Raw genomic sequence first — 225678 nt, forward strand, 5'->3', positions numbered from 1 at the left:
ATCGACGTCGGTGCCAAGGCCGAAGTCTTTCGCTTGCTCAGCGAGCGCGCCGCGCAAGGCTTGGCGGTCGTCTTCTCGACCTCGGAGGTCAATGAGTGCCTCAGCATCGCTCACCGCATCGTCGTCATGCGGCGCGGCAAGATTTCCGCCGAATTCGACGCCAACGCCACCAAAGAGCAGATCATGGCCGCCTCCGGCGAAGCCGTGGTCGCCTGACCATAGAATTTTTCGGAGCCCCGACCCATGAGCGATGTCAGCCAGGCCAGCAAACAGTCCAGCCCCAATGCGGGCGGAGAGGGCTTCGACGTGGCCAAGCTGCTGCTCGAAGGCCGGGCCTTCTTTGCCCTGATCGTCATCATCGTCGTCTTCTCGATCCTGTCGCCCTATTACCTCTCGGTGGCGAATTTCCTGACCATGGCCTCGCATGTCGCCATCTTCGGGATTCTCGCCGTCGGCATGCTGCTGGTCATCCTCAATGGCGGCATCGACCTGTCGGTCGGCTCGACCCTCGGGCTTGCCGGCGTCGTCGCTGGGTTTCTGATGCAGGGCGTGACGCTGACCTGGCTGGGCGTCGTTCTCTACCCGCCGGTCTGGGTGGTCGCGGTGCTGGCCTGCATGCTGGGTGCGGCCGTCGGGCTTATCAACGGCGTGCTGATCGCGCGGTTCAAGGTTCCGGCCTTCGTCGCCACGCTCGGCGTCATGTACATGGCGCGCGGCCTGGCACTGCTGATGACCAGCGGCCTGACCTACAACAATCTCGGCGGCAAGCCGGAGTTGGGCAACACCGGTTTCGATGCTCTCGGCTTCAACCGCCTGTTCGGCGTGCCGACCGGCGTGGTGGTGCTGGCGGTCATCGCGCTGATCGGCAGCATCGTCCTGAACCGCACCGCCTTTGGACGCTGGCTCTACGCCTCGGGCGGCAATGAGCGCGCCGCCGAACTCTCCGGCGTTCCGGTCAAGACCGTGCAGATTTCGGTCTATGTGCTGTCGGGCATCTGCGCCGCCATTGCCGGCCTGATCCTGTCCTCGCAGCTGACCTCGGCCGGACCGACCGCGGGCACCACCTACGAATTGACGGCCATCGCCGCAGTCGTCATCGGCGGCGCCGCACTCACCGGCGGGCGCGGCAACATTCGTGGCACCCTGCTCGGAGCCTTCGTCATCGGCTTCCTGTCCGACGGTCTGGTGATCATCGGCATCTCATCCTACTGGCAGACAGTGTTCACCGGCGCCGTCATCGTACTCGCCGTGCTCCTCAATGCCGTTCAGTATCGCCGCCGTAGCAAGCTTCCAGCTTCGACGGGCGGCCAACCGACTTCTCAGAAACGGGGGAAGGCCGAACCGGCCAATCCTGCCCAAGGGAAGACTGCCAGATGAACTGGCAGCAACACCGCGTAAATCATTGGAGGAATGTACATGAAAATCGTGCTTAGAAGTTTGCTTGCCGCCGCGATGGTGGTCGGGTTTAGCGCAGCCGCATCGGCCGCAGGCCTGATCTCGATCATCGTCAACGATCCGGCCAACCCGTACTGGCTGACCGAGGGCAACGTCGCCAAGGCGGAAGCCGAGAAGCTTGGCTATACGGCCAACGTCGCCGCCCACAAGGGCGACACCAACACGGAAAGCAATCTGATCGACACCGCCATCACCAACAAGTCGGTGGCGATCATCCTCGACCCGGCCAATGCCGATGGTTCGGTCGGCGCGGTGAAGAAGGCGATTGCCGCCAACATCCCGGTTTTCCTCGTCAATGCCGAGATCAACCAGGAAGGCCTCGCCAAGGGACAGCTCGTCTCCAACAACGCGCAAGGAGCGGCTCTCGGTGCCCAGCAGTGGGTGCAGGCGGTTGGTGAAAAGGGCAAATATGTCGAACTGCTCGGCGCTCCGTCGGACAACAACGCCGCCACGCGCTCGAACGGCTACGCGACCGTGCTCAGCCAGTATCCGGATCTCGAAAAGGCCGCTTCGCAGGTCGCCAACTGGGATCGTACCCAGGGCCACGACAAGATGCAGAGCATGCTGCAGGCCAATCCAGACATCATCGCCGTGATCAGCGGCAATGATGAAATGGCGCTCGGCGCGGTTGCGGCACTGAAGGAAGCCGGCAAGCTGGCCGGCATCAAGGTCGGCGGCTTCGACGGCTCGCCGGATGCGGTTGCGGCGATCAAGTCCGGCGAACTGCAGTACACCGTGCTGCAGCCGGTTGCCATCTTCTCCGCCAAGGCCGTGCAGCAGGCCGACTCGTTCATCAAGACGGGCGCCACCGGCGCCACCAGCGAGAAGCAGCTGTTTGATTGCCTTCTCATCACCAAGGACAATGTGGACAAGTACACCGCGCCCTTCGTGCTGTCGGAATAAACCTGCACAGGGGGTGTCCTTGCGGACACTCCCTGCCTCTTCTACGGCTTCCAGACAACAAAGACTGCTCCTTGTGAATTGCCTTCATAACCATTCGGAACTTGCGGCATGAAAGACCTGCTGATCGGGGTCGACGCGGGAACGTCCGTGATCAAATCCGTCGCTTTCGATCTGTCGGGGCGGCAGCTTGCCATGGCGTCGGTGACCAACAGCTTCGTCACGCTGGAAGGCGGCGGCGCCGAGCAGGACCTCGATCAAACCTGGCGCGACATGGCGCTGACGGTTCGCGAATTGGCGACGAAAGTTCCCGACCTAGCGCGGCGCACCGCTTCTGTCGCAATCACCGGACAGGGCGATGGCACCTGGCTGATCGATGGCGACGGTATGCCGGTCGGGCGCGCCTGGCTCTGGCTCGATGCGCGCGCCGGACATCTGGTGGACGAGATGCGCGGCGATCCCCGGGATCGCACGCGGTTCGAGATCACCGGAACCGGGCTCAACGCTTGCCAGCAAGGCGCTCAGCTCAGCTGGATAAAACGGAACAGCCCGGAAATTTTGGAGCGCGCCGCCACTGCCTTTCACTGCAAGGACTGGCTCTATTTCAAGATGACCGGCGAGCGCGCCACCGATCCCTCGGAAGGCACCTTCACCTTCGGCGATTTCCGCTCGCGCAGCTATTCCGACGAGGTGCTCGACATTCTCGATCTGACGTCGCACCGCCGCCTACTGCCGCCCATGCTCGAAGGCACGACCGACCATCATCCGCTTTCTGCGTCGGCAGCAAATGAGACCGGCCTGCTTGAGGGCACGCCGGTGGTGCTGGGCTACGTCGACATGGTCAGCACCGCGCTTGGCGCCGGCCTCTATGATCCAAGCGGCAATGTCGGCTGCACGGTCATCGGCTCGACCGGCATCCACACACGCCTGGCGCGCACAGCCGACGATGTCGTCCTCAACGACAATGCATCAGGCTACACGATCGCCATGCCGGTTCCTGGCGCCTATGCGCAGCTGCAATCCAACATGGCGGCGACGCTCAACATCGACTGGCTGCTTGGCCTGGCACGCGACGTGCTGACCGCCAGCGGCGCCAAGCCTTCGCGCGACGAATTGCTGAAAGCGCTCGATGTCTGGGTCGAAGGATCGGAGCCGGGATCGCTGGTCTATCAGCCCTATATCTCGCTTGCCGGCGAACGCGGACCGTTCGTCGATCCAGACGCACGCGCGGGCTTCATCGGCCTCTCGGTCAAGCACGGTTTTGGCGATCTGGCGCGCGCAGTTCTCGAAGGATTGGCCTTCGCGGCCCGCGATTGCTACCAGGCCATGGGCAGCGTGCCCGGCGAAATCCGCCTGTCTGGCGGCGCCGCGCGCAGCCCGTCGCTGCGCCGTATCATCGCTGCGGCGACCCGCGCGCAAGTCAGGACCAGCAGCCGCCAGGAAGCCGGCGCCGCGGGTGCGGCGATGATGGCCGCGGTCAGGCTTGGCGTCTATCGCTCGATGGCTGTTTGCTGCGCCGAGTGGGTGACGCCGCTGCTGGGCGAATGCGACGCCTATGACGAGGCGCTTTCGCAAACCTACGATGCGCTGTTTCCGTCCTTTGTCGCGGCGCGTCAGGCGCTGCATCCGGTGTGGAAATCGATGGCGCACCGCACAGGAGCTAAGTCTTGAGCGATACAACGGATATTGTCGATCTCTTCGTGATCGGCGGTGGCGTCAACGGCGCCGGTATAGCGCGCGATGCCGCGGGTCGCGGGCTGTCGGTCATCCTGTGCGAGAAGGACGATCTGGCGCAAGGCACCAGCTCGCGTTCCGGCAAGCTGGTGCATGGGGGCCTGCGCTATCTCGAGTACTACGAGTTCCGGCTGGTGCGCGAGGCGCTGATCGAGCGCGAGGTGCTGCTTGAGGCGGCGCCGCACATCATCTGGCCGATGCGCTTCGTGCTGCCGCACAGCCCCGAAGACAGGCCGGCATGGCTGGTCCGGCTCGGGCTGTTTCTCTACGACCATCTTGGCGGCCGCAAGCGCCTGCCGGGAACGAGGACGCTGAATTTGAGAACCGCGCCGGAAGGAGCGCCGATCAAGGATGAATTCAAACGAGGCTTCGAATATTCGGACTGCTGGGTCGATGATGCACGGCTGGTGTTGCTCAATGCGCTCGACGCCAGTCAGCGTGGCGCAAAAGTCTTCACGCGCACGGCCTGTATTGCTGCCAGGCGCGAAGGCGGCCTGTGGTCGATCGACATGCAGGATGGCCGCACGGGTGCTGTGACGAGGGCCCGCGCACGCGGGTTGGTCAACGCGGCCGGGCCATGGGTGAATGACATCGTCAGCCGCGTCGCTGGACAGAATTCCACCCGCAACGTTCGCTTGGTGAAAGGAAGCCATATCGTCGTGCCGAAATTCTGGGAGGGACGGCAGGCCTATCTCATCCAGAACAACGACAAGCGGGTGATCTTCGTCAACCCGTATGAGAACGATCTGGCGCTGATCGGCACCACCGACATTCCTTATGAAGGTCGGCCCGAAGAAGTGGCCGCCGAGGCAAGCGAGATCAATTATCTGATCAAGGTGGTCAATCGCTACTTCAAGCGGCAGCTGACCGCGCAAGACGTGGTCTACAGTTTCTCGGGCGTGCGTCCGCTCTATGACGACAATGCCGACAACCCGAGCGCGGTGACGCGCGACTACATCTTCGAACTCGACGCCCCGAACGGTGGCGCGCCGCTGCTTTCTGTGTTCGGCGGCAAGATCACCACCTTCCGCAAACTGTCCGAACATGCGCTGGAAAAGATCCAGCCCTTCTTTCCGACCATGAAGAAGGCCTGGACAGCCAAAATTCCCCTGCCGGGAGGCGGCCTGCCCAACGCGGATTTCGAGCAGTTCCTGGGCGATCTGCACGCCGAGTTTTCGTGGCTTAGCCCGTCGCTGGTGAAGCACTATGCCCGCAGCTACGGCACGCGCACGCGCGCCTTGCTGAAAGGCGTAAAAGGCGAAGCCGATCTCGGCCGTCGTTTCGGCCCGGATTTCTATGAGCTCGAAGCTGTCTTCCTGTTCGAGACCGAATGGGCGATGACCGCCGCCGACGTTCTCGAACGCCGGACCAAACACGGGCTGCATATCAATGCGGCCGAGCGGAAAACATTCGAAGACTGGTGCACAAAGACAATGGCGGCGGTGAACTGATGGCCTTCACGCTTTCGCTGAACACCAACCCGCTGGTCAATCGCTTCGCCGATCCCGACGATCTGATCGACGCCATTGCCTATGGCATCGGCATCCGCGACGTGCAACTGACGCATGAATTCGTCAATCCGGGCTGGCCGGCGGCAACGATCGCCAAGTTCGTTCGCCTGTTCAACAGCGCCCTGGCGCGGACCGGCGTGCGGATCACTTCGGGTATGACCGGTCCCTATGGCCGGCTCAATCATTTCGGCCATCCGGACGCGGATGTGCGCCGCTATTATGTCGATTGGTTCAAGACCTTCGCCGACATCTCCGCCGAACTCGGCGCGTCGGGCATGGGCACGCAGTTCGCCATATTCACCTACAAGGATTTTGACGATCCGCAGCGGCGCGCGGCGCTTCTCGGCATCGCGCTCGAATGCTGGCGCGAAGTGGCCGAGCACGCCAAAGCGGCGGGCCTGACCTACCTTTTCTGGGAACCGATGTCGGTCGGCCGCGAGTTTGGCCACACGATCGAAAGCTGCGTCGAATTGCAGGGCGCCATCGATGCGGCCAAGCTGCCGATCCCGATGCAGATGATGGTCGACATCGACCATGGCGACGTGACCTCGCCCAATCCTGACGACACTGATCCCTATGCCTGGGCGAAAGCGTTCCCGTTGCAATCGCCGATCATCCACATCAAGCAGTCGTCGATGAACAAGGGCGGACACTGGCCGTTCACCGCCGCCTACAACAAGGATGGCCGCATCCTCCCGCAGAAGCTGCTCGACGCCGTGCGGGCGGGTGGCGGAACCGACAATGAAATCTGCCTTGAACTTTCCTTCCGGGAGAGGGAACCGGTCGATCATCAGGTTATTGCAATGATCCGTGAGTCGGTGGATTTCTGGGCGCCTTACATCGACAGCGGCCGCGAAAGTCTCAAGCCTCGCGCTTGAGGCAAACCGCCGGCCCGAAGGCCGGCGCAGACCCGGAAACACGCATCATTCGAATTTCGGATCGAAGGAGAGAAGAATGGCCCCATATTGGGTCGGCACGAGCTGGAAGATGAACAAGACGCTGGCGGAGGCGCTGCAGTTCGCCGAGGCATTGGCTGCCTTCGTGCCCGGCTTCGATCCGGCGATACAGCCTTTCGTCATTCCGCCCTTCACCGCGGTGCGGCAGGTCAAGGCGGCGCTCGCCAACACCCGCGTCAAGGTTGGCGCCCAGAACATGCATTGGGCCGATGCCGGTGCCTGGACGGGCGAGATTTCGCCGGTGATGCTGAGGGATTGCGGGCTCGACCTGATCGAACTAGGCCATAGCGAACGCCGCGAGCATTTTGGTGAGACGGACAGGACCGTAGGACTGAAAACGGCGGCGGCGGTCAGGCACGGCTTTGTGCCGCTGATCTGTGTCGGCGAGACGCTGGCCGAGCGCGAGGGCGGCCGCGCCGACGAAATTCTGACCGCGCAGGTCTTGGGCGCGCTGCAGGGTCTCGCAAACAATGAGTTGTCGGCAGAGATACTCTTTGCCTATGAACCGGTGTGGGCGATCGGCGAGAAAGGCATTCCGGCCAGCGCCGACTATGCCGACAAGCAGCAGGCGCTGATCAAGCAGATCGCAGCAACCCGGTTGCCGACCGCCCCGCTTGTGCTCTACGGCGGCAGCGTCAATCCCGGCAACGCGGCCGAACTGATTGGCCAGCCGCATATCGATGGGCTGTTCATCGGCCGCTCGGCATGGCAAGCGGAAGGCTATATCGACATTCTCAAAAAGGCGTCGGCCGCCATCGCGCGCTGACCACGAAAACGAAGGAGTTAATTGCCATGAAGATCGCACTCGGAGCCGACAGCGCCGGCAAGCCGCTGCTCGATGTCATCGCCAAGCATCTCGCCACCAAGCCAGAACTGCAGGTCGTCGATCTCAGCCAGGCCGGATTCTACGCCGATATTGCCGCTGCGGTCGGCCACGAAATTGTCGACGGCAATTACGACCGCGCCATCCTGTTTTGCGGCACCGGCATCGGCGTCAGCATCTCGGCCAACAAGGTGCCCGGAATCCGTGCCGCGCTAACCCACGACACCTATTCGGCGGAACGCGCTGCGAAATCCAACAATGCCCAGATCATCACCATGGGTGCGCGCGTCATCGGCCCCGAACTGGCCAAATCGATCGCCGACGCCTGGCTGGCCTCGGAGTTCGATCCGAACGGTCCCTCTGCCGCCAACGTGCAGGCTGTCGACAAGCTCGACGCGAAGCGCTGAGGATCCGCTCCCGACCTAGCCGGTCAAGGCGATCCGCATCGCCTCGATGACGGTTACGGCGGACGCCGCGCCTGGATCCATATGGCCAAGCGAGCGTTCGCCGAGGCGGGAGGCCCGGCCCTTGGTGGCGATCATCGCCTTGGTCGCCTCCGCGCCGGCCTTTGCCGCCTCGGCTGCAGCCGCGAGGCTGCCGGCCAGCCCCTTGCCGGCGGCCAGTGCCTCGCCCGCAGCCGTCGCGGCCGGCGCCCACGCATCGATCATCGTCTTTTCGCCAGGCTCGGCCTTGCCGCGATCCTGAATGCCTCTGGCCATCGCTTGGAACATAGCGACCGCGTCGGCGTCGTCGAGCGTCGCCTTGCCCTTGACGGCGGCCGCGCCGCGCATGAATGCCGTGGCATAGAGCGGGCCCGAGGAGGCGCCGACGGCGTTGAGGAACGACTTCGCCGCCGTGTTCAGCAAGATGGTCGGATCGGTGGTCCCGTCGTCCAATGCGGCCACCGCGTCGCGTGCCGCGGCAAATCCCAACTCCATGGCAATGCCGTGGTCGGCATCGCCGATCACCCCGTCAAGCGCGCACAACCGGTCCCGGTCGGCTGACATGGCGTCGGCGATGGCAACGAACATCGCGGCAAGGCGGGTGGTGTCGATTGTCGTCATCTGTTGTTCCTTGCCGTCCCCAGTTTACCCGGCGCGAAACATGGCGCAGTCGCAAGGGTGGTCGAGCATCGTTTGCAACTCGTCGTCGAGGTGGTGCAGCGTGATCGAAGCGCCGGCCATTTCGAGCGAGGTGCAGTAATTGCCGACCCAGCTTGCGTGAATGGATACACCGATATCGTCAAGCCGCTGCTTCACGCGCCGGTTCATGATGTAGAGTTCCATCAGCGGTGTCGAACCCAGCGAATTGACCAGCACGGCGACCTTCTCGCCGCGTGCCGGCGCCATCTCGGCGAGAATCCTGTCCAGCATTTCGTCGGTGATCTCGTCGGCCGTTTTGAGTTTTCCGCGTGCGATGCCGGGTTCGCCATGGATGCCCATGCCGATCTCCATCTCGTCGGGTCCGATTTCGAAATTCGGCCGGCGGGTTTGCGGCAACGAACAGGGCGCCAATGCGACGCCCATGGTAAAGGTGTGGTCGTTGGCTTTCCCGGCAATGCGTTCGCATTCATCGAAAGACAACATGCGGTCGCAGGCGGCGCCTGCCGCCTTGAAGATGAAGAAGTTCCCTGCGACACCGCGCCGCTTGTGCCTGTCACCAACGGGCGCGGAAGCGACGTCGTCGGTGCTCAGCACCGTGCGCACCTCGATGTCGTCCATCGCGGCCATCTCGGCCGCCATGTCGAAATTCATGACGTCGCCGGCATAGTTGCCGTACATGAACAGCACACCGGCGCCGCCGCTCGCCGCCTTGGCGCATTCGAGGATCGGGTCGGGCGGCGGAGAGGCGAAGACATTGCCGATCGCCGCCGCGTCGGCCAGCCCCTTGCCGACGAAGCCGAGAAAACTCGGCTCGTGGCCCGAGCCGCCACCAATGACGAGGCCTACCTTGCCTTGGCGCGGTCCATCGCGGGCGATGATCGAGCGCGGGCTTCCGTCAACGGCTTTGAGATGGCGGGGATGCGCAGCCAGGATGCCTTCCAGCATCTCGTCGACGGCCCGATTGCCGTCATTGATGATCTTCTTGGTTTGCACCAACGTCCTCCCGATTTGGTATTTTCATAGGTGATACCGGGCGTTATCAGGCTGCCTTCGGGCGAGGGCAGGGGCGCGATGCCCACCAAACTGCCTCGATCGGCTTCGTAGCTGTTACCAGCCGTTCTGGCAGAAGCTAAGCGGACCGAAGTGCGCGGACAATGGCGCTGTAGTGTACAAGATCGCACCACGGCTTAGAAAAGGCGGTGGCTCCCCGGGCCGGATTCGAACCAGCGACCAACCGGTTAACAGCCGGTTGCTCTACCACTGAGCTACCGGGGAATAGAGGCTCTCATGTGAGTGGCGCAGCCTATAGCAAACCCTTTTCGGCTTTGCAAAGAAGCATTTCGCATTTTTTAGCGCATTTTCACCCAATGGTTTCTGGCAATCGCCGGATGACACCACATATGAGCCGTCTTGGGCGCCGTCGGACCTTGGTCGGCGGAACCTGAAAGGCGATTGCAGCCTTTAGCGCATATGGCTTTATCGAAGGCAACCGGATCGACTTTCGACATGACTGCAGCAGACGAAAACCAGGCACCGGCGCGGAAAATCTCGGTGTTCGGGCGCGAGTTCACCATGCCGCGCTCGCGCGGGCTGAGGATCGCCATCGGTATCATGCTGGTGTTTTTCGGCCTTCTCGGTTTCCTGCCGATTCTCGGCTTCTGGATGATTCCGCTCGGCCTTTTGGTGCTTTCCTACGAATTTGCCGCGGTGCGCCGCCTGCGGCGCCGGTTCGTCGTCTGGTGGGAACGGCGTCGCCGGCCAAATTGAAAGCGATGGCGCGCGGTCCCGGTTCAGCGGACGCTTCGCTTCCAGCCCCTCGCAGACCTTCCCCTCGAATATCTCCTTGAGAACGGCAGCCCTGGTGTCAGCCGCGCGTTTACGGTGGAAGCCAGTTTGCACCCGCTGCGTAAAGCCGCGGGTTCGAGTTTCGCCGGTCGCGCAGCCATGCTTGAGGAGCGGCCAATATGCCGGTGCGCCAAGCGCTGAAACCGCTCGGGAACCACGTTGCGGCGGCTGATGAGGAAAGCGCGCCGGAATGCCGCGCGGACGCTTGACGACCTTTCGCTGCCACCATATTGAGTTCGCTCGCCGGGAGCGATGAGGCCTCGTGGCGGAGTGGTTACGCAGAGGACTGCAAATCCTTTTCCGAGACTTTCCGGTAACGGAGTGAATAATCCCAGGGGCTTAGCGGCTCCTGGGTTTTTGTTTGTGCCAATTATCCTCGTAAACGGAGACATCCGGTTGGCGGTGTGCCATCGGACAACGGAGAGAAATCATGAAAGTATGGGCAGTTACAGGCAGCACCGAGAGCGGCGACGAGTTCGTCTACCTGTTCCAAGAGCAGCCGACCAACGAGAGCCTCGCCCTGTTCTTCGCTGAGGAGCAGCCCGAGGAATGGGAGGCCGAGTGCATCCAGGGCTGGGTAATCAGCCACGAGGAGGTTCGCTGATGGGAGGTCGCATCTACGGCCAAGCGCCAAGGGACTGTGGTCTCGTCGACCTCCAGCCCACCGAGATGATGTTCTGGCAGGACCTGTTCATCAAACCCGCAAAGCAGTTCGAGCCCGTCCTCCCGGCCAACCTGCAGCAGTTCGGGCCGCTGATCGCCGCCGTCATGAGGGCCGAGGGGATCGACCGCTGGATCGACCACAACGTCTTCATGTGCGCCAAGACCCTGTGGGTCAGCGCCGCCGAGAGCATGAACAGGCGAGGCTGGCACACTGACGGGTTCATGAGCAGCGACATCAACTACGTCTGGTCCGACTGCTACGGCACCGAGATTTGGCTGGCCGACGAGCTTGTCTCCCTGACCCAGGATCACGCCGCGTCCATCGACGAGATGACGTTCCTCGCCGCCGACCCGTTCTACGGGAGCATCGTGACCTATCCCGACCGGCACCTGATCCGCCTGGACGAGACTGTCGTCCACCGGGTCGCTGAGTACCCTGTGGCCCGTATGCGGTCCTTCGTGAAGGTCTCGCTGTCCAAGGGGTACTTCAACCGCGTGGGCAACTCGATCAACCACCAGCTGCCCCTGCCGGTCGCCTATGAGGCTCGCACAGCCGAGCGCAACGTCCCTGCATCGAAGGAGGCCGCTTGATGGCTCGCTCGACCTACATCTACATCCTCTATGACCCCGACAGCCTCTATCCCCATGCCTGCTTCACCGTGAAGCATGAGGCCGTCACGTTCTGGAAGCGCAACCTGTCGTCGGACCCGCGTGTGACAATGGAGCGCACCCGCGACGGCCACCCGATCTACAAGTCCGACATCGTCGAGGGGTGGCAGGAATGAGCAGGCGCTGCGACATGGGCGTCGGCTGCGACGAGTACGGGGTCTGCTACGCCGACTACCACGGTCGCCCCGACATGTGCCCTCTGTACGATTGGGCCGACGACGCTCGTAAGTCCTACGACGAGGCAATCCGCATCAAGCGGGAGCGGGGCGACACCCACTACATCCGAGGCAACCGGGCCGACGTGATCATCCCCGACGAAATCGGGCTGACCTATACCGCCCCAGGGCAACTCGAGCTATTTCCTGATCTCTCCGTTAGCGGTGAAATCCCGCCAACCGGGAATTAGGGACCCATACAGCACATCATAAGCTCCCCACGAAATGAGGCACGATGAACGACGATCTCTACCTCGAAGAACTGCAGCTGGAGGAGGACGCCCGAGGGCTGACCATCCAGAGGTTCCATAAGGAACACCTTAAGGGGACCTTAGAGGAAACCTTTAGTGAGACCTTTCTCGGTTCTCACATCATCAGGAACTATCTCATGCCGTTCACTAGCGGTATCACGAGGTTCCTTGACGACGCCAACAGTGGCCGAGCCGGTAAGAAGACCACAGCCTACAAGCTGATTGGTGAGATCGACCCTGCGCTCTGCGCCTTCCTGGCGCTCAAGGCCATCTTCAACAAGATCGGCGTCTACCACGAAGGCAAGCCCTGCGGTCTCACGTCCCTGGCGATCTACGCCGGGGGCCTGATCCATGACGAGCTTCGCCTCCGCGAGTTCGACGAGGAACACCACAAGTGGTCGCAGCGCATCCACGACGACTTCAACAAGCGCGAACTGCCCCGCCACAAGCGGGAGGAGTACATGCAGAAGGTCTTCGCCAAGGCCGACCTCGAATGGGCCATCTGGACGAAGTCCGACATGCTCCTCGTCGGTCTGGCGCTGCTGAACGTCTTCAAGGAAGTGACCGGCGACATTGAGGTCGAGACCACCGGCAGCGGGAAGGCCAAGCGCGACGTCGTCAAGGCGTCCCCAGGACTCCTCCTGACCGTCGAGAAGAACTCGGGCCTCTGCGAGGCGCTGTTCACGACCTACTACCCCACGGTGATCCCGCCGAAGGACTGGTCGGTCGACACGCTCAACGTTGGTGGCTACCACACGCACCACGTCAGCCCGTACCCGTTGGTCAAGGGCTCGAAGAAGGCCTACCGCGAAATCCTCAAGGAACTCGTGGCGACCAATGTCCTCGACCGCGTCCTGGGGGCCGTCAACGCCCTCCAGCGCACCCGCTGGCAGGTGAACGTCCGCGTCCTCGACGCCATCGAGCATGTCTACAACCGGAACATCCCCTGCGGCGGTCTGCCCAGGGCGAACAATCGTAAGCCCGACCCGGCCCCGAGGAACCTCGAAGGCCTGGAGGCTGATCACCCCGCCGTCAAAGAGTACCGTGCGTACTGCTTTGGCATCCACGAACACAACCGCCGAGTGGTCGGTAAGCGCGTCATGGCCGCAAGGTCGTTCCAGATCGCCAGGAAGATGTCGAAGTACGACACGATCTACTTCCCTCACGATCTCGACAGCCGGGGCCGCGCCTATCCGAAGCCATCCGGCCTGAACCCACAAGGACCCGACTATGTCAAAGGGCTTCTTCAGTTTGCGACCGGGAAGCCTCTCGGACGAGATGGTCTCAAATGGTTGGCAATCCACGGCGCTAACTGTTTTGGGAAAGACAAGCTACTTATGCACGAACGGGCTGACTGGGGAAAAGATAATCTTGACCTCGCCCGACGTGTGGCCGCTGACCCAAGGCACAATCTTGAATGGACAAAAAGCGATAACCCTTGCCAGTTTCTAGCATGGTGCTTCGACTGGGCTGAGGCTCACGCAGGGCCGTTCCCTGAGCAGCATGTCAGCAAGCTCCACGTCGACCTCGACGCTACCTGTTCGGGCCTGCAGCACTTCTCTGCAATGCTCCGCGACAAGGTGGGCGGCTTCCACGTCAACATGACCCCGAACCAGCAACGCCAGGACGTCTATGGCGCTGTCGCCAAGGTGACTGAACGCCTCATGCGTGAGGACTTCGGCAGCAACGATGGCGTCGAGATCAAGGACAAGGAAGGCAAGGTGGTCTCCTCGATCCCCTTCGCAAACCTATCCCGCGCCTGGGTGACCTTCGGCATCGACCGCAGCATCACCAAGCGCCCGGTCATGGTGAAGCCCTACTCAGGGACCCGAACGTCCTGCGGCCAGTATGTGGTCGAGGCGGTCGACGAGAAGATCGGGGAGGGCGCAGCCATGCCGTTCCCCAAGGAAGACCTCTGGACCTTCAAGATGTACGGAGCCGACAAGGTGTGGAAGGCGATCCCCGAGGTCGTCATCGCAGCTGACGGTGCCATGAAGTGGCTGATGACCATGTCGCGGTTGGTTGGGAAGTCCCAGCCGGTCGAGAAGCGGATCGAGTGGAAGACCCCGCTCGGTTTCCCGGTCCATCAGTACAAGTTCGACACCACGTCTCGGCGGGTGAAGACCTTCTTCGACGGCAAGATCATCAAGCCCCGCCTGAGCGAGGACCTTGACACCCTTGACCCTCGGCAGATGGCCAGCAGCGTACCGCCGTCCTTCGTCCACTCTCTCGACGGTTGCCACCTCCAGGCGACCGTAAGCAAGGCTGCAGAGCAAGGCATCACAGACTTCGCCGCTGTCCACGACAGCTTCGGGGTTCACGCATGTGACGTCGAGCGTTTCAGCCTGATCATCAGGGAGGCATTCGTGGAAATGTACGAGACCCACGACGTGCTTTCCGAGTTCTACGAGACGGCTGAGCAGCTGATCTCCGACGAACTCAAGGAGGACATCCCTCCTATACCACCGATGGGCTCCCTTGATCTCAAGGGCATCCTGTCAAATCCATTCTTTTTCTCTTAATCTCTCGGATAACGGAAAGGCTTCGATAATGAAGATCACCCCACGCATGGAAACCATCCGCGCCAACTCGAACTACATCACGGGTTCGGTCCACTACAACCGCCGCGCCTTCGACAAGCACTTCGAGGTGGTCGCCCGGTTGACCGATCGCACCATGGATGACCTTGGCGTCAACATCGGCGGCGAGGTTGTCCTCGACGTCCAGAGCAACCGCCAGGACGCCCTGGCCGCTGTGCGCTTCTTCCGCCACCAGCAGGAGGCCTAATGAACCGCGCCATCCGCTGCCGCGCCTGCGGCGAACGCTTCTACGTCTCGGTCGGTGAAGAAACCGACGCCTGCCAGAACTGCGCAGGGACGCACGACCCGAGCGCTCAGCTGATCGCTGACGCCAAGGGCATCGAGAAGGCCACGGCCCGACCGAAGGGCAAGCCGCAGTCGATCAATCCCCGCAACCCCGGTACCCACAAGGACCCCGCTTAATGTTGAACGCCTCCAACTTTTCTCGCAATCTCTCCGTTAACCGGGCTGTCTCGACAGCGGTGAGACCGACCGTGGGAACCCGCAAAGCTCGTCGCATGGCCTTCGCCGTGCTGCGGCAGACGCGGACCAGCGGACCCCTCGACGCCTTCAATGAGCGCCAGGGCGACCGAACGCTCCACCCGACGAAGGGCTGGAGGAAGATCAACCCCAAGCGAACCGTCGCCAGCACCATCGTCTCGATGGCCGCTCAGGGCTTCCTCGGTTCCAACCTCGACATGAAGGAGGCCTTTGCCAATGCCTAAGCTGATCGGACAGGACCTCTGGTTCTCAAACATCGAGATCGACGACTACCTCGCCAACCCCAACAACGCCATCGCCCATGTGGACGACCAAGCCGACGTGCTGGCCACCCTGGGTGAGGAGTTGCGCTCCGACATCGTCGGCGCACAGGGTACCCGCGAGGCTCTCTACGACGACGTTCTGGAGGGTGAATACCCCGAGGAACTCTACAGCGAAACCATGGACCTTTGCGACATTGTCGAGGCCGTGGAAAAAGGACACATCATCTATGGCTGATGCCAAGAAAATTACCTTCCCGAAGGCCCCTCTCGTTTACCCGGCGCTCCAGCGTCCCGACACCAAGTTCGACGCCCTCGGCGCGTACAAGGCTGACATCCGGCTCTCGCTGGAGGAGGCCAAGCCGTTCATCGACCGCATCCAGGCGGAAGCGAAGGCATGGACGGGTAAGCCTGCCAAGCCCGGCACGAAGAACGCCTTCTACAAGAAGGAAACCGACGACGAAGGCAACGAGACCGGCTTCGTCATCTTCTCGATCCGCGTGAAGAACCGCGTGGGCAAGAAGGATGGTAAGACCTGGGACCGTCGCCCGATGCTGATCGACGCCAAGAAGACCCCGGTCGACGTCAACCCCTGGGGTGGCTCCATCGCCCGTGTCCAGGCCGAGATGTACTGCTGGGAGTTCGGCGGCACCAAGGCTCTCTCGCTGCAGCCGGTGGTCGTCCAGATCATCGAGTTGAAGACCGGCCAGGGCCAGGAGCCTCAGCTGGACGACTTCGACGAGGAAGACGGCTTCGCAAGCCACAACACCGACACCTCGGACTTCAACGACGAGACCGACGGTTCGGCATCCGGTTCCTCCGACGACGAGGCCGGTGACTACTGATCTCAATCGGTACCGTTCCGGTTTAGAACGAGAAGTGGCTCGCCAGTTGAAGCTGGCGGGTCGCTCTTTCGAGTTTGAGACGGTCAAGATCGACTACCTCAAACCCGCGAAAAAGGCGAAGTACAATCCCGACTTCGTCATCAGGAAACGCGACGGCTCCCCGATGTACATCGAGAGCAAGGGTCGGTTCCTCACCGCAGATCGACAGAAACATCTCCTGATCCGCACACAGTTTCCCGACATCGACATTCGGTTCGTCTTTCAGAGAGCGTCTGAAAAGATCGGGAAGGGCTCTGCCACGACCTACGCCAAGTGGGCCGAGGACAAGGGCTACAAGTGGGCCGACAAGGGGAAAATCCCAAAGGAATGGCTCGAAGAATGATCCAAGAAACGTCCCGCGAGGCCTACGCCTCGATCCTCCCTGTGTCCGCGAAGATGGCGCAGGACGTGCTTAACCAGCTGGCTCAAAACCCCGATGGCATCACGTCCCAGGCCATCGGTGACAACATCGGACGAGAGCATCACTCCGTCTCTGGCACCATGCGCGGCCTCGTCCTCGACGGACACGCCAAGGCATCAGGCCGGTTCGGACAGACCCGCTCGGGACGTAAGGCCATCCTGTGGGTCGCCGCATGAACACCGAAGACATCGTGCGGCAGGCCGAGGCCGAGCTTGCCGCCGAAGCGCACCGTGACGCCGTCGCGGAGGCCAAGCAGCGCATCCTGCGCAAACGAGCGGTGCCCCTGTGGCAGCGCCTGATCCCCTTCACCATCACCATCCAACGGAGAACTGACAATGTTTGACATCAAGAAAGTGGAAGCAGACGCCAAGGCCGAGATCGCTGAGGAAAAGGGCAGGGTCGCGAAGACCAAGATCAAGGCGGCGCTCAAGCGCATCGCTGACGCCGAGGCAATCGTGAAGAATGCCCGCGACGAGTACGAGGTCCTCCTGCGCGACATCGGCGCTTGAGGTACGGAGACCCGCTGCTGTCCCGCCCGGTGGAACTCCACTGGGCCGGATGGCGCTCGGATACCTTCACACTCCAACAGCACGGGTGGCAGATCAGCGCCGAGCAGGACGTCTGCCGGATGCAAATGATGATGGCCCTGCGCAACGAGCGAGCCGGTATGTCTGGCGTCACCGCTCGGGTCGACTGGCGTTACATGGACGACATGCGCTTCGCTGACAGCCACCGGCACATGCCGCCGCTGCCGGTCCACCTCATGGGCCGCAAGATCGAGGTCATGCACACCATGGGCAACGCCTGGGAGAACTTCAATCCCATTGACGCCCAGCCCCAGTTCACCCCCAACCGGGAGATCAGGAGCCTGGAGGACATGGTCCACTTCGCCCCGGCGCACACCAGAACGCAGCAGCTGATCGTCCCCGAGGACAGCGTCGACAGCCTCATGGCTCGCATCCTTGAGATGCAGCAGGGGCCGCGCATCGAGCGCATCCGACAGGAAATCCGCGAGGGGGACCGCATCGACTTCACGGCACCACGCCAGAAGTTCCACGCGCAGATCATCAGCCTCGCATCCTAAAAACTCAACCAAATCACACGGTTAACGGAGACAATTCATGTTCAATTCAGTCGCTCGCATCACCAAGTCGCTCAGCAAGATGGTCAGCAAGCTCGAAGCCCACGCGGCCAAGATGCACGAGAAGGGCGAACGCCTGCTCGCTGACATCGAGATCACCACGGCCAAGCACGAGCGTCAGCTTGCCGCTGCCCTGGAGGCACACGAAGCCCACCTGACGAAGCTCGCCACCAAGCGCCTCGACGCTTTCGTTGAGCGCGACAAGGCAACTGCCGTCGCCGCCAAGGTCACCGCCCTGGTCGGATGACGTTCAACGAGTTCACGAACGACAGCCTCCCCTCAGACCTCAAGGTCACCGCGAGGGGAGGCCGGATCACCCTTCACCTTCGCACCGCGACTGTCGTCCTGACCCCTGACGGGGCTCGGGCGATGGCTGACGCAATCAATGAGGTCACCGATGCTTGTTTCCCGCGAACGCTGGATAGCCCAGCTGCAGCAATCCCAAAACGTGCCACCGAATGAGTGAGGCACTGCAGACACGACAGCCGTGCGACGACTGCGGCTCTAGCGATGCACTCGCCATCTACCACGACCACACCTTCTGCTTCTCCTGCCAGAAGACGACCAAGACAGACGGGATCGACGACGAACGCCCGGTGGCACCCAAGGGTCCATCGGACCTCCTGAGGGGCTCCTATACCGGGCTCGGCAAACGCCAGCTGACTGAGGAGACCTGCCGGTTCTGGTCCTACATCATGGCCGACAAGAACGGCACCAAGGTCCAGGCCGCTCAGTACCTCCTCGACGACCGCACGGTGGTCGCTCAGAAGCTCCGGTTCCCCGACAAGAGTTTCCCATGGGTCGGCAACCGCAAGGCCTTCAAGGGGCTCTACGGCCAGTGGCTGTGGCGCAATGGCGGCAAGCAGATCGTGATCACCGAGGGTGAACTCGACGCGCTGTCGGTCTCCCAGGCTCAGAACAACAAGTGGCCGGTGGTCTCACTGGTTGACGGTTCGGGCAGCGCCGAGAAGGGCATCAAGGAAGCCCTCGACTGGCTCAGCACCTTCGAGAAGATCATCCTGTTCTTCGACAACGACGAGCCGGGCCGCGAGGCGGTCAACGCCGTCAAGGCTCTCCTGCCACCCGGCAAGTGCTGGATCACCTGGGCACCCGAGGGCTTCAAGGACGCATCCGACCTACTCCAGGCCGGGAAGTCCGCGAAGATCATCGACTGCATTTGGGGTGCCAAGCAGTACCGCCCCGAGGGCATCGTCAGCGGCCAGAGCGTTCTGGACCGCCTCAAGAACCGGCTCACGGTCCTGGCACTGCCCTATCCCGCCGATTGGGAGCGCATGAACTGGCGCACGGGCGGTGGCATCCGGTTCGGTGAACTCGACGTTTGGACGTCAGGCACCGGCATGGGCAAGACGACGATCATCAAGGCCCTGCAGCACCACTACTTCCACACGACCCCCTACAACCAAGCTCTGATCCACCTTGAGGAGCCTCTGGAGGACACCGGGGACGACCTGATCGCCTACCACGTCGGTAAGCGGTTCCAGATCGACAACCCCGAGTTCAAGGACACACCCGAGTACGCGGCGGCCGCAGAACACCTGTTCCTCGCCACGGACGACAAAGGCAACGCACGGCTCCAGCTGTACGACGCCTTCGGTGCCCTTGAGGACGGAAGCCTCTACTCCGTCATCCGCTATCAGGCCATCGCGTGTGGCGTGAGGATTTTCTGGCTCGACCACCTCTCAATCCTTGTCTCGGACATGGACCAGGACGGCGACGAGCGGAAGAAGATCGACAGCATCATGCACAACCTCAAGCTCCTGACGGTCGAGTTGGACATCTACATCGGTCTGATCTCGCACCTCAGGAAACCCCCAGGGCAGGGCAAGTCGTTCGAGCAGGGCGCAGTGCCAAGCCTGGACGATCTACGCGGCTCGGGCGGCATCAAGCAGCTGTCCAACGGCGTGTTCGCCATCTCCCGAAACCAGCAGGACGAGAACCCCGCCGCTGCAAACACCTCGACCGTCACGGTGCTTAAGTGCCGCAAGACGGGCCGAACAGGCACCGCGGATTTCTTGCGGTTTGAGGATGACACCGGACGCGTCGTGATCGGCGTCGACCCGGCCACACTCGAACTCAACGACTTCGAGGACGAAACTCCAAAGGATTACTGATGACCATAAAGACCCACAACCCTGAGGGTTTCTCGCAGCACGACATCACGGTCGAGGCGTGGCGCGAGTACCACTACGGAGACGGAACCTACTTCATCAAAGGGCCTACCACGTTGTTCTTGAAGCGTGACGACCGTGGCGACAGCCATCGTGTGGTCGATGCAAACGGCGTGACCCACTACCCACGACGTGGGTGGCTGGCGATCTCATGGCGCTCTGACATCGAGAAGGTGTCCTTCTGACCGACGAGGTTTTCGAGAAGGCCGAAAGGCTCGCTCTGGAAGCCACCGACGACCCCGCACTGATCCCCCAATACATCGCAGCAACGAAACACGCCCAGGCGCTCGAAGGAGCCCCTGGCTGGAAAGGACGTACCCGCATGACACAGGCAGAGAAAATCCTCGAACACATCCAGAAGAACGGCTCGATCACCCAGCGCGAGGCCTACCTCGACCACGGCATTCAGAGCTTCCACCGTCGTCTCACCGATCTCAAGGACGCGGGATACCGCCTCCGTGGTGAGCTTCGGCGCAACAAGGTCACCGGCCAGGAATACACCCGCTACTTCCTGGTGGCCGCATGAGCCCCGTCGCGAAGGCACTCCTGAGCGTCTTCGACGAGGCGCACGAACGCAAGGTCGTAAGGACCCTGATCAAGGCTTTCGAGATGCAGATGGCGGACAACGTCATCGAACTCATGAATGACCTTGGGGCCGCGATACAGCATCGCGACGAAGCCCGAACTGAGCGTGACTTCTACAAGGCGCAGTTCGAGCAGGTTCAGGTTCGCCTCGAAGCCCTGCAGGGCCGCGTATGAGGCGGCTCGACCACACCCTGGCGATGATCATGGCGTTTGCCGTGGTCATCCTCACGCTTCTCTTGACCGCCCAGGCGCGGTCGGAGAGCAACTCCCCCGAGATCATCTACAACAAGCAGCACACGGTCGGATACATCGTGGACAGCCCTGGTGGCTACGTCGATGACTTCCTGGCCGTGCGCGAGATACTGCGCAAGCAGAACCTGACCCTCAAGATCGTGGGCGAGTGCGACTCCGCTTGCACCCTGTTCACCGATCTGCCGAAGGCCTGCGTCTACACGACGACCAAGCTAGGCTTCCACCGGCCCTTCTACCTGGAGGACGGGAAGAAGGTCTTCAACGACGTCTACGACGTTTGGTTCACCAAGCAGTACCCCAAGAAAATCCAAAGCTGGCTCGCCTCTCACGGCGGTCTGCAGGCTGACCTTGTCTACCTCCAGGGCAAGCAGCTGCTCGACTTGATGCCCCTGTGCAATGGGGTCCAATCCCCCAAATAACAGGATCCATTTTGGCGATTTACACCTTCGACATTGAGGGTGATGGCCTACTCGACACCATCACCAAGCTCCACTGCCTCTGGCTCAAAGACTTCATCACTGGCGAACGCTTCGACTTCGCTGACCAACCGGGCTACCGCCCCATTGCTGACGGCCTCCGAATGCTCATGGAGGCAGACTTAATAGTCGGTCACAACATCATCAAGTTCGACATCGCAGCCATCCAGAAGCTGTACCCCTGGTTCGTCATCGACGAGACCAAGGTCGTCGACACGGTGGTCGCATCACGCATGATCTGGACGAACCTCGTGGACGCCGACATGGCGAACATCAGGGCCAACCGGACAACCCTCCTACCGAACCTCGTCGGCTGGCACTCGCTTGAAGCGTGGGGCCACCGGCTGGGTCTCTGGAAGGGCGACTACGCGAAGACCAAAGCAGCCGAGGTTGCTGAGGAGAGGGGCCTCGACCCCAAGAAGGACGAGAAGGAAATCATGCGTGTCGTGTGGGCCGAGTGGTCCCCCGAGATGCACGACTACTGCGGCCAGGACGTCGAGGTCACCGAGGCATTCTACCGCAAGGTCCTCTCGAAGAAACCTAGCCAGCAGGCCATGGAAATCGAGATGCTCGTCTGCTTCATCATCGCCCAGATGGAGCGCAACGGCTTCGGCTTCATCACTGAAAAGGCCGAGAAGCTCCTCCACCAGCTGCAGGTCCTCCGCGCAGAACTGGCCGAGAGCCTGCGGTCGATCTTCAAGCCCTGGTACGTCCGCGACGGCAAGCCGTGGACACCCAAGAAGGACAACGCGAAGTTCGGCTACATGGCGGGATGCTCGATCCAAAAGATCAAGCTGAACGTCTTCAACCCGAACAGCAACGACCAGATCGCTGACCGGTTCATCAAGCTCTACGGGTGGAAGCCCATCGAGCTTACCCCGTCAGGGAAACCCAAGCTCGACGAAACGGTTCTGGAAGACCTCCCGTACCCCGAGGCCAAGGAACTCTACCGCTACAAGATGATCCAGAAACGGATCGGACAGATAGCGGAGGGCGATCAGGCCTGGCTGTCGGCTGTCAAGACTGACGGCAACGTCTACACCACGACGAACACGGGTGGCACGGTCTCTGGCCGCGCCTCGCACTCGAACTTCAACGTCGGTCAGGTTCCCTCCTGCGACAAGGAGTTCGGACCTGAGTGCCGCGAGTGCTTCGGGCCGACCACGAAGTACCGCAGGTTGGGCTGGAAACAGCTTGGCTGCGACGTGTCCGGTCTGGAACTGCGGATGCTCGGCCACTTCATGTACCGCCACGACGACGGCGAGTACGCGAACGAGGTGGTCAACGGCGACGTCCACACCAAGAACCAGAAGGCCGCTGGGCTCTCGTCACGTTCCATCGCGAAGCGGTGGTTCTACGCGTTCCTATACGGCTCCGGTCTGGCTCTCCTCGGCCTCATAGCAGGTGGCGACGACAAGCTCGGGCGCAAGCTCAAGCGCAACGTCATGAAGGGCCTCCCGGCTCTCAAGGCGCTGATCGACGGCATCAAGAAGAAGGTCGAGCAGACCAAGTCCCTCAGGGGCCTGGACGGTCGCATCCTGTTCTCCCGCTCACCTCACTCGGCGCTCAACCTGCTGCTCCAATCAGCCGGTGCCGTCATGTGCAAGCTCTGGATCATCGAGTTCGTGAAGCTCCTCAAAGAACACAACCTCTACCAGACGAAGGTCCGCATCATGGCCTGGGTCCACGACGAACTCCAGATGGAGATCGCTCCCGACCTGATCCGTGAGGACGGCACCTCAATCGTCGGGGAACTCTGCGTCAAGGCAATCGAGAAGGCTGGGCAGATGCTCAACCTGCGGGTGCCCCTGACGGGCGAATACAAGATTGGCGACAACTGGAAGGACTGCCACTGATGTCTGAGTTCTACGCTTACGACAAGTTCAACCGCCGACAGCTTCTGACGGCACCGACCGCCGCCAAGGCGATCACCGAGGTTGAAGAAAACTACTACCTGCGTCGGACCACGGTCTGCATCAAGCGGGTCTCAATCAAAACCATCTGGAGTGCCGAAGATGCTTAAGCCAGCCTGTCGCTATAAGACCCGCCTAGGTCGCCGCATCGCGATCATCTGCTACATGCCCCTCATTCCCATTCTCGCCATCCTCGTGATGGGTGAGGCGGTGGCGCGGGACATCCCGCCCTTCTGCCGCGACGTGGCGTCGGTGTGGCGTCAATGAAGCTGCTGATTGACGGGGACATGATCGTCCACCGGTCGACCGTGGCCGTCGAGAAGGACACGCGCTTTCTCGACCGCTACCACATCTTGTTTTCCGACTTCAACGACGCCTGGGGCGTCCTGCAGGGAACCCTTGAGGACCTGACGGACATCGCAGGCACCGACGACATCGAGTTCCACTTCTCGGACCCTGAGGTCAACTGGCGCAAGGAACTCGTCGAGCCAGACTACAAGTCGAACCGCAAGTCCTCCCGCAAGCCGCTGGCCTATTGGGCAGTGGTCGAGGAGATCGAGCGGCTCTACCCGTTCGTTCGCATCCCCACGCTGGAGGCCGACGACACGCTGGGCATCACGCAGTCACGCGCTGAGCCCGGCACGACTTGCATCTGGTCGCTCGACAAGGACCTCAAGCAGGTTCCTGGGCTCCACCTCCGCGACGACGAGATCATCACGATCTCCCCGGAGGAGGCTGACGCCTTCCACATGTTCCAGACGCTGGCCGGTGATCCGGTCGACGGCTACTCGGGATGCCCTGGCGTCGGCAAAGAGACCGCGCTTAAGGCGCTCCAGGGCGGCACCAAGCTCTGGCCCGAGGAACACACTCTCAAGCGCGGCCCCCGCAAGGGCGAGATCGAGACCCGGTGGGTCGAGGTCCCCGCTGAGAACCCCTGGAAGACCGTGCTGTCCCACTACCGGAGAGCCGGGCTCAAGCCTGCTGAGGCGCTGCGCCAAGCACGTCTCGCCAAAATCCTCCGCGCCGAGGATTACGAAAATGGAGTGATCAAACTTTGGGTGCCATCCAACCCCCAGAAGTGACCTGTCCGGTCTGCAACACCCAAACCCGCTTCCCCTGTGACAACCCACTAGTGGCTGAGATCACACGCTGCGCCAAGAAGTCCCTGAGGGAAAAGGCTGACGTCCCACAGCGCCAGTCGTTCAACGAGGCTCCGAAGGCACCCGCCTTGGACACTCAGGTAGGCGGCAGTCACTACAAGGACATGCCGATCCAGCCGATGACCTACTCGATGGTCAATGGTTTGGACGCCTGTCAGCACACGATCATCAAGTATGTCTCGCGGTTCCGTGAGAAGGGCGGCATTGAAGACCTGGAAAAGGCCATTCACTGCACAGAACTTCTGATCGAGTTCGAGCGGGAAAAGCTGCAGAAATAAACTAAGGGGGCCTTCGGGTCCCCTTTTTGCATTAGGGACCCATACAGAGATACGAAAGAAGAATTTCGGATGAACCAAATCTTCCAGGCCGATCAAGACCCTCAAGTTTCTGAGGAACTCCTAAGATTCCTCCAGACCAAGTTCCCGCTCGCGGGCTTCAAGAACGTTAAAGGGATCGAACAACTCTATCGGTACCAGGGAGCGCAAGACGTCATCGACGTCCTCACTGCTGCCGCTCTACGACAATCCCAAGGATAGCCCATGTGCTTCGCTGACACGCCCGAGGTAGCCCCTCCGGCTGCGCCTCCGGAAATGCTGACCCAGTCGGCCCCCGACAAGAAGACGGCTGCAGAGCCCACCAAATCGAACACCCTGGCCATTGGCACCAAGAAGTACCGCAACGAGACCAACATTGGCACGGCGGGACTTGGCACCAAGAAGGCCCCTAGCGGCATCGCCGTCTAACCCCGAGTTTCCCATTGTCCAACATTGACCCCACCAACAACGGTGTGGTCGCGGATGAAGACAGCATTGCCTCGATGTACTCCCGTTTGGAGAGCGAAAGGCAGAACTTTCTCGACCGAGCCAGAGAGAACGCGAAGCTAACCATTCCGTCTCTCATGCCGCCCGAAGGCTACGCCCCAGGCCAGCGGCTCTCGACCCCATTCCAGTCCATCGGTTCCCACGGCGTCAACACGCTGACGGCGAAGCTGGTGATGACCATCCTGCCTGCGAACTCCCCGATGTTTCGGGTGTCCGTCACGGATCAGGTGGTCGAGGAACTGTCCGCTTCAACCATGTTGAGGTCGGGCGTCGAGAAGAAGCTCAATGAGATCGAGCGATCCGTCATGGACGAGATCGAGGGTCTAGGCATCCGCGCCGCACTGGTCGAAGCCATCAAGCAGCTAATCGTTGCTGGCAACGTCCTCCTATACCTGCCTCCCAAGGGCAACCTGCGTGTCTACAAGCTCGACCGCTACGTGGTCCAGCGAGACTATGAGGGCAACGTCCTCCGCGTCATCATCAAGGAAACGGTCGCCAAAGAGGTCCTCCCCGAGGACGTCAGGGCACTTGTGTTCAAGCCGAGCGACAACCTCCCATCCGACGCCGCCAAGGTCGAGGAGAAAGAGGTCGACATCTACACGGTGTTCGAGCGCGATGGCGAACGTATGCACACGTTCCAGACGATCAAGGGCGTCAAGCTCCCGAAGTCTCGTGGTTCGTGGAAGGCCGACAAGACGCCGATCATGCCGCTCCGCTGGAGCTACCTGCATGACGAGCCCTATGGCCGCGCCTACATCGACGAGTACATCGGTGATCTGACCGGCGTCGAGAGCCTGTCACGCTCCATCCGCGAGGGTGCAGCAGCTGCGGCGAAGATGAACCCCATGGTCAATCCTGTGGGCCTCACCCGCGCCCAGGACATCGCCAACGCCGAGAACCTTGAGGTTATCTCGGGTCGCGCCGACGACGTCTCGATGCTCCAGTTCGACAAGCAGGCCGACTTCCAAGTCGCGCAGACTGTCCTGCAGGACCTGATCAGCCGTCTCACCCACGCCTTCATGATGAACTCGTCTGTCCAACGACAGGCCGAGCGGGTCACCGCCGAAGAAATTCGGGCCATGGTGTCCGACATCGACACGGTGCTGGGTGGCGTCTACTCGCTGCTCGCCCAGGAACTCCAGCTGCCGCTGGTCATCCGCATCATGGACCGCATGGTCCGCGAGAAGAAGATACCGAACCTTGAGACCATCAAGGGCGCTGACGGCAAGCCCGTCGCCAAGCCCAAGATCGTCACCGGCATCGAAGCTCTCGGTCGCGGCCAGGACTTCAACAAGTACATGACGGCCATGACGCAGATCATCGTGCCGCTCAAGAACGAGTTGGGTCCCGAGATGAACCTGAGGGACTTCGCGGAACGAGCATTCGTCTCCCTGTCCATCGACATCGACGGTCTGTTCAAGACCCCCGAGCAGAAGGCTCAGCAGGCCCAGCAAATGCAGGGCGCTCAGCAGGGCCAGATGGCTCAGCAAATGATGGTCGACGCCGTCAAGGGTGCCACTCCGCACCTCGCTAAGGCCGCTGTCGAAGGCATCGCCAATCAAGATCAAGGACCAGAATAATGTCCACATTCGGTAAAGCGTTCAGCGCTGCACGGAAGGCCGGGAAATCGACCTTCAAGTTCGGCGGCAAGAGCTACACGACCAAGATGGCTGCGGCGACCCCTAAGAAGGGTCCCGTGCCAGGGCCTCGTCCCGACACCAAGACCAAGACCGCATCCGTCGACACCCGCGCCGCTCAGGCCGGGAAGACCGTGGGTGCCCTGGTGAAGCCCAAGGCTGCTCCGAAGACGCCCAGCGTCAAGGACTACCCGGCGAACGCCAGCACCCGCAAGTCGGTCAGTAACGACACCGCTCGGTACAACATGGCCAAGGCTGGCCCTCGGGATACCCCTGGGAAAGCCTTCGCTGGCGTCAAGCCGCTGAGCATTGGCGACCGCATCAAGCAGACAGCGTCCGTCGTCCAGAAGGGCGGCATCGTTGCCCGCAACCGGCGCAATGCTGCAGCTGCAGCCAACAAGGACGCCAAGTCCGCTGTTCAGTCCATGCTCGACGGCATGGGCGCGAAGACCAAACGCAAGTAACCCACACGAACCCCCTGAGGATAAATGACCCAACAGACTGTCACGCTCAACACCGGCGACGAGGGCAACAAAGGCCCCTCCATTGAAGACCAGTACAAGGCCCTCGTTGAGGAAGGCGTAATAGCAGATGACGGGGATGTCCCCGGCCAGGAAGCCAAGGCATCGACCGAAAAGGATGCCCCGGCGAAGGACTCGAACGAAGAACGTCCGTCTTGGCTACCAGCGAAGTTCAAGACCGTCGAAGCGTTCCTCAAGTCCCACGAGGAACTCGAGAAGAAGCTCGGCTCAGGCAAGAAGGAGGAGGCTACCGTTGAGGAAGCAGAAACCCCGAAGCCCCAGGCGAGCGCCGAGGAACGCAAGGCCGCAGAAGATGCGGCCAAAAAGGCGGGCCTCGATCTCAGCACCGTGTCCCAGGAGTACCTGGACAAGGGTGGTCTGACTGACGAGACCTATACCAAGCTCGACGCCGCTGGCTATCCGAAGGAGATGGTCGACATCTACATCGAAGGCCTGACCAACCGCCTCAACGCCACGTCCAACGCGGCCTACGAGGTTACGGGTGGCCAGGAAGGCTACGGCGAGATGATCGACTGGGCCATTGCCAACCTCACCGAGGACGAGCAGGGCGCATTCGACCGTGCGGTCAACTCCAACAACAAGGCGACGGTCCTCATGGCCGTCAAGGGTCTCAAGGCCACCATGGACGCTGTGGTGAAAGCCAACGCTTCCGAGGAACCGGCTGAGCAGATCAGCAAGGGCGGTAAGACGCCGACGACCACGTATGAGTCCCTGGACGACTACATGGCTGACCTGAACGACCCTCGCTACGACACGAACGAGACCTTCCGCCGCAAGGTGATGGAGAAGCTCGACCGTTCCAGCATCATGTAAGGCTCACCATGGCGAGAGACTACGACAAAGAGTACGCGGCCTCTCGCCGCCCTGATCGCCGCAAGGACAACATCGAGCGCAAACGCGCCCGTAGGTTGATGATCAAGGAGAAGGGAGCCGCAGCCCTCAAGGGCAAAGAGGTGGATCACATCAAGATGCTCGCCACTGGCGGCTCAAACGCCAGGAGCAACCTGACGATCCTCTCGCGGAAGGCTAACCGCTCCAAACAGCCAAAACGTAAGTAACGGATAGAACCTCCCCCGCCTCTGTAGGGCCATGGTCACCCAGCGTCTCAAGCGCACCGGGGAGGTCTTCCGGTTTCCCAAGTAGTCATAAGGCATGTCCCCGCTCCTCTTTAGGAGGGCGACCCCCTTAGATTTCGGCATACGAACTTTGCAAAGTAGTTCCGGACCGCTTCGGCGATAATCCCAAATGAAATCCAGAGTTTCCAAGCGAAATCACCTGTCGAGCTTCGGCTCGCTTTTGACTTCTTACGGAAACATTCTCAAATGGCACAGTCCACTTCTGTCAACGCTGGCATCGTTGCTGGCCCGTCGCATAGCGACAACCTCTACCTCAAGGTCTTCTCGGGTGAAACCATGAAGGTCTTCAACACCCGCACCGTCCTCAAGGGCCGTCACCGCGAGCGCACGATCTCCAGCGGCAAGTCCGCTCAGTTCGCCGCCATCGGTCGCGCCGCTGCCGAGTACCACACGCCCGGCAACGTGATCCTGGGCCAGGACATCAACCACGGTGAAAAGGTCATCAGCATCGACGACATGCTGATCTCCTCGACGTTCGTCTCGAACTTCGAAGAAGCCATGAACCACTACGAAACCCGCTCGGAATACGCGTTCCAGATGGGTGAGTCGCTGGCGCAGGCCTACGACCAGCACCTGTTCGCGATTGCCCTCAAGGCCGCGAAGGCTGGTACCGCTGGTGCCGTCGCTGAGATGGGCGTGGCGACCGAAGACAAGATTGGCGCGGCTCCGTCGCTGACCAACGTCGTCGACTCGATCTACTCGGCTGCGACCTACTTCGACGCCACCAACATCCCGGCCAACGAGCGCACCGTCTTCGTGACGCCGTCGCTGTACTGGGACCTGATCCAGGATGGCTCGTTCATCAACCGCGACTTCGGTAACGGTGGTGCGAACCAGAACTCGGGTGGCCAGCTGAAGGTTGCGACCTTCGACGTGGTCCCGACGAACAACCTCGCGAAGAACTTCGGCGTTAACACGCTGGTGGGCAAGCGCGCTGGTGCGGACGTCACTGACTACACCGTCGACGGCACGAAGGCTCTGGCCCTCGTCATGCAGAAGCAGGCCCTCGGCACTGTCAAGCTGATGAACCTCTCCACGGAGAAGGAATACCAGACGAGCCGTCAGGGCACCCTGATGGTCTCGCGCATGGCAGTCGGTCACGGCGTTCTGCGCCCCGAGTGCATCCGCCTGATCTCGGCGCTCGCCTAATCACTACCGACCCTCGGGTCATCAAGGGAGTCTCCTTCGGGGGGCTCCCTTTTTTCGTTTCAAAGGATTCCCACATGGTGGCCATCACCCCCAAGACAGAGCTTAGCGCTGTCAACCTCATTCTCCGCAATGCGGGTGAGACCCCAGTGAACTCGCTTTCAGGCGAGCTACCTCTGGAGGCTTCTCAGGCTCGCGAGACCCTGATCGAGGTATCCGAAGACGTCCAGTCCAAGGGCTGGTTCTTCAACACTGAGGTCTTCAAACTTTCCCCCGACAACAACGGAAACATCCTGCTGCCGCCGAACGCCCTGAGCGTTAGGTCCACTGGCGCATCCCGTTCGATCCCGGTCACCTCGCGTGGCCGCAAGCTCTACAACATGACGCCCCTGGCATCCGGTGACACCTTCACTGGCGCTATGACCCTCGCCATTGTCTTCGGACTGGACTTCGAGGAACTGCCGTCCGTCGCCCGTCGCTACATCGCCCTCAGGGCCGCTCGGGTCTTCCAGGTCCGTGAGACCGGCGACGAGATGAACGCCCAGGAGGACAACCAAGACGAACAGAAGGCCATGGCCGAACTCCACGCTGAGCAATTGGCAGCCGAGCCGGTGAGCCTTCGCCAGTCCTGGGCTGTCCAAGACGTCCTGTCTCGCATCCCAAGCGGCACGGTTCTCTAAATGGCATTCGTTTCCAGCGCGATCCCCAACCTGATTGGGGGCGTATCCCAACAGCCCCCGGAAATCCGGGCTCTCAACTGCTCGACCGCGCTGACCAACACATGGTCTGATGTGGTCACCGGCCTCTCGACGAGGCCCCCGGCGATGTTCCTGGGCAACATTGGTGCGGCTCCTATCCCGGGCTCCACCGTGGCCACCCACGTCATCAACAAGCCGACCGGCGACTATCACGTTTCGATCTACGACGGGTCCGTCAAGGTCGTGAAGACCACCGCCACGGGCACCGTCACCCAGACCATCATCGTCGAGGGTGGGGCCAACGCCTACCTCGCAGGGGTCACTGATGCAGCCGCCAATTTCGGCTTCGTCACCGTGGCCGACACGACGTTCATCTACAACCGCTCGAAGACCGTCACGAAGACCGTGACTGCCGAGAGTGGCCTTTCGGGGATCACTGATGGTGGCGTTGCCCGGCTCAACCCGAACCGCTACGGCACCGCCTGGGTGAAGCAGCGTGGCGCTGGCTGGAACAACTACTCCGTCTATTACAACGGTGTCCTCAAGGGGAACAAAGAGACCGACGGTCAGACTGCCTCGCAGATCGCCACGGCCATCTCGACGAACCTTACGACCAACGGTGTGACCAACGCACTTGTGGCCGGGTCAGTCATCTCCGTCACACTCGCTGCCGAGGGAGACTTCATCACCACGAAGGACGACTACGGCGATCAAGCGATGACGGGCTACAACGATTACATTGAGGAGTTCACTGATCTCCCCAACATCGACAAGTCGGGCCGTCTGGTTCTCGTCAAGGGAGCCATGGACGACGAAGGCGATGATTACTGGGTCTGGTACAAGCAGGGCCGGTGGGAAGAAACCTACGGGTGGAACTCCTACGAGAAGCCCGACGACACGACCATGCCGGTGATCCTCAAGGACAACAAGGACGGCACGTTCACGCTCAAGTACAACACGTACCCTGGTCGCCAGATCGGGGACGCCGACAGCAACCCGACGCCGAGCTTTGTGGGCAGCACCATCCGCAGCATGTTCCTCTACAAGGGTCGCATGTGCGTCCTGTCCGACGAGAACTTCATCGCGTCACGCATCAGCAACTTCGAGAACTTCTACCGGCAGACCTGTACGCAGCTGCTCGACGAGGACCCGATTGACATCGCAGCGGCCAACAGCCGAGGCGCTTCCGCCAACTTCGCCAAGGAGTTTGCCGAGGGTCTGCTGATTTTCACCGCGTTCGACCAGTTCCGCATCTCCGCTGACAGCGAGGGGCTTCTGTCCCCGAACACCGTCACGATCAAGAAGGTCAACTCCTACAACAACTCCCAAGATGTCGAGCCGAGCTTCATCGGTCCCAACGTCGCCTTCGTGGATGACTACGGGACCCAAGGGTTCGCTTCGATGCGGGAGTACCAGGTGGACAAGACCTTCGGTACCGAGGTTGCCCTACCGATCACCGATGCCGTGCCCGAGTACGTCCCCACCGGGGTCTACAAGGTCATTGGCTCGTCGACCTACAACAACCTGATGGTGGTCTCCAAGACCGACCGGTCGAGGCTGTGGCTCTACAACTACTACTTCAACGGCGAGGGTAAGGTGCAATCGAGTTGGCAGGACTGGTCCTATACCGGCTCCGTCTACAGCATCGATTACAGCCGCGACAAGCTGGTGGTAGCGGTGGCCTACAACGGCTTCCTGAACCTGACGCAGCACATCTTCGACAGTGGCGCGGACACCAAGCTCGACAAGCGCAGCATCCTGCTCGACATGGGCTGTGAGGAGACCAAGGTGACCCGAACCCTCTCGGGGGCCGACACCCTTGTGACCCTCCCGTTCACGCCAATCCCTGGGGACCTCTCCAAGTTCGCCCTGGTGATCTCTCCGCAGAACATGGGTTCCGCTCCGAAGGCGCAGACCTACGTCCCGGCCTCCCTGGCTGGTGCCGTACTGACCTTCAAGAACGTGAACCTGACGAACAGCCAGTTCGTGGTCGGCTTCCGCTACGATTTCTCGTGGACGCTTAGCCCGATCTACTTGCGCGACAAGAACATGGTGGCCATTCAGGACGGCAGGTTGCAGCTGCGGCGCATCTCGATCCTCTACAACTATTCCGGTCCCTTCACGACCAAGTTCACCCCCACCGCCCGACAGACCTACACCTCGACCTTCTCAGGTTTCCGTGTGGGTGCATCAGGCGACAACCTGGGCACTCTCAGCCTCGAAAGCGGCGAGTTCCGCGTTGCCGTCAATGGGGCAGGGGAGCTTCTGAACCTCGTGATCACCGGAACGACGCCGTGGCGTGTCCGCTTCTCCACTCTTGAGTGGGACGGCTCGTACCGCGCCAAGAAACGCAGGACGTAACCCCAAATGAACTATGAGATACGGGGGGTCCGAGAGGGTGACCTCCCGTACCTCGCAGAAAACCTGAGGGCCGCTGATGTCCGTGAGCTTATGGCCACGTATGGGCACACGCGGTTCCTCTCCGGTCTGCAAAGATCGGTTCACTTGTCGGAGGAGGCCCAGGTTGGGTGTCCTTCCGGCGAACCCCCGGCGATGCTGTGGGGTATCCGTCAATTCACGCCACGCGCAGCCCTGATTTGGGCATGTGGCACACCGGCAATCTTCAAGTTGCCCAAGGCGCTCACTGAGACCACCCGCTCGACCTTCAAAAGATGGTTCGAGGAGCGGCCCTCGGTCGAGTACCTCATGAATTTCACCCACGAGAGCAATACGGCCCACCACAGGTGGCTGAGATTGTGCGGCGCAGAGCTTCTGCCCCCGCTTCCAATGGGTCCTTTGGGCGAGAACTTCGTGCCCTTCACCATTCGGAGAACCAAATACAATGTGTGACCTCGGTCTCGTATTGGGCATCGGGTCTGGCATCGCCAGTGTCGCCGGTCAGGCCTCAGCTGCATCCAAGAACCAAGCAATGGTGCAGCAGCAGACGAACCTGGAGTACGCCCAGCAGGAACGTGAGTTCGTTGTCGAGAACAACGCGGCTCTCAAGGACGGCTATCAGGCCCAACTGGAGGGCGACCGCGCCAAGTCCACGGCAATCGCCTCAGGTGCAGGCATGACAGGCAACACGGCAGGCCTCAGGCTGGCCGAACAGTCCCGTCAGCAGGCCCTATCCATCGCTAACGCTCGCGACCGCGCCGACGCCGCCAAGGCTAACTACGTCATGGCAGGCAAGTCCTCGCAGATCGCCGCGCAGAACAAGATCAACACCCAGGCCGTGAACCCGATGACCGCCTTCATGGACATCGCGACATCCGGCATGAGCAACTATGGAGCCTTCCAGTAATGCCAGCTACACAGCAGAGCGGCGTCCCTACTTACAAGGAGACGTCGAACATCCAGACCAAGCAGGTCGACTGGAACACTTTCGATGACCGGTCGACGCCCGGCGTGGCGCTCGCCAGATTGCTCAACGCGGTCCCTGAGGCCGCCAAGAAGCGTCAGCAGATTGCCGACAAGCCTCAGTCCCAGGCGGAACAAGAACAGCTTGCCTCCCTGGCCTCCATGGGAGCCGAGAAGGACCGCCTGAGGCTCGCCAAGGGCGACAGCGTGTTCGGCCTCCTGACCGGCAAGGAAGGCTCTATGGACGCCTACGAGTTGAACCGTGGCCGTCGTGACGCCGATCTGGCCGCAGGTGCCCTCAGGGACGCCTATGCTCAGTCGGGTCTCGCGGACAGTGACGACCCCAAGGCCTTCTCCAAGTTCGTCGCAGACCAGCAGAAGGGCATCTTCGGGAAGCTCCAGGGCTCCGACCAGTCCTACTACCACGGCTACGTCACCCGCATCGGTGGCGTGTTCGAGGAGATGACGAAGTCCCACGCCGGGAACCTCGACAAGTTCATCACCACCAAGAACAAGATGGCCCTTGAGAGCCGCATGGACAGCCGCGTGGCCGTCGAGATGGCGACCAACAAGGAGCGTGGCGCGTTCGGCGCGTTCATGGACAACATCTCGGGTGGCGAGGGCGCAGGCAACTACAACGCCTTCCACCGACACGCAGGCAACCAGAGCGTTCGCTTCACCGACATGACCGTCGGAGAGGTCCTCGACTGGCAGAAGCGCGGTGAGTGGAGGCACATGGGTGCCGGTAGCTCTGCCGTGGGCAAGTACCAGTTCATCGAGAGTACCCTGAGGGACACCGTAAGGGCCGCAGGCATTCCGCTGGACGCCAAGTTCACCCCGGCCATGCAGGATCAGCTGATCTTCCAGCGCCTCGTCCAGACGCGTGGCATGAAGGACTATCTCGACGACAAGATTTCGGCCGAGCAGTTCCTCGACAGCGGTCTCGCGAAGGAGTTCGCCTCCCTCAAGAAGACTGACGGTCGCGGCGAGTACGACGGCGACGGCCTCAACAAGGCTGGTGTCTCGTCCCGCAAGACCCTCGCGGCTCTCATCGAGTTCAAGAAGGCCTACCTGCAGGACCCGGCGAAGGTCATCAAGGCCGACAGCAAGGGTGGCATCAGCCTCGGGACAATCAACGATGACGACGCGACCGATGATGGTGCAGATGCCGAGTTCGGCGTTCCGACCACGGAGGCCCGTTCTGCCCGTGCTGATAGCCTGATCCGCTACCTGGAGAGCAACCCCAAGGAAGCTGACCGGGAAGACCTTGAAGACATCATGGCCGCGAAGAAGCTCCCCCAGGCTGACCGCGAGCGCGTCCTGGCAACCCGCGACAAGCTCCGTTCCGAGAGCCAGCAGAAGGCTGGTATGGAGGAGCAGCAGGCTACCCAGGAGATCGTTGATCTCGCTGACAAGGCCGTTCGTGGCCGGGACACCGAAGCCATGGCGACCCTGCGGACGAAGAACTACGACGTCTACCAGAAGCTCCTCGATCTCCAGACCAAGCCAGCCGACACCGAGTCCCTCGACAACGATGGGTTCCTCAAGACGGCGAACTACGGCAAGACCACGTTCGGCCAGGATGCCCTCAAGGCTTACGCGAACGGCGAGATCGACCAAGAGACCTACGCCCAGGCCATGGATCAGTTCACGATCCAGAAGCAGGCCAAGCCCATCCTCTCGATGCCAGCGGTCAAGCCTTCCATCGACAAGATGAAGCTCATGATCCCCGGCGACGAGAACAAGACGATCTTCGACGCCCAGATGGCGGTCGCTATCGATGACCTGATGAAGGCCAACGACGGCAAGCGCCCCTCGCTCCAAGACATTCAAGCAGCCGCTCAGACGGTCCAGCAGCACATCCTCGCGCTTCACGCGCAGGAGACGCAGGTTCGGACAACCCGTCCTGAGTACGCGAACATAGGAAATCAATAATGGATCAAACCTCCCCTTGGGTCCCTCAGGAAGATGGGACGCAACTCCCATCCGCCCAACTCGCCAAGGCCTACCGCGAGAACCCCGATCAGTTCCCCAACTTCATCGACGACGCAGTAGCTCTTAGCGGGAAGACCCGAGAGGAGGTTCAGGCCATTGTCGAGAACCCCTACGCCGCAGGCAACACATTCGGCGGCACCGTCCTCGGTCCCATCGCCAAGATGGTCACCATGCCAGACATCCGTAAGGGTGCGGCAGAGGCGGGTGCAGTAGCTGCCAGCAAGCTCGGCTTTGAGGGCACTGCGCAGACCCTGCAGGATTACTCCGACAGCGTGAACCCTGAGTTCTCGACTGAGAAGGAACTTGGCGAGGGCCTCGCTGAGGTCGCTGGTCAGGCCGCTCCTGCAGCTGGTGGCGCTCTCGCTGCCGGTGGCGTGGTCCCTGCGGCCATCGTTGGCGCTGGCATCTCGACCCTGACGTTCTCTGACGAGGACAACCTCGCCAACCTCGCGAACGACTATGTCGACGGCGCGGTGCCTGACATCCTCGTGGTCAACCCTGAGGACAGCCAGGAGGCCAAGACCGCCAAGAGCTTCGCCACGAACCTCATCGTCGACCTCGCGACCGCTGGTCTGTCCCACGCCATCGGCAGGGTCTACCGGACGATCAAGGGGGTCCCTGACGGGTTCGTCGACATGAACTCCCTCAAGCAGATCGCAGACGCCAACGGGGTCCCCCTGAGGGACACTCCAGGCTCCGCAGGTACTGCCCAGGACATCCTGACCGACACGGCTCGCAAGGCCGTTGACGAGGTTCCGCCTCCGGTGGAGAGCGCAGCCATTCGCAAGAAGGTCGCCAAGGACGCGATCATCGCTGACATCACCGAGAAGGACTTCGGCAAGCCGATCATCAAGACCGAGGCTGAGGCCGCTCCTATACCCCAAGACGTCGCGCAGGACCTCCGTCAGAGGCTCCTGGGTCCCGTCAAGGCCCTGGAGGAGCGCGTGGCTTCCTACAACACCAAGACCGGTGTGCGGGAAGTGGTGGGCGAGGAGCGCGGCCTGAAATACTCGGCCCATGCGGAACAGGTGGCTTCGGCCATCCACCGCAAGGACACCGCGCAGATCGTCAAGCTCGTCAAGGAGATCGACAAGCTCCCCGAGGCGGCGACGACCGGCCACGAGTACAAGACCGCCGTCCTGCGCACCGCCCTGGAACACGTCGAAGACAACCTCGACGAGATCATCAGGCGCATCCGCGAGGACCCGTCCCTCAAGACCAAGGCGACCTGGAAGTCCCTGTCGGCTGACTACTACCAGTCGAAGGGTGTGCTGGCCGAGATGTACCGCGAGATCGGCACGTCATCGAGCTACGCCTTCCATCTCCGTCAGGGCCGCAGGTTCGACGACCGGACCCTCCAGATGTTCGACGAGGCCGAGCGTGAAATGCAGGCCAAGGTCAAGGAAGGCCTGGGTGAGGGTTACCACCTGTTCTCCAGCAAGGCCGAGTTCATCGCAGCGAACGCCTACCGCCTGGAAGACCTGGGCTACAGCACCCTCGACGTGCTGGACGACCTGTACCGGATGTTCGACGAGTTCGACGCGGCCCGTGCGGGTCAGATCGAAAACCTCAACTCCAACCGGCTCGCCCGGCTGACGAAGGAACAGCGCAACGCCCTTGAGGGCTCCTGGCTCCGCTACTTCAACGACATGCGAGCCTCGGCCATGCTCGGTCAGTTCTCGACGGCGACCCTGGAAGCAGTGTCGAACACCTTGAACAACGCCCTGCTGCCGATCTCACAACACGTCCTTCGGGGCAACGTGAAGCGAGCCTGGAGGGAATACGCAGGCTATGCCCTGGCCACCAACCGTGGCTTCAAGGCGATGAAGGATGTCTACAAGACCGGAAGGTCCCTCGACGACTTCGACATCTTCGACGGCTCCCACTCGATCAAGAAGGACTACAAGACCCTGGCCGACGACAAGAAGTGGGCGCAGTACATGTTCTACCGCATGTGGGACTTCGCTGCGACACTGGCTCACTCGGCATCCGAGGGTTCCAAGGTCTGGAGGGCAGCTGGTGTTGCCTACGCTGACGGCTACGATCTCGCCATCAAGAGCGGGGCAGGGAAGGTGGAGGCCAAGCGCCTCGCCAAGGATTACGTCGGCAGCGTCTTCGACGCCAATGGTGCCATCCTCGACCCGGCCCTCAAGATCGACGTCGCCTCGACCAGCTGGCAGTCTGCCTTCGACACCCGCTATGCCACCGGCAAGCTGGCGCAGTTCGCGGACAACCTGAGGAACCATCCGAACCCCATCGTCAACGCCTTCGCCCAGGGCTCGATCCCCTTCTGGCGCACCCTCGTGAACATCTCGTCGAACTCGATGCAGACGGTCCAGCCCATCCCGGCTGTGGTCATGACGCTCCTCGGGAAGACCAAGTACGGACGCAAGTTCGTGGGTCTCACCAAGTTCATGGATGACTTCTCGGGAGCCAACGGCCTCGCCGCCAAACAGCGAGCGATCGGTCGGCAGCGCCTCGGCTACCTCACCATGGGTGCCGGTTGGGCTCTGATGGAAAGTGGCCAGATCGACATCACTGGCCCGGCTGGCTACAAGGGCTGGGACGCCAAGATGGCTCAGATGCAGGAGTACCCTGCGTCGTCGATCATCATTGGTGGCCATGCGGTCGACCTGACCCGGCTCCTTCCGTACTCAGCGCCCCTCATGCTCCTCGGAGTGATGAAGGACATGAAGCGGGAGAACCAGCTGCAGATGCAGAACGGGAACTACGTCGAGCCAAACGACAGCGCCTTCTCCTACGCCACCACCTACGGCTCAGCCCTCGGGTACCTCTCGTTGAACCTCATGTCCGATGCGTCGGGCCTGCGGGGCATTGGGGACCTTTGGGACACCATGGCCAAGGTTGCGAAGGATGGGGACCCTCGGGCTCTCGTCACGTTCGCTGAGAACTACGTCAAGGCGTTCACGCCCGGCGCGGTTCGTATGGCTGGCAAGAACCAGGGCATCGTCAATGGCGACTGGACCCAGGACAGCGCTGAGGGCTTCCTCAACGAGGTGCTGGCATCCGCTGGCTTCCACACTGGCTACAAGCGCCTGGACTTCCTCGGTCACCCGGTCGAGGACAAGTACCGGGGCATGGACCCGCTCAACAGCAAGCCGGTGAAGACTGACGACCCGCTCAGGGCCGAGTACGTTCGCCTGAACGCTCTCGGGGACCTGGGGCTCTCCCTGGATCGACCAGACGGTGTCTTTGACGCCGCCTACTGGAAGAACCTCGGGGTGCAACCGGGCAAGCTGGACTGGCTGACGCGCAGTGAGGCTCCCTCGCTGACCAAGATGAAGACCGTCGATGGGGCCAACGCTTGGGACCGCTACCGCGATCTCGTCTACAAGGGCAAGGCCGACAAGGACCTCCTCAAGCCAACGGCCACGACCGGCGACCGTATCGACATCGGTAAGGTGCTGATCAAGAAAGGGGAGACCCTGGAGGCCGCGCTGCGTCGAACCATCGACACCAAGGGCTACCAGTCCCTCACACCCGAAGCCAGGGTGAAGGTGTTCAAGACGATCTTCGGTGCCTACACCAAGAACGCCAAGGACTACCTCAAGCACAACCTCGTGGTCGACACGACCATCTTCAAAGACGACCGCTACGGCGTTCGCCTGCCTTCTCCAGAGACACTCGACGTGACCGAAAAGGTCGCCAAGGGCATCGGCGCTCAGGTCCAACGGACCAGGGGCTCCACGCTGGATGACATCTTCGCAATCAAATAGGGCTACATGGCCAACAGCTACGTGTTCTACCCCAGCGCTACGGGGTCGACGACGGACTATTCGGTTCCCTTCGAGTATCTGTCTCAAACGTTCGTGAAGGCTACAGTGAACGGGGCTTCGGTCCCGTTTACGTTCCTCTCGACTTACATGATCCGGTTCACCACGGCCCCCGTGGGTGCCCTCAAGATTTACCGCCAGACCTCCAAGGCTCCGGTCAACACCTACATCAACGGCTCGATCCTCGTCGACAGCCAGCTGAACGGCTCGTTCCTGCAGTCCCTCCACGTCTCGGAGGAGGTTGCCGACAACGCCATGCAGGTGGCCGCTGACGGTTCCTGGGATGCGACCAACCTCAAGGTCAAGAACGTCGCCACGCCCACCGTGGGCAACGACGCCACCAACAAGACCTACGTCGACACGCGCTTCGACGCAGACAAGGTCGCGGTTGACGCCAGCAAGACTGCTGCGGCTGCTTCGGCTGCTGCTGCTCTCGCCAGCCAGGGCGCTGCGGCCACCTCAGCTACCAATGCGGCCACCTCCAAGACCGGAGCGGACACCGCGAAGGCTGGGGCTGACACGGCAAAGGCTGGTGCTGACACCGCCAAGACTGGTGCGGACGCCTCCAAGGTTGCCGCGCAGACGGCGCAAACTGCAGCTGAGACCGCCCGTGATCTGGCTCAGAAGTGGGCCACTGAGGTCGAGGACACTCCGGTCTCCGGTGGTCAGTTCTCTGCGTTCCACTGGGCTCGCAAGGCCATGGGCTACGTGACCGGCAGCATTGCCAACGCAATCCATGGAGCGACCTCCAAGGCTTCCCCTGCGGGTGCGGACGAGTTGGCACTTGTAGACAGCGCTGCATCGTGGGGCTTGAAGAAGCTTTCGATCACAGACCTTGTCACCAACATCTTGGCTGTTGCTAGGACATTTGCGAGTAACTTGAACATCAACGGGTTGCTCACGGTTGGTATTGCCAACAGCGCCGGTCAGCTGACTGCGAGTGGTGCCTCTGTCGAACTTGGCTCGGGCCGTACTGTTGACGGTGTCTCGTACATTGACTTCCACGGTGCAGCACTTGCCACGGACTTCGAAGCCCGTATCATCCGCAACCCTGGCGTCAACGGCACGTTCATCATCTCGCAAACGGGCACTGGTGATTTCCAGTTGACCGGTGGTGGGAACCTGTCGTGGAACGGCGGGCAAATCCTGCCTATCGGCTCCAATGACGCCCGCTACCTCCAGAGTTCCACCGCCAAGCTCCAGAAGTTCTACGAGAGCGCCGCGCAGACCATCACGGTTTCAGGACCCCTGACGTTGGCCCACGGGCTGGGCGTCAAGCCTGTCCTGTATTTCGGCTTCATTAAGTGCCTCACCGCCGAGGGTGGTTACTCCGTCGGTGACGAAGTGATGGTGAACGTCAACAACCACGACACCGGCACTGGCGGTACGAACGCGACCATCGTCCCGGACGCCACCAACCTGAACGTCAGGTTCGGCAACAACACCTGGGTGTTCGCTGTCATCAACAAGACCAGTGCTGGCCGGTTCAACATCACACCCGCTAACTGGCAATACGTTGTGAGGGCATTCGCATGACCAAGTATTTCGTAGACGACACCGGGGCCTACCTCGGTGGCTTTGACGGCGCTGAGCCGCCCGAGGGAGCCCTTGAGGTTCCTTCGGCACCGGCAGACGCACGGCAGATTTGGGACGGCTCCTCGTGGTCCGCCCAGGTCATCGACCTGCCGCCGATCACCCCGAGGCAGCTCAGGCTCACCCTCCTGTCCATCGGCATCACCGAGGCCCAGGTCGACGCCGCGCTCGTGAATGACCCTGCCGGTCAGATCGAGTGGAAATACGCCACCTACTTCAAGCGGTCCCATCCGCTCGTCGAAGGCCTCGGCGCGATCTTCTCGATTACCCCAGTGCAGATCGACAGTCTGTGGGCCTACGCCCAGGACCTCTAAGACCCTTACGCCATCCCGAGTTTCCCCTCGGGGTGGCCCTTCGCCCCATCCCAGGCAATCCTGTGACCCCCTCCATTTTCTTCGCAAGTGTCCGCTCGACTGTGTTCGGCGGCTCCCTGACGACTGACCAAGTCAACGGGATCAATCTCATCCTGGCCGAGGCCGACAAGCGCGGCGTGAACACTGAGTTCCTCGCCTACATCCTCGCCACTCCCGCCTGGGAGACGGCCAAGACCATGCAGCCCATCCACGAGTTGGGCAAGCGTTCCTATTTCGACAAGTATGAGCCCGGCACCAAGATCGGCGCTCGCCTTGGCAACACCAAGAAGGGCGACGGCTTCCTATACCGTGGCCGTGGCTACGTGCAGCTGACTGGCCGTGCCAACTACCTGAGAGCCGGAAAGCGCCTGGGCATCGACCTGATCGGTAACCCTGACCTCGCGCTGGACCCTGTGGTCGCCGTTCAGATCCTTTTTGTCGGGATGCTCGAAGGCTGGTTCACCGGCAAGGGACTCAGCGACTACCTCGACGGCATCGACGAGAGTGACGCGGAAGACCTCCGTGAGTTCACCAATGGTCGGCGCATCATCAACGGCACTGACAAGCAGCTGGAGATCGGCAAGATCGCCCTCAAGTTCGAAGCGGCCCTAAGGGCCTCAGGTCGAGCCGAGGGCGGGGCACCAGCGCCTGCCAAGGTGACCAAGGTGTTGGCTGACGCCCGCATCGTCATCACGCCTCCTGCGCCGCCTGAGGCAACGCCAGAACCCATCACGACCCCCGCTGGCATCAACCAGACCGGAGGGGTCCTCAAGATCATCGTGAAGCTCATCGTCACGCTGCTCCGCATCGTCCTCAAGAAGTAATTCAATGTTCCTCAAATTCGCAAAGTGGGCCTTGGGCCTCATCACTGGCGGGTCCCTCGACCGTATCCTCGACACCATCGACCACAAGATGGACGACGGGACCAAGAAGGAAGAAATCAAGGCTGAGGTCACCAAGACCTACGTCAACGCCCAGGCCAACCTCATGGTCGGTCGGACGTGGTGGTTCCAGCTGTTCTTCGTGATCCCAATGGCCGTCCACTGGTCAGCCCTCAACTGGGTCTCGACCTTCCCGCAATACGGCTGGGTGGTTCACCCGCTCCCGTCCCCGTTCGACGAATACGAAGGCTGGATCATCTCGGCCCTGTTCCTCGTGGACGGCTCGAAGGCAATCCTCGGGAGGTGGAAGAAGTGATCCACCAAGTCAACACAGTCGGCCTCGCCGTCTCAGGCGTCACGTCTCCTGTTTGGGTGACGTGGCTCGCCACGATCAACCCGGCACTCGCCGCCATCCTGACCATCCTCGGCATCGTCCTGACGGTCCTCAAGATCATCAGCTTCGTGAAGGGAGGCAAGGAATGAGCGCAGCCGCGAAAGACGTCATGGACCTCCTCCATGCCGCCGTCGCAAAGGAACTGACTGACCGCGTCAAGAGCGGTGAGGCCTCTGCAGCTGACATCTCGAACGCCATCAAGTTCCTCAAGGACAATGGCATCGAAGCAGTGATGGGGAAGGGCGGGGCACTCGACAGCCTCGCCCGGCAGTTCCCGACGTTTAATGACGACGAGGACTTCTCGGGGGTGACCCAGTGAAGGCCCTCCAGTTGATCCTGATGGCGACCACGAGCTTCACGCCTGTGGTTGCCCCCTCACAGCTGCCTGCCGGTACCCTTGTGACCTTCATGGGCGACAGCATCATGGAGTACAACAACGGAGTCTCCGCAGGCACCTCGAACTTCTCCGTCGCGGCCAACAACAACGGCGAGATGCAGCAGTGCCTCGCGCTCGATCCCCGCTTCAACATTGACGTGTGGGCAGCGGCGGACGCCTACGACGTCCCTTACGGTCGCGGGTTCTACGGGGCCAACCAGGGCTACGCCGGGCAGACTTCCACCACTGTGCTGTCCCGCAAGTCCAACGGCTTGTCCCAAGGGGCTGGCCTCTATGTGTGGGCGGCTGGAACCAACGACGGCCTGGAGAACGCTTCGGCGCAGACCCAGGCAATCGCCAACGCCCAGGCCTTCGCCAATGACGTGATCGCGGCCGGTAAGCGTCTACTGATCATCGGCGTTCGCCCCACCGGCACCGTGCAGAACACCCCGGCTCGCATCGCGGGACGTAAGGCCACCAACGTCGGCCTCGCGGCCATCGCCACGGCAAACCCTGGCGTGGTGTACTTCATCGACCTGTGGGCCGGATACGACCCCAACGGTGACGACATCGTTGACGTGTCCTACCAAACGGACGGCCTGCACCCCTCAGCGGCTGGTGCCTACGCAGCTGCCACCACTGGTGGTCTGCTCGCCAAGCTCCAGACGATCATTGCGCCGGGCGACATCATGGCCCTCAACCCGAACGCCGAGCTTTGCCCGGCCATCGCTGGGTCTGGTGGCACCAATGGCGTGGGAGCCAATCTGACGGGAACCATTCCGGCAGGCTGGACGATTGAGTACGGTTCCGGCACGACCGCGACCGCCGTGTCCTCCGTCTCCGGTGGCGTGTGGACCCTCAACGTCACTCCTGGCGTCTCGGCCTCGACCTTCCGCGTTCGACCCACGACCAACGTGGCCACGGTGGCGGGAACTGATTGGCTTAAGATGTCCGCCGACGTGCAGTCGGGTGGCGTCATCGTCTCCCGCCTTGAGGACAACCTCAACACCGCCAACTACTACGCCTCGGGCTTCCTGCTCGATCCAGCGGTGCAGCCCATCAGGGCCAAGTCGATGACCCCCGTGTGGCTCGCCAAGTCCACTGCAGTTCGCCCGACCGTTCGGGTGGCCGCTGCGGCAGGCGCTGCTGCATTCACGGCAACGATCTATGGCGTCTCCTGCAAGAAGCAGACGAGCCCTCGGACCCAGCGCAATGCGGGTTCCGTTCCGACCATCTCGGTCACCCCGACAGCACCCACAGGGACCCTCACGGTCGGCTCGGTTCTGACGGCCAACACCGGGACCTGGAACAACAACTCGGGCAGTATCGCGCAGACGCTCGCCTACCGCTGGTACCGAGACGGTGTCTTCATCAGCCAGACGCTTGGTGTCGCCGCCACGTACACGCTCGTTGCCGCTGACAGCGGGAAGACGATCACTTGCGGCATCTCTGCTGCCAACCCTGCAGGGCGCAGCGCCGAGAGCATCTCGCCCGGCGTCCTAATCGCATAAGGAAAATCACATGCTACTTGTCACTGCCACCCCGACCAAGTTCAAGCGGGGCTACTACTGCTATCAGGCTCTGATCGGCACCGGCACGACCGCCGTCACCATCAGCCTCAACGGCCTGACCGGCGTTGCCCTGGCCGACCTCGCGAAGTCCGCGAGTGCCGTGGGCTACATCTCGCTGCCCGACTGCGTTCTCACGGCGACCCTGACGGGTGACGCCAAGCTCGCTCTCGAACCGGTGGCGCGGGACGCCCGTTAAAATCCGCGGTGCCCTGGGGGCCTAAAGCTCCCAGGCGCTCGCCTCTCGCCCATCCCCGAGTTCCCTCTTGTCAACGCAAACCCTGCTGGCTTCGACTTCGATGTCGAGCCCTGATCCTCTACGCGAGGACCTCCGCAATTTCATCTGGCTGATCTGGCAGCACCTGAGGCTCCCGAGCCCCACGCCAACTCAGTACGACATCGCTCAGTTCCTCCAGCACGGCCCGAACAAGATTTGTATCGAGGCCTTCCGTGGCGTCGGCAAGTCCTTCCTGACTGCGGCGTTCGTCCTGTGGTGCCTCTACTGCAACCCCCAGCTTAAGATCATGGTGGTCTCGGCGTCCAAGAACCGCGCCGACAACTTCGTCATCTTCTGCCAGCAGCTGATCCAGACGGTCCCTGAGCTTGCCTTCCTCAAGCCCAAGGCCAACCAGCGCTCCTCCCGCGTCGAGTTCGACGTCGGCCCGGCTGAGCCCGACCAGACCCCTAGCGTGTTCGCGAAGGGCATCGACAGCCAGCTGACCGGTGGTCGCGCCGACATCATCGTCTCGGACGACGTCGAGGTCATGAACAACTCCATGACGGTCGCGGCTCGCGATCTGCTCATCGAGAAGACCCGTGAATACTCGGCTATCTTGAAGCCCCTGGCTCACGCTCGCGTCATCTACCTCGGCACCCCGCAGACCGAGGACTCGATCTACAACAAGCTGCCTGAGACCTTCACCAAGCGCATCTGGCCTTCGCAGGTTCCCACGGTCGACGAGATCGCCGGGTACGGCTTAGACCTGGCACCCCGCATCCTGCGCATGTTCCACAACAAGCAGTACGGAATGCCCACGGACCCTGAGCGGTTCGACATGGACGAACTGATCTCCCGCCGCGCCGAGTACGGGGCCGCTGGCTACCAGCTGCAGTTCATGCTGAACACCAAGCTCTCCGACGAGGAGCGCTACCCGCTCAAGCTCAAGGACCTGATCATCATGCCGGTGCCCCCTCAGAAGGCACCAGTGGACGTCTTCTGGCTCCCCAATCCCGACAGGGAACTCAAGGACCTCCCGAACCACGGCATGGCTGGCGACCGCCTGTATGCCCCAGGAGGGCACTCCAACGAGTTCCTCGACTACCAGCACCGCGTCATGTCGATCGATCCCTCGGGGCGCGGCAAGGACGAGACGGGCTACGCTGTGGGCCTGCACCTCGCGGGCAACACCTGGGTCCCTGAGGCCGGTGGTCTCCAGGGTGGCTACGACGAGGACACGCTCCTCGCCCTGGTCGGCATCGCCAAGCGGCACCGCATCCAGACCATCGTCATCGAGAGCAACTTCGGTGACGGCATGTTCGCCAAGCTCCTCGAACCCGTCCTGCTCCGCAAGGGCGTGACGGCTGAGATCGTGGAGGTCCGCTCGACCACCATGAAGGAGCAGCGCATCCTCGACATCCTGGAGCCGGTCATCGGTTCCCATAGGCTGATCGTCGACCCTGACGTGTTCGAGAAGGACGACGCCTCGATCCAGAAGTACGAGAGCCTGATCCGCAACCACAAGTCCGTGTTCCACCAGATGACCCACATCTGCCGGGAGAAGGACGCGCTGCGCTTCGACGACCGCGTGGACGCCCTGGCTATGCTGATCGGACACTTCGTCGAGATGATGAACCAGGATGCTGGGAAGATCGTCGCGAGGGAGCATCAGGAATGGATGGAGGCTCAGATCGCCAAGCTCCACCAGAGCCCCCTGAACTCAGCCTTCGGGCAACAGAGGATGTCCTGGGCTGGGAAGAGAATTGTGTGAGTGAACGAGGGGGGCTACTAGATGTAGTCCCCTTCGATTAGGGACCCATACAGAGGGGAGATACTTCCGTTAACAAAGGTTTCCCCATAAGTTCCCTCCTACTTGGGTTTCCTATCGAACCTTAGTTTTGATCCTCTGCGTGATCCTCGCACCACTGCTTGCACTGGTAGGAGGCTGCTTGGGAATGATCACTCTGATCGATACACCGATTGGTGCAGACCATGATGTGGTTCTCGTAGGTACCCGCCAGGGCAACCTGGGTGGACGCCACGAGGGCGAGAGACAGAATGATGGACCGGATCATGCTTCCTTCCTGACAGACTTGGGTTGAGGATCGACTGTTAGGTCCTGTCCTGTGGCCTCGTCAAGAGTCCCGAGCCAGAGGCCCCCCGAGGAAACCTCATGCACCGGCACGTCGACCCCAGTCTCCTCTATGGGCACGGCCCAGTGAGCCTCATGGAACTCTCGAGTCCCCTTGCGGGTCAGTCCCCATCCATTCTTCCGCTTGCCGTAGTAGACTCGGGGCATCTCAGGTTTCCCTTGGGTTGGTCCCCACGAACCTTTTTGAGAAAAATTTGTTCCCCCTTACGTATACACCAGAGACCCCAGTTCCCCCCGTGGCCCCCCTAGAAGACCTGTGATCCGCCCTATACGCGCCATCGCTGGCACAGATCATGGCACAAGCACATGCTAACCCATTGATTTCATTAGGGCTCTCACTGGATGCATACTCCTCGCCCTGCTAGATCGAGGGTTGCCCATGGGTTGGAACGTTCATTCCATCTTGGAACATTCGTTCCCATCTGTGCCATCCCACCTTTTTTGCCCCAAGGGAAACCCGAGGGTTCCTCACGTTTACCGGCGCTGACCTGATCGGCTGGCCATACGTTCAACCCGAGACCCATTAGTTACCATTGGTGACCCTTACGTGCGCGTTCTGATCCCTGATCTAGGGCGATCCTATACCGTTCGCATGGTTTCGCATGGTGCAAATCAGGCTTTGACCTCGACTAACACATTGATTTGACTCATGATTTCTTGTGGTTTCATGGGTCTAAAAAGCCTCTCCGATAGCGGAAACGTACCGTTGACGGCAAAGAAAGATCATAACAAAATCAATAGCTTATACGATTTCTGAAAATTCTTATTTCCCTCCGATAACCGAGAGGCTACATTCAAATCACACCAGACGAGCGGTGGCGGCGACGGGGCCTTCGGGGCCTGATGCCGGGAAGGGTGGCCAAGCCGGGCCGCATGTTCTTTGACAATCGAATAGGTCACCTAAGACCATAAACGGGGCGCGGGTTGCAAGCGATAGGCAACCGGGCGGAAAGCGCAACGTCCTAAGGGGTAGCACCCGATTGCGCTGATCCTTCACCACGACCATCAAGTGGTGGAGCCATACAAACTCAGGGGCTCTCTGGGTTTCTATGGCTTCACGACGGCGAAGCTATGTCCAACTCTCACGCTTAACGGGAACTCTCCGATGTTCAAGTCCAAGACCATCCGCAGCGGCGGCAATGCCAAGACCATCAAGGGCGACAAGCTCGGCAACTACGAAACCGCCATCATGTACCTTGCGCCAGCGTCTCAGTCTCTCATGGGCAACGTGTGCCCAATGGCAGGGCAGGCTGGTTGCGAGCTAGGCTGTCTCAGCAAGGCTGGCCGCGCTGGCATGTTCTCCAGCATCGTCGAGGCGCGGATTGCCAAGACGCAACGGTACTTCAAGAGCCGCGAGACCTTCATGGCCGATCTGGTCAAGGACATCGCCGCATTCGTTCGCTACTGCGCCAAGAAACAAGTGAAGGCTGCAGTGCGTCTTAACGGCACGAGCGACATCCAGTGGGAAGTGGCGCATCCCTGCAGCCGAGATGGGGTAACCTATACCTCGATCTTCGCCGCGTTCCCTGAGGTGCAGTTCTACGACTACACCAAGATTTACAAGCGGGCCTATCGGTCGCTGCCGAGCAACTACAGCCTCACGCTGTCCTATAGCGAAGCAAACCCGGCCTATGCCGACGCCATCACCAAGACCGCTCGTGAGACTGGCGCAAACGTCGCTGTGGTCTACCGCTCGAAGGCGCACCGGGACAGCCTGACGGGCTTCTACTGGCGGGCTCCGCAGTTCGACCGCGTCGTCATCGACGGCGACGAAACCGACATGCGCTTCACTGATCCCAAGGGCGTCATCGTGGGGCTCTACGCCAAGGGTCCCGCCAAGCGCGACACCTCAGGCTTTGTCGTCGGCTGATCTCTCCGTTAACCGGGTGTCTCCGCTAGGGGCACCCTAAGGCAACCCAAACCTATACCGCGAGCAATCCCATGGCACCGCAAGACATCACCATGTTTGTCAACCGCGACCGCGCCGAGCGCATCGCCCGTCAGTCCATCAAGAGCGCTGAGCGCTTCCACATCCAGCACGGCGTCGTCCGCTGGGCCGATGGCACCGTCGACCGTGGCTACCGCGTGGCCATCAACGATCTCGAAGGCAAAACCCTGAGGTACCTCTAATGACAACCCGCGATTTCTTCTGCCTCGCCGTCTACGGCTACAAGAAATGCTGCCCTGTTCACCTCGACGCCTACACCAAGGCTGACGCCGAGCGCGCCATGCGCTGGCAGCAAGTCGGGCCGGGCCAGTTCGACACCTATCACGTCGTCCAGCCGCACCGCACCAAGCGGGGCACCTTCGTGTCCGTCACGACCGGCGCTGAGTTCGAGGCCAGCAAGATGGGCTTCACCGACGAGGCTTGGACCGACTTCCTATCCCGCGTGTGGGGGGCCTGATGCCCGCAACCGAAACCCTAGTCGCCGCTGTCCTGTGGTCCGCACTGATCACCGGCTGCGCCGTGTTCTTCATCGCAACCCTGAGGAGTGACCGCTAATGGCCTTTCCAGCCCACGCCAACATCACCGAAAAGCGCATCATCACCGCCATCCTTAAGCGAGCCCTCGCGGCTGGCTATTCGGTCTCAGTCTTCGACGGGGAAGAATGGGCCTTGCGACGGTCGGTCGACCTCGAAGCGATCACCGCTGAATGCCACGCCACCGACGAAACCACGCTTCGCTTCTGGGATGCCACACGCAACCAGATGGGCTCGATCTGGCTCGTCCATGGCAACGAAGACGACGTCATCAGCGACCACACGGACAACTCGCCGATGGCCGCTCTCGTGAAGGGGCTTTAGCCATGACCAAGACCGTCACCATCAACGGCTCGTGGGGTTCCCTCACGGTCGACGCCACCACCGGCAACGTCCTGTCCTACGACGACGGGGGCACCCTGCCTGATCCCGATTGCCCACCGGAGCGGGGCTATACGGATTACGTCCGTGTCGATCTCGACGAGTGGCGCAAGACCTATACCGGCCAAGAGCCTGACTGCCTCGACGTCCTCGACGTGGGCTTCTGGTACCTCCACGACGGCGTCGAGACCTACGAGGGGCCTGAGCAGGACTGGCGCGACGAGTACGAGCGGGGAGGCAACCGATGACCGGAGGCACCCCAATCACCGCCGAGGAGCGCGAGGCGCTGCTGGCCTTCAAGGCTGAGTGGGGCCGCGAGTGGCGGCAGTACCTGCAGGCCGCATGGCTGTCCTACGCCTACAAGGGCGTCCACATGGCAGGCCGCGACACCGGCATCCTGCGCAGCATCCGCAACCAGCGGGGCTGTCAGTGGCTGGAGAGGGTCAAGCTATGATCGTCTACAACGTCAAGCGCCGCTGGTTCACCATGAAGAACGACGCCGAGGCCTATCGCAAGGCCGAGGGTCTGCCGCCGAGTGGAACCTATACCCTTCGCATCGAGAGCCGCGACGATCTCGCCGCGCTGCTCAACGGCCTGTGCGGCATCGACGGCATCCACCGCTACGTCGAGGTCGTCGAGGAGCCTGTGCCCGAGGAGGTGCTGGCCCGCAACGAAATCACCAACAACCCACCAGACTGCGTCCCCTTGTTCCTCGTGAAGGACTGGGAGCAGCGAATGAAAGGCATCTACAAATGAAGAAGCTCCTCGCCGCCACCCTGGCCTTCACGGTCGCCGCGCTCGCCGCGTGTACTGACGCCGACATCGCCTCGCAGAACCTGTCGAAGGCCGCTGACTACTTCGAGATTGACCGGCGCATCGTCTTCTACAACGGCATCACCGGCGACTACATGCTGACCATCGAAGGCCGCTGCTCGCTCGGCAACGCCGACACCACCAAGCAGCTGACCGTCACATGCAAGACGGGGCCGACCGCCTTCAAGAAGCACTTCCTCGGGCTGTCCGACAACGTGACCTACTTCGTCGAGCAGCTGCAGCCGCAGGCTGTCAGCGCCTACCACTACCGCGTGGTCTTCAAGCCGCTGGCGATCCTCCCCGACATCGAAATCCGCTGAGAGGTTCCCAATGAACGTCCCAACCTACGTCTGCCAGCGCCTCAACGCCTACACTGAGCGCGGCCACAACTGGCTCCTCGCCGTCGAGTATGCTGACGGCAAGCGAACGCTCCTCGGGTTCCACCGGACCCGCAAGGCCTGCAAGACCGTCGCGTCCTTCATGGCTGGCTGGCGCTGCAAGATCGAGGTCCGCGAGAAGCCCATGCGGCTCGATGCCTGGAGGGTGGACTAGGATGCTTCGTACAAAACGTACTTGCGACCCCACCCCAAATCACCTATGCTTAGGAGATAATTCCTATGGAATACGTCCTCGCCGCGCTCGCCTTCGGCATTCCAACGGGGCTGGCCATCTGGTCGCTGGTCTCAGCCATCAGGGGGAGCGCATGACCTATACCGACACGAACCGCCAAGGCTGGCTCGACCGCTGGCTCGACGGCAACGACTGAACCCGAGTGAACCGGAGTACCCTCATGGACAAACAGAAAGTCATCCTGCTGCTCACCGACGCCATTGTGGCTGGCACGATCTCAATCGAGAAGATCGCCAGCGACAAGCTCGACGAGGCCGAGCGGGCCATCAAGAGCGCCTATTACGGGCTTGACAACGCCCTGACGCTGATCCGCCGCGAGATCGCCCCGGCATCCCGAGAATAGTACGAAACCGTACAGTGGAACCGAGGGAGTCCGCTCACCATTTGTGTTGTAGGTGAGGAGCTTTCAACATGGTTAACGATAATACGGAGTATCAGAAGCGGGCCATCCTGATCCGCATGATCCTCGACATCCACGGCGCGGTCCTAGCGAAGCTCAAAGAGCCACCCGAGGTCACCCTCGTGCTGATGGCGATCCGCCTGGGTGAAATGGAGGACCGACCGATGGACCTCAAGTCCCTCGTGGCCGTCACCCACTACCCAAGGACCTCGGTCTCAAGACATGTGCGCGAGCTAATGAAACTAGGCCGTGTGTCTGTCGTAAGGGAAGGTAGACGCACCGTCATGCGTCTTAACCCGCAGGTCGAAGGCTCCCACGTTAAGCCCTTCTACGGTCAGGTAGAACGGGCCGTGCTGAGGGCCAGCCGGGACCTGACCAAAATGGACCCATTGGCGTTTGACAGAGGAGTCAGCAAATCTTAATTCGAGACACATTCCAGAAACAATCCGGAAACAATCGAGAGCCGATCATGATCCCACTTCACAGCGGGTAGACGCCGCACGTCCTATACTGACTACCCAGGAGCAGCGAGGGTGGCTCCTGTCCCCCCCAACAAGAATAACACTTCTTCGGGACTTACCCCAAAATGCGGATTACATTCTACGATGCAGACAACCTCCTCGTTGGTGAGCAACGGGCAGGAACCAATGACCATTGGGACGCTTGTCTGATCGGTCACTCCCTAGTCGCCTCGGGGACCTTCCCCGGCGCGGAAGATTTTCAGGTCCACGAGCCACTGATGGCTATCGTGGAATGCTCAAATGCAGTATTTACCGCTAACGCGACCTCCCGGCTAGAGGAGGTAAAAGCGGCCTAACAGGAGAAGGGGCTACCAATGACCACCGACGTGTCCGACTTGAAGGCACTGACCGTCATCATGAACGCGCTGCGGCGCTTCAACACACTCGACAGCAAGATGCAGGTGTCCACCGTCCTGGCCCTGCTGGAAGTGGCGGTCGCGAACTACAAACACGAGGACATTTCGGTGCAGGACATCGAGAAGAACGTCGGCATCAAGTCCGGCGCTGCATCCCGCAACGCCTACTATTGGGGCGAGGGCCATCAGGAAATGACTGGTGGCTACGAAATGATCACTATCGGTTTCGGTGAAGATCGCCGGAAGCGCTCCCTTGTCCTGACCAACAAGGGCCGAGCGTTCATCAAGGATTTGGTCAATGGAGTGCAGAGCTATGGCAAGGCTACGGGGTAACCGTTGGCAGGCCGACGTACTGGTCGACGGGGTGCGCAAGCGCGTCTCGTTCAAGACCCAGGCTGAGGCTGAGGACTATGAGAAGGCCGTGGAGGGTGGCTACAAGCCTTCCGCTGCCAACACCCTTGGCGACTTCGTCGACGAGGCATTCGACAAGCTGTGGGGCACCGCTAAGTCCCGCAAATACATCGAGGGGAACTGGCGGGTCATCTACCGCTACATCCCGAGGGACACCGCGCTCGACAAGATCAACGACGCGCTGGTCGAGAAGATGGTCATCAGCATGAAGCGCGATGGCAAGCAGGGCGGCACGATCAACCGCAAGATGGCGAACCTCACGAAGCTCCTCAAGGAAGCCAAGCGCAAGGGTCGCCTGATGACGCTGCCCGACTTCACCGAGGCACGTCAGCCTGAGGGCAACGCGAGGGAACTCACGATGTCCCGCGAGCAGGAGAGGGCGGTCAACCTATACTTCGACCACATCGGCAAGCCGGTGGCCAAGCACCTGTTCAACTTCCTGCTCTACACCGGCTGTCGCATGAACGAGGCGCTGACCCTCGACCGCAAGCGCGTGACGCCGGGCCGCAGCGTGATCTTCCACCACACGCTCTCGAAGACCTCGACCACCCGCACGGTCCCTCTGGTGCCCCAGGCTGCAGAGGCATGGGCCGAGGTGTGCAAGCTCACGAACAGCCCGACGCCCTTTGGGGAACTCATGCCCTACTGGACGTTCCGCGATCACTGGGCGAGCCTCAAGGCGCACCTCAAGGTCGATGAGGACGAGTTCGTCCCGCACATGCTGCGGCATACCTGCGCTACCCGGCTGGTCATCGCCGGGGTGCCCCTACCGATGGTCATGAAGTGGCTCGGACACAAGAGCATTCAGGTGACCATGCGCTACACGAACCTCGTCCCTGACGATCTCGACGTAGCCGCAAAAGCGCTGTCCATGGCAGCGTGACACACTGTGACAGGCTGTGCCAAATGTGTGCCAGCTGTGACAAAGCCGCTTGACGTTCCTATACCCTGAACCTATTGGGTTTGCGCGGAACGCAGCGTTGAGGCCTCGTGCCAGAGTGGTCATGGAGAGGACTGCAAATCCTTGCACCCCGGTTCGATTCCGGGCGAGGCCTCCAATCGCTTCAACTCCCGCATGCCGGGGGCTTGAGTTCCGGTCGAATGCGCCGCAGTGTCGGCGCGACAAGCGCATTTCAGCGCATTGGCTTTGACGGATTGGTTGGGACATGAGCGCTGATTTCTCCGAACTTCGCGTCAAGATGGTCGACGGCCAGGTCCGCACCACCGATGTGACCGACGCAGCATTGCTCGATGCCATGCTTGCCGTGCCGCGCGAGGCCTTTGTCGGGGCCGGCCGACAGGCTCTCGCCTATATCGACGAGGATATCCGCATCTCCGACGGCGCCGATGGCAGCGGTGCGCGCTACCTCATGGAGCCGTCGCCACTGGCCAAGCTTTTGCAGTTGGCCGAGATCGACGCCGGCGATTCGGTGCTCGATGTCGGCTGCGGCACCGGTTATTCCGCGGCGCTGCTGTCCAGGCTGGCCAAATCCGTCGTGGCGCTGGAAAGCGATACCACACTGGCGGAAGCAGCCAAAGCGGCGCTTTCGGCGCAGGGCTGCGATAACGTCACCGTGGTCACCGGCCCACTGCCGCTAGGTCATGCCGCCAAGGCGCCCTACAATGTGATTCTCATCGGCGGCAGCGTCGAGAAAGTGCCTGCGGCGCTGCTTGACCAGCTTGCCGAAGGCGGCCGGCTGGTGGCTGTGGAAGGGGAGGGCAATGCGGGCGTAGCCCGGCTCTTTTTCAATGCAGGGGGGGTTGTAACCGGAAGACGGGCATTTAATGCGGCAATTAAGCCACTACCCGGATTTGAACGCATTCATGCCTTCGAGTTCTAAGTGATTTTGCCTTGCAGCAAAGACTCTGTCATGTTGGCTTGCGATTGAACAATCGTTGCTGATTGGTTAACCGGGGTTTCGGGAGGCTGTCAGCGGGGGAACGATACATCGACGCGGCGCTGGCCGATCCCTAGGGATGGGCTGGCGTGGCGTGGTTCCCGTGCAAAACGAATGAGGGATATAAAGTGCCGTCCTTAGCCAAGAGTTTGTTTGTTACTGTCCTCATTTCCGCGACAGCGCTTTCGCCGATAGCCGCCTCGGCGGAAACCATTCTCGGCGCGCTTTCCAAGGCCTACCAGAACAATTCCTCGCTGAATTCGGCCCGTGCCGGCGTGCGCGTCACCGATGAGGGCGTGGCGATCGCCAAGTCGGGCTATCGCCCGGTGATCACTGGTTCGGCTGATATCGATTACACCTCCAGGCACCTAAACGGCAGGAACGCGAGCCTGGCATTGACCACCGGCAGCTTCGGCGTTCGGATTGATCAGACGCTGTTCGACGGCTTCCAGACCAAGAACAGGGTCGCGTCGGCCGCTGCACAGGTGAGGGCCTCGGTCGAGGGCCTGCGCAACACCGAAGAGAACACGCTGTTCAACGCGGCGAGCGCCTATATGGACGTGATTCGCGACCGCCAGGTGGCGGTGCTGACCGAACAGAATCTGCAGTTCCTGACCGAGCAGGCGCGCGCGGCACGCTCGCGCTTCGAGGTCGGCGAGGGCACGCGCACCGATGTAGCGCAGGCCGACGCGTCGCGTTCGGCCGCGGTGGCGCAATTGAGTGCCGCCCGTGCGCAGGCTCTGGCCAGTGCGGCAACCTATCATCAGATCGTCGGTGACGAGCCGGGCAAGCTCAAGGCCGCGTCGCCGTTGGCGAAGCTGTTGCCGAGGAGTCTCGAGGCGGCGATCGGCATTGCATCGAACGAGCATCCGGCCATCCTGGCCGCCCTACATTCCGTCGATGCAGCCGGATTTGATGTAAAGACGCAGGAGGGTGCGTTGCTGCCGCAGTTGACTGCCAGTGCCGGCCTTTCCCATGCCTATCAAAATACCGTACCTGGCGCGGGGGATTCGGACGGCGATTCCAATGCCGCCACCGTCGGCGCGACGCTGACCGTTCCGATCTATTCGGGCGGCCGTACCTCCGCACTCGTTCGTCAGTCGAAGGAATCGCTCAGCCAGGCTCGCATCGAGGTGGATGTCAGCCGTGACTCGGTTCGCCAGGCCGTGACCTCGGCATGGACGCAATACATCGCAGCGCGTGAAAGCGTCGACGCTAATCGGCAGGTGATCGCGGCCGCACAGTTGGCGCTCAACGGCGTCATCGAGGAGCGCAATGTCGGACAGCGCACCACGCTCGACGTGTTGAATGCCCAGAACGCCGTCATCTCGGCAAAGATCGACCTCGCCAGCTCCGAGCGCGATGTGGTTGTAGCGAGCTACGCCATCCTGTCGGCCATGGGCCGCCTGTCGGCCGATCGCCTGGCGTTGAATGTGGTGAAGTACAAGCCTGAAGAGCACTACAGAGCCGTCAAGGACAAATGGATCGGGCTGCGTACGCCGGACGGTCGTTGATCGCGACTGAGCGGTTCAAATCCCGCCAAGATTGAAAGTATCGTAGCGCCGCGCTTCCCAAGGATGCGCGGCGTTTGTCTTTTGTAGCCTAAATTGTTGAAATCCGGCGTCTTCCGAGATTGGGGATTCTCGGATGGCGATCCGTCGGCTACGCTGTCGCCATGATTCGTATCCGGCTTTGCCGGACAGGAATCCAGGAACGGGTCACTACAGCGCCACGCGTCCGATGGATGCGCAAAGGAGGCTGTAGAACTTTGATTTTGCGCCTGATCCTCTTCGAAAATCGAAGATCGATTTTCGGGATCATGCGCGGGGGCGGCGGGTGTGACGATGGCGACGGCAAGCAGCGCACAGCGCGAACCTTCCATGGAAGAAATACTGGCTTCCATCAGGAGGATCATCGAAGACAGCGACACCGGCCGCAAGCTGCCGGGCGACGCCGATGAGTTGCGCCAGGACCTTGTGCCGGCCGCCGGGCCTGTTTCGGATGTCGAGGCCTTCCGCAGCGAATTGCACAGCTCGACCGAAAGCAAGAAGCCGGTGACGCTGGCCGAGGTGCAGGCCCAACTGGCCGAGCCGGTGGTTGCGCGGCTGGAGCCGCGCTCCGAGCCGTCGCCAGTGAAGCCGGCCATTGCGGCAAATGCCACGACCGCCGCGCCACCCGCGCATGCTCCGATGACCCTGGCGGAAGTGAGCGCCAGGATAGCCAGTGAACCTGTCCCCGCCGTCGGGGCAGAAGCTGCAGTGCGGGCAAAGACGGAAACCACCGACTCGATCGTCACGGATTGGCGCCGCGAAATCGCGGCCGTTGGCAATCAGGAAAAACCGGCTGACACAGTACGGCGGCCCGAGATCAGGCAGCCGGAGACTGAAAATCGGCAGGCAGCAATCGCGGAGGTCGAGGCTTTCGAAGACGATCTCGCTGCCGAGCCGGCTTTCGAGCCTCGTCCTTCGCGCAGCGAGCACGCGCGCCCGGCCGATACAACCCCGGCCCGTCCGGCGATCGTTTCGGAACATACGGGACGGCAGGTCGCAGCCGCCTTCGGCGAGCTCTCCGACGCCTTCGCCAGCCGCAGCAAGAAGACCTTCGACGAGATGGCCGAGGAGATGCTGCGGCCGATGCTGCAGGACTGGCTGGACAACAACCTGCCGACGCTGGTCGAGCGCCTGGTACGCGAAGAAATCGAGCGCGTCGCGCGCGGCGCGCAATAGGCATCACCACAGCCCGTTCCGGATTAAAGCGCCGCCTTCGGGCGGCGCTTTCTCGCTGCAGGCCAGCGTCCGGCTGATGTCGCGAATGCGATCAGCTTCCCGTCGGGATCGCTGACGATGAAGGTGCGGGCATGGCCTTCCCGTTGAAATGACCAGGGCCCCGCCTATTTGCGTTGAAGGACTGAGGCAGCCCTCGCGGTTGACTTGGCCAAAACCTTCCGATTTACACCGGGTCAGCAAAACTCCCGACCGCGCGGACCACTTTCCCATGCTTGAAAAGACCTACGACGCCAAGACCGTCGAACCCAAGATCGCCAAAATCTGGGAAGAGGCGGACGCATTTCGCGCCGGCGCAGGTGCGGAAGAGGGGGCCGAGGCCTTTACCATCGTCATCCCGCCGCCCAACGTCACCGGCTCGCTGCATATGGGCCACGCACTCAACAACACGCTGCAGGATATACTCGTGCGCTTTGAGCGCATGCGCGGCAAGAACGTGCTGTGGCAGCCGGGCATGGACCATGCCGGCATCGCCACGCAGATGGTGGTCGAGCGCCAGCTGATGGAGAAACAGATCCATCGCCGCGATCTCACCCGCGAGGAGTTCATCGAGAAGGTCTGGGAGTGGAAGGCCGAGTCCGGCGGCGCCATCTTCAACCAGCTGAAGCGGCTCGGCGCCTCGGCGGACTGGTCGCGCGAACGTTTTACCATGGATGAAGGCCTGTCCAAGGCCGTGCTCGAAGTATTCGTCAGCCTCTACAAGGAAGGGCTGATCTACAAGGACAAGCGCCTTGTGAACTGGGACCCGAAGCTGTTGACGGCGATCTCCGACCTGGAGGTCGAGCCCCAGGAGATCAACGGCAATCTCTGGCACTTCCGCTATCCGATCGAAGGCGAGACTTTCGATCCGGAAAATTCGGCGACCTTCATTACCGTGGCGACGACACGGCCCGAGACGATGCTTGGCGATACGGCGGTCGCCGTGCACCCGGACGACGAGCGCTACCGGCATCTGGTCGGGAAAAATGTCGTGCTGCCGATCGTCGGCCGGAAAATCCCGGTTGTGGCTGACGAGTATTCCGACCCGGAAAAGGGTTCCGGCGCGGTCAAGATCACGCCGGCGCACGACTTCAACGATTTCGAGGTCGGCAAGCGCCACAAGCTGCCGGCGATCAACATCCTGACCATCGAGGCGGCAATAACGCTCAGGGATAATGAGGATTTTCTCGCCGGGCTCGACGTGACGCCGGAGCGTCAGGCCGTCTGGGACGAGCTCGACGGTCTCGACCGTTTCGTCGCGCGCAAGAAAATCGTCGAGCTGATGGAGACCGGCGGCTTCCTCGACAAGATCGAGCCGCACCGCCACGCCGTGCCGCATGGCGACCGCGGCGGCGTGCCGATCGAGCCGTTTCTGACCGAGCAGTGGTATGCAAACGCCGCCGAGCTGGCCAAGCCGGCGATCGCATCGGTGCGTGAAGGCCGTACCAACTTCGTGCCGAAGAACTGGGAAAAGACCTATTTCGACTGGATGGAGAACATCCAGCCCTGGTGTATTTCACGCCAGCTATGGTGGGGTCACCAGATCCCGGCCTGGTACGGGCCGGACGGCCGGGTCTTCGTCGAGAAGACCGAGGAAGAGGCGCTGGGCGCCGCGATCGAATATTATCTGGCGCTGGAAGGTCCATGGAAGGCCTGGGTCGAGGACAAGCTCGAGACCTTCAAGCCGGGCGAAATCCTGAGCCGCGACGAGGATGTGCTCGACACCTGGTTCTCGTCCGCACTGTGGCCGTTCTCGACACTGGGCTGGCCGGATCATACGCCGGAGCTGAAGACCTATTACCAGACCGACGTGCTGGTGACCGGTTTCGACATCATCTTCTTCTGGGTCGCCCGGATGATGATGATGGGCCTGCATTTCATGCACGAGGAGCCGTTCCACACCGTTTATGTGCATGCGCTGGTGCGCGACAAGAACGGGCAGAAGATGTCGAAGTCGAAAGGCAACGTCATCGATCCGCTCGACCTCATCGACGAGTTTGGCGCCGATGCACTGCGCTTCACGCTGACGGTGATGGCGGCGCAGGGGCGCGACGTGAAACTCGATCCGGCGCGCATCGCCGGCTACCGCAATTTCGGCACCAAGCTGTGGAACGCGACACGCTTTGCCGAGATGAACGAGGTCGCGCGCAATGACGATTTTTGGCTGAACGACGCCAAGTTGCCGGTCAACCGCTGGATCCTGACCGAATTGACCCGGGCGTCGCACGCGATCACCGAGGGCATCACCTCATACCGCTTCAACGAGGCGGCAGGGGCTGCCTACCGCTTCGTCTGGAACCTGTTTTGCGACTGGTATCTCGAACTGCTCAAGCCGGTGTTCATGGGCACTGACGAGGCGGCCAAAGCCGAAAGCCGCGCCTGCGTCGCCTTCGTGCTCGACGAGATCTACAAGCTGCTTCACCCGATGATGCCGTTCATGACCGAGGAGTTGTGGGCGCAGACGGCGGGCGAGGGCCGGACGCGCGCAACGCTGCTTTGCCACGCCGCCTGGCCGTCGCCGGACTTCGAGGACGCGGACGCGGCCGCCGACATCAACTGGCTGGTCGATCTGGTGTCCGGCATCCGCTCAGTGCGCTCCGAAATGAACGTGCCGCCGGCGGCGATCGCACCGTTGGTGGTGGTTGGCGCCAGCGTCGAGACCCGGCAGAGGCTCGACCGCCATGCGTCCGCCATCAAGCGGCTGGCGCGGGTCGGAGACATCTCGCTGCAGGACGCGGCACCCAAGGGCTCGGCCCAGATCGTGGTCAACGAGGCGACGATCTGCCTGCCGCTCGGCAGCCTGATCGATCTCTCCGCCGAGGCGGCGCGGCTGCAGAAAGAACTGGCCAAGGTGACCGAGGAAATCGCGCGGTTGCACAAGAAGCTGTCGAATGAGCGGTTCGTCGCCAGCGCGCCGGAAGAGATCGTCGCGGCCGAGCGCGAAAAACTCGACGAATACCGCGATCAGCAGGAGAAGCTTTCGGTCGCGTTGACCAGGGTGCGCGACGCTGGTTGAGCGCTGGATTCGCGATGCCTGGGAACGGCGTCAAGGCAGTCTTGTGCCCGAAAAACAGGCATTCCGTAACGTTAATGTTGACGTAAACGGAAAGTTTGCGCCCCATTGTTGCCTTAATGTAACAATGGGGCCTAATGCCGGTAAAACATCCGCGTTTTATACTGTTTAGAGCGGTTTTTCATGATTTTTTGCGCCGATTGCCGCTCAAATGGCCATTTTCCGGCATGCTTGCGCGGCGCGCCACTTTGTCCGAAATGCGTTCCGCAAGTGCGTACATGTACGTTATATCAATTCATTGTTGCACCGTTAACCCGAATTGGTTCTAGCTTGACGCACTGGAATTTCGGGGAGGACATCCATGAACAATTTGCGTTTGAAAACACTGCTGGGGGCGGGGTGTTTTTCGCTGGGTTTGATTGGTTCCGTACATGCCGGCGGTCTGGAGCGCGGCGGCTATGACATCGATCTGCTGTTCGATCCGGCGCAGGTCACAGGCGAGGTAACCGGTACCTATGTGATGCCGCAACGCGACCTGAAGAACGTGGTGGACGCGGATACAAGACTCATTGAGGGTGGCGGTGATCTTAACGCTCCGGGATACTCGACCAGTGCCCGCGATACCGAAAGCTATTGGGTACCGAGCGTCGGCTTCAAGGCTGGTGTAGGCCCCGTCGATTGCCTTATCGACTACGGCCAACCGATCGGTGCGTACAGCAATCCCGGCGCCAATTGGGCCGGCGCGAACGGCAATATCGTCACCAAAGTCAAGAGTGAAGCCGTAGGCGGAACCTGCTCGTACAAGATGGATCTCGGCAAAGGACAGTTTCGTTTCATCGGGGGCGTGTTCCACGAGGAGGTTTCAGGCTTCAAGGAGCAGTTGGTGTCGACAATTCCAGGGTTGCTTGGGGTTGGTACCGGCATAGGCCGTCTCGATCTCGAAGGTGATGGTTGGGGATGGCGCGCCGGTGTTGCCTATGAAATCCCTGATATCGCGCTGCGCGCAAGCTTGGTCTACAATTCGGCGGTCAAGCTCAACAACTTGGACGGAACACTTGATCTGACCGAGGTTCCCCTTCCCGGCAACCCGCTTTTGGGCAAGGTAACGGACGTCTCCGGATCTTCTCAGGTGCCCGACTCTTTGGAACTGAAACTGCAGTCCGGCATCGCGCCAGGATGGCTGGCTTTTGGATCCGTCAAGTGGGTCAACTGGAGCGTCCTGCAGAGCATTCCGTTTTGCCCGGTGGGCTCTCCAGAGTGCTCGACTACCAGCGATTACCGGGCCACGTCACTTGATCTGCTCTATCGTGATGGCTGGACGGTTTCCGGCGGCATTGGCCACAAGTTCAATGACCAGTGGAGCGGCGCCGCGGGTCTGACCTGGGATCGTGGAACCAGCACGGGCCTCAGCGCCCAGACCGATACATGGACGGTCAGCGGTGGTGTATCCTACACCCCGACCGCGAACGTCGAGCTTCGTCTTGGCGGCGCGTTGGGTGTGCTCACAAGCGGATCGATCCATCCCGTCGTAGGCAAGGATGGCGTCACATATGGTACGGACTACACCGCCGATTTCGGCAACGATCTGGTTTCAGCCGTTTCGACTTCATTCAAGGTGAAGTGGTAAGCTTTTCAAATTAAAAGAGAAAAGGCCGGGCAGTGCCCGGCCTTTTTCAGTTTGCGGCACAGCGTCGAGCCGTGCCGTCAAGCGCCGGCGTTCAAAATCCGCCGCACCTATGTCGCCTCCGTAATTGTGACGTTTTGGCAACAGTTCCGGACCAACCCCCGCGCTACGGTCCCGCTCGACCAAATTGCCCATTTCCCGCCATAAACCCGGCGCACCTCGAATTTGTCTCGGGACACGCGCCAGAAGGCTCGGCGATGGGGCAGGCCGCACCGCCTGCGGCAAGGAAGAGAATGGACGCCAAAGTCATCTCCAAGGCCAAGCTCCCTAGCCGCCATGTGACCGTCGGTCCGGCGCGTGCGCCGCACCGTTCGTATCTCTATGCCATGGGCCTGTCTGCGGCCGAGATCGCGCAGCCGCTGGTCGGCGTTGCCTCCTGCTGGAACGAGGCGGCGCCTTGCAACATCTCGCTGATGCGCCAGGCGCAGGTGGTCAAGAAAGGTGTGGCGGCCGCAAACGGCACGCCGCGCGAATTCTGCACCATCACCGTCACCGACGGCATCGCCATGGGGCACCAGGGCATGAAGTCGTCGCTGGTGTCGCGCGATGTCATTGCCGATTCGGTCGAACTCACCATGCGGGGCCATTGCTACGATGCGCTGGTCGGCCTTGCCGGCTGCGACAAGTCGCTGCCCGGCATGATGATGGCCATGGTGCGGCTCAACGTGCCGTCGATCTTCATCTATGGCGGCTCGATCCTGCCGGGCTCCTATCGCGGCCGCCAGATCACTGTGCAGGACGTGTTCGAAGCAGTCGGCCAGCATTCGGTCGGCACGGTCAGCGATGCCGAACTGCTCGAGATCGAGCAGGCGGCGTGTCCGTCTGCCGGCTCCTGCGGGGCCCAGTTCACAGCCAACACCATGGCCACCGTCGCCGAGGCGATCGGCCTGGCGCTGCCGTACTCCTGCGGCGCGCCGGCGCCTTACGAGATGCGCGACCGCTTCAATTTCGCCTCCGGCGAAAAGATCATGGAGCTGATCGCCAAGAACATCCGGCCGCGCGACGTCGTCACGCTGAAGGCGCTGGAGAATGCGGCGACCGTGGTTTCGGCCACCGGCGGCTCGACCAATGCGGCTTTGCACCTGCCGGCGATCGCGCATGAGGCAGGCATCAAGTTCGACCTGTTCGACGTTGCCGCGATTTTCGAGAAGACGCCTTACATCGCCGACCTCAAGCCGGGCGGCAAATATGTCGCCAAGGACATGTTCGAGGCCGGCGGCATTCCGCTGTTGATGAAGACGCTGCTCGACCATGGCTATCTGCATGGCGACTGCATGACCGTGACTGGCCGTACTTTGGCCGAAAACATGGAGCATGTTGCCTGGAATGATAGCCAGGATGTGGTCCGTCCCGCCAACCGACCAATCACCCAAACCGGCGGTGTCGTGGGCTTGAAGGGCAACCTTGCCCCCGAAGGCGCGATCGTGAAGGTCGCGGGCATGACGGAGCTGAAATTCTCAGGCCCGGCACGCTGTTTCGATTCGGAAGAGGAATGTTTCGAGGCGGTCACGCACCGCAACTACAGGGAAGGCGAAGTTCTCGTCATCCGCTACGAGGGTCCGCGCGGCGGTCCGGGCATGCGCGAGATGCTGTCGACGACGGCGGCGCTCTACGGCCAGGGCATGGGCGGCAAGGTGGCCCTCATCACCGACGGCCGTTTTTCGGGCGCGACACGCGGGTTCTGCATCGGCCATGTCGGGCCCGAAGCAGCCGTTGGCGGCCCGATCGGGCTCTTGAAAGACGGCGACGTGATCTCGATCGACGCGACCAAAGGCACGATCGAGGTCGACCTGTCCGAGGCTGAACTGGCAACGAGGGCGAAGGCCTGGAAGGCGCGCACGACCGACTACCAGTCGGGCGCGATCTGGAAATATGCACAGACGGTAGGGCCTGCCCGCGACGGCGCGGTCACCCATCCCGGCGGTGCCAAAGAAACACATTGCTATGCGGATATCTGAGTTGTTGAGGTCGTCTGTCCTTCCGGCACTGGTCGCTGTTGCGATCTTTGGCGCCGTGAGCCAGGCCATGGCCTTCGACGACAAGGTGTTCGACGACAAGACCGGCGTGAAGCCGCAATCGAGCCCGTGGGCCGTGTTCCAGTTCGGCTTCTCCGCTTACAAGAGCGGCCACAAGGAACAGGCGGTCGAGGCCTATAAATACGCCGCCGAAAACGGCCAGATCGGCGCCACCTGGAAGCTCGCCCGCATGTATGCCGAAGGCGACGGCGTGACGCGCGACGACTACGCGGCGTTCAAATTCTTCTCCGAGATCGTCGATCAGGATGTCGAGCCGGGTTCGCCGGAGGAAAGCTATGTCTCCGACGCGCTGGTGGCGCTGGGCGACTATCTCCGGACAGGCATCCCCGGCAGCCCGGTCGAGGAAAACGAGGTCGCGGCGCAGGAATATTACATGCGTGCGGCCGCCAATTACCGCAACCCGAACGCCCAGTTCGAGATGGGCCAGATGTTCCTGAAGGGCGAGGGCGGCGTCAAGGCCAGCGTCAAGCAGGCCGGCCGCTGGTTCCAGCTCGCCGCCGAAAAAGGCCATGCCGGCGCCCAGGCGACGCTTGGCAATCTTCTGTTCCAGAGCGGCAAGATCGTGCGCGGGCTGGCCATGATGACCGCCGCGCTCGAACGCGCCTCGCCGAGCGACCAGCCGTGGATCCGCGGCATGCAGGAAGAGGCATTTGCCGCCGCCGGCGAAGCCGACCGCCGCACTGCGATTTCGCTTGCCGACGATATTCTCACCAAGGGCGGCGGCGACCAGTGAAATTGCCAATCTCCCCCCTTGAGGGGGATGCCCGGCAGGGCAGAGGGGGGCGCTGTGCCGCTGGCATTTCAGTTGACTAAAGTTTGCCCGGGTTGGACTGAGAGGGTGAGCTTGTTTGACCGAAAGGTCGCGTTCTTCGCGCCCCCCTCTGGCTTGCCGGCCATCTCCCCCTCAAGGGGGAAATTAGCTCACATCCATCAGTTCTCGGTGAGTTCCGCCGGCACCGCTCTGTGCACCGGCATCGAGATCGGCGTGACGTGCAGATGCGGCTTAATCGTGCTGTCGGGACAGGTATCGCCGATCTTGGTCCATGAGGTGTTGTTGAGCACCAGGTCGCAGCGGGCCATATGGCTCTTGTCTGAAACCGTCAGGCAGGTGACCTGGCCGACCTGGTAGGACTTGCCATTGGCCAGGCACTGCTGGTCGGCAAGTGCCGCTGCAGGGGAGGCCATGGCAAATGCTAGGCCGATCGGGCAAAGGAGGAATCGTAGTGCCATGGAACCCCAGCCGCCATGCTGATCTCTGACTGAATGGCGCGATTGTGGCGATATCAGGGTTTCGGCTGATATCAGGCCGGCAGCAGCGCCAGATCGATCGCCACCGGCACATGATCGGAAGGCTTTTCCCAGGCGCGCACATGCTTTTCGATCGAGGCCGAGGAAAAGCGGTTGGCTGCTTCGGGCGACAACAGCAGATGGTCGATGCGGATGCCGTTGTTCTTCTGCCAGGCGCCGGCCTGGTAGTCCCAGAAGGTGTAGACGTCGGCCGCATCGGTGACGGCGCGCACCGCCTCGGTAAAGCCGAGATTCTTCAGTCGCCGGAAGGCTTGCCGGGTCTGCGGCTGGAACAGCGCATCGCCAAGCCAGTTCTCGGGGAAGCGCGCATCGACCGGCTCGGGGATGACATTGTAGTCGCCGGCCAGCACCAGCGCCTCCTCCAGAAGCAGCCGCTGCTCGGCCCAGCGATGCAGCCGCTCCATCCAGGCCAGCTTGTAGGGAAATTTCTTCTCGTCATCGATGGGATTGCCGTTGGGCAGATAGAGCGAGGCGACGCGCAGCGCGCCCTGGTCGGTCGAGAACACGCCCTCGATGAAGCGCGCCTGCTCGTCGGTGTCATCACCGGGCAGGCCTCGGATAACCTCGTCGAAGGGAAGCTTCGACAGCAGGGCGACGCCGTTAAAGCCATTCTGGCCATGGGTTTCCACGTTGTAGCCAAGCGCCTCGATCTCGGCGCGCGGGAACTGCTCGTCGACCGACTTCATCTCCTGCAGGCAGACGATGTCTGGCTGGCTTTCGCTCAGCCAGTGGGTGAGGTTGCCGATGCGGGCGCGAATGCCGTTTATGTTCCAGGTGACGATTTTCATGGGCGGCCTCAGGGATGTTCGGGCGAAAGACGTTCGACAAGCCCGATCGTATTGCCTGCCGGGTCCTTTAGAAAGGCCATCCACTCGCTTTCCCCCGCCGTTCCGAACGTGCCTTCGGTGTCGTTGTGGACGAGCGCCGGCGGTGCGGTGAAGGGAACGCCGGACGCTTTCGCCTCGGCGTGGAAGGCTTCGAGCCCGGCTATATCGAGATAGACGGTGCCGGCCGGAACGCCATCGGTCAACAGCAACCTGATATCGCCGGCCATGATGAAGGCGATGCCCGGCGGATCGTAGCGGGCGTGAACGTTGAGGCCGAGCACATCGCGCCAGAAGGCCAGCGTCACGTCGAGATCGCGCCCGGCCGACAGTGCGACCTGACGGACCGGGCCGACGCCGGACATCTGCCTAGATGGAGAAACTGGTGCCGCAGCCGCAGGAGGCGACTGCATTGGGGTTGCGGATCTGGAACGATTGGCCCATCAGATCGTCGACGAAGTCGATCACCGAGCCGCCCATATAGACCAGCGACAAATCGTCGATCAGCACGGTGGCGCCGTCCTTTTCGATGGCGACGTCGTCGTCATTGCGCGTATCGACCAGGTCGAACTTGTAGGAAAAGCCGGAGCAGCCGCCGCCCTCTACGGAGACGCGCAGCGCCGTCTTGCCGGCCTCGCCAGAGACAATTTTCGCGATCCGCCTGGCGGCGGCGCCGGTCATCTCGACTTTCATGGCAGTCTTGGCATCAGCGCCCATGGGCGTCACCTTGCTTTCGGTTTCACATGATAGGTATGAAGCGGGAAGGGGCAAGTCAACTGCGGCGGCATCAGCCATGACAAATGAGCTTGGCGACATTGGGTTCGGCTATCGGCCGCGCGCGGCCTATGCCAGCGACCCAGCCAGGTCGCGCGGGCGGCTCTATGACGAGGTCGAGAGCCCGACTCGCACGCCATTCCAGCGCGACCGCGACCGTATCATTCATTCGACTGCCTTCCGCCGCCTGAAGCACAAGACGCAGGTGTTCGTCGCCCATGAAGGCGACCACTATCGCACCCGGCTGACGCATTCGATCGAGGTCGCGCAGATTGCGCGGGCTCTGGCGCGAGCGCTGCGCGGCGACGAGGATCTGGCCGAGGCGGTCGCCTTGGTGCACGATTTCGGTCACACGCCGTTCGGCCATACCGGCGAGGACGCGCTGAACGAGCGGATGGCCCAATGGGGCGGCTTCGACCACAATGCGCAGTCGCTGCGCGTGGTGACGCGGCTGGAGCGGCGCTATGCCGAGTTCGACGGGCTAAACCTGACCTGGGAAACGCTGGAAGGGCTGGTCAAGCACAATGGGCCGCTGACAGATGCCAAGGGAAAAGGGCTCAAAGGCCCGGTGCCGCAGGCGATCCGCGACTATTCCGAGTTGCACGACCTCGAACTCGACCATTTCGCCGGCATCGAGGCGCAATGTGCTGCGATCGCCGACGATATCGCCTACAACACCCATGACATCGACGACGGCCTGCGCTCCGGCTTCCTGACCTTGGACATGCTGGAAACGGTGGCGCTGCCGGGATCGATCCTGGCAAGCGTGCGCGCGCGCTATCCGGGCCTGGACGATGTGCGCACCGGCCATGAGCTGATGCGCCGGCAGATCACGATGATGGTCGAGGACGTCATTGTTTCCACCACCGCCAATCTGGAGCGCATCAAGCCTGACAGCGCCGAAGCGGTGCGGGCGGCGGGCGAGACGATGGTGACCTTTTCCGCAGACATGGCGGCGACCGAGAAGGATTTGAAGACCTTTCTTTACAAGCATCTCTACCGGCATGACGAGGTGATGCGCGTTCGCACTGAGGCCGAGCAGATCGTGCGCGACCTGTTCGATGTCTATTTCGCCGATCCGCGCGCCATGCCGGACGGCTGGCGGGAGGGGCTCGACCGGGCGGAGGACCGCATCAAGGCGCGCAGCGTCGCCGATTTCCTGGCGGGGATGACGGATACCTACGCCTTGAAGGAACACCGCCGTCTGTTTGACCATACGCCCGATTTAAGCTAGGGCGGGCGCGATTTGCCGGCCAATGAGCCGGTTCCCCTGCACAGTCCGCCAGAGCAAGACCCATGAACATCTTCGCCGATTTCAGCGCGCGAATCACAAAAGCCGTCGAAGCGCTTGATTTGAAAGACAGTAATGGCGTTTCGCCCGACCTGTCGCGCATCGCCGTCGAGCCGCCGCGCGACGCCAGCCATGGCGATCTCGCCACCAATGTGGCGATGGTACTGGCCAAGCCGACAGGGCACAACCCGCGGGCGCTGGCCGAGCGGCTGGTGGAAGTGCTGCGCAGCGACGCCGATGTTGCCGAAGCCGACGTCGCCGGTCCCGGCTTCGTCAATCTCCGGCTCAAGGACGCTTTCTGGCAGGCACATCTGACCGCGGTGCTCGGCGAGGGGCAAAACTACGGCCGCTCGACCATTGGTGGCGGCAAGAAGACCAATGTCGAATATGTCTCGGCCAATCCGACCGGGCCGATGCATGTCGGCCATTGCCGGGGCGCGGTTGTCGGCGACACGCTTGCAAATCTGATGGCCTTCGCCGGCTATGACGTCACCAAGGAATACATCATCAACGACGCCGGCGCGCAGATCGACGTGCTCGGGCGTTCGGCCTTCCTGCGCTACCGCGAAGCGCTGGGAGACGACATTGGCGAAATACCGGCCGGTCTCTATCCCGGCGACTATCTGGTGCCGGTCGGCGAGGCGCTGGTTGCCGAATTCGGTCGCAAGCTCTTGCAGATGCCCGACGATGAGTCGCTGGCAATCGTCAAGGACCGCACGATCGACGCCATGATGGTGATGATCCGCGAGGATCTGGCGTTGCTCAATGTGCATCACGACGTTTTCTTCTCCGAGCGCATGCTGCATGCCGACAATGCCAAAAAAATCCGCTCGGCGATCAACGATCTGACGCTGAAGGGCCATATCTACAAGGGCAAGCTGCCGCCGCCCAAGGGCGAGAAGCCGGACGACTGGGAAGACCGCGAGCAGACGCTGTTCCGCTCGACGGCGGTCGGCGACGACATGGACCGGGCGCTGGTCAAGTCCGACGGCTCGTTCACCTATTTCGCCGCCGACGTCGCCTATCTCAAGGACAAGGTCGACCGCGGTTTCGTCGGCCTGATCTATGTGCTGGGCGCCGACCATGGCGGCTACGTCAAGCGGCTGGAAGCGCTGGCGCGGGCGATTGCAGGCGATGATCTGAAGCTGCAACTCACGGTGCTGCTGTGCAATCTGGTGAAGCTGTTTCGCGATGGCGAACCGGTTCGGATGTCGAAGCGGTCGGGCGACTTCGTGACGTTGCGCGAAGCGGTGGAGGAGGTGGGCCGCGATGCGATCCGCTTCATGATGCTCTACCGCAAGAGCGACGCGCCGCTCGACTTCGATTTCGCCAAGGTCACCGAACAGTCCAAGGACAATCCCGTGTTCTACGTGCAGTACGCGTCGGCGCGCTGTCATTCGGTGTTCCGGCAGGCGAGCGAGCAACTGGGCGAGGCCAATTTCGACCGCAACAGCCTGGCCGCGGCCTCGGCGTCGCTCACCGACGAGGGCGAGATCGGCCTGATCCGGAAGCTGGCTGAATATCCAAGGCTGATCGAATCCGCGGCCCTTGCGCTGGAGCCGCACCGGCTGGCATTCTACCTCTACGATCTGGCTTCCACCTTCCATGGACACTGGAATCGGGGCACCGAGAATCCCGACTTACGTTTTGTTAAGGTTAACGACCGACAATTGACTCATGCCAGACTAGGGCTGGTGCAGGCTGTTTCGGATGTTTTGACCTCCGGCCTGACGCTGATTGGGGCTGATGCGCCCACTGAGATGCGTTAGGTTTAACTAAAACACCTGTCACCATTTGCCCACATTGCGCTGGTAAGGGCCAACCCTACGCGACGTCCATGGCGTCCGAATGAGTGCGAGTTCGGGAACAATAATGGCAGACAGAACCCAGCTGAGAGTAGCCGACAACAACGACATCGCCGAAGATGATCCGTTCGCTGAACTGACCAGGATCATGGGTTTCGATCCGCGCCAGCCGGTCAAGCCGCAGGCGCCAGCCGTCGAGACGGCTGCGGACGAGGGCGATTTCGACATCGACCTCGAGAAGGAGTTGATGGGCGAATTCGGCGATGAAGTCGGTTCCATGGAGGCCAGCCAGCCAGCTCCCGAGGTTCTCCAGCCTGCCGCTGAGCCCTACGAACCTGCTGCCGAGATTCGCGAGCCGGCTTTCGAAACCACCGATGCCGCGATGGACGATGCGCTGGCTGCTTCGCTGGAATATGATTTCGTCTTCGACGATGCCGCCGATCTGGATTTCGGCGCTGCCCCGCAGGCTGCGGCTGCTCCCGTTGAACCCTCGGTTGCCGAACCTTGGTTTGCCGAGCCCGCATTCGACGAAGCTGCATTCGATGATGATTTCGACAATGCCGTGGCCAGCTCGCTGGAAAACGTATCGCCGCTCGAAGACGACCTGCCGATGGACGACGACCTTGCCGCTTCGCTCGAGCAGGGGTTGCTGCTCGATGACGATGCGACCGTCGCCCATGCCGCAGATGTCGCGCAGGTTGCTGCTGCGCCTGCCGACGATCTCGCGTTCGACGATGATTTCGACAATGCCGTCTCGATGTCGCTGGAAGACGAGCTGACGCTGGACGGTCCTGCGCCGGCGCAGGACCAGTATGCCGCGCCAGTAGCCGAGGCGCCGATCCATACCTTCGACGCCGTCGGCTCCGCCGACCACGCTGTTGCCGACGAGGATTTTGCGGGTCATTTCGATGACGCGATGGCAGATGTCGACATGGACTTTGCGGCCCAGGATTTTGCAGCCCAGGATTTTGCAGCCCAGGATTTTGCGGCCGAGCATTTCGAGCCTCAGGCTTTCGAGGCTCAGCCTGTTGAGGCCGAGGATCCGGAAGAGCGCGATCTGGATGTCAGCGATCTGCAGGCCAGCGCGCCGGTTGAGATGGATGCGCCGGAAGTGGACGAGACGCCGGCCTGGACCGTGGAGGCCAGCCCCTCTCATGAGACTGCGCACGAAGCATTCGACGATTTCGATCTGAGCATCGATGATGCGCTTGCCGATCACGAGCCGGTGGCCGAGACCGCACCCGCTCCGGTTCAGCCAACTCCGGTCGCACCAGCCTATGTGGCGCCTACCAATATGGCGACCCCGGCCGCTCCGGTCGCTGACGAACGGACGTTGGAAGATGAACTCAACGCGCTGCTTGGCGCCATGACCACACCACGCCCGGCGCCAGTCGCCCCGATTCCGGTGGTCACCGAGCCCACCAGGGCTGCCGCCATCGAGCCCACCAGGACTTATGAGCCGGTTGCCCCGGTGCAGCGGTCCGTCGCGACGCCGGTCGCTCCGGTCGATAATCTCGACTGGGACCTGGACGAACACGCGCCTGCTCCTCAGGAGGCCCAGGCGGACGATGCCGATTTCGACGATCTGCTTGCCGGCGAACTTGAAGGCCATGTGCCCGAGATCGAGTTCGATGATCACGCCTTCGACGCGGCGCTGGCCAAGGGCATCGATCTCGGTCATGACGATACGGCAGCACCGGTCGCTGGCGATTGGCGCTCGACGCCGCCGGAGCCGGCGCGTTCGTGGAGCCGCGTGACTCCCACCCCGGCCCAGCCTTCCTTTGCAGCGCAGCCGCAACCTTCTTTTGCAGCGCAGCCGCAAGCTTCTTTTGCAGAAAAGCCGTCCATGCCGCCGGCGGCAGCGCCAAGCTATCGCGACCAGCCGGTTGCCGCTGCTGCCTATGTGGCGCCGACGCCATCGCGCCAGGCGCCGCCTCAGGCCTATGACGAGATGCCGGATGTCGAGACGGTCGATGTGCCGGAGCGTGTGGTGGCGATTGCCGACGACCTCGACATTCCAGAACTCAGCTTCGAGCAAGACGAGCCGGCCGCCTATGACGACATCGACGCCGAATTCGCCGGCATGCTCAACGACATGAACGCGGTGGAAGTGGCGCCGCCCACTGCCGCACGCAGTGCCGGCTATGATGACGATTCCTACAGTTCCAGCTTCAGTTCGGGCCACGAGCTCGACCAGCGCGCCTATGCGGCGCGGCCAGCCGAAGTGCTTGCAGCCACGCAAGCTCACCACGCCGATGCCGCCGGCGGCTTCGACATGGACGATCTGCCCGGCAGCCAGCCGGTTTCGCAGGCCGACGATTTCGCGGTCGACGAACTCGACTACGATCCGGATCTGGACGAGGCAATGGCGGTGCCGGGCCTCGCCGAGCAGGAAGCCGCACGGCCGCGCAGGAGCGGGCTGCTGGTCGCGGGGGTCGTTGCTGCGGTTGCGATTGCCGGCGGCCTTGGCGCCTTCGCCTTGTCGTTCGGCGGCAAGGGCGGCAGCGATGCGCCGGTCATTGTCAAAGCCGACAACAGGCCGATCAAGGTCAAGCCCGAAAATCCGGGCGGCGCCGTGGTGCCGAACCAGGACAACAAGGTTTATGATGCGGTCGCCAAGGGCACCAAGCCGGCCGAGCCGGTTCAGGAGAAGCTGGTCACCAACACCGAAGAGCCGGTCGATGTGAAGGCGCAGGAGCCTGAAAGCCGCGTCGTCGATCTGTCGCCCGACGATACTGCCCCAGGCCCCGACGCTGCCGGCAACCCCGAAGCTGCCGTCAACCCCGACGCTGCCGGCAACCCCGACGCGGCTGTCGCGCCGGCGCCAAAATCCGAGGACCGCATTGCGCAGGTGCTGCAGGAAGCCGAGAAGAACCCCGATACGGTCGCCGTTGCCCCGCGCAAGGTGCGGACCATGGTGGTCAAGCCCGACGGCTCGTTGGTGGCCCGCGAGGACTCGACGCCGGCCGCGCCGCAGGTTGCGGCGACTGAGCCGCTTGACCCGGCGCCGCAGCACGTCGCCCCTTCGGCCGATGCCGAGCAGACCGGCACCGTGGCGCCTGCCGATCAGGCAAATAGCGACCAGGCAAGTGCCGAGACCGCCAAGCCGGTCAAGCCGGTGAAGCCGGCGGCCACGCCGAAGGCTGAGACCCAGTCCGCCAACACGCCGCAGACGGTTGCCGTGGCGCCGCAGCGCCCGTCCGACCAGCCGGTCGACGTGGTCGGCGAGGTCAAGCCCGACCAGGTTGCCTCCATCCCGGCGACGGCTTCGACATCGGGCGGTTCGTGGTCGATGCAGATCGCTTCGCAGCCGACGGTCGAAAGCGCCCAGGCCAACTACGCCGACCTGCAGCGCCGCTATGGAAATGTGCTCGCCGGTCGCACCGCCAACATCGTCAAGGCGGAGATCGCCGGCAAGGGCACCTTCTACCGTGTCCGGGTGCCTGCGCAATCGCGCAACGATGCGATCAATCTGTGCACCAGCTACAAGGCTGCCGGCGGCAACTGCTTCGTGTCGCGGTAAGGCCGGATCCAATTATCAGAGCCGGCGCGTTCCCAAGGGTCGCGCCGGCTTTTTCATGTGGATGGGCGAGAGGTTGAGGCGCTTGCCGTCCGGGGAGATTCCCTTTGGCGGCGCGAAGCCCTAAACTGGTGGAATGACCGAATCAAAATCCATGATCCTCGGCTGTGCCGGGAAATCGCTGACCCGCGAAGAAATCCGTTTCTATCGCAATGAATGCCCGTGGGGCTTCATCCTGTTTGCGCGCAATATCGGCGAAACGGAGCAGATCCGCGATCTGGTCGCCGAAATGCGCGACTGTATCGGGCGCCCCGATGCGCTGGTGTTCATCGATCAGGAAGGTGGCCGGGTGCAGCGCCTGCGGCCGCCGCTGGCGCCGAACTATCCCGCCGGCGGCGCGCTCGGTGCATTGTGGCGCAAGGACCATGATGCCGGCACCCGCGCTGCCTGGCTGATGGCGCGGCTGCACGCCTTCGACCTGTTGCGCTTCGGTATCTCGGCCGATTGCCTGCCGGTGCTGGACGTGCCGATCGAGGGCGCCAGCGACGTCATCGGCGCGCGCGCCTATGGCAAGGAGCCGCGCCCGGTCATCGAACTTGGCCGCGCCGCCGCGGAAGGGCTGATGTCCGGCGGCGTGTTGCCGGTCATGAAGCATATTCCGGGCCATGGACGCGCCTTCGCCGACACGCATTTCGAGCTGCCTGTGGTCGACGCCTCGCTGAGCGACCTGCAGCGGCATGATTTCGCCCCTTTCCGCGAGCTTAGCCATCTGCCGATGGCGATGACGGCGCATGTCGTCTACAGCGCCATCGATCCGAACAACCCAGCGACCACCTCAGGCAAGGTCATCGACGAGATCATCCGCCGCGAGATCGGCTTCGACGGGCTGTTGATGAGCGACGACACCTCGATGAAGGCACTTTCTGGGGATTTCCCGACAAAGGCGGCCTCGATCCTTGCGGCGGGCTGCGATCTGGTCCTTCACTGCAATGGCGTTTTCGAGGAGATGGCAGGCATCGCATCGCGAACCACGGGACTTGAAGGGACGTCGCTGGAGCGCGCCAAGCGGGCGCTGACCTATATAGGGGATCGCGACCGGGCCGACGAAACCGAGATACGCGCCGAGTTTGCCACCTATTTCGATGCGGTGGCCTAGAGACGGATGATTTCAGGTCTGTTCGACCTGAAATCTGAATCCGTCTCTAAATTAGATAGAGAGAGCATGATGTCGTCCGAAAACCGCTTCACACTTTTCGGCATCATGCTCTAACCAGAGGTAAAGGAACAAGTGGCGGAGACATTGGACAGCAAGGCTGCGAAGGCCGCACCGATGGACCGTCTGTGGGCCGAGAACGACGATTCACGGGTCACCGGCGACCCGTCGCTTGTCGTCGACGTCGCCGGGTTCGAAGGTCCGCTCGACCTCTTGCTGCATCTCGCCCGCAACCAAAAGGTCGATCTGTCGCGGATTTCCATCTTGGCGCTGGTCGAGCAATATCTGACCTTCGTCGAGACGGCGAGGGCGCTGAGGCTTGAGCTTGCCGCCGACTACCTGGTGATGGCGGCGTGGCTGGCCTTCCTCAAGTCGAAGCTCCTCATCCCCAAGCAGCCCGGCGAGGAAGGCGAAAGCGGCGAGGAACTGGCCGCGGTGCTGCAGTTCCGGCTGAAGCGTCTGGAGGCCATGCGCGACGCCTCGGCAAGGCTGGTCAACCGCAACCGGCTCGGCCGCGACGTGTTTGCACGCGGCATGCCTGAAATGGTCATCGTCGAGAAGCGTAACGCCTATTCGGCCTCGCTCTACGATTTGCTCACCGCCTATGCGCAGCAGCGCCAGAAACAGGCGATCACCAATGTGACAATTGCCCGGCGTGGCGTGTGGTCGCTCAAGGATGCGCGCGATATCCTGACCCGGCTGATCGGCTCGCTGCGCGACTGGACGGCGCTGGACAGCTATCTGATCAATTACCTGACCAGCCCGGACGAACGGCGTACCGCGATTGCCAGCTCGTTCGCGGCGTCGCTGGAACTGGTGCGCGAAGGCAGCATCGAGATGCGACAGGACCAGGTGTTCGCGCCGCTCTATCTGCGCGGCCGCGCGCAACCAATCAAGGCAGTCGAGGTGGCATCATGAGCGAACGCGCCAACGCTTCGGTCATTCCGTTCAAGGTCGAAGAAGAGACCGAGGAGGGCACTATCGCCCAGGACCCGACTGATACCCTGCTTCTGAATCCTGGCGAACGGCTGCATATGGCCGAAGCCATACGCATGGCCGAGGCGATCGTGTTCGCCAGCGCCGAGCCGGTCAGCGAAAAGCAGCTCGCAGCCAGATTGCCCGATGGCATCAGCATTGCCGCTGCCATGGCTGAGCTGCAGCAGATTTATGCGCGGCGCGGCGTCAATCTGGTTCGGGTCGGCGATGCCTGGGCGTTCCGTACCGCCGGCGATCTCGCCTTCCTGATGAGCCGCGACACGGTGCAGCAGCGCAAGCTGTCGCGCGCCGCGCTCGAAGTGCTGGCGATCATCGCCTACCACCAGCCGGTGACGCGCGCCGAGATCGAGGACATCAGAGGCGTCGAGACCTCGAAGGGCACGCTGGATACGCTGCTCGAAACGGAATGGGTGCGCATGCGCGGCCGCCGCCGCACGCCCGGCCGTCCCGTCACCTACGGCACGACAGACACTTTCCTCGACCATTTCGCACTGGAGGAGATCCGCGATCTTCCCGGGATGGACGAACTGAAGGGGGCAGGGCTGCTCTCCGGCCGCATGCCGTCGAATTTCGCCATCCCGTTGCCGCCGGCCGATCCGGACGCGCTGAGCGAGGACGAGGATGCGTTGACCGACATCGATCTCGAGGAACTCGGCCTGCTGACGCCGCGCGTCACGGAAGATTGACCGCAAGCCGCTGTCAAAAAGCTGCATTGCTGCGGTAGATGCGCCGATTGGTAGCGGGCAGCTTTGCCGAAAATGCGTGACATAAGCCGCGCCTTCATAAACTTTGTCGCTGTTGTGTTTGAATCCCAACGCGAAAACGCATAGATCATCGCCAGGGAAAACATTCGAGAGAGAGTTACAATGGGTTCATTTTCGATTTGGCACTGGATGATCGTGCTGGTGATCGTGCTGCTGGTGTTCGGCCGCGGCAAGATACCCGAGCTGATGGGCGACATGGCCAAGGGCATCAAGAGCTTCAAGAAGGGCATGGCCGACGACGATACCGCCGAAGACAAGCGCACCGTCGAGCACCGCCCGGACGAGACCGTTTCGGCAGTGAAGGAAAAGGCCAGCAAGAGCTGAGCCGAAGGTTGTTGCTTTTGTGCAAGTCGTTGTCCCAAAACCGCTTCGCACTTTTGGGCGACAAGCACTAGTCGGAACTGATTGCCATGTTTGAAGTCGGCTGGACCGAAATGCTGGTGATCGCGATCGTCATGATCGTGGTCGTCGGACCCAAGGATTTGCCCAATATGCTGCGCACCTTCGGCCGCACGACGGCGAAGCTGCGTGCCATGGCCTCCGACTTCCAGAAGCAGTTCAACGAGGCGTTGAAGGAAGCCGAGCTCGACGACGTCAAGAAGTCTGTCGATACGCTGCGCGGCCTCAATCCGGCGGCCGAAATCCGCAAGCAGCTCAATCCGTTCGAACAGGCGGCAGCCGAGGTTCGCTCCGGCGTCGATGCGGTGATGAAGCCGAAGCCCGCCGTCGACCCCTCAACGCCCGCGGCAGAAACACCACAGCCGGCCGAGCCGCTCAAGAACGGCGCGACGGTGATGCCGGGTCTCAACGGACCGGAAACAGCGCCGGCGGCGCCGATCCTTCCGGCGATGACCGATCAGGCGGTGGTGACACCGGCTGCAGCAACAGCAGCGCCACGAAACGCGCGCGCCAAGAAGGCCGCGGCATCAAAGGCCCCGGCAACCAAAACAGCGGCAGCCAAGGCAGCACCGGCAAAGCCGGCGCCTGCGGCGAAGGTTGCGGCCAAGCCGTCAGCGGCGCCCGCCAAGGCTGCACCTGGACAAGCCGCCACCAAGCCCGCTGCTGCACCGAAGGCAGTCACAAAGGCTGAGCCGAAGCCTGCGCCGGCCAAGAATCCCGCGCCCAAGAAGACGGCGGGGGCCGCCAAGTGAGCATTACGGACAGCGAAAAGGACGAGATCGAGAAGTCGTCGGCTCCGCTGATGGAGCATCTGATCGAACTGCGCCGCCGGCTGATCTGGTCGATCGGCGGTTTCTTCGTCGCCTTCCTCGTCTGCTTCTTCTTTGCCAAGAAGCTGTTCAATCTTTTGGTCGTTCCGTTCAAATGGGCCACGCAATGGGCCGGGCTCGATCCGCACAAGGTCGAGCTGATCTATACGGCGCCGCAGGAATTCTTCTTCACCCAGGTCAAGCTCGCCATGTTCGGCGGCATGGTCATCGCCTTTCCGCTGATCGCCACGCAGATCTACAAATTCATTGCGCCTGGCCTCTACAAGAACGAGCGCAACGCCTTCCTGCCGTTCCTGATCGCATCGCCGATCCTGTTCCTGATGGGCGCGTCGCTGGTCTATTTCTTCTTCACGCCGATGGTGATGTGGTTCTTCCTCGCCATGCAGCAGGCCGGCACCGACGACCAGGTGCAGATTTCGCTGCTGCCGAAAGTGTCGGAATATCTCAGCCTGATCATGACGCTGATCTTCTCCTTCGGCCTGGTGTTCCAGCTGCCGGTGGTGACCAGCCTGATGACGCGCGTCGGCATGCTGTCGTCGAAGGCGCTGGCCGAGAAGCGCAAATGGGCGATCGTCATCGCCTTCGTCGTCGCGGCGGTCCTGACGCCGCCTGATCCGATGAGCCAGATCGGTTTGGCCATCCCGACCATCCTGCTCTACGAGGTGTCGATCTGGGCGGCCCGGCTGATCGAGCGCGACCAGGTCAAGCAGAAGCTGGCGCGCGAGAAGCAGGAAGCCGCCGAAGCCGTGGCCGAAAAGGCGGCGGACGCGTCCTCAAAGCAGGCTCCTTCATAGGCCGTCGCGTTCGGGTATCCGCGTTAGCGGAAAAACGCGACAGCCGCCATCTTGCATCGATGAAGGATGCGGTTTACGCCCTCAGGCCTTAGCTCGAGGACGACCAACCATGCTTGATATCAAATGGATTCGCGACAACCCGAAGGCCCTTGTCGAAGCGCTGGCCAAGCGCTCGTGGTCGGCTGACGAGGCGCAGTCCACGGTCGATGAGCTGATCAAGAAGGACGAAGCGCGGCGCGAGCACGTCACCGAGCTGCAGACCAAGCAGGAACGCCGCAACGCCGCCTCGAAGGAGATCGGCAACGCCATGCGTTCGGGCGACACGGCACTTGCCGAAAAGCTCAAGGCCGAAGTCGGCGATATCAAGACCTTCATCCAGAATGGCGAGGCGCGCGAGCGCGAGCTCGACAAGACGCTGAACGATGCGCTGGCGGTGCTGCCGAATGTGCCGCTCGACGACGTGCCGGTCGGCAAGGACGAGCACGACAATGTCGTCAAGCATATCGTCGGCGAGGTGCCGACCCGGCCGAACTGGGTGAAGGAGCATTTCGAGATCGGCGAAGCGCTTGGCATGATGGATTTCGAGCGGGCGGCAAAGCTGTCGGGATCACGCTTCACCGTGCTGAAGAGCGGGCTGGCGCGGATGGAGCGCGCCATCGGCCAGTTCATGCTCGATCTGCACACGACCGAGCATGGCTATGAAGAAGTCATCCCGCCACTGATGGTGCGCGACGAAGTGCTTTTCGGGACCAACCAGCTGCCGAAATTCGAGGACGACCTGTTCTTCGTGCAGCATGGCGATGGCCGGCTCGGGTTGATTCCAACCGCCGAGGTCCCGCTCACCAACCTGGTGCGCGAAGAAATCACGGCCCATGAAAAGCTGCCGCTGCGCTATACGGCGCTGACGCCGTGCTTCCGCTCGGAAGCGGGCTCCGCCGGCCGCGACACGCGCGGCATGTTGCGCCAGCACCAGTTCTACAAGGTCGAGCTGGTCTCGGTCACCGACCAGGAGTCTTCGCTCGCCGAGCACGAGCGGATGACGCAGTGCGCCGAAGAGGTGCTGAAGCGACTGGAGCTGCCGTTCCGCACCATGGTCCTGTGCACGGGCGACATGGGGTTTGGCGCGCGCAAGACCTACGACATCGAGGTCTGGCTGCCTGGACAGAACGCCTATCGCGAGATCTCGTCCTGTTCAGTGTGCGGCGACTTCCAGGCCAGGCGCATGGATGCCCGCTACAAGGACAGGGACGGCAACGGCAACCGCTTTGTGCACACGCTGAACGGTTCGGGCACCGCTGTCGGCCGTGCGCTGATTGCCGTCATCGAAAACTACCAGAATGAGGATGGCAGCGTAACCATTCCTGAAGTGCTGCGGCCTTATATGGGCGGTCTGGCGAAGATCGAATCGAAGTAATGCGCATCCTTCTGACCAATGATGACGGCATTCATGCCGAGGGCCTGGCGTCGCTCGAACGCATCGCCCGCACGCTGTCGGACGATGTCTGGGTCGTGGCGCCGGAGCAGGACCAGTCCGGCTACGCGCACTCGCTGTCGATCTCGGAGCCGCTCCGGCTGCGCAAGATCGGCGAGAAACACTACGCCGTGCGCGGCACGCCGACCGACTGCGTCATCATGGGCGTCAAGAAGATCCTGCCTGGCGCGCCGGACCTGATCCTGTCCGGTGTCAATTCCGGCGCCAACATCGCTGACGACGTCACCTATTCCGGCACCGTCGCCGGCGCCATGGAAGGCGCGCTGCTCGGCATCCGCTCGATCGCACTCAGCCAGGGTTATTCCTATGTCGGCGAGGACCGCGTCGTTCCCTATGAGACCACCGAGGCGCTGGCGCCGGCGTTGCTGAAAAAGCTCGTCGCCATGCCGCTGCCGGACGGCGTGCTGCTCAACGTCAACTTTCCCAACTGCCTCCCTGACGAGGTTGCCGGCACCGTCGTGACGTCGCAGGGCAAGCTGGTGCACAGCCTTTGGGTCGACGAGCGCCGCGACGGGCGCGGCCTGCCTTATTACTGGCTGCGCTTCGGCCGCGAGCCGGTCGAGGGCAAGCAGGGCACCGATCTCCATGCTCTGCGCAACCGGCTCGTGTCTGTGACGCCGCTGCAGCTTGACCTCACCGCGCATGAAATCCGTGACCAACTGACCAAGGCGCTGTCTGAATAAGGTGTTCGCATGAAGAAGGTTCTGGCATGAACTTGCCGCTCGACGATCGCGAGGGTTTTGCCGCTTTCCTGCTGCGCCTGCGCGGCCAAGGCGCGGTGCCGAAGGCGCTGATCGCAGCCTTCGAGGCGACGCCGCGGCGCGGCTTCCTCAACGGCCAGTTCCATTCCATCGCCTGGTCGGACGGCATGCTGCCGATCGAATGCGGCGAGGCGATCGAGGGCGCCGATCTGCAGGCGGCGGTGATTGCGGCCCTGGCAATAGAGCCCGGCAACCGGGTGCTGGAGATCGGCACCGGCTCGGGCTACACGGCAGCGGTGATGTCGCGGCTCGCGGCGCGCATCGTCAGCGTCGACCGCTACAAAACGCTGGCCGAGCAGGCCAGGCAACGCTTCGAGGCGCTCGGCATCGGCAATGTCATCGTGCGCCAGGCCGACGGTTCCAACGGGCTTGCCAACGAAGCGCCGTTCGACCGCATCGTAGCCTGGGCGGCTTTCGACAGCCTGCCGCGCTTCCTGCTCGACCAATTGTCGAGCGGCGGCATCGTCATTGCCCCGATCGGGCCGGAGGAGGGCGAGCAGGTGCTGGCCAAGCTGACCAAGGTCGGCAGCCGCTTCGAGCGCGAGGATATCGGCACCGTGCGCCTGCAGCCGATCCTGCGCAGCGTCGCGGCGGTTATCTGAATTCTGCCTGTCACGCGCTTCGAAGGTAAGCCGAAGCCGATCGTTTCGTCATCCACGGGCGAAGCAAGGAGCGTAGCGACGCAGCGCAGACCCGAGGATCCATGCCGCGCCATCAAGGCGTAGCTACGGCGCAGAATTCTGCTCTGCTGCATTCTTCGGCCAATGTCACGGAATGGATCCCAGGGTCTCCGCGACGGCGCTTCGCGCCTGCTTCGCCCAGGGATGACGACGTTGGTGAAGGCGCCTTACAAAATGTTTTAAGAAAATTTGCGTCCGATTCTATGGGGTTAACCCGCCAGTAACATTAACGCGCTTTAATCATGACCAGTGTGTACCGGGTCTGCGGGTTAGTGCGATGCAATTCAGTGTTATGAAGGCAAACGGGCGTACTCTGTCGCGGGGCTGCGCTGTCCTCATGCTGGCCGGAATGGCAGCGGGGTGTAGCTCCCAGGTCTCGCGGTTCAACGGTGTCGACGACGTCTTCACCTCCTCGACCAACAATCAGCGCGCCATCATCGACAAGCAGAGCACCGCGCAGCCCTATCCGGGCGATGTGGCGCCCGAGCCGATCGCTGCGGCACCTGTCGATGGCAGCCATAACCAGTCGGTCAGCCGCTCCAGCCTGGAGCCGGTCACCGTCCAGCAGCTGCCGCCGCCGAGCGCGCCCAAAGCTGCTCCGATGCGTACCGCTTCCGCGCCGGCGCTTGCACCGGCACCGCATGTCGACAGAACGACTACCGGCACCGTCCAGCCGGCGAGGCCGTTCAAGAATGCCGGTGACTCCGATCCGAAACCAGTTGCGGCTGGTACGCCGCATGCGACCGAGATCGTGGTCAGCGACGGCGAGACCATTTCCGGCATCGCTCATCGCTATCATGTGCCCGCCGACGTGATCATGAAGGTCAACGGCTTGAGCGCCACCAAGGGGCTGAAGACCGGTCAGAAACTGGTCATCCCGGCCTATGCCTATTCAAGCAAGGGGGCAGAGCCGAAACTTGCCGACGGCAAGCCGGCAAACAGCCCCAAGGCGCCAGCGCCGGAAAAGGTCGCCGTGCTGCCGCAGCAGCCGAAACTCAAGGACGGCAAGTCCGCCGCGCAGGTTGACGCTTCGGCAGCGAACAAGCCGAAGACCGACAAGCCGGCGCAGACGGCCTCGGCCGCGCCAAAGGCCGGCGCGGGCACCTACACGGTCCAGTCGGGCGACACCATGTCCTCCATCGCCAGGAAGACCGGCGTTGGCGTCGTGGCGCTGAAGCAGGCGAACGGCATGCAGGACGGCCTGCTCAAGATCGGCCAGACGCTGAAGGTTCCGGCAGGTGGCACCGCAACGGTCGCCAGCGCCAAGCCGGCCAAAGTTGATCCGGTGACGACCGCGACCACCCAACCGGCGGCAAAGCCGACGGAGACACTCGCCACCTACACGCCGCCGAAGAAGGACGCCAAGGTTATCCAGCAGGCCGAGGACGACGATGCTGTTGCGCCCGATGCCACCGGCATCGGCAAGATGCGTTGGCCGGTGCGTGGCCGCGTCATCTCCAATTTTGGTGGCGGCAAGGATGGTGTCGACATCGCCGTGCCTGAGGGGACGCCGGTCAAGGCGGCCGAAAACGGCGTGGTCATCTATGCCGGCGACGGCCTCAAGGAATTCGGCAATACGGTTCTGGTGCGCCACGAAAACGGGCTGGTCACCGTCTATGGTCACGCCAGGTCGATCGAGGTGCAGCGCGGCCAGAAGGTCAAGCGCGGCCAGGAAATCGCGCTGTCGGGCATGAGCGGGACCACCGACTCGCCGAAACTGCACTTCGAAGTGCGCAAGAACTCGGCCCCGGTCGACCCCTCTGGCTATCTCGAATAGAACAATAAACGTTTTGCAGGCCGTCTGACCTCCAGTCCGGCCCGCCGGCTCAGCCCGCTCCGCAAGGGGCGGGCTTTTTCAGTGACCTGACGCAAATCAATCAGTCGTTCAGCGGCTTGCCGAGCCGGCCGGCCAGATCCTGGGTGAACTGCCATGCGACGCGGCCCGAGCGGCTGCCGCGTGTCGTTGCCCATTCCAGGGCGTCGGCGCGCAGCTGCTCCGGGTCGATGGTAAGCCCGTGATGGCTGGCATAGCTGTTGACCATGTCGAGATATTCGTCCTGCGAGCACTTGTGGAAGCCGAGCCACAGGCCGAAACGATCGGACAGTGAAACCTTTTCCTCGACCGCCTCGGACGGGTTGATGGCGGTCGAGCGCTCATTGTCGATCATGTCGCGCGGCAACAGGTGCCGGCGGTTCGACGTGGCGTAGAAGATGACGTTGGCCGGGCGGCCCTCGACGCCGCCTTCAAGGGCTGCCTTAAGCGACTTGTAGGAGGTGTCGTCATGGTCGAAGGAGAGGTCGTCGCAAAACAGGATGAAGCGAAACGGCGCCGCCTTCAGCAGGCCCATCAGCCTGGGCAGCGTGTCGATATCCTCGCGATGGATCTCGATCAGCTTGAGCGGCGGGTCGGATTTTGCCCTGGCGTTGATCTGCGCATGCACGGCCTTGACCAGGGAGGATTTGCCCATGCCGCGCGCGCCCCACAACAACACATTGTTGGCGGCATGGCCGGCGGCGAAGCGTTCCGTGTTGTCGACCAGAATGTCGCGCACGCGGTCGACGCCGCGGATCAGGCCGATGTCGACGCGGTTGACCTTGCGCACCGGCTCGAGATAGCCGGGATCGGCCTGCCAAACAAAGCAATCGGCCACGGCAAGATCGGTTTGCGGCACCGGCGGCGGGGCGAGGCGGGTGACCGCCTCGATCAGGCGGTCGAGCTTTTGGTTCAGGGCCTCGATGGTGCTGTCGGTCATGTCTCGTCTTTTATGTTTCCGCACGAACGTGCGTAGGGGCCGAAATCGTCTTGATCCGGGCGAGATAGAAACTGGTTCCAAGCTTTTGTTTGGGCATGATCTTTTGCGAAAACCACGCCCGTATTCCGGGAGCATGCTCTAACACGGGTCAACCGGCCGGAAAAGCAGCTGAAAGCCCGGCCGCGCAGTTGCATTGGTAACTTTACCCACTATATTCCGGCCAAATTTGGCGAGGCCGCCCTACGGCCTTCTTCGTAACCAGGAGTTCTTGATGTTCGTCACACCGGCATACGCCCAAGCTACCGGAACTCCGCTTGGTCCGTTCGGGGATATCGGCATGATACTCCCGTTCGTTCTGATCTTCGTGATCATGTATTTCCTCATCATCCGGCCGCAGCGCGCCCAGTTGAAGAAGCGCCAGGAGATGATCTCGGCCGTGCGCCGTGGCGACACGGTCATCACCGGCGGCGGCTTCGTCGGCAAGGTGACCAAGGTGATCGACGACAATGAGCTTGAGATCGACCTTGGCGGCGGCACCAAGGTGACGGCGCTGCGCTCGACGATCGCCGATGTTCGGGTCAAGGGCGAGCCGGTGGCCAACCAGAACGCCAAGAAGTAAGCCAGTTTCCCAAGCGGAGCGATCCGCGGGCAGAGCTCTGACAAAAGACGGCGTATGGTCCATTTTTCGCGCCTGAAAATGATCCTGATCTGGCTTGCTATGGCCACAATGCTCGTCGACGCGCCCAGTCTTCACGCTGCCGGCGCGGACGTGCTGCTTCGATTGGACGCGACCGATGTGATCGATCGCCGGTTGGAGGCGACGCGTGACGAAATCAGGACGCTGCTGCGCGATGCAAGGATCGGCTATACTGGTCTTGCTAAGTCGGGTCGGGCCGTTCAGGTGCATATCACCGACGCCGCTCAGGTCGGCGCGGCCAAGATGGCATTGGAGGCGGTGACTGATCCTGTCCTTGGCAGCGCTGGTCCGGTCCAGGAAGTGATCCTGGATGATACCGGAGCAGCGTTGCTCAAGTTCACGGTAACAGACACAGGTATCAAGTATCGGATGTCGATCGCGCTTGCGCAGTCGATCGTGGTCATTAAGAATCGCCTGCGTGATCTTGGTGTAGCCGACCCAGTAGTGCGGCCAGAGGGCGAAGACGGTATGCTGGTCCGGACCTCGGGCGTTGCGGATTTGCAAAGGCTGAGGAGAATTCTCACCCGAACCGGAATGCTGACTTTTCAGTGGGTTGATGAGTCGATGCCGGTCGCTGATGCGATCAATGGCCGGACGCCCGCTGGCTCGGTGGTGGTTTATTCGAAGGACGATCCACCGGTTCCCTATCTGGTTGAGAGCCGAACGATCGTTTCCAGTGACGACATTGTCAATGCTCAGGCGACTCCCAACTCCGTCACAAATGAGCCGGCGGTTTCGTTCACCTTCGATTCCAGGGCAACGGCACGCGTTGCGCAGGCGACCTCGCAGAATGTCGGCAAGCTATTTGCGATGATCCTCGACAACCAAGTGCTTTCGGTGCCAGTCGTCCGCGAGCCAATTCTTAACGGCCGCGGCCAGATATCGGGCAACCTTACAAAGGAGAACGCCGATGATCTGGCCTTGCTTTTGCGTTCCGGACCGATGCCTGCACAATTGAAAATAGTCGAGTAGCGCACGATAGCGCCCGGCGGTGATCAGAATTAGAATGGGAACCGACAGAGGCGATTGACGCCGAAACCGCTGCCGGCGGCAGCGCCAAATTGACCTCAGCGCGCTCGACAATCGGCGAAGTGCGGGTTAAGGGCGAGCCGGTGGCAAATAAGAACGCCAAGAAATAACCGAATTGTCGGCGGAACGATCCGCCAGTACGCCCTGACGGACAACGCCATATGCTGTATTTTTCGCGCCTGAAGATGATCCTGATCTGGATCGCCGTGGCCGTCACATTCATCCTTGCCGCGCCAAATCTCTTCCCGGCCAGCACATTGGCGCAATTGCCCAACTGGGTGCCGAAGCGGCAGATGACGCTTGGTCTCGATCTGCAGGGCGGTTCGCACATCCTCTTGCAGATGGACCAGAACGACCTGGTCAAGGCGCAGCTGGAAACGACGCGCGACGAGATCCGCACGCTGCTGCGCGATGCCAAGGTGGGCTATACCGGCCTTGGCGGCACCGGCAGGACCGTACAAGTGCGCATCACCGATCCAACCCAGATCGATGCCGCCAAGGCGGCGCTTAAGCCGCTGACCGATCCGGTCGCCGCCGGCCTGTTCACCGGTGGCTCCATCCAGGAGATGTCCCTGGATGATTCCGAAGCCGGGCTGCTCAAATTCACCGTCACCGACGCCGGCATCAAATACCGCACCTCGGCCGCATTGGCGCAGTCGATCGAAGTCGTCGAGCGTCGCGTCAACGAACTCGGCACCACCGAGCCGATCGTGCAGCGGCAGGGCGACGACCGTGTACTCGTCCAGGTGCCGGGCCTGCAGGATCCGCAAAGGCTGAAGGAGATCATCGGCCAGACCGCCAAGATGACCTTCCAGATGGTCGATACCTCGATGTCGGTGCAGGATGCGCTGAACGGCCGCCCGCCGGCAGGCTCCTCGGTGCTTTATTCGCAGGACGATCCGCCGGTTCCGTATCTGGTGGAAAATCGCGTCATCGTGTCCGGTGAAGATCTTGCCAAGGCGACGGCAACCTATGATTCCCGAAACAACGAGCCGGTGGTTTCGTTCGTCTTCAACTCGCGCGGTGCGACACGATTCGGCCAGGCGACGCAGCAGAATGTCGGCAAGCCGTTCGCCATCATCCTCGACAATCAGGTGATTTCGGCGCCGGTGATCCGCGAACCGATCCTCGGCGGCAGCGGCCAGATCTCAGGCAATTTCACCGCCGAAAGCGCCAACGACCTCGCCGTGCTGCTGCGCGCCGGCGCGCTGCCGGCAAAGCTGACCGTGATCGAAGAACGCACCGTCGGCCCGGGCCTCGGCCAGGATTCGATCCATGCCGGCAAGGTCGCCGGCATCATCGGCTCCATTCTCGTCGTCGCCTTCATGTTCGTCGCCTACGGACTTCTCGGCTTCCTCGCCAACATTGCGCTCGCCGTGCACGTGGCGATGATCGTCGGGGTCTTGTCGCTGCTTGGCGCGACGCTGACCTTGCCCGGCATTGCCGGTATCGTGCTGACCATCGGCATGGCGGTCGATTCCAACGTGCTGATCTATGAGCGCATCCGCGAGGAGCGACGGGCCGGCCGTTCGGTCATCCAATCGATCGACACAGGTTTCACCAAGGCGTTGGCGACCATCGTGGATTCCAACGTGACGTCGCTGATTGCCACGGTCGTGCTGTTCTATCTCGGCACCGGACCGGTCAAGGGCTTCGCCATCACCTATGCCATCGGCATCCTGACCACGGTGTTCACCGCCTTCACCTTCACCCGTCTGCTGGTGTCGATCTGGCTGCGCCGCGCGCGTCCGAAGGAATTGCCGCGTGCGCCGGTGACCTTCGTTCCGGCCGGCACGAAAATCCCGTTCATGGGCATCCGCCGCTGGACCTTCGCACTGTCCAGCCTGCTGTCGATCGCGTCGGTTATCGGATTCCTGACCATCGACATCAACTACGGCATCGACTTCAAGGGCGGCTCGATCATCGAGGTGCAGTCCAAGCAAGGCGACGCCGATATTGGCGATATCAGAAGCCGGCTGTCGGAGCTAAACATCGGTGAAGTGCAGGTCCAGCAATTCGGCGCGCCGAACGACGTGCTGATCCGCGTCGGCACCCAGGATGGCGGCGAGAACGCCGAGCAGACCGTCATCGACAAGGTGCGCGGCGAGCTCCAGGACAATTACGATTTCCGCCGCGTCGAGGTGGTGGGCCCGACGGTTTCGGGCGAGCTGGCCAAGCAAGGCACGATTGCCATGATCATCGCGCTGATCGGCATCCTGGTCTATGTCTGGTTCCGCTTCGAATGGCAGTTCGCGGTCGGCGCGATCGTCGCGACGGTGCACGATGTGGTGATGACGCTGGGCTTCTTCGTCATCACCGGGCTCGAATTCAATCAGTCTTCGCTAGCGGCGATCCTGACCATTATCGGCTATTCGCTCAACGACACGATCGTCGTCTATGACCGTGTTCGAGAAGATTTGCGAAAATACAAACGAATGCCGCTCCCACAATTGTTGAACAACGCCATCAACGAGACGCTGTCGAGAACGACGCTGACTTCGGTGACGACCATCCTGGCGCTGCTGGCGCTCGTGTTGTTCGGCGGCGAGGTGATCCGCTCGTTCACCATGGCGATGCTGTTCGGCGTCGTCTTCGGCACCTATTCGTCGATCTTCATCGCAGCGCCCTTGCTGATCCTGTTCAGGCTCAGGCCGCAGGGAGCGAGCGCCGATGAGGAGAAGCCGGTTGGTGGCGGCAAGGCCATGGCGACCTGACGGCTGCGCTGGTGGCAAAAGGCATCGTCATCCGCGAGGCGCATTTCCCCGGACGGGCGCCGATCGAAGCCTACGGCAATGGCGGCTTCCGCTTCGCCGACATGTCGCATCGCGGCTCGCTTCTTTGCCTGCCCTCCGGCATCCATGGCTGGGAGCCGGCCGATCCGCTGGCCCTGACGGCGGCGGATTTCGACCTGCTGCTGGCTGAGGCCGGCAAGGTCGAGATCCTGCTGGTCGGCACAGGCAAGGATTTGCGGCCCTTGCCGACAGCACTTCGGGCGGAGCTGAAAGCGGCTGGCATTGGCTCCGACCCGATGTCGACGGGGGCAGCGGTGCGGACCTACAATGTTCTGCTTGCCGAAGACCGCGCCGTGGCCGCGGCGCTGATCGCCGTCGACTGACGTGACCGATACAGCTGACATCGTCATGGAGACGGTGCGCGCCGGCGACCATGACCGCTATGTCAGCGCACTCTATGCACCGGCCAACAAGCGCGCGGCGCTGTTTTCGCTTTACGCCTTCAATGCCGAGATTGCGTCTGTCCGAGACCGCATCCACGAGGCATTGCCGGGCGAAGTGAGGCTGCAATGGTGGCGCGATGTCATCGCTGCTGAAGCCGCAGCCACAGGCAACCCGCTCGCCGATGCGCTGAAGGCGACGATTTCTGCCCATGGCCTGCCCAAAACTGCCTTCGACAACATGCTCGAGGCCCGCATCTTCGACCTCTATGACGATCCGATGCCGTCGCGCACCGATCTCGAGGGATATTGCGGCGAGACGGCGGCCGCGCTGATCCAGCTGGCGGCGATGGTGCTCGATCCCAATCAGGCGCCGCGCTTTGCCGAACTGGCGGGCAGGGCCGGCTGCGCCCAGGCGATGACCGGCCTGTTGCTGCTGTTGCCGCTGCATCGCCGACGCGGGCAATGCTTCGTGCCGGCGGATATCCTTGCAGCGGCCGGCTCGTCGCCGGAGGAGTTCGTCAGCGGCGACGGCGGCCCCGGCGCTCAGCGCGCGGTGGCTGCGATGATTGCATTGGCGCAGGAGCATCTCCGCGCTTTCGAGCAAGGGGCGTCCGCACTTCCGCAAACGCTGCGTCCGGCGTTCCTGCCGCTGGCGCTGACCAGCGCCTATCTCGGCAAGATGGCGAGTGGTCGTCGCTCGCCGCTTGGCGGCGCAGCCCGGCTTTCGGCTCTGCGTCGGCATTGGCTGTTGCTCAGGCGCGCAACGCGGGGATGGACAGCGAGTTAACGTAGACGTCAATCGCGTTAGGACTCTGAGACTTGGCTATTCAGCAGCTTCCGCTGTTTGCGCCGGCAGCCCTAGCCACTCCCGACAATCTGCCCGCGCGCGTGAGGTGATCGCGTGGCGCTTGGCCACCGTCTTGTCCTTGCCGCGCAGGCGTTTGCCTTCGGTCTTCGGTGCTTCCACCGGCGGGAAAAGGCCGAAATTGACGTTCATCGGCTGGAACGAGCGTTTGCCCGGCTCGTCGTCTGAGACGATGTGGCCGCCGGTGATGTGGTTGAGCAGGGCGCCGAAGGCGGTGGTGAGCGGCGGCAGCGACGGCGCGTGGCCGAGACGCTCGGCGGCGGCGAAGCGGCCGGCGAGCAGGCCGATCGCCGCGCTCTCGACATAGCCCTCGCAGCCGGTGATCTGGCCGGCAAAGCGCAGGCCGGGCCGCGACTTCAGCTGCAGGGAAGCGTCGAGCAAGGTCGGCGAGTTGATGTAGGTGTTGCGGTGCAGGCCGCCGAGGCGCGCGAAGTCGGCGTTTTCCAGGCCCGGAATGGTGCGGAACACGCGCACCTGCTCGGCATGCTTCAGCTTGGTCTGGAAACCGACCATGTTGTAGAGCGTGCCCAGCGCATTGTCCTGACGCAGTTGCACCACGGCATAGGCTTTGACCGTCGGGTTGTGCTCATTGGTCAGCCCCATCGGCTTCATCGGTCCGTAGCGAAGCGTCTCGACACCGCGCTCGGCCATGATCTCGATCGGCAGGCAGCCGTCGAAATAGGGCGTGCCTTCCCACTGCTTGAATTCGGTCTTGTGGCCGTCGACCAGCGCCTGTACGAAGGCGAGATACTGGTCCTTGTCCATCGGGCAGTTGATGTAATCCTTGCCGGTGCCGCCGGGCCCAACCTTGTCGTAGCGCGACTGGAACCAGCAGGTGTCCATGTCGATCGTGTCGAAATGGATGATCGGGGCAATCGCGTCGAAGAAGGCCAGTGCGTCGGCGCCGGTCGCCTCGGCGATCGACTGGGCGAGCGAAGGTGCGGTCAGCGGGCCGGTGGCGATGATCGCCTGGTCCCATTCCGGTGGCGGCAGGCCCGGCACTTCCTCGCGCTCGATGGTGATCAGCGGGTGCGCTTCGAGCCTTTTCGTCACCGCGTCGGAGAAGCCGTCGCGATCGACGGCCAGCGCGCCGCCGGCCGGCACCTGGTTGGCGTCGCCGGCGCTCATGATCAGCGAGCCGGCCAGTCGCATTTCGGCATGCAGCAGGCCGACGGCATTGTTCTCGGCATCGTCGGAGCGGAAGGAATTGGAACAGACGAGTTCGGCCAGCCCATCGGTCTTGTGCGCATCGGTGCCGCGCACCGGGCGCATCTCATGCAAAATGACGGGAACGCCGGCTTGTGCTGCCTGCCATGCGGCTTCGGAGCCGGCGAGGCCGCCGCCGACGATGTGGATAGGATTTTTGCTCATGAGCGCCGGAATAATCGCTTGGCGCGCCGTTTGCAATTGGCCGGTGCGAGCGTGGGTCATTGTCGTGCGCAGCGACGGTCTGATGGCGGCGTAAAGCGCCTCGATCGACTGCATGCGCAATTGAAAAGCCTGCCCAAAAACAACAACACCCGCCGCGGGAGGAGGTGCGGCGGGTGTCGTTTTTGGGGCCGATCCTCGGGAGGAGGTGGGGATCGGCCGTATTCGCCATCGCCGGGGAGGAGGTCGGCTTTGACGAAATTCTTTTCGCCGGATCGAGGGAGGCGAAATCCCTGGAAGACGAACTGCGTTCACTTTGAAGACGAACTAGCGTTCGCTTCGGAAAGACGAACTGCGTTCGCTTTGGAAACAGCGCCCGCCGCGGGAGGAGGTGCGGCGGGCGCCGTTTTGGTGGTCAACCCTCGGGAGGAGGTGAAGGCTGACCGTATCCGTCAGGGTCGGGGAGGAGGTCGACCCTGGCGAAATTCTGGTTAGATCGTCGCCCTGCGGGCGATGATCTTGATCTCGTCACGGACGATGCCGAGATCATGGAGCTGACGGTTCGAAAGGCGACCCAGCTCGGTAACGGTGTCGCGGTAAACGCGCCAGTTACGATAGTTGCGGATCAGGTTCATTGTCGTTCTCTTTTTCAAAACTGGTTCGGACCATTTGCGATCCGAAGAGGATTAGACCGCCTTGCGGGCGACGTAGTGGATGTCGCTGCGGCTGATGCCGAGGTCGGTCAGTTCACGGTTCGACAGGCGGCTCAGCTCGGAGACGGTGTCCCGGTAGCGGCGCCAGTTGCGGTAGTTGCGGATCAGGTTCATGGTAGTGCTCGTTTCGTCTTTCTTCGGATCATTCCGTTTGTGTACGAACAGTAAATAGGCTGGGTTATATCGATTTAAAAGTGCTGTTGGCGCATGGCAGCAATGCAAATTGTGCAATGCAACATTAACGCGCATTCACGCTTCGTCATGAAGAAACCCGAATCGGAAAATGACGTTGCGTCAACGATTTGAGCGGATCGGCTGTCAGAAAGACCAATCTGGGGGAGAAGCGGCATGGCGAGCTATTCGTCGCGGGCGAGGGCCGATATCGGGCGGTGGCTGCAGGCTGGCCTGATCGACGCGAAGACGGCCGATGCGCTTAAGCGCGACATCGACTCAAACGAGCGCAAATCGCTGAGCTTCGGCACTATATTGGCCATGATGGCGGCGCTGCTGTTCGGCGCCGCGATCCTGCTCTTCGTCGCCGCCAACTGGGACGCCATCCCGCGGCTGGTGCGGGTTGCGGCACTGTTTGCCGTCATTCTCGCCGGCTATGTCGGCGGCGCGGTGTTGAAGATGCGCGACCATGCGGCGATCGGCGAGGCGCTGTGGATCGTGGCCGCCGCGGCCTTCGGCGGATCGATCGCGCTGATCGGCCAGATGTACCATCTCACGGGTGACGAAGCCTCGGCCATCGTCACCTGGGGCATCGGCACGGCATTTGCCGCGGTGGCGTTGCGCTCGAACCCGCTGACGGTCGCTGCCGTCGGCATATCCGTTGCCTGGCTGTTCGTGCGCGCATTCGACTTTTATGACCGCCCCGTATTTCCGGATTTCTTCGTTATCATGGCGCCGGTGCTTTTTGTCGTCTCGTTGTGGACGCGCAGCCAGCCGGCACGCCACCTGATCATTCTCTCGGTCATTTTCTATATCGCGGTGCGCGGCCTGGACCAGAACACGCTCGCCCTGGCTATTCCTCTCGTCGTGGTGTCGGCGCTGCTGTTTGCGGTTTCGATCTTCGCCGCCGGGCCGGCCGACCGGACCTTGCAGCTCGGCGGGCGGCTGCCTTTGCACGCCTTGATCGGCTTTCTCACCGGGCTGGCGATGATGCAGATCGAACTGGGCGATGACAACGCCTTCAGCAACGGCTTTGCCATTGCGTCGGTCATCGCACTGGCCGGCATTGCCGCGGCGATCATGCTGGGCGGGCGCGAGAGCAGGGGGCTGCGCTGGGTTGCTTATGCCGGCTTTGCCTTCGAGCTCGCCATTATCTACGTCGTGACCTTGCAGACGATGCTCGGCAGGGCCGGCTTCTTCCTGGCTGCCGCGGTGCTTTTCGGCATCCTGGCTCTCGTCATCATCCGTGTGGAAAAACGCATGAAGGCCCCGGAAGGAGCGGCAGCATGATGTCGGGAAAGAAACTTGTCATCTCGGCGCTGGTCCTGGCGCTCGTCCAGATCGGCTTCCTGAGCTGGATCATCGCCGGCCGCGCGGCGATCCTGCGCAACGGCAAGGAGGTCTTGCTGAAAGTCGAGCCGGTCGATCCGCGCGATCTGCTGCGCGGCGACTATATTATCCTCGACTATGAAATATCGCGCTTGCCGGTGAAGCTGATCGCCAACATCCCGGCCGGCCAGCTCGTGAGCGAGAACACGCCGATCGTGGTCCGGCTGAAGCCGGGTGCCGACGGCTATTGGCATGCGACCACGGCCTGGTTCGGCAAGTCTCCGACGCCAGCGACCGCCGACGAAGCCGATATTGTCGGCCAGGTCGCGCCGGGCTGGACGCTTGATCCTGAATCCACGATCGCACCGCAATACGGCATCGACCGCTTCTACCTACCTGAGGGCCAGGGCATGGCGATCCAGAACGACATGCGGGTGCGGCCATTCGGCGTGCGCATCGCGCTCGCCGCCAGTGGCGAGGCGCAGATCAAGGGGCTGATGGACGGCGACAAGACATTGTTTGAGGAACCGCTCTACTAGAAGACATTACCCAGGGCATGGATTTCGGCAACGATCGATCGCTCCGCCCTCATGCAAACCAGACGGGCGAAGACAATGCCGATTACGGTGACGACGCGCGAAGATATCAATCTCCATGCCGTTTTGCGCGTCGCCTGGAGAAACGACACGGTCGAAATCGGCGACAAGGCCTTGCAACGTATTGCCGAATGCCGCGCCTCGTTCCTGAAACTCATTGAGTCCGATCCGCCGCCGGTCATCTACGGCGTCACCACCGCCATGGGCGAGCTGGCAAGCCGCAAGCTCGAACTTGACGAGCGCGACCGCCATGCGCGCATCAAGGCTTTTGCCGCCGCCACATCCTTCGGGGAGCCGTTGCCCGAGCGCGTGGTCAGGGCGATCGTGCTGGCACGGCTGACCAATTTCATCGAAGGCAATGCCGCCACCACGCCGCGCATCGCGCTAGCCGTTGCGGCGATGCTCGACGGTGGACCGATGCCGGTGGTGTCGTCGCAGGGGCAGGGCGGCGCCGGCGAGATCCTGGCGCTCTATCCGCTGTTTGCCGCGCTTACCGCTGGCCTGGAGCTCGAAGTGAAGGAGCGGGGCTCGCTGATCAACGGCTCGCCCTGCGCTGCCGCCCTTGTGGCGGACGCAGCACTTGCCGCACGCCGTCGCGTCGCGATGGCGCACAAGGTGTTTGCGCTGTCGATCGAAGCCTTTCGTGCGCCGCTCGAGCATTATGATGCCGCGCTCGACGGGCTGTGGGGCGACGCGCACGAAGCGGCCGCCTTGCAAGGGTTGCGGCAATACCTGGTTGGCGCCGGCGACGGCCGGCGCAACTATCAGGCGCCGGTCAGCTACCGCATCGTGCCGCGCGTGCTCGGCCATGCGCATCGGGCGCTGGCGGGCGCCGAGCAGGCGGCGACCGTGTCGCTGGCCTCGATCTCGGACAATCCGGTCTATATCCCGCCCGACGATGCGCATCCGCTGGGACGCTGCATCTCCACCGGCGGCTACCACAATGCCATGGCGACACCGGCATTGGACGATCTGGCGGCGATCTGGGCCGATCTCTGCCTGCTTTGCGACCGCCACGCCTCAAAGCTGCTGAACGGCAAGGTGTCGCTGCTGCCCGATCTGTTGATGACCGGGCGGCATTGGGCCGACAGCGATGGCCATGGCAATGTCGGCTATGTCCCGATGGCGATCACCGGCTATCTCGAACAGGCCAAGCTCGCGGCGCAGCGCACCTTCATTCCGGGCACCGAATCGGCCGGCGCCGGCCAGGACGACGTCGCCACCACCGCATTCTTCGCCTGGACCAAGGAAGCGACGGCCGGCCGCTGCCTCGATGCGGTAATGGCGATGCTGGCCATGATCGCCTCGCAGGCCCTGTACGTGACTGAACGCGCCGCGCCGCCGGCATTGCAGGATTTTGTCGCGGATATCAGGAAGATCGTGCCGCCGGTCGACGCCGACCGGGTGCTGGGGCCGGAGCTGGCGAAATTGGCGGAGTGGTTTACCGGTCAAGTGTTTGAAGTGTAGGCCGTCGCCGCCAGTCCTCCTACGCCACGGCTTCGGAGGACACCCTTCGCTTTATCAAGCTCCTGGGTGGCCTGCCACCCGAAGCTCGATAGAGCGAAGGGTGGTGCGGATGAAGGGACTCGAACCCCCACGCCTTTCGGCACTGGAACCTAAATCCAGGGCGTCTACCAGTTCCGCCACATCCGCATTTGTCGGCAATCCCATGTAGCCATCATTCTGTCAATGTCGGGGCGAAAATGTCTGCCGTTGGGGCGGTCATTCGCTGCAACGCGAAGATGGTTGAAAATTGGCCTCGCCTGTGACAAAAGGCGTGTCAAATGTGACGGGACGCGCCGATCCGCTTCTGCAGAATGTGATAAGAAGTAGGAAAAACAAGAACTTATTCACATCTTGGAACGCAGTTTGGAACAATTTGAGCCGTAATTTCGGTCAAATCGCCAGGTTCCGTACCAAAAGCCATTCCCGGCAAGATTGTACCGGCAGGCTGTGAACGGCAAGACGCCGTGGCAGCCTCTTTGGTGAAGATAAAGGTTTTACGATGCAGGTCACCGAAACGCTCAACTCCGGTCTCAAGCGCGAGATCAAGATCACCGTGCCGGCCGGTGATATGGAAGCCAAGCTGATGGCGCGGCTGTCCGACGCCAGGAACAAGGTCCGCATCAACGGCTTCCGTCCCGGCAAGGTGCCTGTGCAGCATTTGCGCAAGGTCTACGGCAAGTCGTTCATGGCCGAAGTGGTCAACGAAATCCTCAACGATTCGACCCGTTCGATCATCACGGGGCGCGGCGAAAAGGCCGCCATGCAGCCTGAAGTGATCATGACGGAAGACGAGAAAGAGGCCGAGAAGATCCTGGCCGGCGGCGCCGACTTCGAATTCCGCCTCAACTACGAGGTCATCCCGGCGATCGAGATCAAGGATTTCTCCGACATCAAGGTGACGCGCCAGGTATTCGAAGTGCCGGACAGCGAGATCGACGAGCAGGTCCAGCGCGTTGCCGAATCGGCGCGAAGCTTCGAGCCGAAGACCGGCAAGGCCGCCGAAGGCGATCGCGTTTCGATCGACTATGTCGGCAAGATCGACGGCGAGGCCTTTTCCGGCGGCGCCGGCACCGACCAGCCGCTGGTTCTGGGGTCCAAGGAATTCATTCCGGGCTTCGAGGACCAACTGATCGGCGCCAAGGCCGGCGACGAGAAGCAGGTCACCGTCACTTTCCCGGAAAACTACCAGGCAGCGCATCTGGCCGGCAAGGAAGCCACCTTCGACGTCACCGTCAAGGAAGTGTCCAAGCCCGGCGCGCTGGAAATCAACGACGAGATGGCCAAGAACCTCGGCTTGGAATCGCTGGAGCGCCTGCGCGACGTGGTGCGCGGCCAGATCGAGAACCAGTTCGGTTCGATGACCCGCCAGAAGGTCAAGCGCCAGCTGCTCGACCAGCTTGACGCGGCCTATTCGTTCGAGGCGCCGTCGAAGCTCGTCGATGCCGAGTTCAACAACATCTGGACCCAGGTCAACCGCGATCTCGAAGCCGCCGGCCGTACCTTCGCCGACGAGGAGACGACGGAAGAAGAGGCACGCGCCGAATATCTGCGGCTTGCCGAGCGCCGCGTGCGTCTCGGCCTGGTTTTGGCCGAGATCGGCGAGAAGGCCGGCGTCACCGTTTCCGACGAGGAACTGCAGCGCGGCCTGTTCGAGCAGGTGCGCCGCTACCCGGCCAACCAGCAGCAGGAAGCCTTCGAGTTCTATCGCAGCAATCCGGAAGCCCTGAACACGCTGCGCGCGCCGATGTTCGAGGAGAAGGTCGTCGACCATCTGCTCAGCCAGATCTCGGTCACCGACGTCAAGGTCAGCAAGGAAGAGCTGATGGCTGACGACGAAGAGGGCGATACCGCCAAGGCCAAGCCGGCGAAGAAGGCCGCTGCCAAGAAGGCCGACAAGGCTGAAAAGGCCGACGACGCGGAAGAGCCGAAGAAGAAGGCAGCCCCGAAGAAGAAGGCCGCCAAGGACGCCGAATAAGCGCCTGACGACAAGATCAGAAAAGGCCGCCCTCGAGGCGGCCTTTTTCGTTGTGGCGGATGTGCCTTGAGCCACCGCAGCCCACCTGAACCTTTGTACGGTCGACCTGTTCTACCTACCGGCCAGATTCTGTGGTACACAAGTAGCGCAATTCCATCTGGGGAGGAGCGGAGAATCTATTCTGCCGTGCAGGGCGCATGCTGGTGCTACCGGCATGTGCAGACCGTCTGAGGAAAATTTGACGATCAGGGAGGAATGCCATGCGCTTGGTTGCGTTTTTCGCCGTCGTTTCCGTTGCAACTTTCATCGCCAATCCATCGCGGGCACAGGACGCCGCGGCGGGCGAGAAGGTCTTCACCAAATGCAAGGTCTGCCACGTCGCAGACCAAGACACCAACAAGATAGGCCCTTCGTTGCATGGCGTTATCGGCCGGACGGCCGGCACGCATCCGGATTTTAAATATTCCGAAGCCATGATCGCGGCCGGCACATCCGGCGTCAAATGGGATGAGCCGACACTGACGACGTATCTTCACGACCCCAAGGCAATGGTCAAAGGGACGAAGATGGCGTTTCCCGGCCTCAAGAAGGACGAGGACGTCGCCAACGTCATCGCCTATCTGAAGCAATTTTCCCCGTAACCTGGCTCTTCGGCCGGCCAGAGCGTTTCACCGTTTCACGGAAACTGCGATCCGCTCGATCTCTTTGTTCTTACGCAATTCCGGGCGGAAAACCCCATACACTTTCCTGGAATTGCTCTAGGCTGCCCGGTTTCCATCGATGGTCGTCTCAAATGTCGGTCAAGGAAAGCCTCAAGGATACCGGCGTCCGCCTCTCGGAAGCGACGGCCAGTGATTTCTTTGCGCTCTTGAAGCCTCGGGTCATGGCCCTTGCCGTGTTTACCGCCTTCGTCGGTCTGATGGTGGCGCCCGGCGCGATGAACCCGGTCATCGCCGTGATCGCCATAGGTGCGATTGCGGTTGGAGCGGGAGCGGCCGGCGCGCTCAACATGTGGTACGACGCCGACATCGACGCGCTGATGTCGCGCACGTCAAAGCGGCCGGTTCCGTCGGGCCGCGTCACGGCCGGCGAAGCGCTCGGCTTCGGCTTGGTGCTTTCCGCACTTTCGGTCATGACGCTCGGCGTGCTGGTGGGCTGGCTTGCCGCGTCACTGCTGGCCTTCACCATCTTTTTCTACGTCGTCATCTATACGATGTGGCTGAAGCGCTCGACACCGCAGAACATCGTCATCGGCGGCGCGGCGGGTGCCCTTCCTCCGATGATCGGCTGGGCGGCGGCCACCGGCGCCATCGGCATTGAAAGCCTCATCCTGTTCCTGATCATTTTCCTGTGGACGCCGCCGCATTTCTGGGCGCTCGCACTGTTCAAGGCCGGCGACTATGCCGCTGCCGGCATCCCGATGATGCCGAACGTGGCCGGCCAGGCCTCGACCAGAAGGCAGATCTTCGCCTATTCACTGCTCCTGGCACCGATCGGAGTGCTGCCCTGGGCGTTCGGATTTACGAGCGGGGTCTATGGGATTGTTTCGGCTGCATTGGGCGCGGGTTTCATCTGGCATGCCTGGAACGCCCTGGTCATCCTCGACAAGGAGATGAAGCCGGCCAAGGCGCTGTTTGCCTATTCGATCTTCTATCTTTTCGCGATCTTTGCCGTGCTGCTTGCCGATACCATCGCGATACGCGCGTTCATGTCAGCCGGAGGATGACGGCATGACGCTGTGTTCGGAAACCTCGCCTTCCGGGAGCCTTTTGTAAGAACGGGCGACAAGCTCCAGTCAATGGAGTATATTGATTGCGGTGCAGGTCGCGGTTCGCGTGGCCAGTCATGCAGAACGGCAGCACCGTGAAACCGCGACCTTGCCGGACCTGGTCTGGAGGAACGGGCATGACAAGTTTTCACGTGATTGCAGGCGCCAGCGAAACGCTGGAACACACCAAAATCCGAAAAATCAGTGTTTCCGATCTATTCGATGCGCTCAAGCGCGGTGTTGACGATTTTATGGTCAAACCGTCGCACATCGTCTTTCTCTGCCTGATCTATCCGCTTGTCGGCGTGGTGCTCGCTGCCTGGACTTCGGGCGCCAATGCGTTGCCGATGTTGTTTCCGCTGGTGTCCGGCTTTGCGCTGATAGGTCCATTCGCGGCGATCGGCCTCTATGAGATCAGCCGCAGACGAGAAGCCGGGCTCGACACCTCCTGGACGCACGCTTTCGAGGTCAGGAATTCTCCGGCCCTGCCAGCCATCGCCGCAGTCGGGATCATGCTGGTTGCAATCTTCATCGCCTGGCTTTTGGCGGCGCAGGTGTTCTACGAATATCTCTTCGGCCCGGCTCCGCCTGCATCGATTTCGGGCTTCATCAATGAAATATTTGCCACCGGACGCGGCTGGTCTCTGATTGTCCTGGGGCACGCCATCGGCTTCGTCTTCGCCGCGGTGGTGTTGTGCACGACGGTTGTCGCCTTCCCATTGCTGCTCGACCGCGACGTCGGCGCCTACGAAGCCATCCACACGTCGGTGCGAGCGGTGCTGGCGAACCCGATCCCCATGGCTGTCTGGGGACTGATTGTCGCCGTCGCCCTGATCATAGGCTCGCTGCCGGTGTTTGCCGGGCTGGCGGTCGTGCTGCCGATCCTGGGTCACGCCACCTGGCATGTCTACCGCAAGGTTGTGGAGCCGCCATCGTCCCCGACGCGGGTCGGCCTCTGACCCCGCAGATCAGCTGATGGGAAGCTTCATCTCCGGTCTTTGACCGGAGATGAAGACTGTGCGTCAGGGCCCCGGTCCGAAGAAGGACAACCGGGTGAGAAGCGTGTAGTCCGCTTCGAAGAGCATCATCGCCACGAACACCAATATCAGAAGCGGCGGCAGGATGATCGCATAGGTCAGCGCCAGCCGCTCCCAGGCCATGTGCATGAACACGGCGACGATCAGCCCGGCCTTGAGGATCATGAAGATCAGGATCAGAGACCATCTGAGATAGCCGTGGATGCCGAGATAATCGACCATGTAGGAGCAGGCGCTGAGGATGAACAGCCATGCCCAGACCACCAGATAGAGCTTGATCGGATGTTCCTGATGAACCTCCGCGACGCCGGTCGATGGCCCTTCATGCGCATGATCAGAGTGCAGCGCGTGTTGCCCGAGGCCGTTTGCGGTTGCTTCAGCCATGTCAGCCTCTCACCAAAGATAGAAGAATGCGAAAATGAACACCCAGACCAGGTCGACGAAATGCCAGTAGAGCCCCATGATTTCGACGTTCTCGTAGCGACCCCTGCGGCTGGTGAAGAAGCCGGGACGACCGACGTCGTAGTCTCCACGCCAGACCTTTCGCGCCACGATGATGAGGAAGATCACCCCGATCGTCACATGCGTGCCGTGGAAGCCGGTGATCATGAAGAAAGTCGAGCCGAATTGTGCCGCGCCCCAGGGATTGCCCCACGGCCGTACCCCTTCGGTGATCAACTTGGTCCATTCGAAGGCTTGCATGCCGACGAAGGTGGCTCCTAGCGCTGCCGTCAGAAGCATGAGGATTGCGGTTTTGCGGCGGTCGCGGCGATAGCCAAAATTGACCGCCATGGCCATCGTTCCGCTGCTCGATATCAGCACGAAGGTCATGATGGCAATCAGGATCAGTGGAATGTCCGAACCGCCGATGCGAAGCGCAAAGACCTCGCTCGGATTGGGCCACGGCACACGTGTGGAGACGCGCGCGGTCATGTAGGAGAGCAGGAAGCAGCCGAAGATGAAGGTGTCGCTGAGCAGGAAGATCCACATCATGGCCTTGCCCCAGGACACGTTCTTGAACGCGCGCTGATCCGAGGACCAATCGGCGGCGATGCCTTGCCAGCCTGCGGGCCGCGTCTCCGTTTGGCCGGTATGCGTCAGTGTCGTTTCTGCCATGCTCCTCGACCTCCTAGGTCAGCAACTGCCGGCAAATATCGATGAACGTCGCGGCCCAGCCGGCTAAAAGAGCGAAGATGGCGAGCCAGACGAAAAGCAGGAAATGCCAGTACATGGCGCATAATTCGACGCTGAGGCGAAGCCGTTCCGGCCGTGCCCCGTTCCAGGCGCCGGCGGTTGTCCTGCCCAGGCCCACCAGCCCTCCCACTATATGCAGGCCGTGTATCCCGGTTATCAGGTAGAAAAAACTGTTGGCCGGATTGGAGGCCAGAAAATAGCCATCGGCGGTCAGGTCCCGCCATGCCATGAACTGCCCGATGAGGAAGGCGATCGCGGTGAGCCCAGCCGCGGCAAGGCCGAGCCTGACCGTGTCCATCTGGCGCTTGCGCGCCGCGATCGAGGCGCATTGCAGCGCAACGCTGCTCAGCACCAGCATGCCGGTGTTGAGCCAGAGCAGGCGTGGGATGGGCAGCGGCTGCCAGTCCGACAGCGCCATACGCATGAAGTAGGCGCTGGTGAACAGCGCAAACAGGCAGCCGACCACGGCGAGGAAGACACCGAGGCCAATCTTGGCGGTCGGCAGGCTCGATCGGTCGAAGGCGACAAAATCTCCTGCCACACCTTGCTCGAGCCATGGTTTCGCCATCAGCCGCTGATGCGAGAGCCACCAGCCGGCAAAGCCGGCGATCACGAGAAGGAAGACCAGGATGACGCTCATGCCGGCTCCCTGGAGGGGCCGAACGTGCCCGGCATGTTTTGCGGAATGAAGTCCTCCTTGGCGCCCGGCACGCTGTAGTCATAGGCCCAGCGATAGACGATCGGCAGATCCTTGCCGAAATTGCCATGCGCCGGTGGCGTCTGCGGCGTTTGCCATTCGAGTGTCGTGGCTCGCCATGGATTGCCACCGGCCTCGCGCCCATGGCGGATGCTCCAGATAAGATTGAACAGGAAAACGATCTGGGCGAAGCCGACGATAAACGCCATGATGCTGATGAACGAGTTCAGGTGATGCGCCGACTCCGTCATGACCGTCACGTCGGTCAGTTCGGCATAGCGCCGCGGCACGCCCATCAGGCCGATGTAATGCATGGGAAAGAAGATCAGGTAGGCGCCGAGAAATGTGACCCAGAAATGGAACCGGCCGAGCGTCTCGTTCAGCATCCGGCCGGTGACCTTCGGGTACCAGTGGTAGATCGCGCCGAAGATGACGACGATCGGAGCAACACCCATGACCATATGGAAGTGAGCGACGACGAACATCGTGTCCGACAGCGGGACGTCGACGACGACGTTGCCGAGAAACAGCCCGGTCAACCCGCCATTGACGAAGGTGACGATGAAAGCCATGGCAAACAGCATCGGTATGGTGAGATGGATGTCGCCCCGCCACAGCGTCAGCACCCAATTGTAGACCTTGATCGCCGTCGGGATGGCGATGATCAGTGTCGTGGTGGCGAAGAAGAAGCCGAAATAGGGGTGCATGCCGCTGACATACATGTGGTGCGCCCAGACCACGAAGCTCAGCGCGCCGATGCCAACGATGGCCCAGACCATCATCCGGTAGCCAAAAATGTTCTTGCGCGCATGCGTGCTGATCAGATCGGAGACGATGCCGAAGGCCGGCAGCGCCACGATGTAGACTTCCGGGTGGCCGAAGAACCAGAACAGATGCTGGAACAGGATCGGGCTGCCGCCATTGTGCTGTAGCTGTTCCCCCATCTCGACGACCGCGGGCATGAAAAAGGAGGTTCCAAGCGCGCGGTCAAGCAGCATCATCACGCAGGCGACGAACAGCGCCGGAAAGGCGAGCAGCGCCATGACGGTGGCGGTGAAGATGCCCCAGACGGTCAGCGGCAGGCGCATCATCGTCATGCCGCGCGTGCGGGCCTGCAGCACCGTCACGACATAGTTCAGACCGCCCATGGTGAAGCCGATGATGAACAGGATCAGCGAGACGAGCATCAGGATGATGCCCCATTCCTGGCCGCCAGGTGTGCCGGTCATGATGGCTTGCGGCGGATAGAGCGTCCACCCGGCGCCGGTCGGTCCGCCGGGCGCAAAGAAGCTCGACACCAGCACCAGCACGGCAAGGAGGTAGATCCAGTAGCTCAGCATGTTGACATAGGGAAAGACCATGTCGCGGGCTCCGACCATCAGCGGGATCAGGTAGTTGCCGAAGCCGCCGAGGAAGAGTGCCGTGAGCAGGTAGATCACCATGATCATGCCGTGCATGGTGATGAACTGGTAGTAGGCCTCGGGGGTGATGAAATCGAACGTGCCGGGGAAGCCGAGCTGCAGCCGCATCAGCCAGGACAGCACCAGCGCGACCAGGCCGATGGCCGTTGCGGTCGCCGAATACTGGATGGCGATGACCTTGGCGTCCTGCGAGAAGACATACTTCGTCCACCAGCTGTGCGGATGGTAAAGCTCCATTTCCGCGACTTCGGCGGGCGGGACGGCATCTGCAGGCGTGATATCGACCATAGGCGGAGCACCTCCGTGCCCTTCAGCGGGACCCGACAGTTTCGAGTTTTGCCGCAACTTCTAGAGCTGACGCCGTCGCGTTGCCCGGCGCCTGTTCCACCGAGCCCGTCTGCTGCGGCGCCGACAACTGCGCGAACGTCTGCTGCTGGTCGAGCCAGGCCACATAGTCCTGCTCGGTATCGACCATGACGATGCCATGCATCATCGGGTGCCCCTGGCCGCACAGTTCGGCGCACAGAACCTGGAAGGTCCCGGTCTTGGTGGGGGTGAACCAGAAATAGGTGACCGAGCCCGGTATCATGTCCATCTTGGCGCGGAATTCCGGAACGTAGAAATCGTGCAACACATCGATCGAGCGCAGCAGCATCTTGACCGGCTTGCCGACCGGCAGATGCAGGTCGGCCGCTTCGACCACGACGTCGTCCTGGCCGCTGGGATCCTTGGCGATCACGCCCAGCGGATTTTCAGCGGTGACGTCGCGGGTGTCGGATGTGCCGAGTTTGCCGTCCTTGCCGGGCAAGCGGAAGCTCCACTGCCATTGCTGGCCGACGACTTCGACCACGGTTGCGTCGCTTGGAACGTTGACGAACCGGCTCCAGACAAACAGGCCGGGAACCAGCATGGCGGTAACACCCACTCCGGTGACGATCGTCAGCCACCATTCGAGCCGCTTGTTCTCCGGTTCGTAGGCCGCCTGGTTGCCTTCGCGGTGACGGAAGCGGAAAACGCAATAGGCCATGAATAGGACGACTGCGGCGAAGACGACGCCGGTAATCCAAAAGGTGATGATGATGGTGTTGTCGATATAGTCCCAATTCGAGGCAATCGGAGTCCACCACCATGGGCTCAGGAAGTGGAACAACACCGAGCCCACGACGATCAAAACGAGTACAACCACTATGGGCATGTCCCGTTCCTCCCGGTATTTCAGGGGGCGCGAAGCCGTCCCGGGAAAATACCAAGTGCATCATGCGTGATTTGCGATCGAAATTCTAGAGCCGGTTGTGGAAGGAGCGAAAAATTGCTTCTGCGGCGCCCGGACCTTGCTTCGTTGGTGACGCCGGAGCGACACCTGACCCCCCAAATCAGGGAGGGCAGGGGCTGGTTTGATTCGGCTTGCCTTGTTCCAGCGGGATCAAAGCGCCTTGATGATGATGCAGCCGGCCAAAAGCAGCACGACGCCGGCGAGCCGCATGCCGGAGACAAGCCGCTGCGGCAGGCGGAACCAGCCGAAGGTGTCGACGAAGATGCCGGCGACCTGCTGGCCGGCCACCGTCAGGCTGACGGCAGCTGCCGCTCCGATGACGGGGATGGCGGTGAACACGGTCGTGACATAGGTGGCGCCGGCAAAACCTCCGAGCCAGCCCCACCAGGGCATCGACGACAAGCCGGCGAGGCGAGGGCGGGGCGTCTTCGTCAGGGCAAGCGCGATCAGAAGCACCGCGGCCATGGCCAGCATCGCCACCAGGAACGAGATGGTGCCGACCGCAAACGGCGCGCCGCCAAGGTCGTGCCGAAGCAAGGCGTTTACAGCGCCTTGCACCGGAAGCACGGCGCCTGCCAGCAGCGCCAGTCCGATCCACCCTGGTCTTGAGGATGCGGTATTGTCGGCCGCGCCCTTCTGTCCCAGAACGATGAGGGCAGCCCCGGCAAGCAAGACGAGCATGCCGAAGGCAGGCCCGGCTCGCAGTCCGGCTTCGGGGATCCCGAGCCAGCCGAACGTGTCGAGGGCGAAGGATGCAAGCATCTGCCCAGCGATGAAGAGCCCGACGGACACGACGGCGCCAAGGCGAGGGAACAGAAGAATGGTCGAAACAACGTAGAAGGCCGAAGCCATGCCGCCGATCGCATGCCACCATTCGGCTTGCCGAACGGCAAGCAGAGCCGGTGTCGTTCCGGTGAGGGCCGTGATCGACAACAGCACGATGGCGCCGACCGCGAGCTGAAGCGTGGTCGCGGCAAAGGGTGAGCCGACCGCCTTTGAAAGTTGGGCATTGGCGCCGGCTTGCACCGCAAGCAGGCCACCGGCGACAAGCGCCAGAGGGACGAAGAGGATTTCCACGATCGTATTCCTTGAATGCGGGGTGCGGCGGCTAGGGCATGATCCCAAAAAGTGGGTGCCGGTTTTTTGGAAAAGATCATGCTCCAACAAAGGGTTAGGTCATGATGAGATTTCAACCAAATCTCATCATGATCTAAGCGGCAGCCGATGCTTCGGGCAGGGCGGGAACGGCAATGCCTCTGACAACTGCGGAGCGTCGGCCTATGGCGGCATACCAACGCGCCAGGTCTGGCGCGTCATCGAGGCTGAGGCCGAGCCTGGTGACGGCCGCGTTGATCCATGGCCATGTCATCACATCGGCGATGCCGTAGCTTTTGCCGACGATGTGCTCATAGTTCTTGAGCCGGCTATTGAGCACTCGGAAGACGCGTCCGGTTTCGCGCTCAAAACGCTCGATCACATAAGGGATTTTTTCCGGCGCGAAGATTTTGTAATTCCACAATTGGCCAAGCGTCGGGCCGACATGGGCCGCCTGGAACAAGGTCCAGGTCAGCGTATCGTCCGCCTCCTGCGCGCCCACCGGCTGAAGCTTGCCCGACCGTCGCGCCAGGTAGTGTAGGATGGCGCCGGATTCGAAGACCGTGCGGCCGGCGTCCCGGTCGACGATCACCGGGATCTTGTTGTTGGGATTGAGCGCCAGGAAATCAGGCTTGGTCTGGTCGCCCCTTTCGATGTCGACCAAGCGGACCGAGTAGGGCAGGCCGACCTCTTCCAGCATGATCGAGGCCTTGTGCCCGTTGGGTGTCTGGCAGGTGTAGAGTTCTATCGGCGTCATGGCTCTTCTCCGCGACTGTTTCTTTTGTCGTCGGACTCCATATGGCGTGCGTGCATGCGCAGATCGACATGCCGATTCGCCCGCTTGCTCTGCGTTTTTGCACAGCGAAGCGTCATTTTGACTCGCAGAGCGCAGCGCTTTCTTTTATCTTTCTGCAAGAATGCACAGCTCACGCGATATCGACTGGGAAGATCTGCGCATGGTGCTGGCCGTCGCCGATGGCGCTTCGCTGGCGGCGGCGGCTCGGATCCTAGGCGTGAACCACACGACTGTGCTGCGGCGCGTCAACGCCTTCGAGGCGCGGCTGGGTATCCGCCTTTTCGATCGGCTGCCGACTGGCTATGCCCTCACCGCGGGCGGCGAGGAACTGCTGGGCGCGGCACGCACAATGGCCGAGACGGTCAATGAACTGGCGCGCAAACTGTCGGGGCAGGATCTCAGGTTCGAAGGCAGGTTGCGGGTCACCACCACCGATACGCTGATGGCATCGGTGCTGCCGCCGATCCTGGCGGCGTTTCATAAGCTCCATCCCGGCATACGGGTCGAGGCGATGACGCAGAATTCCATCGCCAACCTGACGCAAAGGGATGCAGACGTGGCGATCAGGCCGGTGTCGCAACCGCAGGAAATCCTGGTCGGCCGGCGCATTTCGGGCGTCGCCTTCGCCGCCTACGCGACACGTTCCTATGCCGAAACGCTACCCCCGGAGCCGAGACTGGGTGCGCTGCGCTGGATCGCGCCCGACGACAGCCTGGCCAACACCGGCGTCGCCCGCTGGATGCGGTCGTCGCTGCCCGATGTCGAGATCGCCATACGCGCCGATTCCCTGGTGACGATGTCGCATGCGGCGGGCGCCGGAATCGGGGTTGCGGCGCTGCCCTGTTATCTCGGCGACAGCCTGCCCGGGCTTGTAAGGGTCGGAGGGCTGATCGAGGAGATCGGCTCGGCGCTGTGGGTGCTGGTGCACGACGATTTGCGCCGCACGGCGCGCGTCCACGCCTTCACCAAATTCGTCTCCGGCGAATTGCAGCAGCGGCGCGACCTTCTTGAGGGCAGGCTCGGCGCCGGAGCTTGAGACGCACGCCAGCTGACGCTGGGGTTCAACTCCGCAACAGGTTCCCAAGCTCGGCAACCGTCATCACGCGCCCGAACACCTTGCCTATGATGTCGAGGGTTGCATTGTGCGATGCCTCGTCCAGTCCGCCATTGGCGTCGCTGATGAAAGCCACCTTGTAGTCGCGCATGAAGGCGCTCCGCGCGGTGGATTCGCAGCAGATGCTGGTCACGGTGCCGATGATGATCACCGTGTCGACCCGGCCTGCGCCACGGATGTTGCGCAACACGGTCTCGAGCTGCGTGTTGTGGAAGGCATCGTAGCGGTGCTTCTTGATGACGACATCCCCAGGCAAGGGCGCAAGCGAGGCGACGATTTCGGCGCCGGCGCTGCCTTCCCGCATTCCTTTGGTTTTCAGCTTCGGCTGATAGCCGGTTTCCAGCGGCGAGATATCGAAATGGTCGCTGAGCACATGCTGGGTGTAGATAACCGGGACGCCTTGCGCGCGGCAAAGCTCGACCACCTGCCGCATCGCCGGAATGCGATGGCGGGCCATGGCCACTTCCATGACGGCGCCCTCATCGACAAAGTCGCTTTGCATGTCGATGACCAGGAGGGCTGCGCGTTGCTTGTCGAACGGCCATGGTTCGTCGCCGGGCTGGGGCATTGCGTGTTTCCTGTTTCCGACGTTGATCAGGTGAGCAGCAGGCTCTTCATCGAGACATCGCAATTCCTGCCGATGACGATGTGATCGTGGATGGATGGAGAGATCAAGGTCGTGGCAATCTCGCAGCGAGCTCCGGGATTGGTTTGGGCGACTTGACGCGTCCTCGCTTGGCCTACGGGTCGATGACCGCGATCGCATCGATCTCTATCAGGTAGCCGGGAGACATCACCGCTATCCCGACCACCACGTTTGCTGGCTTGTGATCGCCGAACAGCTCGATCTGGGCCGCTTCGATGATCGGCACGTGTTCGTCGCGTTTGTAATCGACGATGTAGATCGTGATCTTGCAGACTTGCTCGGGCCGAGCGCCGGCGGCAGCAAGCGCTCGGCCGAGATTCCCGAACGCCAGGCGCGCCTGGACTGCGAAATCACCATGGCCAACGAGCTTGCCGTGTATGTCTTCTGGCTGCTGGCCCGAGACGAACACCAGCTTGCTTCCTGTCGCAACGACGACCTGGGAGTACATTTCCGGAATCGGCAGATCATTTGGATTTATGCATTCGAGCGTCATTGAATAGATCTCCTGCAATGGCTGACGGGAACTGGCTGCTTCGTATTCGCGAGTCTACGACATTGTCGCCGAAGCGGGCGCTTCCGTCGCAATATCACTTCTACACCGCAAGCGTGGGCGTTTGAGCCAAGCCGGAATGTTGCTGATTGGCTCGCGAGCGGTGGCGTTTGGGATGACGGCACCGGCGCCCATCAGGCTCAGATCAGCAGCAGGCCCTTCATCGAGGCGTTGCCTTTCTTGCCGATGATGATGTGGTCGTGGACGGCGATGCCGAGCGGCTTGGCGCTGTCGATGATCTGCTTGGTCATTTCGATGTCCGCACGCGATGGTGTCGGATCACCTGATGGGTGATTATGCACCAGGATGACGGCGCTGGCCGACAGTTCGAGCGCGCGCTTGATCACTTCGCGCGGATAGACCGGCGTGTGGTCCACGGTGCCGACCTGCTGTACCTCGTCGGCGATCAGCACGTTCTTCTTGTCGAGGAACAGGATGCGGAAATGTTCGCGGTTCTCGAACGCCATCGCCGAGCGGCAGTACGCAAGAAGCTGCGTCCAGTTGGACAGCACCTCGCGGTCGCGAACCTCGGTCCGCGCCATGCGCTGCGCGGCAGCGGCAATCACCTTCAGGTCGACCGCCACGGCGGGGCCGATGCCCTTCACCTCCTGCAGCAGCGCCACCGGTGCGCCAAGCACTTCGCCAAAAGTGCCGAAGCGCGCCAAGAGCGCCTTGGCGATCGGCTTGGTGTCGACGCGCGGGATCAGGCGAAACAGCAGCAGTTCGAGAAGTTCGTAGTCGGGCAGGACGTCTGCGCCGCCGGCAACGAAGCGCTCGCGCAAACGGTCGCGATGGCCGTGATAGTGTGGCTTCTCCGTCGATTTGTCTCTTGGTGCCTTGTCCTTCGCCGGTGGTTCAAGCCACCGCTCGGAGAAGAACCCCCGTTCGTCGTCGCCACTCTTCCCCATCGACCCCACACACTCCCCGAAGGCTTCGACGGCAGATTAGAGCGGTAAGCAGCGCGCGGTCGAGTTTTTTCGGCGACGGCGCCTCAAAGCCGCGGCTTGAGGCGATCTTGTTTTCAGCTGACCGCCGGCAGGCCGGGGCGGTCGAGCTTGTTTGGCGACAGGGTGAAAATCTCGCAGCCAGTTTCGGTGACGCCTATCGTGTGTTCGTACTGCGCCGACAGCGAGCGGTCGCGCGTCACCGCCGTCCAGCCGTCCGACAGCACTTTCACATGCGGCCGGCCAAGATTGATCATGGGCTCGATGGTGAAGATCATGCCCGGCCGCATCTCGACGCCTTCCGAGGCGGTGCCATAGTGCAGGATGTTGGGTGCGTCGTGGAACAACTGGCCAACGCCGTGGCCGCAGAAATCGCGCACCACCGAGCAGCGCTCTGCCTCGGCATAGGTCTGGATGGCGGCGCCGATGGCGCCGGTGCGGGCGCCGGGCCGGACCGCCGCGATTCCGCGCATCAGGCACTCATGAGTGACTTCAAGCAGGCGTTCGGCGGCGCGCTTGATGGTGCCGACGGGATACATGCGCGAGGAATCGCCGTGCCAGCCGTCGAGGATGTAGGTGACGTCGATGTTGACGATATCCCCGTCCTTCAACGGCTTGCTGTCTGGAATGCCGTGGCAAACGACGTGGTTGATCGAGGTGCAGGACGATTTGGTGTAGCCGCGGTAGTTGAGCGTCGCCGGTAGCGCGCCTTGGTCCATGCCGAATTCGAAGACGAAACGGTCGATGGTCTCGGTGGTGACACCCGGCTGGACCATCGGCACCAGTTCATCAAGGCAGCGCGCGGTGAGATCGCAGGCCTTGCGCATGCCGGCAAATCCTTTTTCGCCGTAGAGGCGGATCTGGCCGGTATTCCTGAGGGGTGCCGTGGCGGCGTCGAGATAGGTGACCATAGTGTCCGTTTGCCTGTAAGCGGGCGGCGCATATCAGCCCGTTAGAAAATTTCCTCAGATTTGGCACTGCAAGCCGCAAGGTTCAAGGAAGAACTGCCGGCAATGGACTGATACTGGCGATATTCCTGGCTTGCGCGGCCGCTCAGATGACATCCAGGTGCGCGATCTCCTCCGAATGCCGAGATCGCACTGACGACACATTTTCGCGCGCAAAAGCAGCCAAAGCAACTTTTGACGACGAACGGCGTTGCTGTGGTCGACGCCAGTTCGGGAGATATAGAATGGACAGATTGCAATTCGAGGTGCCGGTGCGCATCGCGCCCGCGCCCGGGCTGCCGGTAGAGGAAATATACAGCGTCGAACAGGCGCTGGATATCCTGCATGACTGGCCAAAGAAGCGACAGGGCAAGGTCTATGAAGCGGCGTTCAATGCCTGCTTCGGGGCCACGGTGGATGTGGTCAAGACTGAGGACGCCTGGCGCGCCTTCATGGCGTTTTGCCGGGTCAGTGGCCTGCTGGCCAGGGATATGATGGTTACGGCCAAGCGCGCCGGCGAAGCGAGGGGCCTGAGGGTCTAGAGTTCTGCTTGGCCTGGAGGCCGGCCAACCGACTCGTTCCAATCGGCGCGGACTCCGCGGCGTTAAGGTTCCGTTTCCGACTTCACAGCTAGGCATGAGCCATAGAGCAGCGTCTGATTCGTTGCGTCGGTTTCATGGTGCAGAACATGTCTTCAGCCAATGTGCGTACCTTCCCGCTAGATCGGCAGACCGTGCTGGTGCGCGAGGTCGCCGCAAGGCTGGGCAGACTGCACGGCGACACGGCCACGTCGTTCTGGAAGGCCACGGCGCGCGAACTCCTCGACAAGGCGGTCGCAGTCGGCAGCGATGCAGCTTCGGCGGCCAACGATGTCCGCCGGTTTTTTGCCGCGGTCCAGGACGAGATGAATTTCAAGGCGGACGATGCCGCACCAGGGCAGCGCCGGACGCGCACCCGCCCCTAGCCTCAAAACACACGCGCTCATCATTGTGTGGCCAACCGTGGACCGGTCTTGGCGTCGACGGATCTCGGGTCCTACGCTGTCGATTGTGCCGTCCCAGCCACGGCGAGCGCCTTGTTGAACGCGAGACAGGCGATGAAATACTGGTCGCGCTCGGCCCTGGCGACGTCGGTCATCGCCAAGGAAATCGTCGAGCGCTATGGCGGGACCATCACGCCGGAGACCTGCCTGACGGCCGCCTTTGCAAACAGTGGGTTTCAAGGCGGCTTAGCGCAAGGCGTCGGCCTCTCGGCGATCCCTGTGCCGACCCGATCCGAATCGGCTATGCCTGCGCGATGCAGGAAACGTCTCTCTACATCCCGGTGAAGCGGTTTCTCGAGAGCCTGGAATTCACGGTCAAGGGCGAAGTCGGGCACTGCGATATCGTGGCGGTGCGCGACGGCGAGCCGCCTGTGCTGGTCATCTGCGAACTGAAATTGCAGTTCAACCTCGAACTGGTGCTGCAAGGTGTCGATCGCGCCGCGGCATGCGACGAAGTGTGGCTGGCCGCGCGCATGTCGGCGCGTGGCAAAGGCCGCGAGCACGACCGCCGTTTTCGCGCGCTGTGCCGGCGGCTCGGCTTCGGGCTTCTGGCTGTCAGCGGCAAGGGGGAGGTCGAATTGCTGCTCAGCCCGGCCGCTTTGCCGCCGCGTCGCGATCCAAAGCGGCGCTCGCGGCTGATGGAGGAACACCGGCGCCGGCGCGGCGATCCGGTGGTCGGCGGCGGTTCGCGCGCGCCGATCATGACCGCCTACCGGCAGGATGCGCTGGCCTGCGCCGCAGCCATGACCGACGGGCCGAAACGCCCGCGCGATCTGAAAGCGATTTCGCCGCGCGCGGCCAGCATCCTCTTGGACAATGTCTATGGCTGGTTCGCCAGGGCCGAGCGCGGCGTCTACGCGCTGACCGAGGGTGGCCACGCGGCGTTACAGCGCTGGCCGCAGGTAGCGCACGACCAGGGGTGAGTGGCCGGAGATTGCCGCGAGCAGGCGCCGAGGGAAACAGCCGCTGTTCGCCGTTTCAAGCGATTCGCCGCGCCACCGTTCCAGCCGCCGCTAGTTCGGCGGCTGCCGCGAGGCTTCTTGTTTTCCTCAAAGATCTGGTACGCCCAAGGGGAATCGAACCCCTGTTACCGCCGTGAAAGGGCGGTGTCCTAACCGCTAGACGATGGGCGCGCTCAGACGAAGCGGCTTATAATTGCGTTGTTGCCAACCGGCAACCCATCAGCCGCCAGATGCGGAAACTTTTTTCAAGAGGGGCGAAAACGGCCAGTTTGGTGAGCCAGCCCAGGTTTTCTGCCCTCGCGTCATTGCACATCTTTGGACGAACGCGCCGCGCAGTCGTCATCCTCGCGTCTGCGCTGCGCTCCTTGCTTCGCCATAGGATGACGAAGTCGCGGGTGCCTCGGCTAATCTCGAACGTCGCTGATAGCTAATCGGAAAAAACGGCGGGCTGCTAACAGCCCCTCGGCCCGTTTGCCGAATGGGGATGCTACCCCCGCCGGCGGCAGCGCCAATTCCAGTCGCGCTCGGGGCCGACGTCGACGTGAACGGATTCGGTATGGCAGTAGGTGCCGACGCCGCCGCGGCCGGGCATGGTTCGGATGTAGCTCGCCAGTTCCCATTTGGAGACGCCGGGAACCTGGATGTCGGCGGCGGCGCAATACATGTGCAGCGAATTCTTGGCGCCGTTGGCGCGGCGGTTGCGGGCCGGGTCGCGGTAGCCTGATGTGACCATCATCTTGCGGCCGTAATGGCCTTCGATGGTCTTCAGCACCCGCACCAGCGACGGCTTCAGGCAGGCGACGTCGACGCTCTCGTTTTGCTTCAACAGGCCGTTGGGCGCCAGCCGGGCGAGGCCGGCGGCGGAAGCCACCTGATAGGCGCCGCCCGAACCCTCGTCCTCGTTCAGGTCGACGTCGCTTTCATCGTCGAGGCCGGATTTGCGCTTGATCTCGAACAGCGCCGTCTGGCGCACGCCGGGCAGCGCATCGCTGCCGGTGATGTGGTTGCTCTCGTTGCCAAACGAGGCAAGCTGCAAGGGCTTGTCGGCCGAACTGGCTGAGGCCAACGTGATGATCGGCTTTGCCGGGGCGGCCTTCTGGGCAGCAACCGCAGGCTGTTCGCCCGAGCGCGAGTTGACCAGCGGAGCAGGTGCCGCCGAGGTTGGCGTGGTGCTGAACAGTGAGGCCAGGAAGCCCTTCTTCGGCGTGTCGATCTGCTGGGGCGCGGCGGTCACGTAGACCTCGTTGGTCGCGGGTGCCGCTGCCGTCGCTTTCGGTGCGGTCACGCCGGCATCGGCGGCGGCGATCTTCTGCGCCACGGCGTCCGTTGCGGCCGCGGTCTGTGCTGACTGCTGCAGCGACTGCGGCGTCTGGCCGACAATGGTTTCGGAGCCGGCGGGAACATTGACCGGGAAGCCGGTGCCGGGCTTGGCCACCGGCACATAGGCGACCTGCTCGGGCAGTGTCGCATCGCCCGCTGCCGTCATCATCATCTGCGGCCCGGTGGATGTGACCTGCACGGTCGAATCGCCCGGCGCCGCAGGGCTGGCGCCGGAAGCCGCGGAGATGTCAGAAGCGGTCGCGTTGTAGCCAGGCATGCCGACGGACATTGTGGGGTCGCCAGCGGAGGTGCAGGACGCCAGAAGCACGGAGAAAAGCGCTGCCGCTATAGTGCGACCTTCTCTCCCCGCGAGACGCGATCCTACTGATTTCAAAACTAAATTCCCCCTCGGTGTCCGGTCGGCCTGCTATTGGTGCGGCGTCGAAACGTTCACATCCAATAACCTTGTGTTCCCAAACCGGAAACGAGACTTGTGTCAATTCTGCAAGCCTCTGAATTATTTGCTCGTTGGAGGCCAATTGAGGCTTCTTGAAGGTTGACGACACCATTTCGCCCCGTTTTGCCGGCTCGTCAACTCACCAGACATTACATTCCGTTACACACAGGCACCTGCAAAAGGTGCCGGCCGTTACACACGCACCTTCACATAGGTGCCGGGGGCATCACCCAGGGTTTTCATGTGCTTGCCGGGTTTGCGGGCCGGAACGAGGGTGTCGTCCTGGGTCTCGATCCAGTGCTGCCAATGCGTCCACCAGGAGCCGGGATGCTCCACCGCGGAGGCGAGCCACTGGTCAAAATCGCCTGTCGGCTTGCCGCCGGTCCAGTACTGGTATTTCTTGGCTGCCGGCGGGTTGACGACACCGGCAATGTGGCCGGAACCAGCCATCACAAACTCGACGTCACCGCCGAAATATCGCGAGCCGAGAAACACGGAAAGGGCCGGCGCGATGTGATCTTCCTTCGACGCCAGGTTGTAAACCGGGATGGTGACGTCGGCCAGCGACAAAGTGCGGCCGGCGAGTTCCATCACGCCACGCGTCAGATTGTTCTCGAGATAACAGTTGCGCAGGTAGAAGGAGTGGTTGGCGGCCGCCATGCGGGTGGAATCGGCGTTCCAGTAGAGCAGGTCGAAGGGAAGGGGATCCTTGCCGCGCATGTAATTGTTGATGACATAAGGCCAGATCAGGTCGCCCGAGCGCAGCATGTTGAAGGCGGTCGCCATCTTGGTGCCGTCGAGGTAGCCCTTTTCGTTCATCGATTTCTCGACCGCTGCCACCTGGTCCTCGTCGACGAAGACTTTCAGGTCGCCGGCATGGGTGAAGTCGACCTGCGTGGTGAAGAAGGTCGCCGATTTGATGCGGTTGTCGCCTTCCTGTGCCAGCAGTGCGAGTGCGGCCGCCAGCAGCGTGCCGCCGACGCAATAGCCGATGGCGTTGACCTCTTTCTCGCCGGTCGCCTTCTCGATCGTGTCGAGGCCGTATTGCAGGCCCTCCCGTATGTAAGCTTCCCAGCCCTTGGCGCCGTGCCGCTCGTCGGGATTGATCCAGGAGATGACGAACACGGTATGGCCTTGCTCGATCGCCCAGCGGATGAAGGACTTTTGCGGGTTGAGATCGAGGATGTAGAACTTGTTGATCCAGGGCGGGCAGATCAGCAGCGGGCGCTTGAGCACCGTCTCCGTCGTCGGATCGTACTGGATGATTTCGGCGACATCGCTGCGGCCGACCACCTTGCCGGGAGATGTCGCGACGTTCTTGCCGATCTCGAAGGGCGAATAGTCAGCTTGTCTCAGCTTCAGGTCGCCCTTGCCGGCGGCGATGTCTTCGGCCAGCATCTTCATGCCGCGCACCAGGTTTTCGCCATTCGAGGCGACGGTTTCTCGAAACAGCTCCGGATTGGTCAGGATGAAGTTCGACGGCGAGATGGCATTGGACACCTGCTTGACGTAGAAGCTCGCCTTGTGGCGGGTGTGGTCGTCGAGGCCTTCGGCGTGCTCGACCAGGTCGGCCGCCCAGCGCGAGGTGACGAGATAGGCCTGTTTGAGGAAATCGAAGAAAGCGTTGCGACCCCATTCGGGGTCTTGAAAACGCTTGTCGCCGCGCTCGGGCTTGACCGCATCGTCCGGCGCTTCGGCATTAGGGCTAACCTTCTGGATGGCGTTGCCCCAGACCGTCATGTAGCCGGCGAACAGTCGCGTCTGCGCTTCCAGCGCGCGTTGCGGGTCGGCCAGCCAATATTCGCTGAGCTTGGAAAAGGTTTTGACCATGTCGACCACGGGTTCGGCGACATGATCGCGCACCTCGCCTTTTTCGCGCGGCTCGGCCCAGGCCGAGGCGGCTTTGCCGGCCTGTTCGACCATGCGCGCCATGTTCAACGCGAAGCGTTCCGGGTCTTTCACCAGATATTGCTCGACGGTCGAAGATTGATCATCGTCCGCTTTGCTCGAATCAGGTGTTTTGGACATGGCTCGCGGGGTTCCTCCCGAGGCGTTTTCTTGACATATTATCATGGGACATCTGACCGGGTCCAATGCGCTGTACCCCGGCTGCCAGGAAAACAATATGACGATTAACACCGGCGAGACCATTTTTTCGGGGGCAGGCCGCTTTTGCCGCATCGCGGTTGCAATCGCCTGTCTGGCGCCAGGGCTGCTGGCGGCAAGTGGCTGCACGAGCGCCAACACCGGCAACGGGATGAATGTCGGCCTGACCCAGGGCGCGCAGGACACCGGCTCCTATCCCAATCTCAACATTCCACCGCAGGTGGCGGCAAAGCAACTCACCCCTGAGGAGACGCAGGCCAAGCTTGCCCAGTTGAAGGGCGAACAGCAGGGGCAAGCGGCCAAGGGCGGCGGCGGTGCCCCGTCCACCAGCCCGGCGGCGCTGAATTCGCTGGCGAAGAACCATGGCAAGGACACGCTGAAGCAGATCGAAGCCAAATGCGATCCCGCCCTCGACCCTACCTGCAAATAAGGCTATATCGCGCGCCGAAAGCGGTCTTTGCCAAAGGCGCCTAGCCAAGCCAACTGTGCTAAAGCCAATCTTAAATCGTCTGGAACTGACATGGAAGAATTTCACAAGGTCCGCCGGCTTCCGCCCTACGTGTTCGAGCAGGTCAACCGGCTGAAGGCCAGCGCCCGTTCGCGCGGCGCCGACATTATCGACCTTGGCATGGGCAACCCGGACCTGCCCACGCCGAAGGCGATCGTCGACAAATTGTGCGAAGTGGTGCGCGATCCGCGCACGCATCGCTATTCCTCCTCGCGCGGCATCCCAGGTCTGCGCCGCGCCCAGGCCGCCTATTATCAGCGCCGTTTCGGCGTGAAGCTCAATCCCGACACGCAGGTGGTGGCGACGCTCGGTTCGAAGGAAGGCTTCGCCAATATGGCGCAGGCGATCACCGCGCCGGGCGACGTGATCCTGTGCCCCAACCCGACCTATCCGATCCATGCTTTCGGCTTCATCATGTCGGGCGGCGTCATCCGTTCGCTGCAGGTCGAGCCGGATGACGGCTTCATCCCGGCGCTCGAGCGCGGTGTCCGTCATTCGATCCCGAAGCCACTGGCATTGATCCTCAACTATCCGTCGAACCCGACGGCGCTGGTCGCCTCGCTCGATTTCTACAAGGACGTGGTCGCCTTCGCCAAGAAGAACGACATCATCATCCTGTCGGACCTTGCCTATTCGGAGATCTATTTCGACGGCAATCCGCCGCCTTCGGTGCTGCAAGTGCCGGGCGCCATCGATGTCTGCGTCGAGTTCACCTCGATGTCGAAGACCTTCTCCATGCCCGGCTGGCGCATGGGCTTTGCCGTCGGCAATGAGCGGCTGATCTCGGCGTTGACGCGGGTGAAGTCCTATCTCGACTACGGCGCCTTCACGCCGATCCAGGTTGCGGCGGCGCATGCGCTGAATGGCGACGGCGCCGACATCGCCGAAGTGCGCGAGGTCTATTTGAAGCGCCGCGACGTCATGGTCGACGCCTTCAGCCGCGCCGGCTGGACCATTCCGGCACCGGCTGCCTCGATGTTCGCCTGGGCGCCGATCCCGGAGCCGTTCAAGCATCTCGGCTCGCTTGAGTTTTCCAAGCTCCTGATCGAGCACGCCGACGTGGCGGTGGCGCCGGGCATCGGCTTTGGCGAGCATGGCGACGATCATGTCCGCATCGCGCTGGTCGAGAACGAGCACCGGATCCGGCAGGCGGCGCGCAACATCAAGCGCTTCCTGGCGTCCAGCGCCAAGCAGCCGAACAATGTGGTGCCGCTCGCCGCGCATCGCTAAAGTCGCCGCACATCTTATTCGAGCAGATTTTTTGAGGGGCGTCGCCGGGCATGGCTGAAGCGTTGCGTGTTGGAATTGCGGGTCTGGGTACGGTTGGCGCCTCGGTGGCGCGCGTGCTGCGCGACAAGGCAGCGGAGCTGACGCGCCAGTGCGGACGCGATGTCATCGTCACGGCCGTTTCCGCGCGCGATCCCAAGCGCGACCGTGGCGTCGACCTCAGCGCCGCCAAATGGTTCGACGATCCGATCAAGATGGCGCAGGCCGCCGATATCGACGTCTTCGTCGAACTGATCGGCGGCGACGAAGGGGCAGCGCGCGCGTCGGTCAAGGCAGCACTTGAAGCCGGACGTCATGTCGTCACCGCCAACAAGGCGCTGTTGGCCAAGCACGGCGTGGCGCTTGCCGAAATCGCCGAGAAGAAGGGCGTGCTGCTCAACTACGAGGCGGCAGTTGCCGGCGGCATCCCGGTCATCAAGACGATGCGCGAGGCGATGGCCGGCAATTCGGTCACCCGCGTCTTCGGCATCCTGAACGGCACCTGCAACTACATCCTGACCCGCATGGAGGCCGAGGGCATCTCCTTCGACGAGTGCCTGAAGGACGCGCAACGGCTGGGCTACGCCGAAGCCGATCCGACTTTCGATATCGAGGGCCATGACACGGCGCATAAATTGTCGATCCTGACCAGCCTGGCCTTCGGCACCAGGATCGCCGCCAATGACATCTACATGGAAGGCATTTCCAATATCAGCCAGGCCGATATCCGCGCCGCGGGCGACCTTGGCTACCGGATAAAATTGCTCGGCGTCGCCCAACGCACCGACAGCGGCATCGAGCAGCGCGTGCACCCGACCATGGTGCCGACCGCGTCGGTGATCGCACAGGTGCATGGCGTTACCAATGCGGTGGCCATCGAAACCGACATTTTGGGCGAACTGCTGCTCTCCGGCCCGGGCGCCGGCGGCAACGCCACCGCGTCCGCCGTGGTCGGCGATATCGCCGACATCGCAAAGAGCCGGCCGGGCTTCCAGCACGGTCCGGTGTTCGGCCTGCCGGCCAAGGAACTGCGCCCCTACAAGAAGGCGCAGATGCGCAGCCATGCCGGCGGCTATTTCATCCGGCTGACCGTGCACGACCGCATCGGCGTCTTCGCCGCGATCGCCAAGCGCATGGCGGACAACGACATTTCGCTGGAATCGATCGTCCAGCATGCCGTCAGCGGCGAGACGGACGCGCAAAAGACGGTGATCCTGGTCACCCACGAGACGACGGAAGCAGCGGTGCGCAAGGCTGTCGACGGCATCACCAAGGACGGCCACCTCACAGACAAGCCGCAGGTTATCCGCATTGAGCGCGCTGGCTAGGCCAAGTCATTTTTCTCCTTAACCGATTTGATATTCCTGCTGAAAAGTGGTTCAGACGCCATAGTGCTCTATCTCTTTGATTTGGAGCCGGATTGAGATTTCAGGTCGAACCCACCAATCATCATCGGGCTCTGGCGGAGGCGTGAGCCGCGAGATCAAGGTGCGTCACCAGGATGTGGAAAAGTTTTGAGACTTTCCTGTTTAGCCGTCGCATATTGCCGGAAATGACAATCTATAGATTACGCCTCCTATGACGGGCGACAAACGCCTCTTCCTCGATATCAGGCAGTCGGCGACCGGTGTTTCCTGGGAACACCGGTTGAGCGAGCGGCAGGACATGACCGCGCTTGCCATAGCGCAGGGCCACGGCGTGCCCGACATTGTGGCTCGCGTGCTCGCCGGGCGAGGCGTCACCGCCGACCAGGCCGAGCGCTTCCTCGATCCGACGATTCGCAATCTGTTGCCGGATCCGGCTTCGCTGACCGACATGGGCAAGGCTGCGACCCGCATCGCCGAGGCGGTCATGGCCAAGGAGAAGGTGGCAATCTTCGGCGACTACGATGTCGACGGCGCCGCCTCTTCGGCGTTGCTCAAGCGCTTCCTGACGCATTTCTCGGTGCCTTCGGAGATCTACATTCCCGACCGCATCTTCGAGGGCTACGGCCCCAATCCGGAGGCTATGCGCGAACTGGTCTCGCGCGGCGCGACGCTGATCGTCACCGTCGATTGCGGCACCAACAGCGCTGTCTCCATCGATGCCGCCAAGGCCGCAGGCGCCGATGTGGTGGTGCTCGACCACCATCAGGTCGGCGGCCCGCTGCCGGAGGCGACCGCGGTCGTCAATCCCAATCGCGAGGACGACCTTTCCGGGCAAGGCCATCTGTGCGCCGCCGGTGTCGTCTTCCTCACTCTGGTGCAGACGGCGAGGGTCCTGCGCAGCCGATTGCCCGACGCAGCGCCACCGGACCTGTTGTCGTTGCTCGACCTGGCGGCGCTGGCCACGGTTTGCGATGTGGTGCCGCTCATCGGCGTGAACCGCGCTTTCGTCGTCAAGGGACTACAGATGGCGCGGCAGCAGAAGAATGAGGGGCTCGCCGCACTGGCGCGGGTGTCCCGCATCGGTGAGCCGATAAGCACCTTTCATCTCGCCTATCTGATTGGGCCGCGCATCAATGCCGGCGGCCGCATCGGCGATGCAGCACTTGGCAGCCGGCTGCTCGCCACCGACGATCCGGTTGAGGCCAGGACCATTGCCGAGACACTCGACCGGCTCAACCAGGAACGCCAGCAGATGGAGCTGGAGATGCTGGCAGCGGCGCGCGCCGAGGCTGACGCCGAACTTGCCGGCGGCAACGGGCCGGCCATCATCGTCACCGCCAGCACCAATTGGCATCCCGGCATTGTCGGCTTGATCGCCTCGCGGCTGAAGGACCATGCGCGGCGGCCGGCCTTCGCCATCGCCTTCAACGCCAATGGCATCGGCACCGGCTCTGGCCGTTCGGTGTCGGGCTTCGATCTCGGACGGCTGGTGCGCGCAGCCGCCGATGCCGGGCTGATCGTCAAGGGCGGCGGCCACGGCATGGCCGCCGGCATCACGGTGGAACGCGCCAAGCTCGGCGAACTCCGTGCTTTCTTCGAGGAGCGCGCGGCGACCGAAGTGTTCCGGCTGCAGGACGAAGAAAGTCTGGCCGTCGACGGCGCGCTCGCCGCCGAGGGCGCGACGATTGCTTTGCTCGATGCACTGGAAAAGGCCGGGCCTTTCGGCGCCGGCCATGTCGCGCCGGTGTTCGCGCTGCCGCGCCATCGGCTGGCCGACGCGCGGGCCGTCGGCACCAACCACATCCGGGCTGATCTGCAGTCGGAAAGCGGCGGCCGCATCCAGGGCATCGCCTTTCGATCCGTCGATACCACGCTGGGCGAATTCCTGTTCAAGAACAGGGGCAACACGATCCATGTAGCCGGCTCGCTGTCGGGGAATTATTGGAACGGCAACCGCACGGTGCAGTTCCGCATCACCGATGCGGCCAAAGCCTGACATTGCCGAATGGTTTAAGCGAGAACCGTCTGCAGCCGCTTCAACTCGCTGATCTGCGCCATCGTCGCCTGGTAACCGACGCTGATCGCCTCATCCGCGCGGTGGAATTCGGTCAAGCCGATATGGCTGAGTTTCGGTTGCAGCGACATGTCGGGCGGATCGCCCGCCAGCCTTGCGCGTGAAATCCGGTCCTGGATGATGTTGAAGGCTTCGACCATGACGCCGGTGATGCCGAGACGGCTCTGGTGCGGCTGGTGGTCGGGGCTGGCCTGGCCTGGCCGGGGCGCGTCCTTCTCGATGAGCAGTTCGCCGGCGCTGTGCTTGATGACGGCGGCGCGGCCGAACAGATCGTAGTGAAGGTTGACCGCGACGACCAGCGGCTGCTCGTAGGCGCGGCAGACCGAAACCGGAACCGGGTTGACCAGCGCGCCGTCGACCAGAATGCGGCCGTTGCAATTCACCGGTTCGAACACGCCGGGCAGCGCATAGGAAGCCCGCATCGCGGTGATCAGCGAACCGCTGGACAGCCAGATCTCATGGCCGGTGCGAATTTCCGCGCCAACGGCGACGAAGGGTTTCGTCAGATCCTCGAAGCGGATGCCTGCCATGTGCTCGCGCAGCCTGACGTCCAGTTTCATGCCGCCGAACAGGCCGCTGCCGCGCAGATTGAGATCGAGCAGGCCGAAGATGCGCCGCTTGGTCAGGCTGCGGGCGAACTCCTCGAGTTCGTCCAGCTTGCCGGCGAGATAGCAGCCGCCAACCAGCGCGCCGATCGAGGTGCCGGCGATCATCGAGACTTCGATGCCGGCTTCGTCGAGCGCGCGCAGCACGCCAATGTGCGCCCAGCCGCGTGCGCAGCCGCCGCCCAGCGCGAGCGAAATGCCTGTCTTGCCCGCGGGTTGCGGGTCAGGCACGCCGCCGGACGATGAGGGGCCATTGGCCTCCCGCACGTCCGGTCTGCTACGCAATGACGCCCACTCGAGCATCATGATCTCCCTTGTCCCGCGTCCGTTCTACAGGAAGGACGTTTGAGAATAGTGAATATGAGTGGTTTGCGACTGTTGAATGGTTCACGCGGGCTTCCGATACGTTTTTTCCGCATCGAACAGCGGCGTGCTGCCATCGTCGGCAAGCGTTGCCTTGCCGCCGATTAGCCCCACCGTCCGATAAAAACATGAACGCCGGCCGGTGTGACAAGTTGCGTCGTGGCCCAACACTTTGACGCGCAACCATATGGCGTCCTGGTCACAATCCGTGAGCATCTCGACGACGGTCTGAAAATTGCCTGATGTTTCGCCCTTCTTCCACAGCGCCTTGCGCGAGCGCGACCAGTAGTGCGCGATGCCGGTTTCGAGCGTCAGCGCCAGCGCCTCGGCATTCATATGCGCGACCATCAGCAGCATACCGTCAGCGGCGTCGGTGACGACGACGGTGACCAGCCCGGCAGCATCGAAGCGCGGGGAAAACACCGCGCCTTCTTCGAGAGCCTTCTTGTCAGATGGAGCCTTGGGAAATGTTAGTGCCGACATCGCCGGTCCTTGATCTAGCGATGCCGGTGCGGGGCTTACGCCCCGAGGCCGCGCACCATGGTGACGAAACGGACCTGTTCCTCGGGCGTGTCCTTGAACACGCCGGTGAAGGTCGAGGTCAGCGTAGTGGAGCCCTGCTTGCGGATGCCGCGCATGGCCATGCACATATGCTCAGCCTCGATCATGACGGCGACACCGCGCGGATTGAGCACGTCCTGGATGACGCCGGCGATCTGTGCGGTCATGGCCTCCTGAGTCTGCAGGCGATGGGCGAAGATATCGACCACACGGGCAATCTTGGACAGGCCGACGACCTTGCCATCCGGGAGGTAGCCGACATGCGCCTTGCCGATGATCGGCACCATGTGGTGCTCGCAATGCGAGTGGAACTGGATGTCCCTGACGATGACGAGATCATCATAGCCGGCGACTTCCTCGAAGGTGCGGCCGAGCTCTTCGGCCGGGCACATGTCATAGCCGTTGAACATTTCGAGAAAGGCCTTGGTGACGCGCTTGGGCGTGTCGATCAGGCCCTCGCGGTCCGGATTGTCGCCGGTCCAGCGCAACAGCGTGCGCACGGCGGCCTCGACCTCGGCTTCGCTCGGCCTGTCGGTGACCGGCTTGTCCAGATAGTCGGAAGGGGGCATTATTTTCTTGATGACGGCATCCATAAAGGCGTCTCCCGTAGTTCCTCTCTCAGGAGGAACGAGTTGAACGGACCACGACCTTTCGGGTGCTGAAAACTCGCCCGGTTTCCAGCCCGCAAGCGGCGTGAACGAAATGGGCAAGGACGATGGCTTTGCGTTGCCTTGTCGATACCCGACTGCCACCATTATATATGGTCGTACGCAGCGAATGAAAGACGCTACAACGGCAATCGCTGTTCGCTTGGCGGCGACGGATTGGAAAAATATGATTGACGACGTCTACAATGCGAAAATTCTGGGTTTTGCCGGAAACATCGCCCGCATCGGCCGGCTCGATCATCCGGATGCGACGGCCAAGGCCCATTCCAAATTGTGCGGCTCGACGGTGACCATCGACCTCAAGATGGACAATGGCGTCGTCACCGATTTCGCGCATGACGTGAAGGCCTGCGCCCTCGGCCAGGCCTCGTCCTCGATCATGGCTCAACATGTCATCGGCGCCAGCGCCGACGAATTGCGGGCGGTGCGCGACACCATGCTGAAGATGCTCAAGGAAAACGGCGCGCCGCCGCAAGGCCGCTTTGCCGATCTGAGATATCTGGAGCCGGTGCGCGACTACAAGGCGCGCCATGCCTCGACCATGCTGACCTTCGATGCGGTCGTCGATGCCATCGGTCAGATCGAGAAGAAACGCGCCGAACAAGCGGCGTGATGTTGGTACATAACGGCTCCTCCAACAGCCGGTGAATTGTCAAAATTGGGCGCTGAACACGTCGAGGAGCTTCTCACGTAAGCGGGCTCATGCCTTGGTTTGCTGCGCCCGTCTGCTTTCGGCAAATTCGCTTCTCACCCAGTCGGCGAAGGCCTTGGCCGGCTCCGGCAGGTCCTTCAAGCTCCTGGCGACCAGCCAGTAGGCGCCCGATGCGACGTCGATGTCGAACGGCTTGATCAGCGCGCCGGATGCTATCTCCTCGCCGATCTGCAAGAGATCGCCCAGCGCCACGCCGTGGCCGAGCAGGGCCGCCTGCTTCGACAGCGACACATCCGCCAGCATAGGGCCGCGCGCCGGAATGGCGTCCGCGGCGACGCCGGCTGCCTCGAACCAGCGCGCCCAGCCCTGACGATTTTCCTCGTGCAACAGCGTGTAGCGGGCAAGGTCGAGCGGCTTTTCGAGGGCAGGGCCCGATGCCAGCAAGGCCGGCGACAGGACCGGTGAATCGACGGTCGAGGCTAGCCATTCGGCCTCGCTGCGCGGCCATGAGGTGGCGCGCGCGCTGAAGCGCAAGGCGAGTTCGGGCTGATCGCTGCGGAACTCGATCGGCCTTGGGTCGACTTCGAGGGAAACGTCGATATCGGGCCGCAACTGGCTGAAGCGGTTGAGCCGCGGCAACAGCCATACAGAGGCCAGCGACGGCTCGACGCTGACGCGAACCACCGACTGTGCCGGGGCCGCCACAAGGTCCGAAAGCAGCCTGTCGATGTCGTCGAAACTCCTGACCAGCTGATCGAGCAGGCGCTGGCCGGCCTCGGTCAGCTCGACGCGGCGGTGATGACGGTGGAACAAGGGCTGGCGCAGGAACTGCTCGAGTTCCCTGATCTGCCGGCTGATGGCGGCCTGCGAGACGAACAGCTCCTCGGCGGCCCGGCTAAAGCTCAATTGCCGGCCAGCTGCCTCGAAACTTCGCAACGCCGTCAGGGGCAACCGTCCGCGCTTCATTTCGCATAACCCGAAGTTATCCGAACCGGAAATTATGCTCGTTTGAAGGCGAAGGCCAGCGGGCGTCTAATCCGCCTCAAAGGAGATGCGCCATGATCCAGTTGCTGAAGATCTTTTGCGATGTGATGCGGATCGCGACGTTTCAATGGCGTGGCGAGAAGCGGCATCATACCTCGTGCATTGAAGAAGGGCCGGCGAGCCCCGGTCGCTGGTCGACGTCGGGTGACCGGCATCCGTTTCGCCGCTCGAGACCCTGAAGCCGACATAGAGGCGAGTGCGTGAATGGGATTGCGTTTGCCTGCCGAAGCTCACATCTATCGGCTTGGAAACGCAAGCTGATCCCGAAACCGGGTTGGGGATCACGTTCAGAAAGAGACCGCGGTGGGCGACCAACATCGGCATGTGCATGCCGCCGGACAGACCCAGCGCGGACGCAACTGGCCCGGTCCCTGGCGCAAAACACCCGGCCGCATTTTCGGCACGTCGCTGGTGCGCCTCTATCAACTGACGCTGTCCGGATTTGTCGGCAATTCCTGCCGGCATCTGCCGACCTGTTCCGAATACGCGCATGAGGCAATCGCCCGCCATGGCCTGTGGGCCGGCGGCTTCATGGGGCTGTTCCGCGTGCTGCGCTGCGGGCCGTTCGGAACGCACGGCATCGACCGCGTGCCGGAGGTGCTCGCCCCGCGCTACGTCTGGTTCACGCCATGGCGTTATTGGCAGATCGGCAGGAAGCGCGGCGAGGCCGACGGCGGGTGCGCTGGTCCCTGATCCAGATCGCCAGCGCGGCATTTCTTTACAATCCGGTAGGGTTAACAACGGGCTGCACAAACACTGCGCATTTGAGTCAAAATCGAGCCAAGACACTTCGCTAAGCGGCTCCTGGTCATTCCCCAGGAGAGAGCTCGCATGCGCCGGATCGAAACCCATCCCTTCATTATCGCCGCGGTCCTGTTCCTGCTGGCCTGGTTTTTGGGATTTCCGATGCGGGCGCAATCGGCGCCGCTGGGCGATGTCCAATGCACGCTTATCCAGGACGCGGCGAGCGGCGAGACGCTCTATCAAAGCGGCGTCTGCGACCAACGCGTCAGCCCGGCGTCGACCTTCAAGGTGCCGCTGGCGCTGATCGGGTACGACAGCGGAATCCTCAGCGACGAACACACGCCCAGCTGGGATTACAAGCCCGAGTTCAAGGCGGTGAAGCGCGACCACAAGACCGTCGATCCGGTAATCTGGGAGCGCGACTCGGTCGTGTGGTATTCGCGCGAGATCACACGCCGGCTTGGGAGCGAGAAGTTTGCCTTCTATGTCTCGAAGTTCGACTACGGCAACATGGATGTCTCGGGCGATGCCGGCAAGGATAACGGGCTCACGCAATCCTGGATAAATTCCTCGCTTGAGATATCGCCGGTCGAACAGACGGCCTTCCTGCGCCGGCTGCTTGCCGGCAAGATGCCTGTTTCTGCCAAGGCGCACGAGATGGCCAGGGCCATCCTGCCGACTTTCCAGGCCGGCGACTGGACAGTGCAGGGCAAGACCGGCAGCACCAGGCTCGGCAACAGCAAGGACAAGCGCTCGCTGGGCTGGTTCGTCGGCTGGGCCGAAAAGGGCGGCCGCCGGATCGTCTTTGCCCGGGTGGTCGTCGATACCAAACCGATCGACATGCCGAAGGGCCCGGCGACACGCGCGGCGTTACTGAGGGAGTTGCCGCAACTGGTGAAGTGAACTTGCTTTAGCTTCAAGTGCTCCGGCGGGCACGAAGGATGTGGCCGCCGGAATTCCTTGTCTCCGCCTTTGGCGTCCTGGAGAAGCGGGCGGCGATGTCGCTGCTTTCCAGATCTTCGATCTCATCGAAGCCGAGCTCGCGCAGCGATTGCGCCAGTGCCGCGGGCACGAAGAAGCTGATCCAGGGCTCTCCGGCAGCGGCGACGCGCGCCGCATGGAAAGAGAGGGCAGCCTGTCCAGCCGCATCGCGGTTCTCGGCGGGCTCGCTGTAGTCGAAGACGACCTCCGAACCGGGCATGCCGGCAATCCAGGACAGGGTGCTGAAGATTGCGTCCTGGCTCAGATACGGAACGACACCCAGCCAGATGAAGAAACTGGGCTCGGTCTGCCGCAAACCGGCCGATGCCAGTTCATCCGCGGGGCGCTGGCGCTCGCAGTTGACCGGCGCGAACATGGTGGCCCGCGGTTCGGCAAGACCAGCATCGGCGATGCATTTCCGTTTCCAGGCCTGTGTCGCCGGGTGATCGACTTCGAACACCGCGACATCAGGGTACGGATTGCGCAGCGAGAAAGTGTCGAGGCCGGCGCCGAGCACCACCACTTGCTGGACGCCCCGGCGCACCGCCGCAGCCAGCCAGTCCTCGGCGAGGCGGGCGCGCGCTGCCACGAACAGGCGCATGCGCCGGCTGCGCTCACCTCCTGCTCGAGCTCCTGCACCGTCGGTGCGGCATCGCCCAGTATCGCACTCGCATATGGGTCGCGAAACAGCGCCGCCTGCTGCGAGAACTGGTGGAGGGCCCGCATGCGCGCGACGCCCAAGGCGGTTCGGCTGGGTTTTGCGTCTTCCATGCCGGGGATTCCAACCTCGTGTCGGGGAAATTCGCAAGCCTGTGCGACTGGCCTGCGACATCTGTCGCGCCATTTCCTGACAGCTGCGCCAACGACGGCTCTTTACCTGATGCCGCGTGGCCTCTAAAACCCGCCCGCTGCCGGATGCCTCCGGCTTCACACCACGACCACCCGCGCTCGTTTGCGGGACTGGATAGGAGATACAAATGCTGAATTCCGTTTCCCTGACATTTCCCGATGGCTCCGTTCGCGACTATGACGCGGCGATGACCGGTGCAGGCCTCGCCGAATCGATCTCGAAGTCGCTGGCCAAGAAAGCCGTCGCCTATGCCATCGACGGCACCGTTCGCGATCTTTCCGACCCGCTTGGCAAGTCCGGCAAGGTCGAGATCATCACCCGCACCGATCCGCGCGCGCTGGAGCTCATCCGTCACGATGCAGCACACGTGCTGGCGGAGGCCGTGCAGGAACTGTGGCCGGGAACGCAAGTGACCATCGGGCCGGTGATCGAGAACGGATTCTATTACGACTTCGCCCGCAACGAGCCGTTCACGCCTGACGATTTCCCGGTGATCGAAAAGAAGATGCGCGAGATCATTGCGCGCAACAAGCCGTTCACCAAGGAAGTCTGGTCGCGCGACAAGGCGAAAAAGGTCTTTGCCGAGAAGGGCGAGCGCTACAAGCTCGAGCTGATCGACACCATTCCCGAAGACCAGGATCTCAAGATCTATTCCCAGGGCGAATGGTTCGACCTCTGCCGCGGCCCGCACATGGCCTCGACCGGCCAGATCGGCAACGCCTTCAAGCTGATGAAGGTGGCCGGCGCCTATTGGCGCGGCGATTCGAACAACCCGATGCTGACCCGCATCTACGGCACGGCATGGGCCGAGCAGGCTGAACTCGATGCCTACCAGACGATGCTGGAAGAGGCAGAGAAGCGTGACCACCGCAAACTCGGCCGCGAGATGGACCTGTTCCATTTCCAGGAAGAGGGGCCGGGCGTCGTCTTCTGGCACGCCAAGGGCTGGAAGATGTTCCAGAATCTGGTCAACTACATGCGCCGCCGCCTCGACGAGCAAGGCTACCAGGAGGTCAACGCACCGCAGGTTCTCGACAAGAGCCTGTGGGAGACGTCGGGCCACTGGGGCTGGTATCGCGATGCCATGTTCAAGGTGACGGTGGCCGGCGACGACACCGACGACGACCGCGTGTTCGCGCTAAAGCCGATGAATTGTCCGGGCCACGTGCAGATATTCAAGCATGGGTTGAAATCCTATCGCGATCTGCCCGTAAAGCTTGCGGAATTCGGCAATGTGCATCGTTACGAACCGTCCGGCGCCTTGCACGGGCTGATGCGCGTGCGCGGCTTCACGCAGGACGATGCGCACATCTTCTGCACCGAGGAGCAGCTGGCCGCGGAGTGCCTGCGCATCAACGATCTGATCCTGTCGACCTACGCCGATTTCGGCTTCGACGATGTCAGCGTGAAGCTGTCGACGCGGCCGGATAAGCGCGTCGGCACCGACGAGGCCTGGGATCATGCCGAGGCGATCATGGGCAACGTGCTGGATACAATCAGGACGCGCTCGGGAAACCGCATCAAGACCTCGATCAATCCGGGCGAGGGCGCTTTCTACGGGCCGAAATTCGAATATGTGCTGAAGGACGCGATCGGCCGCGAATGGCAGTGCGGCACCACGCAGGTCGACTTCAATCTGCCGGAACGCTTTGGCGCCTTCTACATCGGTTCGGATTCGGAAAAGAAGCAGCCGGTGATGGTGCATCGCGCCATCTGCGGTTCGATGGAACGCTTTCTCGGCATCCTGATCGAGCATTATTCCGGCCATTTCCCGCTGTGGTTCGCGCCGCTGCAGGTGGTTGTGGCGACGATCACCTCGGATGCTGACGACTATGCGCGAAAGGTTGTCGCACAGTTGAAGGCGGCAGGACTTTTGGCCGAACCGGATCTGCGCAACGAGAAGATCAACTACAAGGTGCGTGAGCATTCGCTGGCCAAGGTTCCTGTGATCCTCGTCTGCGGCAAGCGCGAGGCGGAAGAGGAGACCGTCAACATGCGCCGGCTCGGCTCGCGCGATCAGGAATCGCTCAAGCTGGCCGACGCGCTGAAGCTGCTTTCCGACGAGGCTGTTTCAGCCGACCGAAGGCGCAGCGCGGCCTGAGCAAACAATGTTTCGTAGAAATGGCGGTGGAGCGATCCACCGCCATTTTCACATGCCTGTCACGCCAACCTTGTAACGAGCCCCCATGCTCAAGCTGAAGATACGGGAAAGACCGTTTCCCGAACTCTCCTACGCCAATGCGAGCCAGCCGGCGCTGACGCGCTGGTTCATCCATTCCATTGAAGGTCTGTCGGGGCGCGACCGGTATGCCGCGCTCTATGATTTCTGGCGCCGCCAGGTGGCGCCGACCGGCGAGCGGGTGTTCAGCCGCATGCTGCAGCTGATCGACGTCAAGGTGCGCAGCACCGATCAGTGGCCGCCGGCGGGGCTGCCCGACACGCCGCTGGTGATCGTTGCCAACCACCCGTTCGGCATTGGCGACGGCATTGCCGTGCTGTCGCTCGTCGAGCAGCTCGGGCGTCCGTTCCGCGTCATGATCCACAAGGATCTGCTGAAGATCCGCGAGATGGAACCGTACTCGCTGCCGGTCGACTTTTCCGAGACCAAGGACGCGGTGAAGAACAACATGGCGGTGCGCCACGAGGCAGTGCGGCTGTTGAAAGAGGGCGTCACCATCGTCGTATTTCCGGCCGGCGGCGTCGCCACCGCGCCGAAAGGCTTTGGCCGGGCGCGCGACCTGCCGTGGAAGATGTTTCCGGCGCGCCTCGTGCAGGACGCCAAGGCGTCGGTGGTGCCGATGCATTTTTCCGGGCAGAACGGCCGGCTGTTCCATCTGGTCAGCGGCCCGATGAACATGGCGGAGCGCGAAGGAAGGGTGGCGAAATTCGTCGGCAAGGCGTCGCTGACGTTGCGCCTTTCAATGCTCATCCGCGAATTCGCGCGGCTGTCCGGCAAGACGATCGACGTGCGCGTCGGCAACCTGTTGAGCTGGGCCGAGCTGGAATCGCTGCGCGATCGCAAGGCGCTGCTTGAGCGTCTTCATCGCGGCGTCTTCGATCTGGCGCCCGACGCGCCGCGCGGCCGGGTCCACTTCCTGCAGCGCCGCCTGCGCAAGGCCGCCTGACGTAGCCCTGAACTACCACTTCAACTGAGGGCCAAACCGAGGCCAATGGGCGCGCCGGTCAGTCGGCGCCTTCCTCGGGATCGATGGCCGACGCCTCGGTGGCCAGGACCTCGATCTCCTGGTTCTGTCCGGCAACGACGGTGAAATCCTTCTGGTAGATGCGGTCGCGGTTCTTGGCGATGATGGTGTATTGGCCTTCGGCCAAGACCATCGAGGCGAAGGCGCCGACGGCCTCCTTGATCGGGTCGCCGGATTCGTTGAGCAGCGACCAGGATGTATCGGCGATGGCCTCGCCGCCGGTCTCGCGCACCAGCTTCATGGTCTCCTCCGCCGCGCGATGCTCGACGGTGGCTTCGGTCAGCTTGCCGGCTTCGACGCGGATGTCGGAGCGAATGACGGCATTGACCGCGCCATAGGTGGAGACGACATGATAAACGCCGGCGTTGAGCCGCACGACGCTGTTCGGCTCGACATCGGGAATGATCAAAGCGCGGTCGCCATTGGCCTCGGCGGTGCCCTCATAAATGGAGAAGCGCAGTTTTTTCGGCGGAATACGCACGCCGCCCGACAGCACCGCGTCGAGCTTGAGGCCGCCGGCATCGAGCACCAGGCTTTCGCGCTTGGCGTCCTTGCCGACGGTGATGCGCTTGGTGGCGCCGGCGCGTCCGTATGAGGCGTGGACCAGATAGCTGCCGGGTTCGAGCTGGAACACGGCGCTGCCGCCATGCGCGGAAGCCACCATCGGCAGCTTGCCGTCGCCGGCGGCCTCGGGCTTGAAGACGCGCCAGACGATGCCGCGCGTGATGTCGGCGCCCTTGTCGGTCAACTGCGCCGACAGCGTTATGGCGCCGCCGCCACCGAGTGCCAGCGGCGTCTCGCCCTTGGGCGGTGCATAGCTCGAAATATCGGGGAGTTTCAGATTGCCGATGCCGTCGGCATTCTGCGCCATGGCCATCGAGGCCGGCGCAAACAGCGCTACGGCGAGCCAAATCAGGAAAAGGCGCGATGTCCCCTCAAACATGCCTTGCGTTGAAGCCCAAGGCGGTGGCAATTTCAAGGCTTAAGAGTCCGACCGCCTTGGCAACAGGTTCTTTCGTCCGGCGCGCCCGCGCCAATGCCGGAGCCGCCCCGATCCGCAATGGCGCGCTTCAGCTCAAAATCGAGTGCTTTAGGAGACCTGGCCCCCATGGCGTCGCCGATCATCGACTTCCTGCTGACCCGAAACTCCGCACCGATTCCTGAATTGAAGGAACCGGCGCCCAGCGATGGCGATATCGCGACCATGATCGCGGCTGCAAGCCGGGTGCCCGATCACGGCCGGCTGGAGCCGTGGCGCTTCATCCTTTATCGCGGCGAGGCGCGCGTCGAGATCGGCAGGAAGCTGGCGGCGCTCGCCGAACAGCGCGAAGGACCGCTGCCGGAAAACCGCCGCAACCAGGAACTGGCTCGGTTTTCGCGTGCGCCGCTGGTGATCGGCGTGGTCTCGAGCCCGAAGGACAATCCAAAAATCCCGCAATGGGAAATGTTCCTGTCCGGCGGCATGGCGGCGATGAACCTGATGATCGCAGCCAATGCGCTGGGCTACGGCACCAACATGATCAGCAACTGGTATTCCGACGTGGCGGAGGGCAGGGCGCTGCTGGGAGTGGCGCCACAGGAACGTGTTGTCGGCTTCGTCCATATCGGCTGCTATCAGGGACCGGCGCCGGAACGGCCGCGGCCCGATCCGGCAAAGCTCTATGCCGATTATGCGGGGCCGTGGAACGGCTGACACCCGAAAGCGATTCCCCTTTATTTAAACACAGGCTAAGACAGCGGCTTCGGCGATGCGTTGGGGGTTGGCGCATCGACCATGGGGATTTTTTTGGGGGTCGCCGGCGACATGAAGAAACGAGACTTGCTGCGAACCCGGCTGCGCTATGGGTTTGACAAGAGCATGGCGGCCGGGCCGATCGCGCTGATCGGCTGGCTCGCCGTCGCTTCGCTGCTGATCATCATCGCCGCCGCGGCTTTTCTTGCGGTGACCCGCATCGCGCCGGAGGGCGGCGAACCACTGAACTTCTTCGAAGCATTCTGGGAATCGCTGATGCGCACGCTCGATTCCGGCACGATGGGCGGCGACACCGGCTGGGCCTTTCGTCTCGTCATGCTCTTTGTCACGCTCGCCGGCATCTTCGTCGTGTCGGCCCTCATCGGCGTGCTCAGCGCCGGCGTCGACAGCAAGCTCGATGAATTGCGCAAGGGCCGTTCGCGGGTGCTGGAGAGCGACCACACCATCATCCTCAACTGGTCGCCGTCGATCTTCGACGTCATCTCCGAACTCGTCATTGCCAATGCCAGCCGCCGCCATCCGCGCATTGTCGTCATGGCCAATATGGACAAGGTGGCGATGGAGGACGAGATCGCCGCCAAAGTCGGCAGACTGGGCAATACACGCATCATCTGCCGCAGCGGCGACCCGACCGACCTCTACGATCTGGCCATCGTCAACCCGCAGACCTCGCGCTCGATCATCGTGCTGTCGCCGGACGGCGACGACCCGGATTCGCAGGTGATCAAGACGGTGCTGGCGCTGGCCAACGACCCGAACCGGCGCACGGCGCCCTATAACATCGCCGCCGAGATCCGCGACGGAAAGAACGCCGAGGTTGCCCGCGTCGTCGGCGGGGCCGAGGTACAGCTTGTCCTGGCCGACCAGCTGATCTCGCGCATCGTCGTGCATTCGAGCCGGCAGTCGGGTCTCAGCGGCGTCTATTCGGAGCTGCTCGATTTCGACGGCTGCGAAATCTACACGACCGAGCAGCCTGATCTCACCGGCAAGACCTTCGGCGAGGCAGTGATGGCGTATGAGCATTGCACGCTGATCGGGCTCTGCGACCAGCAGGGGCGCGTCAATCTCAACCCGCCGTCGGAGCTGGTAATCGGCAAGGACATGCGCGCCATCATCATTGCCGAGGACGATGCCGCCATCAAGCTGGGAAGCGCCGGGGCCAAGATCGAAGCCGCGGCAATCCTTCGCCATCAGCCTGTCGAGGCGAAGCCGGAGCGCACGCTGATCCTTGGCTGGAACCGGCGCGGTCCGATCATCACCTATGAACTGTCGCGCTACGTCGCACCTGGGTCAATCCTGACCATCGCCGCCGATACGCCTGGCCTCGAGCAGGAAGTTGCCGGACTGCCGGTCGTCGGCGACAATCTGGCGGTTTCCTGCCGCATCACCGACACGTCGAGCAGAACAGCACTGGCAAGTCTGGACGTGCCTTCTTACGACCACGTGCTCGTCCTCGGCTACAGCGAGACCATGGCAGCGCAGCCCGCCGATACGCGCACGCTGGTGACGCTGCTGCATTTGCGCAAAATCGCAGACGATGCCGGCACGCATATCTCGATTGTCAGCGAAATGATCGACGTGCGCAACCGCGAGTTGGCGGCGGTGACCAAGGCCGATGATTTCGTCGTCAGCAACAGGCTGGTCAGCCTGATGCTGGCGCAGGCATCCGAGAACCAGCATCTCGCCGCGATCTTCGATGACCTGCTCGACGAGGAGGGCTCCGAAATCTACATGCGTCCGGTCGGCGACTATGTCGCCATCGACCATCCGGTGACGTTCTGGACGATCGCGGAATCGGCGCGTCTGCGCGGCGAGATCGCCATCGGGCATAGGCGCGTTCGCGCTGCGCAGAATGATGAGCGGGCTCTGGGCGGCGTCACCGTCAACCCTTTGAAGTCGCAAGCGCTGGCCTACCTGCCGGAGGACCGGGTCATCGTGCTGGCGCGGGACTAAACCCCGACTGCCTTGGCGCGAGCCAGAAGCCGTTCGGCGAGCCTGAGATGCGGCCGGTCATACATCTTGCCGTCAATGCCGACCACGCCGGGATTTCCGGCCGCCTCAAAGGCCGCGACGATGGCCTGCGAGCGTTGCACTGCCTCCGCCGATGGCGTGAAGGCGGCGTTGATGACCGGCACTTGCGCCGGATGGATCGCCATCTTGCCGGTAAAGCCGTCACGCTCGGCCTCCGTGCATTCGGCTTCGAAGGCGGCCATGTCGCGAAAGGCGGGGAAAACCGTGTCGATCGCCGCGACTTCAGCTGCGCCGGCGGCAAGGATGGTCATGGTGCGGGCAAGGCGGAAGACATCGGTGTAGCGGCCGTTGTCGTCGCGCGCAGCCTGCGCGCCGATCGCCGCCGACAGATCTTCGGCACCCCAGGTGAGGCCGGCAAGCCTGGCGCTTGCCCCGGCATAGGTCGCGGCGGCCAGCAACCCAGCAGCGGTCTCGGTAATGATCGGCAGGATCTTGATCGCGCCATCCGGCAATCCGTTTTCGGCCTCATGTACGCGGAGCTTTACGGATAGCTGCTGGACATCCTGGCCGCTGTTCGACTTCGGCAGCATGATGCCGTCGGGTTTGACCGGAACCAGGACGGCCAGATCATCGTCGGTCAACCCGGTCGATAGGTCGTTGACTCTGATATAGATGGCGGAGCTTGTCTGCTGCCTGTTGCCGGCAATAAAGCGTGCTGCGATGTCGCGTGCCGACGGCTTGTTTTGTGGCGCCACGGAATCCTCAAGGTCGACGATGACCACGTCGGCGCCGGCGCCAAAACCCTTCTCCAGTTTCTTTTTGGAATCCCCGGGCACAAACAGCAGCGAGCGCATCAGGCCGCCTTTTTCATCATCATCGCCTGGCGCGTGCATTTGGCAACGAGCACATCGTTCTGATTGTAGGCGTGATGCTCGAACTCGACGATGCCGCGGTCCGGCTTCGATTTCGAGTCCCTGACTGAGAGCACCGTCGTTTCGACACGGATGGTGTCGCCGTGGAAGACCGGGTGCGGAAACACCGTCTCCTTCATGCCGAGATTGGCAATTGTGGTGCCGACGGTGATGTCATTGACGGAAATGCCGATCATCAGGCCGAGCGTGAACAGCGAATTGACCAGCGGTCTGCCCCATTCGCTCTTGGCGGCGAAGTCGAAGTCGATGTGCAGCGGCTGCGGGTTCAGCGTCATCACCGAGAACAGCATGTTATCGCTTTCGGTGACGGTCTTGCGCAGCGTGTGCCGAAAGACATGTCCGACGACGAACTCTTCGAGATAAAGCCCGGGCATCGTTTTTCTCCTCCGCTGCCTGACGGTTGATAGGCGCTGCCCATGCCACCCGCAAGCCAGTTAATAAACATGGTGAACCGTTCGTAAACCATTTCTGCCTAGGGTCATTCCTGGGGCCGGAAGCTTTCCGGCAAGGGGCGTAGCAGGCAGTATGGTTGTCTCGCATTTTCTCAAATGGATCTACACCGCGAGAGTTTCGGAGCGCGCCGCGGCGGCGAGCGCGCTGGCCCGCGCCTACGTCAATTCCGACCTGCCTTTCGAAGACCGTTGCGCGGCCGAAGCGGCGCTGACGCTGCTGCTCGACGACGCCTCGTCGAAGGTGCGGCTGGCTATGGCCGAAGCGCTGTCGATGAGCCATCACGCGCCGCTGCAGATCATCAGCGCGCTTGCCTCCGATCAGCCGGAAGTGGCAGCCCTGGTGCTGGCGCGCTCCCCGCTGCTGACGGACGCCGACCTGATCGACCGCGTCGCGGCCGGGCACAAGGCGACGCAAAAACTGATCGCCGACCGGCCGGTCGTTTCGATGGCGGTTGCCGCGGCGATCGCCGAGATCGGCGAACCGGAAGCGTGTGCGGCGTTGCTCGCCAATGACGGCGCCGACATAGCCTCGCTCTCCTTCCGCCGCATCGCCGAACGGCATGGCCATATCGCTCATTTGCGCGAGGCAATGGTCACGGATGTGCGGCTGCCGGCCGACTGCCGGCACATGCTACTGGTCAAGCTCGGCGAAACGCTGAAGGCTTCGCCGCTGGTGATGGCGCTGATGGGGGCGGCCAGAGCCGAGCGCGTCACGCGCGATGCTTGCGTCAAGGCTTCGGTGCGGCTGGTCGAAGGCACGCGCGCGGAGGAACATGCGGCACTCATCGAACATCTGCGCCTGCGCGGCGACCTGACCGCAAGTTTCATCATCCGCACCATTGCCCACGGCAAGGTCGACTTTTTCGGCTCGGCCCTGGTCGCGCTCAGCCAGCAGTCGGAGCAGCGGGTGCGGGCCTTGCTCGCCGGCGGCCAGGACGTTGCGTTGCAGGCGCTGTTCCGCAGCGCCGGCCTTGCCGCTTCCACCCATGGCATCATCCTGCGCGCGCTCAAGATCTGGCGCGAAGTCGCCAACGGCAAGCGCCTCGCCGGCGTGCAGGAAGTCAGCTGGCTGATGCTGAAGGAACTCGGAGGTCAATCCACTGAGGGCGATCTCGCCGGCCTGGTCAAGTCGATCCATCTCGACGCGCTGCGGGAAAACGCGCGCGGGCATGCGCTGGCGATAGCCGCGGCCTGACGCCCTAGCCACGGTCCCTGGTGAAGAAATCCGGGAAATCCTCGATCGCGGCGGCGATGATGCGCAGCGAGGCTGCGATCTGCAGCATATCCGCACCGCCGCTGCGCTCTGAAAGGCTGGCTGCATATTGCCGGGCCACAGTGACAGTTGCTGTCTGTGGATCGCCGGTTGCGCGAAAGAGCAGTTCACGCGCGAGGCCGCGCAGGAAATTGGCGATCGAGAGCGCGGTGTCGGCAGGAGTGGACGGGCTCTGCTGCGCGGCGCGCAGGCGCAGGATTTCGAGGCCGACGGTAACGGCGGCGACCCCGCCGCCCAGGATCGCATCGCCTTTCCTGCCGGCATTTTGCAAGAGCGGCATCAGCTGGTTGATGCGGTCATAGGCCAGACTCTCGAAGGCCGAACGCCGCGGTACCCGCTCATGCAGGCACAGCCGGGCCAGATCCTCGCGCATGGCGCGAACGATGCGGTTGGCCGCGCGCCATGGATCCACCGGCAGCACCACGATGAAGACGCAGATAGCCAGCAGGATCCCGACCAGCACCGACGCCGAGCCGGCGAAGAACGGGCCTGGGGCATAAGTCATCGCCTGATGCGGGCTGAGGAAGGCGAGGAAATTGATGGCAAAGGCCGTTGCCACGCCGACGGTGCGCGGATTGGCCATTCCCAGCGCCGTCGGTACCAGGATCGGCACGACAAACAGCGTGAACCAGCCGAAGCCGGGCAAAGCAGGCAGCGCGACCTGGCCGACAAGGAAGGCAAAGGGCAAAGCCAGCAGCGTTCCCTTGAAGAAGCCCCAGGACACCCGCACCGGGTCAGGCCGCGCGGCGAAAAGACTGGAGACGACGGCAACGAGGATGACGGTGCCGGCCGCATCGGACCATTTCGTCGTCAGCCAGAAGGCGGCGACCGCCAGCGTGGCAAGGGCGGCGCGTATGGCATTGCGCGAAGCCCCGGGATAATCGCGATGCACCACCAGCGCGGGCAGCTGCCTGTTGCTCCGGCTCGGGCGCGTCACCGGTGCGCGCAGGGCGTCGAGGCCGCGCAGCACCTGCTTGAAGGCTTCGGCGAAATCGGCGGCGATGGTGAGGCGCGTGATGGTGCCGACCCTGTCGTCGCCCTGATCGGTCGAGGCGTCGGGCATTTGCCGGGCCTTGCCGGCAATCGCGTCGAGCCGCGTCACCCAGGGCGACGTGTCGTCCAGCGCCTCCGGCGTGGCTGCCAGCTCGCTGACCAGCGACTGCAGTTCGGAGCGCACCGGAATGAGGGCTGCGCTTTTCGGCGCGGCATGCGAATGCAGCGCGCGTGCCGCCGACAGCGCCGAGAGAAGCTGACCGATGGTTAGGCGGACCGGATGGGCGCGGGTGGCGAAGCTCGGTGCTTCGAGCCGGGCATAGGCGCGCATCTCGGCCAGCATCTGGGCGTCGGTGATCAGCTTGCGGTGCAGGCCGGCCAGCGTCGCCGGGTCGCCACCGGAAAAAGCGCCGCCTGCATAGGTTGCAAGGTCGAGGATGCTGCGCTTCAGCCTGGAGATGATGGCGTCAGCGGCCAGCTTGGGCAGGATCAGCCGGCTGGTCAGGCCGGCGCAGACGATGCCGAGCACGATCTCGGCGCAGCGCGCGACAGCGAGATCGACGACCACGTGCGGCTGGCCGAAAGCCGGCAGCCCAATGATCATCGCGGTATAGCCGGCAAGTGCGGCGCCATAGGCTTCCGGATTGCGCAGCAGCGACGAAACCAGCGTGCACAGCCCAATCCAGACGGACAGCGCCGTGACCAGCAGCCAGGGATTGGTGCCGAAAACCGAGGTGATGCCGATCGCCGCAAGTCCACCGGCCAGCGTGCCGAGCAGCCGGTAAAAACCTTTCGCCAGCACCATGCCGGCGACCGGCTGGGCGACGATGAAGACCGTCATCATCGCCCATTGCGGGTGGTCGAGTTTTAGCGCGTAAGCAGCGAGAAGCGCGATCAGACCGGCCGAAACCGTGCGCAGGGCGAAAATCCAATCCGAGCGCGTCGGCTGCGTCAGGCCCGCCAAACTGGTTTCGAAGTAGCTCTTCAGCCGCGCCCAGATCACAAGCTGGTCTCCGTATCGGAAGCGCAGGCTAGAGCAATTCGAGGAAAAGTGTGAAACGGTTTTCCGCCCGGAACTGCGTCAAAACAAAGAGTCGGCCGGCGCTCAGATATCCAGCACTTCCGTTGCGGCGAATTCGGCGCGTTCCTGGATGAAGCGGAAGCGGGCTTCCGGCTTGGTGCCCATCAGCGCGTCGACAGCATCCTTGGTTGCCGCCACGGCGTCGATGACATCGACCCTGAGCAGCGTGCGCTTCCTCGGGTCCATGGTGGTTTCCTTCAGCTGCGCGGCCATCATTTCGCCCAGGCCCTTGAAACGGCCGATCTCGACCTTGGCGCGGCCGGTGAATTCGGTGCGCAACAGCTCGTCCTTGTGCGCATCGTCCCTGGCATAGGCAACCTTGCCGCCTTGCCGGATCGAATAGAGCGGCGGCACCGCCAGATACAGATGGCCGCCATTCACCAGGTTCGGCATTTCCTGGTAGAAGAAGGTGATCAGCAGCGAGGCTATGTGAGCGCCGTCGACGTCGGCGTCGGTCATGATGATCACGCGGTCATAGCGCAAATCCTCGTCGCGGTATTTCGAGCGCGTGCCGCAGCCGAGCGCCTGAATCAGGTCCGAAATCTGCTGGTTGGCGGCTAGCTTGTCGTTGCCGGCGCTGGCGACGTTGAGGATTTTTCCGCGCAGCGGCAGCACCGCCTGGCTGGCGCGGTCGCGCGCCTGCTTGGCCGAGCCGCCGGCCGAGTCGCCTTCGACGATGAACAGTTCGGCGCCCGCGGCGGCATTCTGCGTGCAGTCGGCGAGCTTGCCGGGAAGGCGCAGCTTGCGCACCGCGCTCTTGCGCGACACTTCCTTTTCCTGGCGCCGGCGCACCCGCTCGTCGGCGCGCGCAATCACCCATTCCAGCAGCTTGGAGGCTTCCTGCGGATTGTCGGCCAGCCAGTGGTCGAAGGGATCGCGGATGGCGGTCTCGACAATGCGAATGGCTTCGATCGTTGCCAGCCTGTCCTTGGTCTGGCCGACGAATTCCGGCTCGCGAATAAACACCGATAGCATGCCTGCCGCCGAGATCATCACGTCTTCGGAGGTGACGATCGAGGCGCGCTTGTTGCCGACCAGGTCGGCATAGGCCCGAAGCCCGCGCGTCAGCACATTGCGAAAGCCGGCCTCATGCGTGCCGCCTTCGCCGGTCGGGATTGTGTTGCAGTAGGAGTTGACGAAGCCGTCACCGCCGAACCAGGTCACCGCCCATTCCAGCGAACCGTGGCCGCCCTGCTTCTCGCTCTTGCCGGCGAAGATTTCGCGGGTCACCTGGAAATCATCGCCGAGCGATGCCTTGAGATAGTCCTTCAAGCCGCCGGGGAAATGGAACTCCGCCTTGGCCGGCGTCTGGTCCTTTTCCTTGATCAGCGATGGGTCGCAGCTCCAGCGGATCTCGACGCCGCCGAACAGATAGGCTTTCGAGCGGGTCATGCGATAGAGCCGCGCCGGCTCGAAGGCGGCGCCCTTGCCGAAAATCTGCTCGTCGGGATGGAAGCGGATTTTGGTGCCGCGCCGGTTGTGCACTTCGCCGAGCTGCTCCAGCCCGCTCACCGGAACGCCGCGCGAGAACCTTTGGCGGTAAAGCTGGCGACCGCGCGCGACCTCGACTTCGAGATGGTCCGACAGCGCATTGACGACCGAGACGCCGACACCGTGCAGACCGCCGGAGGTCTCATAGACCTTGCTATCGAACTTGCCGCCCGAATGCAGCGTCGTCATGATGACTTCGAGCGCCGGTTTCTTGAATTTCGGATGCGGATCGACCGGAATGCCGCGGCCATTGTCGGTGACGGTCAGAAACCCGTCGGCCGACAGCTCGACATCGATGAAGGTGGCATGGCCGGCGACCGCCTCGTCCATCGAATTATCGATGACCTCGGCAAACAGATGGTGCATCGCCTTGTCGTCGGTGCCGCCAATATACATGCCGGGACGGCGCCGCACCGGCTCCAGCCCCTCCAGCACCTCGATGTCGGCGGCACTATAGCCCTCGCTGCCGTCCTTGGTCGCAACGGAACGTTTCGTGGCCTGCAGCAGCGGGTCGGCCGGCCGCGCCGGTGTCCGAGCCGATTGGGGCTGCTTTTCCAGATTGCCGAAAAGATCGTTGTTGTCGTCCATGCCTGCCATAGAATCCGGTGCCGCGAATCACCCGTCGATACTGCCACGCTTTTCGGCGCCAAGCGACGGAAGTTCCTGTTACGTTCGGGGATTAAACCCTTCTTATCCTAAAACCTTTCGATAACCAAGCCGGCGGAAATAGGTCCGTGCGGAGCGGGCGCGATTCCTGAATCTTTAACAAAGCGGCCTAGCGTCGCCTCAACAAAACAAAAGACCACGAATGTCAGGGGTTGGTTGTGAGGGGCAAGGCCATAACGATGATTGGCATCGCTGCCGTCTTCGGCGCGATTTCAATCTTTGCCGCGGATTTCTGGGTGAAAAGCCAGGCCAAGGCCGATGCCGAAGAGAAAACGGCGTCGATCCCGGCGCCCGCCGTCCCCAAGGTCGTCTTCAAGACCATCGTGGTGGCCAACGCGCCGCTGCGTTACGGCATGGAGCTTGACCGGGCGCAGCTCAGCGAAATCCCATGGTCCGAGGATTCGGTGCCGCAGGGCGCATTCACCACAGTCAATGCATTGCTCGCCGAAGGCAGCCGCGTGGTATTGTCGCCGATCGAGGTCAACGAGCCGGTGCTGATCAGCAAATTGTCGGGGCCGAACGGCCGCGCGACGCTATCAAACATGATGACGCCCGGCATGCGGGCGGTGACAATCCGCACCGACGAGATCGCCGGTGTCGGCGGCTTCGTCATGCCGGGCGACCGGGTCGACGTGGTGCTGACACGCGATGCGGGCGAAATCCAGGAAGTGGCCAAGAACGCGCAGGGCGCTGCCGGATCGACCGTTACCTCCGAGATTGTCGTCTCCGACGCCAAGGTGCTGACGGTGGGGCAGGGCGCCGACGAGCGCCAGACCACACCGCAGATCGCCAATTCCGTCACCATCGAGGTGACGACCGAAGGCGCGCAGAAAGTGGCGCTTGCCCGCACCGTCGGCACCTTGTCGCTGTCGCTCCGCTCGGCCGCAGACGGAGGGGCCGCCAAGGACGGCGTCACCACCATCTCGTCCTTCGGCGGATCGGTCGCCTCCGGCGTCCAGGCCGCTGCCGGCGCGCTGTTCACTGCCGCGACCAAGGAGCCTGAGAAGCCGAAATTCAAGACGATCATCGTGACGCGCGGCACGCAGGTCGAAGAATACCAGGTTCCTGCGCGGGACCAGCAATAACTGCCGGTGGGGACCGGGCGAGGGACGGGACAGATGTCGGGACTTCATGCATTTCAGACGACGAAAGGGCTGCGCCCAATGCGGGCGCTTGCGGTGGGGGCTTGCCTTGCCGCGGCCGTAATGCTCGGCCTCAGCGCGCCAGCCAAGGCCGACAACGATATCGTCCATGTCTCGTCGACAACGAATGCGTCGATCAAGGTGGCCAAGGGCAAGCCGAAGACGGTCATGACCAATGCCGCCTTCTACCAGATCGTGATCGGCGATCCGGAGATCGCCAACGTCAATCCGCTGACCGACAAATCCTTCTATGTGCTGGGCAACAATCTCGGCACCACCGGCATCGCGCTGTTCGACGAGAACAAGCAGCTGGTCGGCACCGTAGATATCGAGGTGACGCTGGACACCGACCAGCTGGCCAGCACCATTCGCGCCAGCGTGCCGGACGCCAAGATCAAGGTCGGCTCGGCCAATGGCCGCGTCGTGCTGTCGGGCGAGGCCGATGACGCGGTCGCCGCCGAGAAGGCAAGCAAGATCGCCAGCCGCTTCTCCGGCAATGAGGAAGTGATCAATTCGGTCAACATCTCGTCCTCGCAGCAGGTTCAGCTCAACGTCCGCTTCGTCGAGATCAATCGCCAGGCCGGACAGGATCTCGGCGCCAAATACAGCGCCAATTTCGCTTACGGCATTGGCGGGCGCGACGTCACCCTCGATCCTGGCACGGTGCCGGGAGCCGGCAATGGCGAGATCATCGGCCGGCTGCTGTCCAACGGCCTGTCGATCGACGTCGCCATCAAGGCGCTGGAGGAACGTGGTCTCGCCAGGCGGCTGGCCGAGCCGAACCTGATCGCCCGCTCGGGCCAGACGGCAAGCTTCCTCGCCGGCGGCGAGTTCCCGATCCCGGTCTCCGAGGACAATGGCAAGATTTCCGTCAGCTACAAGAAATACGGCGTCAGCCTCGACTTCACGCCGACGGTTCTCAAGGACGGGCTGGTGAGCCTCGACATCGCGCCGGAAGTGTCCTCGATCGACGCTTCGGCCTCCTACAATATCGGCAATATCTCGGTCCCGGGCTTTATCGTGCGCCGCGCCAAAACATCCGTCGACCTGAAGAATGGCCAGAGCTTCATGATCGCCGGCCTGCTGCAGTCACAGAACGACATTACCACATCGCGTCTTCCCGGACTCGGCAAGCTGCCGGTGCTCGGCTCGCTGTTCTCCTCCAAATCCTATCAGCGGCGCGAGACCGATCTGGTGATCATCGTCACCCCCTATCTGGTCAAGCCGGTCGATCCGTCGAAGAAGCTGCTCGAGCCGACCGACGGCACGCAGCCGGCCAGCAATGTCGACTATTTCCTCAACAACACCGAGGAAGTGAAATCGTCCGAAGCCAATCGTGCAGTGGCAATGGCCAGCGGCAGTACGGCACAGCCGGCCGCGGTCACCACCGTCGGGCATTTCCTCGACCTGCCGAAGGATTGAAGCCATGCGCGTGGAATCATGCATCGCCCTGCTGATCGCCGGCCTCGCCGGCGGCTGCACCAGCGACGACTATGTCCGCTCCGAGGGACCGACGATTGCCGCCGGCAACGCACAGGCCGCCAATACGGCCATGCAGATGGTCGATCCCTGGAAATACGGCGTCCAGAACACCAGGCTGCTGGTGCCGGCGCAGCGCAGTGAGGCGGCAGTCAACGCCGCCGACCAGGCTGCTGCTGCCAAGGCCGTGCAACCGACAGCAACAACCGATTGATTTGCCCGGTGATTTGACCGGGAATGACCTGACAGGCTGACAAAATGGCAAGCGGCATCAAGACCAAGAAGATCCTGCTGGTGTCCAGCGACCGGACCTTTGCGCAGGATACGCGCACCGCGTTCGCGGCCTCGGAGGTGATCCAGCTTTCGACCGTCGAGAAGAACATTACCGAACTGCGCGGCGAGGTCCAGGAAGCCGATTTCGGCGCGCTCATCGTCGACATGGATGCGGCAAAGCTGGAAGAGATCGAGTCGCTGCAGCGCATCATGCGCCGGCTTGAAGGCCGCGTTCCGGTGGTCGTCGTCACCCAGGAATTCAACGCAGCCGCAGTGCGTATCCTGGTGCAGCTCCAGGTCGCCGATTTCCTGGTCAAGCCGATCACCACCGCCGATCTGGTGCGGTCGGTCGTGCGCGCGCTGCAAGGGCCGGGGCGCGAGGAAAACACCGAGTCGCAGATCTATACCTTCATGCCGGCCGCCGGCGGCGTCGGCACCACGACGCTGGCGCTGCAGACCGCCTTCCAGCTGCATCATTCGGTGACGCGCGGCGCGTCGACCTGCGTGGTCGACCTCAATTTCCAGCAAGGCGCCTGCGCCGAATATCTCGACCTCGAGCCGCGCTTCGACATCACCGAAATCGAGAACCAGCCCGAGCGCCTCGACCGTCAGCTGCTGGATGTGATGCTGTCCAAGCATGCGAGCGGGCTCTGCGTGCTGGCGGCGCCAACGCATCCGTCGGAAATGCGCTCGTTCAAGACCGATGTCGTGGTGCGCATGCTCGATCTCGTTTCGGCCTATTTCGACAACGTCGTCATCGACATGCCGCGCACCTGGTTTCCGTGGACGGAAACGGTGCTGCTCGGCTCCAACAAGCTTTACATCGTCGCCGAAATGACGGTGCCGTGCCTGCGCCATACGCAGCGGCTGATCCAGGCGGTCTACGAGACGGCAGGCAAGGAAGTGAAGCCGAACGTGATCGTCAACCGTTTCGAGCAGAAGATGTTCGACAACGGCATAAAGCAGGCGGATGTCCAGGAAATCCTCGGCGAGCATTTCGTCGGCGGCATCTCCAACAATTACCGGCTTGTGCGTGAAGCGGTCGACCGCGGCGTGCCGCTGCATGAGATCGACCCGAACGCCAATGTCGTCAACGATCTGAAGAGGATCATCCTGCCGGAAGAAGCCGTGGTGACGCCGGAGAAATCGCGCTCGCTGTTCGGCATCGGCAGGGGCCTCCTGAAGAGGAAAGCCGGATGACCAGCCGCTTCTCGACCCTGCAGAACCGTGACGTCCGCGCGCTGAAGCCGGCCGAGGCGGCGCCGGTCGCGCATCACGCCGTGGTCATCCCGACGAACCGCAAGGCCTTGCCGCCGAAGCCGGAGACAACACCGGGAAAAAGCGCCAACAAGGTGCTCGATGCCCGCGTGCGCATCCACCGGCTGCTGCTCGAGGAAATCAACCTGGTCGCGCTGGAGCGCCTGCCCAAGGATGAGATGCGCCGGCAGGTGCAGGAGTTCGTGTCGGAAAAGACCCGCCAGGAGCGTATGGCGATCAACACCGTCGAACTTGAAGCGCTGGTCGATGACATCGTCGATGAGATGGTCGGCCTCGGCCCGCTGGAACCGCTGCTCAAGGACCCCGACATCAACGACATCCTGATCAACGGCCACCAGAACTGCTTCGTCGAAAAACGGGGCAAGCTGCAGCAGGTCCATATCCCGTTCAAGGACGAGGCGCACCTGTTGCGCATCGTCAACAAGATCGTCGCCGCCGTCGGCCGCCGGGTCGACGAATCGCAGCCGATGGTCGATGCCCGCATGCTCGACGGCTCGCGCTTCAACGCCGCCATTCGCCCGGTCGCCGTCGACGGGCCGCTGGTGTCGATCCGCAAGTTTTCAAAGAACAAGCTCGGCCTGCACAAGCTGGTCGAGTTCGGCGCCATCACCCAGAACATGGCCGAGGTGCTGGCGGCTGCAGTCCACGCCCGCAAAACGACCATCATCTCGGGCGGTACCGGCACCGGCAAGACGACAATGCTCAACGCATTGTCAGCCTTTATTCCGGAAGACGAACGGTTGATCACCATCGAGGACGCGGCCGAACTGCAGCTGCAGCAGCCGCATGTCGCGCGCATGGAAACGCGCCCCGCCAACATCGAAGGTCATGGCGAGCTGAAGCAGCGCGACCTGGTCAAGAACGCGCTGCGCATGCGCCCTGACCGCGTCATCCTCGGCGAGTGCCGCGGCGAGGAGGCCTTCGACATGCTGCAGGCGATGAACACCGGCCATGAAGGCTCGATGGCGACCATCCACGCCAACACGCCGCGCGACGCCATTTCGCGCCTCGAGCAGATGCTGGGCATGACCGGCATGCCGATGACGGTGCAGTCGATCCGCAGCCAGATCGCCAGCGCGCTCGACCTTATCGTCCAGCTGACGCGACTGTCGGACGGCAAGCGCAAGGTGACCAGCGTCGCCGAGGTGACCGGCATGGAAGGCGACGTCATCCAGATGCAGGAGATATTCCGCTTCGTGCGCACCGGCATGGAAGCCGACGGCAAGATCCTCGGTCACTACGAGGCGACCGGCATTCGCCCGCGTTTCCTCGAGGACCTGCGCAATATGGGCATTGAATTCCCCGGCAAATATTTCGAACCCGGCCGGCCGCAGGAGTAGCCGGGTGTTCGAGAATTTCAGCCCGATCTATGTCGTCTATGCCGCGGCAGCGCTGACCGGCATCATGATCGCCGAAGGCTGCTATCTGCTCTATGCCGGCCGCAGCGACAAGCGCCTGGCTATCAACCGGCGCATGAAGCTGCAGGAAAACAAGATCAGCCAGGAACAGGTGCTGATCCAGCTGCGCAAGGAACGCGGCCTCGATTCCGGCACGTCATTCTTCTCGCCCGACCGTTTTCGCGCGCTGCGCACGCAGTCTGGCATGGTGATGCCCTTGCCGAAATTCCTGACGATGACGACGGGCGTGGCGCTGGCGATGATGCTCGTCGCGCTCTGGTACGGCCTGCCGCTGTTGCTCGCCATTTTGCTGTTTGTGGTGCTGACAGCGCTGCTGCCGGTAATTGTGCTGCGTTCCAAGCGTGCCCGGCGGGTGAAGCGTTTCGGCGTGCAGTTGCCGGAGGCGCTGGAATTGATCACGCGCGGCTTGAAGGCCGGGCATCCGGTTCCGGTGGCGATCTCCATGGTGTCGCGCGAGATGCCCGATCCGATCGGCACCGAATTCGGCGTTATCTCCGACGAGGTGACTTATGGTTCCGACCTGGTTTCGGCGTTGAATTCACTGTTTGATCGCGTCGGCCAGGAGGATCTGCCGCTGTTCGTCACCGCGGTTTCCATCCAGACGAGTTCGGGCGGCAATCTGCGCGAGATCCTCGACGGGCTGTCGACGACGATCCGCGAACGCGGCAAGCTGCGCCGCAAGGTGCGCGCCATTTCGACCGAGGGTCGTATGTCGGCCTATATCCTGACGGCGGTGCCGGCGCTGCTGTTCGCCGCCATCATGGTGATGATGCCGCAATTTTATCAAAGCGTCTGGGATGTGCCGAAGACCTGGTATCTGCTGGGCGGTTCGGTGACATGGCTGATGCTGGGCAACATCATCATGTTCAAGATGTCGAACTTCCGGTTCTGAGATGGAGCAGGTGATCCAGTTTCTTGCCTCGCTGGCGCCGACGTCGCTGATGCCGGTAGCCGCGATGCTGCTGGCGTTGGGCGGCAGCGCGGTGGCATGGCCGCTGGTGGTGGCCAAAGGCGACCGCAACGATCTCAAGCGCCGGCTCAAGATCGACGACAGCAAGACTCCCCAACAGGCCGAGGTGGCGCCGAAGAAGAACCAGAGCGTCGTGCGCGAGAAGGCGGTGAAGCGGGCGCAGGAATTCTACGCCAAGAGCGATCCGGAAAATGTCGCCCGGCTGCGTATGAAGCTGATCCAGGCGGGCTATATGGAGCCGCGCGCGGTCGGCACATTCTTCCTGATCCGCTTCGCCTGCCTGGTGGGCGCAGCGATCGGCGCGTTCCTGGTCAACCATTGGATGGGCAGCGCCGATTCCACCGCGACCAGCCGCTGGACCTTCATCATCCTGTCGGGAGCCGCCGGCTATTTCGTGCCCGGCCTGGTGCTCAGCCAGAAGGTGCGGGAAAAGATGCGCGAATACCGCAACGGCTTTCCCGACTTCATGGATTTGATGATCGTCTGCTCCGATGCCGGCATGAGCATGGAGGCCGGCATCGAGCGCGTCTCGAAGGAACTGGCCAAGACCTATCCGTCGCTGAGCCAGAATCTGCAGCTGGTGTCGCTGGAACTCAGGGCCGGCCGCAGCCTCGACGATGCATTGAAGGCGCTCGCCGACCGCCTCAGCCTGGACGAGGTGCGCTCCTTCGCCACGCTCTTGCAGCAGTCGAAGGAACTCGGCACCAGCCTCGCCGGGGCGCTGCGCGTGTTCTCTGACGAAATGCGCCACAAGCGCATGTCGTTGGCCGAGGAGAAGGCACATGCCTTGCCGGCCAAGATGTCGGTGCCGGTGGTGGTGTGCATCCTGCCGGTGGTGCTGATGATCGCCGTCATCCCGATCATCGTCAAAATGACGGCGGTTCAGTAGATACCAAGGCAGTAGATACCAAGTGGCCGCCCGGCGGCTTTCTGCGGTTACTCACTTCAACTACGCTTCGCCTGGATGTCATATCCGGCCGGTTTGGCCGCTCTCCTTCGGCAAAATCCGAAAAAAGCAAAATGAGTGAGCCGTCCATGCGAATAGTCTTGTGCACCGCCTTCCTCGGCCTCGCCGCGGCCAGTCTGTCGCCGGCCTCGGCCGCGGCCGACGATTGCGGCGACGCTGCCGCTCTGGTGCAGCAGGCATATCCCAAGGCCCAAAAGAGTGCCGATGGCGCCTCCTTCACGCTCGAACCTCATACCAGCATCGCCCAGACGCTTTGGGATGGCGATGCGCCATTCGGCGTGGTCTGCAAGATCTGGCCCGCCCATGACGACCTGTTGTTGGTCGCCGTGCCGCTGATCGACAGCTCCCAATCCAGCGACGACGGGCATGTCGGCGATGTCGAGCTTCTGGTCGTCGACAGGAAGACCCGGCAGGTGCGCCAGCGCCTGCTCCAACCCGGGCTGATGACCGATGATGCCGTCGGCATCCGCGGGATCGACTTCGATACCGGGCGCTACAGATTGGCGCCCGATGTCGGCGCCTTCGGCCTGCGCATCGACATGGCAAACCATTCGCAGCCGAATCCTTTCAGTGAAACCGACCTGCGGCTCTATGCCCTTGACGGCGGTGCTCTGCGCCTGGTGCTCGACGGCATCATCGTGGCCGGCTTTGGCGGCGAAGGCGACACCAATTGCGCAGGATCCTTTCAATCCAGCCGGGTCAGCCTGGCGATGAGCCCGGCGAGACATCACGGCTATCACGACATCACAGTGTTCGAGCGGTTGGACACCGACAATCCGTCTGTCGACAAGAATGGCGAGTGCCAGTCCCATCCCGGCAGGTCCATGAAACGAACCTACCGGCTGCGCTACGACGGCAGGCGCTATCAGTTTCCGGCGGGGCTCAAGGCGCTGGAGCCGGAATAGGCTTCGGTTGGTTAATGGCTTCTGTGCCCGAAACCAAATTTTAGGCGCGTTTCCGCACTGAAGTTTAATCGCCCTGTTGTAGTCTGCTTCCTCAGAGAACGACCCGGTAAATCGGGCGATTGGGGCCAGGGGCATGCGTCACAGAAGTTTCACGGCAATGGCCGCGCTAGCGGCGGTCTTGATGGTCGGCGGCTGCACGACCGACAACGTCGACAAGACCAAGACCACATCGATCCAACCGGTGGCAAAAGACGTCAGCACCTCCGACCTTGCGCAAGGCAAGGCGCAGTTCCGCGAGGCCAATTACGGCCTTGCCGAACAGCATTTCCGCAAGGCCGTGGAACTGAAGGCCGACAGTGCCGAGGGATGGATGGGGCTTGCCGCCTCCTATGACGAACTCGGCCGCTTCGACTTCGCCGACCGCGCCTACGACCAGCTTTTGAAGGTTGCCGGGCGCAAGCCGCAGATTGTCAACAATATGGGCTATTCGCAGCTGCTGCGCGGCAACAAGAAGAAGGCGAGGGCGCTGCTCATGGAAGCAAGGGCCGGAATGGCCGACCCGAGCGTGATCAACGCCAATCTGGCGCTGCTCAACAAGGGCTGAGACTAGGGACACTCGCGTGCCGAGCTTCGCGGGACGGCAGTCGACGCTTTGTAAACCCTGTCGGCAGCTTGCTTTGAAAACCGGCCGAAAACGGTATCTCCGGCCGGTTGCATGCCTATGATGCGCCACAAATCGATGATCCCAAAGGTTGCCGCTCATCCATGCTGGATTTCAGTTCGCTATTGCTGGCGGCTGCGCTGTCGGGCACATGCCTGAGCGTCACCATGTTTGTGATCTGGTTCACGGCGCCGCGTGGACGCTTCGTGCTGACGGTGGCGTGCGGCATTCTCGTCCTTGTCGCCCACGTCATCGTCTTCTGGCGCTACACGAGGGAGCCCAGTCCGTTGCTTTGTCAGGCAGCGTTGGCGCTGCTCAGCCTCGGTTTCCTGGCGCTTTCACTTTCGGCCATGCAATATCTTGGTGTGCGCAATTACAGCCGCGCTGTCCTGCCGGCCATGCTCGCGATCGCTGTCTGCGCCGGCGTGACCTATCTCGGTTTCGATGGTGTCGGCTTCATCCTCACCTATACGACGGTAACAGTGCTGCTCGCCTCGATCGGGGTGATGTTCTGGATCAAGGGCGGTCAGGATCGCGGCATTCTGCTGGTCTTTTCGGCGCTAAGCGGCGTCTGCGGCGTATCCTTCGGGCTCTGCGGCGCCGTGCTTCTGGTCAAGGGCCAGTGGGTGCTCGGCGTCGCACCCGACAATTGGGCCGAGCGGTTGAATTCGGTCGTGGCGGTCGCCTGCATGACGGCTCTCGGCGCGCTGACGCTGTCGCTGCATCATCTGCAGGCACAGATCGAACTGAAGGCCGAGACCCTGACCGACCCGTTGACCGGTCTGATGAACCGGCGGGCTTTGAACTCGCTCTATCGCGAGCGCGTCTTCGGCCCGTTCATGTCGGTCGCCATGTTCGACCTCGACCACTTCAAGCGAACCAACGATGTCTATGGCCATCCCGTCGGCATCGGGTGCTCTGCCGTTTCGCCCCAGTCATCAAGAAGTATGACAGGGTTGGCGTCGACGCCTTCCGGCTGGGCGGCGAGGAGTTCGCGTTGGTCATGTCTCGGATGACCGAAGACAAGGCCTACGATTTCGCCAGCAGGATCGGCGTCGCCTTCGGCACGGAAGTGGTGCCGACGCCGCGCGGGCCGTTGCGCAGCAGCGTCAGCGGCGGCATTGGCTTTGGCAAGGAAGACGGCAGCAGCCTGGATGAAGTGCTGGCCGAGGCCGACCGGGCGCTCTACGCGGCCAAGAACGCCGGGCGAAATCGCGTGCTTGTCCTCAACGGCAAAGCCGACGGACCGGCCCTGCGCTCAGCCTGACAGGCCAGAGTGTTATTCGGCGGCGCCGAGATATTCCGACAGCGGCGGGCAGGAGCAGACGAGGTTGCGGTCGCCGGCGACATTGTCGATGCGCGAGACCGGCGGCCAGTATTTGGCCGCTGTATCGACATCGCCGGCGGGGTAGGCCGCTTCCAGCCGCGAATAGGGGTGGGTCCACTGGCCGGCAAGGGTTTCGGCCGCCGTGTGCGGGGCATTGACCAGCGGGTTGTCCTCGAGCGGCCATTCACCCTTCGCCACTTTCGCTGCCTCGCCGGCAATGGCGATCATCGCCTCGCAGAACCGGTCGAGTTCGCGCTTGGGCTCGGATTCGGTCGGCTCGACCATCAGCGTGCCGGCGACAGGGAACGACATGGTCGGCGCGTGAAAACCGTAATCGATCAGCCGCTTGGCGATATCGTCGACGCTGATGCCAGCGCTCTCCTTGAGCACGCGCGTGTCGAGGATGCATTCATGCGCGATGCGATCGTGCCTGCCTTTGTAGAGAAGCGGGAAGTGCGGCGCGAGCCGCGTCGCCACATAATTGGCCGAGATGATCGCCGTCTCCGTCGCCTGCTTCAGGCCGGCGGCGCCCATCATGCGGATGTACATCCAGGTGATCGGCAGGATGGAAGCGCTGCCGAACGGGGCAGCGGACACGGCATGCGCCGAATCTTCGGTGACATGACCCGGCAGATAGGGTTTCAGATGCGCCCTGACGCCGATCGGACCGACGCCCGGACCGCCGCCGCCATGCGGGATGCAGAAGGTCTTGTGCAGGTTCATGTGGCAGACATCGGCGCCGATGTCGGCGGGCCGCGCCAGCGCGACCAGCGCGTTGAGGTTGGCGCCATCGAAATAGACCTGGCCGCCATGCTCGTGGATGAGCGCGCACAGGTGGCGCGCGCCTTCTTCGTAGACGCCGTGCGTCGAGGGATAGGTGAACATCAGCGCCGCAAGGTTCTTCGAATGTTCGTTGGCCTTGGCTCGCATATCGTCCATGTCGATATTGCCGTCCTCCAGGCAACGCACGACGACGACGCTCATGCCGGCCATCGCCGCACTCGCGGGATTGGTGCCATGAGCGGAGGAGGGGATCAGGCAGATGGTGCGATGGCTCTCACCGCGCGATCGGTGATAGGCGCGGATGGCGAGCAGGCCGGCATATTCGCCCTGGCTGCCGGCATTGGGCTGCAGGCTGACGGCATCGAAGCCGGTGATCTCCGCCAGCCAACCTTCCAGTTCGCCGACCATGGCGCGATAGCCGGCCGAATGGCTGGCCGGCGCGAAGGGATGCAAATTGGCGACATCAGGCCAGCTCACCGGCATCATTTCGGCCGCCGCGTTCAGCTTCATGGTGCAGGAGCCCAACGGGATCATGGTGCGGTCGAGCGCCAGGTCCTTGTCGGCGAGACGGCGCAGCAGGCGCATCATGTCGGTCTCGGAATGGTTTTCGCGGAAAACCGGCTGGGTCAGAAACTCCTTGCCGCGCGGCTTGCCGGGCATCGCGCCGGCCTCAGTAGCGCCGGACTTGGCGCCGAACAGGGCGGCGATCGCCTCGAGATCCGCCTCGGTCGAGGTTTCGTCGAAGGCGATGCTGATGCGGTCGGCATCGATGACGCGCAGCAACCGGCCACCTTTTTCAGCGGCAGCGGCGATCGAAGCTGCCTTGCCCTTCGCCTCGGCCGTTACCGTGTCGAAACGGCTTGAGCCGAGCACGGAAACACCAGCGGTTTTCAGGCCTGCTGCGAGGCGGTTGGCGAGCTCATGGATGCGCGCTGCGATCGCCTGCAAACCAGTGGGGCCGTGCCAGATCGCGTATGCGGTCGCCATGTTGGCAAGCAGAGCCTGCGCGGTGCAGATGTTGGAGGTCGCCTTGTCGCGGCGGATGTGCTGTTCGCGCGTCTGCAAAGCGAGGCGATAGCCGGGACGGCCTTTGCTGTCGGTCGACTGGCCGACGAGGCGGCCGGGCATCAGCCGGGTCAGCTTGTCGGAGACGGCGCAATAGGCGGCGTGCGGGCCGCCAAAGCCCATCGGCACGCCAAAGCGCTGCATCGGGCCGACGGCGATGTCGGCGCCAAGCCTGGCCGGCGCTTCGGTCAGCGTGAGCGCAAGCGGATCGGCGATGAAGACGACCACGGCGCCGGTGGCGCGGGCCTTCTCGATGGCAGCCTTGTGGTCGCCATAGACGCCAAACGTGTCCGGCCAGGAGACCAGCAGTGCGGCGGTGTTGTCGTCGATGATCTCGCCATCGATCTCGATGCCAAGCGGCTCGGCGCGGGTGCGCACAACGTCCAGCGTCTGCGGATGCGGCGTGCCGGCCAGCGCCACCTTGGTGCGCTTGTCGCGGTGATGGCGCAGCGCGATGCCGACCGCTTCGGCCACCGCCGTCGCTTCGTCGAGCAGCGAGGCCGAGGCCACCGGCAGGCCGGTCAATTCGGTGACCAGGGTCTGGAAGTTGAACAGCATTTCCAGGCGGCCCTGGCTGATCTCGGCCTGGTAGGGCGTATAGGCGGTGTACCAGGCCGGGTTCTCGAACAGGTTGCGCTGGATGACCGGCGGCACATGGACGCCGTGATAGCCGGCGCCGATGAAGCTCTTCAGCACCGTGTTTTTTGCCATGGTCGCAGCCAATTCGGCCAACGCTTCGGCTTCGCTGGCCGGCGCGGGCAGGGTCAGCGGCAGATCGAGGCGGATCGACTGCGGTACGGCCTGGCTGATCAGCGTCTCGACGGAGGGAACGCCGATCACGGCAAGCATGGCTCTGACATCGTTTACATCAGGACCGATGTGGCGGGCCGAGAAGGGGGTGAGTGCTGCGCTCATGGCAATAGGTCCTGATATCAACCGATATGGGCTTTGTAGGCGGCCTCATCCATGAGGCCTGCGAGTTGGCCTTCATCGGCCAGCTTCATCTTCCACAGCCAGCCGCCGCCGGTCGCCGCGGAGTTGACCAGTGACGGGTCCGAGGACAGCGCGCCGTTGGCGTCGGTAATCTCGCCGTCCACCGGGGCATAGACGTCGGATGCCGCCTTGACGGACTCGACGACCACGGCGGTATCACCCTTGCTGAGCTTCGTGCCGATTTGAGGCAGTTCGACGAAGACGAGATCGCCAAGCTGTTCCTGCGCATAGTCGGTTATCCCGACGGTGGCGATGCCTCCCTCGACGCTCAGCCATTCGTGATCTTGTGTGAAATAGGTTTTTACCATCGGAATTATCCTTTGCGGTAGCGATGAGGAGTGAAGGGCAAGGAACTGATATCGACCGGGATTTTCGTCCCGCGAACGTCGGCGAACAGTTTCGTGCCCGGGTTGGCCAAGGCCGTTGACACATAGCCCATGGCGACGGGATGGCCGGCCGATGGGCCGAAGCCGCCTGAAGTGACGTGGCCGGCCGGATTGCCGTCGGCGTGGAACACGGCAGCGCCGGCGCGCACCGGCTGGCGGCCGTCCGGCTTCAGGCCGACGCGCTTTTGCGACGGTCCTCGCTCCAAGATGGACCGCAGCGCATCGGCGCCGATGAAGGATCCGCCGGCGCGGAGATCTTTGGGGATCGCCCACATCAGGCCGGCACTGGCCGGATCGATCTCCGGCGTGATGTCCTGGCCGTGCAGGCACAGGCCAGCCTCCAACCGCAGCGAGTCGCGGGCAGCAAGGCCGATCCACAACACACGCTCGTCCTCGAGCAGTTTCGTGACCAGAGCGCGCGCATCCGCCTCCGGCAGGCCGATCTCGAAGCCGTCCTCGCCGGTGTAGCCGGAGCGGCTCATGAACCAGTTTTGCTTCGGCTCGATGCCATGCATGAACAAGAGTGAGCCGGTCTCGATGCCGGCGCGGGACAAGGCAGCCCAGGCTTCCGGCCCCTGGATCGCCAGGAAGACGCGGTCGAGCGCATCGACTTTGACGTCGAAGTCCGCGGCCAGCGCACGCAAATGCTTCTCGTCCTCGACCGCATTCCCGGCGTTGGCGACCACCATGAAGCGCTCGGCGCCGAGCCGGGTGACGATCAGATCGTCGATGATCCCGGCGGCCTCGTTGAGGAAGAAACTATATTTGGACTGTGAAATCTCAAGCGCGCCGGCATCGAGCGGACTGGCGCGGTTGAGCAGTGCCGCAGCGCCCGGTCCGCTGACAGCGAACAGCTTCATATGCGAAATGTCGAACAGGCCGGCATGTTCGCGGGTGTGAAGGTGCTCCTTCATCACGCCGGCCGGATAGGTCAGCGGCATCGACCAGCCCGCAAAGGCGCCAAAGCGTGCGCCGGCGGCGGTGTGCAGATCTTCGAGAGGAAGGTGTTTGGTGTCGTCGCCCGTCATGTCATCTCCAGAGTCGCACGCAATCGGCCGCTGCTGGCGACCAGTCCGTGCCCCTCTGTCTGAAGCCTGAGAGACTCGCGCAACCGGAACTCTGTCGGCGACGCTTACACCTTCGGCGCGGGGGCAAGCCCCGACTTTCCAGAGTGTCTTTCCCGTCTACGGTTCTTTTGCCTGAGAGATTTCGGGCGATTTCCCCTTCGGCGGCAGCTCGCGCTGCTCTCTCCCGCAAACAGGTAGGACTCAAAACTTAAGCCCTCGACGCGCCATCCATAGCTTGTCGGCGACACCTTGTCACCTGCCAGCGACACGTAAAGCGCGTCGTCTTTACAGTCTTCGCTAACCACGCCGTTTGCCGGTTTTTCAAGACAATGGCGATATTCTGGGCTGACGGTTTGGCCGGCAATTGCGTTGGGCACGACGGATGGGGATTGACAGATGGGCGAACGGATCGGGAGCGCGCCGGTGGCGGGGCTGGCCTCGAAGGACCGCATCACGGCGGAAGATGTCGTCATGCTGCGTCGCGAAGTGTTCGCTGACGGCGTGGTGACGCGCGGCGAGGCTGAAGCACTGTTCGCGCTCGATGCGACAGCGACGGACAAATGCCCGCAATGGCCTGAATTCTTCGTCGAGGCCGTTACCGACTACATCGTCCACCAGGAAAAGCCGGCAGGCTATATCTCTGAAGACAATGCCGGTTGGCTGATCCAGACCATCTCGCGCGACGGAATGGTCGACAGTGTGACCGAACTGGAGCTGCTGGTGCATGTGCTGGAAAGGGCGAAATCATCGCCCGGCCGGCTCTCCGCCTATGCGCTCGAGCAGGTCGCCAACGCGGTGGTCGACGGCAAGGGACCACTGATGCTCGGCGGCGCGCTGGTTCCCGGGCTGGTCGCCAAGGCAGAGGTCGATCTGTTGCGCCGCATTCTCCATGCCTATGGCGGCGACGGTAACATTGCCATCACACGGGTTGAGGCCGAGGTGCTGTTCCAGATCAACGAGCAGACCGCAGCGGCCCACAACGACCCGTCCTGGAACGACCTGTTCGTCAAGGCGCTCGCCAATTTCGTCATGTGTTCGGCCGGCTACGAAGCGCCGACGCGCGATGTGGCGCTGCGTCGTGACAGTTTCTTGGACCAGGCCGAGCCCGAAATTGGTGGCTTCTTCAGCCGCATGGTATCGGGCGGACTGGCCGGCATCATGGAAGCCTATCGTTCGCCCGGCGATATCGAGGCCGAATGGGAGTCGAAGAACCGTGCCGCCGAGGCACTCGCGCGCCGCGCCGAGACGATCGACGCCAGCGAGGCGAAATGGCTGGCCGATCGCATCGGCACCGACCGCCCGCTGCGTGACAATGAACGCGCGCTGCTGACGCTGATCAAACTCGCCTCGCCCGAGATACATCCGGCGCTCAAGCCGCTGCTCGACAAGGTTGCTTAAGCCGCGCCGTTTTCTGCGACCGTTTTGCAGAGGACGATATTGGAGTGTCTTCAGGCCAATCGCCAAGTTCGGCCACGCGCTCGAAACCGGCTTCCTCAGGCAAGCTCGGTTCGGTCGGAGTCAGATCGTGCTCGGTCAGAATGCGAGGCCTATCAAATCCCGCCATACCAGTCATAGCCATTGTCTTCCCAATAGCCGCCGCGGCCGCCGCCGGTATTGCCAAAACTGTCGACGAGCTCGATCTTGTAGAGATACTTCGGCATCTTGTAGCCGAGCTGTCGTTCGACGCGCACGCGCAGCGGCGCGCCGTTTTCGACCGGCAGCGGCTTGCCGTTGAGGCCGTAGGCGAGGATCGTCTGCGGGTGGCGGGCATCGATCAGGTCGATGGTGCCATAATATTTGATTTCCCCGGAGAGGCTACGATCGATCGTGTCGAGGCAGTGGAACATGACATAGCGGGCCTGCGGCTTGACCACAGCCTGGTCGAGCACCAGCGACAGCGGGGTGCCGGTCCATTTGGCGATGCAGCTCCAGCCTTCGACACAGTCGTGGCGGGTGATCTGCGTGCGGCTCGGCATGTTCTCCAACTGCTCGCGGCTGAGCGACAGCGGCTTTTCGACCAGGCCCGTTAACTCCAGCCGCCAGTCGGCGAAATTGTTGGCGAGCAGGCCCTTGTAGGTGTCATCCTCGGGCGCGGTGACGCCGTTCGGCCGCTGCGGCTGGCGGATGTCGGCCTCGGTGAATTCCGGCGCCAGAGCATCGCGGCCGGCAAGCCAGCGTTGCGCGCGGTAGGTCAGGCCATTGGCGTTTTCGAGGAAACTGCGCAGGCCATCGCCCATGCCGAGCTGGCTGTCGAAGGCATCGCAGCCCGACAACATGATTCCGGAAACGCCGAGGCCGGCGCCCGTCAGGAACTTTCGGCGGCTGATCTGGAATTTGGCCATCTCACGCACTCCTCTCGGTGTCGCCATGCCTTGGCGGATCGGTGCGGTACCAGCCGGTGATGATCGAGCGCAGTTCGTTGATCGGGCCGGCGGCGAGGATCATCATTATATGGACGATGAAAAAGCCGACCAGCAGCACCATCACCGTGAAATGGATGGTGCGCGCCGTCTGCCTTCCGCCGAGCAGTTCGTTGAGCCAGGGCAGCACCGAGTTCATGCTCGGCGACATGGCAAGGCCGGTGATGATCATGAGTGGCAACAGCACGAACAGTACGCCGCCATAGGCCATTTTCTGCAGCGTGTTGTATTCGCGTGTGTGGTGGAACCTGAGCTTGGCGTGCTCGATGATGTCCTGCGGCAGCCGCTTGAGATCGTCAAGGCGCGGCGCCAGATCGCGGCGCAGATGGCCGTTGACCAGGCTGGCGACCAGCCAGACGACCAAGGTGGTTGTCAGTATCCAGGCGAAGAAGAAATGCACGACGCGGGCGGTGCCGAGATCGTAATAGGACGGGATCGTCGCCCAGGACGGGAAGGCACGCGACGTCTGCTGCCCGGCCGGGCCCGACCAGCCGAGCACGCCTGTGGTGTCGAAGCGATGGCCGAAGATTTCGGTATAGCCGCGCGGGCCGGTGGCGGTGTTTTCGGCGCCGATGGCAAAGACGGTGTTGTTGTATTCGAAGCCGGACTGTTTGCCGACGTAGAGCTGCGGCCGGGCATTGAAGATCTGCAGGCCGGACAAAAGCATGAAGAACAGCGAGATCGCCCACAGCCAGTGCGTCAGGCGGGTCCAGCGCGATTGCCGGTAGATCAGCGTCGTATCCTTCGGTGAGGCGGCATTGGCGCCTGCGCCGGGCTGACTCATGGCAATGGTTTCCATCTTTTCCTCGCCTTCCGGCTGCGCGATCCTGGGATGGCCACGCTCGTCCTTGTCCTCCCAATACGTCGCTATCGAAACCGATGTTTCATGCGATCACGTTTTTATTACGGGCACGGGTTTATCGCGGGCACGGATACTCAATTGCCGAGGCTCACCGCGAGATTGACGACGGCGGCGACGATGACGGCGTTGAAGAAGAACGACAGGATCGAATGGACAAGCACCACGCGGCGCATATGCGAGGTCGTGATCGCGGTGTCGGCGGTCTGCGCGGTCATGCCGATCACCGTCGCGAAATAGAGAAAGTCCCAACCGTCCGGCCGTTTGCTGCCGGGAAAATCGAGGCCGCCGACCGGTATCTTCTTCTTGGTTTCGGCATCGATCGCGTCGCCGTCCATCCAGTAGACATGCGCATAGTGGAGGGCGGCCATGGCATGGATGGTGAACCAGCCAAGCGGGATCGACAGCATGGCGAAGCCGAGTTCGATGGGGTCGCGATCCTTGTGATTGATCAAAAGGAACAGCAGGACAATGGCCATGGCGACGATGCCGAGCGTGATGGCAAAGATGCCCAGCACTGGGAGGTCCAGTTCGCGCGCGTTCTTGCTGAGATAGCGGCCGGACAGCAGCGGCATCTTGGCGATGACGAGCGCGATGAAGACGACGAAGAAGGAATCGGCGGCAATCGAGATCGAATAGGCAAGCCGCGTGGAGACGGGGAGCGATCCAATCAAAGGCAATACTGCGGCAAATACGACCAGACCGACGGCTAGCGACACAAAGAACTGCTTGTGCCGCTGCAAGGGGTTATTCGGCGATGTGTCGGCCATAGCCCGACCTCGGATGATGCTTCACGTCTGGTCGGGTGTGACGGATTTCAGAGCCCGCCGCAAGATACGGTCGAGCTCACCCAGGAAACGCGAGCGATCCTGTGGCGCAAAGCTGGCATTGTAGCCCTTGCTCTCGCCGGTTTCGCGCAGATGCTGCTTTAAATCGCGCATTGCAACCGCCATGCCGATGGTCTCCGGCGTGAACGGCCGGCCGGTTGGCCCAAGCACATGCGCGCCGAGCGCCACGGTGCGAGCGGCAAGCGGGATGTCGGCGGTGATCACGATGTCGTTGGGTTTTGCGTTCTCGACGATCCAATCGTCAGCGGCATCGGCGCTTTTAGAGACGACGACGTTGCGAATCATCGGATCGCGCGACGGACGCAGCCCGCCATTGGAGACGTAGGTGACGACCACGCCATGGCGCTCGGCGACCTTCTCGACCTCGGCTTTCACCGGGCAGGCGTCGGCGTCGACGTAGATGGCGGGTGCCGGCATTATCTCTCCAAAACGGACATGGGGCCGGCATGTTACCCGGCCCCATGCCAGAAATCTCGTACTGTCAGGCCGGCAGCGCGCCCGACTTCTTCGCCGTCCAGGTGGCTATGTAATCCATCAGGCCGGGATTGAGACAGTCATAGGGCTCGAGGCCGATCGACTTCAACTGGCCGCGGATGCCGTCCATGCGCTTGGGGTCGACACCGGATTCGATGATCGACGAAACGAAAGCGGTGAAGCCCGGCGGTGACCAGCCGTCTTCCTGGAAGCGCTCGGGATGGATGAAGGACAGACCCTTGAACGGATGGTCGCGCTCGACCGGTCCGTGCATATGGACACCGCAGCCGGTGCAGGCGTGACGCTGGATAAGTGCCGAGGGGTCGACCACTTTCAGCTTGTCGCCGTTTTCGGTGACTGTGACATCGCCGGTGCCGGCTACGGCCACGACCGAGAACACCGCGCCGTCAGGCTTCCAGCATTTGGTGCAGCCACAGGCATGGTTGTGGGCGATCTGGCCCTTGACCTTCACCTTCACCGGCTTGCTGGTGCAGGCACAGACCAGCGTGCCGCCGGCAAAGCTTGCGCTTTCCTTCGGCAGGCCATTGTCGATTTTCGGATGCAGTTTCTCAGGCATTATCTTCCTCCCTTGTTGAACCCATGCAACTACAGTCGCTGGCCCTTCGGTCGGCGGCTTCTTCTCCTCAATAAACGACGACGCTCCTGATCGACTTGCCCTCATGCATAAGGTCGAAGCCCTTGTTGATGTCTTCCAGCTTCAGCAAATGGGTGATCATCGGGTCGATCTGGATCTTGCCGTCCATGTACCAGTCGACGATTTTTGGCACGTCGGTGCGGCCGCGTGCGCCGCCGAAGGCGGTGCCCATCCAGGTGCGGCCGGTGACCAGCTGGAACGGCCGGGTCGAAATCTCCTGGCCGGCGCCGGCCACGCCGATGACGACCGACTTGCCCCAGCCGCGATGCGAGGCTTCCAGCGCCTGGCGCATCACCTTGGTGTTGCCGGTGCAGTCGAATGTGTAGTCGGCGCCGCCGATCTGGTCGGCGCCGCGCTTGGTCAAGTTAACGAGGTGAGGAACGATGTCGCCGTCGATCTCCTTCGGATTGACGAAATGCGTCATGCCGAAGCGCTCGCCCCATGCCTTCTTGTCGTTGTTGAGGTCGACACCGATGATCATGTCAGCGCCGGCGAGCTTCAGGCCCTGGATGACGTTGAGGCCGATGCCACCGAGACCAAAGACGACAGCAGTCGCGCCTTGCTCGACCTTCGCGGTGTTGATGACCGCGCCGATGCCGGTGGTGACGCCGCAACCAATGTAGCAGATTTTGTCGAAGGGCGCGTCCGGGTTGACCTTGGCGACGGCGATCTCGGGCAAAACGGTGAAATTGGAGAAGGTCGAGCAGCCCATATAGTGGAAGATCTTGTCCTTGCCGATCGAGAAGCGCGAGGAGCCATCGGGCATCAAGCCTTGGCCCTGCGTGGCGCGGATGGCGGTGCACAAATTGGTCTTGCGCGACAGGCAGGATGGGCACTGCCGGCATTCCGGCGTGTAGAGCGGGATGACGTGGTCGCCCTTCTTGACCGAGGTGACGCCCTTGCCGACATCGACGACAACGCCAGCGCCTTCATGGCCGAGGATTGCCGGAAACAGGCCTTCGGGATCGGCGCCCGACAGGGTGAACTCGTCGGTGTGGCAGATGCCGGTCGCCTTGATCTCGACCAGCACCTCGCCTTCGCGCGGTCCGTCGAGGTCGACCTCCATGATTTCCAACGGCTTTCCGGCGGCGACAGCGACAGCGGCGCGGGTTTTCATTAGGCAATTCCTCCCAAGGCGATTGGTCTTCAGGCTTTCAGGGTTTTTATACTGTTTCAACCCGATTTGGCGACCAAATATGGCGCAAATCTTGGCCCAGTCGTCGGCGAGCCCAACCTTCGCCCCTCGGCACGGCCCTGGCGGGCAGGGAGTGTCTTGATGGGTGCGCTGCCGGCGGTGCTTGAGCCCGGCTGCCGAAGCCCATAAGAAGGACGAAAGACCGAGGAAACGCCTTCGATGTTCACGAAAATCCTGATCGCCAATCGCGGCGAGATTGCTTGCCGCGTCATCAAGACGGCGCGCAGGATGGGGATTGCCACCGTAGCGGTGTATTCCGACGCCGATCGCGACGCCGTGCACGTCGAAATGGCCGACGAAGCCGTGCATATCGGGCCATCGCCTGCCGCGCAAAGCTATCTTCTGCCTGAAAAGATCATCGCTGCCTGCAAGGAGACGGGCGCGCAGGCCGTGCATCCCGGCTACGGTTTTCTGTCGGAGCGGGCCGCCTTCTGCGAAGCGCTTGAGGCTGAGGGCATTGTCTTCATCGGTCCGAAACCCAAGGCTATCAAGGCGATGGGCGACAAGATCGAATCGAAGAAGTTCGCCAAGGCCGCTGAGGTGTCGACGGTTCCCGGCTGGCTTGGTGTCATCGAAAATGCCGACCATGCCGAAAAGATCGCCGGCGAGATCGGTTATCCCGTGATGATCAAGGCCTCGGCCGGCGGCGGCGGTAAAGGCATGCGCATTGCCTGGAGCCAGTCGGAAGTGCGCGACGGCTTCGACCGGGCGCGCTCGGAGGCGAAAAGCTCGTTCGGCGACGACCGAGTCTTCATCGAAAAGTTCGTCGTCGATCCGCGTCATATCGAAATCCAGGTGCTGGCCGACGCGCATGGCACCGCCCTCTATCTCGGCGAGCGCGAATGCTCGATCCAGCGCCGGAACCAGAAGGTTGCGGAAGAGGCGCCGTCGCCATTCCTCGATGCCAGGACGCGCAAGGCCATGGGCGAGCAGGCCGTGGCGCTGGCCAAGGCGGTCGACTACCAGAGCGCCGGCACCGTCGAGTTCATCGTCGATGCTGAAAAGAACTTCTATTTCCTTGAAATGAATACACGATTGCAGGTCGAGCATCCGGTGACGGAGCTTGTTACCGGCATCGACCTGGTCGAGCAGATGATCCGTGTCGCCGCCGGCGAGAAGCTGGCGATCGAGCAGAGCGACGTCAAGCTGAACGGCTGGGCGGTGGAAAGCCGGCTCTATGCCGAGGATCCCTATCGCAATTTCCTGCCCTCGATCGGCCGGTTGACGCGCTACCGGCCGCCGGAGGAGGGCAAGTTCGGCGATGTCTTCATCCGCAACGACACCGGCGTCACCGAAGGCTCCGAGATTTCGATGTTCTATGATCCGATGGTGGCAAAACTCTGCACCTGGGCGCCCACGCGTATCGAGGCCATCGATGCCATGTCGGAAGCGCTGGACAGTTTCGTCGTCGACGGCATCGAGCACAACATCCCGTTCCTGGCGGCGCTGATGCAGCATCCGCGCTGGCGCGAGGGGCGGATATCGACGGGCTTCATCGCCGAGGAATATCCTGACGGCTTCGCGCCGATCGTGCCCAATGGCGATGAAAAGGCAGTGCTGGCGGCGATCGCCACCGCGGTCGAGCTTCTGCGCCGCGATCGGCTTGACCGGCTGGGCGGGCGGCTGGCGCCGCATTCGGGCGCACTCAAGCGCGATTGGGTGGTGAAGCTCGGCGACGACTATCTCCAGGCTTCGATCATCGAGGGCATGATCTCCATTCCGATGGAAATCGATCTGTCGGTCGATGGCGGCAAAGCGCTGACCGTGGCGTCCGACTGGCGGCCGGGCGACCTCATCTGGCGCGGCACTGTCGGTGCCCGCAAGGTCACGGCGCAGATCAGGCCGGCGCCGAACGGCCTGCGCATTGCCTGGAAAGGCATGTCGGTGACGGCGCGCGCCATGCTGCCGCGCACGGCTGAACTGGAAAGGCTGATGCCGGAGAAGGTGGCGCCGGACACGTCCAAGATGCTGCTTTGCCCGATGCCGGGCCTGGTCGTGTCGATCGCGGTTGCCGAGGGGCAGGAGGTCAAGGCCGGCGAGACGCTGGCCGTGGTCGAGGCGATGAAGATGGAAAACGTGCTGCGCGCCGACCGCGATCTTGTCGTGTCGAAGCTCAACGCCAAGCCGGGTGACAGCCTGGCTGTGGATGCGGTGATCATGGAGTTCGCCTAGAGATTGTTTGGAATTCTACTCCGGCGGCCATCTGAAGGTGGTTTCTGCGCTTCCCGTGCTCACGGACCAATGGCCGCTGCGCTCCGGTTCTCGAACCGCCATCATATGACTCGCCAGAGCGAATTTCGAAACAATCTCTGAGCCGTGCGGCGGGGTACGGAAGCCTGTGGTCGGCGGTCATTTGTGCTGGACTGGCATCGCCCGGTCCGGGACAATACATCTCCATCGACTCAAAGCCTTTCGAGCAATTTGAAACACCATGGCGGATGACAAACTTCCACGCGATCCCCTGAAGCGCGAAGCAGCGCTCGCTGCCGCGCGCCCGGAGGCGCCGGCGCGGCGGTTCATCCATCTGCGCGTGCATTCGGCGTATTCGCTGCTCGAGGGCGCCTTGCAGGTCGCCGCTGTCGTCGGCCATGCCGTCAAGGACGAGTGCCCGGCAATCGCCGTCACCGACACCAACAATCTGTTCGGCGCGCTGGAATTTGCCCAGAAGGCAGTGAAGGAAGGCATCCAGCCGATCATCGGCTGCCAGATCGATCTCGCCTTTTCCGGCGAGACCAGTGACGCACAGCGCGACCGCCGCCGCCACGGGCCGGAGATGAACGCCGTGGTGCTGCTCGCCGCCACCGAGGTTGGCTACAGCAACCTCGTCAGGCTGGTCAGCCAGGTCTATCTGGAGACGCCGCCGGGCGAGCCCGTGCATCTGACGTCAGCAATGCTGGAAGGCCATAGCGATGGCCTGATCTGCCTCAGCGGCGGGCCGCGCGGCCCGATCGGCCGGGCGCTGAAGGAGGATCGCCGAGATCTTGCCGAGACGCGGCTTCTGGCCCTCAAGGCGCTGTTCGGCGACCGGCTCTATGTCGAACTGGACCGTGTTTCCGGTTATGACCGCGCTATCGAGAAATCATCGGTCGACCTTGCCTATATCCATGATCTGCCGCTGGTCGCCACGAATGAGGCGTTCTTCGCCGCCCGCGACGACTATGACGCGCATGATGCGCTGATCGCCATTGCCGAAGGGTCGGTGGTTGCCGCCGACAACCGCCGCCGCCTGACATCGGACAATTTCCTGCGCAGCCAGGCCGATATGGCAAGGCTGTTTGCCGACCTGCCTGAGGCGATCGACAACACCGTCGAGATCGCCCTGCGCTGCTCCTATTATCCCAAGACCCGCAACCCGATCCTGCCGCGCTTTACCGGCGGCGATGTGGCCGACAATGAGGTGGCGCTGAAGGCCGAGGCCGATGAACTGCGCCGGCAGGCCCATGAAGGTCTCGACGCCCGGCTGGCGGCGCATGGACCCACCGCCGGCTACACGGTCGAACAATACCGCGAGCGGCTCGATTTCGAGCTCTCCATCATCGAGAAGATGAAATTTCCCGGTTACTTCCTGATCGTGGCCGACTTCATCAAATGGGCGAAGGCGCAAGGCATTCCGGTCGGGCCGGGCCGTGGTTCGGGCGCCGGATCGCTGGTCGCTTATTCCACCACCATCACCGATATCGATCCGCTGCGCTTCTCGCTGCTGTTCGAGCGCTTCCTCAATCCGGACCGCGTGTCGATGCCCGACTTCGACATCGACTTCTGCCAGGATCGGCGCGAAGAGGTCATCCGCTACGTCCAGCAGAAATATGGCCGCGACCAGGTGGGACAAATCATCACCTTCGGTACGCTGCAGGCGCGCGCGGTGCTGCGCGACGTCGGCCGCGTGCTGCAAATGCCTTATGGCCAAGTCGACAAGCTCTCCAAAATGGTGCCGCAGAACCCGGCCAATCCGGTCAAGCTGGCGGATGCCATCGCCAACGAGCCGCGCTTTGCCGAGGAGGCCGAGAAGGAGCCGATCGTGCAGACGCTGCTCGATATGGCGCAAAAGCTGGAAGGGCTCTACCGCCACGCTTCGACGCACGCCGCCGGCATCGTGATCGGCGACCGGCCCTTGTCGGAACTGGTGCCGATGTACCGCGATCCGCGCTCCGACACGCCGGTCACCCAGTTCAACATGAAATATGTCGAGCAGGCCGGGCTGGTAAAATTCGACTTCCTCGGCCTGAAGACGCTGACGGTGCTGGAGACGGCGGTGAAGCTGATCCGCCGGCGCGGCATCGAGATCGACCTGGCGACGATCCCGCTCGACGATCCTGAAACCTACGCCATGCTGTCGCGCGGCGAAGTGGTCGGTGTGTTCCAGGTGGAAAGTGCCGGCATGCGCAAGGCGCTGATCGGCATGCGGCCCGACTGCATCGAGGACATCATCGCGCTGGTGGCGCTCTACCGTCCCGGCCCGATGGAGAACATCCCGACCTACAATGCCAGAAAACATGGCGAGGAGGAGATGGCCTCGATCCATCCCAAGATCGACCATCTGGTGAAGGAGACGCAAGGCGTCATCGTCTACCAGGAACAGGTGATGCAAATCGCGCAGGAGCTGTCGGGCTATTCGCTCGGCGAAGCCGACCTGCTGCGCCGCGCCATGGGCAAGAAGATCCGCGCCGAAATGGACAAGCAGCGCGAGCGCTTCGTCACCGGTGCGGTCGAACGCGGTGTCGGCAAGCCGCAGGCCGACTTCATCTTCGACCTTCTGGCCAAGTTCGCCGACTACGGCTTCAACAAATCGCACGCGGCCGCCTACGCCGTCGTGTCCTACCAGACCGCCTATCTCAAGGCGCACTACCCCGTCGAGTTCCTGGCGGCGTCGATGACGCTCGACATGGGCAACACCGACAAACTCGCCGATTTCCGCCAGGATGCGCTGCGTCTCGGCATCGAGGTGGTGGCGCCGTCGGTGATGACCAGCTTCCGCAATTTCGAGGTCGGCGAGAACCGCATTTACTATTCGCTGGCGGCCCTGAAGGGCGTCGGCGACGCTGCGGTCGAGCACATCGTCGCCATGCGCGGCGAAAAGCCGTTCAAGAATCTCGCCGATTTCTGTGAAAGGGTCGATCCCAAGATCGTCGGCAAGCGCGTCTTCGAAAGCTTGATCATGGCCGGCGCGCTCGACTGCTTCGGCCACGACCGCGCCCAGATGATGGCCGGCGTCGAACGGATGATGGGGCTGGCTTCGCTGGCGCAGCAGAATGCCATTTCGGGCCAGCACGACATTTTCGGCGCGTCGCTCGGCGCGCAGCAGCAGGCGCTCAATTTGCCGCAGACCGATCCGTGGCTTGCCGCCGACCGGCTGCACCGTGAATTCCAGGTCGTCGGCTTCTATCTTTCGGCGCATCCGCTCGACGAGTACAAGGCGGCCCTGCAGAAGATGCGCGTGCAGAACTGGGGCGAGTTCTCGGCTGCGGTCAAACGCGGTGCCGCCGCGGGCCGGCTCGCCGGCACCGTCACCACCAAGCAGGAGCGCAAGACCCGAACCGGCAACAAGATGGGCGTCATCGCCTTTTCCGACACTTCTGGCCAGTATGAAGCCGTGCTGTTTTCGGAAGGGTTGGCGCAGTATCGCGATCTGCTCGAGCCTGGACGTTCGGTGGTGATCACCGTTTCGGCCGAGGATAGGCCCGAAGGGGTCAATCTGCGCATCCAGACGGTGCAGTCGCTGGAGGATGAGGCCAGCCGCATCCAGAAGGCGCTGCGCATCTTCGTGCGCGATGCGGCTCCGATCGGCATGCTGGCCGGCCAACTGGCGGTAAAGGGCGAGGGCCAGGTCAGCTTCGTGCTGATCAAGGAAGCCGGGCAAGGCGAGATCGAGATCGAATTGCCCAACCGCTACCGCATCTCGCCGCAGATCGCGTCGGCCATGCGCGCGGTGCCGGGTGTGGTCGAAGTCGAGCTCGTCTAGGCTGCGCTGATATACACGGCAATCGCATCGACGTCGGCCAGTGCATGACGGCATAAAGATGCTCTGGGCCTGACATTGCAGCCGATAGGGCCAGCGGGCGGGGCGTGGTTGACCTGACCTTCCTTTGAACCACATGCGTTGAGCAGAAACTTCAAAGGAACGCACAATCATGCCCAGCCGCGAACGCGTCGAAGCCTTCCTCAAGGAGGTGGTCGAAGGCAGCCACGTCAAGGCGATCGCCGACTTCTACCATGACGATGCCACCATGCAGGAAAATCTCGGCGTCCCGCGGCGCGGCAAGGAAACACTGATGGCGCATGAGCAGGCAGCACTCGACCGGATCGAGAAGATGCACACCCATCCTGTCCAGACATTCCTGGTCGATGGCGACAATGTCGCCATCCGCTGGACCTTCGACCGTGTCGACAAGGCCGGCACCGTGCGCCGGCTGGAAGAGGTGGCCCTGCAGCGCTGGCGTGGTGACCGGATTGCGGAGGAGCGGTTCGTCTACGACACCGCCTCGGCCTGGCGCCTCGTCGGGCCGGACGGCAAGGTGGTGGAGGGCTGACGGTCACCGGGGCCACTAGATCATGATGAGATTTGGTTGAAATCTCATCATGATCTAACCCTTTGTTGGAGCATGATCTTTTCCAAAAACCGGCACCCACTTTTTGGGATCATGCACTAGACGGCCCCGCCTGGGACCGTTACGCACTTGGTGATGAAAGCAGCCGAGAAGGACGGATCGCAGCAAAGCTCTGCCATCGCGCGGCTGCGTGACAGGCTGCGCAAGCTCTATCACGGACGCACGCCGGCGGCGTTCCGGTTTCAGCTGGTGGCGGTCATCATCGACCTCGCCATCATCGCCTTCTTCGTTGCCACGCCGGTGCTCCAGGACAAGCCGTCATTCCTGTGGCTCGACTATACCGTCGCGGCGCTGGTCGCCGCCGACCTGATTGCCCGACTGTTAGCCTCCAACGACATGTTGCGGCTGATGAAACAGCCGACATCCTGGGTCGATGTCTTCATCCTTTTGACGCTGCTGATGCCGACGGCGCTGGCAAATCTGGCGTTCCTGCGCATCCTGCGGCTGTGGTCGCTGTCGCGCAGCGGCTCGCTGTGGCGGCATTTCGAGATGCGCGGGCTAAGGCCATGGCGCGAGGCGAGCCAGGCGGTCATCAACCTTTTGACGTTTCTCTTCGTCATCACCGGTTTCGTCTACACCTTCTTCTTCCGCTCCGGCGCCGGCCTCGAAAACTATGTCGATGCGCTTTATTTCACCGTTGCCACGGTGACGACGACCGGTTTCGGCGACATCGTGCTGCCGGGAATTGCCGGCAAGCTGACCGCAATCGTCACCATGATCATCGGCATCTCGCTGTTCGTCAGGCTGGCGACAGCGATCTTCCGACCGGCCAAGGTGCTCTTTCCCTGTCCACAATGCGGCCTGCAGCGGCACGAACCGGACGCCGTGCATTGCAAGGCCTGCGGGCATCTCCTCAACATCCCCGACGAAGGAAGCTGATTGGCGGCGGTGCTATGACGTAGCCACTTCCGCTGGTTGCGGCGCCTTGCGCTGCAGGTTGAGCAGGTTGCCCAGCAGGATCAGCAGGGCGCCGCCGGCGGTGAAGGCGTCGATCTGCTCGCTATAGAGCAGCCAGCCGATCAGCGCCGATAAAGGCACGCGCAAGAAGTCCATCGGCGAGATGACGGTCGCGTCGGCATAGGCGAGTGCGCGGGCCATGCAGAAATGCGAAGACATGCCGGTGAAGGCAATCAGCAGGATCCATGGCCAGAGTTCGAGCGGTGGGTTGCGCCATTCATAAAGCGCCGGGATCAGGCCGACCACTGACTGGATGATCAGCATCCAGAAGATGATGCGCACGACGCTGTCGGTGCGTGTCAGCGACTTGACCATGACCACCGAAATGCCGAAGCAGACAGCGGCGCCGAGCACGATCAGGTGCCCCGGATCGACGGCGCCAACGCCGGGCCGCACGATGATCACCACGCCGATCAGCCCCAGCGCGATCGCCGCCAGCTTGGGTCGGGAGAGCCTTTCGCCGAGGAAGGCCACCGCCAGCAGGGCCGTCCAGATCGGCGTCGTGAATTCGATCGAAATCAGCACGGCCAGCGGGATCAGTGTCAATGCGTAAAGCCATGCCGCCTGGCCGGTATAGTGGATGACATTGCGGGCGAGATGGGCGACGGGGCGCTGCGTGCGCATCGCCGCAAAGCCGCCGCTCACAATCACCAGCGGCAGCAGGATGAAAAAGCCGATCACCGAGCGCAGTTCCAGCACCTGGAACACGTTGAGCTCCGCGGTCGTGGCGCGGCCGGCGACCGACATCGCCAGGAACGAGGCGATCGACAGCGCCATCCAGAACGCGGCTTTGGGGATCGATGGGGAAGGTGCCATAGGCGCTATGTCGCAAGCCGGGGCTTCCATCGCAACCGCTAGGCGACGCATTCGACTGGGCCAGACCCGTTGCAAAACAGCCATGCTGGAAGTGGAACCTGACGCAACGGCAGGCGTTGGTTCCCGGTATTGGCCAATTGCTGGACGCATCGTTTCTTAAACATCAACGGGGGAGAGATTCCGATGAAATCATTCGCGCGGTTTCTGCTAGCCGGCTGCCTGCTAACTGCAAGCGCCGCGGCCCATGCCGACGAGGCGAATTTTCTCAGCTCCTTGCAAGGGAATTTCTCCGGCAAGGGGACAGTCAAGGTCACCACCGACGCACCGACGGTGAATGTGTCCTGCACCTTCAATTCCGACGCGACCTCGAGCTCATTGTCGCTTGACGGCAATTGCCGTGGTCTTGTCGTGGTGACGCGCGCCATCAGCGCCAATCTGAAGGCCCGCGGGGCGAAGTATACAGGCGTCTATGTCGGGTCGCGCACCGGGCCGGCACAGCTCGCCGGCAGCCGTTCTGGCAACGCGATCAGGCTCGGCATTCGCTGGGCGGCGGAGGTCAATGGCGATCGTAAGGCGCGGTTGACGGTCGAGAAAACCAGCGGCGACGGAATGCGGTTGACCGTTACCGACGTCGATCCGAAAACCGGCAACAACGTGGTGACGAGCCGCATCGATCTCAAGCGTATCTAAGCCGTCTCACTCCTCGATCGGCTCCGGCGGGTTGGCGTTGCGGCCTTTGCCGAAGGTGTAGCCGGTTTCCACCGCCTTCTTGCCGAACTTGTCGCGCAGCGTATCGATGGCGCTTTCGGCCATGGCGCGCTTGCGCGAGCCGACGTCGACGAGATCGGGCGGATCGGCCTTCTCGTCATCCGAGAGATCGCTGACACCGATGCCAAGCAGCCGGTACTTTGTCCCGTCCGCCTCCTTGCGCAACAGCTCGAGCCCGGTCTGGAAAATGCGGTCGGCCAGCCGGGTCGGGTCGCCGAGCTGGCGGTTGCGGGTACGCAGCTTGAAATCCTGCGTCTTCAGCTTCAGCACCACGGTGCGCCCGGCAATGCCTGACTTCTTCAGCCGCGCCGAGACCTTTTCCGACAATCCCCTCAGCACTGGAACCAGTTCGCCCATTTCAGCTATGTCGGTGTCGAAAGTGGTTTCGGCCGACACACTTTTCGCATCCTGGTCGGGATCGACACGACGGTCGTCCTGGCCGCGCGAGAGATGGTAGAGCCGGGTGCCCATCACGCCATAGCGGCGCATAAGATCGGCGCGCTCCATGCGCTGCAACTGGGCGATGCTGCGGATGCCGTCGCGTTCGAGCGTTGCGGCAAAAGCCTTGCCGACGCCCCAGATCAGCGTCACCGGCTGTTCGGCCAGGAAACCCAGCGCCTCGGCTTCGCCGATCACCGAAAAGCCGCGCGGCTTGCGGAAATCGGAGGCAACCTTGGCCAGGAACTTGCAGTAGGAAAGGCCGGCCGAAACGGTGATGCCGATTTCCTTTTCGACGGTCTGCGCAAAGCGCGCCAGCACCACCGCCGGCGGCATGCCGTGCAGGCGCTCGGTGCCGGCAAGGTCGAGAAACGCCTCATCGATGGAGAGCGGTTCGACCAGCGGCGTGAGCGCCTGCATCAAGGCGCGGACATCGCGGCCGACGCGGACGTATTTCTCCATATTGGGCGGGATGACGACCGCTTCCGGACAGGCTTCGAGCGCCTTGAACATCGGCATTGCCGAGCGCACCCCCTTGATGCGGGCGATGTAGCAGGCGGTGGAGACGACGCCGCGCTTGCCGCCGCCGATGATCAGCGGCTTGTCCTTCAGCGCCGGATTGTCGCGCTTTTCGATCGCCGCATAGAAGGCGTCGCAATCGATATGCGCTAGATGCAGCTGGTAGAGCTCGGGATGGCGGGTGAGTCGAGGGCTGCCGCAACGCTCACAGCGCCTGGTATCGCTGCGCTGAAAGGTCAGGCAGTCGCGGCAAAAACCGTGCTCGGGATTGTTGACAGGGGCCGCCATCGCTGCGAACATAAAGAGAACAGATGCAATGGTACGTCAGGACGGAAGCCGCCACAAGCGGTTAGCCGGGAGAGAACTCATGAGCACCACCATAGCGCCGCTGGCGCCTGACCTATGGGCGGATTTCGAGGATCTTTTCGGCAAGCAGGGCGCCTGTTACGGGTGCTGGTGCACGCATTTCCGGATGGCGCCGGCGGTCCGGCGGGCCAGCGACAAACAGCGCAACAAGGATCATATCAAGGCGCGCATCGACGCAGGGCCGCCGCCGGGGCTTTTGGCTTTCGAGGACGGCATAGTGGTCGGCTGGATGCAGATCGGCCCGCGCGCCGACGTGCCCGAATGGAACAATCGGGGCAGGGGCTCGGCGCCGGTCGATCCAACCGACGCCGTAGATCCCGGCGTCTGGGCCATCTCCTGCTTCTTCATCCGCGCCAGCGCGCGCGGCCGAGGCGTCAGCCACCGCCTGGTCGAGGGCGGCATCGCTTTTGCCCGCCAGAACAAGGCGCGGCTGGTCGAGGCGTGTCCGATCGACGTGTCGCGCGATTCGCGTTCGATCGGGCTGTTCGTCGGCTCGTCGCGTGTGTTCGAAAAGGCCGGCTTCGAGCGGCTCCTCGAACGCAAGGCCGGCCGGCCGCTGATGCGGCTTGTGCTGTAGGCGGCAGCAATCCATAGGTCTTGTCTTGCGGCTGTGATGGTATTTTCCTACCAGTGGTAGAAGCGGTTTTGACGACTGCAATAAAGGGAGGATCGATATGAAGCGCGTTTTGCCATTCGCTTTGCTTCTAGCCTGCAGTGCGCCGGCGCTTGGGCAGACGGTCGACAGCGAGGGCGCCAAGCAGCTTACCGACAATCTGGCGCGCTATTTCAGCAAGAAGCCGTTCGAGATCGGATTTCTGAAGGTCTCGGTCGAAGGCGACGCCTACAAGCTCGCATTCGATTTCAAGCCCGTCGTGGAACTCTTGGCAAAACAGGATGGCCTGAAGCTCGATCTCACCCCTTATACGCTGTTGACCAAACCACGCAGCGATGGCGCGTGGGATGTCTCAGGCAATCTGGCGCCGGAAGGGTCGATGGAGTTCAACGGCCCTCAGGGGCCGCAAAGCATGAAGATGTCTATCAAGGGCGGGAAGTTCGTTGGTGTCTACGATCCCGAGTTGGCGGCTTTCAGCAGCGCCACGTCGTCACTTGAAGGCATGAATATGACGTCGCAGGACGCCAGGCAGCGCACGGAGATGAGTTCTGGTGCTGGAACCGCCACAATGAGCGCTACCAAGGGCGCAAATGGCGGTGTCGATTTTAGCATGGTTCAGACGATTGCCGATTTTGCAGAGGTCATCACGATCGACAACCCCAACAGCGGGCAGAAAATCCCGCTGACGGTCAAGTCGCCCGAATTTTCGGTCGACGCGAAAGGCAAGGGGCTGCGCACGAAGCCTATTCTGGACCTGTTGGCTTTCGCCGTGGCCAATGAGGACGAGGCGAAACTGAAAGCCAATCAGGCGGAGCTCAAGTCGCATCTTCTGACCGCGCTGCCGATATGGGAGCGGATTGATGGGGCTTACAGTCTCAAGGATTTCAGCGTCGGCAGCCCGATCGGCAGTTTCGGCGCAGCAACACTCGGCATCGCCTTCGGCATGGACGGTGTCTCGCGCAACGGGACGATCAGCTACGGGATCAAAGCGTCTGGGCTCTCGATACCGCAAAATCTTGTTCCAGCCTGGAGCGTCGCGCTGTTGCCCACCGACATCGACCTCAATTTCGGTGGGGCCAACATCGATCTCGACACAATGGCCAAGAAGGCTATCGAGGCCTTCGATCTCAACAACAACCCGCCGCTTTCGGCGGATTTCGGCGACGGCGTGAAGAAAGATTTTCTGGCGAACGGCCCCAAGATCCTCATCGGCCACAGCACGGTCAAGGGCGGCGGTGCCGAAATCGGGCTGGAGGGCGATATGACGTTTCCCGATGGCGAGAAGCCCGATGCCAACGTGACGATCGACGTGACCGGCTACGACAAGATCGTGGCAAGCCTGCAGGAGGCGGCGAAGACCTACCCGCAGGCCTCACAGGCTTTTACCGGCGCCTTGGCCATCAAGGGATTTGCCAAGACGCTGCCGGATGGCCGTATCGAATGGGTGATCAACGCCAGGCACGATGGGTCGGTGACGGTCAACGGCGCCATGCTGAAGGGGCCGGATCCGGTCGTGGAAGACAACACCGATCAGAATGCGATCCCTGGCGAGGGCAACAATGGCGGAGCAGGGGCGAAGCTGCAGCCTTAATCGCCAAGCTTGGAGGCGCTTGGGCTTAGAGCCCGAGCGCGCTCGCGATCTTCGGCGCGGCCTCGTGCCAGTCCTCGACGGAGATGATGTCGTCCGGCACCGGCGGCAGGAAGGCGCGCAGCGAATTGTCGGCCATCAGGTGGAAGAGATGGGCGTCGGCAACCGAGTTGCGTGCCGAGATGAGGTTGGCGGGCTGGTCGTCGACAAAGGCTACCGGCCGGCCGTTCTTGCCGCGCAGTTTCGCCACCGCCGGTCCCTTGGCCATTTCGGTGGTCAACAGCGGATAGGGCAGACCGAGCGCATCGAGATGGGCGCGGCGGGCGGCGCGATGCCGGTGCGGCATGGCGGTCAAAAGGACGATCTCGGCGCGGTCGCCAAGGCTGGCAAGCGCTTGTTCGGCACCGTCGGTAACGCTCTGCCAGTCGGCCTGCGTATCGAAGAAATCTCCGAGAAGTGCCGTCACCTCCGGCTGTTCGATCAGCCGGCCGCTCGCCGTTTCGGCAATGTTGCCGGTGAGACGGAAGGAGGCCAGGGTCAGGCCGAAGCCGCGCGATTTCAGGAAATGCGGAAACGGCCGGATGAATTCGAGCACGACATCGTCGACATCGAGGATCAGCAGAGGCCGGTCGTCGGCTGCAAGTTCGGCGATCTGGCGTGCCGTCTCGGGATCGTCGCTCATATCGAATGCTCATGGTCGTCGCCGCCAAGAGGCAGCGCGCGCAACGCCTTGCCGACTGAGGCAGGCGGGGTGCCGGTTTCCTCGGCAAAGCGCAGCAAGGTCGGCTCGTGGGCGAGGATGAACTGCAGCACGCCGGCAAGGAATCCCGGTTCGGCCGCGGCGCGGCGGATGGCGGACGCCTCGATGCCGGTGATGGCCAGGAAGCGCGGCAGGAGTTCGGGGTCGGCGGCGACGAAGCCCAGTGCCTTCACGGCAATGGTTTCCGCTTCCTCGCGCATTGACGCTGCGTTTGCCATCACTACCTTCTCGTTGCGGAAATGAGTCTCTTTTCCGCAGTAATCGCAAGCGTCGCCTGCGGCAAGCCACAGCCCCGATCCAATGTGGTTTTCGAGGTGGAATCCGAATGGCTTTTGCCGCTTCGGGTTTCCGTTTCGTCAATCATATTGCCTTAAGAGTGGGCGAGGGTTTGGTGTGCTTCGACAAGGGCGCATGGCGGCAGGGCTTCGGGCAGAAGCCTGGCCGGGACGGGAAATCGATGCCTAAGAAGGTCATGATCGTCGAGGACAACGAGCTCAATATGAAGCTCTTTCGCGACCTCATCGAAGCCAGCGGTTACGAGACGGTTCGCACGCGCAACGGGCTCGAGGCGCTCGATCTGGCGCGCCAGCACAGGCCCGACCTGATCCTGATGGACATCCAGCTGCCCGAAGTGTCGGGGCTGGAAGTGACGAAATGGCTGAAGGAGGACGACGACCTCCATTCCATTCCGGTCATCGCCGTCACCGCCTTCGCAATGAAGGGCGACGAGGAACGCATTCGCCAGGGCGGTTGCGAGGCCTACATCTCCAAGCCGATCTCGGTGCCGCGTTTCATCGAGACGATCAAATCTTATCTCGGTGATGCCTGATGCCTTCACCCATTCCAGCCGGAGCCTTGTGACATGACCGCGCGGATCCTCGTCGTCGACGACATCCCTGCCAATGTCAAACTTCTCGAGGTTCGGCTGCTGGCCGAATATTTCGAGGTGCTGACGGCCTCCAACGGGCCGGATGCGATCGAGACCTGTGAAAACGGCAAGGTCGATGTCGTGCTGCTCGACGTGATGATGCCCGGCATGGACGGGTTCGAGGTCTGCAAGCGGCTGAAAAGCGATCCGGCGACCGCGCATATACCGGTGGTCATGGTGACCGCGCTGGGCCATGTTGCCGACCGGGTGCGCGGCCTCGAGGCAGGCGCCGACGACTTTCTCACCAAGCCGGTCAACGATCTGCAACTGATGACGCGGGTGAAGAGCCTGGTCAGGCTGAAGTCGCTGACCGACGAGCTGCGGCTGCGCGCATCGACCACCCGCAACATCGGCATCGAGGCGCTGTTGAGCCGCAGCTTCGCGTCGGAGGACGCCACGCCGAAGGTGCTGTTGATCGACGAGCGCAAATCGTCGGTTGAGCGCATCCAGAACATGCTGCGCGGCAGCGCCGAGCTCGACATTGCCGCCGATCCGCATGCCGGCTTCTTCCAGGCCGCCGAGGCGCCCTATGAGTGCGTGCTGATCTCGACCGGTTTTACCGATTTCGATCCGCTGCGGTTGTGTTCGCAATTGCGTTCGCTCGACCGCACCCGCTTCCTGCCGATCATCCTGATTGCCGACGAAGGCGAGGAGGGCCGCATCATCAGAGGCCTCGAACTCGGCATCAACGACTATCTGATGCGGCCGATCGACCAGCAGGAGCTGACGGCGCGGCTGCGTACGCAGGTGCGGCGCAAGCGCTATAACGATCAGCTGCGCGCCAGCGTCGCCCAGACCATCGAGATGGCGGTGACCGACGCATTGACCGGGCTGCACAACCGCCGCTACCTCGACAGTCATCTGCAGACGCTGTTCGACCGCGCCGTGGCGCGGCGGCGGCCTCTGTCGGTGATGATCACCGATCTCGACCGCTTCAAGACCGTCAATGACTCGCATGGCCATGATGGCGGCGACGATGTGCTGCGCGAGTTCGCAAGGCGGCTGCGCAAGAACGTCAGGGGCATCGACCTTGCCTGCCGCTTCGGCGGCGAGGAATTCGTCGTTGTGATGCCGGACACGGACGGCGCGGTGGCGGAGAAGGTTGCCGAGCGCATTCGCGCCGAAATCGCCCAGCTGCCGTTTGCCATCGGCCCTGAAGGCAAGGCGATCGAAGTCACGGTCAGCGTCGGCGTGTCATCGGTTCTGAAGGGCGCGGACACGGTAGCGGCGTTGATGAAACGTGCCGACGTGGCGCTCTACGAAGCCAAAAGTGGCGGCCGCAACCGGGTCGTCGCCAAGGCAGCGTAGGCTAGACCACCGATTATGCAGTCAATCGGACAGGGTTAGGAATTTACCTTAATCCAAGCGATTCGGCAGGCTTGGTTAAGAAACTATTGATTTTCAAACATTGTTGCGCAAATGTGCGGTGCAAGAACAAGGGCGATGCGGGCACGAGGGTAGACAGCCGCATCGCTTCGCCGAATACCCCATGATGCTCAGGTCCGCCGCATCTCCTGGGTCCGTGGGGTCGGCCGGCCGGCGATGGCACATAGTGGCCTCCTCGTACCGCTGCCATACGCCGACCGGCCCCCTTTTTTGCCAAAAAATGAGATGAGCACTTCGCGCCAAACAGCGGAGGGTTCTGGCTTTCGGGGCCTTGAATCAAAAACGCCGCCCGAAGGGGCGGCGCTTTTGACAGAGCGTATGAAAACCAGATTACTTGATCTTGGTTTCCTTGAACTCGACATGCTTCTTGGCGACCGGGTCGTATTTGCGGAACGACAGCTTGTCGGTCTTGGTACGGCTGTTCTTGCTGGTCACGTAGAAGAAACCGGTGTCGGCGGTCGACAGAAGCTTGATCTTGATGTTTGCGGCTTTGGCCATTGTATCAGTCCGTTATGTTCGTGGGGTTCTGGCCGCTGGAGCGGGGGAAAACACCCGGACGCGGGAAACTTGGCGCGACACATAAAGAACGTGCCCGGAAAGTCAAGCCCGACGCCTTGCCTCTGTCGTAAGCACATGAGTTGTCCGGATTAGGTAGCACATGAGTTGTCCGGTTTTATCATCGGCCCGATGGAGGCTGAGGATGAGACGGACAGCATGGCTATAGGCCGGCGAATGTCGGGACGCTGCGAAGCGGCGGGGTTCGGCAGGGTGGATTGGTCACCCCGAACAACTCTTCGCAGGCTCAGGGCGTTCGAATCTCGAAAAAGCAAGCAATTGGCTTTTCGTCCGCTACGGACCGCTTCTCACCTCACAACGGGAGAAGGTAAGGTCGCTGCTTCCCCTCAGCGGGGCCGGATTTCTAGGCTTCTTCCTTAACTGGAAGCGCTTTCTTCCAGTCCCCGGTGGTGTTCCACCAGCGATTCGGATTGGCGCGGTCGTCCAGGCCCTTGGAGCGGCTGGCGAGGATCGGCTGGATGCGGATCACCGGCTCCTGGTAGGAATGCGCCTGGAAAATCGCCTCGACGACGCGGGCGGCGAGCACCTGGTCGTCGGGCAACTCGAACGAGACCTCGACGGTGCCGGGGCGGCGGCGCAGTTCGGTTTCGACGCCGGCGGCTGCACCTTCCAGCGGTCGGTAGCGTTCGATGCCGTGCGCCGTTTGATAGGCGTTGCGGTCGTATTTGCCCGTTGCCAGCGGCGCGATCGCGACCACGGCGTCCATGATGCGGTCGACATCGGCTGCCGGGGCCTGGAAGCTGACAAGCAGCAGAAGCGTCATGCGCAGAGATGTGGTTTCAAAGCCGCTGTCGATCATCGCCGTATCCTCAAACTCGGGTTTTTTGGGACACCCTTTTAGCTGAGGTCTCCTGACACGGTTCTGTCAGCAGCGGCGACATCCCGTCAGGATTGCGCAGGCTGGCGACGGACAGGCTACCAGATCTTGCGGACCAGCCTGGCGCTGACCAAGGCGATATAGGCGGCAAAGAACAGGCCGAGCGACCAGCCGAAGCCGGAGGGCCCGAAGGCATCCATGCCGATGCCGATCGCCTGCGGGCCAAGCACCATGCCGACGCCGTAGCAGAGCACGAAGGCGGCATTGGCCGAGGCCAGTTCATGGCCGGAGAGCTGCGAGCCCAGATGGGCAAGGCCGATCGTGTACATGGCGGCCACCACGCCGCCCCAGACAAACAGAAGCGCCGCCATCAGGTGCCAATTGCCGGCGAAGAACGGCATGAAGATGGTGCCGGCAAGTCCGACCGTGGCACAGGCCAAAAGCAGATAGCGGCGGTCTGAGACGCGGTCGCTGATCATGCCGATAGGGATCTGCAACAGCACGTTGCCGAGGCCGATCATGGTGAGCAGGAGGGCTGCATCCGCCTCGGAATAGCCGATGCGGTTGCCATAGACGGGGAACAGCGCAAAGCCGCCGGTCTCGACGGCGCCGAACACCAGCACGGCGGCGGTCGCTGTCGGCACCAGCCAGATGTAGCGCAGGAAGTTGCTGGTTTCGCCGTCAACCACGATTGTGGGACTTTCATCCCGTGCGGCCAGCACCGGGATTGCGGCCAGCGCGACCAGGACGATGATGACGCCGAACGGCAAGAAGCCGGTGCTGCCGATATGGGCGAAGATCCATGGCCCGGCGGCGAAGCCGAGCGACAGCACGGTGGCGTAGATGCCGAGCACCAGGCCGCGCCGGCGCGGCGGCGCCGAGGTGCTGATCCAGAATTCCGACAGGATGAACAGCACCGTCAGCGCGATGTGCAGCACGATGCGTAGTGGGAACCACATCCAGAAGTCCGGCGCGAAGTGGAAGCCGACAAAGGCGAGCGCGCCGGCGGCGATCATGGCGATCATCGTCCAGGCGACGCCGAAGCGCATCGCCAGCGGCGTGGCCAGCGGGGCGCCGGCGATCGAGGCGAGGCCGGCGACCGCGGTGTTGAGGCCGATCATCGATGCCGAGTGGCCGCGGCTCTCGAGAATAACGCTGAGCAGCGGCATGCCGAGGCCTATGGCGATGCCGACGACGCTGATCGACGAGATCGCGGCGATCATCGGTAGCCAATGTACGCGCTCGTCGCCCTCTTGCTGGGTATCGACCGTCATGTGATGCCTGAATACTCTGTCTGTTTGATATTGCGTAATTCCGGACGGAAAACCGCGTCACACTTTTCCTGGAATTGCTCTAAAGAATTTCGCGAACAAAGCGGTTGCGGACAAGCCGGTAGAACGGCACGGACCCACCGGGTCGCAGGCGCGGATCGCCGGCAAGCCGCGTCTCCAGCTCCTGCAAGATCGTTCGGGTGATGTCGGGGATATCGGCCTCTCTGGCCTTGGCGAGCGGCAGCCAGACCAGTTCTTCCAGCTCATTGGTCGGGCCGCCACCCGGCAGTTCCACGGCGACATCGCTGCGCCAGGCGCTGAAGAAGCGGGTGTCGAAACGACGCAGGCGATTGGGCGGGGTGATGGCGCGGGCAATGAAGCGCAGCGGCGCCAGCGAAGGCTGGACGCCGTGCTCGACAAAGCCCTGCCAGTCGCGTTTGTCGGTTGCGAACGAGCCTTTGCGGCCGATGAGCAGGCCGGCTTCCTCATAAGTCTCGCGGATGGCCGAGAGCGCGATGGCACGGGCCCGCGACGGGCTGATGCGGCCGACGCCGGCGGTCAGCCTGGCTTCTTCCTCCGGAAGCAATGGGGTGGCAACGGCAATGCGGCTGTCGGCCGAATCGGTGCGGCCGCCGGGAAAGACGAACTTGCCGGGCATGAAGGCGTGGCCTGCATGGCGCCGGCCCATCAGCACCAGAATCTCGTCGCCCTCGCGGTCGAGCAGGATCAGGGTGGCGGCATCGCGCGGGCGTATGGGCAGGCCGCTGTGGGCGGCTGCGCCACGGTCCATCCTGCTGACTTCCGCCTTGGTCATACCTTCCATGCGCAGGACCTAGCGGAAACTTCTGGCAAACGAAAGTGGCCTTTCACGGTCGGCATGTTGCGCCAGGCGACATTGCCCTGACGCAAACTAGGTTCCGGGATGCGGCTCGGTGCCGTCTTTTTCGCCGCCGAAGCCGTGCATATAGAGCGCCCATTGCAGTCCGATGACGGCGCCCTTGACCGGTTGCAGCAGAGCGACCGACAGCACGATGGTCAACGGCACCCAAATGGCGATGTGCTGCCACATGGAGAGCGTCGACGTCGCCTCGACGCCCATGAAGGCGCCGAGAACGATGTGGCCGACGATGACGATGACGAGATAAGCGGGCAGGTCGTCGGCGCGGTGGTGGTGGAACTCCTCACCGCACGCGGCGCATTTGTCGACGCTTTTGGTGAAGCCGGCGAACAACCTGCCTTCGCCGCAATGCGGGCAGCGGCCAAGGGCGCCGCGCTTCATCGCCGTCCACAGCGGGCGGGCGACTCGGCCCGAATGATGTTCGCCGCCGAAAACCTGCTTCTGGATTCCCATTTCGCTTGCCATTATCGTCTCCTGCCGCGCGACCCCGGGCGCGATTGCGACGCGCGGGCGCGGCCTTTTGCCTTGTGAAACGACCGTTTGGAGCCGGGCAGGGGCTTCGGGTCGGTCAGCATCTCGAAACGCATCGCGCCGGCCATAGGCGCCACCTCGATCAGGCGAACCTCGACGCGGTCGGCAAGCTGATAGCCCTTGCCGGTGCGTTCTCCGAACAGCGATCGCGCGGTTTCGTCATATATATAGTAATCGCCATCCAGACTTGACACCGGGATGAAGCCATCTGCGCCAAACTGCGGCAATTGGACAAATAGTCCCGATTTGGTGACGCCCGAAATGCGGGCGTCGAAGCGGTCGTCGATGCGCTCGGCGAGGTAGGCAGCGATCAGCCGGTCGACGGTGTCGCGCTCGGCCGCCATGGCGCGGCGCTCGGTGCCGGAGATCAGCACCGCGAAGTCTTCCAGCCGCGTCGCTTCGTCCTGCGTCAGCCCGCCAGGGCCGAGCCCAAGTGCGGCAATCAGCCCGCGATGCACGATCAGATCGGCATAGCGGCGGATCGGCGAGGTGAAATGCGCGTAGCGCTTCAGGTTGAGGCCGAAATGGCCGATGTTCTTGGGCGAATATTCGGCCTGACTCTGCGAGCGCAGCACCACTTCGTTGACCAGCCCCTCATTGTCGGCGCCACGCACGCGCTCGAGAATGCCGTTGAACTGGGCGGGCCGCATCTGCGCGCCACGCGCCAGCGACAGGCCGAGCGTCTGCAGGAACTCGCGCAGCGATTCCTGCTTGGCCAGCGACGGCGCATCGTGGACGCGGTAGACCAGCGCCTGCTTCTTCGCTTCCAGCGTTTCGGCGGCGGCGACATTGGCCTGGATCATGAATTCTTCGATCAGCTTGTGGGCGTCGAGCCGCTCCGGGACGACGACGCGGTCGACGGTGCCGTCCGGCTTGAGCAGGATCTTGCGCTCGGGCAGATCAAGCTCGAGCGGCTGGCGGCCATCGCGGCCGCGCTTGAGGATGGCGTAGGCGTCCCACAGCGGCTTCAGCACCGTATCGAGGATCGGGCCGGTCTTGTCGTCAGGAAGGCCGTCTATCGCGGCCTGGGCCTGCGGATAGGCGAGCTTTGCCGCCGATTTCATCATGACGCGGTGGAAGGTGTGACGCAGCTTGCGGCCATCGGCGGCAAAAATCATGCGCACGGCAAGCGCGGGACGGTCCTGGCCTTCTCGCAGCGAGCACAGGTCGTTGGAGATGCGCTCTGGCAGCATCGGCACGACGCGGTCGGGGAAATAGACAGAATTGCCGCGTTTCAGCGCCTCGCGATCGAGTGCGGTGCCATAGCGGACATAGGCCGCAACATCGGCGATCGCCACTGTGGCGATCACGCCGCCGGGGTTCTTCTCATCGAGGTCGGGCGTGGCGAAGACGGCGTCGTCATGGTCCTTGGCGTCGGCCGGGTCGATGGTCACCAGCGGCAGGTCGCGCCAGTCCTCGCGGTGAGCAAGCGTCGCCGGTTTTACCGCCTCGGATTCGGCGATGACGTCGGCCGGGAAGATATGCGGAATGTCGTGCGCGTGGATGGCGATCATCGAGACCGCCTTTTCGCTGGTCAGCGAGCCCAGCACCGCCACCACTTTTGCGCGCGGCAAACCATACCGGGAGGCCCGCGCGGGCTCGACCTCGACAAGGTCGCCGTTCCTGGCGCCGTTCTGGAATTCCTTGTCGACGATCAGTTCGGGCTGGCGACGTTCCACCGGCTCGATGCGGAAGGTGCCGTCCTGAAGGATACGAAAGATGCCCAGCACGGCATCTGTCCGCTTCTCGAAAATCTTCATTACGCGGCCCGTATAGGCGGGCCCGGTCGCATCGTCGGTCGGGAAGGTCTTGGCCAGCACACGGTCGCCGATGCCCGGCTGCGGGCCATTGCCGCCGCGCGAGACGCGGATCGAGACGACGGGCGGTTCGCCGGTGCCTACGGGCTCGGCAGGATGCGCCAGCAGGATGCCGTCGCCATCGCGGCCAAAAATGTCGAGTACGGCGACATGCGACAAGGCGCCGACACGGGCCAGCCGTTTGCGCTCCTTGGTCAGGATGCCTTCGTCCTGCAGGTCGCGCAGAATGTCCTTCAGCCAGATGCGGTCGTCGCCGCGCAAGGCAAACGCCTTGGCGATGTCGCGTTTTCCCGCGCGGTCGGGGTTCTCGGCGATGTAGCGCAGGATTTCGTCACGCGAGGGCCTGTAGTCGTCCTTGACCTTGGCCCTCGTGTCGGCGGTGCGCGGATCGCCGTGGCTTCTACCGGTGATCCTGCGCGCCACGCTGCTATCCCTTTTTCTTCGCCGCCGGCTTCTTGGTCGCCGACTTCTTGGCTGTGGTTTTCTTGCCAGTGGTTGTCTTGCCAGTGGTTGTCTTGGCTGCGGGGGCCTTGGCGGCTGCCGCCTTGCGGAACGGCTTCTTGCCGCCGCCGCCCTTGGCTTCCTTCTCGGCGATCAGCGCCAGCGCGTCTTCGACCGTCACCGACTGCGGATCCTTGCCCTTGGGCAGCGTCGCGTTGACCTTGCCGTAGTTGACATAGGGCCCGTATTTGCCATCGCGCACGACGATCTTGCCGCCGCCATCGGGATGGTCGCCGAGTTCCTTCAGCGCGGCAGCAGTGCCGCCATTGCGGCCGCCCTTGCCCTTCAGCTGCTTCTCGGCGATCACAGTGACCGCGCGGTTGAGGCCGATCGAGAACACATCCTCGATGCTGTCGACATTGGCGTAGGTGCCATCGTGCAATACGAACGGACCATAGCGGCCAAGCCCGGCGGAGATCATCTTGCCGGACTCGGGATGCTTGCCGATGTCGCGCGGCAGCGACAGCAGCGCCAAGGCCTTCTCATGGTCGATGGAATCAGGCGTCCAGCCCTTGGGCAGGCTGGAGCGCTTGGCTTCCTTGCCGTCGCCGCGCTGGATATAAGGACCGAAGCGGCCTGAGCGCAGCGTGATTTCCTCTGCCGTGTAGGGGTCCTTGCCGAGCACCTTGGTGCCGTCCTCGCCGCCGCCATTCTCGCCATTCGGGTTGGCTGCGTCGCCGAGTTGGCGGGTAAAGGAACATTCCGGATAGTTGGAGCAGCCGACGAAGGCGCCGAACTTGCCGAGTTTCAGCGACAGATTGCCGGAGCCGCATTTCGGGCAGATGCGGGGATTCGAGCCATCCTCCCGCGCGGGGAACACCAGCGGCGCCAGTTCCTCGTTCAGCGCATCGAGCACGTCGGTGACGCGCAGTTCCTTGATGTCGGCGACGGCGCCGGAAAAATCTTTCCAGAAGTCGCGCAGCACGTCCTTCCAGGCGAGCTTGCCGTCGGAAATCTCGTCAAGCTTTTCCTCGAGTGAGGCCGTGAAGTCATATTCGACATAGCGCTCGAAGAAGCTTTCGAGGAAAGCCGACAGCAGCCGGCCCTTGGCCTGCGGCACCAGCCGGCGCTTGTCGATGGTGACGTAGTCACGGTCTTCCAACGTCTTCAGGATCGCGGTGTAGGTCGACGGACGGCCGATGCCGAGCTCTTCCAGCTTCTTGATCAGCGACGCCTCGGAGTAGCGCGGCGGCGGCTCGGTGGTGTGCTGGGTGGCATTGATCGCCTGACGGGCCAGCTGCTCGCCGGCACGGATCTCGGGCAGACGACGGTTTTCCTCGTCTTCGGCGTCGTCGTCCTTCTGGTCGGTGTAGGCGGCGATGAAGCCGTCGAAGCGAACGACGGAACCGACGGCGCGAAGCTCCGCGGTGCGAGCGCCATTGACCGCCTCGATTTCGACCGTGGTACGCTCGATCTCGGCCGACTGCATCTGGCTGGCGATGGCGCGCTTCCAGATCAATTCGTAAAGCCGCAGCTGGTCGGAATCGAGATACTGCCTGACCGAAGCCGGCGTGCGCATGAAATCGGTCGGGCGGACCGCCTCGTGCGCTTCCTGGGCATTCTTAGCCTTGGCTGTGTACTGGCGCGGCTTTTCCGGGAGGTATCGTGGGCCGAATTCCTTGGCGATGGTGTCGCGGGCGGCGTCGATCGCCTCCGGCGCCATCTGCACGCCGTCGGTTCGCATATAGGTGATCAGGCCGGTGGTCTCGCCGCCGATCTCCATGCCTTCATAGAGGCGCTGCGCCACCTGCATGGTGCGCGTCGCCGAAAAGCCGAGGCCCGACGATGCCGCCTGCTGCAGCGTCGAAGTGGTGAAGGGCGGGCCAGGATTGCGCCTTGTCGGTTTGGCTTCCACCGACAGAGCCTTGAAGGTCGCGCCTTCGAGCATGCCCTTGATGTCGTCGGCCTGCGCCTTGCTGGCGATGTCCAGCTTCTGCAGCTTCTTGCGCTCGAACGCGGTCAGCCGCGCCTCGAAGCTGTCGTTACGTGGCGTGCCGAGGAGGGCAGCGATCTGCCAGTATTCCTCGCGGATGAAACGCTCGATCTCGGATTCGCGGTCGCAGACCAGGCGCAGCGCCACTGACTGGACGCGGCCGGCCGAACGGGCGCCCGGCAATTTGCGCCACAGCACCGGCGACAGCGTGAAGCCGACGAGATAATCGAGTGCGCGGCGAGCCAGATAGGCATCGACCAATGGTGCATCGATCTGGCGCGGATTGGCCATCGCTTCCAGCACCGACGACTTGGTTATGGCATTGAAGACGACGCGGCTGACCGGCTTGTCCTTCAACACGCGCTTCTGCTTGAGCACCTCCAGCACGTGCCAGGAAATGGCTTCGCCCTCGCGATCCGGATCGGTGGCGAGGATCAGGCCATCGGCATCCTTGACCGCGTTGGCGATGTCGGTGAGACGCTTTCCGGACGCGGTGTCGACCGCCCAGGACATGGCGAAATCCTCGTCGGGACGCACCGAACCATCCTTGGCCGGCAGATCGCGGACATGGCCGAACGAGGCCAGAACCTTGAAGTTCTTGCCGAGATACTTGTTGATTGTCTTTGCCTTGGCCGGCGATTCGACGACGACGACGTCCATGAGGTCTCATATCAGCTGTGGGGCGGCAGAAGAATTCCGCTGCGTGACGCATTCAATTGGTCGCTCACATGGCCGCGCTTTTGCGATCGGTCAAGGGCAAGCGGCCAAAATGCGGAGGCGTGTGCCGCAATACACTCTTAGAGTGTATGGAGAAGATCACAAAATTTTTGTCTGGGAGGGTTCGTGTTTCGAGCCACCGGGAAAGGCGCCGCGACCAGTTCGTGCTGCCCGTAAATGCCGAACTGGTCGCCGGGTCGCTTGGAGCCGGCGGCCAGCCGAGTCCCGCCGATGGGGTGCGGGATAGAGGTTCGGACGATCAGTCGGCCTTGACGATGTGCCAGACTTCGCCGACACCGTCGCCGGTGATGTCACCGGCCTTCTTGTCCTTGATGAAGGTGTAGACCGGCTTGCCGTCATAGGCCCACATCTTGGTGCCGTCGGTGCGTTCGACGATGGTCCATTCGTCGTCCGCCTTGGCGCCATCCTCGGCCTTCAGCGGCGGCCAGTTGGTGGCGCATTTGTCATAGCAGTTGGTCTTGCCCTTCTCGTCCTTGTCATAGGTATAGAGCGTCATGCCGTTGGCATCGGTGTAGATCTTGGTGCCAGCGACTTCCGCTTCCTTCCACGCTTCGGCGGCGAAGGATGCGGCGGTGCTGAGCAGAAGGGCGGCCAGGCCGACGGTGATCGTTTTCATGGAAATCTCCCTGGTGATCCGACGAAGCGCGCAGAAACCGCGGCTTCGCTCTGTGAACGTTCGGCGAGGGACATTTCTTCCCCGGCTTGGTCAACTTGGGATTGGCCGACAACAATTCGTCCGGCCGGATCGTATCTGTAGCCAAATTCCACACGATGGTGATTGGCGAACACGATTTTGCGTCGCTATATCGGCGCCAAGGAATCTGGAGTTCTGGAATGCCATTGGACATCGGCTATGTCAGCGCGGTCGGAGCGGGGGCGATCTCGTTCCTGTCGCCTTGCGTGCTGCCGCTGGTGCCGCCCTATCTCTGCTACATGGCCGGCGTGTCGGTCGACGACTTTCGCGGTGGCGGTGCCGGCGTCGCGGCCAAGGCCGGCGCCCGCGGCGCGCTCATCTATTCCTCGCTCGCCTTCGTACTCGGTTTCTCCACGGTATTCGTGGCGCTCGGCGCCGGCGCCTCGACCATCGGCCATTGGCTGCGCGTGTGGCAGGAGCCGCTGGCGATGGCTGCCGGGGTGCTGATCATCCTGATGGGGCTGAATTTCCTCGGCATCCTGCGCATACCACTTTTGTCGCGCGAGGCGCGCTTCCAGTCGCAGGGCAAGCCCGCCAGCATGGTCGCCGCCTATGTCATGGGGCTGGCCTTCGCCTTTGGCTGGACGCCGTGCATCGGCCCGGTGCTGGGGCCGATCCTGACCTTGGCCGGCGGCCGCGAGACGGTGGGCGAGGGGGCGCTGCTGCTCGCCGCCTATTCGCTTGGCCTCGGCATTCCGTTCCTGATCGCTGCCCTGTTCTCCGGCGCCTTCATGCGCTTCCTCGGCAGGTTCCGCGTCCATCTCGGTCGCGTCGAAAAGGCGATCGGCGCGCTGCTGGTCGTCGCCGGGGTGTTCTTTCTCACCGGCGGCGTGCAGACGGTGTCCTACTGGCTGCTAGAGAATTTTCCGGTGCTGGGCCGGCTGGGGTAGGTGCTGGGCTTGACCCTAGGAATATCCGCTTCTGTGCACTTCAAATCGCCGTCCGATCTTCTCCGGAATGACTACCTCCTGGCCATCCGAGTCGATCCACGCACCATTTACAACTAAGCATTCTCCCATTGGGGCGGACGATCCATGTCCGTCCCACCCTGGGATGTTAAGATCGTGTTTGGGTGCGGTAGAGACCAACTCGTATCGCCATATCCTTGCCGATGTTGCGTCGATGGAGTTGTCGATTGACCAATTTTTATGCGCAATCGGTAGCGATTCCTTCTTATAGGCATCAAGCAACTGCAATCTGAGAGCCGCGATCAACACGCAGTTTGCCGCCTGTCCAAGATCAGGATGAACTAGATACTGAGCTCGCAAACCCGTGGGGCTATTAAAGAAAATGTCAAAGGTCGTTGGCTTAACCCGCAAACAAAACCCAGCGCGATGACACCCGAATAATTCGGCTCGGTTCCCGGGCCTTACAGACGCATCTATCTTTCTTGAAGCGGCTTCCTTGCATATTCGCTCTACAATCTCGTCAAAAGCAGGCGAATTCTCCAACTCAAATCGCCGCCGTTTGTCGAAATCGGACCGAAAGGCCCAACTGACAGCTCGCGGGAACGAAATCTGGTATTCATCCCCAAAGCACTTTCTGTCTCCTGCGGATGACCATACTTACCTGACGACCGCCAAGGGTCTTTGTTAGGTTTCTACCGAAATTCAGCCGCATTGGACCGCGATGCCTCCGGTGCTAAGACTGCAACGAATCTCGGTCTTCGGAAACTCCCAACATGCAAACCAGATCCTGCCTGTCCGTTATCCTCGCCGCCGGTGAAGGCACGCGCATGAAGAGCGCGACGCCGAAGGTGCTGCACCAGATCGCCGGACTGCCGATGGTCGCCCATGTGGTGAGGGCGGCAGAGGCCGCCGGCGCCCGCAGCCAGGCGCTGGTGATCGGCCATGGCGCCGAGGATATGCGCAAGGCAGCGGCGAAGTTCGCGCCCAAGGCCGAGACGTTCGTGCAGGAGAAGCGGCTCGGCACCGCGCATGCGGTGCTGGCCGCACGCGGTGCAATATCAACGGGTTATGACGACATTCTCGTGATGTTCGGCGACACGCCGCTGATCGATGCTGAAGCCCTGGTGACCGCGCGGCAAAAGCTTGCCGATGGCGCGGCCGTCGTGGTGATCGGTTTCCGTCCGCCCAGCCCGGCCGGCTATGGCCGGCTGATCGAAAAAGGTGGCAAGCTCACCGCCATCCGCGAGGAGAAGGACTGCTCCGCCGAGGAAAAGAAGATCGGCTTCTGCAATGCCGGCATGATGGCGGTGGCCGGCGCTCATGCGCTCGAACTGCTCGACAAGGTCGGCAACAAGAACGCCAAGGGCGAGTACTATCTCACCGACATCGTCGAGATCGCCAGTGCGAAAGGGCTCGATGTCGTCGCCACCGAAACGAGCTTCGAGAGCGCGCTCGGCATCAACAACAGGGCCGAGCTGGCGCAGGCGGAAGGCATCTGGCAACAGCGTCGTCGGGACGAGGCGATGCTGTCGGGCGTAACGCTGATTGCGCCGGACACCGTGTATTTCTCGCACGATACCGAAATCGGCGCCGACACCATCGTCGAGCCCAATGTCTGGTTCGGCCCGGGCGTGAAAATCGCCGGCGGCGCCAAGATCCACGCCTTCAGCCACATCGAAGGCGCGACCGTCGCTGCCAATTGCGACGTCGGTCCGTTCGCACGGCTCAGGCCAGGCGCCGATCTCCGCGAGAAAGCCAAGGTCGGCAATTTCTGCGAGGTCAAGCAGGCGGTCATCGAGGAGGGCGCCAAGGTCAATCATCTGACTTATATCGGCGATGCCCGTGTGGGCGCGGGGGCCAATATCGGCGCCGGCACCATTACCTGCAACTATGACGGCTACTCGAAGTTTTTCACCGACATCGGCGAGGGCGCCTTCATCGGTTCGAACTCGTCGCTGGTGGCGCCGGTTACGATCGGCAAGGGCGGCTACATCGCATCGGGTAGCGTCATAACCGAAAGCGTGCCGGACGATGCGCTGGCCTTCGGCCGCGCCCGCCAGAAGACCATTCCCGGCAAGGGCAAGGAATTGCGCGAGCGCTTCGCGTCTGCCGCAGCGGCGAAGAAAAAGGCCGGCACCGGCCATTAACCGCCGAAGCAATTGAACAACCGAGGAATTGCGGTAACCGGATTGCAAGAGCGGTGTGTCATGGTGCATCGGGTTGAGAAGCGTTCCGTTACAGCAGACGAAACGCAAAGTGACTTTCGCGGCGGGCCGGCAATCCCTAGATAGCGCTGGTTTTCCATCGGGACTGGTTTTCCAGGTGAATCGGGGGCAGGCGCATGTGCGGTATCGTCGGAATTGTCGGCCAGAGCCAAGTCGCGCCGCTCATTGTCGATGCTTTGAAGCGGCTTGAATATCGTGGCTATGACTCGGCCGGCGTCGCTACAGTCGAGAAGGGCGCGCTCGGCCGCCGCCGCGCCGAAGGCAAGCTGATCAACCTCGAACGCCTGCTGAAAAACGAGCCGCTCGATGGCACGATCGGCATCGGCCATACGCGCTGGGCCACCCATGGCGTGCCCAACGAGACCAATGCGCATCCGCATTTCTCCGACGGCGTCGCCATCGTCCACAACGGCATCATCGAGAATTTCGCCGAATTGCGCGACGAGCTGATCCGCGACGGCTATGTCTTCTCGTCGCAGACCGACACCGAAGTTGTCGCACATCTGGTGGCGCGGGAACTCGCCAAAGGACTGAAGCCGATCGAGGCAGCGCACCAGGCGCTGAAGCGGCTGGAAGGCGCCTTTGCGCTGGCCATCATGTTCACTGGCGATGAGGATCTCATCGTTGGCGCCCGCAACGGCCCGCCGCTGGCCGTCGGCCATGGCGATGGCGAAATGTTCCTGGGCTCCGACGCCATTGCGCTCGCCCCGTTCACCAACTCGATCACCTATCTCGAAGACGGTGACTGGGCGGTGGTACGCCGCGACGGCGTCACCATCTTCGACATCGACGGCAAGAAGGTCGAGCGCAAGCGCCAGCAATCGCTGTCGACCAGCTTCATGGTCGACAAGGGCAACCGCCGCCACTTCATGGAAAAGGAAATCCATGAGCAGCCGGAAGTGATCTCGCACACGCTGGCGCACTATGTCGATTTCGTCTCCGGCGTGTCGAAGCCGCTGGACCTGCCTTTCGATTTCGCCAAGATCAGCCGGCTGGCGATCTCGGCCTGCGGCACTGCCTATCTCGCCGGGCTGATCAGCAAATACTGGTTCGAGCGCTATGCGCGGCTGCCGGTCGACATCGATGTCGCCTCGGAATTCCGCTACCGCGAAATGCCGCTATCGGCGGATGATGCCGCCTTCTTCATCTCGCAGTCGGGCGAAACTGCCGACACGCTGGCCTCGCTGCGCTATTGCCGCAAGGCCGGCATGAAGATCGGCGCCATCGTCAACGTGCGCGAATCGACCATGGCGCGCGAATCCGACGTCGTGCTGCCGACACTGGCCGGGCCGGAGATCGGCGTCGCCTCGACCAAGGCTTTCACCTGCCAGCTCTCGGTGCTGGCGTCGCTTGCGGTACGCGCCGGCGTGGCGCGCGGTACGATCTCGAAGGACGAGGAAAAGACGCTGGTGCGCGCGCTTTCGGAGGCGCCGCGCTACGCTAACCAGGTGCTGAAGCTTGAAGAGCAGATCGAGCGCATCGCGCGCGAAATCTCGCGCTACAAGGACGTGCTCTATCTCGGCCGCGACACCAATTTCCCGCTGGCCATGGAAGGCGCGCTCAAACTTAAGGAAATCTCCTACATCCATGCCGAGGGCTACGCCGCGGGCGAACTGAAGCACGGGCCGATCGCGCTGATCGACGAGAACATGCCGGTCATCGTCATCGCGCCGCATGACCGCATCTTCGAAAAGACCGTGTCGAACATGCAGGAAGTGGCGGCGCGCGGCGGCAAGATCATCCTGATCACCGACGCCAAGGGCGCGGCGCAGGTCAGCGTCAAGACGATGGAGACGATCATCCTGCCCGACGTGCCGGAAATCATCTCGCCGATCATCTACGCGCTGCCGATCCAGATGCTGGCCTACTACGCCGCCGTCTTTATGGGGACAGACGTCGACCAGCCGCGCAATCTGGCGAAATCGGTGACGGTGGAGTAGTCGGCGCTCATCGGGGGTCTTAAAAACTTCGCAGTTCCAAAGCGCCGTTCGCTTCACTAGTGTGGCGCTGCAACCCGCGTCCCCGGTGAACCATGTCCGATGCTCCCAGAACTTCCGGCATGACCCGGCTGAGGAACTATTTCCTCACAGGCTTTATCGTCTGCGCGCCGCTGGCGATCACCGCCTATATCGCCTGGTCGTTCGTCGGCTGGGTCGATTCCTGGGTGAAGCCGTACATTCCGGCGCGCTACAGCCCCGACACCTATTTGCCGTTTCCGGTGCCCGGCTTCGGCCTGATCGTGGCGCTCGTGCTGATCACGCTGATCGGCTTCATGACCGCCAACATCGTCGGCCGCGCGATCGTCAATTTCGGCGAACGGCTGCTTGGCCGTATGCCGCTGGTGCGCGGCATCTACGGTTCGCTGAAGCAGATATTCCAGACGGTGCTTTCGAACAAGGGTGATATGTTCCGCCAAGTCGGGCTGGTCGAATATCCGCGAAAAGGCGTCTGGTCGCTGGTGTTCGTCGCCAGTGAAAAGGAAACCGAGATCAACCAGAAGCTCGACCATGCAGGCGACCCGATGATCGCCGTGTTCATGCCGTGCACGCCGAACCCTACCACCGGTTTCCTGATGTACGTGCCGAAATCCGACATCGTGCTGCTCGACATGACGATTGAGGACGGCGCCAGGCTGATCGTCTCGGCCGGGCTGGTGGCGCCCGAAGTCAAGCCGAAGATGGTGACGATGAACGGCCAGCCGATCGACGGAGATCTCGCCAACCCGCCGCTTGGTGCTTTGGCTCAGCCGGCACGCAAGAGCCGCACGGCCTCGTCGCGGCCGAACAAATAGAGCAGCAGCCGCAGCGCCTCGCCGCGCTCAGACTGTAGTTCCGGATCACGCGACAGGATCAGCCTTGCATCGTCGCGGGCTGCTTCGAGCAAGTCGGCGTGCACCTCGATGCGCGCCACCTGGAAGCCCGGCGTGCCGGACTGGCGGGTGCCGAGCAATTCGCCTTCGCCGCGCAGCTTCAGATCCTCTTCGGCGATCAGGAACCCGTCCTCGGTCTCGCGCATCACCGACAGCCGGCGCTTGGCCGTTTCGCCGAGCGGGTCCTTGTAGAGCAGCACGCAGGAAGAAGGCTTGTCGCCGCGGCCGACGCGGCCGCGCAACTGGTGCAGTTGCGCCAGGCCAAAACGTTCGGCATGCTCGATGACCATGATGGTGGCGTCCGGCACGTCGACGCCGACCTCGATGACGGTGGTGGCGATCAGGATGCGGGTTTCGCCGGCCTTGAACGCGCGCATCGCCTCGTCCTTTTCGGCGCCCTTCATGCGGCCATGGACGAGGCCGATTCGATCGCCGAACAAGGGCTGCAGCGAGGCAAAACGGTCCTCGGCCGACATCAGCTTGATCTCTTCGGATTCCTCGACCAGCGGGCAGATCCAGTAGATCTTCTGGCCGTCGGCAACGGCATCAAGCATGCGCCCGACCAGCTCGTCCAGCCGTTCCAGCGGCAGCGTGACGGTGCGGATCGGCTGGCGGCCGATCGGCTTTTCCGTCAGCTTGGAGACGTCCATGTCGCCGAAGGCGGTCAGCACCAGAGTGCGCGGGATCGGCGTCGCCGTCATCACCAGCATGTCGGGGGCGTCGCCCTTGGCGGTGATGGCAAGCCGCTGGTGGACGCCGAAGCGGTGTTGCTCGTCGACCACGGCAAAGACGAGGTCGTGATAGGTCACCGTTTCCTGGAACAGCGCATGGGTGCCGACGACGATGGCGATCTCGCCGCTGGCGAGACCTGATAGCGTTTCAGTGCGTTCGCGGCCCTTTTCGCGGCCGGTCAGGATAGCGACGCGCAGGCCGGCCTGTTCGGCCAGCGGCGTGATTGTCGCCAAATGCTGGCGCGCCAGGATCTCGGTCGGCGCCATCAATGCCGCCTGGCCACCGGCCTCGACTGCGCGCCCCATGGCCAGCAGCGCCACCACCGTCTTGCCGGAGCCGACATCGCCTTGCAGCAGGCGCAGCATGCGCTCGGGGTCGGCCAGATCGGCATTGATTTCGGCAAGCGCGAATTCCTGGCTGCCGGTCAATGAATAGGGCAGGGCTGCGCGCAGTTTCTCAACGATGCGACCGTCGCCGATGAGCGGCCGGCCCGACAGGCGGCGCACTTTTGCCCGCACCAATGCCAGCGAGACCTGGCCGGCGAGAAGCTCGTCATAGGCAAGGCGGCGCCATGCCACCCCCTCGATGGCGACATCGATCGGGTCCGCGGGATAGTGGATGCGGGCGAGCGCGTCGGCGAAGGCGGGGAAAGTCTGCTTGCGCATGAAGGCGCCGTCCTGCCATTCCGACAATTCCGGCAGCCGGCCGAGCGCCTGGCCGATGGCGCGGCGCAGCACCTTGCCCGACAGGCCGGCGGTCAGCGGATAGACCGGTTCGACCAGCGGCAGTGTTTCCGCCTCGCTCACCAGGGCGATATGGTCGGGATGGACCATGGTCGGGCGGCCGTTGAACCACTCCATGCGGCCGGAGACGACGACATGCTCGCCCACCGGCATCGCCTTTTCGAGATAGGCGGCATGGGCGTGGAAGAAGATCAGGCCGATCTCGCCGGTGTCGTCATGGGCATAGACGCGGTAAGGCACCGACCGGTTGCCGCGCGGCGGCGGCTGGTGGCGGTCGATGCGCACGTCGAGCGTGACGATGGCGCCGGCCGGCGCAAGCGCGATGCCGGGACGATTGCGGCGGTCTATGACGGTGTGCGGCAGAACGAACAACAGGTCGCCGGCGCGCGCCGGCCGTTCGCCGAGATCGGCCGCCACCACCTTCTCGATCAGAGCGCCAACCTTGGGGCCGACGCCGGCAAGCGAAGTGATCGGGACGAAGAGAGGGTCGAGGAGGGAGGGGCGCATGGCTTCACTCTCCCCCCTGTGGGGAGGGTCGATCCTCGAAGCGGAGCGGGATGGGGGTAGGTGCGCGGCTAACTTTCGAGGAAGTCGGTAGGTCAGCGCCGCACCCCCACCCCGTCTCACTCGCTTCGCTTTGCGAAGCGTGCTCGCCGACCCTCCCCACAAGGGGGAGGGTGAAGTGCGGGCGGTGTCCGGCACCAGCGTTGTCAGGAGTGTTCTTCACACCAGGGATGTTTAGCCGCCCACCCGTGCGTTGCAAGGCTGACACCGCCCTCTATCCACGCTATATGCGCCGCACCAAGCAAGGATGCGGCACGATGACCGGGACGAAACGATCAAGCGAGGGGCTGGATATCAGGCGCCGCAAGCTGTTGTTCCGCTCCTGGCATCGCGGGATGCGCGAGATGGACCTTATCCTCGGTACGTTTGCCGACAACGAGATCGGCGCCTTGACCGGCGATGAAATCGACCAATATGAAAGGCTCCTCGACATCCCCGACACCGAATTCCTGCCCATGGTCACCGGCGAACGCCCGGTTCCCAGGAATATCGACTGTGCCGTCCTGCAAAAGATCCTGGCATCGCGCCGGACCATGACATTTTAAACGTGCAACCATGAGCCTCATTCCCAAAATCGGTCTGCCGAAAGGCCGTGCCGGCCAGTTCATCGTCGACGGCGTTGCCGATGGCTACGAAGCCTTTGCGCTGGTGCAGGCGATCCATGAGATTGCGCCTGACAAACCGGTGCTGTTCGTGGCGCGCGACGGCCAGCGCCTGCCGTCGATCATCGAGGCGCTGACCTTTGCCGCCCCCGGCCTGCCGGTGCTGGAGTTGCCGGCCTGGGATTGCCTGCCCTATGACCGCGTTTCGCCAGGCTCCGATGCCGCCGCCAAGCGGCTCGACGCCCTGACGGCAATGATCGCGCTGGCAAAAAAGCCGCATCGCGCGGTCATCCTGACCACTGCCAATGCGCTGCTGCAGCGCATTCCGCCGGCCGATCTGGTCGAAGCGCAGACTTTCCACGCAAAGCCCGGCAACCAAATCGACATGAACGCGCTGGTGTCCCGGCTGGAGATTTCCGGCTTCGAGCGAGTGCCGACGGTGCGCGGTATCGGCGAATTCGCCGTGCGCGGCGGCATCCTCGACCTCTACGCACCCGGCTGGACGGAAGCACTGCGGCTCGATTTCTTCGGCGACACGCTGGAATCGATCCGCGTCTTCGACGCCGCCACGCAGCGCACCACCGGCCAGCGCAAGTCGATGGCGCTGCAGGCGATGAGTGAAGTGGCGCTGACCCCCGAAACCATCAGCCGCTTCCGCCGCTCCTATATCGAAGCCTTTGGCGCGCCGCAGCGCGACGACGGCCTTTATGCGGCGGTGAGCGAAGGGCGGCGCTTTGCCGGCATGGAGCACTGGCTGCCGCTGTTCTACGAGCGGCTGGAGACAGTGTTTGATTATCTGCCGGATGCGCCTGTCATCTTCGACCATCTGGCGCACGAAGCGCTGGCTGAGCGTCACACGCTAATCCTCGACCACTACGAAGCGCGCCGCAAACAGGCCGACGCCGCGTTGAAGGACGCCGTGCCCTACAAGCCGGTGGCGCCGGACCTGCTCTATCTCTCACCGGAAAACCTCGTGGCGTCGCTCGGACCGCGCGAAGCCATCGACTTCACCGCCTTCGACGCGCCCGATGTCGGGGCCAAGAAGGTCTTCCATGGCGGCTCGCGCCATGGCCGCAGCTTTGCCGAGGAACGGGCTGACCCAAACATCAACGTCTTCGATGTCGTCGTAAAACACATCGCTGACGAGCGCGCGGCGCGCCGCCGGGTCATCGTCGCCGGCTGGACCGAAGGCTCGCTCGACCGGTTGGGCCAGATCCTGGCCGAGCACCATCTCGGCAATCTCGTGCCGGTGGCGACGCTGGCCGAGGCGGAAAAGCTCGAGCCGGGGCAGGCGGTACTCGCCGTGCTGCCGCTGGAATCCGGCTTCGAGACCGAACAGCTGGTCGTCGTCGCCGAGCAGGACATTCTGGGCGACCGGCTGATCCGCCGCTCGAAGCGCAAGAAGCGCGCGTCGGATTTCATCGCCGAGGCCTCGTCGCTGTCGGCCGGCGACATCGTCGTCCACGCCGATCACGGCATTGGCCGCTTCATCGGCCTGCGCACCATCGAGGCGGTCGGCGCGCCGCATGACTGCCTGGAAATCCACTATGCCGGCGACGACCGGCTGTTCCTGCCGGTGGAAAACATCGAGCTTCTGTCGCGCTACGGCTCTGACACAGCCGAGGCGACGCTGGACAAGCTCGGCGGCGGCGCCTGGCAGTCGCGCAAGGCGCGGCTGAAGAAGCGCCTGCTCGACATGGCCGGACAGTTGATCCGCATTGCCGCCGAGCGCCAGATGCGTACCGCGCCGCCTATGGTGCCGGCGGAAGGGCTTTACGGCGAATTCTCGGCGCGCTTTCCCTATGAGGAGACCGACGACCAGCAGGGCGCGATCGATGCCGTCGTGGACGATCTCGGCGCCGGCAAGCCGATGGACCGGCTGATCTGCGGCGATGTCGGCTTCGGCAAGACCGAAGTGGCGTTGCGCGCCGCCTTCATCGCGGCGATGGAAGGGTTCCAGGTCGCGGTCGTGGTGCCGACGACGCTGTTGTCGCGCCAGCATTTCAAGACTTTTTCGCAGCGCTTCTCCGGCCTGCCGATCCGCGTCGGCCAGGCCTCGCGGCTGGTCGGCGCCAAGGAACTGGCGGAAACCAAGAAAGCCATCGCCGAGGGGCAGGTCGACATCGTCATCGGCACCCATGCACTGCTCGGGTCGGCGATCTCGTTCAAGAATCTCGGCCTGCTGATCATCGACGAGGAGCAGCATTTTGGCGTCAAGCACAAGGAACGGCTGAAGGACCTCAAGACCGACGTCCACGTGCTGACGCTGTCGGCGACGCCGATCCCGCGCACGCTGCAGCTTGCCTTGACCGGCGTGCGCGAACTGTCGCTGATCGCCACGCCGCCGGTCGACCGCATGGCGGTGCGCACCTTCATCTCGCCTTTCGACCCGCTGGTCATCCGCGAGACGCTGCTGCGCGAACGCTACCGCGGCGGCCATTCCTTCTATGTCGTTCCGCGCATCAGCGATCTCGCCGAAATCCATGATTTCCTGCGCGAATCCGTCCCCGAGCTGAAGGTGGCGGTGGCCCATGGCCAGATGCCGCCGGGCGAACTCGACGACATCATGAACGCCTTCTATGACGGCCAGTACGACGTGCTGTTGTCGACCACCATCGTCGAATCCGGGCTCGACATTCCGACCGCCAACACGCTGATCATCCATCGCGCCGATATGTTCGGCCTGTCGCAGCTCTACCAGCTGCGCGGCCGCGTCGGCCGTTCCAAGGTGCGGGCATATGCGTTGTTCACGCTGCCGGCCAATCGCAAGCTCACCGACACCGCCGAGCGCCGGCTGAAGGTGCTGCAATCGCTGGACACGCTTGGCGCCGGCTTCCAGCTCGCCAGCCACGACCTCGACATCAGGGGCGCCGGCAATCTACTCGGCGAAGAACAATCCGGACACATCAAGGAGGTCGGCTTTGAGCTCTACCAGCAGATGCTGGAGGAGGCGGTGGCCGAGGTGAAGGATTCCGGTGAGGTGCAGGATGGCGGCTGGTCGCCGCAGATCGCGGTGGGCACGGCGGTCATGATCCCGGAGAGCTATGTGCCGGACCTGCAGCTCAGGCTGGCGCTTTACCGCCGCCTTGGCGATCTCGAAAACACGGAGGAAATCGACGCCTTTGGCGCCGAGCTGATCGATCGTTTCGGTCCGCTGCCGGAGGAAGTGAAACATCTCTTGAAGATTGTCTTCATCAAGGCGCTATGCCGCAGGGCCAATGTCGAAAAGCTGGATGCCGGCCCCAAGGGCGTCGTCATCCATTTCCGCAAGCGCGAGTTTTCCAACCCGGTCGGGCTGGTCAAGTACATCGGCGAACAGGGCTCGCTGGCCAAGATCAGGGCCGACCACAGCGTGGTCTTCATCCGCGACTGGCCGACGGCGGAAAAGCGCCTGGCGGGCTCGGCTGTCGTCATGACGCAGTTGGCGCGGCTGGTGGAGAAGGCCGCCTAGTTGTGGGACTTCGCTTAGCAAAGATCGCTTCTGGGTCTGCGACGATTGGAGCCATTGAAGTATTTTGGCCCAAGGGATCAGTTTGACCCAAGGGATCAGATGGATCCTGCAACTCATCGCTGAACGGGGAAATCCATGAACCCGCAGACCTTCGATGAATACTGGCTCGGTTATCTTGCCGGCCATTCAAAACCTTCGACTCGGTTTGTCCACTATATCGGCCTGTTTTTCGCGCCGCTCGCCGGGATCGCGGCCTCCTTTCTCGTCGTCTGGTGGGCTTTCCTGGTCATCATTCCGTTCTTCTATGTCGCGGCTTTCTCACTCACCCTTTCCTTGAGCACAACAGCAACAAGCCGTTTGCGGATCGGCCGTTATGGAGCGCCATCGCCTTGCTGCGCATGCTTGCACTTGATCTGACAGGTGGGCTCGGTCGCCAGCTCAGGCGATTGGACGAGGTCGCCCGATAGCATGGCGACAGCGGTTGTCGCTCTCTGTTCGGCCATTCTGCTGCTCGGGGCCGGCTTTCATCTCTATTGGGGTTTCGGTGGGCGCCTTGGCGCCGGCGTCGCGCTGCCGCAGCGCGAGGACGGCACTCCCGCCATCAAGGAGATGGCCTTTGGGGCGATGGCGGTGGGGGTGATCCTGGCGGTGGTGCTGCTGCTGGTTCTCGGCTTCACCGGCGCGGTCCGCCTGCCGCTGCCACAACCGTTGCTGAAGGCCGGCATCATCTTGTGGGCGATCATCTTCAGCGCGCGGGCGTTGAGCTGGTCCCGGTATTTCGGGCTGTTCAAGCGGGTCAGGACCACGCGTTTTGCCAGCTACGACAGCTGGTTCTACAGTCCGTCATGTCTGCTGCTGGGGCTGGGCCTTTTCTATCTCGCTTTGTCACAGACGGCAGAGTGAACTGCCAGCCACCCATTCGCCAGCGCTTGAATTCCGGTCTAGAATAGGAAATCGGCTTCGTGTATGGAGCCGCGATCCCCATGTGGGGCGGGAATGGCGGGCAAAAGCCTGCTGGAAAAGGCGTTTGGGTGCAGCGATGACGAAATGGTCGCCGAATTCTTGGAGAGCGAAGCCGATCAAGCAGGTTCCTGCCTATCCGGACCTTGCCGCGCTGAAGAGCACGGAAGCCCAGCTCGCCACCTTTCCGCCGCTGGTTTTTGCAGGTGAGGCGCGCAAGCTGAAGAAGCAACTTGCAGCTGTCGCTGCCGGTGACGCATTCCTTCTGCAGGGCGGCGATTGCGCCGAGAGTTTCGCCGAGCATGGCGCGGACAACATCCGCGACTTCTTCCGCGTCTTCCTGCAGATGTCGGTGGTGCTGACCTTTGCCGGCGCACAGCCGGTGGTGAAGGTCGGCCGTGTTGCCGGCCAGTTCGCCAAGCCGCGCTCGTCCGACAATGAGACCAAGGGCGAAGTGACGCTGCCGAGCTACCGTGGCGACATCATCAATGGCATCGAGTTCGACCCGAAGTCGCGCATTCCCGACCCGGCCCGCCAGGAGATGGCTTACCGCCAGTCGGCGGCGACGCTCAACCTGTTGCGCGCCTTCGCCCAGGGCGGCTATGCCAGCCTAGAGAACGTGCATAGCTGGATGCTGGGTTTCGTCTCCGACAGCCCGCAGGGCGAGAAGTATGGCATGCTCGCCAACCGCATCACCGAGACGATGGACTTCATGAAGGCCGTCGGCATCACCTCGGAGACCAACTACGCGCTGCGCGAGACCGACTTTTACACCAGTCACGAGGCGCTGCTGCTCGGCTATGAAGAGGCGCTGACCCGCGTCGATTCGACCTCCGGCGACTGGTACGCCACGTCGGGCCACATGATCTGGATCGGCGACCGCACCCGACAGCCCGACCATGCGCATGTCGAATATTGCCGCGGCATCAAGAACCCGCTCGGCCTCAAATGCGGCCCGTCGCTGACGACTGACGGCCTGCTGGAGCTCATCGACCTGCTCAATCCGGAGAACGAGCCGGGCCGGCTGACGCTGATCGCCCGCTTCGGCTCCGACAAGGTCGCCGACCATCTGCCGAAGCTGGTGCGCGCGGTGCAGAAGGAAGGCCGCAGCGTCGTGTGGTCGTCCGACCCGATGCACGGCAACACCATCGAGGCAGCCGGCTACAAGACGCGGCCATTCGACCGCATCCTCAAGGAAGTACAGACCTTCTTCGAAGTGCATCGCGCTGAGGGCACGCACCCGGGCGGCATCCATGTCGAGATGACCGGCAAGAACGTCACCGAATGCACCGGCGGCGCCCGCGCCATCACCGCAGAGGAACTGCAGGATCGCTACCACACCCATTGCGACCCGCGCCTCAACGCCGACCAGGCGATCGAGCTGGCGTTCCTGGTGTCCGACCTCTTGAAGAAGACCCATCCGATCCGGCACAAGCAGGCCGTGAACGGCTGAGAGCCTGTTTTCAGAAACTGAAATGATAAGCGCCGGAGAAATCCGGCGCTTTTTCGTTTAGATCAACGCCCGCGTTCCCAGCGCAATCCGTTGAGCCGGGGATCGTTGGCAAAGGCAGTTCTGGAAAACTCGATCCGCTTCTCCGGAAATTCTGAGATGGCCTGGACGCCGAGGGAGCCCAGCCGGATGCGCCATGTGTGCGGCTCCAGCGGCTTGGCCTTGGTAAAGCCGCGGCATGTCAGCAGCGCCACATTGACGCCCTTCGGGTCGCGCGCCGAACGGTAACGGATCGCCTCCAGCCCAGCCTCACGCGCGACATCGGCAATCGCCTGGCTGGCGGCATAGCCGGTCGGATGCGTCCAATGGGCCCGGTCGCGGTCGAGCGGCGGCCGCGTCAGGTCGATGGCATTGTCGGTACGGATCGCGGCGGCGAAGGCGGTGTATTCGGCGGCGTCGTGCGGCCATGGCGTCTCGGGCGAATCGGCGAAGAACAGCAGGCGGTAGAAGGCCATTTCGGCGACCGCCGTCATGATCGTCTCCGCCGCGTAGTAGACCCCCAGAGTGCGGCCGGCGCGGCGGAAGCGCGAGCCGTAGGGATAGATCGAGCCGTAGCGGAAGGGCGTCGCCAGGAGGTAGTGGAGATGCCGGCATTCCATGGGGATTTGCGGCTTGGTCTCCTCGATCAGATCCTCGAGCAGCGCCTGTTCGTCCAGCGTGTCGACGATCTTCAGCGTCGAGACGCGGTGCTGCGCCTCGACCATGCGCCAGTATTTGCCGTCGAGCCGGACGGCTTCAGACGAGAGCGCGTCGGGAGTCCAGATAGGCAATGACATCGACAAGCCCGGTAATGGTGAGGATCTTTTCAAGCGGGCTGCCATCGAAAGCCGTGTTGGCGTTCTTCAGCCATGCCCGGGCTATCGTCTCGTCACCGCCGACAATGGCATCGAGCGAACGGAACAGCCGCACGAACAGCACCGCGAGTTCGAACGGCTTGGTGCCGCGCTCCAGCAGGAATTCCTGCCTGCGCATGCGTGAAACCGTGGCTTCCGAGACGCCGATGATCGACGCAAGCACCCTGGCGGTTATATCCAAGAGTTCGGCGGCGCGCAGCGTGGCCTTGGTCAGAACCGCGTTTTCGGCCGCCGTCGCGGTGAGATCAGGGGCGGCATTGGGTTGTGTAACAGACATGGCCTCTCTCTTTCCATGGAAAATATAGTCCACTGAAATTCATATGGAAAGAGGCGGGATCCGATAAATTTGCCTGTGCCCGGGAATTGGCTGCACGCCGAAGTGTCAGTCTTTCTTGTATAGCAGCCAGTTCTTGCCCGTGCGGCCGGCCATTGTCGAGTGCCGGGTGACGCGGTTGCGCCCGCCAACCTTGGAGCGGTAGAGCGCCCGGTCCGCCTTGGTGTAAAGATCCTCCGGGCTTTCCGCTTCGGAAGCCATGCAGATGCCCATGGAAACGGTCACCGTGCCGTAATTGGCGCCGGTCTGGCTGCTGGTGAACGGCGTCTGTTCGATCAGCACGCGGATGCGTTCGGCGATCTCGTAAGTGGTATCCTCGCTGGCGCCCTCGACGATCAACGCGAATTCCTCCCCGCCGGTGCGGGCAACGAACATGTCTTCACGGATGCTGGTCTGGAAGATTTCAGCGACGATCTGGATGATCTTGTCGCCGACCGGGTGGCCGTAGCGATCGTTGACACCCTTGAAATGGTCGATGTCGGCAAGGATCAGGGCGTTGAACAGGATCCCCTTGTTGGAGGTGTAAATCGCCGTGATTTGCTTGTCGAAGGCGCGGCGGTTCCAGATATGGGTCAAGGGGTCGGTGTCGGCGAGCCGCTTGTACTCCTCAAGCTTCGACTTGACGCTCTCCAGTTCCGCCGTCTTGTCGCTCAGCGTGGTTGCAACCTGCTTGCCGTGGTCGAGGGTCGAGTTGGTGGCCGCCGCCATGGCGCTGGCGACCTTCTGCAGCAGATCCTGCGAAAGCAGGCTGCGGTTGGCGAGGCCACTCGATGTCTCATCGAGGATCTTGCCGTATTTCTCGATATGGCTACGTTCGCTGCGCAGCAGCAAGGCGATGTCCTCGAGTTCCCTGGCCAGCACGTCGCGCGCCTGCTCGACAATGCCGGGACCGTGATGCTGGGCAAAGAAAGCGCGGCCGATGCGGTCGAGATCGTCCTGCGTCGGCTGGTTGCCGAGCGCGACGACGGCCAGGCCGAGTTCGCGATTGGTGCCTTTCAGTGCTTCGTAGAAGATTTCGTAATTGCGCGGCAGGCCAAGCACGCCGAGCTGACGCATGGTCGCCACAACGGCTGTTGCAATGTCGCTGTTTCGGTCGGTCTGGACGGCTGCCGGCTGCATGTTCTGTTCACTCTGCCTCTGGGAACCATCGCAGACCGTGCGAGATGCCGCCGACCGGAGAGTGCCAGCCGTATTTCGGATCATCCTGCGAAAGACACGTCCCCAATCGCGACATTCGCTTGGCAACGACCATAGATGCGCCGGCGCTAAAGTTTCCTTAATGTGCCGCCAGGTAACGCGTCCGTTCTACCGCAGGCTGCAGAAATGGTTTGCAAAGATCCTGAGGTCAGGTCCGAACACGCCCACCCCATGTCGCATTTGCCGGTGCCCGGCTGCGGCAAAACTGAAATCCTCTCGGCCAGCGGCGAAGCCGTGGACGATGGCTGGTGGAGGTAGGGATGAGCAACAACCACAGCGGATCTTGCCTGTGTGGAGCCGTGCGTTTCCAGACGCGAGGGCCGTTGCGCGGCGTCATTTATTGCCACTGTTCGCAGTGCCGCAAGCAGAGCGGGCATTTTTACGCCGCGACCAACGTCGCCGACGGCGACATCACGATAACCGGCGCCGACAACATCAGCTGGTACGAAGCGTCTTCCTTTGCCAAGCGCGGCTTTTGCAAGATCTGCGGCTCGGTGCTGTTCTGGAAGCCGGGTCAGGATGCCTATGTCTCAGTTCTGGCCGGATCGTTCGACAACCCGACCGGGCTCGAAGGCCAATGCCACATCTTTGTCGGCGACAAGGGCGATTACTATACGATCGACGATGGACTGCCGCAGTTCGAGAAGTCGACGCCGACGATCAAGGTTGCGGAGGAGTGATTTTGCGGCGGCTGCCTTATTCCCTTGATCCAGCCATTGCGATATCCCCTGCCGGTGATTCGAAGGGGATGCGGCATGCAGCGGCTGATCGGTGCTTACTTCAATTCTGTGCGAGCCTTTCGCAAGCTCGCCGCCAGCGAAAGGGCATTTCAGCAGGAACTGATGCTGCTGGTGCTGGCGCTGCCGCTCGGCTGGTTCGTCTCGGTCTCGTGGCGCGGCTACGCGCTGTTGATCGGCGCGGTGCTGCTGCTCATCATGGTCGAAGTGCTGAACACCGGCATCGAGGCAGCCTGCGATGCCTTCAGTCGCGAGTTCAACGTCGACATCCAGCTCGCCAAGGACTGCGGCTCGCTGGCGGTGCTGATTTCGGTTATTATCGTCGCCGGCGTCTGGGGAATCGCCCTCATCGAGCGCATCACGGGACTACCGATCTGATCTGAACGCTCCCATATGTTAGTCACCAAAGGAGACTGACGTCGTGGAAGCCAATTTTCTGCTGCTTGAAAGAGCCGGCCTGCCGGAAGACCTGCGCTGGCTGGCGGAAAAATATCCGCGCGAGACATGGCAGGGCCACGCCAACATCCACGGCATGGCAAACATGTGGCTGCAGCGGCACGACATGTTCCGAGAGCTGGGCGGCATGCTCACCAACGGCATTGGCGACTATCGCGAAGGCAGGCTGACGGCGCCGGATTTCGCGCGCTGGTTCGCGCCGCGGCTGAACCACTTTCTCGGCAATCTCGACGGCCACCACAATGTCGAGGACTACCAATATTTCCCGGCTTTCGCCAAGGCGGAGCCGCGCCTGAAGCGCGGCTTCGAAATCCTCGATGCCGACCATCACACCATTCATGAGGGGCTGGAGCGCAACGCCGAGACGGCGAACGCCTTCATCCGCACGCTCGAGGAGAGCGAGGACAGGCAGCGCTTCGCCGCCGACGCCTATGCGGACGAGAACAGCCGGCTGATCGCCATGCTGAAGCGGCATCTGGCCGACGAGGAAGATCTCATCATCCCGCTGATCCTCGATCGCGGCGACCGGGCTCTGGTGGAGGACGACGACTGAACCTTACGATGTGGTTTCGCTGTCGCGGGCGTCCTTGGCGCGCTCCTTGCCGGCGACGGTGCGGGCGATGAGCCAGGCAAGGATGGCGACACCCAGACCTATGGCAAGCGCGATCAGCAGCCGTTCGTGATGGAGCAGTGCCTTGCCTATCATCTGCTCGGCGCCGAGGCCGAAGACGTAGCCGATGCCGCAGAACAAAGCCGCCCAGACCAGCGACGACACCGCGTTGAGGATAACGAAGCGCGCTACCGAAATGCTGGCGAAACCGGCCGCGATGCCGCCGACCAGGCGCAGGCCATAGATGTAGCGGTTGGACAGGACGAATATGTTGGGATGGGACGAGACGAGACGGTAGGCGTGGTTGAAGCCGGGCCTCGCCTTCAGTTTCAGCACCCTGGGATGGTCGGCAAAGCTGCGGCCGAGAATGAAGAAAAACGTGTCGCCGACGAAGGCGCCAATGGCGGCCGTGAGGAAAGCCTTCCAGAGGATGAAGACATGCTGATGGGCGAAGAAGCCGCCGAGGATGGCCGCACTTTCGCCTTCGGCGACACAGCCCATGAAAACCGCGATCAACCCATATTGCTCGATGAGGTGATGGACGATCCCGGTCATTGAGAGGTTTGCCGGCCCGACAGTTTTTCGTCTATGCGGTTCACCTGTTCGGCCAGGCGCGCGATGTCCTCGCGCACGCCGATGATCTGGCTGTGGCGCAGTTCGTCCAGCTTTTCATGCAGAGCCATGATCTCGATCTCGGCCTTGAGGTTGACCTCATAGTCATGCGCGGCGTCGATGCGGTCGCGCGCGGCCTGGCGGTTCTGCGACATCATGATCACCGGCGCCTGCAAGGCGGCGATCATCGACAGCACCAGGTTGAGGAAGATGAAGGGGTAGGGGTCGAACGAGTCTCGCCCGAGCAGCCACCAATTGGCGCCGATCCACAGCACCAGGAAAGCAATGAAGGACAGGATGAACGTCCACGAGCCGCCGATGCGGGCAATGGCATCGGCGATCCGGTCGCCGGCGCCCTGAAGGCCGGTGAGGCTGTCGTCGATATCCTGCGAGATGGGCTTGCGGTCGACAGTGCTCTGCAACACCCGCCGCTCGAGCTCGCTGAGGGTTTCAGGCGTTCGCCTCAACCAGCGGTTGGCAAGTTCTGGCACGGTCTTGTGCATGGATGTCTCCATAGGAAAAGCGTCGGCTTGGCAGCCTTGTTTGCATATAGGAAGATGGCGTTTCGTCAAAAGCGCGGCGCGAGGATGCAGGATGCCCGATTTCGCGAAGATTCGCGCCCGTGCTGCAAAACGCAAAGGCGGCGACGCGGTGCTGACGTCGCTGCTCGGGCCGGCGTCTGACAATGCTGCTGTTGCCGACATTACGGACGATCGCATCCTGTCGACGATGGCCGAGCGGGTGTTTGCCGCCGGCTTCGTCTGGCGCGTCATCGAACAGAAATGGCCGGGCTTCGAGGAAGCCTTTCTCCATTTCGAGCCGAAACGGCTGTTGTTTCAACCTGATGACTTCTGGCACGACCTGACGGCTGATCAACGCATTGTGCGCAACCCGCAGAAGATCAAATCCGTCCGCGACAACGCCGCCTTCGTTGAGCGTGTGTCGAAGGAACATGGCGGTTTCGGCAAATTCCTCGCGGAGTGGCCTGACGACGACCAGGTCGGGCTGATGGCGTATCTCGGCAAGCATGGCAGCCGGCTTGGCGGCAACACCGGCCAGTATTTCCTGCGCTGGCTGGGCTGGGACGCATTTGTCATCTCAGCCTATATGGGGGCGGCACTGCGCGACGCCGGCCTCGACATCGCCGAAAGTCCGACGTCGAAGAGGGATCTCGACAAGATTCAGGCGCAGATCAACAAATGGGCGAAGGAAACCGGCCTGCCGCGCCGGCACATTTCGCGCATTCTGGCGATGTCGATCGGAGAGAACCATTCGCCGCAATCGCTGCGCGAATATATGGGCGACGACTGATCACCGAATTGGTCCAAACGAACGCCATTGCCCGGGCAAATTTGCCGCGCTAAACCGCACAGATGACCCAGAAGACCGCACCCGATATTCTGCGCATCGCCGTTGCCCAGCTCAACCCGACGGTCGGCGATGTCGCCGGCAACCTTGCCAAGGCGCGCGAGGCGAGGGCGGATGCCGCCCGCCAGGGCGCCGACATCGTGCTCTACACCGAGCTTTTCCTTGCCGGTTATCCGCCGGAGGACCTGGTGCTGAAGCCGGCCTTCCTCAAGGTTTGCGAGAAGGCCGCTCAGGATTTCGCCGCGGATACCTCCGATGGCGGGCCGGGCGTCATCATCGGCACGCCGCTGAAGCGCAAGAGCGGCACCCACAATTCGATCATCGTCGCCGATGGCGGCAAGATCCTCGCCGAGCGCTACAAGCTCGATTTGCCAAACTATGGCGAGTTCGACGAGAAGCGCGTCTTTCAGGCCGGCCCCGAGGCTCAGGGACCCGTCAATTTCCGCGGTGTGCGCATCGGAATTCCGATCTGCGAGGACATCTGGGGCGACGTCGGCATCTGTGAAACCCTGGCCGAGAGCGGCGCGGAAATCCTGCTGGTGCCGAACGGCTCGCCCTACTACCGCGCCAAGATGGACGTGCGCCATCAGGTCGTTATCCGCCAGGTCATCGAGACCGGTTTGCCGATGATCTATGCCAATCAGATCGGCGGCCAGGATGAGCTGATCTTCGACGGCGCCTCTTTTGCCATCGGCGCCGACAAGACGCTCGCCTTCCAGATGAGCCAGTTCGAGGAAACTGTCGACGTCACCACCTGGAAGCGCAACCGCGTCGCCGCAGGCGCGCAAAACGCAGAAGAGTTCGACGGCTGGGTCTGCTCGGAAGGGCCGATGTCGAAAATCCCCGAGCGCGAGGAGGCGGACTACCGCGCCTGCATGCTCGGCCTGCGCGACTACGTCAACAAGAACGGCTTCAAGAACGTCGTGCTGGGTCTCTCCGGCGGCATCGATTCGGCGATCTGCGCCGCATTGGCCGTCGATGCGCTCGGCGAGGAGCGGCTGCGGGCGGTGATGATGCCCTACCGCTATACCTCGGAGGATTCGCTGAAGGATGCCGAGGATTGCGCCCGTGCGCTTGGCTGCCGCTATGACGTCGTGCCGATCTTCGAACCGGTCGAGGGTTTTCTGCATACGCTGACGCAGCTTTTCGAGGGCACCAAGGAAGGCATTACCGAGGAAAATTTGCAGAGCCGCGCGCGCGGCACGATCCTGATGGCGATCTCCAACAAGTTCGGCTCGATGGTCGTCACCACGGGCAACAAGAGCGAGATGTCGGTGGGCTACGCCACGCTTTATGGCGACATGAATGGCGGCTTCAACCCGATAAAAGACCTCTACAAGATGCAGGTCTATGCGCTGTCGCGCTGGCGCAACAGCCATGTGCCGCCGGGCGCGCTCGGTCCCTCAGGCGAGGTGATCCCCAGGAATATCATCGACAAGGCGCCGTCGGCGGAATTGCGCGAGAACCAGACCGACCAGGATTCGCTGCCGCCCTATCCGGTGCTGGACGACATTCTGGAATGCCTGGTCGAGAACGAGATGGGCGTCGACGACATCGTCGCGCGCGGCCATGACCGGGCGACGGTGACGCGCGTCGAACATTTGCTCTACATTGCCGAATACAAACGCCGGCAAGCGGCGCCGGGCGTGAAGATCACCCGGAAGAATTTTGGCCGCGACCGCCGCTATCCCATCACCAACCGTTTCAGGGATCGCGGCTAAACATCGATCAAATTGATGAACCTTGGGGGGCCGCATGTTTATCAGCTATTTCAAGGGAACGCCTGAGTATCACATCCTGCGCTTCAAGAACGGCAAGGTCCGTGAGCAGGGGCGCGGCATCTCCTTCTGGTACGGGACGTTCGGCACCACCATCGCCATGGTGCCGGTGACGTCGCTCGACAACCCTTTCATCTTCACCGAGACGACGGCGAATTTCCAGGATCTGGCGATCCAGGGTTCCGTCAGCTACCGCATTGTCGATCCGCTCAAGGCGGCCGAAGGCTTCGACTTCAGCGCCAAGCTCAGCCGTGCCGACGTCGTCGGCGACGGCCGTGAGAAGATCGCCGAACGCCTGGTGCTGGCGATACAGAGCCGCGCCCGCGCGGTGGTTTCGAGCATGACGCTGGAACAGGCGCTGGCCGAGGTGACCAAGCTCGGCGGCAATCTGGCCGAACTGCTGCGCAACGATCCGATTGCCGCGACCGCCGGCCTGTCGATCGAGGAGGTTCACATCACCTCGGTCCAGCCGACGCCGGAGATCCGCAAGGCGCTCCAGACCGAATATCGCGAGGCGCTGCAGCGCCAAGCCGATGCCGCGATCTATGGGCGCCGTGCCTGGGGCGTGGAGAAGGAGCGCGAGATCAAGCAGAGCGAGCTGGCGACCGAAATCGAGCTTGCCGAACGCAACAAGCTGCTGGTCGATACCGAGGCGCGCAACAAGCTGACGCTTGCCGAGGCGCAAGCCAAGGCCCAACAGCTCGAACTCACCGTCTATTCGTCGGCGCCGGCGCACGTGCTGACGGCGATGGCTTTCAAGGCCTGGGCGGAAAAGGGCGGTTCGGTCGGCAATCTGTCGATCACGCCTGATATGCTCACCAGCGCGCTCAGCCAGCTTTCCACTCCGAAAGCCGGGTCCTGAAAGGCAAGCTCGGGTGGCAAGCGACCAGAGCGGCAGGCCGATCGACCGGGTGATCGTCGTCACCCGCAAGACCGAGCTGGAGGAGCTGACGACGCGCTTTAACACGCAGGGACAGGCGCGCTTTTATCTCCGGCAGGCCGGCATGAATTTCGACCTGGTCAAGGCGGCGCATGACGTCTATCACCAGGCGCTCGACCGGGTGATGGGTTCGCTTCCCCAAGGCCTCAAACAGTTGCGGCTCGACCGCGAACTGGTCCCGCAGTTCGAATTCGGCTCCGACGCGGTGATCGCGCTCGGTCAGGACGGGCTGGTGTCCAACACCGCGAAGTACCTCCCGTACCAGCCGCTGATCGGCATCAACCCGAACCCGGCGCTTTTCGACGGCGTGCTGCTGCCGTGGAATGCCGACGATACCGAAAAGGTCCTCGGCCTGACGATCGCCGGCAAGGCGAAGCGCCAGGCGGTGGTGATGGCCGAAGCGCGCTCCAATGACGGACGCCGGCTGATCGCCTTCAACGATCTGTTCGTTGGCGCCTCGACGCATGTCTCGGCGCGCTACGAATTGACCTATGGCGGCAGGACCGAGCGCCAGTCGTCGAGCGGCATTATCATCTCCACGGGCGCCGGCTCTACCGGCTGGCTACGCTCGGTGATGGCGGGCGCCGCGGGACTGGCTGCGGCCTATGGTGACAACTCCGTGCAGACCGTGCCGCCTCAAGGCTATGACCGCGAAGGCGAACAGCTGTTCTTTTCGGTGCGCGAACCGTTTCCGAGCAACACGACCGGCGTGTCGCTTGTGCATGGGGTCATCACCCGCGACCGGCCGCTGGTGGTTTCTTCGCGGCAGAGCAGGGGCGGCGTCATCTTCAGCGACGGCATGGAGCTCGATTTCGTCGAGTTCAATTCCGGCACCCACGTGACCATCGCGATCGCCGACCAGAAGGCCTATCTCGTGGTGCCATAAGCGCGCCACGTGGGCAGCCAAATCACCGGCCGGACTGAATTCGGCCGCCCTCCATTCTTTGCGAGGCACCATGCCCGACTGTGAAATCAGCTTCGACATGTCACGGATCGATTTCCGGGCGACCTCCGATCTGTTGATGGCGAGTTATTGGGGCGCCGGCCGCAGCGATGACTTTCATCGCCGCGCCTTTGCCAACTCGTTCTGCACCGCGGCCTATATCGATGGGAACCAAGTCGGTTTTGGCCGGGCCATCACCGACCGTACGGTGTTTGCCTATCTCGCCGACATCATCATCTGGCCGCAGCATCGCGGCCAAGGCATTGGCTTGCAACTGGTGCAGGCGCTCATCGACCACCCTGAACTCAGCACGGTCTCGCACTGGAGCCTGTCGACCAGTGACGCGCATGGCCTTTATGAGAAGCTGGGCTTCAAGGCATCGATCGACGGCCGCTACATGCGCCTCGATCGCAACCCGGAATGAGGCATAGCGAGGGGGGTTGACCGGCTGTTGTTGCAAAATAACCTCACTGGTTGGACCAGTTACGCTTTGCCACGTGCCCGGCCTTGGCGATCCTTCATGGCGTCTCTATAAGGACCTCTCCGCAAGTGTCTTGCGGGAGGTCTGAATGGCAGTATTTCACATGGTAATGCGAGGCCGTGAAGCCTAGGTCTCACCTGGCGTCCGGCGAAGGTTTGCCCTTCGCACCGATGCCGGGTCGAGTACAGGCTTCTGCCGATGCCGGTCGCCACCCGACAACCCGGGGCGCGCCGCAACCTATGCCGAACCTCCGCAGCCCCGGGCGAATTGCCCAGCGCGGTTTTCAATTTTCAGACCTTACCGGGACCGGGCAGATTTGCGCCCGGATGACATCATGACTCGTTTTCGAATCGATCTGCGTGCAAGCGCCTTTCGCAGCGTTCTTGGCTTCACGCTCAGCCACTGGCGGCGCCAGCCGTGGCGGCTTTCGCTGATCATGGGCAGCTTCCTGCTGTCGACCCTGGCCGACGTCTTGACGCCGCTCTATTCCGGCCGGCTGGTCGACGCCGTCGCCAGCAGTGCGTTGGCTGACGATGTCGCGTGGAATGCGGCAATGGCGGCGTTCTCCGCGCTCATCGCTTTGGCGCTGACCGGCGTGGTGCTGCGCAACCTGGCTTTCATGGGTATTGTCGAGCTGACGCTGAAGATGATGGCCGACGTCGCCGCCGACGCGTTCTATCGCGTGCAGCGCTTCTCAACCGACTGGCACGCCAACAGCTTTGCCGGATCGACGGTGCGCAAGGTCACGCGCGGCATGTGGGCTCTCGATCTGCTCAATGACACCATCCTGATTGCGTTGTTGCCATCGGTCGCCATGCTGGTCGGCTCGACGTTGCTGCTCGGCTGGTTCTGGCCGCTGATGGGGCTGGTCGTGGCAGTCGGCTCGGTGCTGTTCATCACGGTGACGGCGCTGCTGTCGCTCGGCTATGTCGCGCCCGCGGCACGGCTCGCCAACAGCTGGGATACGCGGCTTGGCGGCTCGCTTGCCGATGCGGTGAGCTGCAATGCCGTGGTCAAGGGTTTCGGCGCCGAGACGCGCGAGGAAACGCGTCTTGCCAAGGTCGTCGCCAAATGGCGCGCGCGGACCAGCCGCACTTGGGTGCGCGGCACCATCAACGGCACGACGCAAGGCGCCATGCTGCTGGTGCTGCGGACGGCAGTGATCGGCCTGTCGCTGATGCTGTGGGCCTGGGGCCAGGCAAGTGCGGGCGATGTCGCCTTCGTGCTGACCTCGTTCTTCGTGCTGCAGGGCTACCTCAGGGACATCGGCACGCATATCCGCAATTTGCAGCGTTCGGTCAACGATATGGAGGAACTGGTCGATTTCCAGTCGCAACCGCTCGGCATCGAGGACCGGCCCGGCGCCAAGCCGATCCGGATCACTCATGGCCACATCGCCTTCGATAACGTCACCTTCCACTATGGCAGCCATCGCCTGCCGCTCTACCGCGGCTTTTCGGTGGAGATAGCGGCGGGCGAGCGGGTCGGACTGGTCGGTCATTCCGGCTCGGGCAAGACGACCTTCGTGAAGCTGATCCAGCGTCTCTATGATGTCAGCGGCGGCAGGATACTGATCGATGGCCAAGACATCTCCCAGGTTGCACAAGCGTCGCTCCGCGCGCAGATTGCCATCGTCCAGCAGGAGCCCATCCTGTTCCACCGCTCGCTGGCGGAAAACATCGCCTACGCCCGTCCGGACGCCACGCAGGCCGAGATCGAGCATGCCGCCAAGCTCGCCAGCGCGCACGACTTCATCACCAGCCTGCCGAAGGGCTACGGCACGCTGGTCGGTGAACGCGGCGTGAAGCTGTCGGGCGGCGAGCGCCAGCGGGTGGCGATCGCACGCGCCTTCCTGGCGGATGCGCGCATCCTGATCCTGGACGAGGCGACATCGAGCCTCGATTCGGAATCGGAAGTGCTGATCCAGCAGGCGATGGAGCGGCTGATGGTCGGCCGCACGACGCTGGTCATCGCACACCGTCTGTCGACGGTGCGGGCGCTGGACAGGCTGCTCGTGTTCGACCGTGGCAAGATCGTCGAGGAAGGCTCGCATGACGAGCTGATCCGGCTGAAGGGCGGCATCTACCGCCGCCTGTTCGAGCGGCAGGCGCTGGAACTGACCAAGGGCCTGGTGATCTGAGCTGAACGCAGAGCCCTATCCGAGGGATAGGGCTCTGCCTGATTCATCCAGGCATTCGCTCGAATGGCTGAAGCGCTGGGTCGATCGTGTCCCAGGCGTGGCCGCGCACGGTGTAGGTGACCGCCTGCGGGTCGAACTGGCCGGGATCGTCGAGGCTCGTGGCCTGGATCGCCGTCACCTCCGGCATGGCGACGAACGTTACGTAGACCGGCGTGCCGCAGGTCGGGCAAAAGGCCTGGGCTTTTTCATTGCCGCTGTCGGCGATCATCCGCCATGTGCTCGGCTCGCCGGTGATCTTTACGTCAGCGCGCCGGCCGAAGGTCACATAGGAACAATGGCCAGTACCGCTGCGCTTTTGGCAATCGAGGCATTGGCAGTGGTTCTGAAAGATCGGCTCGCCGGTGGCCTCATAGCGGATCGCGCCGCAGGCGCAGCCGCCGGTAAAGTGCCTGGTCATCGTCGTTCTCCGCGGTTGCTTCAGGCCGATTTCGGCTTGGCGAACAGGTCGATGCCTGTGCCGGTTTCGAGGAAGGATTTCATGCTGGACAGCACGGCCGGCCAGCCCTGGCTGATGCCCTTGGCCATGCCGCTGCCGGCTTCGAGCTCGTCATGGCTGACGGTCAGCTTGACCATGGTGTCGTATTCCTCGATGGCGAACGTCACCCGGCTATGCTTGGTCGGATCGTCGGCCTGCGAAGCGTTGGCCCAGCTCATGACCAGGCGGGTTGGCGGCGAGATTTCGACCACCTTGCCGACGAGTTCGACAGAGCGCTCCTCATTGGCGCGAATATGTTCCCATTTCGAGCCGGGCTTCCAGTCGGAGACGTTCTCGTGGCCCCAGTAGCGCTTGGCGATATCGGGCCTGGTGATGGCTTCGAACACCTTTTGTGGCGTCGATCTGATGTAGGTCACGTAGACAAAACTGGTGGTTTCCCGGGTCATTGGTCGTCTCCTTCGAGTTCTTGTTTCAGGTCGTGCAGCAGGCTCAGCCGCTGCCGTTCGAATTTTCGCACCCACCGCTCGTAGACTTCGTGCAGCGGCACGGGGTTGATGAAATGCAGCTTCTCTCGGCCACGCTTGACCGTGCTGATCAGATTGGCCGCCTCCAGAAGATCGATGTGCTGGGTCGCGGATTGCCTTGCCATGTCGAGGTTTTGGCAAAGCTCGCCGAGCGTCTGGCCGTTCTTCTCACACAGAAGATCGAGCAGCCTTCTGCGGGTCGGGTCGCCCAGCGCTTTGAAAACCTTGTCGGCGTCCATCGGTCTCACTCATCTTGAAGACACAATATGCAGGTAAATACCTGCATGTCAAGCTGTGGCTAAGCTTGGCCTGAAGGGGAGGGATTTATAGTGTCGGATTGCTGGCGCGCGGAGCGAAGCACCGAGCCCGGAATCGGGGCAAGAACCGGTGCGGGCGCGCAGGACTATGCAGCGGTGGCTGTGAGCTAGGCTCTAACGACGAACTTGTCGGGATCGGCGCAGAAATGGGCGATGATCTGGCAGAGGTCCGGCTCGTTGACCATGCGTACGGCCTCGGCCCCATTGACCCATTTGCGGGTGCGCGCGCGCTTTTCCTTCCAGCGGTCGGCAACGTGCTCGACCTGCAGCGGAAACACCAGCACTTCGCAAGGGACTTCCTCGCCGGACGCGAGGGCCTTGGCGTAGAAGTAACGACCGGCCTCGAAAAGCGAAATCTTGCCACGCAATCCGGCTTCCTCGCCCGCCTCGCGCGCCGCTGCCTCGCAGAGCGGCTCCCTGGCCTCGGGCCAGCCCTTCGGCAGCACCCAACGCCCGGTGTCTCGGCTGGTGATCAGCATGATCTCGACGCCGTCTTCGTTATTCCGCCATGGCAAAGCGGCAACCTGCAGGCGACAAGGCGAAGTGCCGAAGAGCTTGCGGACCCTTTCAGCCAGATGGTCGTGTGTCGCCGGTGTCGTCAGCATCAGTGAAAGCTACCCCAGCCCTCAGAATCGTTAGCCGCCGTATGAATCTTACCGACAAGTGTAAGCCTTAAAAGTAAAAAACATCACACCAACCGTCCAATCCGCCAACAGGCGTCGATTCGACAGAATAATGTGCCTTCCAGTGTCTGTTTTCATAGCAGACGGGGCAGGTTTGGCCGTCTGGGCAGAAATGGGGCTGGCGCGAATCAGCCGGCGTGATCGTCGGCGATCGGCTTCTGGTAGGTGAAACCCATGTCCCAGGGAAAGTAGATCCAGGTGTCCTGGCTGACTTCGGTGATGAAGGTGTCGACCAGCGGCCGGCCTTTCGGCTTGGCGTAGACGGTGGCGAAATGCGCCTTGGGCATCATGGCGCGCACGATGCCTGCCGTCTTGCCGGTGTCTGTGAGGTCGTCGATGATCAGCACGCCCGCGCCATCATCGGCGAGCAGCGCCGGCGTGATCTCCTTCAGCACCTGCAATTGCCCCTGGCTGGTGTAGTCGTGATAGGAGGCGACGCAGACCGTCTCGATGACGCGTATGCCGAGTTCGCGTGAGATGATGGCAGCGGGAACCAGGCCCCCACGGGTGATGCAGACGATGGCCTTCCACTGACCCTTGTTGGCGCCGGCAAGCCGCCAGGCGAGCGCCCGGGCATCGCGGTGGAACTGGTCCCAGGAGACCGGAAAGGCTTTTTCGGGAAGGGACATTCTGCACTCCGCGCGCAACATTGTGGAATGCGCGCGGAATTAACTGGAAAGTCAGGGCATTGGCAAGGGCGGGGCCAGTCTGTGGAGTTACCGCGACAAAAAGGCCGCAACCGGCACGCTGCGCAACACGGTGCGCGTGACGCCGCCGAACAAAAGCTGACGCAGCCAGGAATGGCTGTAGGCGCCGAGCACCAGAAGGTCGGCTCCGGTCTCGGCGATCCGGGTCTGGATGACGTCATCGACCGAAGCATTACCCGATTTCTGCACCGACACGCTGACCGTTGCGCCATGCCTGGAGAGTGCCGCGGCGATCTCGGCGCCGGCGGCTTCCGGGTTGTCATCCAGCGTATCCGGCGGATCGATGACCAGAATGTCGGTCTTTTCGGCCTCGATGATGAAGGGCAGCGCGTCGAAGGCGGCACGCGCCGCCTCCTTGCTGCCGTTCCAGGCCAGCAGCACATGTTTGAATGTGGTGACCAACGGCCCCTCATGCGGCACCACCAGCACTGGCCGGCCGGCATCGTAAACCAGCGTGTCGACATCGGCGCTCGTGTCGCCCCCGGTCTCGCGCTGCGCGGCAATAATCAGATCGGCGGCGCGCACGCTGGAAATACCCGTCAGCGCGCTGTCGCCGGAAAAGCTCTCGAGGCTGCGCCATTCGAAGGAAAGGCCGGAATTCTCGATCCGCCCAACGAAAAGCGCCTGCAATTTCTCGGCGCGCTCGCGGTTCATGTCGGCGGAGACCTGCAGGAACTCAGTGTCGGGGAAGCCGGTTGCCGAGGTGTAGGGAACGGGCAGCGCTTCGGCATGGATGCCGATGAGATGGCTCTCGAACCGGTCGGCAAGCGGGATGGCGCAGTCGAGCACGCGTTCGGCGTCCTGTTCGTTCTGCAATATGGCGACGATGGTCTTGAAGCGCATGCGAAATCCCTCAAATCTGCCAGCGCGTGCTGCGCCCGAGGGAAAACGTGGGAGTGCGGTGCTTGGTTCCGGCCCGGCGATGGTCCGCGAACCCAGGGTCAATTGGCGGCGGTGAAGCCGGCCACCATCGCCTCGACGTCCTTGCGTGCCGAATCCAGCGCCTCCTGGCTGCGGGCGCGGACCACCAGCTCCGTCCAGAATTTGCCGTCGCCATATTTCGGATAGGAGCCGATGATGGTGTCGGGATGCGCCTTCTGGATGTCGCCCAGGGGACCGCCGATCAGGCCTTCGCCGAACGGGCAATGGACGGTGGCCGACAGCATCTTGGTGCCGGCCTTCAGCGTCGGCACGACATTGTCGAGCATGGCCTGGAAAATCGCCGGCACGCCGGCCATGACATGGACGTTGCCGATGCGAAAGCCGGGCGCGACGGAGACCGGATTGTCGATATGGTCGGCGCCGCGCGGCATGCGCGCCATGCGCTTGCGGGCCTCGGTGTATTCGATGCCGCGCGCGGCATAGCTCTCGCCCAGCATGGCATAGGCCTTGGCGTCGTATTCGCACGGCACCCCAAAAGCCTTGGAAACGGAATCGGCGGTGATGTCGTCATGCGTCGGGCCGATGCCACCGGTGGTAAAGACATAGGTGTAGCGGGCGCGTACGGCATTCACCGCAGCGACAATCTCGTCCTCCTCGTCGGGAACGATGCGCACTTCCTTCAGGTCGATGCCGATGGCCGTCATGATGTCGGCGAGGTGGCCGATATTTTTATCCTTGGTGCGGCCGGACAGAATCTCGTCGCCGATGACAAGCATGGCGGCAGTGACGATTTCAGGCATGGAAGGCTCCGGCAAACAGGCCCGTTGGCAGACAAGGTCGCCTGAGGCAGAAAGAAGGTCGCCTGAGATAGCGCGCCATCGAACTGGCGGCAATGCCGACACAAGCCGCCATCTGCCTTGCCGAGCGTTCGTCAGTGGGTGATGGTGCGCGCCGGTCCGCTTCCCGGGTGAAAACATGCTGGTATCGATTCTGCTTTGGCTTGTCGCCGGCCTGTCCGTGCTGGCTCTCGTCATCGTGGCCTGTCTGGTGGCCGCTACGCTCTGGATTGCCGCCAAGGCCGAAAGGCTGGTGCCGGCCAGCGGAAACTTCGTCGAGATCGACGGCAGCCGCATCCATTATGTCGAAACGGGCGAGGGACGGCCGATCCTGTTCGTGCACGGACTTGGCGCGCAACTCCACCAGTTTCGCCACACGCTGTTTGAGCGCTTTGGCCCTGGCTACCGCCTCATTGCACTCGACCGGCCGGGATCGGGCTATTCTGTTCGCGCGCGAGGAGCCACCGGCCGTCTGCCTGAACAGGTCGAGATCATCAGGCGCTTCATCGAAACACTCGGGCTGGAAAGGCCGCTCGTGGTCGGGCACTCGCTGGGGGGCGCCGTCGCGCTGACCCTGGCCTTGGAGCATCCCGGCGCGATTTCCGGCATCGCTTTGCTGGCGCCGCTGACGCATCTGGAAGCCGGCGCCCGCGAGAAAGCGGGCCTGCTCTATATCCGTTCGCGGCTTTGGCGCTGGATCATGGCCTACACCGTCGCGATACCGACAAGCCTCAGATATGCGCGGCAGACACTGGAGTTCATCTTCGCGCCGCAGGCCGTTCCCGCCGACTACATGATCGATGGCGGCGGATGGCTCGGGCTGAGGCCAAGCCATTTCCATGCAACCTCCACCGATTTCGTAGCGGTCGAACAGGATCTTGGCCGCATAGAAGAGCGCTATGAAGAGATCGCCATGCCGGCCGGCATTTTCTTCGGGACAGCCGATCGCGTCATCGCCATGCGCATACATGGGGAGCCGATGAAGGACAGGATCGAAGGGCTCGATTTCGAGACGGTCGAAGGCCTCGGCCACATGCCGCAATTCGTCGAGCCGGACCGCGTCATCGCCTTCATCAAGCGCATTGCCGAGCGGACATTCGCCGGCCAAGACCTCACCACAGCCTCACAACAATTTCACTGAACCATTCGGCTGATATCCGGTTTTACCCCGTGTCGCACCCAAGGCGGCGGATACGGAGTAATTCAATGTACAGGAAAGTTTTTGCAGCATCCGTGCTGACGATCGGTCTTGCCACATCGGCGATGGCGCAGTCATCGGACAGCACGTATTCCAACCATCACAGCTGGTGGCCGTTCGGGAACGAGCAGTCATCGACCGTCGACCAGAGCACCACCGGCAGCATCAATGCCGACGGCAGCCAAGGCTATGGCGGCGCTACGGGGCCGTGCGCCTCCGACCCGTCAGGACCCTATGGAAATGTGAGGCCCAACGTGAACGATCAATATTGCGGCAAGTGATCAAGCCGCGGCTTCGACTGACCGGCAGGATGTCCCGCCTGTTTGTTTTGACACGCAATTCCCAAGGGAATTGCTTAGGCGAGCATCCATGGCCGGCAGCGAAAGCTGAGGGGCAAGGATCAGTCGGAAACTTCGGTCTGCGGCCGGTCGCGGCCGTCGGCCAGTTCGTCGTGCCACTTGCCTTCGGCATCCTCATACTGGATGCCGTCCGTGGCGCCGGCGATCTGCTGTTCGGCCGAGGCGATCTCGGCGGCGCGCAGCGCATCCTGGTGGGTCGGGAATGTCTCCGAGAATGTCGAACCGACCTTGTAGGCCCAGCCCCCGTCATGCTCGACGATCTTGTAAGTCAGCTTCGCCATGGAATCCTCCGGTTCGTCCGTCCGCTCAATGCGGCCCGTTTTTCATTGCAATCTGGGCTTCAATGCAACTTGGCGTCTGGCAGCCGGTCTTCGGGAACCAGCACTTCCGATTCCTTGGCCGCTTCGATCAAAGCCCTGCGTGCATCGGCCGTCGAACGATAACCTTCCAGCACTTTGAGGCAAGTGTCGAGAGCATCACGATGGCGCGGGCCGCGATTGAGCGGCCACACCGTCATCAGACACTCCGCCGCTTCCTGGGTGCTGCGGATCTGGCGATATTTGCCGACATGGCCGAGTTCGACCACGACCGGGGTTTCAAAAGGTCTGTTATCCATGATGGCCGCAACGCAAAGCAGCCAATATGGTTGCAAAAGTGGCCGTCAGCCTGCGCCCAAACGTCTCACCAACCGCAATCGTTGGTCTCAGTAACCGCAGTCGTTGCGCAGCCAGTGGGCGTTGGCCCAGCCGGTCCGTCCGCCGATTTCGACCTGGTACCAGTTGCCGCGGCGGTCGAAAATCTCCGTGTGGTCGCCGTTGAACAATTGCCCGATCATGCGCGACGACGAGTTCGGCCGTACGCGCACGGCGAGAAACCCGCTGCCGGTATCCAGATCGTAGTGCCTGGACAGGCCGTGCACCGTGCCTTCGCAATATTGCGCGCCGACCGGAGACGACGCGGCGAACGACAGTGCGACCACCAGAGCGGCTGCCGCCGGATAGATTGCCCTTGATGCCATGGACTTTGCTCCCAATCCGGCCGCCAAGGCGCGGCCTGCCCCCAGGGACTATAGCGGGCGGATTAACGCGAAGCTGCGGCAATCTGTCCAGCAGATGCGTTTGGCGCATCCGTCGGCGCTGCCTGTTCAGCCCTTCGTCCAATGCTGCATCGTCGTCACCGAGCGGGCGAGCTGTGGCGCGGGATGGATTTTCTCGCTGAAGGTGGCGGCGGCGCGCCAGCCCCAGCGCGGATCGGCGAGGAAGGCGCGGGCCAGCGCGACTATGTCGGCGCGGCCGTCGGCGACGATCGCCTCTGCCTGCGAGGGATCGTCGATCAGGCCGACAGCCCGTGTCGGGATGCCGGCGCCCTTGCGCACCGCTTCGGCCAGATGCACCTGATAGCCGGCGCCGGTCGGCAGCTTCTGCAACGGCGAATTGCCGCCGCTCGAACAGCAGATATAGGCAACATCAAGCGCCTTCAAGGCTTTGGCCACCTCGATCGCCTCTTCGACCTCGAAGCCGCCATCGACCCAGTCCTTCACCGACAGGCGGGCGCCAAGCATCAGGTTTGGAACTGCCTTCCTCACCGATTTGGCGATCTCGATGAGGAAGCGCATGCGGTTTTCCAGCGAGCCGCCCCAGCGGTCGGTGCGCTGGTTGGAAAGCGGCGACAGGAACTGGAAGATCAGATAGCCGTGCGCGGCGTGCAACTCGAGGAAGTCGAAGCCGGCGCGCTCGGCCCGCTTCGCGGCTTGAGTGAAGCGCTCGATAAGCTGCAGGATTTCATCCTCCTCCAGCGCATGCGGCACATTCCAGCCGGTGTCATAGGCGATGGCCGAGGCCGAGACGGTCTGCCAGGGATCCTCGCCCGGCTGCAATGGGCCGCCGCCTTCCCAGGGCTTTCGGTTGGAGGCCTTGCGGCCGGCATGGGCAAGCTGAATGCCGAATTTCGTTTCCGGCGCGGCGACGCGCCTTGCTGCATCCAGCGTGCGCCGGGCGGCCGCCTCGTTGTCGTCGGAATAGAGGCCGAGGCAGCCATGGGTGATGCGGCCGCGCCGTTCGACGTCGGTCATCTCGACGGTGACCATGCCGGCGCCCGACATCGCCAAGTTCATCCAGTGATAGAGATGCCAGTCGCTGGCCGAGCCATCTTCGGCGGAATACTGGCACATCGGCGCCACCGCGATACGGTTCGGAAAGGTCAGGCCGTCGAGAGCGATCGGCTGGAAAAGCGCTGCGGTCATCAAAAAACTCCGGAGAGGGACTGCAGCTATTTAGGCGATGGCAGTTGCCGGCACCAGACACGAGGCGGTGAAAGCTTCGCCGTTTCGGTTGCGCGCAAAACCGTTCGCGGTTACGCCATGGCGCCGACAGCTTGGAGCTCATCATGGAAGATCGTATCCGCATCCGCTCGGAGGAAGTCCTGTCCGACGACTGGGCGGTCCTGAAGAAGACTGTTCTCGATTACCGTCGGCGCGACGGGCAGTGGGAGACGCAGATTCGCCAGACCTACGATCGTGGCGACGGCGCGGTGATCCTGCCTTTCGATCCCGAGCGTCAGACGGTGCTTCTGGTGCGGCAGTTCCGCTACCCCGCCTACGTCACCGGCCACCGCGAACCGCTGATCGAGGCCTGCGCCGGCCTGCTCGACAAAAACGATCCCGAAACCGCCATCCTCAAGGAGGCCGAGGAAGAGCTCGGCTATCGCCTACAGAACATCGAGCGGCTGTTTTCCCCCTATATGAGCCCGGGCAGCGTCACCGAACGGCTGTGGTTCTTCGTGGCGCGCTATTCACCCGCCGACCGCATCTCGGCCGGCGGCGGGGCGGCCGACGAGGGCGAGGACATCGAGGTTCTGGAAATGCGGCTTGATGAAGCGCTGGCCGGCATTTCAGACGGCCGCATCATCGATGCCAAGACGATCATCCTGATCCAGCATTTGAAACTGT

231 protein-coding genes, 4 tRNA genes and 1 riboswitch (2 of these 236 only partly in view) are annotated in these 225678 nt (G+C 62.6%); of the genes, 161 read left to right on the top strand and 74 right to left on the bottom strand.

What is annotated here, in order from left to right; all coding sequences use genetic code 11:
* The 8 genes from NKH22_RS00770 to derI form a co-directional block, all read left to right on the top strand.
* Nucleotides 1-216: the 3' portion of a sugar ABC transporter ATP-binding protein gene (locus NKH22_RS00770; RefSeq protein ID WP_352908690.1), read on the top strand. 1323 nt of this gene lie to the left of the window's left edge; only the last 216 of its 1539 coding nucleotides appear in the window; the start codon falls outside the window, past its left edge; its stop codon occupies nucleotides 214-216.
* Between the two features lie 27 nt (nucleotides 217-243).
* Complete coding sequence (locus tag NKH22_RS00775) at nucleotides 244-1377, top strand: ABC transporter permease (protein WP_023725668.1); 1134 nt, start codon at nucleotides 244-246, stop codon at nucleotides 1375-1377.
* Between the two features lie 39 nt (nucleotides 1378-1416).
* Nucleotides 1417-2358 carry a D-ribose ABC transporter substrate-binding protein gene (locus NKH22_RS00780; protein WP_081726801.1) on the top strand — a complete coding sequence of 314 codons (942 nt, stop codon included), beginning with the start codon at nucleotides 1417-1419 and terminating at the stop codon, nucleotides 2356-2358.
* A gap of 108 nt (nucleotides 2359-2466) precedes the next feature.
* Nucleotides 2467-4026 (top strand): FGGY-family carbohydrate kinase, encoded by a 1560-nt coding sequence (locus NKH22_RS00785; RefSeq protein WP_352908691.1) that lies wholly within the window; start codon nucleotides 2467-2469, stop codon nucleotides 4024-4026.
* Nucleotides 4023-5540 (top strand): glycerol-3-phosphate dehydrogenase, encoded by a 1518-nt coding sequence (locus NKH22_RS00790; protein ID WP_352908693.1) that lies wholly within the window; start codon nucleotides 4023-4025, stop codon nucleotides 5538-5540. Before NKH22_RS00785 ends, NKH22_RS00790 begins: the two co-directional genes overlap by 4 nt.
* On the top strand, nucleotides 5540-6478 hold the full coding sequence (locus NKH22_RS00795; RefSeq protein WP_352908976.1) for a sugar phosphate isomerase/epimerase family protein: 939 nt from the start codon (nucleotides 5540-5542) through the stop codon (nucleotides 6476-6478). The genes NKH22_RS00790 and NKH22_RS00795 overlap by 1 nt, the downstream gene beginning before the upstream one ends.
* A gap of 76 nt (nucleotides 6479-6554) precedes the next feature.
* On the top strand, nucleotides 6555-7322 hold the full coding sequence (locus NKH22_RS00800; protein ID WP_027050333.1) for a triose-phosphate isomerase: 768 nt from the start codon (nucleotides 6555-6557) through the stop codon (nucleotides 7320-7322).
* Nucleotides 7323-7348: 26 nt separating this feature from the next.
* Complete coding sequence (derI, locus tag NKH22_RS00805) at nucleotides 7349-7786, top strand: D-erythrulose-4-phosphate isomerase (protein ID WP_023672592.1); 438 nt, start codon at nucleotides 7349-7351, stop codon at nucleotides 7784-7786.
* A 15-nt stretch (nucleotides 7787-7801) separates the two neighbouring features.
* On the opposite strand, the gene dhaL is transcribed toward derI, so the two are convergent.
* From dhaL to NKH22_RS00820, 3 genes are all read right to left on the bottom strand, one after another.
* Nucleotides 7802-8443, bottom strand: coding sequence for a dihydroxyacetone kinase subunit DhaL (gene dhaL / locus NKH22_RS00810; protein ID WP_023744772.1), 642 nt, complete (start codon nucleotides 8441-8443; stop codon nucleotides 7802-7804).
* Nucleotides 8444-8467: 24 nt separating this feature from the next.
* Nucleotides 8468-9475 (bottom strand): dihydroxyacetone kinase subunit DhaK, encoded by a 1008-nt coding sequence (locus tag NKH22_RS00815; protein ID WP_023667709.1) that lies wholly within the window; start codon nucleotides 9473-9475, stop codon nucleotides 8468-8470.
* A 207-nt stretch (nucleotides 9476-9682) separates the two neighbouring features.
* A tRNA-Asn gene (locus NKH22_RS00820) sits at nucleotides 9683-9757 on the bottom strand.
* Nucleotides 9758-9988: 231 nt separating this feature from the next.
* Between NKH22_RS00820 and NKH22_RS00825 the strand changes: the two genes are divergently transcribed.
* The 69 genes from NKH22_RS00825 to NKH22_RS01165 all read left to right on the top strand — a co-directional run bounded on the left by NKH22_RS00825 (nucleotide 9989) and on the right by NKH22_RS01165 (nucleotide 65268).
* Entirely contained in the window at nucleotides 9989-10249 is a 261-nt protein-coding gene (locus NKH22_RS00825) for a PGPGW domain-containing protein (RefSeq protein WP_023667708.1), read from the top strand.
* Nucleotides 10250-10757: 508 nt separating this feature from the next.
* The gene (locus tag NKH22_RS00830; protein WP_352908695.1) at nucleotides 10758-10931 is read left to right on the top strand and encodes a hypothetical protein; all 174 of its coding nucleotides are present in this window, start codon (nucleotides 10758-10760) and stop codon (nucleotides 10929-10931) included.
* Nucleotides 10931-11581, top strand: a complete 651-nt coding sequence (locus NKH22_RS00835) for a hypothetical protein (RefSeq protein ID WP_352908697.1) — start codon at nucleotides 10931-10933, stop codon at nucleotides 11579-11581. Before NKH22_RS00830 ends, NKH22_RS00835 begins: the two co-directional genes overlap by 1 nt.
* Nucleotides 11581-11775, top strand: a complete 195-nt coding sequence (locus NKH22_RS00840) for a hypothetical protein (protein WP_352908699.1) — start codon at nucleotides 11581-11583, stop codon at nucleotides 11773-11775. Before NKH22_RS00835 ends, NKH22_RS00840 begins: the two co-directional genes overlap by 1 nt.
* On the top strand, nucleotides 11772-12065 hold the full coding sequence (locus NKH22_RS00845; protein WP_352908701.1) for a hypothetical protein: 294 nt from the start codon (nucleotides 11772-11774) through the stop codon (nucleotides 12063-12065). Before NKH22_RS00840 ends, NKH22_RS00845 begins: the two co-directional genes overlap by 4 nt.
* A 44-nt stretch (nucleotides 12066-12109) precedes the next feature.
* Nucleotides 12110-14647, top strand: coding sequence for a DNA-directed RNA polymerase (locus NKH22_RS00850; protein ID WP_352908703.1), 2538 nt, complete (start codon nucleotides 12110-12112; stop codon nucleotides 14645-14647).
* A 28-nt stretch (nucleotides 14648-14675) separates the two neighbouring features.
* Complete coding sequence (locus tag NKH22_RS00855; RefSeq protein ID WP_023805408.1) at nucleotides 14676-14912, top strand: hypothetical protein; 237 nt, start codon at nucleotides 14676-14678, stop codon at nucleotides 14910-14912.
* On the top strand, nucleotides 14912-15127 hold the full coding sequence (locus NKH22_RS00860; protein WP_352908705.1) for a hypothetical protein: 216 nt from the start codon (nucleotides 14912-14914) through the stop codon (nucleotides 15125-15127). The genes NKH22_RS00855 and NKH22_RS00860 overlap by 1 nt, the downstream gene beginning before the upstream one ends.
* A 71-nt stretch (nucleotides 15128-15198) precedes the next feature.
* On the top strand, nucleotides 15199-15429 hold the full coding sequence (locus NKH22_RS00865; protein ID WP_352908707.1) for a hypothetical protein: 231 nt from the start codon (nucleotides 15199-15201) through the stop codon (nucleotides 15427-15429).
* Nucleotides 15422-15703 (top strand): hypothetical protein, encoded by a 282-nt coding sequence (locus tag NKH22_RS00870; RefSeq protein WP_352908709.1) that lies wholly within the window; start codon nucleotides 15422-15424, stop codon nucleotides 15701-15703. The genes NKH22_RS00865 and NKH22_RS00870 overlap by 8 nt, the downstream gene beginning before the upstream one ends.
* The gene (locus tag NKH22_RS00875; protein ID WP_352908711.1) at nucleotides 15696-16310 is read left to right on the top strand and encodes a hypothetical protein; all 615 of its coding nucleotides are present in this window, start codon (nucleotides 15696-15698) and stop codon (nucleotides 16308-16310) included. The genes NKH22_RS00870 and NKH22_RS00875 overlap by 8 nt, the downstream gene beginning before the upstream one ends.
* Before the next feature lie 34 nt (nucleotides 16311-16344).
* A complete protein-coding gene (locus NKH22_RS00880) occupies nucleotides 16345-16692 on the top strand; it encodes a PDDEXK family nuclease (RefSeq protein ID WP_352908713.1) in 348 nt (115 codons plus the stop codon).
* A complete protein-coding gene (locus tag NKH22_RS00885; protein ID WP_352908715.1) occupies nucleotides 16689-16946 on the top strand; it encodes a hypothetical protein in 258 nt (85 codons plus the stop codon). Before NKH22_RS00880 ends, NKH22_RS00885 begins: the two co-directional genes overlap by 4 nt.
* Nucleotides 16943-17113: a hypothetical protein gene (locus tag NKH22_RS00890; RefSeq protein WP_352908717.1), complete on the top strand. Its 171-nt coding sequence runs from the start codon at nucleotides 16943-16945 to the stop codon at nucleotides 17111-17113. The genes NKH22_RS00885 and NKH22_RS00890 overlap by 4 nt, the downstream gene beginning before the upstream one ends.
* On the top strand, nucleotides 17106-17279 hold the full coding sequence (locus NKH22_RS00895; protein WP_352908719.1) for a hypothetical protein: 174 nt from the start codon (nucleotides 17106-17108) through the stop codon (nucleotides 17277-17279). Before NKH22_RS00890 ends, NKH22_RS00895 begins: the two co-directional genes overlap by 8 nt.
* Entirely contained in the window at nucleotides 17276-17854 is a 579-nt protein-coding gene (locus NKH22_RS00900; protein WP_352908721.1) for a hypothetical protein, read from the top strand. The genes NKH22_RS00895 and NKH22_RS00900 overlap by 4 nt, the downstream gene beginning before the upstream one ends.
* 37 nt (nucleotides 17855-17891) lie before the next feature.
* The gene (locus tag NKH22_RS00905) at nucleotides 17892-18158 is read left to right on the top strand and encodes a hypothetical protein (RefSeq protein ID WP_352908723.1); all 267 of its coding nucleotides are present in this window, start codon (nucleotides 17892-17894) and stop codon (nucleotides 18156-18158) included.
* Nucleotides 18159-18369: 211 nt separating this feature from the next.
* Nucleotides 18370-20043: a DnaB-like helicase C-terminal domain-containing protein gene (locus NKH22_RS00910; RefSeq protein WP_352908725.1), complete on the top strand. Its 1674-nt coding sequence runs from the start codon at nucleotides 18370-18372 to the stop codon at nucleotides 20041-20043.
* Entirely contained in the window at nucleotides 20043-20285 is a 243-nt protein-coding gene (locus tag NKH22_RS00915) for a hypothetical protein (protein WP_352908727.1), read from the top strand. Before NKH22_RS00910 ends, NKH22_RS00915 begins: the two co-directional genes overlap by 1 nt.
* A 137-nt stretch (nucleotides 20286-20422) precedes the next feature.
* A complete protein-coding gene (locus tag NKH22_RS00920; protein WP_156941012.1) occupies nucleotides 20423-20626 on the top strand; it encodes a helix-turn-helix domain-containing protein in 204 nt (67 codons plus the stop codon).
* The gene (locus NKH22_RS00925; protein WP_352908729.1) at nucleotides 20623-20859 is read left to right on the top strand and encodes a hypothetical protein; all 237 of its coding nucleotides are present in this window, start codon (nucleotides 20623-20625) and stop codon (nucleotides 20857-20859) included. The genes NKH22_RS00920 and NKH22_RS00925 overlap by 4 nt, the downstream gene beginning before the upstream one ends.
* On the top strand, nucleotides 20856-21356 hold the full coding sequence (locus tag NKH22_RS00930; RefSeq protein ID WP_352908731.1) for a hypothetical protein: 501 nt from the start codon (nucleotides 20856-20858) through the stop codon (nucleotides 21354-21356). The genes NKH22_RS00925 and NKH22_RS00930 overlap by 4 nt, the downstream gene beginning before the upstream one ends.
* Before the next feature lie 11 nt (nucleotides 21357-21367).
* Nucleotides 21368-23269, top strand: a complete 1902-nt coding sequence (locus NKH22_RS00935; RefSeq protein ID WP_352908733.1) for a DNA polymerase — start codon at nucleotides 21368-21370, stop codon at nucleotides 23267-23269.
* Complete coding sequence (locus NKH22_RS00940) at nucleotides 23269-23436, top strand: hypothetical protein (RefSeq protein ID WP_352908735.1); 168 nt, start codon at nucleotides 23269-23271, stop codon at nucleotides 23434-23436. Before NKH22_RS00935 ends, NKH22_RS00940 begins: the two co-directional genes overlap by 1 nt.
* Nucleotides 23429-23593 carry a hypothetical protein gene (locus NKH22_RS00945; protein ID WP_352908737.1) on the top strand — a complete coding sequence of 55 codons (165 nt, stop codon included), beginning with the start codon at nucleotides 23429-23431 and terminating at the stop codon, nucleotides 23591-23593. The genes NKH22_RS00940 and NKH22_RS00945 overlap by 8 nt, the downstream gene beginning before the upstream one ends.
* Nucleotides 23590-24408: a hypothetical protein gene (locus NKH22_RS00950; RefSeq protein WP_352908739.1), complete on the top strand. Its 819-nt coding sequence runs from the start codon at nucleotides 23590-23592 to the stop codon at nucleotides 24406-24408. The genes NKH22_RS00945 and NKH22_RS00950 overlap by 4 nt, the downstream gene beginning before the upstream one ends.
* Nucleotides 24409-24458: 50 nt before the next feature.
* Nucleotides 24459-24764: a DUF3310 domain-containing protein gene (locus tag NKH22_RS00955; protein WP_050594085.1), complete on the top strand. Its 306-nt coding sequence runs from the start codon at nucleotides 24459-24461 to the stop codon at nucleotides 24762-24764.
* A 261-nt stretch (nucleotides 24765-25025) separates the two neighbouring features.
* Nucleotides 25026-25229, top strand: coding sequence for a hypothetical protein (locus NKH22_RS00960; protein WP_156941006.1), 204 nt, complete (start codon nucleotides 25026-25028; stop codon nucleotides 25227-25229).
* A gap of 14 nt (nucleotides 25230-25243) precedes the next feature.
* Nucleotides 25244-26887 carry a portal protein gene (locus NKH22_RS00965; protein WP_352908741.1) on the top strand — a complete coding sequence of 548 codons (1644 nt, stop codon included), beginning with the start codon at nucleotides 25244-25246 and terminating at the stop codon, nucleotides 26885-26887.
* Nucleotides 26887-27408, top strand: coding sequence for a hypothetical protein (locus NKH22_RS00970; protein WP_352908743.1), 522 nt, complete (start codon nucleotides 26887-26889; stop codon nucleotides 27406-27408). Before NKH22_RS00965 ends, NKH22_RS00970 begins: the two co-directional genes overlap by 1 nt.
* 24 nt (nucleotides 27409-27432) lie before the next feature.
* Entirely contained in the window at nucleotides 27433-28299 is an 867-nt protein-coding gene (locus tag NKH22_RS00975) for a capsid assembly protein (protein WP_352908745.1), read from the top strand.
* An 8-nt stretch (nucleotides 28300-28307) separates the two neighbouring features.
* On the top strand, nucleotides 28308-28544 hold the full coding sequence (locus tag NKH22_RS00980; protein WP_023805387.1) for an HNH endonuclease signature motif containing protein: 237 nt from the start codon (nucleotides 28308-28310) through the stop codon (nucleotides 28542-28544).
* Nucleotides 28545-28808: 264 nt separating this feature from the next.
* Nucleotides 28809-29771, top strand: a complete 963-nt coding sequence (locus NKH22_RS00985) for a major capsid protein (protein WP_352908747.1) — start codon at nucleotides 28809-28811, stop codon at nucleotides 29769-29771.
* A gap of 74 nt (nucleotides 29772-29845) precedes the next feature.
* The gene (locus NKH22_RS00990; protein WP_352908749.1) at nucleotides 29846-30448 is read left to right on the top strand and encodes a phage tail tubular protein A; all 603 of its coding nucleotides are present in this window, start codon (nucleotides 29846-29848) and stop codon (nucleotides 30446-30448) included.
* A complete protein-coding gene (locus NKH22_RS00995) occupies nucleotides 30449-32827 on the top strand; it encodes a phage nozzle protein (protein ID WP_352908751.1) in 2379 nt (792 codons plus the stop codon).
* 481 nt (nucleotides 32828-33308) lie between these two features.
* Nucleotides 33309-33770, top strand: a complete 462-nt coding sequence (locus NKH22_RS01000; RefSeq protein WP_352908754.1) for a hypothetical protein — start codon at nucleotides 33309-33311, stop codon at nucleotides 33768-33770.
* The gene (locus NKH22_RS01005; protein WP_352908756.1) at nucleotides 33770-35761 is read left to right on the top strand and encodes a hypothetical protein; all 1992 of its coding nucleotides are present in this window, start codon (nucleotides 33770-33772) and stop codon (nucleotides 35759-35761) included. Before NKH22_RS01000 ends, NKH22_RS01005 begins: the two co-directional genes overlap by 1 nt.
* Nucleotides 35761-39558, top strand: a complete 3798-nt coding sequence (locus NKH22_RS01010) for a hypothetical protein (protein WP_352908758.1) — start codon at nucleotides 35761-35763, stop codon at nucleotides 39556-39558. The genes NKH22_RS01005 and NKH22_RS01010 overlap by 1 nt, the downstream gene beginning before the upstream one ends.
* Before the next feature lie 6 nt (nucleotides 39559-39564).
* Complete coding sequence (locus NKH22_RS01015) at nucleotides 39565-41151, top strand: phage tail fiber domain-containing protein (protein WP_352908760.1); 1587 nt, start codon at nucleotides 39565-39567, stop codon at nucleotides 41149-41151.
* Nucleotides 41148-41522: a hypothetical protein gene (locus NKH22_RS01020; RefSeq protein WP_352908762.1), complete on the top strand. Its 375-nt coding sequence runs from the start codon at nucleotides 41148-41150 to the stop codon at nucleotides 41520-41522. The genes NKH22_RS01015 and NKH22_RS01020 overlap by 4 nt, the downstream gene beginning before the upstream one ends.
* Before the next feature lie 62 nt (nucleotides 41523-41584).
* Nucleotides 41585-42385, top strand: coding sequence for a glycoside hydrolase family 19 protein (locus NKH22_RS01025; protein WP_352908764.1), 801 nt, complete (start codon nucleotides 41585-41587; stop codon nucleotides 42383-42385).
* Between the two features lie 4 nt (nucleotides 42386-42389).
* Complete coding sequence (locus tag NKH22_RS01030; protein ID WP_352908766.1) at nucleotides 42390-42758, top strand: hypothetical protein; 369 nt, start codon at nucleotides 42390-42392, stop codon at nucleotides 42756-42758.
* Entirely contained in the window at nucleotides 42755-42925 is a 171-nt protein-coding gene (locus NKH22_RS01035; protein WP_352908768.1) for a hypothetical protein, read from the top strand. Before NKH22_RS01030 ends, NKH22_RS01035 begins: the two co-directional genes overlap by 4 nt.
* A complete protein-coding gene (locus NKH22_RS01040; RefSeq protein WP_352908770.1) occupies nucleotides 42922-43155 on the top strand; it encodes a DNA packaging protein in 234 nt (77 codons plus the stop codon). The genes NKH22_RS01035 and NKH22_RS01040 overlap by 4 nt, the downstream gene beginning before the upstream one ends.
* Nucleotides 43152-44723 carry a GDSL-type esterase/lipase family protein gene (locus NKH22_RS01045; protein ID WP_352908771.1) on the top strand — a complete coding sequence of 524 codons (1572 nt, stop codon included), beginning with the start codon at nucleotides 43152-43154 and terminating at the stop codon, nucleotides 44721-44723. The genes NKH22_RS01040 and NKH22_RS01045 overlap by 4 nt, the downstream gene beginning before the upstream one ends.
* A 10-nt stretch (nucleotides 44724-44733) precedes the next feature.
* Nucleotides 44734-44979, top strand: a complete 246-nt coding sequence (locus NKH22_RS01050) for a hypothetical protein (RefSeq protein ID WP_352908773.1) — start codon at nucleotides 44734-44736, stop codon at nucleotides 44977-44979.
* A 67-nt stretch (nucleotides 44980-45046) separates the two neighbouring features.
* Complete coding sequence (gene terL, locus NKH22_RS01055; protein ID WP_352908775.1) at nucleotides 45047-46768, top strand: phage terminase large subunit; 1722 nt, start codon at nucleotides 45047-45049, stop codon at nucleotides 46766-46768.
* A gap of 184 nt (nucleotides 46769-46952) precedes the next feature.
* Nucleotides 46953-47099 (top strand): hypothetical protein, encoded by a 147-nt coding sequence (locus NKH22_RS01060; protein WP_352908777.1) that lies wholly within the window; start codon nucleotides 46953-46955, stop codon nucleotides 47097-47099.
* 1155 nt (nucleotides 47100-48254) lie between these two features.
* Nucleotides 48255-49019 carry a GP88 family protein gene (locus NKH22_RS01065; protein ID WP_352908778.1) on the top strand — a complete coding sequence of 255 codons (765 nt, stop codon included), beginning with the start codon at nucleotides 48255-48257 and terminating at the stop codon, nucleotides 49017-49019.
* A gap of 71 nt (nucleotides 49020-49090) precedes the next feature.
* A complete protein-coding gene (locus NKH22_RS01070) occupies nucleotides 49091-49279 on the top strand; it encodes a hypothetical protein (protein WP_023805362.1) in 189 nt (62 codons plus the stop codon).
* Entirely contained in the window at nucleotides 49279-49554 is a 276-nt protein-coding gene (locus tag NKH22_RS01075; protein WP_352908780.1) for a hypothetical protein, read from the top strand. The genes NKH22_RS01070 and NKH22_RS01075 overlap by 1 nt, the downstream gene beginning before the upstream one ends.
* A gap of 97 nt (nucleotides 49555-49651) precedes the next feature.
* Nucleotides 49652-49954: a hypothetical protein gene (locus tag NKH22_RS01080; RefSeq protein WP_352908782.1), complete on the top strand. Its 303-nt coding sequence runs from the start codon at nucleotides 49652-49654 to the stop codon at nucleotides 49952-49954.
* Between the two features lie 2 nt (nucleotides 49955-49956).
* Nucleotides 49957-50259: a hypothetical protein gene (locus NKH22_RS01085; RefSeq protein WP_352908784.1), complete on the top strand. Its 303-nt coding sequence runs from the start codon at nucleotides 49957-49959 to the stop codon at nucleotides 50257-50259.
* A complete protein-coding gene (locus tag NKH22_RS01090; protein WP_352908786.1) occupies nucleotides 50256-50465 on the top strand; it encodes a hypothetical protein in 210 nt (69 codons plus the stop codon). The genes NKH22_RS01085 and NKH22_RS01090 overlap by 4 nt, the downstream gene beginning before the upstream one ends.
* Entirely contained in the window at nucleotides 50462-50767 is a 306-nt protein-coding gene (locus tag NKH22_RS01095) for a hypothetical protein (protein WP_352908788.1), read from the top strand. The genes NKH22_RS01090 and NKH22_RS01095 overlap by 4 nt, the downstream gene beginning before the upstream one ends.
* On the top strand, nucleotides 50764-51144 hold the full coding sequence (locus tag NKH22_RS01100) for a beta-sandwich lipoprotein (protein WP_352908790.1): 381 nt from the start codon (nucleotides 50764-50766) through the stop codon (nucleotides 51142-51144). Before NKH22_RS01095 ends, NKH22_RS01100 begins: the two co-directional genes overlap by 4 nt.
* Nucleotides 51145-51154: 10 nt before the next feature.
* Nucleotides 51155-51376, top strand: a complete 222-nt coding sequence (locus NKH22_RS01105) for a hypothetical protein (protein ID WP_352908792.1) — start codon at nucleotides 51155-51157, stop codon at nucleotides 51374-51376.
* A 238-nt stretch (nucleotides 51377-51614) separates the two neighbouring features.
* Nucleotides 51615-51797: a hypothetical protein gene (locus tag NKH22_RS01110; RefSeq protein WP_352908794.1), complete on the top strand. Its 183-nt coding sequence runs from the start codon at nucleotides 51615-51617 to the stop codon at nucleotides 51795-51797.
* A gap of 68 nt (nucleotides 51798-51865) precedes the next feature.
* Entirely contained in the window at nucleotides 51866-52276 is a 411-nt protein-coding gene (locus tag NKH22_RS01115) for a hypothetical protein (RefSeq protein WP_352908796.1), read from the top strand.
* 413 nt (nucleotides 52277-52689) lie between these two features.
* On the top strand, nucleotides 52690-53064 hold the full coding sequence (locus NKH22_RS01120) for a hypothetical protein (protein ID WP_352908798.1): 375 nt from the start codon (nucleotides 52690-52692) through the stop codon (nucleotides 53062-53064).
* The gene (locus tag NKH22_RS01125; protein ID WP_352908800.1) at nucleotides 53045-54025 is read left to right on the top strand and encodes a tyrosine-type recombinase/integrase; all 981 of its coding nucleotides are present in this window, start codon (nucleotides 53045-53047) and stop codon (nucleotides 54023-54025) included. The genes NKH22_RS01120 and NKH22_RS01125 overlap by 20 nt, the downstream gene beginning before the upstream one ends.
* A gap of 101 nt (nucleotides 54026-54126) precedes the next feature.
* Nucleotides 54127-54200, top strand: a tRNA-Cys gene (locus tag NKH22_RS01130).
* A gap of 108 nt (nucleotides 54201-54308) precedes the next feature.
* The gene (locus NKH22_RS01135; protein ID WP_352908801.1) at nucleotides 54309-54983 is read left to right on the top strand and encodes a protein-L-isoaspartate O-methyltransferase family protein; all 675 of its coding nucleotides are present in this window, start codon (nucleotides 54309-54311) and stop codon (nucleotides 54981-54983) included.
* Nucleotides 54984-55168: 185 nt separating this feature from the next.
* A complete protein-coding gene (locus tag NKH22_RS01140; RefSeq protein WP_352653686.1) occupies nucleotides 55169-56554 on the top strand; it encodes a TolC family outer membrane protein in 1386 nt (461 codons plus the stop codon).
* A 330-nt stretch (nucleotides 56555-56884) separates the two neighbouring features.
* A complete protein-coding gene (locus NKH22_RS01145) occupies nucleotides 56885-57766 on the top strand; it encodes a PopZ family protein (RefSeq protein ID WP_352908803.1) in 882 nt (293 codons plus the stop codon).
* Nucleotides 57767-58034: 268 nt separating this feature from the next.
* Nucleotides 58035-60818, top strand: coding sequence for a valine--tRNA ligase (locus tag NKH22_RS01150; protein WP_352908804.1), 2784 nt, complete (start codon nucleotides 58035-58037; stop codon nucleotides 60816-60818).
* Between the two features lie 358 nt (nucleotides 60819-61176).
* Nucleotides 61177-62442, top strand: a complete 1266-nt coding sequence (locus NKH22_RS01155; protein ID WP_352763586.1) for an OmpP1/FadL family transporter — start codon at nucleotides 61177-61179, stop codon at nucleotides 62440-62442.
* Between the two features lie 290 nt (nucleotides 62443-62732).
* Nucleotides 62733-64457, top strand: coding sequence for a dihydroxy-acid dehydratase (gene ilvD / locus NKH22_RS01160; RefSeq protein WP_023706010.1), 1725 nt, complete (start codon nucleotides 62733-62735; stop codon nucleotides 64455-64457).
* On the top strand, nucleotides 64444-65268 hold the full coding sequence (locus NKH22_RS01165) for a tetratricopeptide repeat protein (protein ID WP_023691100.1): 825 nt from the start codon (nucleotides 64444-64446) through the stop codon (nucleotides 65266-65268). Before ilvD ends, NKH22_RS01165 begins: the two co-directional genes overlap by 14 nt.
* A 197-nt stretch (nucleotides 65269-65465) precedes the next feature.
* On the opposite strand, the gene NKH22_RS01170 is transcribed toward NKH22_RS01165, so the two are convergent.
* The 4 genes from NKH22_RS01170 to erpA all read right to left on the bottom strand — a co-directional run bounded on the left by NKH22_RS01170 (nucleotide 65466) and on the right by erpA (nucleotide 67384).
* A complete protein-coding gene (locus NKH22_RS01170) occupies nucleotides 65466-65720 on the bottom strand; it encodes a hypothetical protein (RefSeq protein WP_245259994.1) in 255 nt (84 codons plus the stop codon).
* A 116-nt stretch (nucleotides 65721-65836) separates the two neighbouring features.
* Nucleotides 65837-66631, bottom strand: a complete 795-nt coding sequence (xth, locus tag NKH22_RS01175) for an exodeoxyribonuclease III (RefSeq protein WP_352908805.1) — start codon at nucleotides 66629-66631, stop codon at nucleotides 65837-65839.
* Between the two features lie 8 nt (nucleotides 66632-66639).
* On the bottom strand, nucleotides 66640-67032 hold the full coding sequence (locus NKH22_RS01180; RefSeq protein ID WP_023821443.1) for a VOC family protein: 393 nt from the start codon (nucleotides 67030-67032) through the stop codon (nucleotides 66640-66642).
* A gap of 4 nt (nucleotides 67033-67036) precedes the next feature.
* Complete coding sequence (erpA, locus tag NKH22_RS01185) at nucleotides 67037-67384, bottom strand: iron-sulfur cluster insertion protein ErpA (RefSeq protein ID WP_031196640.1); 348 nt, start codon at nucleotides 67382-67384, stop codon at nucleotides 67037-67039.
* Between the two features lie 76 nt (nucleotides 67385-67460).
* Here erpA and NKH22_RS01190 point away from each other — a divergent pair, with 76 nt between their 5' ends.
* The 13 genes from NKH22_RS01190 (at nucleotide 67461) to NKH22_RS01250 (ending at nucleotide 83763) form a co-directional block, all read left to right on the top strand.
* Complete coding sequence (locus NKH22_RS01190) at nucleotides 67461-68675, top strand: deoxyguanosinetriphosphate triphosphohydrolase (protein ID WP_023821442.1); 1215 nt, start codon at nucleotides 67461-67463, stop codon at nucleotides 68673-68675.
* A gap of 62 nt (nucleotides 68676-68737) precedes the next feature.
* The gene (argS, locus tag NKH22_RS01195) at nucleotides 68738-70501 is read left to right on the top strand and encodes an arginine--tRNA ligase (protein ID WP_023821441.1); all 1764 of its coding nucleotides are present in this window, start codon (nucleotides 68738-68740) and stop codon (nucleotides 70499-70501) included.
* A gap of 103 nt (nucleotides 70502-70604) precedes the next feature.
* A complete protein-coding gene (locus NKH22_RS01200; RefSeq protein WP_023821440.1) occupies nucleotides 70605-74060 on the top strand; it encodes an SPOR domain-containing protein in 3456 nt (1151 codons plus the stop codon).
* A gap of 133 nt (nucleotides 74061-74193) precedes the next feature.
* Nucleotides 74194-75213, top strand: coding sequence for a beta-N-acetylhexosaminidase (gene nagZ, locus NKH22_RS01205; RefSeq protein ID WP_023821439.1), 1020 nt, complete (start codon nucleotides 74194-74196; stop codon nucleotides 75211-75213).
* 174 nt (nucleotides 75214-75387) lie between these two features.
* Nucleotides 75388-76188, top strand: a complete 801-nt coding sequence (locus NKH22_RS01210; protein ID WP_023667690.1) for a segregation and condensation protein A — start codon at nucleotides 75388-75390, stop codon at nucleotides 76186-76188.
* The gene (scpB, locus tag NKH22_RS01215; RefSeq protein WP_352908809.1) at nucleotides 76185-76952 is read left to right on the top strand and encodes an SMC-Scp complex subunit ScpB; all 768 of its coding nucleotides are present in this window, start codon (nucleotides 76185-76187) and stop codon (nucleotides 76950-76952) included. The genes NKH22_RS01210 and scpB overlap by 4 nt, the downstream gene beginning before the upstream one ends.
* Nucleotides 76953-77132: 180 nt before the next feature.
* The gene (locus tag NKH22_RS01220; protein ID WP_023681650.1) at nucleotides 77133-77354 is read left to right on the top strand and encodes a twin-arginine translocase TatA/TatE family subunit; all 222 of its coding nucleotides are present in this window, start codon (nucleotides 77133-77135) and stop codon (nucleotides 77352-77354) included.
* 86 nt (nucleotides 77355-77440) lie between these two features.
* The gene (tatB, locus tag NKH22_RS01225) at nucleotides 77441-78181 is read left to right on the top strand and encodes a Sec-independent protein translocase protein TatB (RefSeq protein WP_352763603.1); all 741 of its coding nucleotides are present in this window, start codon (nucleotides 77441-77443) and stop codon (nucleotides 78179-78181) included.
* Nucleotides 78178-79053, top strand: a complete 876-nt coding sequence (gene tatC / locus NKH22_RS01230; RefSeq protein ID WP_023688219.1) for a twin-arginine translocase subunit TatC — start codon at nucleotides 78178-78180, stop codon at nucleotides 79051-79053. Before tatB ends, tatC begins: the two co-directional genes overlap by 4 nt.
* 109 nt (nucleotides 79054-79162) lie before the next feature.
* On the top strand, nucleotides 79163-80467 hold the full coding sequence (gene serS / locus NKH22_RS01235) for a serine--tRNA ligase (RefSeq protein WP_023706002.1): 1305 nt from the start codon (nucleotides 79163-79165) through the stop codon (nucleotides 80465-80467).
* The gene (surE, locus tag NKH22_RS01240) at nucleotides 80467-81228 is read left to right on the top strand and encodes a 5'/3'-nucleotidase SurE (protein WP_023710683.1); all 762 of its coding nucleotides are present in this window, start codon (nucleotides 80467-80469) and stop codon (nucleotides 81226-81228) included. Before serS ends, surE begins: the two co-directional genes overlap by 1 nt.
* A 26-nt stretch (nucleotides 81229-81254) precedes the next feature.
* Nucleotides 81255-81908, top strand: a complete 654-nt coding sequence (locus NKH22_RS01245) for a protein-L-isoaspartate(D-aspartate) O-methyltransferase (RefSeq protein ID WP_023667683.1) — start codon at nucleotides 81255-81257, stop codon at nucleotides 81906-81908.
* A 355-nt stretch (nucleotides 81909-82263) separates the two neighbouring features.
* The gene (locus NKH22_RS01250; protein WP_352908812.1) at nucleotides 82264-83763 is read left to right on the top strand and encodes a peptidoglycan DD-metalloendopeptidase family protein; all 1500 of its coding nucleotides are present in this window, start codon (nucleotides 82264-82266) and stop codon (nucleotides 83761-83763) included.
* A gap of 100 nt (nucleotides 83764-83863) precedes the next feature.
* Here NKH22_RS01250 and NKH22_RS01255 read toward each other — a convergent pair whose 3' ends face one another.
* Nucleotides 83864-84739: an ATP-binding protein gene (locus NKH22_RS01255; protein ID WP_023691111.1), complete on the bottom strand. Its 876-nt coding sequence runs from the start codon at nucleotides 84737-84739 to the stop codon at nucleotides 83864-83866.
* 271 nt (nucleotides 84740-85010) lie between these two features.
* Between NKH22_RS01255 and yajC the strand changes: the two genes are divergently transcribed.
* From yajC to NKH22_RS01280, 5 genes are all read left to right on the top strand, one after another.
* Nucleotides 85011-85358, top strand: coding sequence for a preprotein translocase subunit YajC (gene yajC, locus NKH22_RS01260; protein WP_023667680.1), 348 nt, complete (start codon nucleotides 85011-85013; stop codon nucleotides 85356-85358).
* 54 nt (nucleotides 85359-85412) lie between these two features.
* Nucleotides 85413-86408: a SecDF P1 head subdomain-containing protein gene (locus tag NKH22_RS01265; RefSeq protein ID WP_023688225.1), complete on the top strand. Its 996-nt coding sequence runs from the start codon at nucleotides 85413-85415 to the stop codon at nucleotides 86406-86408.
* Nucleotides 86409-86626: 218 nt separating this feature from the next.
* On the top strand, nucleotides 86627-89179 hold the full coding sequence (secDF, locus tag NKH22_RS01270) for a protein translocase subunit SecDF (RefSeq protein WP_023667677.1): 2553 nt from the start codon (nucleotides 86627-86629) through the stop codon (nucleotides 89177-89179).
* 11 nt (nucleotides 89180-89190) lie between these two features.
* Complete coding sequence (locus NKH22_RS01275) at nucleotides 89191-89580, top strand: Mth938-like domain-containing protein (RefSeq protein WP_352908814.1); 390 nt, start codon at nucleotides 89191-89193, stop codon at nucleotides 89578-89580.
* Nucleotides 89581-89605: 25 nt separating this feature from the next.
* Nucleotides 89606-90427 (top strand): phytoene/squalene synthase family protein, encoded by an 822-nt coding sequence (locus NKH22_RS01280; RefSeq protein WP_502908562.1) that lies wholly within the window; start codon nucleotides 89606-89608, stop codon nucleotides 90425-90427.
* Nucleotides 90428-90463: 36 nt separating this feature from the next.
* On the opposite strand, the gene trmFO is transcribed toward NKH22_RS01280, so the two are convergent.
* The 3 genes from trmFO to NKH22_RS01295 form a co-directional block, all read right to left on the bottom strand.
* The gene (trmFO, locus tag NKH22_RS01285) at nucleotides 90464-91876 is read right to left on the bottom strand and encodes a methylenetetrahydrofolate--tRNA-(uracil(54)-C(5))-methyltransferase (FADH(2)-oxidizing) TrmFO (RefSeq protein WP_023710682.1); all 1413 of its coding nucleotides are present in this window, start codon (nucleotides 91874-91876) and stop codon (nucleotides 90464-90466) included.
* A gap of 488 nt (nucleotides 91877-92364) precedes the next feature.
* Nucleotides 92365-92508, bottom strand: coding sequence for a DUF1127 domain-containing protein (locus NKH22_RS01290; RefSeq protein ID WP_023667673.1), 144 nt, complete (start codon nucleotides 92506-92508; stop codon nucleotides 92365-92367).
* A gap of 51 nt (nucleotides 92509-92559) precedes the next feature.
* Nucleotides 92560-92700: a DUF1127 domain-containing protein gene (locus NKH22_RS01295; RefSeq protein WP_006335194.1), complete on the bottom strand. Its 141-nt coding sequence runs from the start codon at nucleotides 92698-92700 to the stop codon at nucleotides 92560-92562.
* A gap of 234 nt (nucleotides 92701-92934) precedes the next feature.
* Between NKH22_RS01295 and NKH22_RS01300 the strand changes: the two genes are divergently transcribed.
* The 3 genes from NKH22_RS01300 (at nucleotide 92935) to NKH22_RS01310 (ending at nucleotide 96149) form a co-directional block, all read left to right on the top strand.
* Complete coding sequence (locus NKH22_RS01300; protein ID WP_352908816.1) at nucleotides 92935-94047, top strand: DUF2157 domain-containing protein; 1113 nt, start codon at nucleotides 92935-92937, stop codon at nucleotides 94045-94047.
* Nucleotides 94044-94625: a GDYXXLXY domain-containing protein gene (locus NKH22_RS01305; protein WP_031198171.1), complete on the top strand. Its 582-nt coding sequence runs from the start codon at nucleotides 94044-94046 to the stop codon at nucleotides 94623-94625. Before NKH22_RS01300 ends, NKH22_RS01305 begins: the two co-directional genes overlap by 4 nt.
* 75 nt (nucleotides 94626-94700) lie before the next feature.
* The gene (locus NKH22_RS01310; protein ID WP_023821430.1) at nucleotides 94701-96149 is read left to right on the top strand and encodes an aromatic amino acid lyase; all 1449 of its coding nucleotides are present in this window, start codon (nucleotides 94701-94703) and stop codon (nucleotides 96147-96149) included.
* A gap of 101 nt (nucleotides 96150-96250) precedes the next feature.
* Here the strand turns inward: NKH22_RS01310 and NKH22_RS01315 are convergent.
* Nucleotides 96251-96335: transfer RNA gene (locus NKH22_RS01315), tRNA-Leu, on the bottom strand.
* 352 nt (nucleotides 96336-96687) lie between these two features.
* Between NKH22_RS01315 and tig the strand changes: the two genes are divergently transcribed.
* The 4 genes from tig to NKH22_RS01335 all read left to right on the top strand — a co-directional run bounded on the left by tig (nucleotide 96688) and on the right by NKH22_RS01335 (nucleotide 100890).
* Nucleotides 96688-98163 (top strand): trigger factor, encoded by a 1476-nt coding sequence (gene tig, locus NKH22_RS01320; RefSeq protein ID WP_023681635.1) that lies wholly within the window; start codon nucleotides 96688-96690, stop codon nucleotides 98161-98163.
* A 260-nt stretch (nucleotides 98164-98423) separates the two neighbouring features.
* Nucleotides 98424-98804, top strand: coding sequence for a c-type cytochrome (locus NKH22_RS01325; RefSeq protein ID WP_023667668.1), 381 nt, complete (start codon nucleotides 98424-98426; stop codon nucleotides 98802-98804).
* Between the two features lie 152 nt (nucleotides 98805-98956).
* Nucleotides 98957-99889 carry a heme o synthase gene (locus NKH22_RS01330; protein ID WP_023688232.1) on the top strand — a complete coding sequence of 311 codons (933 nt, stop codon included), beginning with the start codon at nucleotides 98957-98959 and terminating at the stop codon, nucleotides 99887-99889.
* Nucleotides 99890-100068: 179 nt separating this feature from the next.
* On the top strand, nucleotides 100069-100890 hold the full coding sequence (locus tag NKH22_RS01335; RefSeq protein ID WP_023691119.1) for a DUF2189 domain-containing protein: 822 nt from the start codon (nucleotides 100069-100071) through the stop codon (nucleotides 100888-100890).
* Between the two features lie 63 nt (nucleotides 100891-100953).
* On the opposite strand, the gene NKH22_RS01340 is transcribed toward NKH22_RS01335, so the two are convergent.
* The 7 genes from NKH22_RS01340 to NKH22_RS01370 all read right to left on the bottom strand — a co-directional run bounded on the left by NKH22_RS01340 (nucleotide 100954) and on the right by NKH22_RS01370 (nucleotide 107405).
* Nucleotides 100954-101352 carry a cytochrome C oxidase subunit IV family protein gene (locus NKH22_RS01340; protein WP_023667665.1) on the bottom strand — a complete coding sequence of 133 codons (399 nt, stop codon included), beginning with the start codon at nucleotides 101350-101352 and terminating at the stop codon, nucleotides 100954-100956.
* A 9-nt stretch (nucleotides 101353-101361) separates the two neighbouring features.
* On the bottom strand, nucleotides 101362-102084 hold the full coding sequence (locus NKH22_RS01345; protein ID WP_023667664.1) for a heme-copper oxidase subunit III family protein: 723 nt from the start codon (nucleotides 102082-102084) through the stop codon (nucleotides 101362-101364).
* A 13-nt stretch (nucleotides 102085-102097) separates the two neighbouring features.
* Nucleotides 102098-102802, bottom strand: coding sequence for a cytochrome c oxidase subunit 3 (locus NKH22_RS01350; RefSeq protein WP_352908818.1), 705 nt, complete (start codon nucleotides 102800-102802; stop codon nucleotides 102098-102100).
* Complete coding sequence (gene ctaD, locus NKH22_RS01355) at nucleotides 102799-104568, bottom strand: cytochrome c oxidase subunit I (protein ID WP_023681631.1); 1770 nt, start codon at nucleotides 104566-104568, stop codon at nucleotides 102799-102801. The genes NKH22_RS01350 and ctaD overlap by 4 nt, the downstream gene beginning before the upstream one ends.
* Before the next feature lie 22 nt (nucleotides 104569-104590).
* On the bottom strand, nucleotides 104591-105475 hold the full coding sequence (locus NKH22_RS01360; RefSeq protein WP_023667661.1) for a cytochrome c oxidase subunit II: 885 nt from the start codon (nucleotides 105473-105475) through the stop codon (nucleotides 104591-104593).
* A gap of 228 nt (nucleotides 105476-105703) precedes the next feature.
* Nucleotides 105704-106630: a DMT family transporter gene (locus tag NKH22_RS01365; protein ID WP_023667660.1), complete on the bottom strand. Its 927-nt coding sequence runs from the start codon at nucleotides 106628-106630 to the stop codon at nucleotides 105704-105706.
* Nucleotides 106631-106763: 133 nt separating this feature from the next.
* Complete coding sequence (locus NKH22_RS01370; protein ID WP_027050354.1) at nucleotides 106764-107405, bottom strand: glutathione S-transferase family protein; 642 nt, start codon at nucleotides 107403-107405, stop codon at nucleotides 106764-106766.
* 160 nt (nucleotides 107406-107565) lie between these two features.
* Between NKH22_RS01370 and NKH22_RS01375 the strand changes: the two genes are divergently transcribed.
* On the top strand, nucleotides 107566-108480 hold the full coding sequence (locus tag NKH22_RS01375; RefSeq protein ID WP_023701662.1) for a LysR family transcriptional regulator: 915 nt from the start codon (nucleotides 107566-107568) through the stop codon (nucleotides 108478-108480).
* 25 nt (nucleotides 108481-108505) lie between these two features.
* Here the strand turns inward: NKH22_RS01375 and NKH22_RS01380 are convergent, their stop codons facing one another.
* The 4 genes from NKH22_RS01380 to map all read right to left on the bottom strand — a co-directional run bounded on the left by NKH22_RS01380 (nucleotide 108506) and on the right by map (nucleotide 111609).
* On the bottom strand, nucleotides 108506-109126 hold the full coding sequence (locus tag NKH22_RS01380; RefSeq protein ID WP_023821429.1) for an isochorismatase family protein: 621 nt from the start codon (nucleotides 109124-109126) through the stop codon (nucleotides 108506-108508).
* A 172-nt stretch (nucleotides 109127-109298) separates the two neighbouring features.
* A complete protein-coding gene (locus NKH22_RS01385; protein WP_023681625.1) occupies nucleotides 109299-109697 on the bottom strand; it encodes a RidA family protein in 399 nt (132 codons plus the stop codon).
* 197 nt (nucleotides 109698-109894) lie between these two features.
* On the bottom strand, nucleotides 109895-110662 hold the full coding sequence (gene radC, locus NKH22_RS01390; protein WP_023821428.1) for a RadC family protein: 768 nt from the start codon (nucleotides 110660-110662) through the stop codon (nucleotides 109895-109897).
* 113 nt (nucleotides 110663-110775) lie between these two features.
* On the bottom strand, nucleotides 110776-111609 hold the full coding sequence (map, locus tag NKH22_RS01395; RefSeq protein ID WP_352668715.1) for a type I methionyl aminopeptidase: 834 nt from the start codon (nucleotides 111607-111609) through the stop codon (nucleotides 110776-110778).
* A gap of 281 nt (nucleotides 111610-111890) precedes the next feature.
* On the opposite strand from map, the gene NKH22_RS01400 reads away from it, so the two are divergent.
* From NKH22_RS01400 to NKH22_RS01410, 3 genes are all read left to right on the top strand, one after another.
* A complete protein-coding gene (locus tag NKH22_RS01400; RefSeq protein WP_023667653.1) occupies nucleotides 111891-112187 on the top strand; it encodes a DUF982 domain-containing protein in 297 nt (98 codons plus the stop codon).
* 146 nt (nucleotides 112188-112333) lie between these two features.
* Complete coding sequence (locus NKH22_RS01405) at nucleotides 112334-112609, top strand: DUF6074 family protein (RefSeq protein WP_352908820.1); 276 nt, start codon at nucleotides 112334-112336, stop codon at nucleotides 112607-112609.
* A 332-nt stretch (nucleotides 112610-112941) separates the two neighbouring features.
* On the top strand, nucleotides 112942-113610 hold the full coding sequence (locus NKH22_RS01410; RefSeq protein ID WP_023688243.1) for a DUF2161 domain-containing phosphodiesterase: 669 nt from the start codon (nucleotides 112942-112944) through the stop codon (nucleotides 113608-113610).
* Nucleotides 113611-113745: 135 nt separating this feature from the next.
* On the opposite strand, the gene NKH22_RS01415 is transcribed toward NKH22_RS01410, so the two are convergent.
* The 3 genes from NKH22_RS01415 to phaC form a co-directional block, all read right to left on the bottom strand.
* Nucleotides 113746-113820 (bottom strand) — tRNA-Glu (locus tag NKH22_RS01415).
* 316 nt (nucleotides 113821-114136) lie between these two features.
* Complete coding sequence (locus NKH22_RS01420) at nucleotides 114137-115258, bottom strand: YcbK family protein (protein ID WP_245260575.1); 1122 nt, start codon at nucleotides 115256-115258, stop codon at nucleotides 114137-114139.
* A 360-nt stretch (nucleotides 115259-115618) separates the two neighbouring features.
* Complete coding sequence (gene phaC, locus NKH22_RS01425; protein ID WP_023821424.1) at nucleotides 115619-117454, bottom strand: class I poly(R)-hydroxyalkanoic acid synthase; 1836 nt, start codon at nucleotides 117452-117454, stop codon at nucleotides 115619-115621.
* 97 nt (nucleotides 117455-117551) lie between these two features.
* On the opposite strand from phaC, the gene NKH22_RS01430 reads away from it, so the two are divergent.
* The 4 genes from NKH22_RS01430 (at nucleotide 117552) to recJ (ending at nucleotide 122669) form a co-directional block, all read left to right on the top strand.
* Complete coding sequence (locus tag NKH22_RS01430; protein WP_023738998.1) at nucleotides 117552-117962, top strand: hypothetical protein; 411 nt, start codon at nucleotides 117552-117554, stop codon at nucleotides 117960-117962.
* Nucleotides 117963-118052: 90 nt separating this feature from the next.
* The gene (locus NKH22_RS01435) at nucleotides 118053-119270 is read left to right on the top strand and encodes an LL-diaminopimelate aminotransferase (RefSeq protein WP_023681615.1); all 1218 of its coding nucleotides are present in this window, start codon (nucleotides 118053-118055) and stop codon (nucleotides 119268-119270) included.
* Between the two features lie 50 nt (nucleotides 119271-119320).
* Nucleotides 119321-120634, top strand: a complete 1314-nt coding sequence (locus NKH22_RS01440) for a homoserine dehydrogenase (RefSeq protein ID WP_023821423.1) — start codon at nucleotides 119321-119323, stop codon at nucleotides 120632-120634.
* Nucleotides 120635-120884: 250 nt separating this feature from the next.
* Nucleotides 120885-122669, top strand: coding sequence for a single-stranded-DNA-specific exonuclease RecJ (gene recJ / locus NKH22_RS01445; protein ID WP_023821422.1), 1785 nt, complete (start codon nucleotides 120885-120887; stop codon nucleotides 122667-122669).
* Nucleotides 122670-122683: 14 nt separating this feature from the next.
* Here recJ and NKH22_RS01450 read toward each other — a convergent pair whose 3' ends face one another.
* The 3 genes from NKH22_RS01450 to folE form a co-directional block, all read right to left on the bottom strand.
* Nucleotides 122684-123655 carry a patatin family protein gene (locus tag NKH22_RS01450; RefSeq protein ID WP_023667624.1) on the bottom strand — a complete coding sequence of 324 codons (972 nt, stop codon included), beginning with the start codon at nucleotides 123653-123655 and terminating at the stop codon, nucleotides 122684-122686.
* 84 nt (nucleotides 123656-123739) lie between these two features.
* A complete protein-coding gene (hisI, locus tag NKH22_RS01455) occupies nucleotides 123740-124198 on the bottom strand; it encodes a phosphoribosyl-AMP cyclohydrolase (RefSeq protein ID WP_023821421.1) in 459 nt (152 codons plus the stop codon).
* Nucleotides 124199-124233: 35 nt separating this feature from the next.
* A complete protein-coding gene (gene folE / locus NKH22_RS01460) occupies nucleotides 124234-124869 on the bottom strand; it encodes a GTP cyclohydrolase I FolE (protein WP_023667622.1) in 636 nt (211 codons plus the stop codon).
* Between the two features lie 241 nt (nucleotides 124870-125110).
* Between folE and NKH22_RS01465 the strand changes: the two genes are divergently transcribed.
* Entirely contained in the window at nucleotides 125111-125557 is a 447-nt protein-coding gene (locus tag NKH22_RS01465) for an iron-sulfur cluster assembly scaffold protein (protein ID WP_023821420.1), read from the top strand.
* Between the two features lie 87 nt (nucleotides 125558-125644).
* Here the strand turns inward: NKH22_RS01465 and NKH22_RS01470 are convergent, their stop codons facing one another.
* A complete protein-coding gene (locus tag NKH22_RS01470; protein WP_023821419.1) occupies nucleotides 125645-126562 on the bottom strand; it encodes a LysR substrate-binding domain-containing protein in 918 nt (305 codons plus the stop codon).
* A 92-nt stretch (nucleotides 126563-126654) separates the two neighbouring features.
* Between NKH22_RS01470 and NKH22_RS01475 the strand changes: the two genes are divergently transcribed.
* The 3 genes from NKH22_RS01475 to blaOXA all read left to right on the top strand — a co-directional run bounded on the left by NKH22_RS01475 (nucleotide 126655) and on the right by blaOXA (nucleotide 128287).
* Nucleotides 126655-126819: a hypothetical protein gene (locus NKH22_RS01475; protein ID WP_352908823.1), complete on the top strand. Its 165-nt coding sequence runs from the start codon at nucleotides 126655-126657 to the stop codon at nucleotides 126817-126819.
* 124 nt (nucleotides 126820-126943) lie between these two features.
* Complete coding sequence (gene yidD / locus NKH22_RS01480) at nucleotides 126944-127333, top strand: membrane protein insertion efficiency factor YidD (protein WP_352908824.1); 390 nt, start codon at nucleotides 126944-126946, stop codon at nucleotides 127331-127333.
* Between the two features lie 138 nt (nucleotides 127334-127471).
* Nucleotides 127472-128287 carry a class D beta-lactamase gene (gene blaOXA, locus NKH22_RS01485; RefSeq protein WP_352908826.1) on the top strand — a complete coding sequence of 272 codons (816 nt, stop codon included), beginning with the start codon at nucleotides 127472-127474 and terminating at the stop codon, nucleotides 128285-128287.
* Nucleotides 128288-128300: 13 nt separating this feature from the next.
* Here the strand turns inward: blaOXA and NKH22_RS01490 are convergent, their stop codons facing one another.
* A complete protein-coding gene (locus NKH22_RS01490) occupies nucleotides 128301-128966 on the bottom strand; it encodes an SAM-dependent methyltransferase (protein WP_352908828.1) in 666 nt (221 codons plus the stop codon).
* 376 nt (nucleotides 128967-129342) lie between these two features.
* Here NKH22_RS01490 and thrS point away from each other — a divergent pair, with 376 nt between their 5' ends.
* Complete coding sequence (gene thrS, locus NKH22_RS01495; protein WP_023805324.1) at nucleotides 129343-131316, top strand: threonine--tRNA ligase; 1974 nt, start codon at nucleotides 129343-129345, stop codon at nucleotides 131314-131316.
* Nucleotides 131317-131401: 85 nt separating this feature from the next.
* Entirely contained in the window at nucleotides 131402-132340 is a 939-nt protein-coding gene (locus tag NKH22_RS01500) for a lysophospholipid acyltransferase family protein (RefSeq protein ID WP_023691135.1), read from the top strand.
* Between the two features lie 58 nt (nucleotides 132341-132398).
* Here the strand turns inward: NKH22_RS01500 and NKH22_RS01505 are convergent, their stop codons facing one another.
* Complete coding sequence (locus NKH22_RS01505; RefSeq protein WP_023691136.1) at nucleotides 132399-133361, bottom strand: RgsD C-terminal domain-containing protein; 963 nt, start codon at nucleotides 133359-133361, stop codon at nucleotides 132399-132401.
* A 165-nt stretch (nucleotides 133362-133526) separates the two neighbouring features.
* Between NKH22_RS01505 and NKH22_RS01510 the strand changes: the two genes are divergently transcribed.
* The gene (locus NKH22_RS01510; RefSeq protein WP_023723386.1) at nucleotides 133527-134111 is read left to right on the top strand and encodes a nitroreductase family protein; all 585 of its coding nucleotides are present in this window, start codon (nucleotides 133527-133529) and stop codon (nucleotides 134109-134111) included.
* Between the two features lie 111 nt (nucleotides 134112-134222).
* Nucleotides 134223-136124 (top strand): CASTOR/POLLUX-related putative ion channel, encoded by a 1902-nt coding sequence (locus NKH22_RS01515; RefSeq protein ID WP_023691139.1) that lies wholly within the window; start codon nucleotides 134223-134225, stop codon nucleotides 136122-136124.
* On the opposite strand, the gene NKH22_RS01520 is transcribed toward NKH22_RS01515, so the two are convergent.
* The gene (locus NKH22_RS01520; RefSeq protein ID WP_023691140.1) at nucleotides 136121-136996 is read right to left on the bottom strand and encodes an HpcH/HpaI aldolase/citrate lyase family protein; all 876 of its coding nucleotides are present in this window, start codon (nucleotides 136994-136996) and stop codon (nucleotides 136121-136123) included. The two genes, NKH22_RS01515 and NKH22_RS01520, sit on opposite strands and share 4 nt — an antisense overlap.
* Entirely contained in the window at nucleotides 136996-137508 is a 513-nt protein-coding gene (locus NKH22_RS01525) for a MaoC family dehydratase (protein ID WP_444848965.1), read from the bottom strand. Before NKH22_RS01525 ends, NKH22_RS01520 begins: the two co-directional genes overlap by 1 nt.
* 91 nt (nucleotides 137509-137599) lie before the next feature.
* Between NKH22_RS01525 and NKH22_RS01530 the strand changes: the two genes are divergently transcribed.
* A complete protein-coding gene (locus NKH22_RS01530; protein WP_023691141.1) occupies nucleotides 137600-138721 on the top strand; it encodes a DUF2336 domain-containing protein in 1122 nt (373 codons plus the stop codon).
* Nucleotides 138722-138725: 4 nt separating this feature from the next.
* On the opposite strand, the gene NKH22_RS01535 is transcribed toward NKH22_RS01530, so the two are convergent.
* Both NKH22_RS01535 and parE read right to left on the bottom strand, forming a co-directional pair.
* Nucleotides 138726-140795 (bottom strand): FUSC family protein, encoded by a 2070-nt coding sequence (locus tag NKH22_RS01535; RefSeq protein ID WP_023821416.1) that lies wholly within the window; start codon nucleotides 140793-140795, stop codon nucleotides 138726-138728.
* A 102-nt stretch (nucleotides 140796-140897) separates the two neighbouring features.
* On the bottom strand, nucleotides 140898-142952 hold the full coding sequence (gene parE / locus NKH22_RS01540; RefSeq protein ID WP_023667605.1) for a DNA topoisomerase IV subunit B: 2055 nt from the start codon (nucleotides 142950-142952) through the stop codon (nucleotides 140898-140900).
* Nucleotides 142953-143209: 257 nt separating this feature from the next.
* Between parE and cpaB the strand changes: the two genes are divergently transcribed.
* The 11 genes from cpaB to NKH22_RS01595 all read left to right on the top strand — a co-directional run bounded on the left by cpaB (nucleotide 143210) and on the right by NKH22_RS01595 (nucleotide 153390).
* A complete protein-coding gene (gene cpaB, locus NKH22_RS01545; RefSeq protein ID WP_023688289.1) occupies nucleotides 143210-144115 on the top strand; it encodes a Flp pilus assembly protein CpaB in 906 nt (301 codons plus the stop codon).
* 78 nt (nucleotides 144116-144193) lie between these two features.
* Nucleotides 144194-145594 carry a type II and III secretion system protein family protein gene (locus tag NKH22_RS01550; protein ID WP_031208075.1) on the top strand — a complete coding sequence of 467 codons (1401 nt, stop codon included), beginning with the start codon at nucleotides 144194-144196 and terminating at the stop codon, nucleotides 145592-145594.
* Between the two features lie 4 nt (nucleotides 145595-145598).
* The gene (locus NKH22_RS01555) at nucleotides 145599-145865 is read left to right on the top strand and encodes a hypothetical protein (protein WP_023667602.1); all 267 of its coding nucleotides are present in this window, start codon (nucleotides 145599-145601) and stop codon (nucleotides 145863-145865) included.
* Nucleotides 145866-145909: 44 nt separating this feature from the next.
* Nucleotides 145910-147124 carry a CpaE/TadZ family protein gene (locus NKH22_RS01560; RefSeq protein ID WP_023667601.1) on the top strand — a complete coding sequence of 405 codons (1215 nt, stop codon included), beginning with the start codon at nucleotides 145910-145912 and terminating at the stop codon, nucleotides 147122-147124.
* Nucleotides 147121-148542, top strand: a complete 1422-nt coding sequence (locus NKH22_RS01565) for a TadA family conjugal transfer-associated ATPase (RefSeq protein WP_023667600.1) — start codon at nucleotides 147121-147123, stop codon at nucleotides 148540-148542. Before NKH22_RS01560 ends, NKH22_RS01565 begins: the two co-directional genes overlap by 4 nt.
* A 4-nt stretch (nucleotides 148543-148546) precedes the next feature.
* Nucleotides 148547-149512: a type II secretion system F family protein gene (locus tag NKH22_RS01570; RefSeq protein WP_023688292.1), complete on the top strand. Its 966-nt coding sequence runs from the start codon at nucleotides 148547-148549 to the stop codon at nucleotides 149510-149512.
* A gap of 1 nt (nucleotide 149513) precedes the next feature.
* Nucleotides 149514-150479 carry a type II secretion system F family protein gene (locus NKH22_RS01575; RefSeq protein WP_023725707.1) on the top strand — a complete coding sequence of 322 codons (966 nt, stop codon included), beginning with the start codon at nucleotides 149514-149516 and terminating at the stop codon, nucleotides 150477-150479.
* A complete protein-coding gene (locus tag NKH22_RS01580; RefSeq protein ID WP_352497758.1) occupies nucleotides 150410-151462 on the top strand; it encodes a PA3715 family protein in 1053 nt (350 codons plus the stop codon). The genes NKH22_RS01575 and NKH22_RS01580 overlap by 70 nt, the downstream gene beginning before the upstream one ends.
* Nucleotides 151463-151595: 133 nt before the next feature.
* Entirely contained in the window at nucleotides 151596-152066 is a 471-nt protein-coding gene (locus NKH22_RS01585) for a hypothetical protein (RefSeq protein ID WP_023667596.1), read from the top strand.
* 161 nt (nucleotides 152067-152227) lie between these two features.
* Nucleotides 152228-153139, top strand: coding sequence for a GGDEF domain-containing protein (locus tag NKH22_RS01590; RefSeq protein WP_280791130.1), 912 nt, complete (start codon nucleotides 152228-152230; stop codon nucleotides 153137-153139).
* On the top strand, nucleotides 153037-153390 hold the full coding sequence (locus NKH22_RS01595) for a GGDEF domain-containing protein (protein WP_352908831.1): 354 nt from the start codon (nucleotides 153037-153039) through the stop codon (nucleotides 153388-153390). The genes NKH22_RS01590 and NKH22_RS01595 overlap by 103 nt, the downstream gene beginning before the upstream one ends.
* 12 nt (nucleotides 153391-153402) lie before the next feature.
* On the opposite strand, the gene gcvP is transcribed toward NKH22_RS01595, so the two are convergent.
* Genes gcvP through gcvT form a run of 3 tightly spaced genes read right to left on the bottom strand, consistent with a single transcriptional unit; the run spans nucleotide 153403 to nucleotide 157705 of the window.
* Nucleotides 153403-156213 (bottom strand): aminomethyl-transferring glycine dehydrogenase, encoded by a 2811-nt coding sequence (gcvP, locus tag NKH22_RS01600; RefSeq protein WP_352908833.1) that lies wholly within the window; start codon nucleotides 156211-156213, stop codon nucleotides 153403-153405.
* A gap of 17 nt (nucleotides 156214-156230) precedes the next feature.
* Nucleotides 156231-156599: a glycine cleavage system protein GcvH gene (gene gcvH / locus NKH22_RS01605; protein WP_352908834.1), complete on the bottom strand. Its 369-nt coding sequence runs from the start codon at nucleotides 156597-156599 to the stop codon at nucleotides 156231-156233.
* A 5-nt stretch (nucleotides 156600-156604) separates the two neighbouring features.
* Nucleotides 156605-157705 (bottom strand): glycine cleavage system aminomethyltransferase GcvT, encoded by a 1101-nt coding sequence (gene gcvT, locus NKH22_RS01610; protein ID WP_352908836.1) that lies wholly within the window; start codon nucleotides 157703-157705, stop codon nucleotides 156605-156607.
* A gap of 149 nt (nucleotides 157706-157854) precedes the next feature.
* Nucleotides 157855-157941: riboswitch (glycine riboswitch) on the bottom strand.
* Nucleotides 157942-158140: 199 nt separating this feature from the next.
* Between gcvT and NKH22_RS01615 the strand changes: the two genes are divergently transcribed.
* A complete protein-coding gene (locus NKH22_RS01615) occupies nucleotides 158141-159142 on the top strand; it encodes a hypothetical protein (RefSeq protein ID WP_023735311.1) in 1002 nt (333 codons plus the stop codon).
* A 152-nt stretch (nucleotides 159143-159294) separates the two neighbouring features.
* On the opposite strand, the gene NKH22_RS01620 is transcribed toward NKH22_RS01615, so the two are convergent.
* The 6 genes from NKH22_RS01620 to NKH22_RS01645 form a co-directional block, all read right to left on the bottom strand.
* Entirely contained in the window at nucleotides 159295-160086 is a 792-nt protein-coding gene (locus NKH22_RS01620; RefSeq protein WP_352908838.1) for a molybdopterin-binding protein, read from the bottom strand.
* Nucleotide 160087: 1 nt separating this feature from the next.
* On the bottom strand, nucleotides 160088-160948 hold the full coding sequence (locus NKH22_RS01625) for a cytochrome b/b6 domain-containing protein (RefSeq protein WP_352908840.1): 861 nt from the start codon (nucleotides 160946-160948) through the stop codon (nucleotides 160088-160090).
* 152 nt (nucleotides 160949-161100) lie between these two features.
* Entirely contained in the window at nucleotides 161101-161793 is a 693-nt protein-coding gene (locus tag NKH22_RS01630; protein ID WP_023688301.1) for a DUF1345 domain-containing protein, read from the bottom strand.
* A gap of 21 nt (nucleotides 161794-161814) precedes the next feature.
* The gene (locus NKH22_RS01635; protein ID WP_023695438.1) at nucleotides 161815-162288 is read right to left on the bottom strand and encodes a YaiI/YqxD family protein; all 474 of its coding nucleotides are present in this window, start codon (nucleotides 162286-162288) and stop codon (nucleotides 161815-161817) included.
* Between the two features lie 64 nt (nucleotides 162289-162352).
* Nucleotides 162353-162922, bottom strand: a complete 570-nt coding sequence (gfa, locus tag NKH22_RS01640; protein ID WP_352908841.1) for an S-(hydroxymethyl)glutathione synthase — start codon at nucleotides 162920-162922, stop codon at nucleotides 162353-162355.
* A 67-nt stretch (nucleotides 162923-162989) separates the two neighbouring features.
* Complete coding sequence (locus NKH22_RS01645; protein ID WP_023681583.1) at nucleotides 162990-164117, bottom strand: S-(hydroxymethyl)glutathione dehydrogenase/class III alcohol dehydrogenase; 1128 nt, start codon at nucleotides 164115-164117, stop codon at nucleotides 162990-162992.
* 237 nt (nucleotides 164118-164354) lie between these two features.
* Here NKH22_RS01645 and NKH22_RS01650 point away from each other — a divergent pair, with 237 nt between their 5' ends.
* From NKH22_RS01650 to NKH22_RS01665, 4 genes are all read left to right on the top strand, one after another.
* Nucleotides 164355-166367, top strand: coding sequence for an acetyl-CoA carboxylase biotin carboxylase subunit (locus NKH22_RS01650; protein WP_023729859.1), 2013 nt, complete (start codon nucleotides 164355-164357; stop codon nucleotides 166365-166367).
* A gap of 259 nt (nucleotides 166368-166626) precedes the next feature.
* Nucleotides 166627-170154 carry a DNA polymerase III subunit alpha gene (gene dnaE / locus NKH22_RS01655; RefSeq protein WP_352908843.1) on the top strand — a complete coding sequence of 1176 codons (3528 nt, stop codon included), beginning with the start codon at nucleotides 166627-166629 and terminating at the stop codon, nucleotides 170152-170154.
* A 169-nt stretch (nucleotides 170155-170323) separates the two neighbouring features.
* Nucleotides 170324-170722: a nuclear transport factor 2 family protein gene (locus NKH22_RS01660; RefSeq protein WP_023667583.1), complete on the top strand. Its 399-nt coding sequence runs from the start codon at nucleotides 170324-170326 to the stop codon at nucleotides 170720-170722.
* A 153-nt stretch (nucleotides 170723-170875) separates the two neighbouring features.
* Nucleotides 170876-171679 carry a potassium channel family protein gene (locus NKH22_RS01665; RefSeq protein ID WP_352908845.1) on the top strand — a complete coding sequence of 268 codons (804 nt, stop codon included), beginning with the start codon at nucleotides 170876-170878 and terminating at the stop codon, nucleotides 171677-171679.
* 12 nt (nucleotides 171680-171691) lie between these two features.
* Here NKH22_RS01665 and NKH22_RS01670 read toward each other — a convergent pair whose 3' ends face one another.
* The gene (locus NKH22_RS01670; RefSeq protein WP_023695433.1) at nucleotides 171692-172573 is read right to left on the bottom strand and encodes a DMT family transporter; all 882 of its coding nucleotides are present in this window, start codon (nucleotides 172571-172573) and stop codon (nucleotides 171692-171694) included.
* 183 nt (nucleotides 172574-172756) lie between these two features.
* Here NKH22_RS01670 and NKH22_RS01675 point away from each other — a divergent pair, with 183 nt between their 5' ends.
* Nucleotides 172757-173263 carry a hypothetical protein gene (locus NKH22_RS01675; protein ID WP_352908847.1) on the top strand — a complete coding sequence of 169 codons (507 nt, stop codon included), beginning with the start codon at nucleotides 172757-172759 and terminating at the stop codon, nucleotides 173261-173263.
* A gap of 6 nt (nucleotides 173264-173269) precedes the next feature.
* On the opposite strand, the gene NKH22_RS01680 is transcribed toward NKH22_RS01675, so the two are convergent.
* Nucleotides 173270-174598, bottom strand: a complete 1329-nt coding sequence (locus NKH22_RS01680; protein ID WP_023734461.1) for a DNA polymerase IV — start codon at nucleotides 174596-174598, stop codon at nucleotides 173270-173272.
* 67 nt (nucleotides 174599-174665) lie between these two features.
* On the opposite strand from NKH22_RS01680, the gene NKH22_RS01685 reads away from it, so the two are divergent.
* Nucleotides 174666-175241, top strand: coding sequence for a GNAT family N-acetyltransferase (locus tag NKH22_RS01685; protein WP_352908848.1), 576 nt, complete (start codon nucleotides 174666-174668; stop codon nucleotides 175239-175241).
* A 97-nt stretch (nucleotides 175242-175338) separates the two neighbouring features.
* The gene (locus NKH22_RS01690; RefSeq protein WP_023691159.1) at nucleotides 175339-176868 is read left to right on the top strand and encodes a hypothetical protein; all 1530 of its coding nucleotides are present in this window, start codon (nucleotides 175339-175341) and stop codon (nucleotides 176866-176868) included.
* Nucleotides 176869-176893: 25 nt separating this feature from the next.
* Here the strand turns inward: NKH22_RS01690 and NKH22_RS01695 are convergent, their stop codons facing one another.
* The gene (locus NKH22_RS01695; protein WP_023701190.1) at nucleotides 176894-177547 is read right to left on the bottom strand and encodes a hypothetical protein; all 654 of its coding nucleotides are present in this window, start codon (nucleotides 177545-177547) and stop codon (nucleotides 176894-176896) included.
* The gene (locus tag NKH22_RS01700) at nucleotides 177544-177843 is read right to left on the bottom strand and encodes a DUF3572 domain-containing protein (protein ID WP_023691161.1); all 300 of its coding nucleotides are present in this window, start codon (nucleotides 177841-177843) and stop codon (nucleotides 177544-177546) included. Before NKH22_RS01700 ends, NKH22_RS01695 begins: the two co-directional genes overlap by 4 nt.
* A 239-nt stretch (nucleotides 177844-178082) precedes the next feature.
* Between NKH22_RS01700 and NKH22_RS01705 the strand changes: the two genes are divergently transcribed.
* Together NKH22_RS01705 and NKH22_RS01710 are read left to right on the top strand one after the other, a co-directional pair.
* Nucleotides 178083-178454 carry a response regulator gene (locus NKH22_RS01705; RefSeq protein ID WP_023667574.1) on the top strand — a complete coding sequence of 124 codons (372 nt, stop codon included), beginning with the start codon at nucleotides 178083-178085 and terminating at the stop codon, nucleotides 178452-178454.
* Nucleotides 178455-178487: 33 nt separating this feature from the next.
* Nucleotides 178488-179861 carry a PleD family two-component system response regulator gene (locus NKH22_RS01710; protein ID WP_023691162.1) on the top strand — a complete coding sequence of 458 codons (1374 nt, stop codon included), beginning with the start codon at nucleotides 178488-178490 and terminating at the stop codon, nucleotides 179859-179861.
* Between the two features lie 408 nt (nucleotides 179862-180269).
* Here the strand turns inward: NKH22_RS01710 and rpmG are convergent, their stop codons facing one another.
* The 8 genes from rpmG to NKH22_RS01750 all read right to left on the bottom strand — a co-directional run bounded on the left by rpmG (nucleotide 180270) and on the right by NKH22_RS01750 (nucleotide 189637).
* Nucleotides 180270-180437 (bottom strand): 50S ribosomal protein L33, encoded by a 168-nt coding sequence (gene rpmG, locus NKH22_RS01715; protein ID WP_006201775.1) that lies wholly within the window; start codon nucleotides 180435-180437, stop codon nucleotides 180270-180272.
* Between the two features lie 421 nt (nucleotides 180438-180858).
* Complete coding sequence (locus tag NKH22_RS01720) at nucleotides 180859-181314, bottom strand: YqfO family protein (protein WP_023821405.1); 456 nt, start codon at nucleotides 181312-181314, stop codon at nucleotides 180859-180861.
* Between the two features lie 116 nt (nucleotides 181315-181430).
* On the bottom strand, nucleotides 181431-182606 hold the full coding sequence (locus NKH22_RS01725) for an MFS transporter (protein WP_023821404.1): 1176 nt from the start codon (nucleotides 182604-182606) through the stop codon (nucleotides 181431-181433).
* A gap of 79 nt (nucleotides 182607-182685) precedes the next feature.
* The gene (locus tag NKH22_RS01730; protein WP_023667570.1) at nucleotides 182686-183426 is read right to left on the bottom strand and encodes an NUDIX hydrolase; all 741 of its coding nucleotides are present in this window, start codon (nucleotides 183424-183426) and stop codon (nucleotides 182686-182688) included.
* Between the two features lie 87 nt (nucleotides 183427-183513).
* Nucleotides 183514-183966 carry a DUF983 domain-containing protein gene (locus NKH22_RS01735; protein WP_027050375.1) on the bottom strand — a complete coding sequence of 151 codons (453 nt, stop codon included), beginning with the start codon at nucleotides 183964-183966 and terminating at the stop codon, nucleotides 183514-183516.
* On the bottom strand, nucleotides 183966-186272 hold the full coding sequence (gene rnr / locus NKH22_RS01740; RefSeq protein WP_023821403.1) for a ribonuclease R: 2307 nt from the start codon (nucleotides 186270-186272) through the stop codon (nucleotides 183966-183968). The genes NKH22_RS01735 and rnr overlap by 1 nt, the downstream gene beginning before the upstream one ends.
* Nucleotides 186273-186276: 4 nt before the next feature.
* Nucleotides 186277-188943, bottom strand: a complete 2667-nt coding sequence (topA, locus tag NKH22_RS01745) for a type I DNA topoisomerase (protein WP_023821402.1) — start codon at nucleotides 188941-188943, stop codon at nucleotides 186277-186279.
* A gap of 316 nt (nucleotides 188944-189259) precedes the next feature.
* Nucleotides 189260-189637, bottom strand: coding sequence for a COG4315 family predicted lipoprotein (locus tag NKH22_RS01750; protein WP_023691167.1), 378 nt, complete (start codon nucleotides 189635-189637; stop codon nucleotides 189260-189262).
* Between the two features lie 218 nt (nucleotides 189638-189855).
* Here NKH22_RS01750 and NKH22_RS01755 point away from each other — a divergent pair, with 218 nt between their 5' ends.
* The 4 genes from NKH22_RS01755 to NKH22_RS01770 all read left to right on the top strand — a co-directional run bounded on the left by NKH22_RS01755 (nucleotide 189856) and on the right by NKH22_RS01770 (nucleotide 195639).
* Nucleotides 189856-190605, top strand: a complete 750-nt coding sequence (locus NKH22_RS01755; RefSeq protein ID WP_023688319.1) for a cytochrome c biogenesis CcdA family protein — start codon at nucleotides 189856-189858, stop codon at nucleotides 190603-190605.
* A 791-nt stretch (nucleotides 190606-191396) separates the two neighbouring features.
* Complete coding sequence (glmU, locus tag NKH22_RS01760) at nucleotides 191397-192770, top strand: bifunctional UDP-N-acetylglucosamine diphosphorylase/glucosamine-1-phosphate N-acetyltransferase GlmU (RefSeq protein WP_352908851.1); 1374 nt, start codon at nucleotides 191397-191399, stop codon at nucleotides 192768-192770.
* Between the two features lie 194 nt (nucleotides 192771-192964).
* Nucleotides 192965-194788 carry a glutamine--fructose-6-phosphate transaminase (isomerizing) gene (gene glmS / locus NKH22_RS01765; RefSeq protein WP_023818156.1) on the top strand — a complete coding sequence of 608 codons (1824 nt, stop codon included), beginning with the start codon at nucleotides 192965-192967 and terminating at the stop codon, nucleotides 194786-194788.
* Between the two features lie 92 nt (nucleotides 194789-194880).
* On the top strand, nucleotides 194881-195639 hold the full coding sequence (locus NKH22_RS01770; RefSeq protein WP_027050381.1) for a DUF502 domain-containing protein: 759 nt from the start codon (nucleotides 194881-194883) through the stop codon (nucleotides 195637-195639).
* Here NKH22_RS01770 and recG read toward each other — a convergent pair.
* Nucleotides 195591-197699 (bottom strand): ATP-dependent DNA helicase RecG, encoded by a 2109-nt coding sequence (recG, locus tag NKH22_RS01775; RefSeq protein ID WP_352908853.1) that lies wholly within the window; start codon nucleotides 197697-197699, stop codon nucleotides 195591-195593. The two genes, NKH22_RS01770 and recG, sit on opposite strands and share 49 nt — an antisense overlap.
* A gap of 314 nt (nucleotides 197700-198013) precedes the next feature.
* Here recG and NKH22_RS01780 point away from each other — a divergent pair, with 314 nt between their 5' ends.
* The 5 genes from NKH22_RS01780 (at nucleotide 198014) to NKH22_RS01800 (ending at nucleotide 204222) form a co-directional block, all read left to right on the top strand.
* On the top strand, nucleotides 198014-198301 hold the full coding sequence (locus NKH22_RS01780; RefSeq protein ID WP_023681561.1) for an FAD assembly factor SdhE: 288 nt from the start codon (nucleotides 198014-198016) through the stop codon (nucleotides 198299-198301).
* Between the two features lie 10 nt (nucleotides 198302-198311).
* On the top strand, nucleotides 198312-201809 hold the full coding sequence (mfd, locus tag NKH22_RS01785) for a transcription-repair coupling factor (protein WP_352908854.1): 3498 nt from the start codon (nucleotides 198312-198314) through the stop codon (nucleotides 201807-201809).
* Nucleotides 201810-201944: 135 nt separating this feature from the next.
* Nucleotides 201945-202226 carry an Mpo1-like protein gene (locus tag NKH22_RS01790; RefSeq protein WP_352908856.1) on the top strand — a complete coding sequence of 94 codons (282 nt, stop codon included), beginning with the start codon at nucleotides 201945-201947 and terminating at the stop codon, nucleotides 202224-202226.
* A gap of 51 nt (nucleotides 202227-202277) precedes the next feature.
* On the top strand, nucleotides 202278-202712 hold the full coding sequence (locus tag NKH22_RS01795; protein ID WP_352908858.1) for a DUF3995 domain-containing protein: 435 nt from the start codon (nucleotides 202278-202280) through the stop codon (nucleotides 202710-202712).
* 136 nt (nucleotides 202713-202848) lie between these two features.
* Nucleotides 202849-204222, top strand: coding sequence for a class II 3-deoxy-7-phosphoheptulonate synthase (locus NKH22_RS01800; RefSeq protein ID WP_023729843.1), 1374 nt, complete (start codon nucleotides 202849-202851; stop codon nucleotides 204220-204222).
* 62 nt (nucleotides 204223-204284) lie between these two features.
* On the opposite strand, the gene NKH22_RS01805 is transcribed toward NKH22_RS01800, so the two are convergent.
* From NKH22_RS01805 to NKH22_RS01815, 3 genes are all read right to left on the bottom strand, one after another.
* Nucleotides 204285-205055 (bottom strand): RES family NAD+ phosphorylase, encoded by a 771-nt coding sequence (locus tag NKH22_RS01805; protein ID WP_023729842.1) that lies wholly within the window; start codon nucleotides 205053-205055, stop codon nucleotides 204285-204287.
* Nucleotides 205015-205410: an MbcA/ParS/Xre antitoxin family protein gene (locus NKH22_RS01810; RefSeq protein ID WP_023667557.1), complete on the bottom strand. Its 396-nt coding sequence runs from the start codon at nucleotides 205408-205410 to the stop codon at nucleotides 205015-205017. Before NKH22_RS01810 ends, NKH22_RS01805 begins: the two co-directional genes overlap by 41 nt.
* Before the next feature lie 105 nt (nucleotides 205411-205515).
* Nucleotides 205516-206586, bottom strand: a complete 1071-nt coding sequence (locus NKH22_RS01815) for a GGDEF domain-containing protein (RefSeq protein WP_023681555.1) — start codon at nucleotides 206584-206586, stop codon at nucleotides 205516-205518.
* A 338-nt stretch (nucleotides 206587-206924) separates the two neighbouring features.
* Here NKH22_RS01815 and NKH22_RS01820 point away from each other — a divergent pair, with 338 nt between their 5' ends.
* The 3 genes from NKH22_RS01820 to NKH22_RS01830 all read left to right on the top strand — a co-directional run bounded on the left by NKH22_RS01820 (nucleotide 206925) and on the right by NKH22_RS01830 (nucleotide 208410).
* Nucleotides 206925-207344, top strand: a complete 420-nt coding sequence (locus tag NKH22_RS01820) for a GFA family protein (RefSeq protein WP_352908859.1) — start codon at nucleotides 206925-206927, stop codon at nucleotides 207342-207344.
* 75 nt (nucleotides 207345-207419) lie between these two features.
* Nucleotides 207420-207779, top strand: a complete 360-nt coding sequence (locus NKH22_RS01825) for a diacylglycerol kinase (protein WP_023681553.1) — start codon at nucleotides 207420-207422, stop codon at nucleotides 207777-207779.
* A 43-nt stretch (nucleotides 207780-207822) separates the two neighbouring features.
* The gene (locus NKH22_RS01830; protein ID WP_023667553.1) at nucleotides 207823-208410 is read left to right on the top strand and encodes a hemerythrin domain-containing protein; all 588 of its coding nucleotides are present in this window, start codon (nucleotides 207823-207825) and stop codon (nucleotides 208408-208410) included.
* Nucleotides 208411-208413: 3 nt separating this feature from the next.
* Here the strand turns inward: NKH22_RS01830 and NKH22_RS01835 are convergent, their stop codons facing one another.
* Both NKH22_RS01835 and NKH22_RS01840 read right to left on the bottom strand, forming a co-directional pair.
* Nucleotides 208414-209022 carry a DedA family protein gene (locus tag NKH22_RS01835; RefSeq protein ID WP_023729841.1) on the bottom strand — a complete coding sequence of 203 codons (609 nt, stop codon included), beginning with the start codon at nucleotides 209020-209022 and terminating at the stop codon, nucleotides 208414-208416.
* Nucleotides 209019-209582: a DUF1003 domain-containing protein gene (locus NKH22_RS01840; RefSeq protein ID WP_023729840.1), complete on the bottom strand. Its 564-nt coding sequence runs from the start codon at nucleotides 209580-209582 to the stop codon at nucleotides 209019-209021. The genes NKH22_RS01835 and NKH22_RS01840 overlap by 4 nt, the downstream gene beginning before the upstream one ends.
* 91 nt (nucleotides 209583-209673) lie before the next feature.
* Here NKH22_RS01840 and NKH22_RS01845 point away from each other — a divergent pair, with 91 nt between their 5' ends.
* The 6 genes from NKH22_RS01845 to NKH22_RS01870 all read left to right on the top strand — a co-directional run bounded on the left by NKH22_RS01845 (nucleotide 209674) and on the right by NKH22_RS01870 (nucleotide 216729).
* Nucleotides 209674-210390, top strand: coding sequence for a DNA-3-methyladenine glycosylase I (locus NKH22_RS01845; RefSeq protein WP_352908861.1), 717 nt, complete (start codon nucleotides 209674-209676; stop codon nucleotides 210388-210390).
* Nucleotides 210391-210452: 62 nt separating this feature from the next.
* A complete protein-coding gene (locus NKH22_RS01850) occupies nucleotides 210453-212168 on the top strand; it encodes an NAD+ synthase (protein WP_352908862.1) in 1716 nt (571 codons plus the stop codon).
* A 34-nt stretch (nucleotides 212169-212202) separates the two neighbouring features.
* Entirely contained in the window at nucleotides 212203-213087 is an 885-nt protein-coding gene (locus tag NKH22_RS01855) for an SPFH domain-containing protein (RefSeq protein ID WP_023691182.1), read from the top strand.
* A gap of 13 nt (nucleotides 213088-213100) precedes the next feature.
* Nucleotides 213101-214051, top strand: a complete 951-nt coding sequence (locus NKH22_RS01860; protein WP_352908864.1) for a diacylglycerol kinase catalytic domain-containing protein — start codon at nucleotides 213101-213103, stop codon at nucleotides 214049-214051.
* Nucleotides 214052-214121: 70 nt separating this feature from the next.
* A complete protein-coding gene (locus NKH22_RS01865) occupies nucleotides 214122-214532 on the top strand; it encodes a GNAT family N-acetyltransferase (protein WP_023828657.1) in 411 nt (136 codons plus the stop codon).
* 391 nt (nucleotides 214533-214923) lie between these two features.
* Nucleotides 214924-216729 (top strand): ABC transporter ATP-binding protein, encoded by a 1806-nt coding sequence (locus tag NKH22_RS01870; protein ID WP_352908866.1) that lies wholly within the window; start codon nucleotides 214924-214926, stop codon nucleotides 216727-216729.
* A gap of 43 nt (nucleotides 216730-216772) precedes the next feature.
* Here NKH22_RS01870 and NKH22_RS01875 read toward each other — a convergent pair whose 3' ends face one another.
* From NKH22_RS01875 to NKH22_RS01905, 7 genes are all read right to left on the bottom strand, one after another.
* The gene (locus NKH22_RS01875; protein ID WP_023667544.1) at nucleotides 216773-217186 is read right to left on the bottom strand and encodes a GFA family protein; all 414 of its coding nucleotides are present in this window, start codon (nucleotides 217184-217186) and stop codon (nucleotides 216773-216775) included.
* A gap of 20 nt (nucleotides 217187-217206) precedes the next feature.
* Nucleotides 217207-217671 carry an SRPBCC family protein gene (locus NKH22_RS01880; protein ID WP_023821395.1) on the bottom strand — a complete coding sequence of 155 codons (465 nt, stop codon included), beginning with the start codon at nucleotides 217669-217671 and terminating at the stop codon, nucleotides 217207-217209.
* A complete protein-coding gene (locus tag NKH22_RS01885) occupies nucleotides 217668-217988 on the bottom strand; it encodes an ArsR/SmtB family transcription factor (protein WP_023688340.1) in 321 nt (106 codons plus the stop codon). The genes NKH22_RS01880 and NKH22_RS01885 overlap by 4 nt, the downstream gene beginning before the upstream one ends.
* Before the next feature lie 185 nt (nucleotides 217989-218173).
* Nucleotides 218174-218671, bottom strand: a complete 498-nt coding sequence (locus NKH22_RS01890) for an NUDIX hydrolase (RefSeq protein WP_023667541.1) — start codon at nucleotides 218669-218671, stop codon at nucleotides 218174-218176.
* A 206-nt stretch (nucleotides 218672-218877) separates the two neighbouring features.
* Entirely contained in the window at nucleotides 218878-219378 is a 501-nt protein-coding gene (gene gpt / locus NKH22_RS01895; protein WP_023667540.1) for a xanthine phosphoribosyltransferase, read from the bottom strand.
* 87 nt (nucleotides 219379-219465) lie between these two features.
* Nucleotides 219466-220299 carry a universal stress protein gene (locus NKH22_RS01900; RefSeq protein WP_023681540.1) on the bottom strand — a complete coding sequence of 278 codons (834 nt, stop codon included), beginning with the start codon at nucleotides 220297-220299 and terminating at the stop codon, nucleotides 219466-219468.
* Nucleotides 220300-220397: 98 nt separating this feature from the next.
* Nucleotides 220398-221138 carry a competence/damage-inducible protein A gene (locus tag NKH22_RS01905; RefSeq protein WP_023681539.1) on the bottom strand — a complete coding sequence of 247 codons (741 nt, stop codon included), beginning with the start codon at nucleotides 221136-221138 and terminating at the stop codon, nucleotides 220398-220400.
* A gap of 175 nt (nucleotides 221139-221313) precedes the next feature.
* Here NKH22_RS01905 and NKH22_RS01910 point away from each other — a divergent pair, with 175 nt between their 5' ends.
* Both NKH22_RS01910 and NKH22_RS01915 read left to right on the top strand, forming a co-directional pair.
* Nucleotides 221314-222315, top strand: coding sequence for an alpha/beta fold hydrolase (locus tag NKH22_RS01910; RefSeq protein WP_050586824.1), 1002 nt, complete (start codon nucleotides 221314-221316; stop codon nucleotides 222313-222315).
* Nucleotides 222316-222380: 65 nt separating this feature from the next.
* On the top strand, nucleotides 222381-222653 hold the full coding sequence (locus tag NKH22_RS01915) for a hypothetical protein (RefSeq protein WP_023688343.1): 273 nt from the start codon (nucleotides 222381-222383) through the stop codon (nucleotides 222651-222653).
* Between the two features lie 119 nt (nucleotides 222654-222772).
* Here NKH22_RS01915 and NKH22_RS01920 read toward each other — a convergent pair whose 3' ends face one another.
* The 4 genes from NKH22_RS01920 to NKH22_RS01935 all read right to left on the bottom strand — a co-directional run bounded on the left by NKH22_RS01920 (nucleotide 222773) and on the right by NKH22_RS01935 (nucleotide 224973).
* Nucleotides 222773-223012, bottom strand: coding sequence for a DUF2188 domain-containing protein (locus tag NKH22_RS01920; protein WP_023667535.1), 240 nt, complete (start codon nucleotides 223010-223012; stop codon nucleotides 222773-222775).
* Nucleotides 223013-223071: 59 nt separating this feature from the next.
* Nucleotides 223072-223350 (bottom strand): DUF982 domain-containing protein, encoded by a 279-nt coding sequence (locus NKH22_RS01925; protein WP_031198164.1) that lies wholly within the window; start codon nucleotides 223348-223350, stop codon nucleotides 223072-223074.
* Between the two features lie 84 nt (nucleotides 223351-223434).
* Entirely contained in the window at nucleotides 223435-223749 is a 315-nt protein-coding gene (locus NKH22_RS01930) for an SH3 domain-containing protein (protein ID WP_023701166.1), read from the bottom strand.
* Nucleotides 223750-223875: 126 nt separating this feature from the next.
* Nucleotides 223876-224973 (bottom strand): NADH:flavin oxidoreductase/NADH oxidase, encoded by a 1098-nt coding sequence (locus tag NKH22_RS01935; RefSeq protein ID WP_023701165.1) that lies wholly within the window; start codon nucleotides 224971-224973, stop codon nucleotides 223876-223878.
* Nucleotides 224974-225116: 143 nt separating this feature from the next.
* On the opposite strand from NKH22_RS01935, the gene NKH22_RS01940 reads away from it, so the two are divergent.
* On the top strand, nucleotides 225117-225678 hold the 5' portion of the coding sequence (locus NKH22_RS01940) for an NUDIX domain-containing protein (protein ID WP_023688346.1). The gene runs 17 nt beyond the window's last position; the window shows 562 of its 579 coding nt (coding positions 1-562); its start codon is at nucleotides 225117-225119; its stop codon lies beyond the right edge, outside the window.

Source organism: Mesorhizobium sp. M1252, assembly GCF_040318265.1.
Taxonomy (GTDB): Bacteria; Pseudomonadota; Alphaproteobacteria; order Rhizobiales; family Rhizobiaceae; genus Mesorhizobium.

Coding starts and splice junctions, on each gene's coding strand:
- NKH22_RS01470 (WP_023821419.1), bottom strand. CDS start 126,562: ATGAAGCGCGGACGGTTGCCCCTGACGGCGTTGCGAAGTTTCGAGGCA.
- NKH22_RS01305 (WP_031198171.1), top strand. CDS start 94,044: ATGATGTCGGGAAAGAAACTTGTCATCTCGGCGCTGGTCCTGGCGCTC.
- rpmG (WP_006201775.1), bottom strand. CDS start 180,437: ATGGCCAAAGCCGCAAACATCAAGATCAAGCTTCTGTCGACCGCCGAC.
- NKH22_RS01515 (WP_023691139.1), top strand. CDS start 134,223: ATGAAGAAACGAGACTTGCTGCGAACCCGGCTGCGCTATGGGTTTGAC.
- radC (WP_023821428.1), bottom strand. CDS start 110,662: ATGGGGAAGAGTGGCGACGACGAACGGGGGTTCTTCTCCGAGCGGTGG.
- NKH22_RS01115 (WP_352908796.1), top strand. CDS start 51,866: ATGGTTAACGATAATACGGAGTATCAGAAGCGGGCCATCCTGATCCGC.
- NKH22_RS00795 (WP_352908976.1), top strand. CDS start 5,540: ATGGCCTTCACGCTTTCGCTGAACACCAACCCGCTGGTCAATCGCTTC.
- gfa (WP_352908841.1), bottom strand. CDS start 162,922: ATGCCTGAGAAACTGCATCCGAAAATCGACAATGGCCTGCCGAAGGAA.
- NKH22_RS01410 (WP_023688243.1), top strand. CDS start 112,942: ATGCAGGAAACGTCTCTCTACATCCCGGTGAAGCGGTTTCTCGAGAGC.
- NKH22_RS00995 (WP_352908751.1), top strand. CDS start 30,449: ATGGCATTCGTTTCCAGCGCGATCCCCAACCTGATTGGGGGCGTATCC.
- NKH22_RS01825 (WP_023681553.1), top strand. CDS start 207,420: ATGCAGCGGCTGATCGGTGCTTACTTCAATTCTGTGCGAGCCTTTCGC.
- NKH22_RS01465 (WP_023821420.1), top strand. CDS start 125,111: ATGATTGACGACGTCTACAATGCGAAAATTCTGGGTTTTGCCGGAAAC.
- gcvP (WP_352908833.1), bottom strand. CDS start 156,213: ATGAGCGCAGCACTCACCCCCTTCTCGGCCCGCCACATCGGTCCTGAT.
- glmU (WP_352908851.1), top strand. CDS start 191,397: ATGCAAACCAGATCCTGCCTGTCCGTTATCCTCGCCGCCGGTGAAGGC.
- NKH22_RS01705 (WP_023667574.1), top strand. CDS start 178,083: ATGCCTAAGAAGGTCATGATCGTCGAGGACAACGAGCTCAATATGAAG.
- blaOXA (WP_352908826.1), top strand. CDS start 127,472: ATGCGCCGGATCGAAACCCATCCCTTCATTATCGCCGCGGTCCTGTTC.
- NKH22_RS01430 (WP_023738998.1), top strand. CDS start 117,552: ATGACGATTAACACCGGCGAGACCATTTTTTCGGGGGCAGGCCGCTTT.
- surE (WP_023710683.1), top strand. CDS start 80,467: ATGCGCATCCTTCTGACCAATGATGACGGCATTCATGCCGAGGGCCTG.
- NKH22_RS01350 (WP_352908818.1), bottom strand. CDS start 102,802: ATGAGCGTCATCCTGGTCTTCCTTCTCGTGATCGCCGGCTTTGCCGGC.
- NKH22_RS00825 (WP_023667708.1), top strand. CDS start 9,989: ATGACTGCAGCAGACGAAAACCAGGCACCGGCGCGGAAAATCTCGGTG.
- NKH22_RS01520 (WP_023691140.1), bottom strand. CDS start 136,996: ATGCGCTCGCTGCTGTTTGTGCCCGGGGATTCCAAAAAGAAACTGGAG.
- NKH22_RS01190 (WP_023821442.1), top strand. CDS start 67,461: ATGACAAATGAGCTTGGCGACATTGGGTTCGGCTATCGGCCGCGCGCG.
- NKH22_RS01435 (WP_023681615.1), top strand. CDS start 118,053: ATGGAAGAATTTCACAAGGTCCGCCGGCTTCCGCCCTACGTGTTCGAG.
- NKH22_RS01510 (WP_023723386.1), top strand. CDS start 133,527: ATGGCGTCGCCGATCATCGACTTCCTGCTGACCCGAAACTCCGCACCG.
- NKH22_RS01000 (WP_352908754.1), top strand. CDS start 33,309: ATGTGTGACCTCGGTCTCGTATTGGGCATCGGGTCTGGCATCGCCAGT.
- NKH22_RS01645 (WP_023681583.1), bottom strand. CDS start 164,117: ATGAAAACCCGCGCCGCTGTCGCTGTCGCCGCCGGAAAGCCGTTGGAA.
- dhaL (WP_023744772.1), bottom strand. CDS start 8,443: ATGACGACAATCGACACCACCCGCCTTGCCGCGATGTTCGTTGCCATC.
- NKH22_RS01255 (WP_023691111.1), bottom strand. CDS start 84,739: ATGACCGACAGCACCATCGAGGCCCTGAACCAAAAGCTCGACCGCCTG.
- NKH22_RS00855 (WP_023805408.1), top strand. CDS start 14,676: ATGAAGATCACCCCACGCATGGAAACCATCCGCGCCAACTCGAACTAC.
- NKH22_RS01530 (WP_023691141.1), top strand. CDS start 137,600: ATGGTTGTCTCGCATTTTCTCAAATGGATCTACACCGCGAGAGTTTCG.
- NKH22_RS00870 (WP_352908709.1), top strand. CDS start 15,422: ATGCCTAAGCTGATCGGACAGGACCTCTGGTTCTCAAACATCGAGATC.
- NKH22_RS01915 (WP_023688343.1), top strand. CDS start 222,381: ATGTACAGGAAAGTTTTTGCAGCATCCGTGCTGACGATCGGTCTTGCC.
- NKH22_RS01165 (WP_023691100.1), top strand. CDS start 64,444: ATGCGGATATCTGAGTTGTTGAGGTCGTCTGTCCTTCCGGCACTGGTC.
- NKH22_RS01330 (WP_023688232.1), top strand. CDS start 98,957: ATGTCGGTCAAGGAAAGCCTCAAGGATACCGGCGTCCGCCTCTCGGAA.
- NKH22_RS01150 (WP_352908804.1), top strand. CDS start 58,035: ATGCTTGAAAAGACCTACGACGCCAAGACCGTCGAACCCAAGATCGCC.
- NKH22_RS01250 (WP_352908812.1), top strand. CDS start 82,264: ATGCAATTCAGTGTTATGAAGGCAAACGGGCGTACTCTGTCGCGGGGC.
- NKH22_RS01050 (WP_352908773.1), top strand. CDS start 44,734: ATGCTACTTGTCACTGCCACCCCGACCAAGTTCAAGCGGGGCTACTAC.
- NKH22_RS00910 (WP_352908725.1), top strand. CDS start 18,370: ATGAGTGAGGCACTGCAGACACGACAGCCGTGCGACGACTGCGGCTCT.
- erpA (WP_031196640.1), bottom strand. CDS start 67,384: ATGGGCGCTGATGCCAAGACTGCCATGAAAGTCGAGATGACCGGCGCC.
- NKH22_RS00960 (WP_156941006.1), top strand. CDS start 25,026: ATGTGCTTCGCTGACACGCCCGAGGTAGCCCCTCCGGCTGCGCCTCCG.
- hisI (WP_023821421.1), bottom strand. CDS start 124,198: ATGTCGGCACTAACATTTCCCAAGGCTCCATCTGACAAGAAGGCTCTC.
- NKH22_RS01885 (WP_023688340.1), bottom strand. CDS start 217,988: ATGGACGCCGACAAGGTTTTCAAAGCGCTGGGCGACCCGACCCGCAGA.
- NKH22_RS01845 (WP_352908861.1), top strand. CDS start 209,674: ATGCCCGATTTCGCGAAGATTCGCGCCCGTGCTGCAAAACGCAAAGGC.
- thrS (WP_023805324.1), top strand. CDS start 129,343: ATGCTGAATTCCGTTTCCCTGACATTTCCCGATGGCTCCGTTCGCGAC.
- NKH22_RS01800 (WP_023729843.1), top strand. CDS start 202,849: ATGACGAAATGGTCGCCGAATTCTTGGAGAGCGAAGCCGATCAAGCAG.
- NKH22_RS01630 (WP_023688301.1), bottom strand. CDS start 161,793: ATGGCCGACACATCGCCGAATAACCCCTTGCAGCGGCACAAGCAGTTC.
- NKH22_RS01820 (WP_352908859.1), top strand. CDS start 206,925: ATGAGCAACAACCACAGCGGATCTTGCCTGTGTGGAGCCGTGCGTTTC.
- phaC (WP_023821424.1), bottom strand. CDS start 117,454: ATGTCCAAAACACCTGATTCGAGCAAAGCGGACGATGATCAATCTTCG.
- NKH22_RS01100 (WP_352908790.1), top strand. CDS start 50,764: ATGAAGAAGCTCCTCGCCGCCACCCTGGCCTTCACGGTCGCCGCGCTC.
- nagZ (WP_023821439.1), top strand. CDS start 74,194: ATGACCGAATCAAAATCCATGATCCTCGGCTGTGCCGGGAAATCGCTG.
- NKH22_RS01015 (WP_352908760.1), top strand. CDS start 39,565: ATGGCCAACAGCTACGTGTTCTACCCCAGCGCTACGGGGTCGACGACG.
- NKH22_RS01005 (WP_352908756.1), top strand. CDS start 33,770: ATGCCAGCTACACAGCAGAGCGGCGTCCCTACTTACAAGGAGACGTCG.
- NKH22_RS01670 (WP_023695433.1), bottom strand. CDS start 172,573: ATGGCACCTTCCCCATCGATCCCCAAAGCCGCGTTCTGGATGGCGCTG.
- ctaD (WP_023681631.1), bottom strand. CDS start 104,568: ATGGTCGATATCACGCCTGCAGATGCCGTCCCGCCCGCCGAAGTCGCG.
- NKH22_RS00845 (WP_352908701.1), top strand. CDS start 11,772: ATGAGCAGGCGCTGCGACATGGGCGTCGGCTGCGACGAGTACGGGGTC.
- NKH22_RS01490 (WP_352908828.1), bottom strand. CDS start 128,966: ATGCGCCTGTTCGTGGCAGCGCGCGCCCGCCTCGCCGAGGACTGGCTG.
- NKH22_RS01565 (WP_023667600.1), top strand. CDS start 147,121: ATGACCAGCCGCTTCTCGACCCTGCAGAACCGTGACGTCCGCGCGCTG.
- NKH22_RS01870 (WP_352908866.1), top strand. CDS start 214,924: ATGACTCGTTTTCGAATCGATCTGCGTGCAAGCGCCTTTCGCAGCGTT.
- NKH22_RS00990 (WP_352908749.1), top strand. CDS start 29,846: ATGGTGGCCATCACCCCCAAGACAGAGCTTAGCGCTGTCAACCTCATT.
- NKH22_RS00800 (WP_027050333.1), top strand. CDS start 6,555: ATGGCCCCATATTGGGTCGGCACGAGCTGGAAGATGAACAAGACGCTG.
- NKH22_RS01865 (WP_023828657.1), top strand. CDS start 214,122: ATGCCCGACTGTGAAATCAGCTTCGACATGTCACGGATCGATTTCCGG.
- NKH22_RS01790 (WP_352908856.1), top strand. CDS start 201,945: ATGAACCCGCAGACCTTCGATGAATACTGGCTCGGTTATCTTGCCGGC.
- NKH22_RS01010 (WP_352908758.1), top strand. CDS start 35,761: ATGGATCAAACCTCCCCTTGGGTCCCTCAGGAAGATGGGACGCAACTC.
- NKH22_RS01550 (WP_031208075.1), top strand. CDS start 144,194: ATGCGGGCGCTTGCGGTGGGGGCTTGCCTTGCCGCGGCCGTAATGCTC.
- NKH22_RS01905 (WP_023681539.1), bottom strand. CDS start 221,138: ATGCCTGAAATCGTCACTGCCGCCATGCTTGTCATCGGCGACGAGATT.
- NKH22_RS00930 (WP_352908731.1), top strand. CDS start 20,856: ATGAGGCGGCTCGACCACACCCTGGCGATGATCATGGCGTTTGCCGTG.
- NKH22_RS01890 (WP_023667541.1), bottom strand. CDS start 218,671: ATGCTGACGACACCGGCGACACACGACCATCTGGCTGAAAGGGTCCGC.
- NKH22_RS00895 (WP_352908719.1), top strand. CDS start 17,106: ATGTTTGACATCAAGAAAGTGGAAGCAGACGCCAAGGCCGAGATCGCT.
- NKH22_RS01585 (WP_023667596.1), top strand. CDS start 151,596: ATGCGTCACAGAAGTTTCACGGCAATGGCCGCGCTAGCGGCGGTCTTG.
- NKH22_RS01710 (WP_023691162.1), top strand. CDS start 178,488: ATGACCGCGCGGATCCTCGTCGTCGACGACATCCCTGCCAATGTCAAA.
- NKH22_RS01380 (WP_023821429.1), bottom strand. CDS start 109,126: ATGCCCCAGCCCGGCGACGAACCATGGCCGTTCGACAAGCAACGCGCA.
- NKH22_RS00890 (WP_352908717.1), top strand. CDS start 16,943: ATGAACACCGAAGACATCGTGCGGCAGGCCGAGGCCGAGCTTGCCGCC.
- NKH22_RS01700 (WP_023691161.1), bottom strand. CDS start 177,843: ATGGCAAACGCAGCGTCAATGCGCGAGGAAGCGGAAACCATTGCCGTG.
- NKH22_RS01720 (WP_023821405.1), bottom strand. CDS start 181,314: ATGATCGACAGCGGCTTTGAAACCACATCTCTGCGCATGACGCTTCTG.
- NKH22_RS01835 (WP_023729841.1), bottom strand. CDS start 209,022: ATGACCGGGATCGTCCATCACCTCATCGAGCAATATGGGTTGATCGCG.
- NKH22_RS01850 (WP_352908862.1), top strand. CDS start 210,453: ATGACCCAGAAGACCGCACCCGATATTCTGCGCATCGCCGTTGCCCAG.
- NKH22_RS00915 (WP_352908727.1), top strand. CDS start 20,043: ATGACCATAAAGACCCACAACCCTGAGGGTTTCTCGCAGCACGACATC.
- NKH22_RS01770 (WP_027050381.1), top strand. CDS start 194,881: ATGTCCGATGCTCCCAGAACTTCCGGCATGACCCGGCTGAGGAACTAT.
- dnaE (WP_352908843.1), top strand. CDS start 166,627: ATGGCGGATGACAAACTTCCACGCGATCCCCTGAAGCGCGAAGCAGCG.
- NKH22_RS00875 (WP_352908711.1), top strand. CDS start 15,696: ATGGCTGATGCCAAGAAAATTACCTTCCCGAAGGCCCCTCTCGTTTAC.
- NKH22_RS01930 (WP_023701166.1), bottom strand. CDS start 223,749: ATGGCATCAAGGGCAATCTATCCGGCGGCAGCCGCTCTGGTGGTCGCA.
- NKH22_RS01245 (WP_023667683.1), top strand. CDS start 81,255: ATGAACTTGCCGCTCGACGATCGCGAGGGTTTTGCCGCTTTCCTGCTG.
- NKH22_RS00860 (WP_352908705.1), top strand. CDS start 14,912: ATGAACCGCGCCATCCGCTGCCGCGCCTGCGGCGAACGCTTCTACGTC.
- NKH22_RS01400 (WP_023667653.1), top strand. CDS start 111,891: ATGGACAGATTGCAATTCGAGGTGCCGGTGCGCATCGCGCCCGCGCCC.
- NKH22_RS01385 (WP_023681625.1), bottom strand. CDS start 109,697: ATGACGCTCGAATGCATAAATCCAAATGATCTGCCGATTCCGGAAATG.
- NKH22_RS01335 (WP_023691119.1), top strand. CDS start 100,069: ATGACAAGTTTTCACGTGATTGCAGGCGCCAGCGAAACGCTGGAACAC.
- NKH22_RS01505 (WP_023691136.1), bottom strand. CDS start 133,361: ATGTTTGAGGGGACATCGCGCCTTTTCCTGATTTGGCTCGCCGTAGCG.
- NKH22_RS00840 (WP_352908699.1), top strand. CDS start 11,581: ATGGCTCGCTCGACCTACATCTACATCCTCTATGACCCCGACAGCCTC.
- NKH22_RS01310 (WP_023821430.1), top strand. CDS start 94,701: ATGCCGATTACGGTGACGACGCGCGAAGATATCAATCTCCATGCCGTT.
- NKH22_RS01735 (WP_027050375.1), bottom strand. CDS start 183,966: ATGGCAAGCGAAATGGGAATCCAGAAGCAGGTTTTCGGCGGCGAACAT.
- NKH22_RS01095 (WP_352908788.1), top strand. CDS start 50,462: ATGATCGTCTACAACGTCAAGCGCCGCTGGTTCACCATGAAGAACGAC.
- NKH22_RS01625 (WP_352908840.1), bottom strand. CDS start 160,948: ATGAGTCAGCCCGGCGCAGGCGCCAATGCCGCCTCACCGAAGGATACG.
- cpaB (WP_023688289.1), top strand. CDS start 143,210: ATGATTGGCATCGCTGCCGTCTTCGGCGCGATTTCAATCTTTGCCGCG.
- NKH22_RS01500 (WP_023691135.1), top strand. CDS start 131,402: ATGCTCAAGCTGAAGATACGGGAAAGACCGTTTCCCGAACTCTCCTAC.
- NKH22_RS01075 (WP_352908780.1), top strand. CDS start 49,279: ATGACAACCCGCGATTTCTTCTGCCTCGCCGTCTACGGCTACAAGAAA.
- NKH22_RS01105 (WP_352908792.1), top strand. CDS start 51,155: ATGAACGTCCCAACCTACGTCTGCCAGCGCCTCAACGCCTACACTGAG.
- NKH22_RS01695 (WP_023701190.1), bottom strand. CDS start 177,547: ATGAGCGACGATCCCGAGACGGCACGCCAGATCGCCGAACTTGCAGCC.
- NKH22_RS01450 (WP_023667624.1), bottom strand. CDS start 123,655: ATGCTCGAGTGGGCGTCATTGCGTAGCAGACCGGACGTGCGGGAGGCC.
- NKH22_RS01750 (WP_023691167.1), bottom strand. CDS start 189,637: ATGAAAACGATCACCGTCGGCCTGGCCGCCCTTCTGCTCAGCACCGCC.
- folE (WP_023667622.1), bottom strand. CDS start 124,869: ATGGATGCCGTCATCAAGAAAATAATGCCCCCTTCCGACTATCTGGAC.
- NKH22_RS00940 (WP_352908735.1), top strand. CDS start 23,269: ATGTCTGAGTTCTACGCTTACGACAAGTTCAACCGCCGACAGCTTCTG.
- recG (WP_352908853.1), bottom strand. CDS start 197,699: ATGCGCCCCTCCCTCCTCGACCCTCTCTTCGTCCCGATCACTTCGCTT.
- gpt (WP_023667540.1), bottom strand. CDS start 219,378: ATGTCCCTTCCCGAAAAAGCCTTTCCGGTCTCCTGGGACCAGTTCCAC.
- NKH22_RS01290 (WP_023667673.1), bottom strand. CDS start 92,508: ATGAACCTGATCCGCAACTATCGTAACTGGCGCGTTTACCGCGACACC.
- NKH22_RS01475 (WP_352908823.1), top strand. CDS start 126,655: ATGATCCAGTTGCTGAAGATCTTTTGCGATGTGATGCGGATCGCGACG.
- trmFO (WP_023710682.1), bottom strand. CDS start 91,876: ATGAGCAAAAATCCTATCCACATCGTCGGCGGCGGCCTCGCCGGCTCC.
- scpB (WP_352908809.1), top strand. CDS start 76,185: ATGAGCGAACGCGCCAACGCTTCGGTCATTCCGTTCAAGGTCGAAGAA.
- NKH22_RS01805 (WP_023729842.1), bottom strand. CDS start 205,055: ATGTCATTGCCTATCTGGACTCCCGACGCGCTCTCGTCTGAAGCCGTC.
- tig (WP_023681635.1), top strand. CDS start 96,688: ATGCAGGTCACCGAAACGCTCAACTCCGGTCTCAAGCGCGAGATCAAG.
- NKH22_RS01855 (WP_023691182.1), top strand. CDS start 212,203: ATGTTTATCAGCTATTTCAAGGGAACGCCTGAGTATCACATCCTGCGC.
- NKH22_RS01110 (WP_352908794.1), top strand. CDS start 51,615: ATGGACAAACAGAAAGTCATCCTGCTGCTCACCGACGCCATTGTGGCT.
- NKH22_RS01920 (WP_023667535.1), bottom strand. CDS start 223,012: ATGGCGAAGCTGACTTACAAGATCGTCGAGCATGACGGGGGCTGGGCC.
- NKH22_RS01680 (WP_023734461.1), bottom strand. CDS start 174,598: ATGTTCGCAGCGATGGCGGCCCCTGTCAACAATCCCGAGCACGGTTTT.
- map (WP_352668715.1), bottom strand. CDS start 111,609: ATGGTCACCTATCTCGACGCCGCCACGGCACCCCTCAGGAATACCGGC.
- NKH22_RS01170 (WP_245259994.1), bottom strand. CDS start 65,720: ATGGCCTCCCCTGCAGCGGCACTTGCCGACCAGCAGTGCCTGGCCAAT.
- NKH22_RS01690 (WP_023691159.1), top strand. CDS start 175,339: ATGAAGCGCGTTTTGCCATTCGCTTTGCTTCTAGCCTGCAGTGCGCCG.
- NKH22_RS01675 (WP_352908847.1), top strand. CDS start 172,757: ATGAAATCATTCGCGCGGTTTCTGCTAGCCGGCTGCCTGCTAACTGCA.
- NKH22_RS01200 (WP_023821440.1), top strand. CDS start 70,605: ATGGCAGACAGAACCCAGCTGAGAGTAGCCGACAACAACGACATCGCC.
- NKH22_RS01405 (WP_352908820.1), top strand. CDS start 112,334: ATGTCTTCAGCCAATGTGCGTACCTTCCCGCTAGATCGGCAGACCGTG.
- NKH22_RS01615 (WP_023735311.1), top strand. CDS start 158,141: ATGGGCGAACGGATCGGGAGCGCGCCGGTGGCGGGGCTGGCCTCGAAG.
- NKH22_RS00985 (WP_352908747.1), top strand. CDS start 28,809: ATGGCACAGTCCACTTCTGTCAACGCTGGCATCGTTGCTGGCCCGTCG.
- NKH22_RS00830 (WP_352908695.1), top strand. CDS start 10,758: ATGAAAGTATGGGCAGTTACAGGCAGCACCGAGAGCGGCGACGAGTTC.
- NKH22_RS00780 (WP_081726801.1), top strand. CDS start 1,417: ATGAAAATCGTGCTTAGAAGTTTGCTTGCCGCCGCGATGGTGGTCGGG.
- NKH22_RS00970 (WP_352908743.1), top strand. CDS start 26,887: ATGTCCACATTCGGTAAAGCGTTCAGCGCTGCACGGAAGGCCGGGAAA.
- NKH22_RS00920 (WP_156941012.1), top strand. CDS start 20,423: ATGACACAGGCAGAGAAAATCCTCGAACACATCCAGAAGAACGGCTCG.
- NKH22_RS01135 (WP_352908801.1), top strand. CDS start 54,309: ATGAGCGCTGATTTCTCCGAACTTCGCGTCAAGATGGTCGACGGCCAG.
- NKH22_RS01155 (WP_352763586.1), top strand. CDS start 61,177: ATGAACAATTTGCGTTTGAAAACACTGCTGGGGGCGGGGTGTTTTTCG.
- NKH22_RS01440 (WP_023821423.1), top strand. CDS start 119,321: ATGGCTGAAGCGTTGCGTGTTGGAATTGCGGGTCTGGGTACGGTTGGC.
- glmS (WP_023818156.1), top strand. CDS start 192,965: ATGTGCGGTATCGTCGGAATTGTCGGCCAGAGCCAAGTCGCGCCGCTC.
- NKH22_RS01085 (WP_352908784.1), top strand. CDS start 49,957: ATGACCAAGACCGTCACCATCAACGGCTCGTGGGGTTCCCTCACGGTC.
- NKH22_RS01180 (WP_023821443.1), bottom strand. CDS start 67,032: ATGTCCGGCGTCGGCCCGGTCCGTCAGGTCGCACTGTCGGCCGGGCGC.
- secDF (WP_023667677.1), top strand. CDS start 86,627: ATGCTGTATTTTTCGCGCCTGAAGATGATCCTGATCTGGATCGCCGTG.
- NKH22_RS01125 (WP_352908800.1), top strand. CDS start 53,045: ATGGCAAGGCTACGGGGTAACCGTTGGCAGGCCGACGTACTGGTCGAC.
- gcvH (WP_352908834.1), bottom strand. CDS start 156,599: ATGGTAAAAACCTATTTCACACAAGATCACGAATGGCTGAGCGTCGAG.
- NKH22_RS01685 (WP_352908848.1), top strand. CDS start 174,666: ATGAGCACCACCATAGCGCCGCTGGCGCCTGACCTATGGGCGGATTTC.
- NKH22_RS01280 (WP_502908562.1), top strand. CDS start 89,606: ATGGAGACGGTGCGCGCCGGCGACCATGACCGCTATGTCAGCGCACTC.
- NKH22_RS01265 (WP_023688225.1), top strand. CDS start 85,413: ATGGTCCATTTTTCGCGCCTGAAAATGATCCTGATCTGGCTTGCTATG.
- NKH22_RS01210 (WP_023667690.1), top strand. CDS start 75,388: ATGGACCGTCTGTGGGCCGAGAACGACGATTCACGGGTCACCGGCGAC.
- NKH22_RS00785 (WP_352908691.1), top strand. CDS start 2,467: ATGAAAGACCTGCTGATCGGGGTCGACGCGGGAACGTCCGTGATCAAA.
- argS (WP_023821441.1), top strand. CDS start 68,738: ATGAACATCTTCGCCGATTTCAGCGCGCGAATCACAAAAGCCGTCGAA.
- NKH22_RS01875 (WP_023667544.1), bottom strand. CDS start 217,186: ATGACCAGGCACTTTACCGGCGGCTGCGCCTGCGGCGCGATCCGCTAT.
- topA (WP_023821402.1), bottom strand. CDS start 188,943: ATGGACGTCGTCGTCGTCGAATCGCCGGCCAAGGCAAAGACAATCAAC.
- NKH22_RS00775 (WP_023725668.1), top strand. CDS start 244: ATGAGCGATGTCAGCCAGGCCAGCAAACAGTCCAGCCCCAATGCGGGC.
- parE (WP_023667605.1), bottom strand. CDS start 142,952: ATGGACGACAACAACGATCTTTTCGGCAATCTGGAAAAGCAGCCCCAA.
- NKH22_RS01295 (WP_006335194.1), bottom strand. CDS start 92,700: ATGAACCTGATCCGCAACTACCGCAACTGGCGCCGCTACCGGGACACC.
- serS (WP_023706002.1), top strand. CDS start 79,163: ATGCTTGATATCAAATGGATTCGCGACAACCCGAAGGCCCTTGTCGAA.
- NKH22_RS01725 (WP_023821404.1), bottom strand. CDS start 182,606: ATGACGGTCGATACCCAGCAAGAGGGCGACGAGCGCGTACATTGGCTA.
- NKH22_RS01420 (WP_245260575.1), bottom strand. CDS start 115,258: ATGTCCGTCGGCATGCCTGGCTACAACGCGACCGCTTCTGACATCTCC.
- NKH22_RS01020 (WP_352908762.1), top strand. CDS start 41,148: ATGACCAAGTATTTCGTAGACGACACCGGGGCCTACCTCGGTGGCTTT.
- tatB (WP_352763603.1), top strand. CDS start 77,441: ATGTTTGAAGTCGGCTGGACCGAAATGCTGGTGATCGCGATCGTCATG.
- NKH22_RS01070 (WP_023805362.1), top strand. CDS start 49,091: ATGGCACCGCAAGACATCACCATGTTTGTCAACCGCGACCGCGCCGAG.
- NKH22_RS01840 (WP_023729840.1), bottom strand. CDS start 209,582: ATGCACAAGACCGTGCCAGAACTTGCCAACCGCTGGTTGAGGCGAACG.
- ilvD (WP_023706010.1), top strand. CDS start 62,733: ATGGACGCCAAAGTCATCTCCAAGGCCAAGCTCCCTAGCCGCCATGTG.
- NKH22_RS01910 (WP_050586824.1), top strand. CDS start 221,314: ATGCTGGTATCGATTCTGCTTTGGCTTGTCGCCGGCCTGTCCGTGCTG.
- NKH22_RS00980 (WP_023805387.1), top strand. CDS start 28,308: ATGGCGAGAGACTACGACAAAGAGTACGCGGCCTCTCGCCGCCCTGAT.
- NKH22_RS01560 (WP_023667601.1), top strand. CDS start 145,910: ATGGCAAGCGGCATCAAGACCAAGAAGATCCTGCTGGTGTCCAGCGAC.
- NKH22_RS01345 (WP_023667664.1), bottom strand. CDS start 102,084: ATGGCAGAAACGACACTGACGCATACCGGCCAAACGGAGACGCGGCCC.
- NKH22_RS01090 (WP_352908786.1), top strand. CDS start 50,256: ATGACCGGAGGCACCCCAATCACCGCCGAGGAGCGCGAGGCGCTGCTG.
- xth (WP_352908805.1), bottom strand. CDS start 66,631: ATGAAAATCGTCACCTGGAACATAAACGGCATTCGCGCCCGCATCGGC.
- NKH22_RS00925 (WP_352908729.1), top strand. CDS start 20,623: ATGAGCCCCGTCGCGAAGGCACTCCTGAGCGTCTTCGACGAGGCGCAC.
- NKH22_RS01325 (WP_023667668.1), top strand. CDS start 98,424: ATGCGCTTGGTTGCGTTTTTCGCCGTCGTTTCCGTTGCAACTTTCATC.
- NKH22_RS00850 (WP_352908703.1), top strand. CDS start 12,110: ATGAACGACGATCTCTACCTCGAAGAACTGCAGCTGGAGGAGGACGCC.
- NKH22_RS01555 (WP_023667602.1), top strand. CDS start 145,599: ATGCGCGTGGAATCATGCATCGCCCTGCTGATCGCCGGCCTCGCCGGC.
- NKH22_RS01665 (WP_352908845.1), top strand. CDS start 170,876: ATGAAAGCAGCCGAGAAGGACGGATCGCAGCAAAGCTCTGCCATCGCG.
- NKH22_RS01755 (WP_023688319.1), top strand. CDS start 189,856: ATGCCATTGGACATCGGCTATGTCAGCGCGGTCGGAGCGGGGGCGATC.
- NKH22_RS01575 (WP_023725707.1), top strand. CDS start 149,514: ATGGAGCAGGTGATCCAGTTTCTTGCCTCGCTGGCGCCGACGTCGCTG.
- NKH22_RS01340 (WP_023667665.1), bottom strand. CDS start 101,352: ATGGCTGAAGCAACCGCAAACGGCCTCGGGCAACACGCGCTGCACTCT.
- yajC (WP_023667680.1), top strand. CDS start 85,011: ATGTTCGTCACACCGGCATACGCCCAAGCTACCGGAACTCCGCTTGGT.
- NKH22_RS01360 (WP_023667661.1), bottom strand. CDS start 105,475: ATGCCCATAGTGGTTGTACTCGTTTTGATCGTCGTGGGCTCGGTGTTG.
- NKH22_RS01780 (WP_023681561.1), top strand. CDS start 198,014: ATGACCGGGACGAAACGATCAAGCGAGGGGCTGGATATCAGGCGCCGC.
- NKH22_RS01660 (WP_023667583.1), top strand. CDS start 170,324: ATGCCCAGCCGCGAACGCGTCGAAGCCTTCCTCAAGGAGGTGGTCGAA.
- NKH22_RS01120 (WP_352908798.1), top strand. CDS start 52,690: ATGACCACCGACGTGTCCGACTTGAAGGCACTGACCGTCATCATGAAC.
- NKH22_RS01795 (WP_352908858.1), top strand. CDS start 202,278: ATGGCGACAGCGGTTGTCGCTCTCTGTTCGGCCATTCTGCTGCTCGGG.
- NKH22_RS01065 (WP_352908778.1), top strand. CDS start 48,255: ATGTTCAAGTCCAAGACCATCCGCAGCGGCGGCAATGCCAAGACCATC.
- NKH22_RS01145 (WP_352908803.1), top strand. CDS start 56,885: ATGGCGACGGCAAGCAGCGCACAGCGCGAACCTTCCATGGAAGAAATA.
- NKH22_RS01590 (WP_280791130.1), top strand. CDS start 152,228: ATGCTGGATTTCAGTTCGCTATTGCTGGCGGCTGCGCTGTCGGGCACA.
- NKH22_RS01730 (WP_023667570.1), bottom strand. CDS start 183,426: ATGGAAGGTATGACCAAGGCGGAAGTCAGCAGGATGGACCGTGGCGCA.
- NKH22_RS00945 (WP_352908737.1), top strand. CDS start 23,429: ATGCTTAAGCCAGCCTGTCGCTATAAGACCCGCCTAGGTCGCCGCATC.
- NKH22_RS01060 (WP_352908777.1), top strand. CDS start 46,953: ATGATCACTCTGATCGATACACCGATTGGTGCAGACCATGATGTGGTT.
- NKH22_RS01935 (WP_023701165.1), bottom strand. CDS start 224,973: ATGACCGCAGCGCTTTTCCAGCCGATCGCTCTCGACGGCCTGACCTTT.
- NKH22_RS01030 (WP_352908766.1), top strand. CDS start 42,390: ATGTTCCTCAAATTCGCAAAGTGGGCCTTGGGCCTCATCACTGGCGGG.
- NKH22_RS01650 (WP_023729859.1), top strand. CDS start 164,355: ATGTTCACGAAAATCCTGATCGCCAATCGCGGCGAGATTGCTTGCCGC.
- NKH22_RS01040 (WP_352908770.1), top strand. CDS start 42,922: ATGAGCGCAGCCGCGAAAGACGTCATGGACCTCCTCCATGCCGCCGTC.
- NKH22_RS00835 (WP_352908697.1), top strand. CDS start 10,931: ATGGGAGGTCGCATCTACGGCCAAGCGCCAAGGGACTGTGGTCTCGTC.
- NKH22_RS01880 (WP_023821395.1), bottom strand. CDS start 217,671: ATGACCCGGGAAACCACCAGTTTTGTCTACGTGACCTACATCAGATCG.
- mfd (WP_352908854.1), top strand. CDS start 198,312: ATGAGCCTCATTCCCAAAATCGGTCTGCCGAAAGGCCGTGCCGGCCAG.
- NKH22_RS01080 (WP_352908782.1), top strand. CDS start 49,652: ATGGCCTTTCCAGCCCACGCCAACATCACCGAAAAGCGCATCATCACC.
- NKH22_RS01810 (WP_023667557.1), bottom strand. CDS start 205,410: ATGTCTGTTACACAACCCAATGCCGCCCCTGATCTCACCGCGACGGCG.
- recJ (WP_023821422.1), top strand. CDS start 120,885: ATGACGGGCGACAAACGCCTCTTCCTCGATATCAGGCAGTCGGCGACC.
- NKH22_RS01815 (WP_023681555.1), bottom strand. CDS start 206,586: ATGCAGCCGGCAGCCGTCCAGACCGACCGAAACAGCGACATTGCAACA.
- NKH22_RS00905 (WP_352908723.1), top strand. CDS start 17,892: ATGTTCAATTCAGTCGCTCGCATCACCAAGTCGCTCAGCAAGATGGTC.
- NKH22_RS01900 (WP_023681540.1), bottom strand. CDS start 220,299: ATGCGCTTCAAGACCATCGTCGCCATATTGCAGAACGAACAGGACGCC.
- derI (WP_023672592.1), top strand. CDS start 7,349: ATGAAGATCGCACTCGGAGCCGACAGCGCCGGCAAGCCGCTGCTCGAT.
- NKH22_RS01375 (WP_023701662.1), top strand. CDS start 107,566: ATGCACAGCTCACGCGATATCGACTGGGAAGATCTGCGCATGGTGCTG.
- NKH22_RS00975 (WP_352908745.1), top strand. CDS start 27,433: ATGACCCAACAGACTGTCACGCTCAACACCGGCGACGAGGGCAACAAA.
- NKH22_RS01220 (WP_023681650.1), top strand. CDS start 77,133: ATGGGTTCATTTTCGATTTGGCACTGGATGATCGTGCTGGTGATCGTG.
- NKH22_RS01620 (WP_352908838.1), bottom strand. CDS start 160,086: ATGGCCAAATTCCAGATCAGCCGCCGAAAGTTCCTGACGGGCGCCGGC.
- NKH22_RS01370 (WP_027050354.1), bottom strand. CDS start 107,405: ATGACGCCGATAGAACTCTACACCTGCCAGACACCCAACGGGCACAAG.
- NKH22_RS01300 (WP_352908816.1), top strand. CDS start 92,935: ATGGCGAGCTATTCGTCGCGGGCGAGGGCCGATATCGGGCGGTGGCTG.
- NKH22_RS00950 (WP_352908739.1), top strand. CDS start 23,590: ATGAAGCTGCTGATTGACGGGGACATGATCGTCCACCGGTCGACCGTG.
- gcvT (WP_352908836.1), bottom strand. CDS start 157,705: ATGACGGGCGACGACACCAAACACCTTCCTCTCGAAGATCTGCACACC.
- NKH22_RS00885 (WP_352908715.1), top strand. CDS start 16,689: ATGATCCAAGAAACGTCCCGCGAGGCCTACGCCTCGATCCTCCCTGTG.
- NKH22_RS01635 (WP_023695438.1), bottom strand. CDS start 162,288: ATGCCGGCACCCGCCATCTACGTCGACGCCGACGCCTGCCCGGTGAAA.